The organism is Leptothrix cholodnii SP-6 (genome assembly GCF_000019785.1).
Taxonomy (GTDB): domain Bacteria; phylum Pseudomonadota; class Gammaproteobacteria; order Burkholderiales; family Burkholderiaceae_C; genus Sphaerotilus; species Sphaerotilus cholodnii.
The window spans coordinates 56,298-278,294 of sequence record NC_010524.1; the positions used below are offsets into that span (position 1 = coordinate 56,298).

Annotated in this window: 211 protein-coding genes, 2 pseudogenes and 2 riboswitches (2 of these 215 running past the window's edge); of the genes and pseudogenes, 108 read left to right on the top strand and 105 right to left on the bottom strand. The window is 69.7% G+C overall.

What is annotated here, in order from left to right:
- Window positions 1–622, bottom strand: the 5' portion of a protein-coding gene (locus LCHO_RS00260; RefSeq protein ID WP_150105391.1) for an alpha/beta fold hydrolase. It extends 524 nt beyond the left edge of the window; the window shows 622 of its 1,146 coding nt (coding positions 1–622); the start codon lies at window positions 620–622; the stop codon falls past the left edge of the window.
- 289 nt (window positions 623–911) lie between these two features.
- Here LCHO_RS00260 and LCHO_RS00265 point away from each other — a divergent pair, with 289 nt between their 5' ends.
- Window positions 912–1,280 (top strand): group I truncated hemoglobin, encoded by a 369-nt coding sequence (locus tag LCHO_RS00265; protein WP_012345089.1) that lies wholly within the window; start codon window positions 912–914, stop codon window positions 1,278–1,280.
- 180 nt (window positions 1,281–1,460) lie between these two features.
- A complete protein-coding gene (locus LCHO_RS00270; protein ID WP_012345090.1) occupies window positions 1,461–2,267 on the top strand; it encodes a hypothetical protein in 807 nt (268 codons plus the stop codon).
- Between the two features lie 58 nt (window positions 2,268–2,325).
- Here LCHO_RS00270 and LCHO_RS23565 read toward each other — a convergent pair whose 3' ends face one another.
- Genes LCHO_RS23565 through LCHO_RS23570 form a run of 3 tightly spaced genes read right to left on the bottom strand, consistent with a single transcriptional unit; the run spans window position 2,326 to window position 5,666 of the window.
- Window positions 2,326–2,988 (bottom strand): sensor histidine kinase, encoded by a 663-nt coding sequence (locus LCHO_RS23565; RefSeq protein WP_050757267.1) that lies wholly within the window; start codon window positions 2,986–2,988, stop codon window positions 2,326–2,328.
- A 23-nt stretch (window positions 2,989–3,011) separates the two neighbouring features.
- Window positions 3,012–5,165 (bottom strand): GAF domain-containing protein, encoded by a 2,154-nt coding sequence (locus LCHO_RS00280; RefSeq protein ID WP_012345092.1) that lies wholly within the window; start codon window positions 5,163–5,165, stop codon window positions 3,012–3,014.
- A gap of 36 nt (window positions 5,166–5,201) precedes the next feature.
- Window positions 5,202–5,666, bottom strand: coding sequence for a type 1 periplasmic-binding domain-containing protein (locus LCHO_RS23570; RefSeq protein ID WP_012345093.1), 465 nt, complete (start codon window positions 5,664–5,666; stop codon window positions 5,202–5,204).
- A gap of 192 nt (window positions 5,667–5,858) precedes the next feature.
- Between LCHO_RS23570 and LCHO_RS00290 the strand changes: the two genes are divergently transcribed.
- Both LCHO_RS00290 and LCHO_RS00295 read left to right on the top strand, forming a co-directional pair.
- Window positions 5,859–6,173: a hypothetical protein gene (locus LCHO_RS00290; RefSeq protein WP_012345094.1), complete on the top strand. Its 315-nt coding sequence runs from the start codon at window positions 5,859–5,861 to the stop codon at window positions 6,171–6,173.
- Between the two features lie 53 nt (window positions 6,174–6,226).
- Window positions 6,227–6,640, top strand: coding sequence for a c-type cytochrome (locus tag LCHO_RS00295; protein ID WP_012345095.1), 414 nt, complete (start codon window positions 6,227–6,229; stop codon window positions 6,638–6,640).
- A 98-nt stretch (window positions 6,641–6,738) separates the two neighbouring features.
- On the opposite strand, the gene LCHO_RS23810 is transcribed toward LCHO_RS00295, so the two are convergent.
- From LCHO_RS23810 to LCHO_RS00345, 10 genes are all read right to left on the bottom strand, one after another.
- Window positions 6,739–7,728, bottom strand: coding sequence for a metallophosphoesterase family protein (locus tag LCHO_RS23810; RefSeq protein WP_012345096.1), 990 nt, complete (start codon window positions 7,726–7,728; stop codon window positions 6,739–6,741).
- Window positions 7,728–8,729 (bottom strand): LLM class flavin-dependent oxidoreductase, encoded by a 1,002-nt coding sequence (locus tag LCHO_RS00305; protein ID WP_012345097.1) that lies wholly within the window; start codon window positions 8,727–8,729, stop codon window positions 7,728–7,730. Before LCHO_RS00305 ends, LCHO_RS23810 begins: the two co-directional genes overlap by 1 nt.
- A 60-nt stretch (window positions 8,730–8,789) precedes the next feature.
- Window positions 8,790–9,839 carry a thioredoxin family protein gene (locus tag LCHO_RS00310; protein ID WP_012345098.1) on the bottom strand — a complete coding sequence of 350 codons (1,050 nt, stop codon included), beginning with the start codon at window positions 9,837–9,839 and terminating at the stop codon, window positions 8,790–8,792.
- 65 nt (window positions 9,840–9,904) lie between these two features.
- Window positions 9,905–10,126: a SlyX family protein gene (locus LCHO_RS00315; protein ID WP_012345099.1), complete on the bottom strand. Its 222-nt coding sequence runs from the start codon at window positions 10,124–10,126 to the stop codon at window positions 9,905–9,907.
- Window positions 10,127–10,173: 47 nt separating this feature from the next.
- Entirely contained in the window at window positions 10,174–10,950 is a 777-nt protein-coding gene (gene soxA / locus LCHO_RS00320; RefSeq protein ID WP_043704616.1) for a sulfur oxidation c-type cytochrome SoxA, read from the bottom strand.
- Between the two features lie 5 nt (window positions 10,951–10,955).
- Window positions 10,956–11,276, bottom strand: a complete 321-nt coding sequence (soxZ, locus tag LCHO_RS00325; RefSeq protein ID WP_012345101.1) for a thiosulfate oxidation carrier complex protein SoxZ — start codon at window positions 11,274–11,276, stop codon at window positions 10,956–10,958.
- 26 nt (window positions 11,277–11,302) lie between these two features.
- A complete protein-coding gene (locus LCHO_RS00330; protein ID WP_012345102.1) occupies window positions 11,303–11,779 on the bottom strand; it encodes a SoxY-related AACIE arm protein in 477 nt (158 codons plus the stop codon).
- Window positions 11,780–11,786: 7 nt separating this feature from the next.
- Complete coding sequence (gene soxX, locus LCHO_RS00335; RefSeq protein WP_223210483.1) at window positions 11,787–12,242, bottom strand: sulfur oxidation c-type cytochrome SoxX; 456 nt, start codon at window positions 12,240–12,242, stop codon at window positions 11,787–11,789.
- A gap of 8 nt (window positions 12,243–12,250) precedes the next feature.
- On the bottom strand, window positions 12,251–14,521 hold the full coding sequence (locus LCHO_RS00340; protein ID WP_012345104.1) for a xanthine dehydrogenase family protein molybdopterin-binding subunit: 2,271 nt from the start codon (window positions 14,519–14,521) through the stop codon (window positions 12,251–12,253).
- Window positions 14,518–15,021 carry a (2Fe-2S)-binding protein gene (locus tag LCHO_RS00345; protein WP_012345105.1) on the bottom strand — a complete coding sequence of 168 codons (504 nt, stop codon included), beginning with the start codon at window positions 15,019–15,021 and terminating at the stop codon, window positions 14,518–14,520. The genes LCHO_RS00340 and LCHO_RS00345 overlap by 4 nt, the downstream gene beginning before the upstream one ends.
- Window positions 15,022–15,916: 895 nt before the next feature.
- On the opposite strand from LCHO_RS00345, the gene LCHO_RS00350 reads away from it, so the two are divergent.
- Both LCHO_RS00350 and LCHO_RS00355 read left to right on the top strand, forming a co-directional pair.
- Window positions 15,917–17,728: a multicopper oxidase family protein gene (locus tag LCHO_RS00350; RefSeq protein ID WP_012345106.1), complete on the top strand. Its 1,812-nt coding sequence runs from the start codon at window positions 15,917–15,919 to the stop codon at window positions 17,726–17,728.
- Window positions 17,729–17,760: 32 nt separating this feature from the next.
- Entirely contained in the window at window positions 17,761–18,357 is a 597-nt protein-coding gene (locus tag LCHO_RS00355) for an SCO family protein (RefSeq protein ID WP_012345107.1), read from the top strand.
- Between the two features lie 7 nt (window positions 18,358–18,364).
- On the opposite strand, the gene LCHO_RS00360 is transcribed toward LCHO_RS00355, so the two are convergent.
- Genes LCHO_RS00360 through LCHO_RS00405 form a run of 10 tightly spaced genes read right to left on the bottom strand, consistent with a single transcriptional unit; the run spans window position 18,365 to window position 27,030 of the window.
- Window positions 18,365–18,964: a chromate transporter gene (locus LCHO_RS00360; RefSeq protein WP_012345108.1), complete on the bottom strand. Its 600-nt coding sequence runs from the start codon at window positions 18,962–18,964 to the stop codon at window positions 18,365–18,367.
- A complete protein-coding gene (locus LCHO_RS00365; RefSeq protein WP_012345109.1) occupies window positions 18,961–19,662 on the bottom strand; it encodes a chromate transporter in 702 nt (233 codons plus the stop codon). Before LCHO_RS00365 ends, LCHO_RS00360 begins: the two co-directional genes overlap by 4 nt.
- A 43-nt stretch (window positions 19,663–19,705) precedes the next feature.
- Window positions 19,706–20,629 carry an ACP S-malonyltransferase gene (locus tag LCHO_RS00370; RefSeq protein ID WP_012345110.1) on the bottom strand — a complete coding sequence of 308 codons (924 nt, stop codon included), beginning with the start codon at window positions 20,627–20,629 and terminating at the stop codon, window positions 19,706–19,708.
- A 58-nt stretch (window positions 20,630–20,687) separates the two neighbouring features.
- Window positions 20,688–21,575 carry a triphosphoribosyl-dephospho-CoA synthase MdcB gene (gene mdcB / locus LCHO_RS00375; protein ID WP_012345111.1) on the bottom strand — a complete coding sequence of 296 codons (888 nt, stop codon included), beginning with the start codon at window positions 21,573–21,575 and terminating at the stop codon, window positions 20,688–20,690.
- Window positions 21,572–22,333 carry a malonate decarboxylase holo-[acyl-carrier-protein] synthase gene (gene mdcG / locus LCHO_RS00380; RefSeq protein WP_012345112.1) on the bottom strand — a complete coding sequence of 254 codons (762 nt, stop codon included), beginning with the start codon at window positions 22,331–22,333 and terminating at the stop codon, window positions 21,572–21,574. Before mdcG ends, mdcB begins: the two co-directional genes overlap by 4 nt.
- A gap of 6 nt (window positions 22,334–22,339) precedes the next feature.
- Entirely contained in the window at window positions 22,340–23,041 is a 702-nt protein-coding gene (mdcE, locus tag LCHO_RS00385) for a biotin-independent malonate decarboxylase subunit gamma (protein WP_012345113.1), read from the bottom strand.
- A 2-nt stretch (window positions 23,042–23,043) separates the two neighbouring features.
- Complete coding sequence (locus LCHO_RS00390) at window positions 23,044–23,946, bottom strand: biotin-independent malonate decarboxylase subunit beta (RefSeq protein WP_012345114.1); 903 nt, start codon at window positions 23,944–23,946, stop codon at window positions 23,044–23,046.
- A complete protein-coding gene (gene mdcC / locus LCHO_RS00395) occupies window positions 23,943–24,281 on the bottom strand; it encodes a malonate decarboxylase acyl carrier protein (protein ID WP_012345115.1) in 339 nt (112 codons plus the stop codon). The genes LCHO_RS00390 and mdcC overlap by 4 nt, the downstream gene beginning before the upstream one ends.
- A gap of 4 nt (window positions 24,282–24,285) precedes the next feature.
- On the bottom strand, window positions 24,286–25,986 hold the full coding sequence (gene mdcA / locus LCHO_RS00400) for a malonate decarboxylase subunit alpha (RefSeq protein WP_012345116.1): 1,701 nt from the start codon (window positions 25,984–25,986) through the stop codon (window positions 24,286–24,288).
- A 12-nt stretch (window positions 25,987–25,998) separates the two neighbouring features.
- Window positions 25,999–27,030 (bottom strand): Bug family tripartite tricarboxylate transporter substrate binding protein, encoded by a 1,032-nt coding sequence (locus LCHO_RS00405; RefSeq protein WP_012345117.1) that lies wholly within the window; start codon window positions 27,028–27,030, stop codon window positions 25,999–26,001.
- Between the two features lie 152 nt (window positions 27,031–27,182).
- Between LCHO_RS00405 and LCHO_RS00410 the strand changes: the two genes are divergently transcribed.
- Both LCHO_RS00410 and alaC read left to right on the top strand, forming a co-directional pair.
- The gene (locus LCHO_RS00410; protein WP_012345118.1) at window positions 27,183–27,905 is read left to right on the top strand and encodes a GntR family transcriptional regulator; all 723 of its coding nucleotides are present in this window, start codon (window positions 27,183–27,185) and stop codon (window positions 27,903–27,905) included.
- Between the two features lie 70 nt (window positions 27,906–27,975).
- Window positions 27,976–29,193, top strand: a complete 1,218-nt coding sequence (gene alaC / locus LCHO_RS00415) for an alanine transaminase (protein WP_043703666.1) — start codon at window positions 27,976–27,978, stop codon at window positions 29,191–29,193.
- Between the two features lie 63 nt (window positions 29,194–29,256).
- Here the strand turns inward: alaC and LCHO_RS00420 are convergent, their stop codons facing one another.
- The gene (locus LCHO_RS00420) at window positions 29,257–29,928 is read right to left on the bottom strand and encodes a 2-hydroxychromene-2-carboxylate isomerase (RefSeq protein WP_012345120.1); all 672 of its coding nucleotides are present in this window, start codon (window positions 29,926–29,928) and stop codon (window positions 29,257–29,259) included.
- A 269-nt stretch (window positions 29,929–30,197) separates the two neighbouring features.
- On the opposite strand from LCHO_RS00420, the gene LCHO_RS00425 reads away from it, so the two are divergent.
- Complete coding sequence (locus tag LCHO_RS00425; RefSeq protein WP_043703668.1) at window positions 30,198–30,800, top strand: restriction endonuclease; 603 nt, start codon at window positions 30,198–30,200, stop codon at window positions 30,798–30,800.
- A gap of 112 nt (window positions 30,801–30,912) precedes the next feature.
- On the opposite strand, the gene LCHO_RS00430 is transcribed toward LCHO_RS00425, so the two are convergent.
- A complete protein-coding gene (locus tag LCHO_RS00430) occupies window positions 30,913–32,307 on the bottom strand; it encodes a leucine-rich repeat-containing protein kinase family protein (RefSeq protein ID WP_012345122.1) in 1,395 nt (464 codons plus the stop codon).
- A gap of 7 nt (window positions 32,308–32,314) precedes the next feature.
- A complete protein-coding gene (locus LCHO_RS00435; RefSeq protein WP_012345123.1) occupies window positions 32,315–33,598 on the bottom strand; it encodes an amino acid deaminase in 1,284 nt (427 codons plus the stop codon).
- 151 nt (window positions 33,599–33,749) lie between these two features.
- On the opposite strand from LCHO_RS00435, the gene LCHO_RS00440 reads away from it, so the two are divergent.
- The 3 genes from LCHO_RS00440 to LCHO_RS00450 all read left to right on the top strand — a co-directional run bounded on the left by LCHO_RS00440 (window position 33,750) and on the right by LCHO_RS00450 (window position 38,398).
- On the top strand, window positions 33,750–35,822 hold the full coding sequence (locus LCHO_RS00440; RefSeq protein WP_012345124.1) for a sigma-54-dependent Fis family transcriptional regulator: 2,073 nt from the start codon (window positions 33,750–33,752) through the stop codon (window positions 35,820–35,822).
- A 58-nt stretch (window positions 35,823–35,880) separates the two neighbouring features.
- On the top strand, window positions 35,881–36,342 hold the full coding sequence (locus tag LCHO_RS00445; RefSeq protein ID WP_012345125.1) for a rhodanese-like domain-containing protein: 462 nt from the start codon (window positions 35,881–35,883) through the stop codon (window positions 36,340–36,342).
- 247 nt (window positions 36,343–36,589) lie between these two features.
- Complete coding sequence (locus tag LCHO_RS00450) at window positions 36,590–38,398, top strand: flavin-containing monooxygenase (RefSeq protein ID WP_012345126.1); 1,809 nt, start codon at window positions 36,590–36,592, stop codon at window positions 38,396–38,398.
- A 42-nt stretch (window positions 38,399–38,440) separates the two neighbouring features.
- Here LCHO_RS00450 and LCHO_RS00455 read toward each other — a convergent pair whose 3' ends face one another.
- Window positions 38,441–39,073, bottom strand: a complete 633-nt coding sequence (locus tag LCHO_RS00455) for a flavin reductase family protein (RefSeq protein WP_012345127.1) — start codon at window positions 39,071–39,073, stop codon at window positions 38,441–38,443.
- 136 nt (window positions 39,074–39,209) lie between these two features.
- On the opposite strand from LCHO_RS00455, the gene LCHO_RS00460 reads away from it, so the two are divergent.
- Window positions 39,210–39,857, top strand: coding sequence for a tRNA-uridine aminocarboxypropyltransferase (locus LCHO_RS00460; RefSeq protein WP_012345128.1), 648 nt, complete (start codon window positions 39,210–39,212; stop codon window positions 39,855–39,857).
- Here the strand turns inward: LCHO_RS00460 and LCHO_RS00465 are convergent.
- Window positions 39,832–40,578, bottom strand: a complete 747-nt coding sequence (locus LCHO_RS00465) for a dienelactone hydrolase family protein (protein ID WP_012345129.1) — start codon at window positions 40,576–40,578, stop codon at window positions 39,832–39,834. The two genes, LCHO_RS00460 and LCHO_RS00465, sit on opposite strands and share 26 nt — an antisense overlap.
- Window positions 40,579–40,613: 35 nt before the next feature.
- Complete coding sequence (gene mgrA / locus LCHO_RS00470) at window positions 40,614–41,657, bottom strand: L-glyceraldehyde 3-phosphate reductase (protein WP_012345130.1); 1,044 nt, start codon at window positions 41,655–41,657, stop codon at window positions 40,614–40,616.
- 131 nt (window positions 41,658–41,788) lie between these two features.
- A riboswitch (yybP-ykoY riboswitch) is annotated at window positions 41,789–41,963 on the top strand.
- Between the two features lie 3 nt (window positions 41,964–41,966).
- On the opposite strand from mgrA, the gene LCHO_RS00475 reads away from it, so the two are divergent.
- The gene (locus LCHO_RS00475; protein ID WP_012345131.1) at window positions 41,967–42,539 is read left to right on the top strand and encodes a TMEM165/GDT1 family protein; all 573 of its coding nucleotides are present in this window, start codon (window positions 41,967–41,969) and stop codon (window positions 42,537–42,539) included.
- 22 nt (window positions 42,540–42,561) lie between these two features.
- On the opposite strand, the gene glmS is transcribed toward LCHO_RS00475, so the two are convergent.
- Window positions 42,562–44,424 carry a glutamine--fructose-6-phosphate transaminase (isomerizing) gene (gene glmS / locus LCHO_RS00480; protein WP_012345132.1) on the bottom strand — a complete coding sequence of 621 codons (1,863 nt, stop codon included), beginning with the start codon at window positions 44,422–44,424 and terminating at the stop codon, window positions 42,562–42,564.
- 167 nt (window positions 44,425–44,591) lie between these two features.
- Between glmS and LCHO_RS00485 the strand changes: the two genes are divergently transcribed.
- Window positions 44,592–45,098, top strand: a complete 507-nt coding sequence (locus LCHO_RS00485; protein ID WP_012345133.1) for an Lrp/AsnC family transcriptional regulator — start codon at window positions 44,592–44,594, stop codon at window positions 45,096–45,098.
- Here the strand turns inward: LCHO_RS00485 and LCHO_RS00490 are convergent.
- Window positions 45,073–45,543 carry a hypothetical protein gene (locus LCHO_RS00490; RefSeq protein WP_190274829.1) on the bottom strand — a complete coding sequence of 157 codons (471 nt, stop codon included), beginning with the start codon at window positions 45,541–45,543 and terminating at the stop codon, window positions 45,073–45,075. The two genes, LCHO_RS00485 and LCHO_RS00490, sit on opposite strands and share 26 nt — an antisense overlap.
- 18 nt (window positions 45,544–45,561) lie before the next feature.
- Window positions 45,562–46,971: a bifunctional UDP-N-acetylglucosamine diphosphorylase/glucosamine-1-phosphate N-acetyltransferase GlmU gene (glmU, locus tag LCHO_RS00495; RefSeq protein WP_012345135.1), complete on the bottom strand. Its 1,410-nt coding sequence runs from the start codon at window positions 46,969–46,971 to the stop codon at window positions 45,562–45,564.
- An 88-nt stretch (window positions 46,972–47,059) separates the two neighbouring features.
- On the opposite strand from glmU, the gene LCHO_RS00500 reads away from it, so the two are divergent.
- Window positions 47,060–47,938 carry a hypothetical protein gene (locus LCHO_RS00500; protein WP_012345136.1) on the top strand — a complete coding sequence of 293 codons (879 nt, stop codon included), beginning with the start codon at window positions 47,060–47,062 and terminating at the stop codon, window positions 47,936–47,938.
- On the opposite strand, the gene LCHO_RS00505 is transcribed toward LCHO_RS00500, so the two are convergent.
- From LCHO_RS00505 to LCHO_RS00520, 4 genes are read right to left on the bottom strand one after another with little or no spacing between them, the layout of a single operon-like run.
- Entirely contained in the window at window positions 47,907–48,557 is a 651-nt protein-coding gene (locus LCHO_RS00505) for a DUF4136 domain-containing protein (RefSeq protein ID WP_012345137.1), read from the bottom strand. The two genes, LCHO_RS00500 and LCHO_RS00505, sit on opposite strands and share 32 nt — an antisense overlap.
- Before the next feature lie 50 nt (window positions 48,558–48,607).
- A complete protein-coding gene (gene ttcA / locus LCHO_RS00510) occupies window positions 48,608–49,588 on the bottom strand; it encodes a tRNA 2-thiocytidine(32) synthetase TtcA (RefSeq protein WP_012345138.1) in 981 nt (326 codons plus the stop codon).
- Window positions 49,585–49,983 carry a dihydroneopterin aldolase gene (locus LCHO_RS00515; protein WP_012345139.1) on the bottom strand — a complete coding sequence of 133 codons (399 nt, stop codon included), beginning with the start codon at window positions 49,981–49,983 and terminating at the stop codon, window positions 49,585–49,587. Before LCHO_RS00515 ends, ttcA begins: the two co-directional genes overlap by 4 nt.
- A 50-nt stretch (window positions 49,984–50,033) precedes the next feature.
- Complete coding sequence (locus LCHO_RS00520) at window positions 50,034–50,846, bottom strand: SDR family oxidoreductase (RefSeq protein WP_012345140.1); 813 nt, start codon at window positions 50,844–50,846, stop codon at window positions 50,034–50,036.
- 117 nt (window positions 50,847–50,963) lie between these two features.
- Here LCHO_RS00520 and LCHO_RS00525 point away from each other — a divergent pair, with 117 nt between their 5' ends.
- Together LCHO_RS00525 and LCHO_RS00530 are read left to right on the top strand one after the other, a co-directional pair.
- Complete coding sequence (locus LCHO_RS00525) at window positions 50,964–52,178, top strand: class I SAM-dependent methyltransferase (protein WP_012345141.1); 1,215 nt, start codon at window positions 50,964–50,966, stop codon at window positions 52,176–52,178.
- Window positions 52,179–52,227: 49 nt separating this feature from the next.
- Window positions 52,228–52,419 (top strand): DUF2905 domain-containing protein, encoded by a 192-nt coding sequence (locus tag LCHO_RS00530; RefSeq protein ID WP_012345142.1) that lies wholly within the window; start codon window positions 52,228–52,230, stop codon window positions 52,417–52,419.
- Here LCHO_RS00530 and LCHO_RS00535 read toward each other — a convergent pair.
- From LCHO_RS00535 to LCHO_RS00565, 7 genes are all read right to left on the bottom strand, one after another.
- Window positions 52,369–53,628 (bottom strand): multifunctional CCA addition/repair protein, encoded by a 1,260-nt coding sequence (locus LCHO_RS00535; RefSeq protein ID WP_012345143.1) that lies wholly within the window; start codon window positions 53,626–53,628, stop codon window positions 52,369–52,371. The two genes, LCHO_RS00530 and LCHO_RS00535, sit on opposite strands and share 51 nt — an antisense overlap.
- A 44-nt stretch (window positions 53,629–53,672) precedes the next feature.
- Window positions 53,673–54,398, bottom strand: coding sequence for a glutathione S-transferase family protein (locus LCHO_RS00540; RefSeq protein WP_012345144.1), 726 nt, complete (start codon window positions 54,396–54,398; stop codon window positions 53,673–53,675).
- 27 nt (window positions 54,399–54,425) lie between these two features.
- Window positions 54,426–55,823, bottom strand: a complete 1,398-nt coding sequence (locus LCHO_RS00545; RefSeq protein ID WP_012345145.1) for a sigma-54-dependent transcriptional regulator — start codon at window positions 55,821–55,823, stop codon at window positions 54,426–54,428.
- 43 nt (window positions 55,824–55,866) lie between these two features.
- A complete protein-coding gene (locus LCHO_RS00550; protein ID WP_012345146.1) occupies window positions 55,867–57,252 on the bottom strand; it encodes a sensor histidine kinase in 1,386 nt (461 codons plus the stop codon).
- 123 nt (window positions 57,253–57,375) lie between these two features.
- Window positions 57,376–58,341 carry a complex I NDUFA9 subunit family protein gene (locus LCHO_RS00555; RefSeq protein ID WP_012345147.1) on the bottom strand — a complete coding sequence of 322 codons (966 nt, stop codon included), beginning with the start codon at window positions 58,339–58,341 and terminating at the stop codon, window positions 57,376–57,378.
- 65 nt (window positions 58,342–58,406) lie between these two features.
- The gene (locus LCHO_RS00560) at window positions 58,407–60,479 is read right to left on the bottom strand and encodes a lytic transglycosylase domain-containing protein (RefSeq protein WP_012345148.1); all 2,073 of its coding nucleotides are present in this window, start codon (window positions 60,477–60,479) and stop codon (window positions 58,407–58,409) included.
- A gap of 112 nt (window positions 60,480–60,591) precedes the next feature.
- Window positions 60,592–61,554 carry a LysR substrate-binding domain-containing protein gene (locus tag LCHO_RS00565; RefSeq protein WP_012345149.1) on the bottom strand — a complete coding sequence of 321 codons (963 nt, stop codon included), beginning with the start codon at window positions 61,552–61,554 and terminating at the stop codon, window positions 60,592–60,594.
- A gap of 113 nt (window positions 61,555–61,667) precedes the next feature.
- Between LCHO_RS00565 and LCHO_RS23815 the strand changes: the two are divergent.
- Window positions 61,668–61,877: pseudogene (locus LCHO_RS23815) on the top strand (DUF2917 domain-containing protein); the annotation flags it as partial.
- 65 nt (window positions 61,878–61,942) lie between these two features.
- On the opposite strand, the gene LCHO_RS22505 reads toward LCHO_RS23815, so the two are convergent.
- The gene (locus LCHO_RS22505; protein ID WP_012345151.1) at window positions 61,943–62,347 is read right to left on the bottom strand and encodes a TfoX/Sxy family protein; all 405 of its coding nucleotides are present in this window, start codon (window positions 62,345–62,347) and stop codon (window positions 61,943–61,945) included.
- A gap of 119 nt (window positions 62,348–62,466) precedes the next feature.
- Here LCHO_RS22505 and LCHO_RS00575 point away from each other — a divergent pair, with 119 nt between their 5' ends.
- Entirely contained in the window at window positions 62,467–63,057 is a 591-nt protein-coding gene (locus LCHO_RS00575; RefSeq protein ID WP_012345152.1) for a 5-formyltetrahydrofolate cyclo-ligase, read from the top strand.
- Between the two features lie 83 nt (window positions 63,058–63,140).
- Here LCHO_RS00575 and LCHO_RS00580 read toward each other — a convergent pair whose 3' ends face one another.
- The 4 genes from LCHO_RS00580 to ahcY all read right to left on the bottom strand — a co-directional run bounded on the left by LCHO_RS00580 (window position 63,141) and on the right by ahcY (window position 67,203).
- Window positions 63,141–63,737, bottom strand: a complete 597-nt coding sequence (locus LCHO_RS00580; protein WP_012345153.1) for an OmpW/AlkL family protein — start codon at window positions 63,735–63,737, stop codon at window positions 63,141–63,143.
- 249 nt (window positions 63,738–63,986) lie between these two features.
- Window positions 63,987–64,826, bottom strand: a complete 840-nt coding sequence (metF, locus tag LCHO_RS00585) for a methylenetetrahydrofolate reductase [NAD(P)H] (protein WP_012345154.1) — start codon at window positions 64,824–64,826, stop codon at window positions 63,987–63,989.
- 35 nt (window positions 64,827–64,861) lie between these two features.
- On the bottom strand, window positions 64,862–65,638 hold the full coding sequence (locus LCHO_RS00590; RefSeq protein ID WP_043703672.1) for a TlyA family RNA methyltransferase: 777 nt from the start codon (window positions 65,636–65,638) through the stop codon (window positions 64,862–64,864).
- Window positions 65,639–65,769: 131 nt separating this feature from the next.
- Window positions 65,770–67,203 carry an adenosylhomocysteinase gene (gene ahcY, locus LCHO_RS00595; protein ID WP_012345156.1) on the bottom strand — a complete coding sequence of 478 codons (1,434 nt, stop codon included), beginning with the start codon at window positions 67,201–67,203 and terminating at the stop codon, window positions 65,770–65,772.
- A gap of 92 nt (window positions 67,204–67,295) precedes the next feature.
- Window positions 67,296–67,377: riboswitch (S-adenosyl-L-homocysteine riboswitch) on the bottom strand.
- Between the two features lie 114 nt (window positions 67,378–67,491).
- On the opposite strand from ahcY, the gene LCHO_RS00600 reads away from it, so the two are divergent.
- From LCHO_RS00600 to LCHO_RS00620, 5 genes are all read left to right on the top strand, one after another.
- A complete protein-coding gene (locus LCHO_RS00600; protein ID WP_476703318.1) occupies window positions 67,492–68,193 on the top strand; it encodes a dioxygenase family protein in 702 nt (233 codons plus the stop codon).
- Window positions 68,194–68,284: 91 nt separating this feature from the next.
- A complete protein-coding gene (locus LCHO_RS00605; protein ID WP_012345158.1) occupies window positions 68,285–69,127 on the top strand; it encodes a ProQ/FINO family protein in 843 nt (280 codons plus the stop codon).
- A gap of 71 nt (window positions 69,128–69,198) precedes the next feature.
- Window positions 69,199–70,416 (top strand): formate-dependent phosphoribosylglycinamide formyltransferase, encoded by a 1,218-nt coding sequence (gene purT / locus LCHO_RS00610; RefSeq protein WP_012345159.1) that lies wholly within the window; start codon window positions 69,199–69,201, stop codon window positions 70,414–70,416.
- Window positions 70,417–70,468: 52 nt separating this feature from the next.
- Complete coding sequence (locus LCHO_RS00615) at window positions 70,469–70,663, top strand: hypothetical protein (protein WP_012345160.1); 195 nt, start codon at window positions 70,469–70,471, stop codon at window positions 70,661–70,663.
- 15 nt (window positions 70,664–70,678) lie between these two features.
- Window positions 70,679–71,485, top strand: a complete 807-nt coding sequence (locus LCHO_RS00620; protein ID WP_012345161.1) for a hypothetical protein — start codon at window positions 70,679–70,681, stop codon at window positions 71,483–71,485.
- Window positions 71,486–71,500: 15 nt separating this feature from the next.
- On the opposite strand, the gene LCHO_RS00625 is transcribed toward LCHO_RS00620, so the two are convergent.
- Both LCHO_RS00625 and metK read right to left on the bottom strand, forming a co-directional pair.
- Window positions 71,501–72,583 carry a DNA glycosylase AlkZ-like family protein gene (locus tag LCHO_RS00625; protein ID WP_012345162.1) on the bottom strand — a complete coding sequence of 361 codons (1,083 nt, stop codon included), beginning with the start codon at window positions 72,581–72,583 and terminating at the stop codon, window positions 71,501–71,503.
- A gap of 45 nt (window positions 72,584–72,628) precedes the next feature.
- Window positions 72,629–73,810 carry a methionine adenosyltransferase gene (gene metK, locus LCHO_RS00630; protein WP_012345163.1) on the bottom strand — a complete coding sequence of 394 codons (1,182 nt, stop codon included), beginning with the start codon at window positions 73,808–73,810 and terminating at the stop codon, window positions 72,629–72,631.
- Between the two features lie 189 nt (window positions 73,811–73,999).
- Here metK and LCHO_RS00635 point away from each other — a divergent pair, with 189 nt between their 5' ends.
- The 5 genes from LCHO_RS00635 (at window position 74,000) to LCHO_RS00655 (ending at window position 78,477) form a co-directional block, all read left to right on the top strand.
- A complete protein-coding gene (locus LCHO_RS00635) occupies window positions 74,000–74,923 on the top strand; it encodes a lysophospholipid acyltransferase family protein (RefSeq protein ID WP_043704646.1) in 924 nt (307 codons plus the stop codon).
- A complete protein-coding gene (locus LCHO_RS00640) occupies window positions 74,920–75,804 on the top strand; it encodes an LpxL/LpxP family acyltransferase (RefSeq protein WP_012345165.1) in 885 nt (294 codons plus the stop codon). The genes LCHO_RS00635 and LCHO_RS00640 overlap by 4 nt, the downstream gene beginning before the upstream one ends.
- Before the next feature lie 54 nt (window positions 75,805–75,858).
- Window positions 75,859–76,752: a diaminopimelate epimerase gene (gene dapF, locus LCHO_RS00645; protein WP_012345166.1), complete on the top strand. Its 894-nt coding sequence runs from the start codon at window positions 75,859–75,861 to the stop codon at window positions 76,750–76,752.
- Between the two features lie 109 nt (window positions 76,753–76,861).
- Window positions 76,862–77,542 carry a DUF484 family protein gene (locus LCHO_RS00650; protein WP_012345167.1) on the top strand — a complete coding sequence of 227 codons (681 nt, stop codon included), beginning with the start codon at window positions 76,862–76,864 and terminating at the stop codon, window positions 77,540–77,542.
- The gene (locus LCHO_RS00655; RefSeq protein WP_012345168.1) at window positions 77,539–78,477 is read left to right on the top strand and encodes a tyrosine recombinase XerC; all 939 of its coding nucleotides are present in this window, start codon (window positions 77,539–77,541) and stop codon (window positions 78,475–78,477) included. The genes LCHO_RS00650 and LCHO_RS00655 overlap by 4 nt, the downstream gene beginning before the upstream one ends.
- 31 nt (window positions 78,478–78,508) lie before the next feature.
- Here the strand turns inward: LCHO_RS00655 and xylB are convergent, their stop codons facing one another.
- From xylB to LCHO_RS00690, 7 genes are all read right to left on the bottom strand, one after another.
- Window positions 78,509–79,999, bottom strand: coding sequence for a xylulokinase (xylB, locus tag LCHO_RS00660; protein WP_012345169.1), 1,491 nt, complete (start codon window positions 79,997–79,999; stop codon window positions 78,509–78,511).
- 53 nt (window positions 80,000–80,052) lie between these two features.
- Window positions 80,053–81,000: an AraC family transcriptional regulator gene (locus LCHO_RS00665; protein ID WP_012345170.1), complete on the bottom strand. Its 948-nt coding sequence runs from the start codon at window positions 80,998–81,000 to the stop codon at window positions 80,053–80,055.
- Between the two features lie 21 nt (window positions 81,001–81,021).
- A complete protein-coding gene (gene dalD / locus LCHO_RS00670; protein WP_012345171.1) occupies window positions 81,022–82,419 on the bottom strand; it encodes a D-arabinitol 4-dehydrogenase in 1,398 nt (465 codons plus the stop codon).
- A 34-nt stretch (window positions 82,420–82,453) separates the two neighbouring features.
- Entirely contained in the window at window positions 82,454–83,506 is a 1,053-nt protein-coding gene (locus tag LCHO_RS00675) for an ABC transporter ATP-binding protein (RefSeq protein ID WP_012345172.1), read from the bottom strand.
- A 26-nt stretch (window positions 83,507–83,532) separates the two neighbouring features.
- A complete protein-coding gene (locus LCHO_RS00680; RefSeq protein WP_012345173.1) occupies window positions 83,533–84,363 on the bottom strand; it encodes a carbohydrate ABC transporter permease in 831 nt (276 codons plus the stop codon).
- Window positions 84,364–84,371: 8 nt separating this feature from the next.
- The gene (locus LCHO_RS00685) at window positions 84,372–85,244 is read right to left on the bottom strand and encodes a carbohydrate ABC transporter permease (RefSeq protein ID WP_012345174.1); all 873 of its coding nucleotides are present in this window, start codon (window positions 85,242–85,244) and stop codon (window positions 84,372–84,374) included.
- A 112-nt stretch (window positions 85,245–85,356) separates the two neighbouring features.
- Window positions 85,357–86,661: an ABC transporter substrate-binding protein gene (locus LCHO_RS00690; RefSeq protein WP_012345175.1), complete on the bottom strand. Its 1,305-nt coding sequence runs from the start codon at window positions 86,659–86,661 to the stop codon at window positions 85,357–85,359.
- A 215-nt stretch (window positions 86,662–86,876) separates the two neighbouring features.
- Between LCHO_RS00690 and LCHO_RS00695 the strand changes: the two genes are divergently transcribed.
- From LCHO_RS00695 to LCHO_RS00740, 10 genes are all read left to right on the top strand, one after another.
- A complete protein-coding gene (locus tag LCHO_RS00695; RefSeq protein WP_012345176.1) occupies window positions 86,877–88,070 on the top strand; it encodes a class I SAM-dependent rRNA methyltransferase in 1,194 nt (397 codons plus the stop codon).
- Window positions 88,071–88,188: 118 nt separating this feature from the next.
- The gene (locus LCHO_RS00700) at window positions 88,189–88,542 is read left to right on the top strand and encodes a hypothetical protein (protein ID WP_012345177.1); all 354 of its coding nucleotides are present in this window, start codon (window positions 88,189–88,191) and stop codon (window positions 88,540–88,542) included.
- Window positions 88,543–88,682: 140 nt separating this feature from the next.
- The gene (locus LCHO_RS00705) at window positions 88,683–89,888 is read left to right on the top strand and encodes a TolC family protein (protein WP_150105393.1); all 1,206 of its coding nucleotides are present in this window, start codon (window positions 88,683–88,685) and stop codon (window positions 89,886–89,888) included.
- Window positions 89,885–90,508, top strand: coding sequence for a hypothetical protein (locus LCHO_RS00710; protein WP_012345179.1), 624 nt, complete (start codon window positions 89,885–89,887; stop codon window positions 90,506–90,508). Before LCHO_RS00705 ends, LCHO_RS00710 begins: the two co-directional genes overlap by 4 nt.
- A complete protein-coding gene (locus tag LCHO_RS00715; RefSeq protein ID WP_012345180.1) occupies window positions 90,505–91,611 on the top strand; it encodes an efflux RND transporter periplasmic adaptor subunit in 1,107 nt (368 codons plus the stop codon). Before LCHO_RS00710 ends, LCHO_RS00715 begins: the two co-directional genes overlap by 4 nt.
- A gap of 19 nt (window positions 91,612–91,630) precedes the next feature.
- Entirely contained in the window at window positions 91,631–94,774 is a 3,144-nt protein-coding gene (locus LCHO_RS00720) for an efflux RND transporter permease subunit (protein WP_012345181.1), read from the top strand.
- Window positions 94,775–94,853: 79 nt separating this feature from the next.
- Window positions 94,854–95,225 (top strand): hypothetical protein, encoded by a 372-nt coding sequence (locus LCHO_RS00725; protein ID WP_012345182.1) that lies wholly within the window; start codon window positions 94,854–94,856, stop codon window positions 95,223–95,225.
- A gap of 154 nt (window positions 95,226–95,379) precedes the next feature.
- Complete coding sequence (locus tag LCHO_RS00730; protein WP_012345183.1) at window positions 95,380–95,784, top strand: hypothetical protein; 405 nt, start codon at window positions 95,380–95,382, stop codon at window positions 95,782–95,784.
- A 141-nt stretch (window positions 95,785–95,925) separates the two neighbouring features.
- On the top strand, window positions 95,926–96,369 hold the full coding sequence (locus LCHO_RS00735) for a hypothetical protein (protein ID WP_012345184.1): 444 nt from the start codon (window positions 95,926–95,928) through the stop codon (window positions 96,367–96,369).
- Window positions 96,370–96,470: 101 nt separating this feature from the next.
- Window positions 96,471–98,663 carry a copper-transporting P-type ATPase gene (locus LCHO_RS00740; RefSeq protein ID WP_012345185.1) on the top strand — a complete coding sequence of 731 codons (2,193 nt, stop codon included), beginning with the start codon at window positions 96,471–96,473 and terminating at the stop codon, window positions 98,661–98,663.
- Window positions 98,664–98,696: 33 nt separating this feature from the next.
- Here LCHO_RS00740 and LCHO_RS00745 read toward each other — a convergent pair whose 3' ends face one another.
- Window positions 98,697–99,410 (bottom strand): ankyrin repeat domain-containing protein, encoded by a 714-nt coding sequence (locus tag LCHO_RS00745; protein ID WP_012345186.1) that lies wholly within the window; start codon window positions 99,408–99,410, stop codon window positions 98,697–98,699.
- A gap of 55 nt (window positions 99,411–99,465) precedes the next feature.
- Complete coding sequence (locus LCHO_RS00750; RefSeq protein WP_012345187.1) at window positions 99,466–99,984, bottom strand: GlcG/HbpS family heme-binding protein; 519 nt, start codon at window positions 99,982–99,984, stop codon at window positions 99,466–99,468.
- A 300-nt stretch (window positions 99,985–100,284) separates the two neighbouring features.
- On the opposite strand from LCHO_RS00750, the gene flhD reads away from it, so the two are divergent.
- The 4 genes from flhD to LCHO_RS00770 all read left to right on the top strand — a co-directional run bounded on the left by flhD (window position 100,285) and on the right by LCHO_RS00770 (window position 104,100).
- A complete protein-coding gene (gene flhD, locus LCHO_RS00755) occupies window positions 100,285–100,608 on the top strand; it encodes a flagellar transcriptional regulator FlhD (protein WP_012345188.1) in 324 nt (107 codons plus the stop codon).
- Between the two features lie 34 nt (window positions 100,609–100,642).
- A complete protein-coding gene (flhC, locus tag LCHO_RS00760) occupies window positions 100,643–101,179 on the top strand; it encodes a flagellar transcriptional regulator FlhC (RefSeq protein ID WP_012345189.1) in 537 nt (178 codons plus the stop codon).
- 175 nt (window positions 101,180–101,354) lie between these two features.
- Complete coding sequence (locus tag LCHO_RS00765) at window positions 101,355–102,410, top strand: 2-dehydropantoate 2-reductase (RefSeq protein WP_012345190.1); 1,056 nt, start codon at window positions 101,355–101,357, stop codon at window positions 102,408–102,410.
- A gap of 346 nt (window positions 102,411–102,756) precedes the next feature.
- The gene (locus LCHO_RS00770) at window positions 102,757–104,100 is read left to right on the top strand and encodes an NAD(P)-binding domain-containing protein (protein ID WP_012345191.1); all 1,344 of its coding nucleotides are present in this window, start codon (window positions 102,757–102,759) and stop codon (window positions 104,098–104,100) included.
- A gap of 153 nt (window positions 104,101–104,253) precedes the next feature.
- Here the strand turns inward: LCHO_RS00770 and LCHO_RS00775 are convergent, their stop codons facing one another.
- The 6 genes from LCHO_RS00775 to LCHO_RS00800 form a co-directional block, all read right to left on the bottom strand.
- Window positions 104,254–106,536 carry a trimethylamine N-oxide demethylase gene (locus tag LCHO_RS00775; RefSeq protein WP_223210484.1) on the bottom strand — a complete coding sequence of 761 codons (2,283 nt, stop codon included), beginning with the start codon at window positions 106,534–106,536 and terminating at the stop codon, window positions 104,254–104,256.
- A gap of 89 nt (window positions 106,537–106,625) precedes the next feature.
- The gene (locus LCHO_RS00780; protein WP_012345193.1) at window positions 106,626–106,964 is read right to left on the bottom strand and encodes a P-II family nitrogen regulator; all 339 of its coding nucleotides are present in this window, start codon (window positions 106,962–106,964) and stop codon (window positions 106,626–106,628) included.
- A gap of 46 nt (window positions 106,965–107,010) precedes the next feature.
- Complete coding sequence (locus LCHO_RS00785; protein ID WP_012345194.1) at window positions 107,011–108,354, bottom strand: ammonium transporter; 1,344 nt, start codon at window positions 108,352–108,354, stop codon at window positions 107,011–107,013.
- Window positions 108,355–108,508: 154 nt separating this feature from the next.
- The gene (locus LCHO_RS00790) at window positions 108,509–110,218 is read right to left on the bottom strand and encodes an electron transfer flavoprotein-ubiquinone oxidoreductase (RefSeq protein ID WP_012345195.1); all 1,710 of its coding nucleotides are present in this window, start codon (window positions 110,216–110,218) and stop codon (window positions 108,509–108,511) included.
- 19 nt (window positions 110,219–110,237) lie between these two features.
- A complete protein-coding gene (hutG, locus tag LCHO_RS00795) occupies window positions 110,238–111,050 on the bottom strand; it encodes an N-formylglutamate deformylase (protein WP_012345196.1) in 813 nt (270 codons plus the stop codon).
- A complete protein-coding gene (locus LCHO_RS00800; protein WP_012345197.1) occupies window positions 111,047–112,078 on the bottom strand; it encodes a LysR family transcriptional regulator in 1,032 nt (343 codons plus the stop codon). Before LCHO_RS00800 ends, hutG begins: the two co-directional genes overlap by 4 nt.
- 149 nt (window positions 112,079–112,227) lie before the next feature.
- On the opposite strand from LCHO_RS00800, the gene LCHO_RS00805 reads away from it, so the two are divergent.
- The 4 genes from LCHO_RS00805 to LCHO_RS00820 are packed head-to-tail and all read left to right on the top strand — an operon-like array spanning window position 112,228 to window position 115,757.
- The gene (locus LCHO_RS00805) at window positions 112,228–113,412 is read left to right on the top strand and encodes an NAD(P)/FAD-dependent oxidoreductase (protein WP_012345198.1); all 1,185 of its coding nucleotides are present in this window, start codon (window positions 112,228–112,230) and stop codon (window positions 113,410–113,412) included.
- Between the two features lie 16 nt (window positions 113,413–113,428).
- A complete protein-coding gene (locus LCHO_RS00810) occupies window positions 113,429–114,190 on the top strand; it encodes an electron transfer flavoprotein subunit beta/FixA family protein (protein WP_012345199.1) in 762 nt (253 codons plus the stop codon).
- 11 nt (window positions 114,191–114,201) lie between these two features.
- On the top strand, window positions 114,202–115,155 hold the full coding sequence (locus LCHO_RS00815) for an electron transfer flavoprotein subunit alpha/FixB family protein (protein ID WP_012345200.1): 954 nt from the start codon (window positions 114,202–114,204) through the stop codon (window positions 115,153–115,155).
- Complete coding sequence (locus LCHO_RS00820) at window positions 115,152–115,757, top strand: HutD/Ves family protein (RefSeq protein WP_012345201.1); 606 nt, start codon at window positions 115,152–115,154, stop codon at window positions 115,755–115,757. Before LCHO_RS00815 ends, LCHO_RS00820 begins: the two co-directional genes overlap by 4 nt.
- Before the next feature lie 9 nt (window positions 115,758–115,766).
- Here LCHO_RS00820 and LCHO_RS00825 read toward each other — a convergent pair whose 3' ends face one another.
- Window positions 115,767–116,369 (bottom strand): helix-turn-helix domain-containing protein, encoded by a 603-nt coding sequence (locus LCHO_RS00825; RefSeq protein ID WP_012345202.1) that lies wholly within the window; start codon window positions 116,367–116,369, stop codon window positions 115,767–115,769.
- A gap of 222 nt (window positions 116,370–116,591) precedes the next feature.
- On the opposite strand from LCHO_RS00825, the gene glnT reads away from it, so the two are divergent.
- From glnT to LCHO_RS00880, 11 genes are all read left to right on the top strand, one after another.
- On the top strand, window positions 116,592–117,938 hold the full coding sequence (gene glnT, locus LCHO_RS00830; protein ID WP_050757269.1) for a type III glutamate--ammonia ligase: 1,347 nt from the start codon (window positions 116,592–116,594) through the stop codon (window positions 117,936–117,938).
- An 11-nt stretch (window positions 117,939–117,949) separates the two neighbouring features.
- On the top strand, window positions 117,950–118,858 hold the full coding sequence (locus LCHO_RS00835) for a class II glutamine amidotransferase domain-containing protein (protein WP_012345204.1): 909 nt from the start codon (window positions 117,950–117,952) through the stop codon (window positions 118,856–118,858).
- A complete protein-coding gene (locus LCHO_RS00840; protein WP_012345205.1) occupies window positions 118,846–119,535 on the top strand; it encodes a GltB/FmdC/FwdC-like GXGXG domain-containing protein in 690 nt (229 codons plus the stop codon). Before LCHO_RS00835 ends, LCHO_RS00840 begins: the two co-directional genes overlap by 13 nt.
- A gap of 1 nt (window position 119,536) precedes the next feature.
- Entirely contained in the window at window positions 119,537–120,907 is a 1,371-nt protein-coding gene (locus tag LCHO_RS00845; protein ID WP_012345206.1) for an FMN-binding glutamate synthase family protein, read from the top strand.
- Window positions 120,908–120,918: 11 nt separating this feature from the next.
- A complete protein-coding gene (locus LCHO_RS00850; protein WP_012345207.1) occupies window positions 120,919–121,512 on the top strand; it encodes a dimethylamine monooxygenase subunit DmmA family protein in 594 nt (197 codons plus the stop codon).
- The gene (locus tag LCHO_RS00855; RefSeq protein WP_012345208.1) at window positions 121,509–122,459 is read left to right on the top strand and encodes a PDR/VanB family oxidoreductase; all 951 of its coding nucleotides are present in this window, start codon (window positions 121,509–121,511) and stop codon (window positions 122,457–122,459) included. The genes LCHO_RS00850 and LCHO_RS00855 overlap by 4 nt, the downstream gene beginning before the upstream one ends.
- A gap of 26 nt (window positions 122,460–122,485) precedes the next feature.
- Window positions 122,486–123,565, top strand: a complete 1,080-nt coding sequence (locus LCHO_RS00860) for a heme-dependent oxidative N-demethylase family protein (protein ID WP_012345209.1) — start codon at window positions 122,486–122,488, stop codon at window positions 123,563–123,565.
- 95 nt (window positions 123,566–123,660) lie between these two features.
- Window positions 123,661–124,791 (top strand): aminomethyl transferase family protein, encoded by a 1,131-nt coding sequence (locus LCHO_RS00865; RefSeq protein WP_012345210.1) that lies wholly within the window; start codon window positions 123,661–123,663, stop codon window positions 124,789–124,791.
- A 4-nt stretch (window positions 124,792–124,795) separates the two neighbouring features.
- Window positions 124,796–125,659: a formyltetrahydrofolate deformylase gene (gene purU, locus LCHO_RS00870; protein WP_012345211.1), complete on the top strand. Its 864-nt coding sequence runs from the start codon at window positions 124,796–124,798 to the stop codon at window positions 125,657–125,659.
- A 9-nt stretch (window positions 125,660–125,668) separates the two neighbouring features.
- Entirely contained in the window at window positions 125,669–126,574 is a 906-nt protein-coding gene (gene folD, locus LCHO_RS00875) for a bifunctional methylenetetrahydrofolate dehydrogenase/methenyltetrahydrofolate cyclohydrolase FolD (protein ID WP_012345212.1), read from the top strand.
- 113 nt (window positions 126,575–126,687) lie between these two features.
- A complete protein-coding gene (locus LCHO_RS00880; RefSeq protein ID WP_012345213.1) occupies window positions 126,688–129,018 on the top strand; it encodes a penicillin-binding protein 1A in 2,331 nt (776 codons plus the stop codon).
- A gap of 27 nt (window positions 129,019–129,045) precedes the next feature.
- On the opposite strand, the gene nirD is transcribed toward LCHO_RS00880, so the two are convergent.
- Both nirD and nirB read right to left on the bottom strand, forming a co-directional pair.
- A complete protein-coding gene (nirD, locus tag LCHO_RS00885) occupies window positions 129,046–129,411 on the bottom strand; it encodes a nitrite reductase small subunit NirD (RefSeq protein WP_012345214.1) in 366 nt (121 codons plus the stop codon).
- A gap of 14 nt (window positions 129,412–129,425) precedes the next feature.
- Complete coding sequence (gene nirB, locus LCHO_RS00890) at window positions 129,426–131,960, bottom strand: nitrite reductase large subunit NirB (RefSeq protein WP_012345215.1); 2,535 nt, start codon at window positions 131,958–131,960, stop codon at window positions 129,426–129,428.
- Between the two features lie 645 nt (window positions 131,961–132,605).
- On the opposite strand from nirB, the gene LCHO_RS00895 reads away from it, so the two are divergent.
- The gene (locus LCHO_RS00895) at window positions 132,606–133,073 is read left to right on the top strand and encodes a cyclic nucleotide-binding domain-containing protein (protein ID WP_012345216.1); all 468 of its coding nucleotides are present in this window, start codon (window positions 132,606–132,608) and stop codon (window positions 133,071–133,073) included.
- A gap of 159 nt (window positions 133,074–133,232) precedes the next feature.
- On the top strand, window positions 133,233–133,634 hold the full coding sequence (locus LCHO_RS00900; protein WP_012345217.1) for a 4a-hydroxytetrahydrobiopterin dehydratase: 402 nt from the start codon (window positions 133,233–133,235) through the stop codon (window positions 133,632–133,634).
- 15 nt (window positions 133,635–133,649) lie between these two features.
- On the opposite strand, the gene LCHO_RS00905 is transcribed toward LCHO_RS00900, so the two are convergent.
- On the bottom strand, window positions 133,650–135,647 hold the full coding sequence (locus LCHO_RS00905) for a monovalent cation:proton antiporter family protein (protein ID WP_012345218.1): 1,998 nt from the start codon (window positions 135,645–135,647) through the stop codon (window positions 133,650–133,652).
- Window positions 135,648–135,697: 50 nt separating this feature from the next.
- On the opposite strand from LCHO_RS00905, the gene LCHO_RS00910 reads away from it, so the two are divergent.
- Genes LCHO_RS00910 through LCHO_RS00925 form a run of 4 tightly spaced genes read left to right on the top strand, consistent with a single transcriptional unit; the run spans window position 135,698 to window position 138,859 of the window.
- Window positions 135,698–136,690, top strand: coding sequence for a KpsF/GutQ family sugar-phosphate isomerase (locus LCHO_RS00910; RefSeq protein ID WP_012345219.1), 993 nt, complete (start codon window positions 135,698–135,700; stop codon window positions 136,688–136,690).
- Between the two features lie 2 nt (window positions 136,691–136,692).
- Complete coding sequence (locus tag LCHO_RS00915) at window positions 136,693–137,304, top strand: KdsC family phosphatase (protein ID WP_012345220.1); 612 nt, start codon at window positions 136,693–136,695, stop codon at window positions 137,302–137,304.
- A 23-nt stretch (window positions 137,305–137,327) separates the two neighbouring features.
- Window positions 137,328–138,023, top strand: a complete 696-nt coding sequence (gene lptC / locus LCHO_RS00920) for an LPS export ABC transporter periplasmic protein LptC (protein WP_012345221.1) — start codon at window positions 137,328–137,330, stop codon at window positions 138,021–138,023.
- Between the two features lie 53 nt (window positions 138,024–138,076).
- Window positions 138,077–138,859 (top strand): SDR family oxidoreductase, encoded by a 783-nt coding sequence (locus LCHO_RS00925; protein ID WP_043703686.1) that lies wholly within the window; start codon window positions 138,077–138,079, stop codon window positions 138,857–138,859.
- A gap of 115 nt (window positions 138,860–138,974) precedes the next feature.
- Here LCHO_RS00925 and LCHO_RS24080 read toward each other — a convergent pair whose 3' ends face one another.
- Window positions 138,975–139,448: an RNA recognition motif domain-containing protein gene (locus LCHO_RS24080; protein WP_012345223.1), complete on the bottom strand. Its 474-nt coding sequence runs from the start codon at window positions 139,446–139,448 to the stop codon at window positions 138,975–138,977.
- 288 nt (window positions 139,449–139,736) lie between these two features.
- On the opposite strand from LCHO_RS24080, the gene LCHO_RS00935 reads away from it, so the two are divergent.
- The 3 genes from LCHO_RS00935 (at window position 139,737) to LCHO_RS00945 (ending at window position 143,158) form a co-directional block, all read left to right on the top strand.
- Complete coding sequence (locus tag LCHO_RS00935) at window positions 139,737–140,378, top strand: MarC family protein (RefSeq protein WP_012345224.1); 642 nt, start codon at window positions 139,737–139,739, stop codon at window positions 140,376–140,378.
- 70 nt (window positions 140,379–140,448) lie between these two features.
- Window positions 140,449–142,107 (top strand): GMC family oxidoreductase, encoded by a 1,659-nt coding sequence (locus LCHO_RS00940; protein WP_012345225.1) that lies wholly within the window; start codon window positions 140,449–140,451, stop codon window positions 142,105–142,107.
- A gap of 289 nt (window positions 142,108–142,396) precedes the next feature.
- A complete protein-coding gene (locus tag LCHO_RS00945; protein WP_012345226.1) occupies window positions 142,397–143,158 on the top strand; it encodes a sulfite exporter TauE/SafE family protein in 762 nt (253 codons plus the stop codon).
- A gap of 127 nt (window positions 143,159–143,285) precedes the next feature.
- Here LCHO_RS00945 and LCHO_RS00950 read toward each other — a convergent pair whose 3' ends face one another.
- The 5 genes from LCHO_RS00950 to LCHO_RS00970 form a co-directional block, all read right to left on the bottom strand.
- Window positions 143,286–144,062: an MBL fold metallo-hydrolase gene (locus LCHO_RS00950; protein WP_012345227.1), complete on the bottom strand. Its 777-nt coding sequence runs from the start codon at window positions 144,060–144,062 to the stop codon at window positions 143,286–143,288.
- Window positions 144,063–144,344: 282 nt separating this feature from the next.
- On the bottom strand, window positions 144,345–145,031 hold the full coding sequence (locus LCHO_RS00955) for an FHA domain-containing protein (RefSeq protein WP_012345228.1): 687 nt from the start codon (window positions 145,029–145,031) through the stop codon (window positions 144,345–144,347).
- Window positions 145,032–145,079: 48 nt separating this feature from the next.
- Window positions 145,080–145,862 (bottom strand): Stp1/IreP family PP2C-type Ser/Thr phosphatase, encoded by a 783-nt coding sequence (locus tag LCHO_RS00960; RefSeq protein ID WP_043704666.1) that lies wholly within the window; start codon window positions 145,860–145,862, stop codon window positions 145,080–145,082.
- A 26-nt stretch (window positions 145,863–145,888) separates the two neighbouring features.
- Entirely contained in the window at window positions 145,889–146,971 is a 1,083-nt protein-coding gene (locus LCHO_RS00965) for a protein kinase domain-containing protein (protein ID WP_150105394.1), read from the bottom strand.
- A gap of 31 nt (window positions 146,972–147,002) precedes the next feature.
- Complete coding sequence (locus tag LCHO_RS00970) at window positions 147,003–147,746, bottom strand: TerC family protein (protein WP_012345231.1); 744 nt, start codon at window positions 147,744–147,746, stop codon at window positions 147,003–147,005.
- Between the two features lie 352 nt (window positions 147,747–148,098).
- Here LCHO_RS00970 and LCHO_RS00975 point away from each other — a divergent pair, with 352 nt between their 5' ends.
- The gene (locus LCHO_RS00975; RefSeq protein WP_012345232.1) at window positions 148,099–148,500 is read left to right on the top strand and encodes an SWIB/MDM2 domain-containing protein; all 402 of its coding nucleotides are present in this window, start codon (window positions 148,099–148,101) and stop codon (window positions 148,498–148,500) included.
- A gap of 80 nt (window positions 148,501–148,580) precedes the next feature.
- Here LCHO_RS00975 and argC read toward each other — a convergent pair whose 3' ends face one another.
- On the bottom strand, window positions 148,581–149,528 hold the full coding sequence (argC, locus tag LCHO_RS00980; RefSeq protein WP_012345233.1) for an N-acetyl-gamma-glutamyl-phosphate reductase: 948 nt from the start codon (window positions 149,526–149,528) through the stop codon (window positions 148,581–148,583).
- 70 nt (window positions 149,529–149,598) lie between these two features.
- Between argC and LCHO_RS00985 the strand changes: the two genes are divergently transcribed.
- From LCHO_RS00985 to LCHO_RS01005, 5 genes are all read left to right on the top strand, one after another.
- A complete protein-coding gene (locus LCHO_RS00985; protein WP_012345234.1) occupies window positions 149,599–150,213 on the top strand; it encodes an RBBP9/YdeN family alpha/beta hydrolase in 615 nt (204 codons plus the stop codon).
- 30 nt (window positions 150,214–150,243) lie between these two features.
- Window positions 150,244–151,152: a ParB/RepB/Spo0J family partition protein gene (locus tag LCHO_RS00990; protein WP_012345235.1), complete on the top strand. Its 909-nt coding sequence runs from the start codon at window positions 150,244–150,246 to the stop codon at window positions 151,150–151,152.
- Window positions 151,153–151,602: 450 nt separating this feature from the next.
- Window positions 151,603–153,525, top strand: a complete 1,923-nt coding sequence (locus LCHO_RS00995) for a PrkA family serine protein kinase (RefSeq protein WP_012345236.1) — start codon at window positions 151,603–151,605, stop codon at window positions 153,523–153,525.
- A 24-nt stretch (window positions 153,526–153,549) separates the two neighbouring features.
- Window positions 153,550–154,836 carry a YeaH/YhbH family protein gene (locus LCHO_RS01000; RefSeq protein WP_012345237.1) on the top strand — a complete coding sequence of 429 codons (1,287 nt, stop codon included), beginning with the start codon at window positions 153,550–153,552 and terminating at the stop codon, window positions 154,834–154,836.
- A gap of 37 nt (window positions 154,837–154,873) precedes the next feature.
- Window positions 154,874–156,472: a SpoVR family protein gene (locus tag LCHO_RS01005; protein ID WP_012345238.1), complete on the top strand. Its 1,599-nt coding sequence runs from the start codon at window positions 154,874–154,876 to the stop codon at window positions 156,470–156,472.
- 63 nt (window positions 156,473–156,535) lie between these two features.
- Here the strand turns inward: LCHO_RS01005 and LCHO_RS01010 are convergent, their stop codons facing one another.
- Window positions 156,536–157,957: an FAD-binding oxidoreductase gene (locus LCHO_RS01010; RefSeq protein ID WP_012345239.1), complete on the bottom strand. Its 1,422-nt coding sequence runs from the start codon at window positions 157,955–157,957 to the stop codon at window positions 156,536–156,538.
- A gap of 113 nt (window positions 157,958–158,070) precedes the next feature.
- On the opposite strand from LCHO_RS01010, the gene LCHO_RS01015 reads away from it, so the two are divergent.
- Entirely contained in the window at window positions 158,071–158,814 is a 744-nt protein-coding gene (locus tag LCHO_RS01015) for a Crp/Fnr family transcriptional regulator (protein WP_012345240.1), read from the top strand.
- A gap of 99 nt (window positions 158,815–158,913) precedes the next feature.
- Window positions 158,914–159,108, top strand: coding sequence for a YgaP family membrane protein (locus LCHO_RS01020; RefSeq protein ID WP_012345241.1), 195 nt, complete (start codon window positions 158,914–158,916; stop codon window positions 159,106–159,108).
- A 13-nt stretch (window positions 159,109–159,121) separates the two neighbouring features.
- Here the strand turns inward: LCHO_RS01020 and LCHO_RS01025 are convergent, their stop codons facing one another.
- The 5 genes from LCHO_RS01025 to LCHO_RS01045 form a co-directional block, all read right to left on the bottom strand.
- On the bottom strand, window positions 159,122–159,928 hold the full coding sequence (locus LCHO_RS01025; RefSeq protein ID WP_012345242.1) for a GntR family transcriptional regulator: 807 nt from the start codon (window positions 159,926–159,928) through the stop codon (window positions 159,122–159,124).
- A 68-nt stretch (window positions 159,929–159,996) separates the two neighbouring features.
- Window positions 159,997–160,881 (bottom strand): ABC transporter permease, encoded by an 885-nt coding sequence (locus LCHO_RS01030; RefSeq protein ID WP_012345243.1) that lies wholly within the window; start codon window positions 160,879–160,881, stop codon window positions 159,997–159,999.
- A complete protein-coding gene (locus tag LCHO_RS01035; RefSeq protein WP_012345244.1) occupies window positions 160,881–161,777 on the bottom strand; it encodes an ABC transporter permease in 897 nt (298 codons plus the stop codon). Before LCHO_RS01035 ends, LCHO_RS01030 begins: the two co-directional genes overlap by 1 nt.
- 20 nt (window positions 161,778–161,797) lie before the next feature.
- Window positions 161,798–163,105, bottom strand: coding sequence for an ABC transporter substrate-binding protein (locus LCHO_RS01040; RefSeq protein ID WP_012345245.1), 1,308 nt, complete (start codon window positions 163,103–163,105; stop codon window positions 161,798–161,800).
- Window positions 163,106–163,189: 84 nt separating this feature from the next.
- Window positions 163,190–164,191, bottom strand: a complete 1,002-nt coding sequence (locus LCHO_RS01045; protein WP_012345246.1) for an ABC transporter ATP-binding protein — start codon at window positions 164,189–164,191, stop codon at window positions 163,190–163,192.
- A gap of 256 nt (window positions 164,192–164,447) precedes the next feature.
- On the opposite strand from LCHO_RS01045, the gene LCHO_RS01050 reads away from it, so the two are divergent.
- Window positions 164,448–165,191, top strand: a complete 744-nt coding sequence (locus LCHO_RS01050; RefSeq protein WP_012345247.1) for an aspartate/glutamate racemase family protein — start codon at window positions 164,448–164,450, stop codon at window positions 165,189–165,191.
- A 105-nt stretch (window positions 165,192–165,296) separates the two neighbouring features.
- Window positions 165,297–167,312, top strand: a complete 2,016-nt coding sequence (locus tag LCHO_RS01055; RefSeq protein WP_012345248.1) for a PAS domain S-box protein — start codon at window positions 165,297–165,299, stop codon at window positions 167,310–167,312.
- Here LCHO_RS01055 and LCHO_RS01060 read toward each other — a convergent pair.
- The 8 genes from LCHO_RS01060 to LCHO_RS01095 form a co-directional block, all read right to left on the bottom strand.
- On the bottom strand, window positions 167,281–168,246 hold the full coding sequence (locus LCHO_RS01060; protein WP_012345249.1) for a M48 family metallopeptidase: 966 nt from the start codon (window positions 168,244–168,246) through the stop codon (window positions 167,281–167,283). The two genes, LCHO_RS01055 and LCHO_RS01060, sit on opposite strands and share 32 nt — an antisense overlap.
- On the bottom strand, window positions 168,224–168,988 hold the full coding sequence (locus LCHO_RS01065) for a lysophospholipid acyltransferase family protein (RefSeq protein WP_012345250.1): 765 nt from the start codon (window positions 168,986–168,988) through the stop codon (window positions 168,224–168,226). Before LCHO_RS01065 ends, LCHO_RS01060 begins: the two co-directional genes overlap by 23 nt.
- Window positions 168,988–169,587: a D-glycero-beta-D-manno-heptose 1,7-bisphosphate 7-phosphatase gene (gmhB, locus tag LCHO_RS01070; protein WP_012345251.1), complete on the bottom strand. Its 600-nt coding sequence runs from the start codon at window positions 169,585–169,587 to the stop codon at window positions 168,988–168,990. Before gmhB ends, LCHO_RS01065 begins: the two co-directional genes overlap by 1 nt.
- A gap of 10 nt (window positions 169,588–169,597) precedes the next feature.
- Window positions 169,598–171,739, bottom strand: a complete 2,142-nt coding sequence (glyS, locus tag LCHO_RS01075) for a glycine--tRNA ligase subunit beta (RefSeq protein ID WP_012345252.1) — start codon at window positions 171,737–171,739, stop codon at window positions 169,598–169,600.
- 5 nt (window positions 171,740–171,744) lie between these two features.
- Window positions 171,745–172,698, bottom strand: a complete 954-nt coding sequence (gene glyQ, locus LCHO_RS01080; RefSeq protein ID WP_012345253.1) for a glycine--tRNA ligase subunit alpha — start codon at window positions 172,696–172,698, stop codon at window positions 171,745–171,747.
- A 92-nt stretch (window positions 172,699–172,790) separates the two neighbouring features.
- Window positions 172,791–173,606 (bottom strand): hypothetical protein, encoded by an 816-nt coding sequence (locus LCHO_RS01085; protein ID WP_012345254.1) that lies wholly within the window; start codon window positions 173,604–173,606, stop codon window positions 172,791–172,793.
- Window positions 173,545–174,369, bottom strand: coding sequence for a nucleotidyltransferase family protein (locus LCHO_RS01090; RefSeq protein ID WP_012345255.1), 825 nt, complete (start codon window positions 174,367–174,369; stop codon window positions 173,545–173,547). Before LCHO_RS01090 ends, LCHO_RS01085 begins: the two co-directional genes overlap by 62 nt.
- 21 nt (window positions 174,370–174,390) lie before the next feature.
- Entirely contained in the window at window positions 174,391–174,966 is a 576-nt protein-coding gene (locus LCHO_RS01095; protein WP_012345256.1) for a hemerythrin domain-containing protein, read from the bottom strand.
- A gap of 185 nt (window positions 174,967–175,151) precedes the next feature.
- Here LCHO_RS01095 and tkt point away from each other — a divergent pair, with 185 nt between their 5' ends.
- The 6 genes from tkt to LCHO_RS01125 all read left to right on the top strand — a co-directional run bounded on the left by tkt (window position 175,152) and on the right by LCHO_RS01125 (window position 185,140).
- Window positions 175,152–177,197, top strand: a complete 2,046-nt coding sequence (gene tkt, locus LCHO_RS01100) for a transketolase (RefSeq protein ID WP_012345257.1) — start codon at window positions 175,152–175,154, stop codon at window positions 177,195–177,197.
- Window positions 177,198–177,269: 72 nt separating this feature from the next.
- Complete coding sequence (gene gap, locus LCHO_RS01105; RefSeq protein WP_012345258.1) at window positions 177,270–178,268, top strand: type I glyceraldehyde-3-phosphate dehydrogenase; 999 nt, start codon at window positions 177,270–177,272, stop codon at window positions 178,266–178,268.
- Window positions 178,269–178,433: 165 nt separating this feature from the next.
- Window positions 178,434–179,900 carry a DUF3375 domain-containing protein gene (locus LCHO_RS01110; protein WP_012345259.1) on the top strand — a complete coding sequence of 489 codons (1,467 nt, stop codon included), beginning with the start codon at window positions 178,434–178,436 and terminating at the stop codon, window positions 179,898–179,900.
- Window positions 179,901–179,911: 11 nt separating this feature from the next.
- The gene (locus tag LCHO_RS01115; protein WP_012345260.1) at window positions 179,912–180,538 is read left to right on the top strand and encodes a DUF4194 domain-containing protein; all 627 of its coding nucleotides are present in this window, start codon (window positions 179,912–179,914) and stop codon (window positions 180,536–180,538) included.
- Entirely contained in the window at window positions 180,528–183,929 is a 3,402-nt protein-coding gene (locus LCHO_RS01120) for an ATP-binding protein (protein ID WP_012345261.1), read from the top strand. Before LCHO_RS01115 ends, LCHO_RS01120 begins: the two co-directional genes overlap by 11 nt.
- Complete coding sequence (locus LCHO_RS01125; protein ID WP_012345262.1) at window positions 183,926–185,140, top strand: DUF3322 domain-containing protein; 1,215 nt, start codon at window positions 183,926–183,928, stop codon at window positions 185,138–185,140. The genes LCHO_RS01120 and LCHO_RS01125 overlap by 4 nt, the downstream gene beginning before the upstream one ends.
- Here LCHO_RS01125 and LCHO_RS01130 read toward each other — a convergent pair.
- The 3 genes from LCHO_RS01130 to LCHO_RS01140 are packed head-to-tail and all read right to left on the bottom strand — an operon-like array spanning window position 185,129 to window position 187,118.
- Window positions 185,129–185,788: a hypothetical protein gene (locus LCHO_RS01130; protein WP_012345263.1), complete on the bottom strand. Its 660-nt coding sequence runs from the start codon at window positions 185,786–185,788 to the stop codon at window positions 185,129–185,131. The two genes, LCHO_RS01125 and LCHO_RS01130, sit on opposite strands and share 12 nt — an antisense overlap.
- Window positions 185,782–186,570: a biotin--[acetyl-CoA-carboxylase] ligase gene (locus tag LCHO_RS01135; RefSeq protein WP_012345264.1), complete on the bottom strand. Its 789-nt coding sequence runs from the start codon at window positions 186,568–186,570 to the stop codon at window positions 185,782–185,784. Before LCHO_RS01135 ends, LCHO_RS01130 begins: the two co-directional genes overlap by 7 nt.
- Window positions 186,571–186,578: 8 nt before the next feature.
- Window positions 186,579–187,118: an SET domain-containing protein gene (locus LCHO_RS01140; RefSeq protein ID WP_012345265.1), complete on the bottom strand. Its 540-nt coding sequence runs from the start codon at window positions 187,116–187,118 to the stop codon at window positions 186,579–186,581.
- 123 nt (window positions 187,119–187,241) lie between these two features.
- On the opposite strand from LCHO_RS01140, the gene LCHO_RS01145 reads away from it, so the two are divergent.
- Genes LCHO_RS01145 through LCHO_RS01155 form a run of 3 tightly spaced genes read left to right on the top strand, consistent with a single transcriptional unit; the run spans window position 187,242 to window position 191,998 of the window.
- Window positions 187,242–189,872: a DNA topoisomerase III gene (locus LCHO_RS01145; protein ID WP_012345266.1), complete on the top strand. Its 2,631-nt coding sequence runs from the start codon at window positions 187,242–187,244 to the stop codon at window positions 189,870–189,872.
- Entirely contained in the window at window positions 189,869–191,020 is a 1,152-nt protein-coding gene (locus LCHO_RS01150) for an HD-GYP domain-containing protein (protein ID WP_012345267.1), read from the top strand. The genes LCHO_RS01145 and LCHO_RS01150 overlap by 4 nt, the downstream gene beginning before the upstream one ends.
- Window positions 191,021–191,041: 21 nt before the next feature.
- Complete coding sequence (locus LCHO_RS01155; RefSeq protein ID WP_012345268.1) at window positions 191,042–191,998, top strand: AEC family transporter; 957 nt, start codon at window positions 191,042–191,044, stop codon at window positions 191,996–191,998.
- Between the two features lie 45 nt (window positions 191,999–192,043).
- Here LCHO_RS01155 and LCHO_RS01160 read toward each other — a convergent pair whose 3' ends face one another.
- The gene (locus tag LCHO_RS01160; RefSeq protein ID WP_012345269.1) at window positions 192,044–192,535 is read right to left on the bottom strand and encodes a PIN domain-containing protein; all 492 of its coding nucleotides are present in this window, start codon (window positions 192,533–192,535) and stop codon (window positions 192,044–192,046) included.
- Window positions 192,536–192,762: 227 nt separating this feature from the next.
- Between LCHO_RS01160 and LCHO_RS01165 the strand changes: the two genes are divergently transcribed.
- From LCHO_RS01165 to LCHO_RS01195, 8 genes are all read left to right on the top strand, one after another.
- Entirely contained in the window at window positions 192,763–194,436 is a 1,674-nt protein-coding gene (locus LCHO_RS01165; RefSeq protein WP_012345270.1) for an MFS transporter, read from the top strand.
- A 107-nt stretch (window positions 194,437–194,543) separates the two neighbouring features.
- Window positions 194,544–194,717 carry a hypothetical protein gene (locus LCHO_RS23580; protein WP_012345271.1) on the top strand — a complete coding sequence of 58 codons (174 nt, stop codon included), beginning with the start codon at window positions 194,544–194,546 and terminating at the stop codon, window positions 194,715–194,717.
- A gap of 48 nt (window positions 194,718–194,765) precedes the next feature.
- The gene (locus LCHO_RS01170) at window positions 194,766–194,954 is read left to right on the top strand and encodes a hypothetical protein (protein WP_012345272.1); all 189 of its coding nucleotides are present in this window, start codon (window positions 194,766–194,768) and stop codon (window positions 194,952–194,954) included.
- Window positions 194,955–194,957: 3 nt separating this feature from the next.
- Window positions 194,958–197,765, top strand: a complete 2,808-nt coding sequence (locus LCHO_RS01175; protein ID WP_012345273.1) for a sensor histidine kinase — start codon at window positions 194,958–194,960, stop codon at window positions 197,763–197,765.
- The gene (locus tag LCHO_RS01180) at window positions 197,737–198,111 is read left to right on the top strand and encodes a response regulator transcription factor (RefSeq protein WP_012345274.1); all 375 of its coding nucleotides are present in this window, start codon (window positions 197,737–197,739) and stop codon (window positions 198,109–198,111) included. Before LCHO_RS01175 ends, LCHO_RS01180 begins: the two co-directional genes overlap by 29 nt.
- Window positions 198,108–200,303 (top strand): 3'-5' exonuclease, encoded by a 2,196-nt coding sequence (locus LCHO_RS24085; RefSeq protein WP_012345275.1) that lies wholly within the window; start codon window positions 198,108–198,110, stop codon window positions 200,301–200,303. The genes LCHO_RS01180 and LCHO_RS24085 overlap by 4 nt, the downstream gene beginning before the upstream one ends.
- Before the next feature lie 168 nt (window positions 200,304–200,471).
- Window positions 200,472–201,137, top strand: coding sequence for a YbaK/EbsC family protein (locus LCHO_RS01190; RefSeq protein WP_012345276.1), 666 nt, complete (start codon window positions 200,472–200,474; stop codon window positions 201,135–201,137).
- A gap of 107 nt (window positions 201,138–201,244) precedes the next feature.
- Window positions 201,245–202,936, top strand: coding sequence for an MFS transporter (locus LCHO_RS01195; protein WP_012345277.1), 1,692 nt, complete (start codon window positions 201,245–201,247; stop codon window positions 202,934–202,936).
- 35 nt (window positions 202,937–202,971) lie between these two features.
- On the opposite strand, the gene LCHO_RS01200 is transcribed toward LCHO_RS01195, so the two are convergent.
- Genes LCHO_RS01200 through LCHO_RS01210 form a run of 3 tightly spaced genes read right to left on the bottom strand, consistent with a single transcriptional unit; the run spans window position 202,972 to window position 206,260 of the window.
- Window positions 202,972–204,159, bottom strand: coding sequence for a hypothetical protein (locus LCHO_RS01200; RefSeq protein WP_012345278.1), 1,188 nt, complete (start codon window positions 204,157–204,159; stop codon window positions 202,972–202,974).
- Window positions 204,156–204,791 (bottom strand): response regulator, encoded by a 636-nt coding sequence (locus tag LCHO_RS01205; RefSeq protein ID WP_012345279.1) that lies wholly within the window; start codon window positions 204,789–204,791, stop codon window positions 204,156–204,158. The genes LCHO_RS01200 and LCHO_RS01205 overlap by 4 nt, the downstream gene beginning before the upstream one ends.
- Window positions 204,788–206,260 carry an ATP-binding protein gene (locus LCHO_RS01210; RefSeq protein WP_012345280.1) on the bottom strand — a complete coding sequence of 491 codons (1,473 nt, stop codon included), beginning with the start codon at window positions 206,258–206,260 and terminating at the stop codon, window positions 204,788–204,790. Before LCHO_RS01210 ends, LCHO_RS01205 begins: the two co-directional genes overlap by 4 nt.
- Window positions 206,261–206,353: 93 nt before the next feature.
- On the opposite strand from LCHO_RS01210, the gene pqqA reads away from it, so the two are divergent.
- From pqqA to LCHO_RS01240, 6 genes are all read left to right on the top strand, one after another.
- Window positions 206,354–206,536 carry a pyrroloquinoline quinone precursor peptide PqqA gene (pqqA, locus tag LCHO_RS23090; protein ID WP_012345281.1) on the top strand — a complete coding sequence of 61 codons (183 nt, stop codon included), beginning with the start codon at window positions 206,354–206,356 and terminating at the stop codon, window positions 206,534–206,536.
- Between the two features lie 114 nt (window positions 206,537–206,650).
- Window positions 206,651–207,565 (top strand): pyrroloquinoline quinone biosynthesis protein PqqB, encoded by a 915-nt coding sequence (gene pqqB / locus LCHO_RS01220; protein WP_012345282.1) that lies wholly within the window; start codon window positions 206,651–206,653, stop codon window positions 207,563–207,565.
- A gap of 32 nt (window positions 207,566–207,597) precedes the next feature.
- A complete protein-coding gene (pqqC, locus tag LCHO_RS01225) occupies window positions 207,598–208,377 on the top strand; it encodes a pyrroloquinoline-quinone synthase PqqC (RefSeq protein WP_012345283.1) in 780 nt (259 codons plus the stop codon).
- The gene (pqqD, locus tag LCHO_RS01230) at window positions 208,374–208,670 is read left to right on the top strand and encodes a pyrroloquinoline quinone biosynthesis peptide chaperone PqqD (protein WP_012345284.1); all 297 of its coding nucleotides are present in this window, start codon (window positions 208,374–208,376) and stop codon (window positions 208,668–208,670) included. The genes pqqC and pqqD overlap by 4 nt, the downstream gene beginning before the upstream one ends.
- Entirely contained in the window at window positions 208,667–209,827 is a 1,161-nt protein-coding gene (pqqE, locus tag LCHO_RS01235) for a pyrroloquinoline quinone biosynthesis protein PqqE (protein ID WP_012345285.1), read from the top strand. Before pqqD ends, pqqE begins: the two co-directional genes overlap by 4 nt.
- Window positions 209,828–209,903: 76 nt before the next feature.
- Window positions 209,904–210,347 carry a universal stress protein gene (locus tag LCHO_RS01240; RefSeq protein ID WP_012345286.1) on the top strand — a complete coding sequence of 148 codons (444 nt, stop codon included), beginning with the start codon at window positions 209,904–209,906 and terminating at the stop codon, window positions 210,345–210,347.
- An 84-nt stretch (window positions 210,348–210,431) separates the two neighbouring features.
- Here the strand turns inward: LCHO_RS01240 and LCHO_RS01245 are convergent, their stop codons facing one another.
- From LCHO_RS01245 to LCHO_RS01270, 6 genes and pseudogenes are all read right to left on the bottom strand, one after another.
- Window positions 210,432–210,818 carry a cytochrome C oxidase subunit IV family protein gene (locus LCHO_RS01245; RefSeq protein ID WP_012345287.1) on the bottom strand — a complete coding sequence of 129 codons (387 nt, stop codon included), beginning with the start codon at window positions 210,816–210,818 and terminating at the stop codon, window positions 210,432–210,434.
- A 4-nt stretch (window positions 210,819–210,822) separates the two neighbouring features.
- The gene (locus tag LCHO_RS01250; RefSeq protein ID WP_012345288.1) at window positions 210,823–211,569 is read right to left on the bottom strand and encodes a heme-copper oxidase subunit III family protein; all 747 of its coding nucleotides are present in this window, start codon (window positions 211,567–211,569) and stop codon (window positions 210,823–210,825) included.
- A 26-nt stretch (window positions 211,570–211,595) separates the two neighbouring features.
- Window positions 211,596–212,264, bottom strand: coding sequence for a cytochrome c oxidase subunit 3 (locus LCHO_RS01255; RefSeq protein ID WP_012345289.1), 669 nt, complete (start codon window positions 212,262–212,264; stop codon window positions 211,596–211,598).
- Window positions 212,261–214,027: a cytochrome c oxidase subunit I gene (ctaD, locus tag LCHO_RS01260; protein WP_012345290.1), complete on the bottom strand. Its 1,767-nt coding sequence runs from the start codon at window positions 214,025–214,027 to the stop codon at window positions 212,261–212,263. The genes LCHO_RS01255 and ctaD overlap by 4 nt, the downstream gene beginning before the upstream one ends.
- A gap of 66 nt (window positions 214,028–214,093) precedes the next feature.
- Window positions 214,094–214,879: pseudogene (locus LCHO_RS01265) on the bottom strand (cytochrome c oxidase subunit II); the annotation flags it as partial.
- A gap of 51 nt (window positions 214,880–214,930) precedes the next feature.
- Complete coding sequence (locus LCHO_RS01270) at window positions 214,931–215,434, bottom strand: hypothetical protein (RefSeq protein ID WP_012345292.1); 504 nt, start codon at window positions 215,432–215,434, stop codon at window positions 214,931–214,933.
- Between the two features lie 205 nt (window positions 215,435–215,639).
- Here LCHO_RS01270 and LCHO_RS01275 point away from each other — a divergent pair, with 205 nt between their 5' ends.
- The 4 genes from LCHO_RS01275 to ahpF all read left to right on the top strand — a co-directional run bounded on the left by LCHO_RS01275 (window position 215,640) and on the right by ahpF (window position 219,351).
- Complete coding sequence (locus LCHO_RS01275; protein WP_012345293.1) at window positions 215,640–216,119, top strand: aminoacyl-tRNA deacylase; 480 nt, start codon at window positions 215,640–215,642, stop codon at window positions 216,117–216,119.
- A 42-nt stretch (window positions 216,120–216,161) separates the two neighbouring features.
- Complete coding sequence (locus LCHO_RS01280) at window positions 216,162–216,935, top strand: DUF2189 domain-containing protein (protein WP_012345294.1); 774 nt, start codon at window positions 216,162–216,164, stop codon at window positions 216,933–216,935.
- Between the two features lie 145 nt (window positions 216,936–217,080).
- On the top strand, window positions 217,081–217,644 hold the full coding sequence (ahpC, locus tag LCHO_RS01285) for an alkyl hydroperoxide reductase subunit C (protein WP_012345295.1): 564 nt from the start codon (window positions 217,081–217,083) through the stop codon (window positions 217,642–217,644).
- Between the two features lie 123 nt (window positions 217,645–217,767).
- A complete protein-coding gene (gene ahpF / locus LCHO_RS01290; RefSeq protein ID WP_012345296.1) occupies window positions 217,768–219,351 on the top strand; it encodes an alkyl hydroperoxide reductase subunit F in 1,584 nt (527 codons plus the stop codon).
- 24 nt (window positions 219,352–219,375) lie between these two features.
- Here the strand turns inward: ahpF and LCHO_RS01295 are convergent, their stop codons facing one another.
- Window positions 219,376–220,284: a LysR family transcriptional regulator gene (locus LCHO_RS01295; RefSeq protein WP_012345297.1), complete on the bottom strand. Its 909-nt coding sequence runs from the start codon at window positions 220,282–220,284 to the stop codon at window positions 219,376–219,378.
- Window positions 220,285–220,400: 116 nt separating this feature from the next.
- Between LCHO_RS01295 and LCHO_RS01300 the strand changes: the two genes are divergently transcribed.
- From LCHO_RS01300 to LCHO_RS01310, 3 genes are all read left to right on the top strand, one after another.
- Window positions 220,401–221,042: a DsbA family oxidoreductase gene (locus LCHO_RS01300; protein ID WP_012345298.1), complete on the top strand. Its 642-nt coding sequence runs from the start codon at window positions 220,401–220,403 to the stop codon at window positions 221,040–221,042.
- A gap of 144 nt (window positions 221,043–221,186) precedes the next feature.
- On the top strand, window positions 221,187–221,783 hold the full coding sequence (locus LCHO_RS01305; protein ID WP_012345299.1) for a pyridoxamine 5'-phosphate oxidase family protein: 597 nt from the start codon (window positions 221,187–221,189) through the stop codon (window positions 221,781–221,783).
- Window positions 221,784–221,932: 149 nt separating this feature from the next.
- Window positions 221,933–221,997: the 5' portion of a DUF3429 domain-containing protein gene (locus LCHO_RS01310; protein WP_012345300.1), read on the top strand. 412 nt of this gene lie beyond the right edge of the window; only the first 65 of its 477 coding nucleotides appear in the window; its start codon is at window positions 221,933–221,935; its stop codon lies off the right edge, out of view.

Below are 221,997 nucleotides of genomic sequence, written 5' to 3' on the forward strand. Positions count from 1 at the left end.
TCGAGCGGGTCAACTGTCCCTCGAAGCGCCCGTAGGCGCCGAAGAACGTGCCGCCGCTGATCGGAATGATGCCGGCCATCGCCTGCGGGTGGCTCACCGCGTACTGCACCGCATAGGCCCCGCCCGACGAGATGCCCGTCACCGCCAGCAGGCGCGGGATGCCGAAGACCTTCGTCACCAGCCGGTGCTGGGCCTCGACCATGTCGCGCTGGTTGTACTTCGGGAACTTCATCTTCAGCCCGGTGCTGGTCGGGCTGCTCGAATGCGCGTAGCCGGTCTGCGTGGCGCCGAGTGCGTCGGGGCAGATGACGAAATACTTGTCGGTGTCGAAGGCCCGGCCCGGGCCGATGAAGGCATCCAGGTTGTGATGATTGCCGCCGAAGCCGTGCAGGAACAGCACCGCGTTGTCCTTGGCCGCATTGAGCTTGCCGTGCGTGACGTAGCTGATGCGCAGGTCGGGAATCGAGCCGCCACGTTCGAACTTGAACTCGCCCAGGCGCGCCATCTGGTGCGGCGGCTGGTCGGGCCAGTGCGCGGTGGCCGCGGCGCAGATGCCGATCAGCAGCGCAGCCACCAGCGCCTGCACGGCGCCGGCGAGTCTTTCAAGGCAGGAACGGTGCATGTTCGTCGCCCCCATTCGTGACGGCCGAGCCCCCGTTGCTGACGCAGCACAAGAGGTCGACGGCGTGTGCTGATTGCAGCACCAAGCAGCCCCGCTGGCACGCGGGTTGACCGCGATTTCAGAAGGCTTGGGAAGTTTTCAGAACCGGGGCGGGCCGACTTTCAGAACGCTTGGGACGCGTTAGGGACGGCGGGCGGGGTGGCGCAACACACTGATTCCACACGAGCAACGTGCGCAAACCCGTCAACACTTGGCGTACGGCCCGGTGCAATGACACATGGAGATCAACATGACCCAGTCCCTCTACGAACGCCTCGGCGGCGAGGACCGCATCCAGCGCCTTGTCACCGACATCGTCGACAACCACTTGCGCAATCCGCTGATCCGGACCCGCTTCGAGAAGTACAACGACGCCGAGCGGGCCGTGATCGAACGCCACGTCACCGAGTTCTTCTGCATGGGCAGCGGCGGGCCGCAGGCTTACACCGGCAAGGACATGCTGACCACGCACAAGGGCATGAACATCAGCGAGCAGGAGCTGATTGCGGCGATCGACGACATCGTCGCGGCGATGGCCAAGCACGGCTACGGCGACACCGAGCGGAACGAGGTCGTGGCGATCCTGTATTCGCTCAAGGGCGACGTCGTGCGCGTCTGAGCCGGGAGCGGGTGCGCCCGAGACCGATAACGGCGGGAGGCCTCCGCGGCCGCCCTCCCCATCGTCGCCTTCATCTGGACGGCGTTCGATCGCTGTGCGGATTTCAGATGAGCCGTGGGCCGGTGTTGCGGTTGCGGCAGATCCGCAAATTCCAACTTGAACACACCGAGGAGTTGAAGCATGTTGAACAAGAACTCACAGCAGATCATGCCGGTGCGCGTCAGGACGTCTTGGCGCAGGCCGATCCGCACCGTCGCGACCGCCTGCACATGGCTGGCCCTGGCGGTTGCCGCGCAGGCCGGAATGGATGGGGGTGGTGGCAGCTCACGCAAGACGGATACCGGTCACGACGGGTCGCAAGCGGCGCGCTCGAGCGAATCGGCCCGGTCGGAACACTCGAGGGGCAACTGGCAGGGGCGACCCATGGCGCAGTGGGTGCCGACGTTCTGGCGCTGGTTCTTTTCGGTGCCGGCCAGTGTGGGCGCCACGGACACCACGGGCGTGCAATGCGGCCTCCATCAGGAAGGGCCGGTGTGGTTTCTTTCTGCGCCGCTGGGTGGTCAGGGGCCGTTCGAGCGGACTTGCACGGTACCGCGCGGCAAGGCGATCTTCACGCCGGTCGCTACCTTCCTGAACGACTACCCCTGCCCCGACCCGACATTCAAGCCGGCTGCCGGGCAGTCGCTGGACGATTTTCTGGGCAGCGGTCTGGTCGACATCATCGACAGCTTCACCCTGCTCGAAGCCAGCCTGAACCACCGCCCGATCAAAGTGCTGCGTCTGACGACACGCACCTTCGGCTTCACTGGCGCGGTGGACTGGAAGGGCATCGATCAGTGCATCACGGGTTCACCGCAGAGCGGTTTGAGCGACGGCTACTTCGTCGCCATCGAACCGTTGCCGCCCGGCACCCACGAACTGCGGGTCAAATCCTTCAGCAGTTTCTTCGGCCTCACCGAGGGCACGTTCAAGCTGGAAGTGCGTTGACGCACTGATCCGCGGGCGCTGTCCCGAGGCATACGCGCGGCCCCCGGTGCGCTGCAGTTCAATCGCTCGGCGTCGCCGTAGCCGCCGAAAGTGCTGCGGGCAGGGGCCGCTCGGGCAGCCTGATCACGAACGAGGAACCTCGGCCGAGCACGCTGTCGACCCGGACCGTGCCGCCGTGCAGTTCGACGAAACGCCGCACCAGCGACAGCCCGAGGCCGGTGCCTTCGGACTTGCGCAGATAGCTGCCGCTGGCCTGACGAAACTCCTCGAACACCAGGGCCTGATCGCCCGGCGCGATGCCCACGCCGGTGTCGATCACCGCGATCTCGGCCACGTGCGCATCGCCTTCGTCCGCCCGCCGAGCCCGCAGCGTCACCCGCCCGCCTTCGGGCGTGAACTTGACGGCGTTGGACAGCAGGTTGAGCACCGCCTGCTTGAGCTTGCGCGCGTCGGCCGTCCAGCCGCCCAGCCCGGGCGCGATCTCGCAGTGCAGGCGCAGCCCTTGCCGCGTGGCGCGTTCGCGGATCAGGCCGATGGCGGATTCGAGCAGCTGCGCCAGGTCGCACGGCGCCAGCTCGAGCTCCATGCGGCCGGCCTCGATCTTGGTCAGGTCGAGGATGTCGTTGATCAGCTGCAGCAGGTGATGGCCCGAGGCGTGGATGTCGTGCAGGTACTCGAGCTGGCGCTGGTTGAGCTCGCCGAACATCTGCTCGGCCAGCACCTCCGAGAAACCGATGATCGCGTTCAGCGGCGTGTCACCACGATCGAGCCGATCGCCCGCTCGGCGTGGATCAGCGGCGCCACCATCACCGCAAAGTTGCCGGTCTGCTCGGCCAGCGTGCGCAGGTAGGCCGGCGCGGCGGGGTCGGCCAGCACGTCGGCCAGCTCGACCGGGCGGTGCGCGCGGATCGCCACCGCGCTGAGCGTGTCGCCGAGCGGCTTGGGGTAGCTGGCCAGCACGCGCGCCCGGTCGGGGCCGCGGAAAGCGCCCACCCGCAGCTGGCCCTCGTCGTCGACCAGGAAGATGCCGGGCTGGTCGCTGCCGAACAGGCGCTCGCAGTGATCGAGGATCTTCTCGAACACCGGTTGCGGATCGGCCACCGAGCGGCTGATGGCCTGCAGCACCTCGGTGGTGGCGGTGCGCTGCTCCAGGGCCTCGCGGGTCTCGGTGAACAGGCGCGCGTTCTGGATCGCGATCGCGGCCTGATCGGCAAAGGTCTGCAGCAGTTCCCGCTCCTTGGGCCTGAATGGCACGAGGGTGTAGCGGACCACGCCGATGCTGCCGATCGGGCGCCCTTCCCATCGCATCGGCGCGACCATCAGCGAGAAAGGGTAGCCCGCGCTGAGGGCGAATTCGCGGGTTTGTGGCGGCGTGTCGGGCCCGTTCAGCGTGTCGCTGAACTCGACCACCCGGCCTGCGTCGAGTGCCGCCTCGGTGGCCGATCCACGCAGCGGATGCGGGTAGCCGGCGCGCACCCGCCGGTCGCGCGCTGCGCGCACTTCTGCGGTGGCGTTGTCGGTGACACGCATGCGGAAATCGGCCAGCACGATCCGGTCGCCGTCCACCAGGTCCAGCAGCGACGCCACGGTGTCGGGAATCAACTGCTCGCAGCTTTCCAGGATCTTGGCGAACACCGGCCCCGCGTCCGCCACGGACCGCCCGATCACCTGCAGCACCTCGGCCGTGGCGGTCTGCCGCGCCAGCGCCTCGGCCAACTCGGCCGTGTGTTCCCTGACCTTGCGTTCGAGGCCTTCGTACGATCCCTTCAGCTCGCCGGCCATGCGGTTGAATTCGCCGGCGAGGTCTTCCAGCTCGTCATGGGTCGCCACGGTCAGCCGGTGGTCGAGGTCGCCTGCGGCCAAGCGCGCTGCGCCGTCCTGCAGCTGCCGGATGGGCCGCACCAGCGTGCGCGCCAGCCAGGCGCTGGCCATCATCGAAATCACCAGCCCTGCTGCCAGCAGCAGGCCCAGGCGCTGCAGGCTGGCATAGACCGGCGCCAGCGTCTGCGAGCGCGGCGACTCGACGAACACCCGCCAGCCCAGCGGCTCCAGCCGCGCATAGGCCGACAGCACCGGCTGGCCGGCCAGGTCCTGCGCGTCTTCGACCGCCACGCCGCCCGCGGCGTCGGCCACGTGTGCAGGGCCGGGCGGGCGGTCGATCGCGTCCGCCGCCAAGCTGGCCGCCACCTGCGGCAGCGCGCGCAGGTTGGTCTGCTTGAGCACCAGGCTGATGTCCGGGTGGGCGATCAGCGCGCCACTCTGGTCGACCGCATAGGCCAGTCCGCCGCCGTCGGGGTGGCCGGGGCGGATGCGCGCCACCACGTCCCAGACGAACTTCAGGTTGACCTCCACCACCGTCACGCCGCCACTGCGGCCCGGCCCGGCGCGGCGGGCGATCGTCATGTAGGGCTCGGTCTGCTTGCGAAACGACACCGGCCCGCGCCACACGCGCCCGGCCGCCGGCTCGGTGAACAGCGGCTCGGCCGAGCGGTCGAGCCCCTGGTCCTGCGTGTCCAGCGCCAGGCGCGACACCCGCAGCTGCTCGCGGCCCTGCGCGTCGAGCCACGCCACTTCGGTGATCGCCGGCACCTGGCGCAGCAGCTTGAGGGAGTCGATGCGGCGCGCCTCCAGCGGATCGGCGCCGGCGTTCATGCCCGACAGCGCGGTCCAGCCGATCTGCTGCTCGATGCCGGCGATGTATTGCTCGATGCGCGCCGCCGCGCCCTGCGCCTGCTCGAACTGCAGCGCCACCAGGTGGTCGCGGCTCTCGCGGTACGAGAACGTCAGGCTCAGCACCGCACTCGCCAGCAGCAGGGTGCCGACCAGCGCGTTGATGAGCAGCGCGTACTGGCGGAACAGGCGCCCGCGCGACGGCTTGTGCGGTGGCACTTCAGGCACGGCGCGCCTCGCTGACCGGGGGGCCTGGATGCGCCGTCATTCGATCACCGCATCGGCGCGCAGCAGCAACCCCTGCGGCACCGTGAGCCCGAGCGCGCGGGCGGTCTTCAGGTTGATCACCCGCACGAAGCGCGTGGGCTGCTCCACCGGCAGGTCACCCGGCGCCGCGCCCTGGTCGCTGGTGTCGTCGAGCACAGCCAGCCGCGTCAGGCCGGTCTCGACCGCGCCGTGTGCGGCCCAGGCGACGATCGGGATGCTGCGCGTGGCGTTCTTGGCGGCAAACGCGGCCGGGCTCGTCACGGCATAGATCACATCGACCTTCAGCTTGGCCAGCGCCAGGCGCGCCGAACTCACGTTCAACAAGGGCGGATTGAGCGCCAGGTAGCCGATGCGCACCACGCGCTCGGGCGGATCGGCGGCCGCTGCCGCGAACGGCAGCAGCAGCGATGCCAGCAGGACCAGGGCGGCGCCCAGGCGGTGTGCGGTGGCAAACGGCTTCATGGCGTTCCCTGCGTGGTGAGCCTGCATTGCAGCACCAAGCGCCGCCGCTGCCACGCGGGCAAACCGCGATTTCAGAAGCCTTGGGAAGTTTTCAGATCGCGCCGGCGCGCCGCGCAGGACGTTTAGGCGGCGGGCGCCCACAGTGCAGGCATCGACCTCGCACTTCGGTGCCCTTGCAGTCAGGAGCCCGCCATGAAGACCGCCCGCCGTTTGATCTCCGCCGCCGCTTGCATCGCCACCGCCGTGCTGTTGGCCGCGTCACCCGCGCTCTCGCAGGCCGAGGTGGTGGCCAAGGTGGTGGCCGACTACACCGTGTTCGTCGACCCGCCTACCGGCTTCGTCTTCGTCAAGCTGCCGGCGGGCTGGAAGTTCGTCGGCAAGGTCGAGGCGGCCGAACTGGCCCGGCTGCCCGGCAGCGTGGTGACGGCGCTGCTGACCGGTGAGCACGATGACGATCTGCCCGTGCGCACCGCCGGCGAGCCGCCGCGTCCGGCGCCGGGGCGCTGAACATCGGCCGCGGGTTCGCACGCCCTGTCGAGCCGGATCGTGGGGGCCGCATGATGAACCGCTCGCCATCGCACATCGCCCGCCGGGCTGCGTTGGCGGTCCTGCTGGGCTGGGCCGGCGCGGCCCATGCGGCGCCAGTCGGCGATGACGCCGACTGGCCGGGCGACGTTCGGCGTGGCTGGGCGGCGCTGCGGGCCTTCGATTGCGCCCGCTGCCACGGCCGCGATCACCGCGGCTGGTCGGCGCCGGACCTGGTGGCCGCGGTGCGGGACGGCAGCCGCGAGCGCTTCATGCACAGCGTGCGCGAAGGCGAGATCACGCGCGGCATGCCGGGCTACCGGTCGCAGGACGCCGTGGTGGCCGAACTCGACGCGATGTACGCCTACCTGCGCGCCCGCGCCGAGGGCGTCATCGCCGCGGGCCGGCCGCCATCGGCGCGGACGCCGGAGACCGGTGCGCCACGCTGACCGGTTCGGCGAACGGCATGCGTGTGCGCGGTCACCGGGGTCCCTTCGGGCCGCGCACGCCGGCGATCGCCCTCGAGCCAGCCCGCTGGCCCGGCGGCTCAGCTGCCCGGCACGTCGATCACCCGCATCGGCTCGAACGCCGCCTGCTCGCCCTTGCCCGCATAACCCAGCGGGTTGGCGATCACCCGACATTGGCCCGTGCGGCCATCGGTTCGTGCCCCCTCGGCGACGTAATCGACCCGGCAATGCAGATGACCGTGCAGCCAGAGGTCGGCCAGCGGCAGCAGATCGTCGAGCGCGTTGCAGAAACCCGCCGTGCCCGGCACCAGGCCGTAGCGCGGATCGGCGCTGCGCAGGCTGGGGGCGAAATGCGTCACCACCACGGTCGGGCCGTCATGCGGCTCGGCCAGCGCGGCGCGCAGCCAGGCCTGGTCCTGCAGGCCGAGTTCGCGCAGTTCAGCAGCCAGCATCAGTGAGCCGTCGGCCGCCAGCGTGGTGTTCTTGCGCAGATAGAAATTGGCCGCGCGCAGGGCCTTGTCACGCTCCTGCATCTGCCAGGTCAGCAGGCTGTCTGCGCCTTCGTTGCGCGCGGCGGTGGCCTGCCGCGCAGCGCGCCTGACCGTCTTGCGATGCGGCGTGCCGGTCAGCAGGCCGCCGCCCTGGCCGGCCGCCTTGAGCTGCAGCGCGGTGTCGGACGCCAGCGCGTCGAAGTCGGTCCACAGCGTGCAGCCGATGAAACGCACGCCGTCGATCACGTGGCTGGCGCGGTCGAGCCAGATGATGCCGAGCGCGTCGCACAGCGCACGCAGGCGCTCGCGCGTTTGCGCGTAGGGCAGCGTGTCGTATTCGTGGTTGCCGGGCACGTAGATGACGGTCGACCACGGCGCCCCCGGCCGCTTGGGCGAAAACGCGCCGAGGCCGAAATCGCCGTCCTGCAGCAGCCACGAACCCGGCACGTGCGAGCCGACATCGCCGGCCAGCACGAGCAGGTCGGCGCCCGGCGCGGCCTGGGCGGCGAAGCCCGGGTTGTTGTCGAGGTGCAGGTCTGACAGCAGCTGCAGGCGCAGCCGCGGCGGTGTTGTGGCCATCAGCACGCCGCCGCGCATTGCGCCGCCAGCTCGTACGAACGCAGCCGCGCCGCGTGATCGTGGATGGCACCGGCCACGATCAGCTCGTCGGCGCCGGTGCGCGCCAGCAGCGCGCGCAGGCCTTGCGTGACGCTCGATGGCGAGCCGACCACCGACACCGCCAGCATGCGCTCCACCTGGCGCCGCTCGGCCTCGTTCCACAGGCCGTCCATGCTCGCCACCGGCGGCGGCAAGGGGCCGCGGCGGCCGCGCACCATGCCGAGGAAACGCTGCTGGATCGAGGTGTAGAGGCGGGCGGCTTCTTCGTCGGTATCGGCGGCGACCACGTTCATGCCGACCATCGCATGCGGCTTGGGCCACTCGGCGCTGGGCCGGTAGCTGCTGCGGTAGACCTCGAGCGCCTGCATCAGCATGTCGGGCGCGAAGTGCGAGGCAAACGCGAACGGCAGGCCCAGCCAGGCGGCCAGCTGCGCGCTGTAGAGGCTCGAGCCGAGCAGCCAGATCGGCACCTGCGTGCCGGTGCCGGGGATGGCGCGCACCGCGTGGCCCGGCTCGCCGGGCTCGGGCTTGGCGAGGTAGCGCTGCAGCTCCATCACGTCCTGCGGGAAACCTTCTTCGTCGCCCGCCTGCAGGTGGCGGCGCAGCGCGCGGGCGGTGGCCTGGTCGGTGCCGGGCGCGCGGCCCAGGCCGAGGTCGATGCGGCCCGGATACAGCGTGGCCAGCGTGCCGAACTGCTCGGCCACCACCAGCGGCGCGTGGTTGGGCAGCATGATGCCGCCCGAGCCGACGCGGATGGTGTGCGTGCCGCCGGCGATGTGGCCCACCAGCACGGCGGTGGCCGAGCAGGCCAGGCCGTCCATGTTGTGGTGTTCGGCCAGCCAGTAGCGCCGGTAGCCCCAGCGTTCGGCGTGCTGCGCCAGGTCGAGCGCGCATGTCAGCGCAGTGGCCGCATCGCTGCCTTCGGCGATGGGGGCGAGGTCGAGGACGGACAGCGAGGTCATCGGCCGATGATGCCTGCGCGTCGCCGCCTCGTCAGGCCGGCGCCGCAAGGCCTCACGGCGTCATTTCCAGAGCTCGACCGGCTGGCCGCGTGCGCGCAGCCGGTCGGCCTTGTCGCGCAGGTAGCGCTGGAACTCCGGCTCGCGCCGGTAGCCGCCGTCGGCCACGTATTCGAAGGCGCTGGCGAGGTGGAAGGGGCGGGTGTAGCCGTCGAGCCGGAAGACCTCGGCGCCGCCCGCATCGAAGAACACCAGCGTGGGCGTGAAGCTCACGCCCAGCTCGCGCGCCCAGGCGTCGGCACGTTGGCGGCGATCGGCGGGCGTGACGATCTCGGCGCCGTCGGACAGGGCCAGCCGTGCGACGTCGAAGCGCGCCAGCTGCGTGCGCACCTCGGGCCGCTTGAAGCCCTGGTCGTGCATCTCGTCGCAGGCCCGGCAGTGGCGGGTCTCGAACAGCACCGCCAGCGGCCGGGCGCCGGTGCGGCGGCGCAGGTCGAGCGGCGCCGGCATGAAGAAGGCCTCGTCGGTGAGCTGCGGCCGGGCCGGCGCGGCCGGCGAGCGGGCCAGGAACTGCGCCAGGGTTTCGCGCTGGTCGTGCCCGCCGATCAGGTAGTCGAGCACCGCGCTGAAACGCTGCGGCGGCTGGTAGCCGTTGAGGCGCAGGCGCACCTGGCCGCGGGCATCGAGGAACAGCAGCGTCGGCGTGAACTGCACCTTGAGCTCGCGCGCCAGCGCCTTCTCGCTGAGCGTGCGGCCGTCGGTCCAGCTCAGCTCGCGGTCGCCCCACAGGTTGAGCGCGATCGCCACGAAATGCACGCGGGTCTTGTCGGCGATGGGCTTTTGGCTGAAGTTGGTCTGCATCAGCTCGCGGCAGTAGGGGCAGCCGTCCTGGCCGACGTAGACCATCAGCTGCTTGCCGGCCTGGCCGGCGCTGGCGAGTTCTTCCTTGAAGTCGAGGAAACCTTCGGTGAACCAGGGCGGGATGTCGATCGCCAGCGGCACGGCGTGTGCGGCGTCGGCCGGTTTGGCGTCGGCGGCCCGGGCGGGTGCGCCGAGCAGCGTGGCAGCGAGGCAGAGCAGGCCGCACAGCAGCCGGATCGGCAGGTGTTTCATCGTCGGCTCCCAGTCGATGGCGGGATGGGCGAACCTGATCGTAGGCCGGTGGCCCGGGCCTGCGCTCAGTAGTGCGGTGGCAGCTCGTCGCGCAGGCTGCGCACGGTGGCGCCTTCGCCCGATTGCTGCTGCAGTTGAAGCAGCTCGCGCGTCAGCAGGTCGATCTGGCGCTGCTGGCGCACGACGATCTGGTTGAGGTGCTCCACCAGGTCTTCGGTGAAGCTGGCCTTGACCTCCAGGTCGGTCAGGCGGGTCTCGATGTCTTGCGGATTCGTGATGGCGTTCATGGCCGTATTGGACGCGAATCGGCGCCCGTGCGGGTCCGCGTCACGGCTCACGGCCGCACGGCGGGCGCTTCGACCGGCAGGCCGCGGCTGCGCCAGGCGAGGTACAGCTCCAGCTCGACCAGCGCCGGCGCGCCCCAGTCCGGCACCTGCGCGCGCACGCCGGTCAGGCAGTTGCGCAGCCGGCGCTGCAGCGAGCCGATGCCCTGCCATTCGAGCCGGTAGGTCGGGTAGCCGTTGACGTGGCCCTGCGGGATCCGGCTGCCGCCCAGGCGCAGGCCGGCGCGCTGGTCGTGGCACTGCGCGCACGACAGGTCGATCTGGCCGATGCGCTGCCGGTACAGCGCCTCGCCGCGGTCGCGAAACGGCGCCAGCCGCGGGTCGTCGGCACTGGCCAGCGGCAGGCCGCGCGAGGCGTGGGCGAGCGCACTTTCGAGCGCCAGCAAGGGCTGGCTTTCGGCCGCCAGCGTGGGCGCCTGCTGATGCCGCTGGCGGCACAGGTTGATGCGCTGCGCCAGGTCGACCGGGCGGCCCAGCAGCGTGTCGAAAGCGGGGTAACGCGCCGCCACGCCGCGCATCGACGTGGCCCGCTCGCCGTGGCAGCTGGCGCAGGACTTGGCCGCCTCGCCCACCGGCTGCGACCACAGCGCCTCACCGTCCTGCACCCACAGCAGGCCGGGGTTGAGCGTGTCGTCACGCTGCATCGCCTGGGTCTGCGCGCCCATGTCGTCGAAGCCGGAGCGGCGCGGGTCGGTCACCGATTGCGCCATCGCAGTGGCCGCTGCGAGCCAGGCGAACGAGAGCGCGAACGCAGCGGTAACGCGCATCGGCTTCATGTGACGGTGATGCGCACGTTCTCGGTCTGCGCGAAGCCCTCGTCACCCTCCCAGCGCAGGCTCAGCGTGCCGCTGTCGGTCGCCACGGTGGTGAAGGCGATGTAGGGGTTGGCGGCGATGGCCGCGTGCAGCTCGGCGCTGAAGACGCGCTCGCCGTTGTAGTCGCAGCTGAAGCGGCGGATCAGGTTGCGCGGCAGCAGCGTGCCGTCGGGGCCGGGGCGGTAGCCGGTTTCCATCGGGTGCGCGATCAGGGTGCGGATCTCGATGACCTCGCCGCGCCGGGCTGTCGGGGGTGCGGTGATGAGCGTGCGTGCCATTGCTGGAGATCTCGTCGAGCCCGGGCCTATTCGATGCACGCGGCCAGCGTGACGATCACGTCGACCCGCTGCAGCCAGCAGCTGCCGTCGTTCATGCGCGCCACCGCCACCAGCTGCTGCGAGGTGGCGAGCCGGATGCGGGTGGACACCGTGGCGCGGCCGGCACGCGGGCCGAGCTCGAAGCGCGCGACGTCGCGCTGCGGGTTGCGCTCGTTGAACAGCGCGATGCCGGTGACGTGGTCGGCCGCCGTCATCGGGCTGTCGACGCTGACCGTCACCGGCACCACGTTGCCGTTGTCGACCAGCGTCGCCACGTCGAGCCGCACCCGGCCCTCGCGCACCACCGCGCCGGCCGCGTAGGTGGTGATGGCGGCGGCAAGGTCGAGCGCCTGCGCGCGCGCCGGGCGCACGAACACGCTGGCCACGGCACCGGCGCCCAGCGTCAGGCCGAGCGCCAGCAGGTCGCGGCGCGGCAGCGGGTCGAGCGGGGGCGGGCGCTTCATCGGCGGGTCACTCCTTGAGCGTGACGAGGTAGGCCACCACGTCCTCGATCTGCTGCGCGCTCAGCAACGGCCGGCCCTGCCACGCCGCAGCCACGTCCACCAGGCCGTCGACGCGGTGATACGCCGGCATGATCGATTGCGGATCGAGCCGCCGGCCGTCGACCAGCCGCAGGCGCAGTTGTGCCGCCGACCAGCGTGCGCCCGCGCCGCCCAGGTCGGGCGCCAGGTTGCCCTGGAAACGCACCTCGGGGAACGGCCCGCGGTGGCACAGCAGGCACAGGCCGGTCTGCCGGCTGGCGACGATGGCGCGCCCGCGTGCGGCGTCGGCCGGGGCCGTGGTGAGCGGCGCGGGGATCGCGTCGCCGACCACCTCGAACGCGACCACGCCGTTCGCCGCGGCCGAGCCCAGCCACCCGGCCAGCAGACCGAGCGTGATGGCGCTCTGGCGCATCGGCCACGGCACGCCGGCTCTCAGGCCTTCTTCAGGCTCTGGTTCTTCAGCGGCAGCTCGCGGATGCGCCGGCCAGTGGCGGCGAAGATCGCGTTGAGCACCGCCGGCGCGGCCACCGCGATGGTCGGCTCGCCGACACCGCCCCAGAAGCCGCCCGAGGGCATCACGATCGTCTCGACCTGGGGCATCTCGTCCATGTGCAGCACCGGGTAGCTGTTGAAGTTGCTCTGCTCGATGCGGCCGTTTTTCAGCGTGCATTCGCCGTACAGCGCGGCCGACAGGCCGTAGACGAACGAGCCCTCGACCTGGGCCTCGATCTGCTGCGGGTTGACCGCGTGGCCGCAGTCGGTGGCGGCGACGATGCGGTGGATCTTCAGCTTGCCCGCATCGCTCACCGACACCTCGGCGCAGGCCGCCACGTAGCTGCCGAAACCCATCGTCTGCGCCAGACCGCGGAACACGCCCGCGGGCGCCGGCTTGCCCCAGCCGGCGCGCTCGGCCGCGGCGTTGAGCACCGCCAGGTGCTTCGGGTGATTCGCCATCAGCTTGCGCCGCAAGGCCAGCGGATCCTGCCCGGTGGCGTGCGCGATCTCGTCGATGAAACATTCGAGGTAGATCGCGTTCTGGTTCAGGTTGACGCCGCGCCAGAAGCCCGGCGGCACCGACGGATTGCGCATCGCGTGGTCGATCAGCAGGTGCGGCACGCTGTAGCCGATCGAGGCCTCCGGGCCGGGTGCGTTCAGCCCCTGGAACACGACCGGATCCTTGCCGTCCTTGATGTTCTGCGGGAACACGCCGGCCAGGATGGACTGCCCGGCGATGCGCATGTGCAGCGCCGTCAGGTTGCCCTGCGCGTCGAGCCCGGCGCTGAGCTTGCACATCGTGGCCGGGTGGTAGCGGCCGTGCTGCATGTCCTCCTCGCGCGACCAGATCAGCTTGACCGGCGTGCCCGGCAGCTCGCGCGCGATCGCCACCGCCTGGCGCACCCAGTCGTGCACGGCGCCGCGCCGGCCGAAGCCGCCGCCCAGGTGCAGCTTGTAGACCTCGCACTGCGCCGGTGGCAGGCCGGCGGCTTCGGCGGCGGCGGCGAGCGCGGCCTCGCCGTTCTGCGTCGGCGTCCAGACCTCGCAGCGCGCAGGCGCACCGGCGGCCGACAGCGTGATCTTGGCCGTCGCGTTCATCGTCTCCATCGTCGCGTGGTTCTGGTGCGGGTAGGCGTAGATGGCGTCGATGCGGCGCGCCGCCGTGGCCAGCGCGGCCCGGGCGTCGCCGTTCGAGTTGCCGACCACCGCGTCGGGCGCATCGAGCGCGGCGCGCATCACGGCGCTGAAGGCCGCGCTGCTGGCCTGCGCGTGCGGGCCTTCGTCCCACTCGATGGGCATCGCTTCGAGCGCGCTCCTGGCGCGCCACCAGGTGTCGGCCACCACGGCGACCGCGCTGTCGCCCACGCGGACCACCTTCTTGACGCCCGGCCGCCGCATCGCCGCGGCCGCGTCGAAGGACTTGACCTTGCCACCGAACACCGGGCAGTCGCGGATCGCCGCGTTCAACAGGCCGGGCAGTTGCAGGTCGCTGCCGTAGACCTGCTTGCCGGTCAGCTTGTCGAGCGTGTCCAGCCGCGCCAGGCGCTTGCCGGCGAGCTGCCACTGTTTCGGGTCTTTCAGCGCCACGTCGGCCGGCGGCGTGAGCCTGGCCGCGGCGCCGGCGACCTGGCCATAGGTCAGCGTGCGCCCGCTCGGCGTGTGCGTGATGACGCTGGCGGCGGCGCGGCATTCGGTGGCCGGCACCTGCCACTGGTTGGCCGCCGCCTGCACGAGCAGCGTGCGCGCCAGCGCGCCGCCCTTGCGCACGTACTCGTGCGACTCGCGGATGCCGCGGCTGCCGCCGGTCGAGAAGTTGCCCCAGGCGCGGTTGCGCGCCAGGTTCTGGCCGGGCGTCGGGTACTCGGTGCGAACCTTGGCCCAGTTGCAGTCGAGCTCCTCGGCCACCAGCTGCGCCAGGCCGGTGAGCGTGCCCTGGCCCATCTCGGAGCGGGCGATGCGCACGATCACGGTGTCGTCGCTCTGCACCACCACCCAGGCGTTGATCTCGGGTGCGGCCGCGCCGGTCTGGGCGTTCGCATCACCGGCCAGCGGGATGTGGAAGGCCACCACCAGCGCGCCGGCCGACGCGCTGCCGATGAACTGGCGGCGCGTCAGGCCCGCCGGTGTCACAGGCTCGGCGTGTGAGCCACTGGGCGTCTGCAGCATCGCATCGGGCTGGTCGAAGGCGAAGATCGCGGGCGTGTTCATGCGCGGCTCCCGTCGATGTGCACGATGCCGAGCGCGGCGCCCTTGGGGTCGCCGCCCTGCGCCGCCACCTTGATCGCCGCACGGATGCGGTTGTAGGTGCCGCAGCGGCAGATGTTGGTGATCGCGGCGTCGATGTCGGCGTCGCTCGGTTTCGGTTTCTCGGCCAGCAGCGCGCTGGCCGCCATGATCATTCCGCACTGGCAGTAGCCGCATTGCGGCACGTCGAGCGCGGCCCAGGCCTTCTGCACCGGGTGCGAACCGTCGGGCGACAGGCCTTCGATCGTGACCACCTTCTGCGCCGCGCCGACGCTCGACAGCGGCCGCGCGCAGCTGCGGGTGGGCACGCCGTCGATGTGCACGGTGCAGGCGCCGCACTGGGCGATGCCGCAGCCGTACTTGGTGCCGGTCAGGCCGAGCTGCTCGCGCAGCACCCACAGCAGGGGCGTGTCGGGCTCGGCATCGAAGTCACGGCGCACGCCGTTGACGTGGAGGGTGGCCATCGTCGGTCTCCTGCGCTGGGGCTGGCGGGCCCGCGGGGTGGGCTTGTCGGTGCCGGGATGGGCGCCGCAGCCTCGGGTCGTGTCGCGATCGGGCTCCCCCGATCTGAAACATTCTGGAGCCAGATGCCGCCCGCGCTGCTGCAGGGGTCTTGCCGCGAGTCCGTCGCGCCGATCGGGTCCGGCGCGGCCGGCGGAGTATCTCTAGATATTCCGGTCCATGGATTCCGGAATGTGCCGGTGGCGCACGGCACGGTATGCAAACGGCGTCGTTCATCTTGCATTCAGATAATGACGGCGCACCTTTTCCTATGCAAAGACGATTCATCGGGCAGGTTATCGGCGCGCCATTTTCGGGTCGATCTCGTCGGTTGTTTCAATTCGTCCACGCAGTTCCGATGATCCGCTCAATGACGCCGTCGGCACTTACGATTTCTTAATGGGATGCACTCCCATCCAATGGCTCGGCGCTGGATTTGGCGACGAAATACCGAGAAAAATGTCACAGAACGACGCTGGCCCCTTGGTTTCTTGAGCAAAGGCATGAATCGTCTGGGTTATTTGCCCCTTGACTGCGGCATTTGACCCAAAAACTTACTTTGTATCGGGGTTTTGCTGCGCCGCTACATTCAGTTGTCCTTAAGAAATCATCCTGATTCGGAAAAATCCTTCCGCAGTCGGCGGCACGGCCCGTCAAGGCGCTCCTTTGCCGCTTTTTTATTTGCACGGATCGACCGTCGAATATCTGACCGGATCGTCTTGATTGCAGTCCATCCATCGCGAAGTCGAGGTTTAGATCATGTCCACATACTCTGAAAATCCACCCCGCGAGTCTGTGCCATCGGCTGATTCGGCCGCTCGGCCTGAAACGGCGGCAGGGCGCCGCGATCTGCTCAAGATGGGCCTGATGGCCGGCCCGGCGGCGCTGGTTGCGGCCACGCCGCGGGTGCGGGCCAAGGACATCGTGAGCCCGAGCACCACGCCGTTCCTGGAGCCGCTGCCGATCATGCCGGTGCTGCCGGAGCGCGCGCTCACCGATCCGGCTTTCAAGCTCAAGCCGCGGGCCCAGCCGAACCGGGACATCAATCCGGCCACCGGCCTGCCGTACGAGGGCCGAGGCGAGGCGCACCAGTTCCGCGGCAGGAATCCGCCGCAGTTCTTCTACGCCCAGCGTTTCGGTGCGGTGCCGCCGGTGTCGATCCATCCGCAACTGCAGAAACAGCGCAACTTCTGGGGCTCGAATCTGGGCGGCGCCGACCTGTCGGTCGACCCGCCGATGACGCCGATGCCCACCATCGTCAGCCGCTACCAGGCCGGCGCCAACACCGCCATCCTGGTGCGGCGCTTCAACGACCTGCCGGCGGGCATCCCGAGCGGGGGGTTCGGCAAGAACCAGATGTCGACCCACTTCCACAACTTCCACTCGGCGCCCGACAGCGACGGCGGGCCGTGCGATCCGCGCCTGGGCGGCCTGGCCGAGGATCCGTACACGCAGGGCCGCTTCTTCTTTCCCGGCCAGTACTACGACTACTACTACAACATGAAGCGGGCCGGCTTCCTCAATGCCGACACGCCCGACGGCGACGTGCGCGAGACGCTCGGCACCTGCTGGTATCACGACCACCGCGAGGCGCACACCGCCGAGAACGTCTACAAGGGCATCGCCGGCTTCCACCTGATCTTCAACGAACACGACACCGGCGACGAGCGCACCGGGTTCCGCCTGCCGAGCTTTCCGGCCTTCGACATCCCGGTGCTGGTGACCGACCTGCTGATCGATCCGAACACCGAGCAGGCGGTCTTCGACGTGCTCGACGACGACGGCCACATCGGCGACAAGTACGTGGTCAACGGCAAGATCCAGCCGTACTGCGAGGTGTTCCAGCGCCGCTACCGCTTCCGCGTGCTCAACATCGGCCCCTCGCGCTTTCACCAGCTGTTCCTCACCAACCCGGACAACCCGCGCCAGTCGATCCCGTTCTGGCAGATCTCCAGCGACGGCAACCTGCTGCCCAAGCCGCTGCAGGTGACCAGCGTGAGGCTCTCGTGCGCCGAACGCGCCGACCTGATCTTCGATTTCCGCAAGCTCACCGCACCCGGTGGCCCGGCCGCCGGCGCCACCCGCCTGTGGCTGGAGAACCGGCTGCTGCAGGACAACGGCCGCGGTCCCGAAGACGAGCTGTTGAGCGCCGGCCGCGCCGCCAATGCGCTGATCGAGTTCCGCATCGGCGCGGTGGTGGCTGACGACAGCGTCGACCCGGCCACGATCACGAGCTTCGCGCCGATCACGCTGCCGCCGCTGCAGACGCCGCGCATCACGCGCACCTTCGAGTGGGGCCGCGGCAATGGTGGCTGGGTGGTGAACGACCGGCCGATGAGCTGCGACGAGATCCGCTTCACGATGAAACGCGGCGCGATGGAGCGCTGGATCTACCGCACCGGCGGCGGCTGGTCGCACCCGATCCACCACCACTTCGTCGAGGGCCGAATCATCAAGCGCAACGGCCGGGCGATCCCGCCCACGTCACCCGAGTTCGGGCGCAAGGACGTGGTCTGGCTGGGCGAGGGCGACGAGGTCGAGTACTGGGTCAAGGCCACCGACTACCTCGGCGTGTACCCGATCCACTGCCACAACGTCGTGCACGAGGACAAGGGAATGATGATGCTGTTCGCGGTCGACACCGTCGGCGACGACAACACCAAGCCCTGAACGCCCCGCCTGATCTGCACTGGAGAACCCCCATGCTCGAAGGAAACCTGCGGCGGGCGCTGATCGGCGCCTCGCTGTTCGCCGGTGCCGGCCTGGTGTCGGCCATCGCCACGCCCGCGCGCGCCGAAGACCCGCGCGAACGCCTGCGCCGCAAGCGCCTGCACAACCTGCCCCTGCTCACCCAGGACGGCCGGACGGTGCGCTTCTACGACGACGTGGTGAAGGACCGCAAGGTCGTCATCAGCGTGATGTACACCGGCTGCAGCAACATCTGCACGCCCGCCACCCGCAACCTGATGGAGGCGCGCGAACGCCTCGGCGACTTCGGCCGCGACATCCATTTCGTCTCGATCTCGCTGACCCCGCTGACCGACACGCCCGCCGAACTGCGCGCCTACAAGAAGGCCCACGGCATCGGCGCCGACTGGACCTTCCTGACCGGCAAGCCGGCGCACGTCGAACAGGTCACGCGCGGCCTCGGCCTGCTCAGCGAAGACCCGGCCGACGACCTGCTGAGCCACTCGGGCAGCGCCGTCATCGCCGACGAGAAGCTCCTGAAATGGGGCCACGGCTCGACCCTGACGGGCGGCCGCGCGCTGGCGCGCATGATCCGCTTCGAGCTGGTCTGACGGCGGCTCAGACCCAGCCCAGCGCGCCCAGCAGCGCGCCGGCCGCCAGCAGCCACAGCAGGTGCACGCCGGTGGCCCACACCGCCCAGGCCGCGGCGGCGCTCAGCGCCCACATCGGCCAGTGCGGCAGCAGCGGCCCGCTGGCCAGGTTGAGCACCGCGGCGGTGGCCAGCATCATGCCGATCACCAGCGGCGCCATGCCCTGCTTGAAGGCGCGCACGGCGCGGTCGTCGCGGTGGCGGCGGGCCCAGCGGGTGGCGGTCAGCGTCAGCACCGAACTCGGCAGCAGCGCGCCCGACAGGCTCAGCAGCAGGCCCGCCGTGGCGGTCGCGTAGCCGCCGGCGTTCAAGCCGGTCGTGGCCCCGGCATTGAGCCCGACGTGCCAGCCGACCAGGCCGACGAACAGCAGGTTGGGCCCCGGCGCGGCCTGCGCCAGCGCGATCGAGGCGCTGAACTGGCCGTCGCTCAGCCAATGGTGATCGAGCACCAGGCGGCGGTGCAGGTCGGAGGCCACCGTGATCGCGCCGCCCACCGACAGCAGCGACAGCGCCGCGAAGTGGCCCAGCAGCTGCAGCCAGTCGAGCCAATGCAGCGGGATCGGCGTCATGGACGCGGCTCCGAGCCGGTGGACGTGGCCGGCGCGGGTGCTGCGGGCGAAGTGTGCGAAGTGGGCGTTGCGATCGGCACGGCGGCGGCGCTCTGCACGCGGCCGAGCCGCCAGCCCGCCACCAGGCACGCCGGCAGCCCGATGCCCAGCAGCACCCACGGCAGCGGCACGCGCAGCAGCACGATCGCGCCGAAGGTCAGCGCGCCCACCAGCGCCGCGGTCGGTCGGCCGAGCACGTTGCTGCGCAGCGCGCCGGCCAGCTTCAGCGCGGTGGCCACGATCAGCCCGGCCGCCACCGCGCCCATGCCGCGCAGCGCACCCTGCACGGCGGCCAGGTGCTGGAACTGCGCGAACGCCAGCGTCAGCGCCATCAGCAGCAGCAGCGGGAACAGCAGCAGGCCGAGCATCGCCGCCAGCGCGCCGCGCAGGCCGAAGTGGCGGTCGCCGATCATCAGCGACAGGTTGATGACGTTGGGCCCCGGCAGCACCTGCGCCACCGCCCAGTCCTCGACAAAACCCTCGCGGCTGAGCCACTGGCGGCGCTCGACCAGCTCGCGCTGCACGATCGCGAGCACGCCGCCGAAGCCCTGCAGCGCCATCACCGAGAAAGCCCAGAACAGCTCGCCGACGGACCGCGGTGCGGCGGGCGCCTCGGGGATCGGAGGGTGGGCGGGGGCGGATGGCGGGTTGGGTGGCATCTCAAAATGGTAACGATCGCGGCAGCCCGCCGCAGCGCACCGTTCAGTCGGTGCCGAGCGCCTCGTGCACCCAGCGCGCAGCCGCGTCCGGCGCCTGGAACTCGTCCACCGAGCGCGCCGGTATCGCCGGGTGGCGGGCGTTCCACATCCGCGCCAGCGTGTTGCCCGGGCCGACTTCGAGCACGCAGCGCACCCGCCGCTCGGCCACCGTGTCCATGCAGCGGTCCCACGGCACGGTGGCGGCGATCTGCGCGGCCAGCGCCTGGCGCAGTGCGTCGACCGTGCGCAGCGTCGTGCCGGTGTGGTTGCAGACCAGCGCCACACGCGGGCGCTCGAAGGGCCGCGCCGCCAGCGCCTCGGCCAGCCGAGGCACGCCGGCGGCCATCCACGGCGTGTGCGAGGCGATGCTCACGGCCAGGCGCGTGCAGCTGGCGCCGGCCGCGCCGGCTTCGTCTTCGGCGGCTTGCAAATCGCTGCGCAAGCCACCGACGATGACGCGATCGGCGCCGATGCGGATCGCCACCGCCAGCGCGTGCCGGCGGCACAGGTCGTCGATCGCTCCGGGTGCCGCGCCGCTGATCGACAGCAGGCCGGTGGGCTGGCCTTGCACGCACTCGTCCATCAGCCGCGCCCGCAACGACGCCATCGCCAGCGCGTCGTCGGCACCGAACACGCCCGCCGCGCTGAACGCCGCCAGCTCGCCGACGCTGTAACCCGCCACCACCGCCGGCGCGGGCAACAGCGGCTGCAGCTGCTGCCAGGCCGCCAGGCTGAGGCCGGTGAGCAGCGTCTGCGCCACCTCGTTGCGGGTGGCCCAGGCGCTGTCGGCCAGGCGGTTGCGCCAGTCGGCGCCGAGCCGGGATTCCAGCAGTGCCAGCGCGGGCAGCGGCGCGCAGCCGTGTCCCAGCCACGGCAGCATGTCGGGGTGTTGCGTGCCCTGGCCGGGGAACAGCAGGCCCAGGGTCATGACGGCCCCTCGGCCGGCTTGGGAGCGGCCCGGCGCTCGGCCCGCTGCGGACCGGTTCTCATGTCGACGCGCAGACCTTGTGCACCCAGCAGGCCGCGGCCAGCACGTCGGCGGCACCACCTGGCGACAGGCGGCGCGCGACGAAGTCGTGGTGGATCGCTTGTGCGTGGGCGATCGCGTCCGGCCGCGCCGCACCGCCAGCGGCGAGGAAACCGGCCGCCATCTGTTGGGCGTGGCGCAGGCCGGCCAGCCCGCCGCGGTGCGCCAGGTTGGTGTCGTCGAGCGCGGCCATGACGGCGAACAGCGTCTGCAATCGGGCGTGACGTGTGTTCAGGCCATTCGCCAGCGCCTGGTGCAGCGCCGGCATGGCCACCTCGAACAGCACCGGGAAGCCGTCTGCCGCCTCTTCGCCGACACCACGCAGGCCGTGGTTCAGCGCCGCACGCTGGCCGTTCGAATCACGGCTGTGCGTGCAGCGCTCGCGCAGCGCCGGCCCCCAGCCGTCGACCAGGCTGCGGCGCAGCGTGGCGGGTGCGAGCGGCTCGCCGCGCGCCAGCAGCCGCCCGGCGGCGGCGCACAGCAGGCCGAGGCTGAAGACCGCGCCGCGGTGGGTGTTGATGCCGGCGGTGGCCTGCAGCATGCGGCGTTCCGCCTCGATGCCGGCCTGCTCCAGCTCGGCAAACACGGCCTGGCGCGCGCCCAGTGCGGCGATCTGCGCAAAGTAGTGGCGCAGCGCGAACAGGCTGCGCAGGAAGGTGCCGGCGTCCATGTCCGTGTGGCTGCCGCTGTCGACGAACGACACCAGCCCGGGCTTGGGCGCGAGCGCCAGCTCGTCGTACAGCGCGACGGTGGCGGCGCGGCCGACGCGCTGCAGCGTCTCGGCCGCCAGCGGGCTGGATACGTGCGGCAGCCCTCGATCGGCAGCGCGTTCAAGGCGGTGCTTCATCGGACCCGCTCCGCGCCGGTCCGCGGCAGCCAATCGGTGCCCGACGCCAGCGCCACGCCCTGCAGGCGCTTGACGAGGATCTGCGCGACCCGCCCGGCGCGCCAGTCCCGCCACTCGCGCCAGGCCACCGCGCTGCCATCGACAAAACCGAGTTCGCCGTCGAGCCGTGGCGCGTCGATGCCGGCCTCGGCCAGAAGGGCCGCCGTGGCATCTGCCAGCAGGGCCGCGGCGGCATCGGCGGCGTGCGCATCGGGCACCGGCACGAACAGGTCGAGGTCGGATTGCGCGCGCAGGTAGGCGAGCCCGGTCAGCTGCTGCCAGCCGTGGCTGCCGTAGACCTGCGCGTGCAGACCCAGCGCGCCGAGCTGATCGCACAGCCGGCGCCACGGCGCCTGCGCGGCATCAGGCAGTTGCCCGGTGATGTCGATGGCGGCTGGAAACTCGCCCACGGCCCGCACCGCCGAGCGCGCCACCGCGAGGCTCAGGCGCTGGCGCTGCCAGCAGGTCGGCGCCGGCAGGCCGAGGTGGATCGCCTCGGCGTCGGCTGCGGATTCGGGCTGACGGGTGACAACCAGCGGCAGATCGTGCGCGGCCCAGTGCGCCAGGCAAGGCCGGGCCGACTCGGCGTGCGTCTGCGCCAGCACGGTTTGCCAGCCCGCGGGCGAGAGCCGCACCAGCTGGTGGCGACGCAAGGCGAGCGGTGGCCGTGACATGTCGGCGTTGCGGGCGTGGGTGATCACGGCGGGGATGAAGGCCATCTGGGCTCAAGCCGCGTCAAGCACCCGCTGTACCACCGCCGCCGCGAGCTGGCGCCCGCCGCGCTCGGCACCGTCGGCGGCGCGCACGTCGTCGGTCGGCGCGTGGGCCAGCGCATCACGCAAGGCGGCGGCCAGGTCGCCCGACCACAGCGCGCGGATGCCGCCCATCGCGACGTAGTTCTGCACGCCGGGCGCGAACACCGGGTTGTCCTTCGACAGCGCGGTCAGCCGCTCCTCGGAGATCTTGGTCACCCGCGCCATCGCCGGGATGCGCATGACGCGGATTTCGGCCTCGGGCAGCGCGTAGCAGGCGTCGGCGATCAGTCCCGAGGTGATGAAACCGCCCGACAGCGCCTGGTCGTAGACCAGCCCGATGACGCGGTGGCCCTGGCGCCGCGCCTGGTCGATGCAGCAGCCCAGGTGCGCCATCGCGCGGTTGATGCCGAGCAGCTCGTCGCGGCGTCGCAGCTGCTGGCCCTGGGTGTCGATCAGCAGCACGATGGCGCGGCCCGGGTGCAAGGCCAGTGTGTCGAGCACCGCACGGGCCTGGCGCAATGCCAGCGCCACGCCGATCGGTGCATGGCCGGTGGTGCCGACGATCGCGAGCGTGGCGCCGTCGAGCTGCGCCGTGCCGTGCAGGAAATCGCCGTCCGCCTGCACCGCGTGCGCGTCGCCGAACAGCCGCTGCAGGAGCGTGTGCCAGTCCATCGTCAAGCTCCTTGCGGGGTGGTGGTCGTCGTGGTGGCGGCGCTGCGCAAGGCGCACAGCTCGGCGGCATCGAGGTCGCTCACCTGCTCGGCGCGTGGCACGCCCAGCTGGCGCCACAAGGCCAGCGCGTCGGCGCCCGCCGGGGCATCGGCCAGGCGCTGCGCCAGCAGGCGGTGTTCGCGCTCCAGCTCGGCGGCATCCATCGGCCGGCGCCGGTCGAGTGCCGCGATGGCCGCGGCGCGGAAAGCCGCCACGTCGTCGTCGACCAGGTCGTCGCAGTCGCCGCAGAGCCAGCGGTGTTTGCCGCCGGTGGTGCGCCAGACCAGCGCGCGGTCGCGCGAGTCGAATTCGTCGACGCCGTGCGAGGCTTCGATCACCTCGGGGCCCGACATCGCCAGCCGGCCGATGTCGCTGATGATCAGGTGGTCGGCGCAGCGCGCCACGATGCCCATGCCGCCGAAGCAGCCGTTGGCGCCGCCGATCAGCACGATCACCGGGATGCCGGCGGCGCGCACGTCGAGCAGCGCGCGCATCACCTCCGACACCGCGATCAGCCCGGCATTGGCCTCGTGCAGCCGCACGCCGCCGGATTCGGCCAGCAGCAGCACGGCGGCCGGGCGGTCACGGAGCGCGCGTTTGAACAAGCCGACCAGCTTGGCGCCGTGCACCTCGCCGACGCCGCCGCCCATGAACGCGCCTTCCTGCGAGGCGACGAAGACCACCTGCCCGTCGAGCCGGCCGCGGCCGATCACCACGCCGTCGTCGAACGACGAGGGCACACCCAGCTGCGCGAGGTGCGGGCTGGTGAGCCGCTCGGACGGCGGCAGCCACTCGTGGAAGGCGCCGTCATCGAGCAACAGCTTGACGCGCTCGCGGGCGCTGCATTCGGCGTAGCTGAGGCTCATAGCTGTGCTCCCCGCGCGCCCTGCATCTGCGCCACCGCCTGCTCCAGCCGCAGGCTGACGACTGCCGGCGTGGCGCCCATGTCGTTGATCGAAACCCGTACACCGGCCAGCGCGTGGCGGTCGTGAAAGTCCGACAGCACGGCCTGCCAGATCGGCCGGAAACCACGCGCCGAGGTCTCGACCTCGACGCTGCAATGCGAGCCTGCGGCCGGCTCGACCATCACCTCGAGATTGCCCGAGCCGACCACGCCGACCAGCACCGGCGCGAAGGGTGCGACCGGCCGGTTGCCGTCGAATTCGAACTGCATCTTTTCGATGCCCACCGCGTTGCTCATGTGATCACCAGTTCCTGAACCGTTTGGGCGGTTGATAGAGCCCGCCGGAGGCGCGCACCAGGTCGCGCATCGAGCGTGCGGCCAGCAGGTTGCGGGTGGCGTCGCGCGGGTCGATGCCGAGGTCGGCCGGGCGGCGGATCACGCCGCGGTCGCGCAGGTTCTCGACCGCGCGGCGGTCGCGGCCCAGGCCCAGCGGCGTGTAGCCGGCGACACCGCGGATCGCCTGCTCGCGCTCCTCGTCGCTGCGGCACAGCAGCAGGTTGGCGATGCCTTCTTCGGTCAGCACGTGGCTGACGTCGTCGCCGTAGATCATGATCGGCGGCAGCGCCATGCCGGCCTGCTCGGCGAGCTGCCAGGCATCGAGCCGCTCGACGAAAGCCGGCTGCATGTGCTCGCGGAAGGTCTCGACCATCTGCACCACCAGCTTCTGGCCACGTGGTGTGCCGCGCGCACCGGTGAGCCCTTCGCGGGCCTGCGCGCCGGCCTTCAGCCAGGCTGGGCTGGCGTGGCGCCGGCCGCGCGCGTCGGCGCCCATGTTGGGCGCGCCGCCGAAACCGGCGATGCGGCCGAGCGTTGCGGTCGAGCTGTTGCCGGCCAGGTCCATCTGCAGCGTCGAGCCGATGAACAGGTCGCAGGCATAGTGGCCGGCCGCCTGGCAGAAGGCGCGGTTGCTGCGCAGCGAGCCGTCGGCGCCGGTGAAGAAGACGTCGGAGCGGGCGCGGATGTAGTCCTCCATGCCGAGCTCGGAGCCGAACGAGTGGATCGACTCGACCCAGCCCGCCTCGATCGCCGGGATCAGCGCCGGGTGCGGATTGAGCGCCCAGTGGCGGCAGATCTTGCCTTTGAGGCCGAGCGATTCGCCGTAGGTCGGCAGCAGCAGTTCGATCGCCGCGGTGTCGAAGCCGATGCCGTGGTTCAGGCGCTGCACGCCGTATTCGGCGTAGATGCCCTTGATCGCCATCATGGCCATCAGCACCTGGATCTCGCTGATCTGCGCCGGGTCGCGGGTGAACAGCGGCTCGATGAAATGCGGCGTCGGCGCCTCGATCACGAAGTCGACCCAGCCGGCCGGCACGTCGATCCGCGGCAACCGATCCACGATCTGATTCACCTGCGCGATCACGATGCCGCCGCTGAACGCGGTGGCCTCGACGATCGCCGGCGTGTCCTCGGTGTTGGGGCCGGTGTAGAGGTTGCCCTCGCGGTCGGCCGACTGCGCGGCGATCAGCGCCACCTGCGGCGTCAGGTCGACGAAGTAGCGCGCGAACAGTTCGAGGTAGGTGTGGATCGCGCCGATGCGGATCTGGCCGGCTGACACCAGCTGCGCCAGCCGCGCGCCCTGCGGGCCCGAGAACGAGAAGTCGAGCCGGCTGGCGATGCCGTCCTCGAACAGGTCGAGGTGTTCGGGCAGCGCCAGCACCGACTGCACCATGTGCAGGTCGTGCACCCGCTGCGGGTCGAGCTGCGTCAGCGCGCGGGCCAGGAAGTCGGCCTGCTTCTGGTTGTTGCCTTCCAGGCAGACGCGGTCGCCGGGTTCGAGCACGGCGTGCAGCAGCGCCACGGCGTCGGCATGCGGCACGCACTTGCCACGCGCGGCTACCTCTTCGGCCGCGCGCGCCAGGCGGGCCTGGCGGCGGCGCGCCTTGTGATCCCAGGCGGTGGTGGTGGCTGCCGCAGCGGCGGGCGAGGTGGCAACGGCGTTCATGCTCACGTCACCTCATTCCATCTTGATGTTGCCGTCCTTCACCACCGTGGCCCAGCGCCTGGTTTCGGACGTCACGAAGTCGCCGAAGGCCGGGCCGGCGAGCGTCGGGATCTCGGAGCCGAGGTTGGTCCAGGCGTCCTTGATCTCCTTGCTGGCGAAGGCCGTGCGCAGCTCGGCGGCCATGCGCTCGACGATCTCCTTGGGCGTGCCCTTGGGCGCCCACAGGCCGTACCAGGTGGCGACCTGGTAGGTCGGCACGCCCGCTTCGATGCTGGTCGGGATGTCCGGGAAACCGGGCGCACGTTTTTCGCTCGCCACCGCGATCGCGCGCAGCCGGCCGCTCTTGATGTGGATGGCCGACGAGCCCAGGCCGTCGAACATCATGTCGACCTGGCCGCCGATCAGGTCCTGCAGCGCCGGGCCGGCGCCGCGATACGGGATGTGGGTGATGAAGGTCTGGGTCTGCATCTTGAACAGCTCGCCCGCCAGGTGGTGCGACGAGCCGTTGCCGGCCGAGCCGTAGCTGAGCTTGCCCGGGTTGGCCTTCAGGTGCGCCAGCAGCTCCTTGAGGTTGTTGGCCGGCACCTTCTGCGGGTTGACGACGATCACCTGCGGCACGTTGGAGATCAGCGCCACCGGCACGAAATCGTTGCCCAGGTTGTAGTCGAGCTTGGGATAGATCGACGGCGCGATGGCGTGGTGCACCGCGCCCATGAACCAGGTGTAGCCGTCGGGCGCGGCCTTGGACGCCACCGTGGCGCCGACGTTGCCACCGGCGCCGCCCTTGTTGTCGATCACCACCTGCATGCCGAGCTGCTTGGTGAGCTGGGCGTAGAGCGGGCGCGCGAACGCATCGGTGCCGCCGCCGGCCGGGAACGGCACCACCACCGTGACGGGCTTGCTCGGCCAGGCCTGGGTCTGGGCCGACGCGGGGACCGACAGACCCGCCACCAGGACGCCGGCGAGGCAGAGGCCCGCCTGCTGCAAGGCCAGTCGACGGGTGGGAGCGGTGCGCGGTGCGCGAGGGCTGCGGGGCTGTGTCATCGGTTGTCTCCTGGGGCTGTCCGGGTGGATGTGTATTCTTGATTTCTGTCTACGTATACATTAAATGCTGTGTCGCATGCTTTTGCAATCCCGGTAAATTCCCTGACGGCTTCAATGGACGCCATGACGGCAGCGGCTGCGACAATGCGGGCATGAAGATCTCTGACCGCCTGCGCGAAACCATCGAGGAGCAGATCGCCACCGGCGAGCTGGCGCCCGGCAGCGCGCTCGACGAGGCGCTGCTGGTTGAGCGCCACGGCGTCTCTCGCACCCCCGTGCGCGAGGCGCTGATCCAGCTGGCGGCCGAAGGGCTGGTGGAACTGCGGCCGCGCCGCGGCGCGGTGGTGGCGGCGCTCGGGCCGACCCGGCTGATCGAGATGTTCGAGGTGATGGCCGAGCTGGAGGCGATGTGCGCCCGCCAGGCCGCGCGGCGCGCCACCGAGGCCGATCTGGCAGCGATCCAGGCGGCACACGAGCGCTGCCGCAGCGCCGCCGGCGAGCTCGACCCGGACGCCTACTTCTACGCCAACGAAGGTTTCCACCGCGCCATCTACGACAGCGCGCACAACGCCTTCCTGGCCGAGCAGGCGCAGGCGCTGCAGCGCAAGCTGCGGCCCTACCGGCGCCTGCAGCTGCGGGTGCGCAACCGGCTGCAGCGCTCGTTCGAGGAACACCAGGGCATCGTCGACGCGATCCGCAACGGCGACGCCGAGCTTGCGGTCAACGCGGTGCGCAACCACGTCATCGTGCAGGGCGAGCGCTTTGCCGACCTGCTGGCCGGCCTGCGCCAACTCGAAAGCGCGGTGCCGCGGCCGAGCGCTGCGCCGGCCGCCCATACCAGCGTCAACACCGACCCGGCCGCGCGCATCGCCTAAGATGCGCGTCGGCCGCTCCTGCGGCCACGTCGCTCGGACGGTTCCGGGCGCTCACGTGAAAGTCATCGACATGTCCTCTGCCTCCACCGGCAAGCGCCGCTTCGCGCGCATCGACCGCCTGCCCCCCTACGTCTTCAACATCACGGCCGAGCTGAAACTCGCCGCGCGCCGCCGTGGCGAAGACATCATCGACCTCAGCATGGGCAACCCCGATGGCGCGACGCCCGCGCACATCGTCGCCAAGCTGACCGAGGTCGCGCAGCGCGCCGACACCCACGGCTACTCGGCCAGCAAGGGCATCCCGCGCCTGCGCCGCGCCATCAGCCACTGGTACCAGGACCGCTACGCCGTCGACATCAACCCCGACACCGAGGCCATCGTCACCATCGGCTCGAAGGAAGGCCTGGCGCACCTGATGCTCGCCACGCTCGACCGCGGCGACACCGTGCTGGTGCCCGACCCGAGCTACCCGATCCACATCTACGGTGCGGTGATCGCGGGGGCCGATATCCGCTCGGTGCCGCTGATCCCGGGCGTCGACTTCTTCGCCGAACTGGAGCGCGCCATCCGCGGCAGCTACCCCAAGCCGAAGATGATGGTGCTGGGTTTCCCGAGCAACCCGACGGCGCAGTGCGTGGAGCTCGACTTCTTCGAACGCGTGATCGCGCTGGCCAAGAAACACGACATCTTCGTCGTGCACGACCTGGCCTACGCCGACATCGTGTTCGACGGCTGGAAGGCGCCGAGCATCATGCAGGTGCCGGGCGCCAAGGACGTGGCGGTCGAGTTCTTCACGCTCAGCAAGAGCTACAACATGGCCGGCTGGCGGATCGGCTTCATGGTCGGCAACCCGGATCTCGTGGCCGCGCTGGCGCGCATCAAGAGCTACCACGACTACGGCACCTTCACGCCGCTGCAGGTGGCCGCGATCGCCGCGCTGGAGGGCGATCAGCAGTGCGTCAAGGACATCGCCGCCAACTACCAGAAGCGCCGCGACGTGCTCTACAAGGGCCTGATCGAAGCGGGCTGGCAGGTCGAGTGCCCGAAGGCGGCGATGTACATCTGGGCCAAGATCCCGCCGGCCTACGCGGCGTTGGGCTCGCTCGAATTCGCCAGGCAGCTGCTCGAGAAGGCCAAGGTCTGCGTCTCGCCGGGCATCGGTTTCGGTGACCATGGCGACGACCACGTGCGCTTTGCGCTGATCGAGAACGAGGCCCGCATCCGCCAGGCGGTGCGTGGCATCAAGGCGATGTTCAAGGCCGACGGGGTGGTGGTGCCGGCCGGCTGACACTTCCTGCCTGCCGGCCTGCGAGAGCCCGGGCATGAATCGACCCGGACGCCATGGCGCGTGTCACTGCGGCCACCTCGCCGTGTCGGTCGGCCTGACGCGGCCCGCGGTGCCCTGCGCCGCGAACGCCAGCGCATCGTCGAGCCGGTCGTTGCCCCAGAACAGTTCGCCGCGCGCGAACAAGCTCGGCGCGCCGAACAGGCCCCGGCGCTGCGCCTCGGCGGTCAACTCGCGCAGCCGGCCGCGCCGCGGCCCGTCGCGCGCCGCGTCGATCAGCTCTGCTGCCGGCAGGCCGAGCCCGCGCAGCACGCCGGCGACGGAATCCTCGCTGTCGAGATCGCGGTCGAGCGCGAAGTTCAGGCGCATCGTCTCGCGACAGTAGGCGCCGATCCAGGGCTGCTCGGCGTGTGCCGCCGCCACCCGCATCGGCAGCACCGCGCTGCGCGGAAAGACCGAGGGCTTGCGCCAGGGCAGGCCGTGCTTCGCGCACTGGCGCTCCATGTCGCGCCACATGTAGGCGCCCTTTTCCTTCTGCAGCACGAAGGGCGAGCTGTCCCAGCCGAAGGACTTGAAGATCGGCCCGAGCAGGAAGGGCCGCCACGCCACCGTCAGCCCCAGTTGCTGCGCCGCCGCTTCGATGCGCATCGCGCTCAGGTAGCTGTAGTTGCTGCCGAAGTCGAGCCAGAACTCGACCTGCCGCGGCGGCGCCGCATCGTTGCAGTCATCGGTCGTCATTCCCGGTCTCCTGGTCATTCAGTCGAACACCACCCGGCAGCGCACCACGCTGCCGGGCCGAGATGGCCGAGTTCGGCGAGCAGCGGCCGACGGATGAAGGGGTGCACAGCACGGCGGTGGACATGGAACAAGGTCTCCCGGACAGGTCAGGAGATCGATTGAGCGATCCGGGAAGGATCGCTTGAGCGGGCCGGCGTCGTCAATTCGAAGCCGCTCACCCCGTAGACTGCGGCGCCGGCGGGTGTCGCCGCTCTCTACGAGGATCAGCCGTGAAGCTCAAGATGGCCAAGAATTCGCTGTTTGCCGTGCTGCTGCGTTCGCGGTGGTGGGTCAGCGTGTGCATCGCCGGGGTGATGGCGCTGCTGGCCTGGGTGGTGCTGCCCGAGGACTACCGTGTGGCCGGCGTGCTGGGCTGTTTCCCGTTCCTGGTGATCGGTGCGATGGCGGCGTGGCGTCAGCGCGATCTGCCCAGCCCGGCCCGGGTCGGGCAGACGCTGGAGGCCGTCGGCGCCATGCCCTGGCCGGCGTTTTCGGCCTTGCTGGAACAGGCCTTCCGCCGCGACGGTCATGCGCTGCAGCGGCGCAGCGGGGCGGTCGACTTCGCGCTCGAACGCCAGGGCCGGCACACGCTGGTGAGCGCGCGGCGCTGGAAGTCCGCCCGCACCGGCCTGGAGCCGCTGCGCGAACTGCAGGCCGCCCGCGTGGCCCGCGAGGGCGACGCCCTGCCCGACGCGATCTACATCGGCCTGGGCGAGCCCAGCGACAACGCCCGGGCCTACGCCGCCGAACACGGCATCACCCTCTGGCAAGCCGCCGAACTGGCGCACGCACTGCGCGGCCTGCCGCTGCCGGCGACGCCGCCGACGCGCTGAAACCGTTGCGGGCTGCGGCCTGGGCCGCCTCGGAAATGCGTGGTGCTCGCATCGAGCACACACCGATCCTCGTCGACCCCAGCACGTCTCCCGCGTTGGTGCGCCGATGCGCTCAGTGGCCGATCTGTGCCAGTTGTCCGACCACCTGCGCCAAGCTCGGCCGCGCGTGCACCTGCGGCTGCAGGCAGGCGTCGCGCAGCGCGGCCATCGCGGCGAGCGCGTCGGTTTCGGCCGCGTGCGCTGCATCGGCGCGCTCGATCAGCTCTTCGAGCAGACAGCCGAAGGCGCGCACTTCGAGGCGCTGCAAAGCCTCGGCGGCCGGGCTGGCCGGGTCGTGGAAGGACGCGGCGCCGAAGTCGCTCAGCACGCATTGCGGCTGCTGCGTTTCGCCGTTCCAGAGGATGTTGTGGGCGTACAGGTCGCCGTGCATCAGGCCCTGGGCGTGCAGGTGCGCGGCCACGTCGGCGATGCGGCGGGCGATCGCCAGTGCGGCGGCCACCGGCAGGCGCAGCGTGTCGGCGTAGACGTCGCGGCTGCACGAGGCCAGGCTGGGCGGGCCGGCCAGCGCCCGGTACGCCGGATCGAGCAGCGCCAGCACCAGCCCGGCGCTGCCCTCAGGGTGCGCATGCAGCACGCCTTCGACGGCGATCAGCCCCGGATGCCCGGCCGCCGCGATGCAGGCCGCCATCTCGCAGTCGGGCAGGCCGTCGCTGGTCATCGCCGCCTTGAACAGCTTGACCGCCACCGGCCGGGCGGGGGAGTGTTGCCGCGCCGGCGGTTCGCGACCATCCTGCGGTGCGTGCTGATCGGGCGGCTGCCACAGCGCGCGGTGGATCACGCCCGAGGCCCCTTCGCCGAGGGCGTGTTCGAGCTGCAGCTGCGACCAGGCGATGCGGGCGATGTCCGGCCGGTCGGGCCGCAGAGGCTGTTGCGGCCGCGCGCCGAACGGCGCACGCAGCGGGTTGCCCGCCAGCGCCAGCCAGCTCAGCCGCGGCAGGTCGAGCAGCCAGGCGGGCAGCGTCTCGAAGCGGTTGGCCGCCAGCCGCAGCAGCTCGAGCTGCGTGCAGCGCGACAGGTCGGGCAAGTCACGCAGCCGGTTGCCGGCCAGCATCAGTTTCTGCAACCGCGGCCGCCAGCCCAGCGTGGCGGGCAGTTGCGTGATCGCGTTGTCGGTCAGGATCAGCCAGCGCAGCTGCGCCGGCAGCGACTCGGCCGGCACGTCGGCGATGCGGTTGGCCTTGAAGCCGACCATCTCCAGCTGCGCGCAGCGGCCCAGCACCGCGGGCAGCGTGGTGAAGGCGTTGTCGGAGCAGAAGATGACCTTCAGCCGGTGCAGCCGCGGCAGGTCGTCGGGCAGGGCGTTGAGCTGGTTGCCCGACAGGTTGAGCACCTCCAGCGTGTCGGCCAGCGTGTAGATCTCGGGCGGAAAGTGGCTCAGGCCGGCGCTGAGGTCGAGCCGGCGCGTGCCGGCCAGGGCGCCCGAGCGCAGTTGTTCGAGGCTGTGCATGGGCCGCTCAGAACAGCGTGGTGATGGCGTCGACCACGCGCAGCGCCTCGTCGACCACCGGCATCCAGCGCCACTTGTCGAAGGTGGTGCAGGGGTGCGAGATGCCCAGCGCGACGCGGTCGCCGACCTGCAGCGCACTGGCGTCGTCACCGAGCCGCAGGTAGGCGTGCTGGTCGTTGAGTGCGCTGATCTGCCAGCCCGCCGGCACCGCGCGCGCGGTGCGCTCGCCTTGCGGGCAGAACATCACCGGCACCGGCAGGCCCATGTCGAACGACAGGTCGCGCTTGCCGGCGTTGAGGATCGCCAGTCCCGGCTCGGGGCAGGATTGCACCAGCGTCCAGACCTGCAGCGCCGCGCGCAGGCCGTCGGCATCGGCACAGCCCAGACGCCGGTTGGCGACGTGCACCATGCGCCGGTAGTGGCCGTCGTCGTGCGTCACGTAGCAGCCCGAGCGCAGCAGGCCGAGCACCGGCTTGCGCAGCGGCGGGCGCAGGGCCTGCGACACCCGATCGAAGAGCGCCGAGCCGCCGGCGCTGACGATGACCTCGTCGGTGTCGAACAGCGCCTCGTGCTCGCAGGCCAGCGCCAGGGCGTGCACGCGCTGCATCAGGCCCTCGGCCAGCGCACGATCGGCGGCGTCGTCACCGCTGCCCCACAGGCCTTCGTAGGTGCTGATGCCGGCCAGCTGCAGCGCCGGGCTGGCGTGCACCGCACGGGCCAGCGCCAGCGCCTGCTCGTGACCGCGGCAGCCGGTGCGCCCGCCGGGCAGGCCGAGTTCGAGCAGCACCTCCAGCGGCGCTGGCAGCGCCTGCGCCTCGATCAGCGCGAGCTGCGCCGCCGAGTCGATGAAGAACGGCGCCCGCAGGCCCGGATGCTGCGCGCGCAAGGCGGCCAGCTGGTGCAGGTCGCCGGCCTGGATCACCTGGTTGGCGATCAGCGCCCGGCGCACGCCGCCGGCCACGCCGAGCGCGAGCTGGTGCACGTTGGCGAAGGTGATGCCCCAGGCGCCGGCCTCGACCTGTGCGGCAAACAGCTGCGGCGACAAGGTCGTCTTGCCGTGCGGCGCCAGCGCGATGCCGGCGGCCGCCACGTGGCGCTGCATCCAGCCGAGGTTGTGGGCCAGCGGCTCGCGCCGGATCACCGCCAGCGGCAAGGGCAGGTCGCCGGCCAGCACGTTCCAGCCCCTCGCGGCGATCTGCGAGCGGCGCAGCGGCGGGGCGTCGGGCGGATAGCCCTTGAAGCTGGCGTCGAGCTGGGGGTCGATCAGGGCGTCGGCGGTCGGAGCAGGCATGGCGGAATTCGACCACAGCGCCAACACCTGCGACCCGGCACGCCCCGCTGCCGGTGCCCGAACGCCGCCGGTTCGCGCGTATTCACGGGCTCGCCAAGCCCGCGGGGCTGCTGCACAGTGTGCGGCTCTGTCCGCCCTTCCGGAGCCCGTCATGCCGTCTTCCGCCCTGGCTCACGCGCCGTCGCAGCGCGCCCACATGGCCACCGTCATGCAGGTGGCCGACGCGGGTGTGGCGGCGCCTGCTGCGGCGCGCCACGACGCCCTGATCCGCGCCAGCTGGCAGCGCTGCGTGCACCAGCACCGGCTCGACCCCACGCGCATGCAGGAGGCCGTGATCCTGCCGCAGCCGCGCCTGCGCGAGCACCAGGGCCAGATGGAGGACTTCCTGCAGATCGCCCGCCACGGCCTGGAGGCGCTCTACCAGCAGGTGGCTGGCCTGGGTTACGTGGTGCTGCTGACCGATGCGCGCGGCGTCACGGTCGATTTCATCGGCGACCTGCTCGTCGAGCCCGGCCTGCGCAAGGCCGGGCTGTACCTGGGCGCCGACTGGAGCGAGCACCACGCCGGCACCTGCGGCGTGGGCACCTGCATCAGCACCGGCCAGGCGCTGACGGTGCACCTCGACGACCACTTCGACGCCACCCACATCCCGCTGACCTGCACCGCCGCCCCGGTGTTCGACACGGTCGGCCGGCTCAACGCCGTGCTCGACATCTCGCAGCTCAGCAGCCACCAGCCCAAGGCGAGCCAGCACCTGGCGCTGCAGCTGGTGAAGGTCTATGCCCAGCACGTCGAGAACGCCGCCTTCCTGCAGCGCCATCGCCACGACTGGGTGCTGCGGCTGAGCGAGGCGCCGCAGTTCCTCGACGTCAACCCCGACTACCTGCTGGCGCTCGACGCGGCCGGGCGCGTGATCGGCCACAACCGGCGCGCCCAGCTGCTGTTCGAGCCGGGCTTGCCGGGCCTGTCGGGCCGCACGACGACGGCGCCGGACCGCGGGCCGTCGGCGCTGATCGGCCAGCCGATCGGGCGTCTGCTGGCGCTGTCGGTCGGCGACCTCGGCCGCTTCGTGCAGGGCCGCGCAGCCGACCGGCGCGCGGTGCTGCGCAGCGGCGCCCGGCACGTGCTGTTCCTGCATGCCGCGCCGCCACCGGCGCCGCTGCGCACGGCGGCCAGCGAACCGGGCCGGGTCACGACCGAGCGCCAGCTGCCTGCGCCGCTGGCCGCGCTGTCGGGTGGCGACGCCGCGCTCGACCGCCAGATCGCGCGCGCCGCCCGGCTCGTCGACAGCCCCGTCAGCCTGCTGATCACCGGCGAGACCGGCAGCGGCAAGGAGTATTTCGCCAAGGCCCTGCACGCCAGCAGCGAGCGCCGCGGTGGGCCGTTCGTGGCGGTCAACTGCGCGGCGATTCCCGAGTCGCTGATCGAGAGCGAGCTGTTCGGCCACCTGCCCGGCAGCTTCTCGGGCGCCGGCCCCAAGGGCAAGAAAGGCCTGATCCAGGAGGCCGACGGCGGCACGCTGTTCCTCGACGAGATCGGCGACATGCCACGCGCCCTGCAGGCCCGCCTGCTGCGCGTGCTGGCCGAGCGCGAGGTGCTGCCGATCGGCGCGACCCGGCCCACGCCGGTCGACCTGCGCGTGATCGCCGCCACCCATTGCCCGCTCGAAGCGCTGGTGCGCGAGGGGCGTTTCCGCGACGACCTGTATTACCGCCTCAACGGCGCGCACGTGGTGCTGCCGCCGCTGCGCGAGCGCCAGGATCTGGACGTGCTGATCGACCGCATGCTCGCGCCGTGTGGTGACGCGCCGGCGCCGCGGCAACGTGCTGCCGCCCTGCGTGAACCTGCGACCCGCCTCGCTGCCGACGCGCGTGCCGCGCTGCACGCGCACCCCTGGCCCGGCAATCTGCGGGAGCTGCGCAACGCGCTCGACTACGCGCGCACGCTGTGCGACGACGGCCTGATCCGGCTCGGCGATCTGCCCGATGCGCTGCTGGCGGCGAGCCCGCCGGTCGCACGGCGCCCGAGCGGCCCGGACATCTGGCAGCCGGGCTCGACGCTGCACGCGCCGGTGGCCGATGAAGCCGCGCAACTGCTGCAGGCGCTGCGCGCGGCGCGCTGGAACGTCTCGGCGGTGGCGCGCGAGCTGGGCTGCTCGCGCATGACGCTGTATCGGCGCATGAAGCGCCTGGAGATCCGCTCGCCGCTGGAGGCGCGCGAGTGAGCGCCCAGGCATGCACTCGAACGAACTCGAAACCGATCATCAACCGACCTGAAAGCCGATGCGACTCTCCCTGATTGCCACCACCCTGTGCGCCGCCGCGCTCCACCTCGCCCCGCTGCCGGCGCTGGCCGAAGACAAGGCCGTCATCGACGCGATGGAGGGTTACCTCGATTTCGTCGATTACGGCGGCGCGACGATCTTCCCCGAGCAGATCCCGAAGGACGACTGGAAATCGTTCTTCGTCATCGACGCCCGCGACAAGGAGCAGTTCGCCAAGGAGCACATCCCCGGCGCGGTCAACATCGAATGGCGCCGCGCCCTGGCCGAACGCGGCCGCATCCCGAAGGACAAGCCGGTGCTGCTGTACTGCAACACCGGCACGCTGTCGGCGCAGGCCGGCTTCGCGCTGCGGGTGGCCGGCTACGAAAACGTGCGCATCCTGCAGGGCGGCTACGCCGAGTGGAAGGCCAAGGGCGGCTTCGATGCCGCGGCCCGGGCGACCGGCGCGGTCAAGCACTGAGCACCGCGTGGCCGCCGCGCCAGGGGTGACAGCTGTCACAGCCCGAAGGCCATCACCTGTCTCGCCGACCTGTCTCGCCGTGACAGGTGTCCGGCCCCGATCGTTGCGGCCTTCGGCATGAAAAGCCAATGCCGTCAGGCACTTGGCCACTGCTGCGGCGCAGCACGCCGGCTCGGCACGGGCCTTGCGCAAGATCAAGTCACCGGGCGCCTGCCCGGCCTGGTCCACACCGCGAGGAGACACCCGCATGACGCAGATTTCCCCCCCGATTTCTCCCACGCAAAGGGCGGCCGACTGGCTGGCCCGCTTCGAGGCCGCCGCCGCTGCACGCGATGCCGACGCCGCCACCGCGCTGTTCGACGACGAGTGCTATTGGCGCGACCTTGTCAGCTTCACCTGGAACATCCGCACCTTCGAGAGCCGGGACGACATCCGCGCGATGTTGGCCGCGCGCCTGAATGATGTGCAGCCGTCGGCCTTCAAGGTCGAGGGCGACGCCACCGAAGCCGGCGGCGTGACCGAAGCGTGGTTCACCTTCGAGACCGCGGTGTCGCGTGGGCGCGGCCTGCTGCGGCTGAAGGGCGATCGCGCGTGGACCTTTCTGACCACGATGGTCGAGCTCAAGGGCCATGAAGAAAAGAAGGGCCCGCGCCGCATCAAGGGTGCCGAACACGGCGTGCAGCGCGGCCGCCAGACCTGGCTCGAAAAGCGCCAGCACGAGCAGGCCACGCTCGGCTACAGCGAGCAGCCCAACACGCTGATCATCGGCGGCGGGCAGGGCGGCATCGGCCTGGCGGCGCGGCTGCGGCGTCTGGGCGTGCCGACCATCGTGATCGAGAAGAATCCGCGGGCCGGCGACAGCTGGCGCAACCGCTACAAGAGCCTCTGCCTGCACGACCCGGTCTGGTACGACCACATGCCCTATCTGCCGTTCCCGGACGACTGGCCGGTGTTCTGCCCGAAGGACAAGGTCGGCGACTGGCTGGAGTCGTACACCAAGATCATGGAGCTGAACTACTGGGCCAGCACCGTGGCCGAGAAGGCGCGCTGGGACGAAGACAAGCAGGAGTGGGAAGTGCGCGTGGTGCGCGAGGGCCAGCCGGTCACGCTGCGGCCCAAGCAGCTGGTGTTCGCGCTGGGCGTGTCGGGCTACCCGAACGTGCCCAAGATCACCGGCGCGGAAACCTTCGAGGGCACGCAACACCATTCGAGCAAGCATCCCGGTGGCGCGGCTTGGGCGGGCAAGAAGTGTGTGGTGCTGGGCTCCAACAACTCGGCCCACGACATCTGCGCCGACCTGTGGGAAAACGGCGCCGACGTGACGATGCTGCAGCGCTCGTCGACGCACATCGCGCCGTCGGATTCGCTGATGGAGCTGGCACTCGGCGGGCTCTATTCCGAGGCGGCGGTGGCGGGTGGCATCAGCGCCGACAAGGCTGATCTGATCTTCGCGTCGGTGCCGTACAAGATCATGCACACCTTCCACATCCCCGTGTACGAGGAGATGAAGAAGCGTGACGCCGACCTGTACGCGCGGCTCGAGAAGGCCGGCTTCATGCTCGACTTCGGCGAAGACGGCTCGGGCCTGTTCATGAAGTACCTGCGCCGCGGCTCGGGCTATTACATCGACGTCGGCGCCAGCGAGCTGATCGCCAACGGCAGCGTCAAGCTCAGGAGCCCGGTCAACATCGAGCGCATCAATCCGAAGTCGGTGACGCTGACCGACGGCAGCGAGCTGCCGTGCGACCTGCTGGTCTACGCCACCGGCTACGGCTCGATGAACGGCTGGCTGGCGGACCTGATCTCGCCCGAGGTGGCCGACCAGGTCGGCAAGTGCTGGGGCCTGGGTTCGGCCACCACCAAGGATCCCGGCCCGTGGGAAGGCGAGCTGCGCAACATGTGGAAGCCCACGCCGGTCCAGAACCTGTGGATCCACGGCGGCAACCTGCACCAGTCGCGCCATTACTCGCAGTTCTTGTCGCTGCAGTTGAAGGCGCGCATGGAGGGCATCGCCACGCCGGTCTACCGGCCGCAGCCGGCGCACCACCGGCGCTGATGTGCGCCACGCGGCGGTGCGACTGCGCCGCCGCGGGCACTCTCAGATCTCGTCGATCGAGGTGCTGCGCGAGGGATCCTGCGTGTCGCCGATGGCGAAACGATCGCGCGTGGTGACGTAGAAGCTCGCGCCGAAGCGGCCGACCGGGTGGTAGTCCTGCAGCCGCACGCGCCAGGTCTCGCGGTCGACCAGGCCCTCGCGCACGCTCAGCCATTGAACCCGGCCGATGAAGATGTAGCGGCTCGCGGTTTCGAGCTTCTCGTGCAGCACGCACTCGAAGGCCACCGGCGCCTCGGCGATGCGCGGTGGCGCCACCGTCTGCGACGGCACGGCGTGCAGACCGACCTTGGCAAGCTCGCTGACCTGCGGCGGCAGCGACTCGCCACAGGCGTGCATCTGCGCGGCCAGCGGCTCGTCGCACAGGTGCACCACGAACTCGCCGCTGGCCAGGATGTTGGCGGCGGTGTCCTTCAGGCGGCCATCGTGCAGCCGGTTGATGCTCAGCATCACGATCGGCGGGTCTTCGCCGAGCATGTTGAACATCGAGAACGGCGCCGCATTGGCCACGCCGTTGGCGCCCAGCGTGGTGACCAGCGCGATCGGCCGCGGCACGATCAGGCTGGCCATCAGCTTGTAGCGCTGGTAGGCGGTCAGTTCGGCGAAGTCGATCTCCATGGCGGTCTGCCTTTCAAGCGGATGGGTCCGGCAAGTTCTCGACGCAAGAGGTGCGCCAGGCCGGGGAGCGCGCCCGGCCGGTTGTGAAATCATCCTGGACCGCGTCGATGCTTCCGGAGGCTTCTTGCGCACCGTCATGCACCAGAAATCCGTCGCCCAGCCCCGCCGCCCGACCTGCTCCGCCTGCCACCTCCCGCAACGCACCTGCCTGTGCGCCTGGCTGCGTCCCACGCCCAACGCGGTCGAGGTGCTGATCCTGCAGCACCCGCTGGAAGCGCACCAGGCCAAGGGCAGCGCCCGCCTGCTGGCGCTGAGCCTGCAGCGCTGCCGGAGGGTGGTGGCCGAGACACTCGATGCCGCCGCGCTGGCCGACTGGCTGGGGCCGGACGACGCCGCGCCCGGCGACACCGTGCTGCTCTACCCTGCCACCGCATCGGCGCCCGGCCCGCTGGCCGACCCGGCCGTGATGCCGCGCCGGCTGGTCGTGCTCGACGCGACCTGGCGCAAGAGCCTGCGCCTGCTGCATCTCAATCCGCGGCTGCAGGCGCTGCCGCGCTGGCCGCTGGTGGATCCGCCAGCGGCGCGTTACGGCGCGCTGCGCAAGGCGGCGTTGCCCGAGCAGCTGTCGACGCTGGAGGCCACCTGCCTGGCGCTGGCGCAGATCGAGGCCGACGCGCCGCGATATGCGCCGTTGCTCGATGCCTTCGGCGCCTGGGTGGCCGACACCTCGACCGCCTTCCGGCCGACGCCCGCCGCGATCACGCCGGGCGAAACGCCGCCCTGAAAAACGCCACCGCCTCGGCAAACGCCAGGTCGGCGGCCTCGGGGTCGAAGCGCGCGCCGACGTCGCGCATGAAGGCGTGTTCGGCGGCGTACAGGCGCTGCTCGAAGTCGACGTTCTTCGCACGCAACGTGGCTTCGATGAGGTCGCGGCCGGCGGCCGGGATGTGCGGGTCGGCTGTGCCCCACACCAGCAGCAATCGCCCGCCGATCTCGCCGAGCCGTTGCAGCGTGCCGGCGTCGGCGTCCTGCCCGAGCTTGCCGTTGTGCACGCCGGTGGCGTAGAAGCAGGCGGTGGCCTTGACGTCAGGCTGCAGCGCGGCGCGCATCGCCAGGTGTCCGCCGATGCAGAAACCGGCCGCGCCGAGCTGGCCCGGCGCCACCGCAGGGTGGCTCGCCAGGTGATCCAGCGCGAGCCGGCAATCGGCATCGAAGTGCGCCACCGGTGTGCGTTCGGCATCGGACAGGCCGCGGCTGCGGCCGGCGTCATCGAAGGCGATCACCGTGCCGGCCGGCTCGATGCGGCGGTAGATCTCCGGCGCCAGCACCGTGTAGCCGTGGCCGGCCAGGCGCACGCAGGCGCGTTGCATCGGCCCGGTGAGCTGGAAGATGTCGGAGTAGAAGACGATGCCGGGATAGCGGCCGGGCTGCTCCGGCATGGCCATGAAGCAGCGCATCACGCCGTCGCCGGCGGGCAGGTCGATGTGTTCGGAGCGGACGATCATGGCGCGGTTGTTCCTTGTTCTGGGCCTCGTCGAAGTCAGATGTTCCAGTCGCTGCTGGGCGCGCGCCACAGGTCGACGCCGCCTTCTTGCGCGTGGCGGTCGATCTCGGCCAGCTCATCGGCGCTGAAAGCCAGGTTCTGGAGTGCGGCGACGTTCTCGCGGATCTGCGCCGGGCTGCTGGCGCCCAGCAGCGTGGTGGTCACGCGTGGGTCGCGCAGCACCCAGGCGAGCGCCATCTGCGCCAGCGTCTGGCCGCGCTTTTGCGCAATGCCGTTGAGCGCGCGCACCTTGGCGAGGTTGGCCTCGCTCAGATGTTCGGCCTTGAGCGAGCCGCCGCCGGGGCGGTTGATGCGGGCGTCGGCGGGGATGCCGTTGAGGTACTTGTCCGACAGCAGGCCCTGCGCCAGCGCGGTGAAGCTGATGCAGCCCGCGCCCTGTTCGGCCAGCGTGTCGAGCAGGCCGTTCTCGATCCAGCGGTTGAACAGGTTGTAGCTCGGCTGGTGGATCAGCAGCGGCACGCCGTGGCCACGCAGCAGCTGCGCCATCTCGGCGGTCTTGGCCGGCGAGTACGACGAGATGCCGATGTAGAGCGCCTTGCCCTGGCTCACCGCATGAGCCAGCGCGGCGGCGGTTTCTTCGAGCGGGGTTTCTGCGTCGTAGCGGTGCGAGTAGAAGATGTCGACGTAGTCGAGGCCCAGGCGCTGCAGGCTCTGGTCGAGGCTGGCCAGCACGTACTTGCGCGAGCCGCCACCGGCGCCGTAGGGGCCGGGCCACATGTCCCAGCCGGCCTTGCTGGAGATGATCAGCTCGTCGCGGTAGGGCTTGAGATCCTCGCGCAGGATGCGGCCGAAGTTGATCTCGGCGCTGCCGTACGGCGGGCCGTAGTTGTTGGCCAGGTCGAAGTGCGTGATGCCGAGGTCGAAGGCGGTGGTGACGAGCGCGCGCTGCAGCGCCATCGGCGTGGCGTCGCCGAAGTTGTGCCACAGGCCCAGCGACATCGCCGGCAGCTTGAGCCCGCTGCGGCCGCAGGCGCGGTAGGGCATCGATTCGTAGCGCGTGGCGGCGGCGGTGTAGGCCATGAGGGTCTCCTGTCGGTGGGCTGAGGCGCGGTGGGATCGGGCGTGATCATGCCGCAGCGAATCCGCTGACGTCGGCATGCCGACGCTCGGCCTTGCGCGGAGCCGAAGATCCGCCTCGCTATACTCGCGGCGCTTTCGTCATTGGGGAGTAGCCGCCCTGCGCCCGCAGGGGTTCGCGTCAACACACTTGACCCTCACGGTCATGGCGCGAACAGCTCCAGAGCCTGGCAAGACCTTTGACCACACTGCCTCCGGAAGGGCCGGGGATGCCGTGTGGTCTCTGGTATTCGCTGGCCCTTGGAGATCCTCTTGGAATCATTCCTCGTGTCCACCGGCGTCGTCGCACTCGGTGAAATGGGCGACAAGACGCAGTTGCTGGCGATGCTGCTGGCGGCCAGGTTCCGCAAGCCGGTGCCCATCATCCTCGGCATCCTGGTCGCCACCCTGGCCAACCATGCACTGGCCGGTGCGGTCGGTGGCTGGGTCGCGCAGGCCCTCGGCCCCGACGTGCTGCGCTGGGTCATCGGGGCATCGTTCATCGCGATGGCCGCGTGGATGCTCATCCCCGACCAGATCGACAACGAGGACGCCGGCGGTCGGCAGCTCTTCGGCGTGTTCGGCACCACCGTGCTGGCGTTTTTCCTGGCCGAGATGGGCGACAAGACGCAGATCGCCACCGTCGCGCTGGCGGCGCGTTACGGCGACCTCGTCGCCGTCGTGGCCGGAACGACGCTGGGCATGATGCTGGCGAACGTGCCCGCGGTGTTCCTGGGCGACCGCATCGCCAAGGCGGTGTCGATGACGCTGGTGCACAGCATTGCGGCGACGATCTTCGCCGTGCTGGGCATGCTGACGCTCTTGAACGTCGGCCAGATCTTCTGAGTACCGCCCCGGCCGCAGCCGATCACTCCACCGTCACGCTCTTGGCCAGGTTGCGCGGCTTGTCGACGTCGGTGCCGCGGGCGCAGGCGGTGTGATAGGCCAGCAGCTGCAGCGGCACCACGTGCAGGATCGGGCTGAGCGCGCCGTAGTGCTCGGGCATGCGGATCACGTGCACGCCGGCATCGCTCTCGATGCGGGTGTCGGCATCCGCAAACACGTAGAGCTGGCCGCCACGGGCCTTCACTTCCTGGATGTTGCTCTTGAGCTTTTCCAGCAGCGCGTCGTTGGGCGCCACCGTCACCACCGGCATCGCGCTCGTCACCAGCGCCAGCGGTCCGTGCTTGAGCTCGCCGGCCGGGTAGGCCTCGGCGTGGATGTAGCTGATTTCCTTGAGCTTGAGCGCGCCTTCGAGCGCGATCGGGTAGTGCAGGCCGCGGCCCAGGAACAGCGCGTTTTCCTTGCTGGCGAAGTCCTCGGCCCAGGCGATCACCTGCGGCTCGAGCGCCAGCACGGCTTGCAGCGCGACCGGCAGGTGGCGCATGGCCTTCAGATGGTCGGCTTCGGCCTCGGCGGTGAGGTGGCCGCGCACCTTGGCCAGCGCCAGCGTCAGCAGGAACAGGCCGGCGAGCTGGGTCGTGAAGGCCTTGGTCGAGGCCACGCCGATCTCGACGCCCGCGCGCGTGATGTAGGCCAGCTTGCACTCGCGCACCATCGCGCTGGTCGAGACGTTGCAGATCGTCAGCGTGTTGGTCATGCCCAGGCTGCGCGCGTGTTTCAGCGCGGCCAGCGTGTCGGCGGTCTCGCCGCTCTGGCTGATGGTGACGACCAGCGTCTTCGGGTCGGGCACGCTGTCGCGGTAGCGGTATTCGCTCGCCACCTCGACCTGCGCCGGCACCTTGGCGATGCTTTCGAGCCAGTACTTGGCCGTCATGCCGCTGTAGGAGCTGGTGCCGCAGGCCAGGATCAGCACCTTGTCGATCTCGGCGAAGACCTGCGCGGCACCGTCGCCGAACAGCTCGGGCGCGATCGCCTCGACGCCTTCGAGCGTGTCGCCGATGGCGCGCGGCTGCTCGAAGATCTCCTTCTGCATGTAGTGGCGGTACGGGCCCAGCTCGGCCGCGCCGCTGTGCGCGTGCACGGTCTTGACCGGGCGATCGACGCGGGGGCGGGCGCCGCCGTCGGCGCGCGCGGTGATCCAGTACTTGCCCTGCTGCATGTCGACCACGTCACCTTCTTCGAGGTAGACGATCTGGTCGGTGACGCCGGCCAGCGCCATCGCGTCCGACGCCAGGAAGGTCTCGCCCTTGCCCACGCCCAGCACCAGCGGCGAGCCTTCGCGGGCGCCGACCACGCGCTGCGGCTCCTCGCGGCAGAACACCGCGATCGCGTAGGCGCCACGCAGTTGCGGCAGCGCGCGCTGCACGGCGTCGAACAGGTCGCCCTCGTAGAGCGAGTCGACCAGGTGTGCGATGACCTCGGTGTCGGTCTGGCTGGAGAACTCGTAACCGCGGGCCTGGAGTTCGGCGCGCAGCTCGTCGTGGTTCTCGATGATGCCGTTGTGCACCAGCGCGATCCGGCCGGCCTTGGCCGACTTCGCGTCGGCACCGGTGCCGTGGCTGAAGTGCGGGTGGGCGTTGTGCACCGCCGGCGCGCCGTGGGTGGCCCAGCGGGTGTGGGCAATGCCGATCAGGCCTTCGACGCCGTCCTGCAGCACCTGCGCATCGAGCTCGGCCACCCGCGAGGTGCTGCGCGCCCGGCGCAGCTCGCCGCCCTGGTGCACGGCCACGCCGCAGGAGTCATAACCGCGGTATTCGAGCCGCTGCAGACCCTGGATCAGGATCGGGACGATGTTGCGTTGACTGACTGCGCCGACGATGCCACACATGTGAGGGATCCTTTGATGGACGGTGTTCGGATGAGACTGGCCGCGATGGTATCGAGTCGATCGAGCAAAGAATCGTCAAAATTCACGCATCAACGCAACAATTCGTCTCGTCGACAATGGTCGGGAATAATCGAATCACAATCTTGTGAAATTGGATTTTTTATTTCATGACTTCATCCATCCCGCTTGACGAGATCGACCTGCGTCTGCTCGACGAGTTGCAGCGCGATGCCTCGCGCTCGAACCAGGCGCTGGCCGAGGCGGTGCAGGTGTCACCCGCCACCAGCCTGCGCCGGCTGCGTCGCCTCGGCGAGGCCGGCGTGATCGAGCGCACCGTGGCCGTGCTGTCGCCCGAGGCGCTGGGTCACGGCCTGACGGCGATCGTCGAGATCACGCTCGACGTGCAGGCCGCCGAGCGGCTGGCGGCGTTCGAGGCGCGGGTGGTGGCGGATGCGGGCGTGCAGCAGTGTTACCGCACCAGCGGCGGGCCGGACTTCGTGCTGATCGCCCAGGTGGCCGACATGGCGGCCTATCAGGCGCTCGTGCAGCGGCTGTTCAATGCCGACGCCAACGTGCGCAACGTGCGCTGCTTCTTCAGCGTGCAGCGGGCCAAGTGCGGCCTGCAGATCGCGCTGCCGGCCGCCGACGTCACAGCGCCAGCCAGGCCAGCGTGACGCTCGCCAGCAGCGCGGCGCCCACGCCGATCTGCCAGTGGCCGCGGTGGCTGTGCAGCCAGGCCTGCCAGCGCGGTGTCTCGGGCGGGCGGGTGATGCGGCTGCGGTGCTCGGCCAGCCAGCGGTCGTAGACCGCTCGCCGGGCCGGGTCGGACAGCACCCCATAGGCCAGCTCGCGCTGGCGTGCCCGGATCGCCGGCGACTCGGCCAGGCCGGGCTGTGGCCAGGCCATCGCCTTGAGCGTGGCCCGCACCTCGTCCACCTCGGCGCTGAGCGACGGCGGCGGGCGCAGGCGTTGCCAGGCGTCCTCGATCGCGGCGGCGTCGGCGTCCTCGGCCAGACCGAGCCGTGCGTAGTGCGTCGGGGTGAGCAGCTCGACGGAAAACTGCATCACCGGCGCCCGCCGCGCGCGCATCGGCCGGGTCGAGGGCGGGTTGGCGGACAAGGCGAAATCCATGCGCGATCAGGCCGGCTTGGCGGGCTTGTTCTTGCTCGGGCGCACCCAGCCGTCGAGCACCACCTGCTTGCCACGCGCCACGCCGAGCTGGCCGGGCGCCACGTCCTTGGTGATGGTCGAGCCGCCGCCCACCGTGGCACCGGCGCCGATCGTCACCGGCGCCACCAGCACGCAGTTGCTGCCGATGTGCACGTCGGCCTCGATCACGGTGCGGTGCTTGTTGGCGCCGTCGTAGTTGGCGGTGATGCTGCCGGCGCCGTAGTTGACACGTTCACCCACCGTGGCGTCGCCCAGGTAGGCCAGGTGATTGGCCTTGGCGCCGTCGGCCAGCGTGGAGTTCTTGACCTCGACGAAGTTGCCGATGTGGACTGCACGGCCCAGCCTGGCGCCCGGGCGCAGGCGCGCGAACGGGCCGATCAGCGCGCCCTCGCCGACCTCGACGCCGGCGGCTTCGCCGTCGATGTGGGTGAAGGGGTGGATCACCGCGCCGGCGGCGATGCGGGCGTTGCGGATCACGCAGTTGGCGCCGATCTGCACCTCGTCGCCGAGCTCGACCTCGCCCTCGAAGACGCAGTTGACGTCGATCGCGACGTCGCGGCCGCAGCGCAGCACGCCGCGCAGGTCGAAGCGCGCCGGGTCCATCAGGCGCACGCCGGCTTCCATCAGCGATTCGGCCTGCACGCGCTGGAAGCGCCGCTCGAGTTCGGCCAGCTGCAGCGGGCTGTTGACGCCCAGCACCTCGGTCTCGTTGCCCGCCAGCGTGGCGACCACCGGCACGCCGTCGGCCTCGGCCATCGCGACGATGTCGGTCAGGTAGTACTCCTTCTGCGCGTTGTCGTTGCGCAGCGCGGCCAGCCAGCGCTTGAGGTGGCGGGTCGGCACGGCCATCATGCCGGTGTAGCCCTCGGTGATGGCGCGCTGCTCGGGCGTGGCGTCCTTGTGCTCGACGATGGCGAGCACGCGCTCGCGGTCGGCGGCGTCACGCACGATGCGGCCGTAGCCGGTCGGGTCGGCCAGTTCGACGGTCAGCAGTGCCAGCTTCTCGCCCCCGCAGGCGGCGATCAGCGCGCGAGCGGTCTCGGGGCGCACCAGCGGCACGTCGCCGTTGAGGATCAGCGTGGTGCCCTCGTCACCCAATGCGGGCACCGCCTGCTGCACGGCGTGGCCGGTGCCGAGCTGCGGCTCCTGGCGCACGAAGGCCAGCGGCGCGGCCGGCAGCGCGGCGCGCATGGCGGCTTCGACCGACTCGGCGCCGTGGCCGGTGATGGTGATGAGGCGATCCGCCCCCAGCCCGGCGCCCATTTCCAGGACATGCTGCAATAAGGCTCGCCCCGCCAGCGGGTGCAGCACCTTGGGTCGGGCCGATTTCATCCGTGTGCCCTTGCCGGCAGCCATGATCACGACATCAAGCCTCATGCGTCCATCCTTGTTTAGCGAGCGAATTCGCGAATCTCGCATTATCGGGACCGGATCGGCGCCGGCGCCCAAGCGTTCGGCGCGGGTCGTGACGGCCGCCGCACTCCTGCTCGCCACCTTGCTGATCGGCGGCTGCAGCACGCTGCGCTGGGGCTACAGCCAGGGCGACACGCTGGCCTACTGGTGGCTCGATCGACACGCCGGCTTCACCGAGACCCAGGCGCCGCAGGTGCGCGCCGCGCTGGCGCAGTGGTTCGACTGGCACCGCCGCGAGCAGCTGGCCGACGACGTGGCGCTGCTCGAACAGATCGCCCTCGCAGCGCCCGACGACCTGAGCGCCGCCCAGGTCTGCGGCTGGTGGGGCACGCTCGAGAAAAGACGCGCGCGCTACATGGCGATGGCCGTGCCCGCGCTGGCCCGGATCGCGCCGACCTTGTCGGCCGAGCAGTGGCGCAGCGTGCAACAGCGCTTCGACAGGACCAACGCCACCTGGCGCGACGAACAGCTCGGCGCCGACCCGCGCGAGCGCGAGCGCAAGGCCGTCGAACGGGTGGTCGAGCGGGCCGAAAAGCTCTACGGCCGGCTCGACGGCGCGCAGCGCGACTTCGTCACCGAGCGCATGCGCCGCTCGCCGTGGGACGCGCAGCGCTGGCTCGACGAGCGCCAGATCGACCAGCGCGACACGCTGCGAACCTTGAGCGGCATGAGCGCAAACGGCCAGACCGAGGCGCAGCGGCAGGAGATCGTGCACGCCTGGCTCGGCCGCGTCGTGCAGCCGAGCGACGCGGCGGCCGGCCGCTGGCGGGCCAGCCTGCGCGACGACCAGTGCGCGCTCAGCGCCGAGCTGCACAACCGCAGCAGCGCGGCGCAGCGCCGGCAGGCCGTCGAAACCCTGCGCGGCTGGGCGCAGGACCTGCGCAGCTTCCTGCCGCCGGTCAGCGCGAAGCAGGCGGCAAAGGCACCGTGACGCGGCGTTCGCCGGCCGGCAAAGCGGGGAAGCCCGACAACGCGGCGTCGAACAGCGCCTCGCTCAGGTCGTCACCGCCGTAGCGGCTTTCGTGGCGCGCCTGCACCTCGACCAGCACCCGGTGGCTGGCGCGGTCGAGCAGCAGCAGGCCGAGCTCGCGGTAGTCGCGCACCCGGTCGCCGTACCAGCCCGACCCGGTGTGCATGCCCAACCCCATGCTGCTGCGCCCGCCGATCGGGAAACCCAGGCCGATGCCCCAGCCGAACATCGGCGGCGGATCGACCAGCTTGCCCTGGCGGGCACCGAACTGCACCAGCACGTCGGCCTGGGCCGCATCGGCGGCGCGGCTGAAACCGACCCGCTCCAGCGCCGCACCGGCCGCCGCCTCCAGCTGGTCCTGCGCCGCACCGGCCTGCACCTGCGAGGGCAGCCGCTCGAACGCATAACGGCCCGGCGCGCGGCCCGACGGCCAGGCGCCGTAGGTGGTCACGTCGACGCTGACCTGGTCGATCGACGCACAGCCCGCCAGCCACCACAGGGCCGAAGCGGCGGCGGCGGCCTTCAGGAAATGCCGGCGCCGGCTGGGCAGCGGGCGCGAGGGTCGGGGCGATCGGTTCATGGCCACTCCTGTTGACGAGCACCGAGCGGCCGGCGGCCACCCGATTGCGCTCACACCCGGCGGATCAGCGCCACCGGCACGCTCACCTCGTCGCCCGCCGCGTCGGCGCTGCCCGACGGGGCGCACAGCTCGCTGTCGTCCTCGTCGAAGGCGCGGTCGCCGGCCGGATCCGCCACGCCGGTGGGCACGAGGGTCTCGAAGGGGAACAGCGCGCGGTCCATCAGGTGCGAGGGCACCACCTGTGAAAACGCGCGATGCATGTTGTCGATCCGACCGGGAAAACGCTGATCCCAGTCGCGCAGCATGTGCTTGATCTGCACCCGCTGCAGGTTGTCCTGCGTGCCGCACAGCGTGCACGGGATGATCGGGAACGCGCGATGTTCGGCCCAGCGCTCGAGGTCGGTCTCGGCCACGTAGGCGAGCGGGCGGATCACGGTGTGGCGGCCGTCGTCGCTGACCAGCTTGGGCGGCATGCCCTTCAACTTGCTGCCGAAGAACATGTTGAGGAACACCGTGCCGAGGAAGTCGTCGCGGTGATGGCCCAGCGCGATCTTGGTCGCACCCAGCTCGTCGGCCACCCGGTACAGGATGCCGCGGCGCAGACGCGAGCACAGGCTGCACATCGTCTTGCCCTCGGGGATCACGCGCTTGACGATGCTGTAGGTGTCCTGGTTCTCGATGTGGAACTCGACGCCGCGCGCCTTCAGGTAGGCCGGCAGGATGTGCTCCGGGAAACCGGGCTGCTTCTGGTCGAGGTTGACCGCCACGATGCTGAACGTGATCGGCGCGCGCTGCTGCAGGCCCAGCAGGATGTCGAGCATGCCGTAGCTGTCCTTGCCGCCCGACAGGCAGACCATCACGCGGTCGCCCTCCTGGATCATGTTGAAGTCGGTGATCGCCTGGCCGACCTGGCGGTGCAGCCGCTTGCTGAGCTTGTTGAGCTCGAAGGCGGCCTTCTTGTCGGCGGCGCTGGCGGCGGCGGATTCGGCGTCCGCGGCCGGTGCGTTCAGGGTGGCGGTGGGGGTGTTCATGTCGGCGACTTCATGCGAAAGACTTCGACGCCGACGCTGCGGCAGTCGGGATACACATCGGGCTTCTGGGTCGACACCCGCACCGCCCGCACCTTGGGGTGGCCCAGCATGATCTCGGCCACGTCGTCGCAGAGGGTTTCCTGCAGGTGCACGTGGCCCTTCGAGATGCGCTCGGCAATGCTGCGGCGGATGAAATCGTAGTCGACCACTTCGTCGAGTTCGTCCTGCGTCGGCGTGCTCAGCGCCAGCGGCACGTAGATGTCGACGTTGATCAGCACGCGCTGCTCGCCGCGTTTCTCGAAATCGTGCACGCCGATGTTGATCCAGACCTCGTAGTCGAGCAGGAAGAGGCGCCGGCAATCCATCAGCGAGGGGTGGGCGAGTTGGCTGATCATGAAGACACTTTCTGAAGATCTTGAATTCGGGACGGCAATCGCGGCGGCGTTCAGGCCGGCGGCTGCACCAGGTACAGCACGTCGCGCGGCTGGCCGAGCAGGTGCTGGCCGCCGTCGACCAGCAGCGTGCTGCCGGTGATGGCGGGCGACTCGAGCGCGAAACGCACCGCGCGGGCGATGTCCTCGGGCGTCGACGAACGCTGCAGCGGCGTGAGCTTGTGGGCGGCCTCGAACTCGGCCTCGCTCATCGGCCCCGACACCATCGTCACCCCCGGCGACACGCCCACCACCCGCAACCGCGGCGCCAGCGCCAGCGCCAGCATCTGGGTGGCGGCCTGCAGCGCGGCCTTCGACAGCGTGTACGAGAAGTAGTCGGGGTTGAGGTTGACGAGTTTCTGGTCGAGCAGGTTGACGACGCAGCCGCGCCCGTTGCGCTCGCCCAGGTGGGCGTGCAGCGCCTGCGCCAGCAGCACCGGCGCGGCGGTGTTGGCGCGCCAGTGGCGCTCCATCGCGGCGTGGCCGAAGCTGGCGGGCTCGTCGTATTCGAAGGTCGAGGCGTTGTTCACCACCGCATCGAGCCGGCCCAGCCGCGCCACCACCGCCGGCACCAGCGCGCGGCAGGCGGCCTCGTCCGACAGATCGGCCTGGAACAGCGCCACCTCGGCGCCGAGCGCGCGCAGGTCGGCGGCGGTGGCTTCGGCGTCGGCGACCGAACCGCGGTAATGCAGCGCGATGTCGTGGCGGGCGTCGGCCAGTTCGAGCGCGATCGCGCGGCCGAGCCGGCGCGCGCCGCCGGTGACCAGGGTCAGCGGGCGGCGCACGACGGGCCGGTCAGTTGCGGCGGCAGACGGGGAAACAGGCATGGCGCAGGGTGTCGGGCGTCGGACGCAAGGATGGGGGGGCAGCGGCTCGTGCAGCTCGGTGGGGGCTGCGGGGCCGATCGGCCGCCGTTCGTGGCCGGCGCTTCCTACAATCGGCGCGTGAATCGTCCACAGCCTCCAGCCACGACCGACAGTGTAGCCAGCGCCCCCGATGCGCAGGCGCAGTCGGACATCCCCCACCGTTCGCCCCATGAGGCCAGCCCGGACAGCCACGCGCTGCTCGTGCGCATCGCCGCGGCGATCGAGGACGCGGGCGGCTGGATCAGCTTCGAGCGCTACATGGCGCTGGCGCTCTACACGCCCGGGCTCGGTTATTACAGCCGCGGCGACCGCCAGTTCGGCCTGATGCCGGCCAGCGGCAGCGACTTCGTCACCGCACCCGAGCTGTCACCGCTGTTCGGCCGCGCGCTGGCGCGCCAGGTGGCGCAGGCGCTGCAGGCCACCGGCACGCAGGAAGTCTGGGAGTTCGGCGCCGGCTCGGGCGCACTGGCCGCGCAGCTGCTGGGCGAGCTGGGCGATCGCATCACGCGCTACACCATCGTCGACCTGTCGGGCACGCTGCGCGCACGCCAGCGCGAGCGCATCGAGGCGGCCCATCCGGCGCTGGCGCACAAGGTGCGCTGGCTCGCAGAACTGCCCGAGCGCTTCGAGGGCGTGGTGGTGGCCAACGAGCTGCTCGACGCCATGCCGGTCACGCTGCTGCACTGGGACGGCCACCATTGGCACGACCGCGGCGTGGCGCTCGAACCCGGCTCGGCGGCCGCCGGTGCGCCGCGGCTGCGTTTTGCCGATCACCCGACCCATCTGGCGCCGCCGGTCGACCAGCACTGGCCGGTGGGCGCGGTGGTCGAGCTGCCGCGCATCGCGGTGGCCTACATCCTGACGCTGGCCGAGCGGCTGGCGCGCGGCGCGGCGTTCTTCATCGACTACGGTTTTCCCGAGCACGAGTTCTATCACCCGCAACGCAGCGCCGGCACGCTGATGTGCCATCGCGCGCACCGCGCCGACCCCGACCCGCTGTCCGACCCGGGCGACAAGGACATCACCGCGCACGTCGACTTCACCGCCATCGCGGTGGCGGCGCAGGATGCCGGCATGGGCGTGCTGGGCTACACCAGCCAGGCGCGTTTCCTGATGAACTGCGGCCTGATCGGCGACCTCGAACACGCCGACCTGCGCGAGCGGGCGATGGCGCAGAAGCTCATCACCGAACACGAGATGGGCGAGCTGTTCAAGGTGCTGGGCGTGGCCAGTGCCGGCGCCGAGTTCGACGCCATCGGCTTCACGGCCGGCGACCGCAGCCACACGCTCTGAGCGTGCCGGCCCGCCGCGTCGATCCGATCAGTTCCTCGCGAGCCCCACGATGCGCTGGCTGCTGACCCTGGTGTTCGCCTTCATCGTGCTCAACGGCCTGCGCGGCTGGCTGAGCCGGATCGGCCTGGGCCGCGTGCCCGGCGACATCGCCTTCAAGGTGCGCGGGCGCGAGTGGTATTTCCCGTTCGGCTCAACCGTTCTGCTGAGCCTGATCGGCTGGGCGCTGGCACGCTGGATCTGAGGCCACGGCCTCGATGCGGGCCTCGTGCAACGCCCGGCCGAGCGCCGGGCCATTGAGGCCACGCGCGCGCGCCGACGCCATCACCGCAGCGGCGTCGATGCCACGCGCCGCCGCCAGTGCCTGGCGCAGCCGCGGCGCCTGCGGGTAGTGCGCCTGCTCGAAACCGAGCCGGCCACGGGCATCGCACTCGCAGGCCTGCAGCGCCAGTTCGAAACGTTCCGGGCGCCGCCAGGCGTCGCAGCGGTCGAACAGGCGCACCAGCGCGGCGGCGTCGAAGTTGCCGCTGCCGTGCACGTTGCTGTGTTCGCGCGCCACCAGATCGGCCAGTTCGTGACAGGCCGCCGGCACCTTGAGACGCGCAGACATGGGCGCCAGCAGCGCCGCGCTGCGGCCCTCGTGGCCGATGTGGCGCGGCAGGATGTGGGCCGGCGTGGTGCCCTTGCCAAGATCGTGGCCGAGGCAGGCGTAACGCACCGGCAGCGACACGCCCCTCTGCGCGGCGGTGTCGAGCACCATCATCAGGTGCACGCCGGTGTCGACCTCGGGGTGGTAGTCGGCGCGCTGCGGCACGCCGAACAGGCGCTCGACCTCGGGCAGCAGGCGCGCCAACGCGCCGCAGTCGCGCAGCACCTCGAACATGCGCGAGGGCCGTGCCTCCATCAGCCCGCGCGAGAGTTCCTGCCACACGCGCTCGGGCACCAGCGCGTCGACCTCGCCGGCCTCGACCATGCGCCGGCACAGCGCCAGCGTCTCGGGCGCGACGCTGAAATCGCCCAGCCGCGCTGCAAACCGCGCCAGCCGCAGGATGCGCACCGGGTCTTCGGCAAAGGCGGCGCCGACGTGGCGCAGGCACTTGTGTGCCAGGTCGCGCCGGCCGCCCCAGGGGTCGATCAGCGTGCCGGCCTCGTCGAGCGCCATCGCGTTGATGGTCAGGTCGCGTCGCGCCAGGTCGTCGTCGAGCGACACGTCGGCGCCGGTGTGGAAGACGAAGCCGTGATAACCCGGCGCGGTCTTGCGCTCGGTGCGCGCCAGCGCGTATTCCTCGTGCGTGCGCGGGTGCAGGAAGACCGGGAAATCGCGCCCGACCGGCAGATAACCGGCGGCCACCATCTGCTCGGGCGTGGCGCCCACCACCACCCAGTCGCGGTCGCCGACCGGGCGGCCGAGCAGCTGGTCGCGCACCGCGCCACCGACGAGCAGGCATCGCATCTCGAACCTCGTGACGGCTGCTGACGGGGAACGCACGCGCCGGCTCAGCCGCGGCTCGTGCGGTAGGGTTCCTCGAAGTCGAGGAAGTCGTGTTCGGCCAGCGCATCGGCCACCCAGGCCGCCACGCTCGGGCGCTGGTGGATGTGCTCGATGTAGTCGGCCACCGGCGCGGGCACCGGCAGCGCGTAGCTGCGCAGCCGGCTGGCCACCGGCGCGTAATAGGCGTCGGCGATGCCGAAACGCTCGCCGAACAGCCACGGGCCGCCGAAGCGTTCGAGGCAGCCGGTCCACATCGCGACGATGCGCGCCAGGTCGGCCTGCACCGCCGGCTGCTCGGCCAGCACGCGCGCGCCGATCTCGGGCAGCCGTGCCTCGATGTTCATCGGGCAGGCGTTGCGCAGCGCGCCGAAGCCGCTGTGCATCTCGGCGCACAGGCTGCGTGCCAGCGCGCGTCGTGCGGCATCGGCCGGCCAGAGCTGGCGATCCGGGTGGCGCTCGGCCAGCGTCTCGGCGATCGCCAGGGTGTCCCACACCACCTGCGGACCGCTGCTGCCGGCGACGCCGTCATCCACGCCGTCGTCGATCACCAGCGCCGGCACCTTGCCGGTGGGCACCAGCGCGCCCATCGTGCGCTTGAACGTCGAGCCGGGCGTGAAGGCGTCGAAGCGCACCTTCACCTCGGTGAACGGGATGGCCGCGTCGGTCATCAGCACCCAGGGGCGCATCGACCACGACGAGTAGTTCTTGTTGCCGATGTAGAGCTGCAGCATGGTGGGTTCCGTGCGAGGCGCGCAGCCTCAGGTCTGAGCGTCGCCGGACTCGCCGGGGCGCAGTTCGAGCCGCTCGAGCCGGTAGCGCAGCGTGTCGCGCGACACGCCCAGCAGCCGCGCGGCGGCGCTGACGTTCTGCCGGGTGCGCTCGAGCGCACGCAGGATCAGCCGCCGCTCCATGCGCTCGAGGTGCAGGTCGCTGTCGTCGATCGGCAGTTCGCTGCCGTGGCCGACCGGGCCGGTCAGGCGCAGGTGGCGGACGCCGACCTCGCTGCCCTCGACCACCAGCACCGCCTGCTCCATCACGTTGCGCAGCTCGCGCACGTTGCCGGGCCAGCTGTACTGCAGCAGCGCCTGGCGGGCTTCTTCGCCCAGCACCAGGCCGGCCTTGCGGTAACGCTGGCCGTGCAGGTTGAGGTAGTGCTCGGCCAGCATGACGATGTCGTGGCCACGCTCGCGCAGCGGCGGCACCCGGATCTCGACGATGCGCAGCCGGAAGAACAGGTCGGCGCGAAAACGCCCGTCGCGCACCATCTGGTCGAGCGGGCGGTTGGTGGCGCTGATGATGCGGGCGTGCACCTGCTGCTCGCGCAGGCCGCCGAGCCGGCGCATGCGTTTTTCTTCCAGCAGCTTGAGCAGCTTGACCTGCGTGCCGAGCTCGGTCTCGCCGATCTCGTCGAGGAACACCGTGCCGTGTTCGGCGGTCTCGACCAGGCCGGCCTTGCGCTGGCGGGCGTCGGTGAAGGCGCCTTTTTCGTAGCCGAACAGCTCGGCCTCGATCAGCTGCGAGGGCAGGGCGCCGCAGTTGATCTCGACGAACGGCTCGGTGCGGCGCGGCCCGCCGTAGTGCAGCGCGCGCGCCACCAGCTCCTTGCCGGTGCCGGTCTCGCCGACGATCAGCACCGCCGGCGGGTCGCGATCGGCCAGCCGCGACTCCGACTCGAGCAGCGACACCAGCATCTGGCGCAGGTTGCGGATCGGTTCGGAGTCGCCGACGATCTTGTCGAGCCCGCTGTCCTGGGCGTCGCGCTGGGCGTAGTAGTCGACCGTGTTGGCGAGCTTGCCCTGCTCGGTCAGGCGTTCGAGCAGCAGCTTGAGTTCGCCCAGCACCAGCGGCTTGGTCAGGAAATCGGCGGCTCCCGCCTTCATCGCCTCGACCGCCAGCTCGGTGCTGCCGTAGCCGGTGACCATCACCACCTGGGCGTCGGCGTCGATGGCGCGGATGCGCGACAGCGCCTCCAGCCCGGTCATGCCCGGCAGGTTGTGGTCGAGGATGACGATGTCGGGGCGGAACTTCTCGAGCAGGGCCAGGCCTTCTTCGGCCCGGCCCGCCACGCGCACCTCGTCGCCCAGCCGTTCCAGATAGATGGCCAGGTTGCGGGCCAGCGTGGCCTCGTCTTCAATGATCAGGATGGCTCTTGCCATGGCTTCCTCGATAGGCGACAGCAGCGGTCCCGGACGTGCTGAGTCATGCTGGCGTGCGGGCCAGCGGCAGTTGCAGGATCACCGAGGTGCCTTGACCTGGTGCGCTCTTGATCTCGACGGCACCCCCCAGGCGGTCGAGCACCCGCTTGACCAGCGCCAGGCCCATGCCCAGCCCGCGGGGCTTGGTGGTGTAGAACGGTCGGAACACGTTGGCCAGGTGTTCGGCGGGGATGCCGTCGCCGTGGTCGTGAACCTCGACGCGCACCGAGTCCTGGTCGGCCTGCGCCTTGACGGTGACGGTGGCCTGCGGGCCGGAGGCCTCGAGCGCGTTCGACAGCAGCGAGTTGAGCACCTGCTGCAGCAGCACCGGGTCGCCGCGCACCGCCGGCAGCGGGCCGGCCCAGTCGAGCACGAGGTGCTTGTTCTGGCTGTCGAAGGCCGGGCGGAACTGTTCGGCGGTGGCGCGCAGCACGTGGTCGAGCTCGGTGTCGCCGAGCACCTCGACGGCGTCGCGGCTGTAGGTGAGCAGGGTGCGCACCAGCCGCTCGATGCGGTCGACGTGCAGGATGGTCTCGTTGGCCATCTCGGGCGACATGTCGCCGATCTCGCGCTGCAGTTCGGCGGTCGAGCGGATCGACGCCAGCGGGTTGCGGATGCTGTGAGCGGTGGCCGCGGCGATCTCGCCCACCAGCGCCAGGGCGTCGGCCTCGACCAGCCGGCGGCGCTGCTCGTGCATCAGGCGGCTGGCCTTGCGCACCAGTCCGAGGGTCGACAGATACAGCACCGCGCCGCCCAGCAGCGAACACACCCACACCAGCAGCGTGCCCTGGCGCAGGGTGTCGTTGAGCGTGCGCGGCACCCGGTACAGCTCGACCACGCCGATCAGGGTGCGGTTGGTGCCGGCGGAGCTGTAGACCGGCAGGTAGTTCTCGACGAAGCTCGCGCGCCGCGTGCCCAGCGCCACGTGTTCGCCCTTGGCCACGGCGGTGTGGTCCTCGACCTCGCCGCGCTCCCACACCAGCGTGCCCTTGAGGGCCGCCTCGAGCTCGTCGTTGCGGCCGAAGTAGCGACCGATCAGCGCCGCGTTGCTCGACCACAGCACGCGCCTGTCGAGGCTGTAGACATTGGCGCGCAGCACGTCGGGCAGCGCCGCGACGTGGGTGAAGAACTCGGCGAAGTCGGCCTCGCGCACCGTTTCGCCGCCGATCAGGAAGCCCTTGCTGACGTTCTGGGTGTCGACGATGTTCTGCACGAAATCGCGGCTCAGGCTGGCGTCGTGATCGAGCAGCCGGGTTTCGAGGAACCGCGCCAGCACCAGCGCCATCGTGATGCTGACCACCCCGACCGCCAGCAGACTCACGAGCGAGAACCAGCGAACCAGCGGAAAACCACCGCTCGCATCGCCGCGCATGAGTTTGAGCCAACGCATCTTCGGGTTCTCCTGTTGTCGATCAAGGCGGCGCGGGCGTTCCCGTGCAGGCCGGATTGTGCGCCGCCGCAAGCCGCCCCTCGACCCGGCGCAGGCCGCGACAGGTCGAGGCCGCGTGATGCATCAACGACCTGCCAGCATCCGCAGCTGATTGGTGCGCTGGCCGCCGCCGCCGAGCCAGGGCCCCATCACGTCGGCCAGCGAGGCCGCGCGGATGCCGAGTTCGGCCAGGCCCGGCAGGCGGCCGCCGGCGACATTGGGTACCCGCATCGACGCCAGGTTGTCGCCCGACATCAGCGGCTCGCCCGGCAGCAACCCCAGCGCGGCGGCCTGCAGGCGGCCGGCCCATTCCGGCAGCGGCAGCACCGGGCGCGGGTGGCCGCTCCAGCGCCCGGCCAGCTGCACCAGTTCGCGCAGCGTCAGCACCTGCGGGCCGGCACATTCGAAGGTCCGGCCGATGTGGCGCGGGTCGGTCAGGCAGGCCACGATCGCATGCGCCACGTCGTCGACCCAGACCGGCTGGAAACGTGCCGCGGCGCCGGCCAGCGGCATCACCGGCGCGAGCGCCTGCAGGGCTGCGAACAGGTTGATGAAGCGGTCCTCGGCGCCGAAGATCACGCTCGGGCGCAGCAGCGTCAGCGCCAGGCCGGGCGCGGCGCGCAGCACCTGCTCGCCCTGCGTCTTGCTGCGCAGGTAGAGCGAGGGCGCGGGCGGCGCGTCGGCAGCATCGTCCACCCCCAGCGCGCTGACATGCACCAGCCGCGTCACGCCGGCGGCCGCACAGGCGCCGGCGATGCGCTGCGGCAGCGTCACGTGCACCTGCTCGAAGCGTCGCGCGTCGCCATGCAGCACCGCCACCAGGTTGACCACCGCATCGCAGCCGGCCATCAGCGCGAGCAGCTGGGCCGGGTCGTGCACGTCGGCCTCGACCAGCTCGACCGTCGGCAGCATCGCGAGCGCCTTGGCGCGTGCCGGCCGGCGGCTCGGAATGCGCAAGCCGGCACCGGTGCCGCCGTGGGCGGCGACCCAGGCCGCCGCGAATGCCCGGCCGACAAAACCGGTGCCACCCAGAACCAAGACCTTGTTCATCATCCCTCCAACCGAAACTGCCGCAAGCCGTACCGTGCCGATCCGGCGCTGCGCCAGCGACACGGTCAGGGCAGGTCCCTGTTCTCGGTGAGCGCCGTCTCGGCCCGCGGTGTCACCGGCGGCCCCAGGCGCTGCTTGAGGTTGACCACCGACTGGCCGCCCAGCAGCGCGGCATAGTAGCTCGCGTTCGACAGCACCTTCTTGACGTAGTCGCGCGTCTCGTTGAACGGGATGCTCTCGGCCCAGGCGGCCACTTCGATCGGCGGGCCTTCGCGCCAGCGCCGCGAGCGGCTCGGGCCGGCGTTGTAGGCCGCGGTGGCCAGCGCCTGCGAGCCCTCGAAGTCGTCGAGCACCAGCTTCAGGTAGCCGGCGCCCAGGCGCAGGTTGAGGTTGCGGTCGGTGATCCTGTCGGCGGTGTAGGGCACGCCGAGCTTGCGGGCGGTCCAGCGCGCGGTGCCGGGCATCAGCTGCATCAGGCCGGCCGCACCGGCGCTCGAGCGCACGTCGGTGATGAAGCGCGACTCCTGGCGGATCAGGCCGTAGATGTAGGCCGCATCGAGCCCGACCTCCTGCGCCGCGGCGACCACCTCGGCGCGGAACGGGGTCGGGAAGCGCTGCGCCATGTCGACCTCGGTGCGGGTGCGTTCGCTGGTGTGGATGCAGCGATCCCAGATCTCGCGTTCGCAGGCGCGCTGGGCGGCGGCCAGCAGGGCGCGGTCGTTCATGCCGATCACGCTGAAGTTCCATTCGCGCACGCCCTCGCTGCGCAGGCCCAGCCCGATCAGCATCAGCGCCCGGTTCAGCCCGGGGTTCTGCTCGGCGGCGCGCCGCTCGTCGGCACCGAGCGCGGCCGGTCGCGGCGGCAGGCTCTGGGTGCGGCCGAGGGCATCGGCGGCGAGCTTGCCGTAGAAGTTGTAGCCGCCGGCAATGCGTTCGAACAGCACCGCGGCGCCGGTGCGGCGGGCATCCCCGTCGGTGCCGGCGGCGGCGGTGGCCATCAGGGCGCGCCCCTTCCAGTAGACCCAGGTCGGGTCGGCCTGCGCCGGTGCGGTCATCGCGTTGATCGCCGACAGCACCCGTTCCCAGCGTTGCGCATCGGTGGCACGCAGGGCGGCGCGGGCGCGCCAGGCCAGCGTGTCGTCGCTCCAGTCGACGTCGCGCGCCTGCGGCACGGTCAGCGCGCGCTGGAACCAGCCGTCGGCCTCGGGCAGGCGTTTCCAGGCGGCCTGCTTGGCGATCGCGGCCCAGGTCCAGGCGGCGGCATCGGGCGCGAGCTGCGCCTGCCAGCGGTCCTCGAGCAGGGTGGCGGCGGTCTGCGGATCGCTGGTGGCCAGCCGCACCAGCGCCAGCACCACCATCTCGGCGCCCTGGCGGTGGCCGGCATCGGCGTGCTTGTTGAAGTAGCGCAGCGGCTGGTCCCACAGCTCGGTCAGCGGCTTGTCGGCCAGGGTCTCGCTGATCAGCGCCAGCGCCTCGCGGGCCAGCTTGGGCCGGCCGGCCTCGGCGCTGATGCGCGCCTTCAGCCAGACGTCGGCGCTGCTCAGGCGGCGGGCCTCGAACAGCGTGCCGGCCATCAGCGCGCATCCGGCCGCCGGCTCGCGCTGGCCGAGCCAGCTGCTGCGCGCGCTGGCGCGCACGTCGTCACCGGCCTGGTGGCGCAGCAGCATCGCGTAGCAGTTGACCTGCCGGTCGTCGGCCATGCGAAAACGCGGCAGCTCGGCACCGAAGCGCGCCCAGTCGCGCCGGATGCCCAGCTCGAGCAGCCAGTCGTTGCGCAGCCGGTCCTCGACATAGGTGCCGGGCCAGCGGGCGTAGAAGGCCTCCAGATCGTCCTGGCCGACCTCGCCCAGGCGCAGGCCGATCTCCCAGTAGTCGGCCCACATCGCCAGCGGGTGGCGTGCCGCCACCAGCGCGTCGCGGGCACTGGCCAGGCGGGCACGGTCGCGGCTGCGCAGGGCCTCGCGGGCGTCGAGCAGGCGCTGGTCGATCGGCCGGATGGCGAGCGCAGCCGCACCCGTCGGCGCGATCGGTTCGGCGACCAGCGCAGGCGCGGCGGTGTCCACGGCCTGGGGCGACTGCGCCGCGCAGGGTGACAGCAGCGCGCAGCTGCCGAGAAACAGGGAAACCAGGTACTTCATCTTGGGGGCTCGCGGCGAACAGGCGCTCGCTCGGGTGACGGCACGCCGATGGTGCCTGATTCGCTTTGCATCTGGATCAACGCTGGATTGCCGCCGCCGGTGCACACCCCGTTCACGGGGCGTGCTCGCCCAAGGCCTGCCGCACCGGCGCGGCCTGCTCGGCGACCCAGTCGCGCAGCTGCTGCACCTCGGGCCGCTGCACGGCGCCGCTGGCGAGGATCAGCCAGTAGCCGTAGGGCACGGCGTCACGGCCGGCGGGGCCGAACGGTTCGACCAGCTCGCCGCGCGCCAGCATGTCGGCCACCAGCGGCAGGCGCGCCAGCACCACGCCCTGGCTGGCCTGCGCGGCCTGCACGCGCTGGTGGTCGTAATTGAGATGCACCCAGCTGCGCGGCTGCAGGGCCTGCAGGCCGCGCGCGGCGAGCCAGTGTTCCCAGGATCGATACGGACTGCTGCCCAGGTAAAGCCCCTCCACCTCCAGCAGCGTGTGGCCCGCCAGGTCGACCGGTTGATCGAGTGCGGCGATCTCGCCGCGCCGGGCGCGCTCCAGATACCAGGGGCTGACGACCGGCGCCAGCACCTCGCCGAACAGCAGCAAGGCGCCGGGCGGCGCGTCGTCGGGGTGGCAATAGCGCAGCGCCATGTCGATGTCCGGGTCGTCCATGTCGTGCAGCGTGTCGTGCGCGGCGATGCGGATGTCGAGCGCCGGATGGCGGCGCTGGAAGGCCTCCAGCCGCGGGATCAGCCACAGCGTGGCGAACGACGCGAAGGTGGTGATCGCCACCCGCGGCCGCGCGCCGGCGCTGCGGATCTGGCGCACCGCGCCGTCGAGCCGTTCAAGCAGAGGTTGCACCGCGCGCTGCAGCGTCAGACCGGCGGCGGTGAGCGTGACTTGACGGGTGTCGCGCTGGAAGACCACGGCGCCGAGTTCCTCCTCCAGGCCCTTGATCTGCCGGCTGATGGCCGACTGGGTGAGAAACAGCTCCTCGCCGGCGAGCCGGAAACTCAGCCGCCGCGCCACCGCCTCGAACGCGCGCAGCGACTGCAGCGACAGCGGCCGGTTTCGCGTGCTCATGAGCGGCACGCATCAATCGACGGGTTCGATCTCATTGGACGCACGGCTCCTTCTCGCAGACGATTCACGCATCGAATTGTGAACCGGAGAGCCCCATGTCGATCGAGCTGTGGATGAGGAAAACGCATGAATCAGGCGACTTCTCGAAGGCCGCCGGCGGGTCGGTGTCGGCGCTGCAGACGCACCAGTGGCGGGTCGCCCGCGCCGGCGTGCTGCAGGTGCAGGACGGCCCGCTCTGGCTGACCCGCGACGGCGACCCCGACGACCACGTGCTGCAGCCCGGCGATCACCTGCACCTGCGGGCCGGCGAGCGCGTGACCGTCGGCGCCTGGCGGCCGGCGCAGGCGACGGCCTGGCAGTGGCGACCCGACCCGGTCGAATCGGTCGGTCAGCGCTTCGGGCGGGCGCTGGTCTTCCTGGCGGCCGGCGCGCTCGACCGGCTGGCGCGCGGCCTCGAAGGCTGGGCCGCCCTGGCCCGCACGGCCGCCGCCAGCGCCAGTCGCGCCCACGGCTGCATCAGCGCGGGCGACTCCATGGCGTCGTCGGGCGCGCTGAAGTAGCTCATCACGGCGCGTTCGCCGCCGGCGCGCTGGTAGGCGAAGGGCTCGCAGCCGGCCGACTCGAAGACGGCCCGGCTCTGCGCATCGACCTTCAGGTAGAGCCGGCCGTCGGCGATCAGCGCGATGAACAGGTCGTCGACATAGAAACCCTGGCCGCCGAACATGCGCCGCGACCGGGCCCGGCCGAGCGGCGCCAGCAGCTCCAGCACGTGGTTGACGAGTTCTTCGGCCATGCGCAAGTCTAGGCCGGCGGCGGGTGCGGGGAATCACGGTCGTCGCGATTTGCCCGGGGCCGGCGCCACCCGCACAATCGGCGCCATCCTGATCTCGCGCCGCACGCCGGCCCACGCGCATGCCCTCCTTCAAGCTGCCCGAACCGCCCCGAGACAAGGCCACGCTGCGCAAGCAGCTGCAGGCCGAACGCATGGGCATGAGTGATCGCCACCAGCGCTCGGTGCACCTGCAGGAGGTGCTGCAGGTCTGGCTGCTGTCGCGCCGCGAGAAGACCATCGGCGCGTTCTGGTCGATCAAGGGCGAGTTCGATGCCCTGCCCGCGCTCTACCGCTGGAGCGAATCCGACCCCGCGCGCCGCATCGGTCTGCCGGTGATCGACAAGAAGACCAAGCAGCTGCGCTTTCACGTCTGGTACCCGGGCTGCCCGATGGAGGAGGACGCCTTCGGCATCCTCAAGCCCAAGGACACCGAGGAGTTCCACCCCGAGCTGCTGCTGGTGCCGTGCGTGGGCTTCGGCCCCAAGGGCATCCGGCTCGGTTACGGCGGCGGCTTCTACGACCGCACGCTGGCGCAGCTCAAGCCGATGCCCTACACCGCGGGCGTGGGCTACTCGCACGGCTACATCCCGTGGCTGGAGGCCGAGTCGCACGACGTCCCGCTCGACGCCATGCTGACCGAGGACGGCGCGGTCTGGGATCGCGACGCCTGAATGAATGCAGCCGCGGGGGTTGCCCGCGGCTGATGTCTCCTGCGCTGTCACGCCCGGGTCGCGGGCGTGCAGACACCCTCAGGTCAGAACTTGTAGCCCAAGCCGATACCGATCAGCGTCGGATCGACCTTGAGCGTGCCCAGATTGGTCGCGCCGAGGCTCAGGTCGGTGCGGATCTGCACCTTCTTGACGTCGAGGTTGAGCGACCACTGCTTGTCGATCGCGTAGTCGACGCCTGCCTGGAAGGCCAGGCCGAAGCTGTTCTTCTCGACCGACAGCGCGCCGTTGAGCAGGTTCACGCTGGAGAAGCGCGTGTAGTTCACGCCGGCGCCCACGTAGGGCTTGATCGCGCCCAGGCCGGTGACGTGGTACTGCGCGGTCAGCGTCGGCGGCAGGTGCTTGAGGGTGCCGATGAAGCCGCCGTGGGCGGTCGAGCTGACGTCCTGCTTCTGCGGGTAGGTCAGGATCAGTTCGGCGGCGAAGTTCGGCGTCACGTAGTAGGTGAAGTCGACTTCCGGCAGCCACTTGCTGTTGATCGACACGTCGGTGATGGCGACGGTGTCCTTGTTGGCTGCGTCGAGGTAGACGGCGCGCGCACGCACCACGATGTCACCGGCCGACTGGGCCATGGCGACGGGAGCGAGGGCGGCGACGGCGAGAGCGATGCAGAGCTTTTTCATCAGAGGGACTCCTTGGATGGAAGGGCGGCCCGAGTGCGAATCTCGGATCCAGGCCTTCATTGAGCCCTCGCTCGGGGTTCGACCCCTTGTGTCTGCGCAACAGCTGGCCCGGATGGCCTTGCGCCTTGTCGCGGTTTGACGTGCATCAGCAGTCGGCTGCGGGAAATGACGCCTTGCAGCAACGCTTTCCCGGCCGATCTGTTGCGCGGGCGCTGACCCGGCCCGCTGCACCGGGCCGGATCCCGGGGTTCAGAGCCCCAGTCGCTCGCAGATCTGCAACACCGCCGCACTGCTGTTCATCGTGTAGAAGTGCAAGGCCGGCACGCCGCCGGCACGCAGGCGCTCGCACAGGTCGGTGACCACGTCGAGGCCGAAGGCCTTGATGCTGGCGCTGTCGTCGCCGTAGCTCTGCAGCCGCAGGCGGATCCAGCGCGGGATCTCGGCGCCGCTGCCGTCGGCGAAGCGGATGATCCCGCTCGAATTGGTGATCGGCATGATGCCGGGCACCACCGGGATGCGCGCGCCCAGCGCCTGGGCGTCGTCGACGAAGCGCCAGTAGGCGTCGGCGTTGAAGAAGAACTGCGTGATGGCCGAGTCGGCCCCCGCCTGCACCTTGGCCGCGTAGGCCTGCAGGTCGGCCTGCGGGCTGCGCGCCTGCGGGTGCATCTCGGGGTAGGCGGCCACCTCGATGTGGAAGTGGTCGCCGGTCTCGGCGCGGATGAAGGCCACCAGGTCGCTGGCGTAGCGGAACTCGCCGAACGCGCCGTAGCCGCTCGGCAGGTCGCCACGCAGCGCGACGATGCGGCGCATGCCCATCGCCTTGAACTGCGCCAGCCGCTCGCGCACCGACTCGCGCGTGGCGCCGATGCAGGTGAAGTGCGAGGCGCCCTGCCAGCCCTCGTCGAGGATGGCCTGCACGGTGGCCAGCGTGCCGTCCTGCGTGCTGCCGCCGGCGCCATAGGTCACCGAGCAGAACTGCGGCTGCAGCGCATACAGCGCCTGGCGCGCGGCCGCCAGCTTGGTCACGCCCTCGGGCGTCTTGGGCGGGAAGAACTCGAGGCTCAGCGGCAGGGAAGGGGTCGTGGTCATGACGGAATCGCTTTGGACGGGCGCAGCCGCGAGGCTCAGGCCGCAGGGGTCGCAGGCTCGGGGTGGCGCACCCAGATGAAGAATTCGGTGTTGCCGTTGCCGCCCTCGATCGGGCTCTGGAAGTAGGCGTGCACCTTCATCGGCCAGTCGCGGCAGCACTGGCGCACGCGGGTCTCGACGTCCTGGAAATACGCCTTGTTGCGCACGATGCCGCCCTTGCCGATCTGCGCGGGCTGCAGCTCGAACTGCGGCTTGACCAGCGCCAGCAGGTCGCCACCGGGCGCGAGGTAGCTGAACAGCGTCGGCAGCACGTGCGTCAGCGAGATGAACGAGACGTCGGCGGTGATGAAGCCGAAGCTGGCTTCGGGCCACTCGGCGGCGAACGCGCTGCCGGCCACGTCGCGGGCGTTGATGCCCTCGTAGCAGACCACCCGCTCGTCGCCGCGCAGCTTGGCGGCGAGCTGGTCGCGGCCGACGTCGAGGCCGACCACCTTGACGGCGCCCTTGTCGAGCAGCAGGTCGGTGAAGCCGCCGGTGCTCTGGCCGACATCGAGGCAGGTGCGCCCGCGCACGTCGAAACCGCACTTGGCGATCGCGCCTTCGAGCTTGAGCCCGCCGCGCGAGACGAAGCGCAGCTCGGAGGCGTCGGTGATCTCGACCTGCGCCTCGTCGGGCACGTCTTCGCCGGCCTTGCTCGGCACCGTCCAGCCCTTGGGGCCGAGCCAGCGCACCGCCTTGCGTTCGATCAACCGCTGGGCGGCGGAGCGCGTGGGGGCGAGGCCCTTGTGAAGAATCAACTGGTCGATGCGCATGGCGGGTAGGGAATCAGGGCGCCGCACGACGGCGGCTTCGAGCGGGATCAAGTCGATGCGGGCCGTGGCCGGGTCGACTTGATCCCCCTCGGGAGGGGGCGGACGCCGCGCTGCGGCGTCCTCGGGGGCCATCAATACCGGTAGGTGTCGGGCTTGTACGGGCCATTCTTGGGCACGCCGATGTAGGCGGCCTGGTCGTCGGTCAGCTCGGTGAGCATGGCGCCGACCTTCTTCAGGTGCAGGCGCGCGACCTTCTCGTCGAGGTGCTTGGGCAGCACGTAGACCTTGCCGACGTCGTAGCCGTCCGGGTGGCAGAACAGCTCGATCTGCGCGATGGTCTGGTTGGCGAAGCTCGACGACATCACGAAGCTCGGGTGGCCGGTGGCGCAGCCCAGGTTCACGAGGCGGCCCTTGGCGAGCAGGATGATCTTCTTGCCGTCCGGGAAGATGATGTGGTCGACCTGCGGCTTGATCTCGTCCCACTCGTAGCCTTCGAGCGAGGCGACGTCGATCTCGTTGTCGAAGTGGCCGATGTTGCAGACGATCGCCTGGTCCTTCATCGCCGCCATGTGCTCGTGGCGGATGACGTCGCGGTTGCCGGTGGTGGTGACGAAGATGTCGGCCTTGTCGGCGGCGTATTCCATCGTCACGACCTTGTAGCCTTCCATCGCCGCCTGCAGGGCGTTGATCGGGTCGATCTCGGTCACCCAGACCTGCGCCGACAGCGCGCGCAGCGCCTGCGCCGAGCCCTTGCCGACGTCGCCGTAACCGGCCACGCAGGCGACCTTGCCGGCGATCATCACGTCGGTGGCGCGCTTGATGCCGTCCACCAGCGACTCGCGGCAGCCGTACAGGTTGTCGAACTTGCTCTTGGTGACCGAGTCGTTGACGTTGATGGCGCGGAACAGCAGCGTGCCGGCGGCGCTCATCTCTTTGAGGCGGTGCACGCCGGTGGTGGTCTCTTCGGTCACGCCGATGATCTGCGCGCCCTTGCGGCTGTACCAGGTCGGGTCCACCGCCAGCTTGGCGCGGATCGCGGCGTAGAGGCAGGTTTCCTCTTCGCTCTTGGGGTTGTCGAGCAGCGACAGGTCCTTCTCGGCGCGCTTGCCCAGGTGCATCAGCAGCGTGGCGTCGCCGCCGTCGTCGAGGATCATGTTCGGGCCTTCGCCGTCGGTGCCGGCGGCGCCGAACTCGAAGATGCGGTGCGTGTAGTCCCAGTAGTCGGCGAGCGTCTCGCCCTTGTAGGCGAACACCGGCGTGCCTTGCACCGCCAGCGCGGCGGCGGCGTGGTCCTGCGTCGAGAAGATGTTGCACGAGGCCCAGCGCACCTGCGCGCCCAGTGCCTGCAGGGTCTCGACCAGCACGGCGGTCTGGATCGTCATGTGCAGCGAGCCGGTCACGCGCGCGCCCTTGAGCGGCTGCTTGGCGGCGAACTCCTCGCGGATCGCCATCAGGCCGGGCATCTCGGTCTCGGCGATGCGGATTTCCTTGCGGCCCCAGGCGGCCAGGCTCAGGTCGGCGACCAGGTAGTCGTTTTCGTGCAGGGCTTTGACAGCAGCGTTCATGCGTTACTCCGAAAAAGAGAGTCCGCCGCGCCGGGAGTCGAAAGGGGGATGTGCCGGATGCGCAACTCACCCTGAGGACTCGCGGATCCGCGAGCGGGTGAGCGCCGTTGCCTTGTGAGGGTTTCGAGCCTGGGGCGGGTGGGAGCCACCGGCCTTGCAACGCTCCTCGAAACAGGGCGCGATTGTAGCCAGCCGCCGGATGTCGCGTGTCGCCCGGCTTGCGGCATCGTGCACGCGGGGGCAAAGTGCCATCATTCGCAGCGCCCCCACGCCGATCCGGAGCACCCGATGAAGCCGAACCGTCCAGCCGATGTCCACCGCCCGCCGGGTGCCGATGACCCTGCGACCGTGAGGGTCGATGGCGGGCCCAGGCGTCGCTGCCTGCGCCTGGGTGCCGCGCTCGCGCTGGTCGGCATGCCGGCGCTGTGGCTGGGCCCGCGGGCCCAGAACACCGCCGGCCTGCGGCCGACGCCGAGCCAGACCGAAGGCCCGTTCTACCCGTTGCAACTGCCCGCCGACAGCGATTTCGACCTGCTGCGCAACGGCGCGGCGCGCGCCAGCCGCGGCGAGCCGGCCTGGGTCGAGGGCACGGTGAGCGATCTGCGCGGCCGGCTGCTCGAAGGCGCGGTGGTCGAGATCTGGCAATGCGATGCCGACGGCCATTACCACCACCCCGGCGACGGCGGCCGCGCCGATCCGGCCTTCCAGGGCTTCGGCCGCGTCACGGTCGGCGCCGACGGCCGCTACCGTTTCCGCACCCTGCGCCCGGCGCCCTACAGCGGCCGCACGCCGCACATCCACTTCAAGGTGCGACACCAAGGCCACGAGCTGCTGACCACCCAGCTCTACGTGCAGGGCGACCCCGGCAACGAGCGCGACGGCCTCTGGCGGCGCCTGCGCGACCCGCGCGACCGGGCTGCGCTGACGGTGCCGTTCGAGCCCGGCGTCGACGGCCTGCGGGCGCGTTTCCCGATCGTCGTCGAGGCCTGAGCCGGCCCGGCCAACCCCGCGCCGGCCCGTGGGGTTGCCGCTGCAGACACAATCGCGCCTTTTCCCCTTGTCCCCGACACCCGCCTGCGCCATGTCCTCGAACGAATTTCCCGCCGCCGCCCCCGACCTGACGCCGGCGGTCAGCCCCGCTGAAGCCCCGATGGCCGAGACCGTCACCGCTGAAACCGTCACGGCCGGGGCTCCCGAGGCGGTCGTCCCCGAGGCGCCCCAAGCCGAAGGTGCCACCGATGCCGCCGCAGCCGACGCGCCGGTGGTGGCCAGCGCGCCCAAGGTCGTGATCCCCGACATGAGCCCGGCGGCCTGCGCGCAGCAGCTCAAGAGCCGTTTTCCGGCCCTGTTCAGCGGTGCGCCGCGGCCCGTCAAGCTGCGCATCCAGGCCGACATCCAGGCGCGTGTGCCGGGTGTCTTCACCAAGCAGGTGCTGTCGGCCTTCCTGCGCCGCCACACCGGCACCACCGCCTACCTGATCGCGCTGACCAAGGCGAGCCAGCGGTTCGACCTCGACGGCCAGCCCGCCGGCGAGGTCAGCGACGAACACCGCCAGGCCGCCAACGAGGAACTGCAGCGTCGCCGCGGCGTGCACGACGAACGCCGCGCCGCCGAAGACGAGCGCCGCGCGCTCGAACAGCAGCAGTGGCACAACCGCGCCCAGCTGCTGCGCGACTTCCAGGTCACCACGCTGACCCGCGCCAACTTCTGCGCCCTCAAGGGCGTGGCCGAGGATCAGCTCGACGGCCTGCTCGACATCGCCCGCCGCGAAGCCGCGGAGTGGGCCGCCAACCGCCCGCCGGTGCAGGAACGCGAACAGCGCGAGCCCCGCGACGCACGCGGCCCCCGGCGCGACGACCACCGCGGCAACAACCCGCGCCCGGCCGGCAACCGCCCCGCCGGCGGCCGCCCGCCGCGGCGCTGAGGTCGTGGTGGCGACGGCGCGGCGACAATCGGGCCCCTGATTTCGCCAACGGCCGCACCGGCCCCGTCGCCATGAAACCTCTGGGCACCCCCCTCTCTCCCGACGCCACCCGCGTGATGCTGCTGGGCAGCGGCGAACTCGGCAAGGAAGTGCTGATCGCGCTGCAGCGCCTGGGCGTCGAGACCATCGCGGTCGACCGCTACGACAACGCGCCCGGCCAGCAGGTGGCGCACCAGTCGCACACCATCGCGATGAGCGACCCGGCCGCCTTGCGCACGCTGATCGAGGCCGAGCGGCCCGACCTGGTGGTGCCCGAGATCGAGGCCATCGCGACCCAGACGCTCGAAGCCCTCGAGGCCGAAGGCGTCGTTCGCGTCATCCCCACCGCCCGCGCCACCCGCCTGACGATGGACCGCGAGGGCATCCGCCGCCTCGCCGCCGAGACGCTGGGCCTGCCGACCAGCCCCTACCGCTTCTGCGACTCGCTGGCCGAGCTGCAGGCCGCGATCGACGGCGCCGACGGCCAGCCCGCCATCGGCTACCCCTGCATCGTCAAGCCGGTGATGAGCAGCTCGGGCAAGGGCCAGAGCAAGATCGACGGCCCGGCCGACGTGCAGGCGGCCTGGGACTACGCGATGGTTGGCGGGCGAGTCAGCAACGGCCGCGTGATCGTCGAGGGTTTCATCGACTTCGACTACGAGATCACCCAGCTCACCGTGCGCGCGCTGGGCGCCGACGGCCAGGTCGAGACCCATTTCTGCGACCCGATCGGCCACGTGCAGGTGCGCGGCGACTACGTCGAGAGCTGGCAGCCGCACCCGATGCAGCCGGCCGCGCTGGCGCTGTCGCGCCACATTGCCAGGACCGTGACCGACAACCTCGGCGGCCAGGGCCTGTTCGGCGTGGAGCTGTTCGTCAAGGGCGACCTGGTGTGGTTCAGCGAGGTCAGCCCGCGCCCGCACGACACCGGCATGGTGACGATGATCACGCAGTGGCAGAACGAGTTCGAGCTGCACGCCCGCGCCATCCTCGGCCTGCCGGTCAGCACCGCGCTCAAGAGCCCGGGCGCCAGCGCGGTGATCTACGGCGGCGTCGATGCGCCGGGCGTGGTCTACGACGGCGTGGACGAGGCCCTGCGGGTGCCGAACTCGGAGATCCGCCTGTTCGGCAAGCCCGAGAGCTTCGAGCGCCGCCGCATGGGCGTGGCGCTGGTGCACGACGCGGATGTGGACGTGGCGCGCACGCAGGCCAAGCTGGCGGCGGGCAAGGTGAAGGCGCGGCCGGCCTGACCCGGCGCGCCGGTTCGGGCGCGGGTCGTGATGCCGTAACATCACGATACATATGAAAGCGCTGCAAAGTTCCCTCGCCCGTGACGTGCTGGCCGACCCGCGGGCGTGCGAGCAGCTGCGCCACTTCCTGAGCACGCCGGCGCCTGCGGCAGGCACCCGCGCCAGCGCGCCGGGCCCCGTGATCGAGCTGCGCAGCGGCGGGCGCACCCAGCGCTTCAAGCCGGTGGTCGTGCCCAAGGCCCGTTGACGCAGGCGCGGCACGATGACGCTCGCGCTGCCGGCCCTGCTGCTGCTGCTCGCCTGCTGGCCGGGCTGGATCGCCCGCTCGTGCATCCGGCGGGTCGGCGGCCACGCGCCCGACGGTGCGACCCGGCCGCAGGCCTGGACCGAAGCGCTGCTCTGGGCCGCCGGCCTGCATGCCGGGCTGATCGGCGGCAGCAACGTGCTGGGCTGGCCGCTGCTGCCGGCGGGCGAGCTGCTGCAGCTGCTGTCGCCCGAGCCGGCGCGGCAGGCCGGTGCCTGGACCGCACTGGCCGCGCACGGCGCCGGCCTCGCGGCCTACGCCGCGGCGGTGCTGGGGCTGGCCGCTGCCGGCCCCTGGGCCCTGCGCCGGCTGGTGAGCCGCTTCCGGCTCGATCGCTGCGCCAGCCCGCTCGGCCCGCTGCTGCGGCCGGCGCGGGCGCACTGGTATTACCTGCTCAGCGGCGCCGACTTCACCGCCGACGCGCTGCCCGACCTGATCGCCGTCACCACCGTGGTCGACGTCGCCGGCCAGCCCTGGGTCTACAAGGGCGTGCTCGACGAATACTTCGTCGACCCCCAGGGCCAGCTCGACCGGCTGATCCTGCAGCAGGTGGTGCGCCGGCCGCTGGGCGTCCAGGCCGCGCCGCAGACCCGGCCGCAGGACCGCTTCGAGCGCATCGACGGCGACTGCGTGGTGCTGCACCACGGCGAGATCACGACCCTGCAGGTCGACTACGTCCGCCTGGGCCGCACCACCGAACAGCCGCCGCGCCTGCAGCCGGTCGACGATCTGGTCGATGCCTTTGCGCCGACCCAGCCGGTGTGAGCGCGGGAGTTCGGTTCAGCCCAGGCCCAGGAAGTGATGCAGGCGGTCCAACTCCTCGTCGAGCGCCTGTCCGAACGCCACTTCCGCGGGCCGCTTGTCGACATAGCCCATGTCGGGCATCAGCCGGCCGGCCTGCACCTTCACGTTGGCCCAGCCGATGACCTGGTCGCGCCACAGCAGCGGCAGCGCGTAGTGGCCGCGCTGGCGCCGGGCGGCGGGTACGTAGGCCTCGAAGCGATAGGCCCAGCCCCAGAAGATCTCGAAGCGGCGGCGGTCCCAGACCACCGGGTCGAACGGCGCCAGCAGACAGACCCGCTCGGGCGAGTGGCGGCGGCTGCGGGCCGGGTCCTCGCCCACGGGCCAGTGCCAGCGCAGGCCGTCCACCTCGGCGCCGGGCCAGCGCGCCTGGGCGCGTTGCAGCGTGGCGGCGCGCAGGTGGCGCCATTGCGGCACCCCGCCGCCCAGCAGCAGGCCCAGCAGCTGCGACAGGCTGGGCGCAGGCAGCGGCGCATAGGTCTGCAGCAGCAGATCGGTCAGGGTGTCCAGCGCCAGCAAGGGGTCGGCGGCTTCCGGCGTGGCCTCGCGCACCGCGTACAGCCGGGTGCCGCCTTCGCGCCGTGCCACGCGCAACAGCCCGCGGTAGTGCATGCCGTCCAGCAGTTCGGTGCTGGCGCGCGAGCGGCCGCCGAACCAGTTGCCCACCGTGCCGTGGTCGAACTGCGCGTCGACCTCGCGCGGGTGGGCCACGCCGCGCTGGCGCACGAAGTCCTGCACCGCGCGGGCCTGCTGCCAGCGGTCGTCGTCCCACGCCCGGCGCGCCTGGCGCGGCTGCAGCAAGGCCTGCACGCGGCGCGGCACGAAGCCGTAGTTGACGAAGAAGTCTTCCTCGACCCCCAGCCTCGGGTAGCGCTGCTCCAGCTCGCCGGCGCGGTAGTCGCGCACGCGGTGGCGCAGCGTCAGGTCCTGGGCCTTGGCCGGCGCCCGCAGCGGGTCGGCCTGGACAAAGCCCAGGCGCTGCAGTGCGGCCGGCAAGGTAGTGGGTGCGAACAGGCTGCGGGCCAGCGCGTGGCGCCGCAGCTGTTCCAGGCGCAGGGTCATGGGCAGACGATGCCGACGAGTGGCCTGCGGCCCGGGTGTCTGGCTTCAGAGACCGGCGGCAGCCCGCAGCACCTGGGCCTTGTCGGTGCGCTCCCACGTGAACTCGGGCTCCTCGCGGCCGAAGTGGCCGTAGGCGGCGGTCTTCTGGTAGATCGGCCGCAGCAGGTCGAGCATCTGGATGATGCCCTTGGGCCGCAGGTCGAAATGGGCTTCGACCAGCTTGGCGATCTCGGCGTCGGGGATGACGCCGGTGCCTTCGGTGTAGACCGTGATGTTCATCGGCCGCGCCACGCCGATCGCGTACGCCACCTGGATCTGGCACTGGCGCGCCAGGCCGGCGGCCACGATGTTCTTGGCCACGTAACGTGCGGCGTAGGCGGCCGAGCGGTCGACCTTGGTCGGGTCCTTGCCCGAGAACGCGCCGCCACCGTGCGGGCAGGCGCCGCCGTAGGTGTCGACGATGATCTTGCGGCCGGTCAGGCCGCAGTCGCCCTGCGGGCCGCCGATGACGAAGCGCCCGGTCGGGTTGATCAGGTACTGGGTCTCGGCCGTGATCCATTCTTTCGGCAGCACCGGCTTGATCAGCTCTTCGCGGATCGCCTCGTAGAACGACGGGATCATCTTGTCGCCCAGGCTCTGCTCGGGGCTGTGCTGGGTGCTGAGCACGATGGTGTCGATCGAGTGCGGCTTGCCGTCGACATAACGCATCGTCACCTGGCTCTTGGCGTCCGGGCGCAGGAACGGCAGGCGGCCGTCCTTGCGCAGCTGCGCCTGACGCTCGACCAGCCGGTGCGCGTAGTAGATCGGCGCGGGCATCAGCTCGGGCGTCTCGTCGCAGGCGTAGCCGAACATCAGGCCCTGGTCGCCGGCGCCGGTGTTGAGGTGGTCGTCGCTGGCGTGATCGACGCCCTGGGCGATGTCGTTGCTCTGCTTGTCGTAGGCGACCAGCACCGCGCAGCCCTTGTAGTCGATGCCGTACTCGGTGTTGTCGTAGCCGATGCGCTTGATGGTGTCGCGCGCGACCTGGATGTAGTCGACGTGCGCGTTGGTGGTGATCTCGCCGGCCAGCACGACCAGGCCGGTGTTGGTCAGCGTTTCGGCGGCCACGCGGCTGCGCGGGTCCTGCTCGAAGATCGCGTCGAGAATGGCGTCGGAGATCTGGTCGGCGACCTTGTCGGGGTGGCCTTCGGAGACGGATTCGGAAGTGAAGAGGAAGTCGTTCGCCACGTGAGGGCTCCAGGGTTGAGGACGTCAGGCGGTTCGCCTTGGGTCTCGGGGGAGCTCGCGGCGAACGCTTTAGCGGATTCGGATCAGCACCTTTCGGTGAAGCGTGTCGGACAATCCGTGCATGGATTTCCGACCCGTCGCCCCGCAAGTTGTTCTTTAACTCGGCGAAGTGGCAATTTTAATACCGTGATATCGACCCTGTTCCGTCTAACAGCCCGGCTTCCGCTGGGCTTTTTGCAGCGCATGGGCGGCCCGCTGGGCTGGCTGGCGTATTGGGCCTCGCCGAGCTACCGGCGCCGCATGCACGACCACGTCGCCCAGGCCGGGCTGGCCTGGCCGCAGGCGCGGGCCGCGGTGGCGTCGACCGGCCGCATGATGGCCGAGCTGCCCTGGCTGTGGAGCCGGCCGCCCGAAGCGCGTTTCGGCGCGCTGGTGCAGTGGCAGGGCGAGGCGCACGTCGAGGCCGCCCTCGCCGCCGGCCGCGGGCTGGTGCTGATGACGCCGCATGCGGGCGCCTTCGAGGTCATCGCGCAGGCCTATGCCGAGCGCTTCGGCCACGTCCAGCCGATGACCGCGCTCTACCGGCCGGCCCGCAAGGCCTGGCTGCGCGATCTGGTGGCCGGCTCGCGCAACCGCCCCGGCCTGCTGACCGCGCCGGCCACGCTGTCGGGCGTGCGGCAGATGATCCGCGCGCTGCGCAACGGCGGCACGATCGGCCTGCTGCCCGACCAGGTGCCGCCCGAAGGCATGGGCGTGTGGGCGCCGTTCTTCGGCCGGCCGGCCTACACCATGACGCTGGCCGCACGGCTGGTGCAGCAGACCGGCGCAGCCTGGCTGCCGGTGGTCTGCGAGCGGCTGCCGGACGCGCGCGGCTACGTGATCCGCGTCGACCCCCCGACCGAGCCGATGCCGGGCACGCCCGGCGCCCCGCCGGTCGACACGAGCACCGATCCCAACGCGGTGGCCATCGCCGCGGCCACCCTCGTCAACCGCGCGATGGAACGCCTGATCCTCGGCCTGCCGGGCCAGTATCTGTGGGGCTACCACCGCTACAAGAATCCCCGTCAGGCCGAGGCGGCGAGCGATGCGCCGCAGGCTGGGGGCAACCCATGAGCGATTTCTCCGCAAACGTCCTGCTCGGCCTGCTCAAGCTGCTGCAGCGCCTGCCGCTGCGCCTGCAGGCGGCGCTCGGCCGTGGCCTGGGCTGGCTGTTCTGGCACCTGGCCAGCGCGCGCCGCAAGGTGGCGCTGCGCAACCTGGCGCTGTGCCTGCCCGAACTCGGCGAGGCCGAACGCGAGCGCATCGCCCGCGAGCACTTCGGCTGGCTCGGCCGCAGCCTGCTCGAGCGCGGCCTGCTCTGGTACGCATCGCCCGAGCGGCTGCGCAGCCTGATCCAGGTCGAGGGCGACGTCGGCCTGGCCGAACGCAGCGCGCGGCCGGTGATGTGGCTGGTGCCGCATTTCCTGGCGCTCGACGTCGCGGGCACGGCGACCCAGCTGTTCCAGACCCGCCGGGTCGGCTCGATCTACCAGACCCAGAGCAACCCGGTCTTCGACGCCGCGATGCGCCGCGGCCGGCTGCGTTTCGGTGGCGGCGAGGTCTTCCCGCGCAGCGACAGCGCCAAGCCGCTGATCCGCGCCATCAAGCGCGGCGACGCCTTCTTCAACCTGCCCGACATGGACTTCGGCGCGCGTGACGCCGCCTTCGTGCCCTTCTTCGGCGTGCCGGCGGCGACGCTGCTGGCGCCTTCGCGCATGGCGCGCGCGCTCGACATGGTGGTGCAGCCGGTGGTGGCCGAACTGCTGCCCGGCGGCGAGGGCTACCGGGTGCGTTTCCTGCCGGCCTGGAACGACTTCCCGAGCGCCGACGCCGAGGCCGACACCGCCCGCATGAACCGCTGGATCGAGAGCGAGATCCGCCGCAATCCGGCGCAGTACCTGTGGGTCCACAAGCGCTTCAAGACCCGCCCGCCGGGTGAGCCGGGCTTCTACTGAAACACGCGTGCAATCGGTAATCCCCACCGCCAACCCAGGCTGATAATCGCGCCCATGCGATTGCACTTCACCAAGATGCAGGGCGCGGGCAACGACTTCGTCGTGCTCGACGCCACCCGCGCGCCGCTGGCGCTGAGCGCAGCCGACTACCGGTTCCTGGGCGATCGGCGCTTCGGCGTCGGCGCCGACCAGATCCTGGTGGTCGAGCGCAGCACCACCCCGGGCGTCGATTTCCGGTACCGCATCTTCAACGGCGGCAGCGGCGACGAGGTCGAGCAGTGCGGCAACGGCGCACGCTGCTTCGCGCGCTTCGTGCGCGACAACGGCCTGAGCCAGCAGGTGCGCGTCAAGGTCGAGACCGTCAACAGCCTGATCGAGCTGCACGTCGAGGCCGACGGCCGCGTCACCGTCGACATGAACCAGCCGATCTTCGAGCACGCGCTGATCCCGTTCGACTCCGCCGGCCTGAGTGCGCGGCCGCACAACGGCCACGGCAACGGCTTCGAGCTGTGGCCGCTGCAACTGCCCGGCGCCAGCCTGCCGTCGGTCGACGTGGCGGTGCTGTCGATGGGCAACCCGCACGCCGTGCAGCGCGTGCACGACGTCGACACCGCGCCGGTGGCCGAGATCGGCCCGCGCGTCGAGACCCATGCGCGCTTCCCGCGCCACGTCAACGCCGGTTTCATGCAGGTGATGTCGCGCCGCGAGGTGCGCCTGCGCGTGTTCGAGCGCGGCGCCGGCGAAACGCTCGCCTGCGGCACCGGCGCCTGCGCCGCCGTGGTGGCCGGCATCCGGCTGGGCTGGCTCGACCCCGAGGTCGACGTGCAGACCCGCGGCGGCCTGCTCACCATCGCCTGGGCCGGCCTGGGCCACCCGGTGCTGATGACCGGTCCGGCACAGACCGTCTTCACCGGCGACATCGACCTGCCGACCACCTCGGTTCAATGAAGGCAGGCGCCACATCCAACGACGAGCGGGCCGCGCGCCGGGCCGCTCCCAAGCCGGCCCGCATCCCCCCGGGGGATCGGCCGATGGACCCATCGGACGAGGGGCCGACATGACCATTCAAGGCATCACCGAAGGCGACATCGCCAACTACCTGGCCAACACGCCGGGCTTCTTCGAGCGCCACGCGCAGCTGCTGGCCAGCGTCGAGCTGGCCAATCCGCACGGCCAGCGCGCGGTCTCGCTGCAGCAGCGCCAGATGGAGATGCTGCGCGAGCGCATCCGCGGGCTCGAGCGCCGCATCATGGACATGATCCGCCACGGCCAGGAAAACGCCGCGCTGACCGACCGCCTGCACCAGTGGACCCGCGCGCTGATGCTGGTCGAAGACGCCCGCGACCTGCCCGACATGCTGGTGCTCGACCTGCAGGAGCAGTTCCAGATCCCGCAGGCCGCGCTGCGCCTGTGGGACCTGGCGCCGGCCTTTGCGGGCGCCGCCTTCGCCAGCGACGTCAGCGACGAGGTGCGCAGCTTCACCGCCGGCCTGTCGACGCCCTATTGCGGCGCCAACGCGGCCTTCGAGCCGGTGCACTGGCTCGAGGCGCCGCAGACCGTGGCGTCGCTGGCCCTGATCCCGATCCGCCGCCTCGCCAGCAGCCCGGCCTTCGGCCTGCTGGTGCTGGCCTCGCCCGACCCGACCCGCTACAGCGCCGAGATGGGCACCGAGTTCCTGGTGCGCCTGGGCGAGATCGCCAGCGCCGCTCTCGCACGCCTGCTGCCACGCGACGAGTGACGTCCGAGGCGGCCCCGCTCGGCGATACCAGCATCGCCTTCCTGCAGCACCTGCAGGTGCAGCGCCGGCTCGCGCCGCGCACGCTGACGATGTATGGCGCCGCGCTGCTGCGCCTCGAACACGCCGCGGCCGAGCAGCAGCTCGCGCTCACCCAGGTGCGCCCGCCGCACGTGCGGCGCTGGGCCGCGATGCTGCACGGCCAGGGGCTGGGCCCGCGCAGCATCGCCATCCACCTGGCGGCCTGGCGCGGGCTCTACCGCTGGCTCGGCCGCGAGGGGCAGGTCAGCGCCAACCCGGTCGACGGCCTGCGTCCGCCCAAGGCCGGCCGGCCGCTGCCGAAGGCGCTGGCGGTCGACGAGGCCGTCGTGCTGGCCGATCACCACGACCCGGCCACCGACCCGCTGCTCGACCTGCGTGACCACGCCATGACCGAGCTGCTGTACGGCTGCGGCCTGCGCGCGGCCGAACTGATCGGCCTGGACTGCATCGCCGGGCCCGACGCCGCCGGCTGGATCGACCTGGAGGGTGGCGACGCCCAGGTGCTCGGCAAGGGCAGCAACCGCCGCATCGTGCCGGTCGGCCCGCCGGCTGTGGCCGCCGTGCAGGCCTGGCTGGCGGTGCGCCATCAGATGGCCAGGGCCGGTGAGCTGGCCCTGTTCGTCAGCCGCCGTGGCACCCGGCTGACCGATTCGCAGCTGCGCCGGCGCCTGGCGCAACGCGCGCAAAGCGCCGGCCTGACCAGCCACGTGCACCCGCACATGCTGCGCCACAGCTACGCCAGTCACCTGCTGCAATCGAGCGGCGACCTGCGCGCCGTGCAGGAGCTGCTCGGCCACGCCCAGATCAGCACCACGCAGGTCTACACCCGGCTCGACTACCAGCACCTGGCTCGCATCTACGACGCCGCGCATCCGCGTGCCAGGCGCAAGCCTTGAGGCTGGGCCTGGCGGGGGTTAACGGGTAACTTCAACCAGCCGCACCCGTCGCGGATGTGGCCGAAAACTCCTCGCGCAGCGCCGCATAGAGCCGCCGGAAGCGCCGATGCCGCGGCAGCAGCTGCGCCGCCCGCGCCGCGTCGGGCTCGAACACCGCGGCCACCGGTGGCGCCAGGCAGACGTCCTCGATCCGGGCGCCGTCAGCCAGCCACGCCAGCCGTGCCGCGCCGAGCGCGCCGCCGGCCTCGCCGCCCTGGCGCGTCACCATCGGCACGCCGATCGCATCGGCCAGCAGCTGCGCCCACAGCGCGCTGCGCGCGCCACCGCCGACCAGGCTGAGCGACTGCACCTCGCCCGGCGCCGTGCCCAGGCTGTGCCAGCCGTCGAGCAGGCCGAACGTGACGCCCTCGACCACCGCGTAGGCCAGCGCCGCGGCGTCGTGTTCATTGTTCAGGCCGAAGAACACGCCCTGCGCGTGCGGGTTGTTGTGCGGCGTGCGCTCGCCGTTGAGGTAGGGCAGGAAGACCGGCGCCTGCGCGCGCTGCAACGGCGTCAGCGCCGCCACCGTGTCGAGCAGCGCCGCCTCGCTGTGCGCGCCCAGCAGGTTCTTGACCCAGCGCAGGCCGTTGGCGGCGCTGAGCATCACGCTCATCTGGTGCCAGCGCCCGGGCAGCGCGTGGCAGAAGGCGTGCATCGCGTGGGCCGGATTGGGCCGGAAGCGGTCGCTGGCCAGGAAGATCACGCCCGAGGTGCCCAGCGACACGAAACCCTCGCCCGGCCGCACCGCGCCGATGCCCACCGCGCTGGCCGCGTTGTCGCCGCCGCCACCCGCCACCGGGATGCCCGCCGTCAGGCCCCAGCGCGCCGCCAGCGCCGGCTTGAGCGTGCCCGACACCTCGCTGCCCTCGACCAGCCGCGGCATCTGCGACTCGTCCATGCCGCAGGCCGCCAGCACCTCGGCCGACCAGCGCCGCTGTGCGACATCGAGCCACAGCGTGCCGGAGGCGTCGCTCATCTCGCTGACGGCCTCGCCGGTGAGCTGCTCGCGCAGCCAGTCCTTGGGCAGCAGCACGCGGCGCATGCGGGCGAACAGTTCGGGCTCGTGCTGCTTCACCCACAGCAGCTTGGGCGCCGTGAAGCCGGGCATCGCCAGGTTGCCGGTGATCGCGTGCAGCGTCGGCAAGGCCGCTTCGAGCTCGGCGCATTCGGCGCCGCTGCGGCCGTCGTTCCAGAGGATGGCCGGGCGCAGCACCTCGCCGCGTGCGTCCTGCAGCACCGCGCCGTGCATCTGGCCGGACAGCCCGATGGCGCGCACCGCCCGCATCGCCTGCGGCTGCTCGGCGGCCAGGCGCGTCAGCGCGCGGTCGGTGGCAGCCCACCAGTGGGCCGGGTTCTGCTCGCTCCACAGCGGCTGCGGGCGCTGCACCGCGAGCGGCTCGCCGACGCTGGCGACGATGTGGTGCGCGGCGTCGAGCAACAGGAACTTGACCTCCGAGGTGCCGAGGTCGATGCCGAGGTACATGGGTGTTTCTCCAGACGGTCAGGACGGGCCGCTTCGCCGTCGCGATCGGGCCTTCAGACCGACGAGCCGCTGAAGCGGTTGTCCGCCTGCTTGCGGAACTCGCTCGGTGTCATGCCCTTGATCTCGAGGAAGCGGCGGTTGAAATTGGCGACGTTGTTGAAGCCGACCTCGTAGCAGATGTGCGTGATCAGCCGGTCGCTTTCCATCAGCAGCTGGCAGGCGCGGTTGATGCGCACGCGGTTGACGAAGTCGGTGAAGGTGTTGCCGGTGGCGCGGCGGAAGAAGCGGGAAAAGCGGCTCTCGCTCATGCCCAGTTCGGCGGCCACGTCGGCGGCCGAGATCGGCTGCGCGAGGTTGTCGGTCAGGCGCATCACGACCGCGTCGATCTGGTCGAGCGAGTGGTCGTCGTCGACGCTCTGCAGCTGCACGTTCGACAGCAGCCGGTAGTCGGTGCAGGCCGACAGGTCGCACAGGAAGGTGCAGAACTCGGTGAAACGGCGCAGGCCGCGGCTCGCCTTGACGCGCTGCCAGTGGGCCTGTGCGCGGTCGGAGATGCCGAAGAACTCGATGCCGTGCCGCGCCCGCTCCAGCAGCGGCAGCAGCTCGGCCAGCTCGGGGATGGTCTCGGCGGCGCGCACCAGCGGCTCGTGCGGGAACTGGATCACCAGGTCCCGCAGCGGCACGCCGCCTTCGGGCACGTCCATCGAGACCCAGTTGTGCGGCAGGCGCGGGCCGGTGAGCACCAGCTGGCCGGGCTGGAACTGGCCGATCCAGTCGCCCACGAACACCTTGCCCGAGGTGCTGGTGATGAGGTGCAGCTCGTACTCGTCGTGGTAATGCCAGCGCGCCAGCGGCGTCGGGAAACCATGCTCCAGGCAGCGGATCAGCCCGACGTCGCCGGGCGACTCGTAGCCCAGGTCGGGCGAGCGGGCGTAGTCGTGCTCCAGCTCGGGCTTGAGCTGGCGCGGCACGGCGCGGGGTCTGGCTGGCTTGGCGGGCATGACGCGCAGGCTATCAGGACATCACCGGTGCTCCGCCACGAAACGCGCCACGCGCTCGGCGGCCGCGCGCACGGCCGTGACCAGGCGAGCGTCGCCGGCCAGGTTGCCCCACAGCGGCGCGTCGGCGCAGAACGCCGCCACCGGGTCGGCGGCCTCGCAGATGGCGTGCGCCACCGCCGGGTCCATCGCCTGGTCCTGGTAGGTGTAGGCGATCTCGCCGCGGTGCCAGCGCTGCAGGTAGGCCAGGAACAGCGCCGGCAGCATGGCGACGCTGTCGATGGATTCATTGCGCGCCAGCCGCTCGCGCAAGGTCGGCGCGATGAAGCCGGGGATCTTGCTGAAGCCGTCCATCGCCACGCGCTGGTTGGTGTCGGCGATGGCCGGGTTGCCGAAGCGGTCGAGCACCACGTCGCGGTAGGCCGCCAGGTCGAGCGGCGAGGGCGACAGCACCGGGATCACGTCGTCGGTGACGTAGTCGTAGGCCATCTGGCGGATCACCGGATCGAGCGTGCCCTCGTGGATGTAGGTGTAGCCCACCAGCGTGCCGGCCCAGGCGATGCAGCTGTGGGTGGCATTGAGCAGGCGGATCTTGGCTTCTTCGTAGGCCTGCACCGACTTCACCATCTCGACGCCGACCCGCTCGAAGGCCGGACGGCCGGCGATGAAGTCGTCCTCGATCACCCACTGGATGAAGCTCTCGCCCATCAGCGCGGCCGCGTCGTCGACGCCGGTGGCGGCGAGCACGCGCTCGCGCACGGCCGGGGTCGGGCGCGGCGTGATGCGGTCGACCATCGCGTTCGGGCTGGTGGTGTGGGCCTTGACCCAGTCGAGCAGGCCGGTCTGGCTGGTCAGCTCGATGAACTGCAGCAGGCCCGAACGCGAGCGTTCGCCGTTGTGGCGCAGGTTGTCGCAGTTGAGCAGCGTCACCGGGCCGGCGCCGGCGAGCATGCGCGCGCGCAGGATGGCCGTCAGCGCGCCGTAGATCGTGCCGCCGGGCTTGCCCTTGCGGGCGGCCTCGAGGTCGCCCGCAAGGTCGGCGAAACCGAGGTCGAGCCGGTTCTTCGCGTCGAGGTAATAACCCGCCTCGGTGACCGTGAACGAGATGATGCGGGTGGCCGGATCGGCGCCCAGCGCGATCAGCCCGGCCAGATCGGGGGTGTAGCTCACCACCTGCCGGATCGAGCGGATGCGGGTGTAGGTGCGCTGGCCTTGCGGCGTCACGGTCTCGAGCGTGTAGGCCCCGCCCTGGGACTGCAGGGCGGCGATCGTGTCGGCCATGTCGGGGCGGGTGTTGCCACCGGCCAGCACCCAGCTCGTGTCGCCGGTCTGCTGCAGCTCGTGCAGGTAGACCGCCTGGTGCGCACGGTGGAACGATCCGAGCCCCAGGTGGAGCATGACGAAAGGTTGTGGACTGCTCATGGTTGCCTCGAAAGCAGGGATGTGTACGGGGGCGTCAATGCGCGGCGGCCAAGGCCGGGCGGGAGATGCGGCCCTGTGCGTCGAACAGATGGGCGGCATCGGCGTCGATGTCCACGCCCACCGAGTCGCCGGCACGCAGGTTGGTGCGCGTGCTCTGGCGCGACACGAGCTGCGCGCCGCGGTCGGTGGCGACGTAGATCAGCGTCTCGGCGCCGAGCGCCTCGACCAGCTCGACGGTGCCCTGCACCACGCCCGAGCCGGCCGTCTTCAGCGTCACGTATTCGGGCCGCAGACCGACGAAGCCGCCGGCCGGCACCGGCAGGCCGTAGACCGCCTCGAGCTGCGGCAGCTTGTCGGCCGCCACCACGTTCATCTGCGGCGTGCCGATGAACTGCGCCACGAACTGGTTGGCCGGCTTGTCGTAGAGCTCCAGCGGCGTGCCGACCTGCTCGATCACGCCGTCGCGCAGCACCACCACGCGGTCGGCCAAGGTCATGGCCTCGACCTGGTCGTGCGTCACGTAGATGGTGGTGGCGCCGAGGTCGCGGTGCAGCTTGGCGATCTCCACGCGGGTCTGGCCGCGCAGCGCCGCATCCAGGTTGGACAGCGGTTCGTCGAACAGGAAGACCTTCGGCGCCCGCACGATGGCCCGGCCGATCGCCACCCGCTGGCGCTGGCCGCCCGACAGCGCCTTGGGCGTGCGGTCGAGGTACTGCGTCAGGTTCAGGATCTTGGCGGCGCGCTCGACCTTGTCCTTGATGACGGACGGATCGACTCCGGCGAGCTTGAGCGCGAAGCTCATGTTCTCGAACACGCTCATGTGCGGATAGAGCGCGTAGCTCTGGAACACCATCGCCAGGTCGCGCTTGGACGACGGCAGGTCGGTGATGTCGCGGCCGTCGAGCATCAGCCGGCCGCCGTCGATGTGTTCGAGCCCGGCGATCAGGCGCAGCAAGGTCGACTTGCCGCAGCCCGACGGGCCGACGAACACGATGAATTCGCCCGGGTTGATGGCGAGGTCGATGCCCTTGATGGCGCGCAGGTCACCGAAGAATTTTTCGATGCCCTTGAGTTCGAGATAGGCCATGGGAGGTGTCTCCTGCAATGCGTTGTTTACTTGACGGCGCCGAAGGTCAGGCCTTGGACCAATTGCTTCTGGCTGAACCAGCCGAACACCACGATCGGTGCGATGGCCATCAGCGAGGCGGCCGACAGCTTGGCCCAGAACAGGCCTTCAGGGCTGGAGTAGCTGGCGATCAGCGCGGCCAGCGTGCCGGCCTTGGCGGCGGTCAGCGTCAGGCTCCAGAACGCCTCGTTCCAGCTCAGCACCAGGCACAGCAGGCCGGTGGATGCCAGGCCGCCCATCGACAGCGGCAGCAGCACCAGGCGGGCCTCCTGCCACAGCGTGGCGCCGTCCATGCGCGCGGCTTCGAGGATGTCGGGCGGGATCTCCTTGTAGCCCGAGTACAGCATCCACACCATGATCGGCAGGTTCGACAGCGTGAAGATGATCGTCAGTCCGACCCAGCTGTCGAGCAGCCCCGACCACTGCGACAGCACGTAGATCGGCATCAGCGCGCCGACCGCCGGCATCATCTTGGTCGACAGCATCCACATCAGGATGTCCTTGGTGTGGCGGCCGCGGAAGAACGCCATCGAGTAGGCCGCCGGTGCGGCCAGCAGCAGGCCGAGGATCGTCGACGCGACGCTGGTGATCAGCGAGTTCTTCGCGTACAGCAGGTAGTCGCTGCGTTCCTGCACCTCGTGGAAGTTCTCGAAGGTGGGCGTGAAGACCAGCAGCGGCGGCACCGAGATCGCCTGCAGCTCGGTCTTGAACGCGGTCAGCAGCAGCCAGCCGAGCGGGAAGAACAGGATCAGCGTCACCAGCCAGGCGACGAGCGTGCGAACGGCCAGGGCCGGCGTGAAGGTGGAAGGGCGTGCCATCGTCGTTCTCACTTGTCGAGGTTCTTGCCGACCAGGCGGATCAGGAAGATCGCCGCGATGTTGGCCAGCAGCACGGCGAACAGCGCCCCGGCAGAAGCCACGCCGGCGTCGAAGTTCAGCAGCGCCTGCTTGAAGATCAGGAAGGCGACGTTGGTGCTCGCGTCACCCGGTCCGCCACCGGTGGTGGTGTAGATCTCGGCAAAGACGCTGAGCAGGAAGATCATCTCGATCATCACCACCACCGCCACCGAGCGGCCGAGGTGCGGGATGTAGAGGTAGCGCAGCTGCTGGCCGTAGTTGGCACCGTCCATGCGCGCGGCTTCGAGCTGCTCGCGGTCCATGCTCTGCAGCGCGGTGATGAAGATCAGCGTGGCGAACGGCAGCCATTGCCAGGCCACCATGATGATCACGCTCAGCAGCGGCCAGTCGGTCAGCCAGTCCACCGGCGTGGCGCCGAAGAAGATCCAGACCTGCGCCAGCACGCCGTAGATCGGGTTCATCATCATGTGCTTCCACAGCAGCGCATTGACCGTGGGCATGACGAAGAACGGCGAGATCAGCAGGATGCGCACCAGGCCGCGGCCGGGGAAGGGCGCGTCGATCAGCAGCGCGATGGCGATGCCCATCAGCACGGTGATCAGGATCACGCTGCCCAGCAGCAGCAGGGTGTTCATCACCGCCGTGCCGAAGCTCGGGTCGGTGACGAAGTATTCGAAGTTCTCGAGCCCGATGAAGCCGACGTTCTCGGGCTGCATGAGGTTGTAGCGGATGACGCTGAAATAGATCGTCATCACCAGCGGCACGATCATCCAGAGGAAGAGCGTGGTCACTGCAGGCGCCATCAGCAGGCGCGGAATGAAACGGGGTGCAGCACTTTGCATGGCGGGGCAATCCAGGGCCCGTGGGGCGGGCCGTATGACTCCCTCCCCTCGAGGGGGAGGGTCGGGGAGAGGGAGCCGGAACGCGCCCGGCGAGGGGCGCGACCGCAAGCCATCACTTGTAGTAGCCGGCCTTCTTCATCTCACGTTCGGCAGCCACCTGGCTGGCCTTCAGTGCCGCATCCACCGTGGTCTTGCCGGCCAGTGCCGAGCTCATCTGCTGGCCCACCGCGATGCCGATGGCCTGGAACTCGGGGATGGCCGCGAACTGCACGCCCACGTACGGGCTCTTGGGCAGCGTGCTGTCGTTCGGGTTGGCGCTGTCGATCGCCATCTTCTCGGCGGCGGCGAACCTGGCGGCCTTCTGGAACTCGGCCGAGGCGTAGGTGCTCTTGCGCGTGCCGGTCGGCACGGCAGCCCAGCCGTTGGTCTTGGCGACCAGCTCGATGTACTCCTTCGAGGTCGCCCAGCTGACGAACTTCTGCGCCGCGTCGACCTTCTTCGAGCCCGACGGCACGGCCAGGGCCCAGGCCCACAGCCAGTTCGCGCCCTTGGGCGTGACCATCGTCGGCGCCTGTGCAAACGCCACCTTGTCGGCCACCTTCGACTGCTTCGGATCGCTGATGAACGAAGCCGCGATCGTGGCGTCGATCCACATGCCGCACTTGCCTTCGTTGTACAGCGCCAGGATCTCGTTGAAGCTGTTGGCCGACGAGCCCGGGGGGCCGTAGTTCTTCAGCAGGTCGACGTAATAGGTGATCGCGTCCTTCCAGGGCTTGCTCTCGAGCTGCGGCTTCCAGCCCATGTCGAACCACTGGCCGCCGTGGGTGTTGACCAGCGTCGACAGGAAGGCCATGTTGTCGCCCCAGCCCGGCTTGCCGCGCAGGCAGATGCCGTACACGCCGTTCTTCGGGTCGTGGATCTTGGCGGCCAGGTCCTTCACCTGCGCCCAGGTCGGACGGTCGGGGATGGTCACGCCGACCTTGTCGGCCAGGTCCTTGCGGTACATCAGCATCGAGCTCTCGCCGTAGAACGGCGCGGCGTACATCTTGCCGTCGACGCTCAGGCCGTTGCGCATGGCCGGCAGGATGTCGTCGGCGTCGTACTTGGCGTCGGTCTTGAGCTCCTGCAGCCAGCCCTTCTTGCCCCAGATCGGGGTTTCGTACATGCCGATCGTCATCACGTCGAACTGGCCGCCCTTGGTGGCGATGTCGGTCGTCACGCGCTGGCGCAGCACGCCTTCTTCGAGCGTCACCCACTTGAGCTTGATGTCCGGATTGGCGGCCTCGAAGTTCTTGCCGAGCTTCTGCATCTCGATCATGTGGCCGTTGTTGACGGTCGCGATCACGAGTTCGGTGGCGGCATGCGCCATGCCGGCCATCAGGCCGAACGCCAGTGCCAGGGATGCCTTGAGCTTCATGGATGTCTCCTCTAGTGGGGCAAAAACAGGTTGAGCTGGGTGCGATGCCTTGCTTGCATCGACGGACGCAACGATAGATGTACGGACTCCCGCGTTTCGATACTTCATTCGCCACAAGCTATACGATCATGCACAGGAATCTAGGTATTTTCCTTAGGTTCATGCGAGAGCGTATCGGTCAATCGCGTTCGATGCTGCGGTGACAATCCCGCCCCATGAAAACCATCCGTCTGCGCTCAGGCAAGGAGCGCTCGCTGCAGCGCAAGCACCCGTGGGTGTTCGAGGGCAGCATCGCCTCGGGCAAGGCCGATGCGGGCGAGACCGTGCGGGTCGAAGCCGCCGACGGCCGCTTCCTGGCCTGGGCCAGCTACAGCCCGAGCTCGATGATCCGCGTGCGCGCCTGGAGCTGGGACGAGGCCGAGCGCATCGACGCCGCCTTCATCGCCCGGCGCGTGCAGGCGGCGGTGGCGATGCGTGCGCGCCTGGGCCTGGCCAGCGACGGCGTGCGACTGATCCACGGCGAGGCCGACGGCCTGCCCGGCCTGGTGGTCGACCGCTACGCGGACATCCTGAGCGCGCAGTTCCTGAGCGCCGGCGCCGAACGCTGGAAAGGCGTGATCGCCGACGCGCTGCTGGCCGCCACCGGCTGCACGCGGCTCTACGAACGCTCGGACGCCAGCGTGCGCAAGCTCGAAGGCCTGGAGCCGGCCACCGGCTGGCTGCGCGGAGGTTCTGAGAAGGAGGGCAGCACCGAGGTCACCATCACCGAACACGACTGGCGCCTGACACTCGACGTCGCCGAAGGCCACAAGACCGGCTACTACCTCGATCAGCGCGACAACCGCGCGCTGTTCGCCCGGCTGGTGCGTCAGTTCGGGATCCGGCGCGTGCTCAACTGCTACAGCTACACCGGCGGCTTCTCGGTGGCGGCGCTGGCCGGCGGCGCGAGCGAGGTGGTGAGCGTCGATTCGTCCGGCCCGGCGCTGGCACGCGCGAGCGCCCACGTCACGCTCAACGGCTTCGACGCGGCGCGCCACACGGCGCTCGATGCCGACGTCAACGCCACCCTGCGCCAGCTGCTGGCCGAGGGCCGCACGTTCGACGCCATCGTGCTCGACCCGCCCAAGTTCGCGCCCACCCCGGCCAGCGCCGAACGCGCTGCGCGGGCCTACAAGGACATCAACCGGCTGGCGCTCAAGCTGCTGGTGCCGGGCGGGCTGCTGCTGACCTTCAGCTGCTCGGGCGGCATCAGCGCCGACCTGTTCCACAAGATCGTGGCCGGCGCGGGCATGGACGCCGATGTCGACGGCTACCTGCTGCAGCGGCTGGAGGCCGCCAGCGACCACCCGACCACGATCTGCTTCCCCGAGGGCGAGTACCTCAAGGGGCTGGTGGTGCTCAGGCGCTGAGCAGGCGCAGGCCCTCACCGGCACGCGTCGGCAAACGTGACAACTGCCTCATGGGTCGTCACCCGCGAGCCGCCGGGACAGGCGCCGCATCTGTCTGTCGCCGGGTAGACTGCGCGCCGTGCTGCGCAAGTTCCTGTTCCTCTTCCTGCTGACCAGCGTGTTCTGGCAAGCCATCGGTGTGGCCGGCAAGGGCACGCTCGTGAGTGGTCAGGCCGACCTTGCGCACGCCGCGTTGCATTGGCAGGAAGCCAGCCATCATCACCACGACGACGGCAGCTACGGCTTCGACGACTCGAAGGCCTCGGCCAAGCACCTCACGGCCGATGGCGTCGTGGCCTCACCGGCACTCGTCCAGTCGACTTCGCTGGCGGTTGCCGCCTACGGTGCCGCACGTCCGCCCATGACGGACGACGCCGCCAGCACCCCGCCCTACCTCGAACGCCTCAGACGCCCCCCAAGGCTTTCGGCCTGACCCGCCCAGCCCGGCTCGCCACGCGGTGAGCCGCTCCAGTCCACCGACTCCGGTTCCTCGGCCCTGCCCGCAGGGGCCACCGGGTCGGTCGTCAGTCTGAGGTCGTTTTGTCACTTCCCACAAGAATCATCGCCTGCGGCGTGCTCGCAGGCGTGCTGCTCGGCGCCCAACTCGCCGCGGCACAAACACCGGCGCCACAGCCGGCCACCACACTGGCCGATGCAGTGCGCGCTGCATGGCGCCGCAGCGTCCATGCCACCGAGGTCGCCGGCCAGCAACGCCGCGCCCAGGCCGAGCGGACCGCCGCATCGGCACCCTGGGCCGAACCCCCTTCGGTGGAGCTGGATTACCGGACCGACCGGCTTCAAACCGACGCCGGCTCGCGTGAAACCGAGCTCGGCGTGGCCATTCCGCTCTGGTTGCCCGGGCAACGCGCGGCTCGCCGGGCATCGGCCGAGGCCGAAGAATCGGCTGCCAACGCGGCGCAAGCGGCAGGCGAACTGCAAGCCGCGGCCCTGGTGCGCGAGGCGGCCTGGGGCCTCACCCGCCAGCAGGCCGAGGTCGATCTCGCGGCGCAGCAGGTGCAGGTGCTGGACGCCCTGGCCAGCGATGTCGAGCGGCGGGTCGCCGCGGGCGATCTGGCCCGGGTCGACGCATTGGCCGCCCGGGCCGAACTGCTGGCCGCCACCGCCGGCCTGAGTCAGGCCCGACAGGCGCTGCACGCCGCCGTGATCCAGTGGTCTGCGCTGACCGGCTACGCCAGCGCGCCGGAAGACCTGCAAGCCGAGCAAGCACCCGCGGACGCGACGCTCGGCGACGCGCACCCGGCCCTGCGCGCCGCCCGCCTCGGCATCGAGCTGGGCCGCAAGCGTCTGGATGCCGTGCAGGCCTCGTCGCGCAGCGCGCCGGAGTTCGTCGCCCGACTGCGTCAGGACCGGTCCGCACGCGGTGAACCCGCCGCGAACAGCATCGGCGTCGGCCTGCGCATCCCCTTGGGCACCGATGACCGCAATGCCCCGCTGCAGGCCGCCGCGCTCAACGAACTGGCGGCAGCACAGGCCACCGAGCAGCAATTGAAGGTGCAGCTCCAGGCCGAGGTCGACCAGGCCCGCGCCGCGGCCCTGGCCGCCGAGCAGCAATTGGCCCACGAATCGGAGCGCTCGAAGCTGATGCGCGAGCGGGCCTCGCTCATCGAGCGCTCGTTCCGGGCCGGCGAAACGCCGCTGCCTGAATTGCTGCGGGCCTTGTCGGACGCCGCCCGGGCCGAAGCGGACCTGCATCGCCAATCTGCCGCGCTGGGCCTGGCCCGCGCCCGCCTCCAACAAGCTCTCGGAATCCTGCCATGAAGCCATCCCTTTCTTTCGTGCGCCAAGGCCTGCTGGCCTTGGCGCTCGCCATCTCGTTTCCGCCACTTCATGCCGGCCCGGGCGCCCATGGCCCGAACGGCGAACACCTCGACTCGCCGGCACCGGCGACCGCCCGTTCAAGCACCAGCCCCCGCTTTGAAACCAGGACCGAGGCCTTCGAGATGGTCGGGCGGCTGGAGGGTGGTGAACTGACGCTGTTCATCAACCGCTTCGAGACCAACGAGCCGGTGCTGGACGCCCAGGTCGAACTCGAGTCCGGCGCACTCAAGGTGAAAGCACCGTTCCTGGCCGACCACGGCACCTACTCGGTGGCCGATGCCGCCTTCCTCAAGGCCCTGGCCGAGCCGGGCCAACACCCGCTGGTCATCACCGTGGTGGCCGGCAACGACGCCGACCTGCTGGAGGCGACGCTGACCGGTGCCGGAGCAACAGCCGTGGCGGTGGCCGACCGCGGTCACGATGACCCGCACGGACAGGCGGCAACCCCGTGGCGCTCGGTGACCATCGGGCTGGGAGCCGTGGCCGCCGTGGCCGCAATCGGGTGGTTCGCCATCCGTCGCCGCAGCGCCGGCAAGACGTCGATGGGAGCCTCGCTGTGAAAATCATCCTCACCCTCCTGAGCCTGGCCCTCGTCGCCACGGCCCATGCCGGCCCCGGGGCGCACGGCCCCAACGGCGAGCACCTCGACACGCCCAGCGTGAGCACGCCCGACGGCCTGGCACGCCTGCCCGATGGCAGCGTGAACGTGCCGATGCTGGCGCAGCGGCGCTTGGGCCTGCGCACGCTGCTGGCGGTCGAAAGCGATGCCGCCGCTACCGTGGAACTGCCCGCGCGGGTCGTCATGGACCCCAATTCGGCGGGCCGGGTGCAGACGCTCATCGGCGGCAAGGTCGAGCCCGGCCCCAAGGGCCTGCCGATCGCCGGACAGCGGGTGCGCCGTGGTGACGTGCTGGGTTACGTGGCCCACCATGTCGACCCGCTGGCCGCGGCCAGCCAGCAGGCCCAGCTCGTGGAGCTGCGCAGCAGCCGCCAGCTGGCCGAGCAGCGGGTCCAGCGCCTGCAGTCGCTCGAAGGCACGGTGCCGCGCAAGGAGATCGACGCGGCCAAGCTGGAGCTGGACAGCTACACCGCCCGCGAAAACGCCATCGGCGCCAGCCTGGGCAGCAAGGAGCGGCTGGTCGCGCCGGTTTCGGGCGTCATCGCGCGCGCCGACGTCGTCAACGGCCAGGTTGTCGAATCCAAGGACGTGCTGTTCGAGGTGATCGACCCGGCCCGCATGCTGATCGAAGCGAGCGTGGCCGACGTCAAGCTGAGCACGCAGCTGGCCGGCGCCACGCTGGCGGGCATCGCCGACTGGAAGCTGCAGTTCCTTGGCGCGGCCGGTGCGCTGCGCGACGGCACCCTGCCGCTGACCTTCAAGGCGACCGGAACCGGCGCCACGCCGCTGGCCCTCGGCCAGCCGGTGACCGTGGTGGCGGCGCTCACCAACAAGGTCAAGGGCATCGTGCTGCCCGCGCAGGCGGTGACGCGCAATTCGGCCAACGAGACTGTGGTCTGGATCAAGGCCGGCGCCGAGCGCTACATCCCGCAGCCGGTGCAGGTTCGACCGCTCGATGCGCAGACCGTCGTGATCACGCAGGGGCTCGGTGCCGACAACCGGGTGGTCGTGCAGGGCGCGCCGCTGATCGCGCAGATTCGCTGACGGCCGCCGGAGAACCACGATGTTCAATTGGATCGTCCGATACAGCCTGCACAACCGGCTGCTCGTCCTCGCATTCGCCGCCATCCTGATGGTCTACGGGGCCATGACGGCTCTGCGCACGCCGGTGGACGTGTTTCCCGACCTCAACAAGCCGCTCGTCACCGTGCTGACCGAAGCCGGCGGCATGGCGCCCGAGGAGGTCGAGCAACTGGTGACCTTCCCGCTCGAAACCGCGCTCAACGGCATGCCCGGCGTGACGCGGGTGCGCTCGACCTCCGGCGTGGGCCTGGCGGTGGTCTACGCCGAGTTCGACTGGGGCACCGACATCTACCGCAACCGCCAGCTGGTCGCCGAACGGCTGGCGCTGGTGCGCGAGCAGTTGCCCGCCGGCATCAACCCGTCGATGGGGCCGGTGTCGTCGATCATGGGCGAGGTCATGCTGCTGGCCCTGCCGCTCGATGGTGGCAAGGATGGCGCGCGGGCCACGCCGATGCAGGCGCGCGAGTACGCCGACTTCGTGCTGCGCCCGCGGCTGCTGTCCATCCCCGGGGTGTCGCAGGTGATCCCGATCGGCGGCGACGTGCGGCAGTTGCGGGTCGAACCCGACACGGCGCGCATGGCGCAGTTCGGTGTTTCCCTGAGCCAGATCGAGAGCGCGCTGCAGGGTTTCTCGTCCAACGCCGGCGGCGGGTTCATCGACCTGAACAGCCGCGAATACCTGATCCGCCACATCGGCCGTACCAACCGGGTGGAGGACCTGCAAGGCCTGGCGGTGGCCTGGTCCGGCGGGCGCGCGATCCTGCTGGAGCAGGTCGCCAGCGTGCGCTACGCCGCCGGCCAGAAGCGCGGCGACGGCGGCTACAACGGCGTGCCGGCGGTGGTGGTGAGCATCCAGAAACAGCCCGCGGCCGACACCGTGCGCCTCACCCGCGACATCGAGTCGGCGCTGGACGAACTCAAGCAGGGCCGGCCCGCCGGCCTGAGCGAGCCGCGCGTGCTGTTCCGGCAGGCCGACTTCATCCTGGCCTCGGTGGGCAACGTCAGCGAGGCGCTGCGGGACGGGGCGGTGATGGTCGCCATCGTGCTGTTCGCCTTCCTGCTGTCGGCGCGCACCACGCTGATCTCGCTGGTCGCGATTCCGCTGTCGCTGGCGGTCACGGCGCTGATCCTCAAGCTGATGGGGCAGTCCATCAACGTGATGACGCTGGGCGGTCTGGCGATCGCCATCGGCGAGCTGGTCGACGATGCGGTGGTGGACGTCGAGAACATCCTGCGCCGCCTGAAGCAGAACCGCGCGCTGGCCCGGCCGCTGCCGCTGCTCGAAGTGGTGCGCCAGGCCAGCGTCGAGGTCCGCTCGGGCATCGTCTACGCCACCATCATCGTGGCGCTGGTGTTCGTGCCGCTGTTCGCGCTGCCGGGCATCGAGGGCCGGCTGTTCACGCCGCTGGGCATCGCCTACATCGTCTCGATCCTGGCGTCGATGTTCGTGTCGATGACGGTCACGCCGGTGCTGTGTTCCTACCTGCTGCCGCGCATGAAACGCCTCGGCCACGGCGACAGCCCGGTGGTGGCGCGTCTGAAGCGCCTGGACGAGCGGCTGCTGAACTGGTCGTTCGCGCGCGCCCGGCTGCTGATGAGCCTGGCGGTGATGGCGGTGGTGGTGGCCGCCACCACCGTGCCCTACTTCCCGCGTGCCTTCCTGCCGCCGTTCAACGAGGGCTCGCTGGTGCTGGGCATGGTGTTCAACCCGGGCACCTCGCTGGCCGAGGCGAACCGGATGGGCTCATTGGCCGAGACGCTCATCCAGGAGGTGCCCGAGGTCACCCAGGTCGGCCGTCGCACCGGTCGTGCCGAGCTCGACGAACACGCCGAAGGTGTGCACTCGGCCGAGATCGACGTCGACCTCAAACGCAGCGATCGCAACCGCGAACAGATCATGGCGCACCTGCGCGCCAAGCTCGCGGTGCTGCCGGCGCAGGTCGCCATCGGCCAGCCGATCTCGCACCGCCTCGACCACCTGCTGTCGGGCGTGCGGGCGCAGATCGCGCTGAAGGTGTTCGGCGACGACACCGACACGCTACGCGGTCTGGCCGAGCAGTTGCGGCAAGGTCTGGTCAGCGTGCCAGGCCTGGTCGACCTGACGGTCGAGAAGCAGGTGCTGATCCCGCAGATCACCGTGCGGATCGATCACCGCAAGGCGGCCCAGGCGGGCCTGTCGCCGGGTGAGGCGATCCGGGTGCTGCAGGCGCTGACGGACGGCGCGCACGGCGCCCAGATCGTCGACGGCGCGCGCCGCTACGACCTGGTGCTGCGCCTGCCCGACGCGGCGCGCAGCCCGCAGGACCTGGCCCGCACGCTGATCGACACGCCCGCGGGCCGGCTGCCGGTATCGGCCATCGCCAGCGTCGAGGAGAACGACGGCCCGAACCAGATCGGGCGCGAGAACGGCCGGCGCCGCATCGTCGTCTACGCCAACACCGACGGCTCGGACATGAGCCGCATCGTGGCCGACGTGCGGGCCGTGATCGCCAGCACCCCCATGCCGCAGGCCACCTTCGTCAGCCTGGAGGGTCAGTTCCAGGCCCAGGAGCAGGCCACGCAGCTGATCGTCGGGCTGTCGCTGGTGTCGCTGCTGCTGGTCGCGCTGGTGCTGTACTCGCGCTACAAGTCGATGGTGCTGGCGGGCATCATCATGGCCAACATCCCGCTGGCCTTGATCGGCAGCGTGGTGGCGATGTGGATCGCCGGGGTCAGCCTGTCGGTGGCCTCGATGGTGGGCTTCATCACGCTGGCGGGCATCTCGACGCGCAACGGCATCCTGAAGGTCAGCCACTACGTCAACCTGTGCCGGCTCGAAGGGGAGCAGTTCGGCCCGGCGATGGTGGTGCGCGGCTCGCTGGAGCGGCTCACGCCGGTGCTGATGACCGCGCTGGTGGCGGCCTTCGCGCTGACGCCGCTGCTGCTGTCGGCCGATGCCCCGGGCAAAGAGATCCTGCATCCGGTGGCGGTGGTGATCTTCGGCGGGCTGGTCAGCTCGACGCTGCTCGACACCCTGCTCACGCCGGTGCTGTACCTGAAGTTCGGCCGCAAGGCCACCGAGCGCCTGCTCGAACAGGAGCAGCAGCCCGGCACCACGACGCAAGGCCCTCAAGAGGCTTACTGACACGCACGCATTCATGGCGCAAGCCAGGCCCTTGGAGCCCGGCCTGTCGAAGGGCTCCGCTTGAACACGAAGGTTCCAGATGAAGAAGGTTCTGATCGCAGCCGCCCTGTCCCTGATGGCCGTCGGCTTCAACGCGCAGGCGCATGGCAACGACAAGGCGCAGCACGGCGGCGTGGTCCAGGCCGCCGGCGACATGTCGTTCGAGCTGGTGGCGCAAGGTGACGGCGCGCTGCTGTACATCGGCGACCACGGCAGCCCGATGGACGCCAGCCAGTTCACCGGCAAGCTGACCGTGCTGAACGGCGCCGAAAAGACCGAGGCCGAACTCAAGCCCGCCGGCGGCAACAAGCTCTCGGCCGGCCCCGTCAAGCTCGGCAAGGGCGCCAAGGCGGTGGCCACCGTGACGCTGCCGTCCAGCAAGACGCTGACGGTGCGCTTCAGCGTGAAGTAGGCGAGGCGCGGCAGCCCTGCACCAAGGGCTCATGCGTGGACTTTCGTCGGGCCGCCAGCGCCAGCGATCCTGACGATCGATTGCAGCGCGACTTGATATCGCGCAACAGCGCTCCCGCACACAGTCGTAGCCTGACGGCGTTCACACTCAGACCATGCGCACCCTTCGACTCAATCACCGCCAACTGCGCCCCATTGCCTGGGTGACGCTGATGGTCTGGCTGTTCGCCTTCACGGCCGGGGTGGTCAATGCATGCGCTCTGACGCTGGCGGGTGCGGCGGGTGACAGCAGTGGGCACGTCTACGCTGAATCGGTCGTCCGCCAAGGGCACCACGAGGATGCCGGCAAGGCCGGCTGCCTGAAGCTCTGCGATGACGGATCTTCGGCGATCGCAAAGGTCAAGCTGCCGGTCGTCGATCTGGGCTCGATCCTGCTCACCCTGGTCGAACCGTGGAATGCGATCGCAGCCACCACCGGTGCCGGAATCCGGCAATCGCTGGAGCGGCCGGCCTCCCATGGGCCACCGCTGGTCATCCGCTTCCTGCGCCTGACCTTGTAGACCCGCACGCCTGGCCGCTGGCGGGACGCGCTCCCATGCCGGCGGCTTGCGCATGAGCGATCCGGCGGCGTTGTCCGCCGAATCCGGCCGACACATCCCCCTCGCGGGCAACCGCTTGCATCCATCGATCAGGAGATCCACATGTCTTCATTCAAGACCCTCGTCGCACTCTCGGCCCTCGCACTCGTCACGGCCTGCGCCGCCCCCGGTGGACCCGGTGCCGCGTCCTCGGCCAAGGCGGACGAACACGCGGGCCATCACCCCGACGCAGCCCCCACGGCCCCCGCGGCAACCATGCCGGCCATGCAGGACCGCATGAAGGCGATGCGCGAGATGCACGACAAGATGATGAACGCGAAGACGCCCGCCGAGCGCCAGGCCCTGATGGACGAACACATGAAGACCATGCAGGACGGCATGGCGATGATGAAGGGCATGGGCGGCATGGGTGCCATGGGCGATGGCAAGGGCATGCCCGCCGACATGGCCAAGCGCCAGCAGATGATGGAAGGGCGCATGGAGATGATGCAGACGATGATGGAAATGATGATGCAGCGCCTGCCGAATCCGCCTGCGGCAAAGTAGCGCCTTCGCGGCATGGATCGCGGTGGCGATGAGCGCGCTCATCGAGGCCTTCTTCAGGGGCACGCAAGCGAACCGTGCCCCGAATCGGGAGACGTGACGTCATGGACACGAAGACACACGCCGGCCACGTTGGCCACCTGCAACCTGCGTCGTCAGCCGCAACACCCGCGGTCGACGCGCCGGCAGGCACGATCTACACCTGCCCGATGCACCCCGAGATCCGCCAGGACCAGCCCGGCAACTGCCCCAAATGCGGCATGACGCTGGAGCCGGTGATTCCCGATCTCGACGAGACGGAGAACCCGGAACTCGCCGACTTCAAGCGCCGCTTCTGGTGGACGCTGCCCTTGACGGTGATCGTCACCGTGCTGGCCATGTTCGGCCACCGCTTCGGCTGGTTCGACATGGCCCGGCAGAGCTGGATCGAGCTGGCGCTGACGCTGCCGATCGTGCTCTGGGCCGGCGCCCCCTTCTTCGTGCGCGGCGTGCGGTCGATCGCCCACCGCAGCCCCAACATGTGGACGCTGATCGGCCTGGGCACCGGCGCGGCCTTCGTCTACAGCGTCGTCGCCACCGTCGCGCCGCAGGTCTTCCCGGCGTCCTTCGTCTCGATGGGGCGGGTGGCGGTGTACTTCGAGGCCGCGGCCGTCATCATCTCGCTGACGCTGCTGGGCCAGATCCTGGAGTTGAAGGCGCGCTCGCAGACCTCGGCGGCGATCAGGTCGCTACTCGGGCTCGCGCCGAAGACCGCACGGCGCATCGCGGCCGATGGCAGCGAGTCCGACGTGCCGCTCGCGCACGTGCACGTCGGCGATCGGCTGCGCGTGCGGCCTGGCGAGAAGGTGCCGGTCGACGGCGTCGTCATCGAGGGCAGCAGCGCGCTCGACGAATCGATGCTGACCGGCGAGCCGCTTCCCGTGACCAAGCGCGTGGGCGACAAGCTGATCGGCGCCACCCTGAACACCAGCGGCGCGCTGGTGATGCGCTCGGAGCATGTCGGCTCGGCCACGGTGCTTGCGCAGATCGTGCAGATGGTCGCGATGGCGCAACGCTCGCGCGCGCCGATGCAGCGCATGGCCGACACCGTGGCCGGCTACTTCGTCGTCGGCGTAGTGGGTGTCGCCGTGCTGACCTTCTTCGGCTGGGGCCTGTTCGGGCCCGAGCCGAGCTGGGTCTACGGCCTGATCAACGCGGTGGCGGTGCTCATCATTGCTTGCCCCTGCGCGCTGGGCCTGGCCACGCCGATGTCGATCATGGTCGCCACCGGCCTGGGCGCCACCCACGGCGTGCTGTTCCGCGATGCCGCCGCGATCGAGAACCTGCGCAGGATCGACACCCTGATCGTCGACAAGACCGGCACGCTCACCGAAGGCCGTCCGAGCTTCGAGCGCGCCGTCGGGACAGCCGGATACACGGACGACGAGGTGCTCTGGCTGGCCGCCAGCCTCGACCAGGGCAGCGAGCACCCGCTGGCCGCGGCGATCGTCGCCGCGGCCCGGCAACGTGGGCTCGCCCTCGACAAGCCCGAGCAGTTCGACTCCGAATCCGGCATCGGCGTGCGCGGCCGCGTCGGTGGCCAGGCCCTCGCGCTGGGCAACACGGCGTTGATGGCGCAACTCGGCGTCGACGTGTCGCCCCTGGCCACGCAGGCCGAGGCCCTGCGCAGCCAGGGCGCCAGCGTGATGCACCTGGCGGTCGACGCCAGGCTGGCCGGCCTGCTGGCGGTGTCCGATCCGATCAAGGCGACGAGCGCAGAGGCGCTGGCGTCGTTGCGCGCGGCCGGCCTGCGGGTGGTGATGGCCACCGGCGACGGCCTGACCACCGCGCGCGCAGTCGGCCAGCGCCTGGGGCTGACCGAGATCCACGGCGAAGTGAAGCCGGCCGACAAGCTCAGGCTGGTCGAGCAACTGCAGGCCGAGGGCCGGCGCGTCGCGATGGCCGGCGACGGCATCAACGATGCGCCCGCGCTGGCCCGCGCCGATGTCGGCATCGCCATGGGCACCGGCACCGACGTGGCGATGAACAGCGCCCAGCTCACGCTCGTCAAGGGTGACCTGCGCGGCATCGCCACCGCGCGCGCGCTGTCGGTCGCCACTGTGGCCAACATGAAGCAGAACCTGGCCTTCGCCTTCGTCTACAACGCGCTGGGCGTGCCGCTGGCGGCCGGCGTGCTGTTCCCGTTCACCGGCTGGCTGCTGTCGCCGATGATCGCGGCGCTGGCGATGAGTCTGAGCTCGGCCTCGGTGATCACCAATGCGCTGCGCCTGCGCCGCGCCGCATTGCGTCAGGACTGAACGCGAGCCCCTCGATGGACGGACGGGTGATGCTCACGCGCCGAGCAGACGCACCAGCTCGGCGTAGCCGCGCTCACGCGCGAGTTCGAGCGCCGTGCGGCCGTGCCGGTCCTTCAGGCTGCGATCGGCGCCGGCCTCGACCAGCGCGCGCACGGTGGCCTGGTGGCGCGGCCCGCCGTCACCCAGCACGACGGCCTCGATCAGCGCCGTCCAGTGCAGGTTGTTGACGTGGTCGAGCGGCGCACCGGCGGCGATCAGCTGGCGCACCACGCCGTCGTGGCCGAGGTGCGCCGCCGCGATCAGCGCGGTGCCGTCGTAGCGGCTGGTGACGAGCTTCGCGCTGGCGCCGAGTTCGAGCAGCACGCGCAGCGTGGTCTCGTCATCGGCCACCGCGGCGATGGTGACGGCGTCGTAGCGGTCGTTCTCGAGCGCGCCGAGATCGGTGCCGGCGCCGGCCAGCAGGCGGATCGCCTCGCGCTGGCGCGCGAAGGTGGCCACATGCAGCGCGGTGCGGCCGTGGCCGTCACGCGCCTTGATGCGCACGGCCGCATCGGGCCGCGCCAGCAGCGCACGCAAGGCCGGCAGGTCGCCGCGCTGCGCGGCGGCGTGCAAGGCGGTTTCGGCCGAGCGCGCGTAGGCGGCGATCTCGGCCTCGGCGGGGCCGACCTGCGCCGCTGCGGGCATGGCGCCCAGCAGCGCCGCCAGAGCGGCCAGCAGCGCGCGATCGGTCAGATTCGGATGTCGCATGAACGGGCTCCGGTCGGGTTGGACGACAGGCTCACCACGTGAGCCCGTCACGCGCTCACTTCAGCTGGTCCTTGACCTTGTCGAGCGCGGCGACGGCGCACTGCTCGTCGAGATGGCCACCGGGCGCACCGCCGACGCCGACCGCGCCGATCACCTCGTTGCCCACCTTCACCGGCACGCCGCCGCCGAGCAGCAGGAAGCCGGGGATGTGGACCAGGTTGGCGGCGGCCGGGTTCTTCTGCGCGCCTTCCATCATCGCCAGCGTGGCGTTCTTCGCCGAGGCCGAGGTGTAGGCCTTCAGGCGGCTGGCTTCGAGCGTGTGCGCGCCGGCGTTGTCGGCGCGTTGCACCGCCCGCACGCCACCGGCGCGGTCGACCACCGTGGCGGTGACGTTGTAGCCCGCCGCCGAACAGCTGGCGACCGCGCCGGCGGCGATCTGGTTGGCCAGCTCGAGGCCGATGTTGCGCTCGGTGCGCACCGCCGGTGCAGCGGCCGACTGGGCCTGCGCGGCCAGGCTGGTCGAGCCCAGCGCAGCAAGCGTGGCGAGAACGAGAACGGGGGTGCGCAGCGACATGGCGAGGTTTCCTTCGTGTGGCGGCCCCGGGTGTCGAGGCCATGGCGTCACTGTAGGAAACCGGGTCGCGCGGCGCCATGCGCGTGGCTACGGGCGGGCGTGCGTAGAACTACGGAAACGACGCCGGACGCGACGACGGCAACGCTGCCGCTGCAACTACGTAGGAAGTTGCCTGACAAGCTGCATGGAAAAAGAAGGACTCAAGCGGCAGAAGTGACCTGATGTTGCAAGCCAGTTCGACGGTTCACACTTCATCTCAAGTTGAAACGCAACCGCAACACACCCCGCCAGGAGCCCGCCATGAACACCGAACAGATCCTTGCCGAAATCCGCGAAGCCAACCTGTCCTACCTGATGCTCGCTCAGAGCCTGATCCGGGCAGACCGCGAACAAGCCCTGTTCCGCCTGGGTATTTCGGAAGAAAGCGCCGCCATCCTCGACACCCTGTCGCCGTCGCAGATCATGAAGATCGCCTCGAGCAACACGTTGCTGTGCCGCATGCGCGTCGACGACGACCTGGTCTGGGGCCTGCTCACCAACCACGGCAAGAGCGCCGCCAACGACGGCATCTCGCGCCTGCACGCCAGCATCCTGATGGCCGGCCGCCATCACGAAGCGGCCTGAAACCGCCGCAACACCGACCTGACGAGACAACATCATGCGAGCCAAGAGCATCCTGACCGAAGCCAAGCAGATCGATCGCGCCGTGACGCTGATCAAGCTCGGCGCCCGCCTGCAGGTGCTGGAGTCGGAGACCGACCTGTCCTACGAGCGCCTGCTGCGCCTGTACAAGGAAGTCGCCGGCAAGTCGCCGAGCAAGGGTCAGCTGCCGTTCTCGACCGACTGGTTCATGACCTGGCAGCCCAACATCCACGCCAGCCTGTTCCTGAACACGCATGAGTACCTCAACAAGGTCGCCGAGATGGACGAGATCGACACCGTCATCAAGGCCTACCAGCTCTACCTCGAGCAGACGCAATCGCAGGGTCTCGAGCCCCTGTTGTCGGTGACCCGTGCCTGGCGGCTGGTCAAGTTCGTCGACAACGGCATGCTCACGATGACCGCCTGCTCCAAGTGCGGCGGCCACTTCGTGACCCACCCGCACGAGATCGCCAAGCACTACGTGTGCGGCCTTTGCAACCCGCCGGCGCGGGCCGGCAAGGGCAAGGCCAGCGGCGGCCTGCAGCTGCACTGAAGCCGTCTTTCAAAGACCGTTCGCCGGGATCCTCCGGTTGATTCACGCCCGGCATCTGCACGCGCAGATGTGCCCGGACGTGCAGACATCGAACGGCACCAGCACCGACTGCGTGATGCCTGTCGGTCTCGTTATCGTTGCGCCTCATCTGACCACCCGGAAGAGGAGCAACGACATGACACACGCCTTGGTAGAACCCGCCCGCGTCAGCGCTGACGAACCGGACGCGCAGGTGCGCGTTGCGGTGGTCGGCGTGGGCGCCATCGGCGGCGTGTTCGCCGGCTGGCTGGGCTCGCGCCTGCCGGCCGGGCGCATCCGGCTGTCGGCATTGGCACGCGGCGACACCCTGCGCGCGCTGCAGGCGCAGGGGCTGGTCCTGCAGGAGGCGGCAGGCCCCGTGCACGTGCCCTTGCACGCCAGCGACGACCCGGCTGCGCTCGGTCCGCAGGACCTGGTGATCCTCGCCGTCAAGGGCCCCGCGCTGGCCGCCGTGGCGCCGGCTGTGCGTGCGCTGCTGGCGCCGCACACCACCGTGCTGGTCGCCATGAACGGCGTGCCGTGGTGGTTCTTCGACGGCCTGCCGGGGTCCTGCGAAGGGCTGGCGCTGGACACGGTCGACCCGGGCGGCGTGATCGCTGCGGCCATCCCCGGTCGCCACGTGCTGGGCTGCGTGGTGCACGTCAGCGCCAGCGCGCCGGGGCCGGGCGAGGTCGCCAACGTGCGGCACAACAGCCTGATCATCGGCGAGCCCGCGGGCGGGCTTTCGCCGCGTGTCGATGCCACCGCCGCGCTGCTCGCCGAGGCCGGTTTTGCCGTGACCCGCAGCGAGCGCATCCAGCACGACATCTGGTTCAAGCTGTGGGGCAACATGACCATGAACCCGGTGTCGGCGCTGACCGGCGTCACGTGCGACCGCATCCTCGACGACCCGCTGGTGCGTGCCTTCTGCAGCGCCGTGATGACCGAGGCCCAGGCCATCGGACGACACATCGGCTGCGACATCGACCAGCAGCCCGACGACCGCCACGCCATCACCCGCGGCCTGGGCGCCTTCAAGACCTCGATGCTGCAGGACCTGGAGGCCGGCCGCGCGCTGGAGATCGACGGCCTGGTCGGCGCGGTGCGCGAGATCGGCCAGCACCTGGGCCTGCACACCCCCCACACCGATGCGCTGCTGGGCTTGGTGCGCCTGATGGCGCAGGGCCGCGGCTTGTATCCCGTCAGAACCTGACGATCGACCCCGGCAGATGCCGGCCTGTCAAGTGACAACGCTGTGGAGAAGATTCGTACAGCCGTGGGCTTATCCACAGGCTGTATGCGCCTTCAGTGGTTGTTGATGGGTTATGCCTTTTCATCCAGTACGTCCGCCCACAACGTTTGCCTGGAGCCAAGTTGTTGATCTGAAAGAGGTTTGTCGAGTTATCGACAGAAAGAAGGCTGCCCTACCACTACGACTACCTTTGAAAATTGGAATCGTGAGTCGTACAGCTGTGGCTCCTGGCGATTCCGCTGGCATGTCTCGTGCTTCACAACAGGAACTAAAGTTTCCTTGTGTTTAACTCTTTTGGAGTACGTGCATGAACAAGCGTGTCGCCGTCATCGGTGCGGGTCCCTCTGGCCTGGCCCAGTTGCGGGCGTTCCAGTCGGCAGCGGCCAAGGGTGCCGAGATCCCCGAAGTGGTCTGCTTCGAGAAGCAGGGCAACTGGGGCGGGTTGTGGAACTACACCTGGCGCACCGGCCTCGACCAGTACGGCGAACAGGTGCATTGCTCGATGTACCGCTACCTGTGGTCCAACGGCCCGAAAGAGGGGCTGGAGTTCGCGGACTACAGCTTCGACGAACACTTCGGTCGCCCGATCGCCTCGTACCCGCCGCGGGCCGTGCTGTTCGACTACATCGAGGGCCGCGTCAAGAAGGCCGGCGTGCGCGACTGGATCCGCTTCAACACCGCCGTGCGTCAGGTCACCTTCGACGCCGAGAGTGCGCAATTCACCGTGACCGTGCACGACCTGGTCAATGACCGCACCTATTCGGAGCTTTTCGATTACGTGGTAGTGGCCTCGGGGCATTTCTCGACCCCCAATGTGCCGTCCTTCGCGGGCTTCGAGGGCTTCAATGGCCGGGTGCTGCATGCGCACGATTTCCGCGATGCGCGCGAATTCGCCGGCAAGGACGTGCTGCTGATCGGCACCAGCTATTCGGCCGAGGACATCGGCTCGCAGTGCTGGAAATACGGCGCCAGGTCGATCACCATCAGCCATCGCACCAAGCCGATGGGTTTCAACTGGCCCGACAACTGGTCCGAAGTGCCGCTGCTGGAGCGGGTCGATGGCCACACGGCACTGTTTCGCGACGGCAGCAGCAAGCACATCGACGCGATCATCCTCTGCACGGGCTATGTGCACCACTTTCCCTTCCTGGGCGACGACCTGCGCCTGAAGACCAGCAACCGCCTCTGGCCGCTCGGTCTCTACAACGGCGTGGTGTGGGAGAAGAACCCGCAGCTCTTCTACGTCGGCATGCAGGACCAGTGGTACACCTTCAACATGTTCGACGCGCAGGCCTGGTATGCCCGCGACGTGATGCTGGGCCGCCTGCCATTGCCTGACCTTGCGACGATGCAGGCCGAAAGCGCCGATTGGCGCAAGCGAGAAGAAGCACTGGCCGACGATTACGCCGCCATCCGCTACCAGAGCGAATACACCGCCGGCCTGGCCGCATTGACCGACTACCCGCCACTCAACATCGAAGGCATGAACGAGGCCTTCTTCCAATGGAAGAAGCACAAGAAGGAAGACATCATGGGCTTTCGCAACAACAGCTATCGCTCGGCCATCACCGGCACCATTTCGCCACCGCACCACACGCCGTGGAAAGACGCGCTGGACGATTCGCTCGAGAGCTATCTCGGCAAGCCCTGAAGCGACCTGGCCGGCCTGATGTTGCCGGCCTGAATCGGGCCCGGTGCCGCATGGCAATTGCGGAACCGGGCCTTCTTCTTGTCAGTGATTGTTTTGCGGACAAGAAAAAGCCCTGCGGCGCAGATCGCGCCGCAGGGCTCGGGTCGACGGTGCTCAGGCGCGCACGCGGCTCTTGTCGGGGTCGTAGAAGATCGCCGGGCCCACGCTGGCCGGCAGGCGTTTCTGGTGGCCGTCGAGCTTGCCCACTTCCACCCGCGTGCCCGGCGCCGCGCTGGTCACGCTGATGCGGCACAGCGCGATGTTCTGGCCCGTCAGCGGTGAGCGGGTGGCGCTGGTAATCACGCCGACCTGGGCGTGGCCGATGTAGACGCCGTCGCCATGCGCGGCGGTCTCGTTGCCGTCGAGCACCAGCCCGACCAGCTTGCGCTGCGGGTGAGCCGCGCGTTCGATCAGCGCGTCGCGGCCGATGAAGTCGTCGGTCTTGCTCTTGAGCGGCACGCAGAAGCCGATGCCGGCCTCGAACGGATCGGTCTGGTCGCAGAACTCGTAGCCGGCGAACACCAGGCCCGCCTCGATGCGCAGCGTGTCGAGGGCTTCGAGCCCGAGCGGTGTCAGGCCGAGCGGTGCACCCAGTTCCCAGATCCGTGCCCACACGCGCGGTGCGTCGCTCGGGTGGCACCAGACCTCGTAGCCCAGCTCGCCGGTGTAGCCGGTGCGCGAGACCATGATCGGGCAGCCGTTGTGATCGTCGAGCCGGCCGACCAGGAAGCGGAACCAGCCGAGCTTGTCGAGCGTGGGCTGCGTGCCCGGTGAGCTGACCATCTGGCTCAGTAGTTCGCGCGAGCGCGGGCCCTGTACGGCGATGTTGTGGATGTGGTCGCTGGCCGACTTGATCCAGACCTTCATGCCGAGTTTTTGTGCCTGCTCGCGCAGCCAGATGCCGGCGTAGTCCTCGCCGCAGATCCAGCGGAAGTTGTCGGGGCCCAGGCGCAGCAGCGTGCCGTCGTCGAGCATGCCGCCGTGCGGATAGCACATGGCCGAATAGACCACCTGGCCGACCGCCAGCTTCTTGATGTCGCGTGTCAGGCAGTGCTGCATCAGCGCCTCGGCGTCGGGGCCGATGACCTCGAACTTGCGCAGCGCCGACAGGTCCATCACCGCCACGCGCTCGCGGCAGGCGTGGTATTCCTCGATCGCGCCGTGGCCGTCGTAGCGGCTCGGTGTCCACCAGCCGCGGTATTCGGTGAACTGGCGCGTCAGCGCCGAGGTGGCCGGGTGGAAGCCGCTCTCGCGGGTCAACACCGGTTCGGCGTCGGGGGTGGCGCGGTGCGCGATGGCCATGCTGAAACGCTCCTGGGCGGCGTAGATGCGGATGTGGATGTCGGTGGGCATCCAGCCGTTGGCCGGATCGATGTCGTCCGGACACGAGGTGTTGGCGCAGACCATCTCGTCGAGCGCGCGCAGCAGCACGTGGTCGCCCGGTCGCGACCAGGGTTCGTCCATCGTCAGCTGGTCGTGCGCGTCGACGCCGGTGTTGTAGAAGAAGTTGATCGCGGGCCAGCCCGGGCGCGCCTGCACGCCATACGCGGCCAGCGCGGCCGACAGGTTGTCGCTGCAGTTGGCATGGCCGAAGTAGCCCATGCTCTCGTAGTAGCGCGCCGCGCAGGCCAGCCCGAAGGTGTCGTGGCGGCCGACGGTGTCTTGCACCACCTCGAGCACCGGCTGCATCTGGCGGTCGAAGAAACGCGAGTGCAGGCCGGGGCCCGGGTAGGCGCGGCCGCTGAGCGTGCGCGTGACGGTCGGGTCGAGCTCCTGCTCGATGCCGCGCTCCAGCGCCCGGCGGTTGAAGGCGACGAAGTCCGAGCACTGCCGCCCGGCCACGTCGATGACCTGGATGTACTGGCCCGGCGACACGGTGTAGCTGCGCGCGGTGCCGGGCGCGATGGTGAACTCGTCGACCACCTCGCCCAGCGGTGCGGGCAGGGGTACGGCCTGCAGGATGCGGGTGGCGTGGCGGTGCACGTGCAGGGCCAACGGGGTGGGGGCGTCTTGCGCGTGCACCGAGCCGCTCGGGCCCGGTGCCGCGACCACCACCAGCACGTCGTCGGTGGCGGTGCAGCGCTGACGCTGGCCGGCCAGGCCATCGGCCGGCCAGAGCTGGCAGGCCGATGGCAACGCGGCCAAGTCGATGCCGCGGCGCTGCAGCCCGGTGCGCACCGGGCGCACCGAGGCGCTGTCACGCTGCAGCATCGTGGCGATGGCAACGGCGCCCGGGCTCGATCGCAGGCCGAGTGCGGCCAGGGCCTCGCGGCCCTGGGCGTCCCAGACCTGCAGTTCGCAGGCTTGCAGGCCTTCCGGATCGATCACCTCCAGCTGATCGCCCGCGGCCAGCGCGATCACCGTGAGGCCGCCGCCGGCGACCTTGTAGCGTTCCAAGGATGGCGTGCGTGCGAACAGCGAGGGTTCACGCGCACGCGTTACGACCGGGCGACGCCCCGGCATTGCGGCATCGCTCGGCAGGCCCATCAGAGCGCCTCTTTGCCGGTTTCGCCGGTGCGGATGCGGATGACTTCTTCGAGCGTGGTCACGAAGATCTTGCCGTCGCCGATCTTGCCGGTGCGCGCGGAGGTCTCGATCGCCTCGATGACGCGTGCCAGCACGCTGTCCTCGACCGCGGCTTCGATCCGGATCTTCGGCAGGAAGTCGACCACGTATTCGGCCCCGCGATAGAGCTCGGTGTGGCCTTTCTGGCGGCCGAAGCCCTTGACCTCGGTGACGGTGATGCCCTGGGTGCCGATGTCGGACAGGGCCTGGCGCACCTCGTCGAGCTTGAAGGGTTTGATGATGGCGGTGACGAGTTTCATGGTGTGCTTCTTGGCATGAAAGGAGGTTGAGTCGTGAGGTGCGCGATCAGTACTTGTAGCCCGGCTCGCCGTGCGAGATCAGGTCCAGACCTTCGTCTTCTTCGTCTTCATCGACGCGCAGGCCGCGGCAGACGATGGACGTCAGCTTGAAGGCGATCCAGCTGCTGATGGCCGAATAGACGACGCTGAAGCCGATCACCATCAGCTGCACCTGCATCTGCGAGCCGAAGTCGCGGCCTTCGGCAAAGCCCAGGCCACCCAGGCTCGGCATCGCGAAGATCGTGGTCAGGATGCCGCCGACGATGCCGCCCACGCCATGCACGCCGAAGACGTCGAACGAGTCATCGAGGCCGATCATCGGCTTGAGCTTCTCGACTGCCCAGATGCAGATCGGCGAGACGATCACGCCGATCGCCAGCGCGCCCATCGGGCCGACAAAACCGCAGGCCGGCGTGATCGCCACCAGGCCGGCGATCGCACCCGAGACGGCACCGAGCATGCTCGGGCGGCCGCGGTGCAGCCACTCCACCAGCACCCACGACATCGCGCCCGCAGCGGCGGCGAGCATCGTGTTGACCACCACCAGCATCGCGAAGCCGTTGGCCGCCAGCGCGCAACCGCCGCAGAAGGCCAGCCAGCCGACCCACAGCATCGAGCCGCCGGTCATGGTCATGGTCATGTTGTGCGGCGACATGGCGCCCGTGCCCGCACCCTTGCGCGCGCCCACCATCCAGGCGCCCACCAGCGCGGCGATGCCGACGTTGACGTGCACCACGTTGCCGCCGGCAAAGTCCTGCGCCCCGAGCTTGAAGACCCAGCCGCCACCCCAGCCCATGTGCGCCATCGGCACGTAGTTGATGGTGAACCAGATCGCCATGAAGACCAGCACGGCCGAGAACTTGATGCGCTCGGCAAACGCGCCCACGATGATGGTGGGCGTGATGGCCGCGAACAGCAGCATGAAGAAGAAGTAGAGCAGCTCGGGGATCGTGCCCTGCAGCGCATCCGCCCCCACGCCCTTCATGAACAGCTTGTCGAGCCCGCCGATGAACGACTGCGCCGAGCCGCCGTCGGTGAAGGTCAGCGTGTAGCCGTAGAGCGCCCACAGCACCGTGATCAGCGAGGACACGGTGAAGACCTGCATCAGGATCGACAACACGTTCTTGGTGCGCGCCAGGCCGCCGTAGAACAGCGCCAGGCCGGGGATGGTCATCAGCCAGACGGCGATGCAGCAGGCGAAGATGAAGGCGGTGTCACCGGCGCTGAGCACGGGTGCAGCCACCGCTGCGACTGCGGTTGCGGCTGCCGTCGCTTCTTCGGCCCAGAGGGCGGTGGGGCTGACGGACAGGGCGGCTGGGGCGAGCCAGCGCAGGGCTTGGAACAGTTTCAAGGGGAGAGCTCCATGGTGCGGTTGCGAACGCCATGAGCTGTGCAAGCGGCATGCCTGAGTTTCTTGATGAGAAAAATACATTCACTGCAAGAAACTAGTGCGTCTGCACGGAAACACGCGCCGCATGCACCGACATGCGCCTCTTTGCGCGCGCTCACATGCCCGCGTAGTTGGGCCCGCCGCCGCCCTCGGGCGTGATCCACACGATGTTCTGTGTCGGATCCTTGATGTCGCAGGTCTTGCAGTGCACGCAGTTCTGGGCGTTGATCTGCAGGCGCTCGCTCATCTGTCCATTGCCGTCGTCGCTCTGGATGAACTCGTAGACACCGGCCGGGCAGTAGCGGCTCTCGGGGCCCGCGTAGGTGGCGAGGTTGATCGCCACCGGCACGCCCGGATCTTTCAGCGTCAGGTGCGCCGGCTGGTTCTCTTCGTGGTTGGTGCTGGAGACGAAGACGCTGCTCAGGCGGTCGAAGGTCAGCTTGCCATCGGGCTTGGGGTAGCTGATCGGCGGCATCTGCGCGGCCGGCTTCAGGGCGGTGTGATCGGCCTGATCGCGGTGCAGCGTCCACGGCGGCGAAGCGATGCCCAGCTTGGGCATCAGCCACTGCTCGACGCCGGTCATCAGCTGGCCCATCAGCGGGCCCTTCTTGAACCAGAGCTTGAAATTGCGGCTCTGCTGCAGTTCTTCATGCAGCCAGCTGGCCTCGAAGGCTTGGGGATACGCGCTCAGCTCGTCATGGGCACGGCCCGCGGCCAGCGCCTCGAAGACGGCCTCGGCGCACAGCATGCCGCTCTTGATCGCGGCGTGGCTGCCCTTGATGCGCGCCGCGTTCATGTAGCCTGCGTCGCAGCCCACCAGCGCGCCACCTGGGAACACCGTCTTGGGCAAGGCCTGCGGGCTGCCGTTGTTGATGGCACGCGCGCCGTAGCCGATGCGCTTGCCGCCTTCGATGTGGGCGCGGATGGCCGGGTGCGATTTCCAGCGCTGCATCTCCTCGAACGGCGACATCCACGGGTTCTGGTAGTCCAGGCCGACCACGAAACCGAGCGTGACCTTGTTGTCTTCGAGGTGGTAGAGAAAGCCGCCGCCGAAGGTGTCGTCGGCGATCGGCCAGCCGGCGGTGTGCACCACGCGGCCGGGCTGGGCTTTGGCGGGATCGATCTCCCACAGTTCCTTGATGCCGATCGAGTAGCTCTGCGGATCGCGGCCGGCATCGAGCTGGAAGCGCGCGATCAGCTGCTTGCCCAGGTGGCCGCGCGCGCCTTCGGCGAACACGGTGTACTTGGCGTGCAGTTCCATGCCGAGCTGGAAGCCGTCGGTCGGCTGGCCGTCCTTGCCCAGGCCGAGGTGGCCGGTGGCCACGCCCTTGACGCTGCCGTCGTCGTTGTAGAGCACCTCGGCGGCGGCAAAGCCGGGGAAGATCTCCACGCCCAGCGCCTCGGCCTGCTCGCCCAGCCACTTGGCGACCGCGCCCAGGCGCACCACGTGGCAGCCGTGGTTGTGGAAGTTGCGCGGCATCAGCCAGTCGGGCGTGCGGCGCGCGCCGGTCTCGCTCAGGATCAGCAGGTCGTCACCGGTGACCGGCTGGTTCAGCGGTGCGCCGCGCGCTTTCCAGTCCGGGAACAGTTCGGCGAGCGCGATCGGATCCATCACCGCACCGCTGAGGATGTGGGCGCCGGGCTCGGAACCCTTCTCGAGCACGCAGACGCTGACCTCGCGGCCCTTGTCGGCGGCGAGCTGTTTCAGGCGGATCGCGGTGGCCAGGCCGGCCGGGCCGGCGCCCACCACCACCACGTCGTATTCCATCGCCTCGCGCGGGCCGAACTGTTCGATCAACGCTTGAGCGGACAAAGTGCTTTCCATGTCGATGACCCGATCCGTCTCAAGCCGTTGTGGTGCGAGCCAGGCTGTCGAGTGCCGCCAGCAGCATCTTCTGCAGCAGCGGCTGCACCGTGGTGGCCTTGTGTTCCAGGTAGGTGAACGGCGGCTCTTCGCGCATGTAGAGGTCCTGGCCCATCTCCAGCTGGATGGCGTGGATGCCGTCGTCGGGTGAGCCGTAATGGCGCGTGATGTAGCCGCCCTTGAAGCGGCCGTTGAGCACGTGGCTGAAGCTCGATGCGCGGGCCAGTTCGACGACGCTGTCGATGATGGCGGGCGTGCAGCTGCTGCCGCTGGCGGTGCCGAAGTTCAGGTCGGGTAGCTTGCCGTCGAACAGGCGCGGCAGCACGCTGGCGATCGAGTGCGCGTCCCACAGCAGCACGGCGCCGTGCGCGGCCTTGAGGCGGTCCAGCTCGGCGCGCAGGGCGTCGTGATAGGGCTGCCAGTAGCCGCTCAGGCGGCGGGCCTGCTCGGCGGCGTCGGGCCATCCGTCGCGGCCGTAGAGCGGCTCGCCGCGAAAGGTTTCGGTCGGGCACAGGCCGGTGGTGGTCTGGCCCGGATAGAGGCTCTCGCCGCTGGGCGGGCGGTTCAGGTCGATCACGTAGCGCGACACCTTGGCCTTCAGGATCGACGCGCCCAGGCTGGCGGCAAAGCCGTACAGGTGGTCGAGGTGCCAGTCGGTGTCCTGCTTCAGCGGCGCGGGATCGCGCATGTCGGCCTCGAACTCGGGCGGCAGTTCGGTGCCCAGGTGCGGGATCGAGATCAGCAGCGGCAGGGTGCCCTGGCTGAGCGAGTAGATGGCGGTTTCGGTGTTCATGAGGTCTCCTCGTCGGGACAGAAAAGAGCGTCGGCGGGCAGCGCGGGCATGCGCAGGCGGATGGCGGGGCCGGTCTCCTGGCGGATCACGTCGCGGGTGACGCGGGCGATGCGCTGGTCGAGGCCGGCCCATTCGTCCTCGCGCGACAGCAGGTGGAAATGGCGCTGGCCGAGCCGGGTGGGCGGCAGCGGCAGCACGGTCACGTCGTCCAGATACTGGCGCGACTGCCACAGGCACAGCGGCGTGCTCAGCGCCCAGCCCAGGCCGGATGCGACCAGGCTCAGCAGCGGGTCGGTGGCGTCGAACTCGTAGCTGCGCGGCGCCTGCACGCCCACATGGCGCAGGAAGCGCTCGACCTGCTGGCCGATCACCGAACGCTGGCTGTAGCGGATCAGCGGCAGGCTGCCGGGCAGCTCCGCCAGCTCACGCGCCGACTGCAGCGAGCGCACCGGGTGCGCGCGCGGGAACACCGCCACCCACGATTCGGAGCACAGCAGCCGCGGCACGATGCGCGGGTCGTCGATGGCCGCGTCGGTGCAGATCGCGAAGTCCAGCTCGCGCCCGCGCAGCTGCTCGATCAGCATCGGCGTCAGCCCGGACCACATCAGGATCTGCTGCGCCGAGCCCGACATCGCGCGGATCAGCCGCGGCCCCACGGTGGCCGCGAACGAGTCGACGCAGCCGAGGTGGATATGCGTGTGTTCATGGCGCGCGGTGGCGCGCACCTGGTCGACCATCGCGCGCGCCTGGGTCAGCAGCTCGGTGGCGCGCTCGCGCAGCGCGCGGCCGGCGTGGGTGGTGACGGCGGGGCGCACCTCGCGGTCGAACAGCTGCAGTTCGAGTTCGGTCTCCAGCGCCTTGATCGACTGGCTGATGGCGCTCTGGCTCAGGCCCAGCAACTGGGCGGCCATCACCATCGAACCCGAGTCGCACACCGCCACGAAGGCTTCGAGCGAGTGCAGGTCGGGCAGCCGGCGCGAGCGGCGGGCGTTGCGGGTGTTGCGGGAGCCAGGGGCGGATGGCGGCATGGGCAGCGATGGTGATGGCGGAGGTCGACTGCGCTGACAGCATCAGTAACATCAAACCATAGCATCAGAGTTTCTTCAGTTGATCGGGTGGCGCGGGGCGACTTCTACGCTCGCTGCCATTGCCAACCCCTCGTCCAGAAAGACTCCCCATGCAAAGCTTTGACGCCATCGTGATCGGTGCCGGCGTGATCGGCAGCTCGGTCGCCTACCACCTCGCGCGTTTGGGCGCCCAGAAGGTGCTGGTGCTCGACCGGCTGCAGATCGGCTCGGGCACCAGCACCCAGTCGTCGGGCATCTTGCGCACCCACTACTCGGTGATCGAGAACGTCGAGCTGGCCAAGCGTTCGTGGTCGGTCTTCAACGACTTCGCCGGCTACCTGGGCGACGAGGAAATGTCGGCCGGGCTGGTCAAGTGCGGCTACCTGATCTGCTCGCCCGATGGCCCCAAGCTCGCGCCCCTGCGGGCGGCCCTGGAGGGCCAGCGCTCGATGGGCATCGAGGTGCAGCTGATCGACGCGGCCGCCGCGCGCGAGATGCTGCCGATCGCCCACTTCGACGACGCCGCGCTGATCGGCTACGAGCCCGAGGCGGGTTTTGCCGACGCCTACCTGGTGGCCACGGGTTTTGCGCGGGCGGCGCGCCGGCTGGGCGTCAAGATCATGGAGGGCGTCAACGTCGAGCGGCTGCTGATGGACGGCGGCCGGGTGGTCGGCGTGGAGACGAGCCAGGGCACGTTCTTGAGCCCCACCGTCATCAGCACCCAGAACATCTGGGCCGGTGACATCGAACGCTGGACCGGCGTGCCGACCCCGGTGAAGGCCGAGCGCCACGCCGTGCTGGCACTCGAAGGCCCCGAGGCCTACAGCTTCAAGATGCCGGTCTTCAAGGACCTGGGCTCGCCCGGCATGCTCTATTGCCGCAGCTACGGCGGTAACCAGATGCTGGTCAGCGAAGGCACGGTGGGCGAGACGCTGGCGCAGCCCGACAACGAGCAGGGCGACATCTCGATGGACTACGTGGTCGAGGTCGGCGCCCAGGTGGCCGAGCGTTTCCCGTCGTTCGGCGAGGCGGGGCTGGCTTCGTCGTGGACCGGCGTCTACGACGTCACGCCCGACTGGAACCCGGTGCTCGGCCGCCTGCCCGACGTGCCGGGGCTGATCGTCGGCTACGGCTTCTCCGGCCACGGCTTCAAGCTCTCGCCCGGTGTCGGCCGCGTGCTGGCGCAGGAGGCGCTGGGCCTGCCGACCGACGTGTCGCTCGCGCCCTACGCACACGAGCGTTTCCGCAGCGGCCACTTGCTGAGCGGCAAGTACGGCCTGGGCGCGGTCTCCTGAGCGCGAGGTGAGCACCATGCACATCCTCGTTCCCGTCAAACGTGTCGTCGACTACAACGTCAAGGTGCGGGTCAAGAGCGACGGCTCGGCGCTCGACATCGGCGGCGTCAAGATGTCGATGAATCCCTTCGATGAAGTCGCCGTCGAGCAGGCCGTGCGCCTGCGCGAAGCGGGCCTCGCGACCCGCGTCACGGTCGTGGCCTGCGGCGCGGCGATCTGTCAGGACGTGCTGCGCACCGCCCTGGCGATGGGCGCCGATGCGGCCGTGCTGCTGGAAACCGAAACCGCTTCGCCGGCCGGCCCGGCCCTGCTGGACGCCCTGACCGAGCTGGTCCGCCGCGACGGCATCGGCCTGGTGCTGTGCGGCAAGCAGGCGATCGACGACGACCTGGGCGACACCGCGCCGATGCTGGCTGCGTTGCTCGACTGGCCGCAGGCGATCTCGGTCAACCGCCTCGAGATCGACGGCGCCAGCTTGCGGGTGTCGTGCGACGGCGACCAGGGGCTGGAGCTGTGGTCGCTGCCCCTGCCGGCGGTGCTCGGCGTCGACCTGCGGCTGTGCGATCCGCGCTCGATCACGCTGCCCAACATGATGAAGGCGAAGAAGGCCGTCATCACCCGGCTGCCGCTCGCCGCGCCAGCCGAAGGCGGCGCCGAGCGCTGCAGCGTGCTGGGCTTTGCGACACCGCCCGACCGGCCGGCCGGCGTCCGGGTGCCCGATGTCCAGGGCCTGATCGACCACCTGCGGCAGTTGCCCGCACTGACCCCCACCGCTTGAGCCCCGCCATCATGACCACGCTCGTCATTGCCGAACACGACTCCCTGCAGCTCGACGCCACCACGTTGCGCCTGCTCACCGCCGCGCAGCAGCTCGGTGATCCGGTGCACATGCTGGTGCTGGGCCAGGGCTGCACCGCCGTGGCCGAGGCGGCCGCCACGCTGCACGGTGTGTCGCAGGTGCTGCTGATCGACGCAGCCGCGTTTGCCACGCCATCGGCCGAAACCCTGGCGCGGCAGATCGAGGTGCTGATGCCCGGCTACCGCACCCTCGTGGCCGCGCACCAGGTGCTCTACCGCGGCGCCTTGCCGCGTGTGGCGGCGCGCCTCAAGGCGGCCTTCCTGACCGACATCCTGGCGATCGAATCCCGCCAGCGCCTGACCCGACCGATGTACGCCGGCAGCGTGCTGGCCCGCGTCTCGATCGACGCCGAACAGGCCTTGCTGACCGTGCGCCCGTCGGCCTTCGCGCCCTGCGCCCAGGACGCTCAAAGCCCTTGCCCGGTGCGGCCGGTGGCGCCCGTCGCCGCCGACACCCGCACCCGCCTGGATCGCCGTGAAGCACTGGCCAGCGATCGCCCCGAGCTCAGCCGCGCCCGCGTCGTGGTGGCGGCCGGGCGTGGCGTGGGCGCGCTGGCGCACATGCAGCTGGTCGAGCAGCTGGCCGATCACCTGGGCGGCGCGGTCGGTGCCTCGCGCGCGGCGGTCGATGCCGGCTTCGCGCCCAACGCGATCCAGGTCGGCCAGACCGGCAAGACCGTCGCGCCCGACGTCTACCTGGCATTCGGCATCTCGGGCGCGATCCAGCATTTGGCCGGCATCAAGGACGCGGGTGTCATCGTGGCCGTCAACAAGGACCCCGACGCGCCGATCTTCTCGGTCGCCGACATCGGCCTGGTGGGCGACCTGTTCGAGGTGTTGCCGGCACTGAAGGCGGCCTTGCCGTCCTTGCAGGTCGTGGCATGACCACGCCGCGTCGTGGCCAGGGCTGGCGACGCTTTGCGCTGGACCATCTGCAGCCCGAACCCTGGCGCAACGGCGCCGGCCAGACCCGCCCGGTCGCCAGCCGCCAGGATGGCGCGGGCATCGTCTGGCGCGTCAGCGTGGCCGAGATCGAAGCCGCCGGGCCGTTTTCCCGCTTCGAGGGCATCGATCGCACGGCCGTGATGGTCGAGGGCACTGACCTGCGCCTGGTCGCGCCGCAACGCCAACTCACCTTTGACGGCCCCGGCAGCCAGGTCCACTTTCCCGGCGAACAGGACTGGCACTGCGAGGCGCCGGCCTCGCCGACCCGGCTCTGGAACGTGATGGTGCGACGCGGTGCGGCCTGCGCCGTGGTGCGCAGCGTCGAGGATCAGGTGGTGCTGGTGCCCGAAGGCCAGGCGGCCGCGCAGGTGGCCGACTGGCTCGTGCTGGTCGTGCGGGGCGCGTTCGAGCTGGCCGGCCCGGACGGGCAGTCCGGGCACCTGGTCGGTGGGGACGGCCTGCATCTGCGCACACCCGCAGCCTTTTTGCGCCTGACGCCGTGCCAGCCCGGCAGCCTGCTGGTCATCACCGCGCTCTTCTGAGTTCCCGCCTCACTCCGCCGCGCGCGGATAGACGATGAAGGACAGGAACTTGATCGGGTACTTCACCAGCTTCTCGGGCCCGTGCGGCACCTCGCCCTGAAAGGTCAGCGAGTCGCCGGGTTCGAGCAGGTAGGTCTCCTGGCCGCAGCGGTATTCGATCTTGCCTTCGAGCATGTACAGGAACTCGGTGCCCGGGTGCTGGAAGGTCGGGTAGCGCTCCGAGTCGTCGTTCATCGTGATCAGGAAGGGTTCGAACAGTTTCACCGGGCCCTGATCGTAGGCAAGCAGGTGGTAGGTGTGCCCGTTCTTGGTGCCGCGACGCACCACTTCCATGCCCATCCCCTTCTTGATGTGCTGCGCCGAGCTGGCCGTGACGTCGTATTTGCTGAACAGCATCGACATCGAGACCCCCAGCGCACGCGCGATGCGCGCAAGCGTGTCCATGCCGGCGGAGGTCTGGCCGTTCTCGATCTTCGACAGCATGCCGCGGCTGATGCTGGCCTGCTCCGACACCTGCGCGATGGTCAGCCCGTGGCGCTGCCGCTGCTCCTTGATGGCTGCGCCGACCGATTCTTCGAGTGAGGCGGTTGCGCCTTCGCCGTGTCTGTTCACGAGCCGCTCCTTGCGTCTTTGTCGATGGCGGAAGTGTGCATCGTCCGGCCTGGAAAAAATTCATGTCAGGCATCAATGTTGCATAAGAAGAAACATGACGGCAGCCGATGCCGGACCGCTCGAGCAAGAAAGTCCCTTGTGGACCGTGGATCGAAACCCGAAGGAGTTTTTCTCTTGAACACCGTAGCAGACCCCTTTTCAGCCCGGCCCTCGGCCGATCTGGTGACCCCGCAGCGCTTCAGAACCGTGGAGGAAACCCAGCGTCATCTCAAGTCCGAGGGCGTGAGCTACGTGCTGGCGCAGTTCGTCGACATCCACGGCGTGGCCAAGGCCAAGTCGGTGCCGGTCGAACACCTGAACACCGTGATGACCGACGGCGCGGGCTTTGCCGGCTTCGCGATCTGCGGCGTCGGCATCGAGCCGCACGGGCCTGATTTCATGGCCGTGGGCGATCTCTCGACCGTGTCGGTCGTGCCCTGGCAGCCGGGCCTGGCGCGCATCGTCTGCGAGGGCCATGTCGAGGGCGAGCCCTGGCAGTTCGACAGCCGTGTCGTGCTCAAGAAGCAGGTCGAGCGCCTGAGTTCGCAGGGCCTGACGATGTTCACCGGCCTGGAGCCCGAGTTCTCGCTGCTGCGCCGCAATGCCGACGGCACGATCGTGCCGCACGACGCCAGCGACAACCTCGCCAAGCCCTGCTACGACTACAAGGGCCTGTCGCGCACCCGCGTGTTCCTGGAGCGGCTGTCGAACGCGATGCGCGCCACCGGCATCGACGTCTATCAGATCGACCATGAAGACGCCAACGGCCAGTTCGAGCTGAACTACACCTACACCGACTGCCTGACCTCCTGCGACCACTTCATCTTCTTCAAGATGGCGGCCAGCGAGATCGCCAATGAGCTGGGCCTGATCTGCTCCTTCATGCCCAAGCCCTTTGCCAATCGGCCGGGCAATGGCATGCACATGCACCTGTCCATCGGCGACGGCAAGCGCAATCTCTTTCAGGACAAGAGCGACCCGAACGGGCTGGAGCTCTCGCCGATGGCTTACCAGTTCATGGCCGGCCTGCTGCACCACGCGCCCGCATTGACGGCGTTGTGCGCGCCGACCATCAACTCGTACAAGCGCCTGGTGGTGGGCCGCTCGCTGACCGGTGCGACCTGGGCGCCGGCCTACATCAGCTACGGCGACAACAACCGCTCGACCATGGTGCGCATCCCGAAAGGCCGGCTCGAACTGCGCCTGCCCGACGGGGCCTGCAATCCCTATCTGGCGACGGCCGCGGTGATTGCCGCGGGCCTCGACGGCATCGAGAAGCGCATGGACCCGGGCACGCCGCGCAACGTCAATCTCTACGAGTGGAGCGAGGCGCAATTGAAGGAGGCCGGCATCGGCCTGCTGCCGCAGAACCTCAATGCCGCACTCGACGCATTGGAAGGCGACAGCGTCATTCGCGAGGCACTCGGCCCGGTGACGGGGGAGTTCCTGAAGTTCAAGCGCATGGAATGGCTCGAGTACATGCGCCACGTCTCCGAATGGGAAGTCAAGCAGTACCTCGAGTTTTTCTGAAGGAAACAATCATGTGTGGAATCGTTGGACTGTTGTTGAAGAAGCCGGCCTTGCACGGCCATCTGGGCGAGTTGATGGTGCCGATGCTGATCGGCATGACCGAGCGCGGCCCGGACTCCGCCGGCATGGCCGTGTTCACCCAGCCGCTGGCCGAGTCGCGCCGCAAGATCAGTGTCTATTCGGGCATGACCGAAGCCGCCGCGGCCTATGACTGGAACGGCCTGCTGGCCGCGCTGAACGGCGCGTTGAAAGTTGACGCCCGGATCACGATCAAGGGCAACCACGCGATCTTCGCGTTCGAAGGCCCGGCCGAGCCCGTGAAGGCGTTCGTGAAGGCGCATGACGCCAAGCTGCACCTGCTGTCGACCGGCCGCAGCATCGACCTCTACAAGGACATCGGCACGCCGGCCCAGGTGGCGGCGCGCTACGACTTCTCGAAGCTGGTGGGCAGCCATCTGGTCGGCCACACCCGCATGGCCACCGAGTCGGCCGTGACACCCGACCGTGCGCACCCGTTCACCGCCGGCGAGGACTTCTGCCTGGTGCACAACGGCTCGCTGTCCAACCCCAACGGCGTGCGCCGCATGCTCGAGCCGCGTGGCATCAAGTTCGAGACCGACAACGACACCGAAGCCGCCTGCCGCTTTCTCGAATGGCGCCTGCGCGAAGGCGACGACCTGCACGCCGCGCTGCAGAAGGGCTTCGAGGCGCTCGACGGTTTCTACACCTTCCTGATGGGCACGGCGACCGAGCTGGCCCTGATCCGTGACCCCTTCGCCTGCAAGCCGGCGGTGGTGGCCGAGACCGACGACTACGTGGCCATCGCGTCCGAGTTCCGGTCGCTGGCGCACCTGCCCGACATCAAGCACGCCAAGGTCTTCGAACCCGCTCCCGAGGAGATGTACGTATGGAAAATCTGACCTTCGACCTGAGCCGCCAGACCGTGCGCGAGCTCAACCAGCACCTGCACGCCCCGGCCGAAACGCTCAAGGGCCAGCACGTCACGGTGCTCAATCCCGACGGCGCGCACAACATCGCCGTGGGCATCAATGCCCCGGTGAAGGTCACCGTGGCGGGCCACGCCGGCTACTACGCCGCGGGCATGAACAAGTTCGCCGACGTCACCATCGACGGCAGCGCCAGCACCGGTGTGGCCGAGAACATGATGAGCGGCAAGGTGCACGTCAAGGGCTTCGCGTCCAACGGCGCGGGCGCCTCGGCACACGGCGGCCTGCTGGTCATCGACGGCGATGCGGGCCTGCGCTGCGGCATCTCGCTCAAGGGCGCCGACATCGTGGTCGGCGGCTCGGTCGGCAGCTTCTCGGGCTTCATGGCCCAGGCCGGCCGGATGGTGGTCTGCGGCAATGCCGGCGACGCCTTGGGCGACTCGCTCTACGAAGCCGTGATCTACGTGCGCGGCACGATCAAGTCGCTCGGCGCCGATGCACGCATCGAACCGCTCGCCGATGCCGACATCAGCGCACTGGCCGGCCTGCTCGACCAGGCCGGGCTGTCGCACGACCCGCACGACTTCAAGCGCGTGGCTTCGGCCCGCACGCTCTATCACTGGAATGCCGACGCCGACCAGGACTACTGACATGTCAGATACCGAACACCCCATTGCCTTCAAGCGTCTGCAACTCGAAGAGTCGGCAGGTTATGACCGCAGCACGCTGGACTACATCCACCGCGCCTCCAGCACCGGTCTGTACGAGATCCGCGGCCTGGGCGCCAAGCGCAAGCTGCCGCACTTCGACGACCTGGTGTTCCTGACCGCGTCGCTGTCACGCTACCCGCTCGAGGGCTATCGCGAGAAGTGCTCGACCCGCACGGTGCTGGGCACGCGATTCGCCAAGAAGCCGGTGGTGCTGGAAACCCCGATCACGGTCGCCGGCATGAGCTTCGGTTCGCTGTCGGCCAACGTCAAGTCGGCGCTCGGCAAGGCCGCCACCGCGATGGGCACGACCACCACCACCGGCGACGGCGGCATGACGTCCGAGGAGCGCCAGTCGTCGAAGACGCTGGTCTATCAATGCCTGCCCTCGCGCTACGGTTTCAACCCCGACGACGTGCGCCGTGCCGACGCCATCGAGGTCGTGCTCGGCCAGGGCGCCAAGCCGGGTGGCGGCGGCATGCTGCTGGGCCAGAAGGTCAACCCGCGTGTGGCCAAGATGCGCACGCTGCCCGAGGGTGTCGATCAGCGCTCGGCCAGTCGCCATCCCGACTGGACCGGCCCGGATGACCTGGCCATCAAGATCCAGGAACTGCGCGAGCTGACCGACTGGCAGATCCCGATCTACGTCAAGGTGGGCGCCACCCGCGTGTTCAACGACGTCAAGCTGGCCGTGCACGCCGGCGCCGACGTGGTTGTGGTCGACGGCATGCAGGGCGGCACGGCGGCGACGCAGACCTGCTTCATCGAACACGCCGGCATCCCGACGCTGGCGGCGGTGCGCCTGGCGGTGGCTGCGCTCGAAGACCTCGACATGATCGGCAAGGTGCAGCTGATCGTCAGCGGCGGCATCCGCACCGGTGCCGACGTGGCCAAGGCGCTGGCGCTGGGCGCCGACGCGGTGGCGATCGGCCAGGGCGTGCTGATGGCGCTGGGCTGCAACCGCGACACCTACCAGCAGGCCGGCCAGACCCACAGTGCCGAGGCCGACTACGCCGCGCTCGGCACCAAGGCCGGCTTCTGCCACCACTGCCACACCGGCAAATGCCCCGTCGGCGTGACCACGCAGGACGCGGTGCTGGAGCAGCGTCTGGAGCCCGACGTCGGCGCCAAGCGGGTCAAGAACTACCTCAAGACCCTGACCATGGAACTGAGCACGCTGGCACGCGCCTGCGGCAAGCAGGACGTGCATCACCTCGAGCCCGAAGACCTGGTGGCGCTGACCGTGGAGGCCGCCGCGATGGCGCGTGTGCCGCTGGCCGGCACCAACTGGATCCCTGGTCAGAACGGCTTCTGAGGAGTGCGGCCATGACCCCGAGTCCCTCCGAGATCAAGAGCCGGCCGGTCTACGAGCCGCTGCGCCCCGACCTGCTGGCCGGCCGTCACTGGCTGGTGCTGGAGGCGGGTGCGCTGACCGCGCCGTTGCTGGCCGAACTGGGCGGCGTGTTCGCCCCGGTCGCGTCGCAGCTGCAGGTGTGGTGGGCCGGCCCGGCGAGCGCGGTGGGATCGGCCGTCGGGCTCGGCCCGCTCACCGTGCGGGCCGATCTGCCGGCCGTGATCGAGGCGTTGGGCCAGGCCGGGCCGTTCGAGGTCGGCGACCGCCTGTACGTGCAGGGCACCGAGCCCTTCCTGTGGGCCGTCGCGCTGGCGGCGGGCCAGGTCGGCCTGGTGCCCAGCCAGGTCCGGCTCGCCCATGCCGGCAGCCTGCAGCGCAAGGTCTGGTGCACCCATTGCCATGGCTGCACCGAGGGCGTCACCACCCACGTGGTGGCGTGTGCGGGCTGCGGCCGGCACCTGCTGGTGCGTGATCATTTTTCCCGTCGCCATGGGGCCTTCATGGGCGTGATGGTCGACGCCGAGGTGCCGGGCGAGCGGCCGCTGCCGCAGGAGGTGTTTCCATGATCGGTTCCTCATTGACCTTGCGCGTGGTCGCCGTCGACGACATCGCGCCCACGCTGCGCCACGTGCGGCTGGCCGCTGCCGACGGCGCGCTGCTGCCGCCCACCGGGGCCGGCGCGCATGTGCAGTTCAGTCTGCCCGGCCAGGGCCGGCTGCACCGCAATGCCTACTCGCTGGTGAACGCGCCGGGCAGCCGCGCCCACTACGACATCATCGTGCGCCGCGTGCCGGCTTCGCGCGGCGGATCGGCCGCGGTGCACGAGCGCCTCAAGCCCGGCGACAGCCTTGAGGCGCAGTGGCCCGGCAACCTCTTCGCCCCCGTGCGCGGTGCCCGCCATCACCTGATGATTGCCGGCGGCATCGGCATCACGCCCTTCCTGTCCTACCTGCAGGACCCGGGTGTGCGACAAGCCGGCTTTGCGCTGCACGTGTGCTGCCGCGAAGCCGAGAAGGACGTCTTCGCGCCCTGGTTGCCGAGCGCCGACGGCGTGGCCTTTCATTGGGATGCCGACGGCCACCGGCTCGACATCGCCGCGCTGCTGGCCCGCCAGCCGGTGGGCACGCACCTGTACGTGTGCGGCCCCGCCGACCTGAACGAGTCGGTGATGAAGGCCGCGCACGACGCCGGCTGGCCCGCCGATCACCTGCATACCGAGCACTTCGGCGGCGCGTCAGCCACCGGCCGCGCCTTCGAGGCGGTGCTGCACAAGTCCGGCCTGAGCGTGAATGTGGGCGAGGACGAAAGCCTGCTCGAAGCGATCGAACGTGCCGGCGTGGCCGCACCCTGCCTGTGCCGTGGCGGCGCCTGCGGCGTGTGCATCACCGGCGTGCTCGACGGCGAGCCCGAACACCGCGACCACTTCCTCAGCCCGGCCGAACAAGTCGCCGGCCAGCTGATCGCGCCCTGCGTGTCGCGCGCCCGCGGTGCCCGGCTGGTGCTCGATCTGTGACCGGTCGCACTGACCAGGAGCCCTGCATGTCCATCACCTTCAAGCCCGACGAAACCTTCCGCGGCGACTACACCTATCGCAACAGCGACGCCGCGATCCTGCGTTTCCCGTTCCCGTTCCCCGAAGACCGCTACATGTACAGCGTCAACATGGAGCCGCATGCCGGCAAGGGCCCGACGGAGGCCTTTCACCATGCCTTCGACGTCGACGAGCACTACATCGCCGAATGCCGCGACCGGGCCATCACGCTCGCGCGTGACCCGGGCCGCTGCCAGGCGCTGCCGCACATGATGATGGCGCAGTGGGACACGCTCGAACTGCTGATGGACAGCCTGTCGAGCGACTACCCCGAGCACTTCTCGCTGCACAAGTCGGGCGAGGGTTTCGGTGCCGAATGGACCTGGAGCAACCGGCCATTGGGCATCGAGCAGCGCTTCGTGTTCGGCGATGCGGCAACGCTGCCGTGCGAGCCTTTCGAATACATCACCCGCCAGGTGCAGGGCGACTTCGCGATCTGCGACCAGCGCGACAACAACCTGTTCCTCGACGCCGGCATGGTCACGTCGCAGGCCGACTGGTCGCTCGATTTCAACGTCGGCATGAGCTTCATGGAGTGGCACGGCCCGGTGCCGCTGGCGCACCAGACGGGGGTGTTCGAGCGTGCGCTGAAGTACCTGCTGATGATCCGCCAAGGCCAGCCGGTGCGGCGCCTGAACTGGACCATGACGGTCAATCCGCGCCTGGACACCGCGCCGGAAACCTATCCCGAATGGGGCCCGGACCGCGCCTCGATCACGCCCGAGAACGTCGGCCGCAAGCTGCATCTGCGCGTCGAGCTGCAGACGCTGTGGCGGCTGCCGCGCAGCAATGCGCTGCTGTTTCCGATCCGCTGCTACCTGGCCTCGATGGACGAGCTGGTGCGGGTGCCCAAGTGGGGCAAGCGGCTGTCGCGGGTGCTGTCGACGCTGCCCAAGGAACTCGTCGAATACAAGGGCCTGACGCGCTTCCTGCCCACCGCGCTGGCCTATCTGGCGGCCTTCGACGACGGCGCGGATCTGCCCAAGGGCACCGAGGCCGATACCGAACGGCTGGCCGAAGCGGCCTGAGTTTCTCGACCCCACTTTCGGCCCGATGCGCTCGGGTCGAGGGGACTGTTTTTCTTTTCTTTTCCTCTTCTGTTCACTGCTCATTGGAGAACCGCATGACCTCTTGGCGCATCTCGGCCCTGGCCGATCGACACCGCGCGCTGGGCTCGACCCTGGCCGACTGGAACGGCATGGGCACGGCCTGGACCTACAGCTCCGACCTGGCCGACGAGCACGAAGCCATCCGCACCCATGCCGGCCTGATGGACGTGTCGGGCCTGAAGAAGGTGCACGTGATCGGCCCGCACGCCGAGGCCCTGATCAACCAGGCGGTGACCCGCAACGTCAGCAAGCTCTACCCGGGCAAGTCGGTCTACGCCTGCATGCTCAACGAGGCCGGCAAGTTCATCGACGACTGCGTCATCTACCGCAACGGTCCCAACGCCTTCATGGTGGTGCACGGCGCCGGCCAGGGCCACGAGATCCTGACGCGCGGCGCGGTCGGCCGCAACGTTGCGGTGCTGTTCGACGACGACCTGCATGACCTGTCGCTGCAGGGGCCGCTCGCGGTCGAGTACCTGAGCCGGCATGTGCCGGGCATCCGCCAGCTGCCGTATTTCCATCACCTGCAGACGACGCTGTTCGGCCGCCCGGTGATGATCTCGCGCACCGGCTACACCGGCGAACGCGGCTACGAGCTGTTCTGCAAGGCGGCCGACGCGCCGACGATCTGGGACACCATCGTCGCCGAAGGCAAGGCGATGGGCATCGTGCCCTGCGCGTTCACCGCGCTCGACTGGCTGCGGGTCGAGAGCTGCCTGCTGTTCTACCCCTACGACAACTCCGACATGTACCCGATGGACGGCGAGCCCATCGGCGACACGCTGTGGGAGCTGGGGCTGGACTTCACGGTGTCACCGGGCAAGACCGAGTTCCGCGGCGCGGCCGAGCACTTCCGCCTGCAGGGGCGTGAGCGCTTCAAGATCTTCGGCATCGAACTCGACAGCACCGAGGCGGCGCAGGCCGGCGATGCCCTCTACGACGGCGACACGAAGGTCGGCTTCGTCACCTGCGGCATGTATTCGCGCCTGAGCGGGCGCTCGATGGCGATCGCGCGCATGGACACGGCCTACGCCGTACCGGGCCGCAAGCTGGCCTTGCGTGGCGCCGCGCTGAACTGCGCCGCCAGCACCCACAGCCTGCCGTTCGACGACCCGCAGAAGACCAAACGCATGGCCAAGGATTGAGATCATGACGACTTCCAACAGACGCTATACCTTGTCGCTGTCGTGCCCCGATCGGGTCGGCATCGTCGCCGCCGTCAGCAACTTCCTGGCGCAGAACAACGGCTGGATCACCGAGGCCAGCCACCACGCCGAAACCGAGTCGCAGACCTTCTTCATGCGCCAGGAGATCCTGGCCGACTCGCTGCAGTTGAGCATCGACGAGTTCCGCACCGAGTTCGCCAAGGTGGCCGCGCCGTTCGAGATGAACTGGCGCATCTCCGACAGCGCGCGCAAGAAGCGGGTCGTGATCCTGGTGTCCAAGCAGGAGCATTGCCTCTACGACCTGCTCGGGCGCTGGCAGTCGGGCGAGCTCGATGTCGACATCCCGTGCGTGATCTCGAATCACGAGACCTTCCGCGGCCTGGTCGAGTGGCATGGCATCCCCTTCCACCACGTGCCGGTCACGCCGGCCACCAAGGTCGAGGCCTATGCCGAGGTCGAGCGGCTCTACCGCGAAAACGAAGGCGACGTGATGGTGCTGGCGCGCTACATGCAGATCCTGGCGCCCGACCTGTGCGAGAAGTTCCCGGGCCAGATCATCAACATCCACCACAGCTTCCTGCCCAGCTTCGTCGGCGCCAAGCCCTATCACCAGGCCTTCAAGCGCGGCGTCAAGCTGATCGGCGCGACCTGCCACTTCGTCACCTCCGAACTCGACGAGGGCCCGATCATCGAGCAGGACGTGATCCGCATCGACCACTCCGACGTGCCCGAGGAACTGGTGCGCAGCGGCAAGGACGTCGAGAAGGCGGTGCTCGCACGTGGCCTGCGCTACCACCTCGAAGATCGGGTGCTGATCCACGGCAACAAGACCGTGGTCTTCCGCTGAGGATCGGGCATGGCGGCTCGAATCATTGACGGCAAGGCGCTGTCCAAGCAGTTGCGGGTGGGCTTTCGCGAGCGGGTGGCGCGGCTGGTGGAGCAGGGCGTGCAGCCCGGCCTGGCGGTGATCCTGGTCGGCGACAGCGCGGCCTCGAAGGTCTATGTCGGCAACAAGATCAAGGCTTGCGAGGAGTGCGGCGTGCGCTCGCTGCACATCGCGCTGCCGGCCGATGCGAGCGAGGCCGAGGTGCTGGCCACGATCGAGCGGCTCAACGCCGACGCCACCATCCACGGCATCCTGGTGCAGCTGCCGCTGCCGGCGCACATCCAGGTCGCCCGGGTGCTGGAGGCGATCTCGGTGCACAAGGACGTCGACGGTTTCCACCTCTACAACGTCGGCGCGCTGGTCACCGGCAACAGCATCTTCCCGCCGTGCACGCCCTACGGCGTGCAGCTGCTGCTCGACACCACCGGCATCGACGTGGCCGGCCAGAACGTGGTGGTGGTGGGTGCCAGCAACATCGTCGGCAAGCCGATGGGCCTGATGCTGCTGCAGCGCGAGGCCACCGTGACGATCTGCCACGCCCGCACCCGCGACCTGGGGCAGCACACCATCCTGGCCGACATCCTGATCGTGGCGGCCGGCAAGCCCGGCCTGATCGTGCCCGAGATGGTCAAGCGCGGCGCGATCGTGATCGACGTCGGCATCAACCGGCTCGACGACGGGCGCATCGTCGGCGACGTGTGCTTCGACGCGGTCAAGGAGAAGGCCTCCTGGATCACGCCGGTGCCCGGCGGGGTCGGCCCGATGACGGTGACGATGCTGATCGAGAACACGCTGCGATCGGCCGAACGCGCCTTCAAGGCGGTCGACAGCGACGAATTCCAGGACTGGGAGGCACCGACCGTCAGGTCACCTTGAACGGCACGTGTGCATCCCGCCGCCGGTGCCTGCGCTGGCAGGGATGGATTGGCCCGGCGCGTACAGTCGATTCCCCTTGAATCCATCGGGCCCGCGGCGGTCCGCCGTTCACGATGACATCGACACCTTCCTGGCTGCCGGCCACCCGACGCGGCTGGATCCTGTCTGGCCTCGCGCTGGGCCTGGCCGTGCTCGGCCTGATCGTGGCGGTGTTCTACGTGCAGTTGCCGTCGCTCGACAAGGTGATCGACTACCAGCCGCGCCAGCCGCTGCAGGTCTACACGCACGACGGCGTGTCGATCGCCCGCTTCGGCGCCGAGCGGCGCGAGTTCGTGCCGATCGAGCAGATCCCCGCGCGCATGCAGGAGGCCGTGCTGGCGGTCGAGGACAGCCGCTTTCGCGAGCACGGCGGCATCGACCTGCGCGGTCTGGCGCGGGCGGTGCTGTCCAACCTCAGCGGCGGCATGCGCCAGGGCGCGTCGACCATCACCCAGCAGGTCGCGCGCACCTTCTTCCTGTCGACCCGGCGCACGCTCGAGCGCAAGGTGAAGGAGGCGCTGCTGGCGCTCAAGCTCGAACAGCTGCTCGGCAAGGACCAGATTCTCGAGCTGTACATGAACCAGATCTACCTGGGCCAGCGCAGCTACGGCTTTGCCGCGGCGTCGCAGACCTACTTCGGCAAGCCGCTGCAGGCGCTGTCGATCGCCGAGACCGCGATGCTGGCGGGGCTGCCGCAGAACCCGGTCTACGCCAACCCGGTCAGCAACCCGGAGCGCGCCCGCCAGCGCCAGGCCATCGTGCTGCAGCGCATGGTGGCGGTCGGCCTGATCAGCGAGGCCGAGGCCGTCGCGGCCCGGGCCGAGAAGGTGCAGGTCCGCTCGCCGCTGGACGTCGACGTGCATGCCGAACACGTGGCCGAGATGGCGCGCCAGATCGTCGTCGAGCGCCACGGCGAGCAGGCCTACACGCAGGGCTACAAGGTGATCACCTCCTTGCGCGCGGCCGAGCAGCAGGCGGCCTGGCAGGCGCTGCGCCGCAGCGTGATCGAGCACGATCGCCGCCAGTCCTACCGCGGCCCCGAGGACCACGAAGACCTGCCCGACGATGCCGCCGAGGCCGAGGCCGCCATCACCCGCGCCTTGAAGGAGCACCGCGATGACGAAGACCTGCGGCTGGCGCTGGTCGTGCAGGCCGGCGCCAAGGAGGTGACGGCCCAGCTGGCCAGCGGCGAGACCGTTCGCCTGGCTGGCGAAGCCTTGCGCTGGGGCCAGGCGGCGCTGTCGCCCAAGGCGAAGCCGGCGCTGGCGATCCGCCGCGGTTCGGTGATCCGGGTGCAGGCGACGTCGCGGCGCAAGGGCGCGCCGGCCTGGACGCTGGCGCAGTGGCCCGAGGCCGAGGCCGCCTTCGTCGCGCTCGATCCGCAGACCGGCCGGGTGCGTGCGCTGGTCGGCGGCTTCGACTTTGCGCGACGCCAGTTCAACCACGTCACCCAGGCCTGGCGCCAGCCGGGGTCGAGCTTCAAGCCGTTTCTCTATTCGGCCGCGCTCGAACACGGCGTGATGCCCGACACGCGTGTCAACGATGCCCCGCTCGATCAGGCCGGCGACCTGCCGTCGGGCTGGGACCCGCAGAACTCGGACGGCCAGTACGACGGTCCGATCACGCTGCGCCAGGGCCTGGCCCGTTCGAAGAACCTGGTGAGCATCCGGGTGCTGCAGCACGTCGGCGTCGGCCCTGCGCGCGACTGGGCCGCGCGTTTCGGCTTCGACCCGGCCCGCCAGCCCGACAACCTCAGCCTGGCGCTGGGCGCGGGCAGCACCACGCCGATGCAGCTGGCGCAGGCCTACGCGGTGCTGGCCAACGGCGGCTGGCGCATCGAGCCGGTACTGGTCGAGCGCATCACCGATGCGCAGGGGCAGGTGCTCTACGAAGCGCCGGCCCCGGCGGCGCTGGTCGAGGAACGACGCGCCGTGCCGGCGCGCAATGTCTTCGTCACCAGCAGCCTGCTGCAGGAAGTGACCCGCTCGGGCACCGCCGCCCGCGCCCAGCAGCAGCTGCAGCGGCCCGACCTCTACGGCAAGACCGGCACCACCAACGATGCGGTCGACGCCTGGTTCGCCGGCTTCCAGCCCGGCGTGGTGGGCGTGGCCTGGATGGGCTACGACACGCCGCGCAGCCTGGGCCAGCGCGAATCCGGCGGCGGACTGGCGCTGCCGATCTGGATCGGCTACATGCGCGAGGCGCTGAAAGGCGTGCCGGTGGCCGAGCCGGGCGCGCCCGACGGCGTGACGTGGACCGGCGACGACTGGCGCTACGGCGAATGGGCCGACGGCGGCCAGGTCGAGGGCATCGGCCTGCCGCAAGGCGTGATCGAGCAGGTGACCGAGCCGATCCGGGACTGGTTCAAGGAGCTGTTCGCGCGGCCCCGGGCGTCCGGCCCCTGAGTGCCGCCGGATTGCCGGCCGGGTGGCTCAGACCGCGACCCAGATCTGCCGGTCCTGCACGCGCACCGGATAGGCGTTGACCGAGTGCTCGGGGGTTTCCAGGCATTCGCCGCTACGCAGATCGAAGTGGTGCTTGTAGATCGGCGAGGCGACGACGATGCGCCCGCCCAGGCAGCCCACCAGCCCACGCGAGAGCACGCCGGCCTGCGAGCCGGGGTCGAAGTTGTCGATCGCGAACAGGCGCTCGTCGTCGCTGTCGCTGCGGTCGAGGTGGAACACCGCCACCTGCCGCTCGCCCACCAGGGCGCAGACGCCGGTGTTGGGAACGATGTCGTCGAGCGAGCACACCGGGCTCCAGGTGCTCTTGTCGAGGTCTTGCGTGTCGTGATTCATGGGGTGCTCCGGGGTCAGGCGGTCAGTTCGGCATCGGCCGCGCGGGCCTCGCGCTCGTCGGGCGTGGCGGGGCGGATCTGGCCGCGCTCCTGGATGAAGATGACGTTCGGGTCGGTGCGGTCGCTGTTGACGAACTGGCGGAAGCGCTTGCGCGTCTCGGGGTGGGTGACCGCGTTCTTCCACTCGCACACGTAGGTGTCGACCACGTTCTGCATGTCGGCCTCGAGTTCGGCCGCCAGGCCCAGCTTGTCGTGCAGGACGACCTGCTTGAGGTAGTCGAGGCCACCTTCGAGGTTGTCGCGCCAGACGCTGGTGCGCTGCAGGCGGTCGGCGGTGCGGATGTAGAACATCAGGAAGCGGTCGATGTAGCGGATCAGCTCCTGCTTCGACAGGTCCGAGGCCAGCAGCTCGGCATGGCGCGGCTTCATGCCGCCGTTGCCGCACACGTACAGGTTCCAGCCCTTCTCGGTGGCGATCACGCCGACGTCCTTGCCCTGCGCCTCGGCGCATTCGCGGGTGCAGCCCGAGACGCCGAACTTGATCTTGTGCGGTGCGCGCAGGCCCTTGTAGCGGTTCTCCAGCTCGATCGCCAGGCCCACGCTGTCGGCCACGCCGTAGCGGCACCAGGTCGAGCCGACGCAGCTCTTGACCGTGCGCAGCGACTTGCCGTACGCATGGCCCGACTCGAAGCCTGCGGCGATCAGTTCCTCCCAGATCGACGGCAGCTGATCGACGCGGGCGCCGAACAGGTCGACCCGCTGGCCGCCGGTGATCTTGGTGTACAGGCCGTACTTCTTGGCCACCTGGCCGACCGCGATCAGGCCGTCGGGCGTGACCTCGCCGCCGGCCATGCGCGGCACCACCGAGTAGGTGCCGTCCTTCTGGATGTTGCCCAGGAAGTAGTCGTTCGAGTCCTGCAGGCCGGCCAGTTCCTTCTTCAGGATGAAGTCGTTCCAGACCGAGGCCAGGATCGAGGCCGCCACCGGCTTGCAGACATCGCAGCCCAGGCCTTTGCCGTGGCGGCGCAGCAGTTCGTCGAAGCTGCGGATGCCCTCGACCTTGATGATGTGGAACAGCTCCTGGCGCGAGTAGGCGAAGTGCTCGCACAGGTGGTTGTTGACCGCCAGGCCCTGCTTCTTCATCTCGGCCTTCATGACCTGCGTCACCAGCGGCACGCAGCCGCCGCAGGCGGTGCCGGCCTGGGTGCAGGCCTTGAGTTCGCCGATGGTGCTGGCGCCGCCGGCCACCGCCGCGCACAACTGGCCCTTGCTGACGTTGTTGCACGAGCAGATCTGCGCCGAGTCCGGCAGCGCGTCGACGCCCAGTGCGGGCCTGGCCTGGCCGTCGCTGCTCGGCAGGATCAGGAATTCGGGCGCCTCGGGCAGTTCGATGCGGTTGAGCGCCATCTGCAGCAGCGTGCCGTATTCGGCCGCGTCGCCCACCAGCACGGCGCCCAGCAGGTGCTTGCCGCACTCGGACACCACCAGCTTCTTGTAGACCTGCTTGCGCTCGTCGTTGAACTGGTAGGCGCGGCTGCCGGGCGTCTTGCCCATGGCGTCGCCGATGCTCGCCACGTCCACGCCCATCAGCTTGAGCTTGGTGCTCATGTCGGCGCCGCCGAACTCGGCCGCCGCCTCGCCGGCCAGCTGCCGCGCGGCGACACGGGCCATCTCGTAGCCCGGCGCCACCAGGCCGAAGATCTGGCCGTTCCAGAGCGCGCACTCGCCGATCGCGTAGATGTCGGCGTCGCTGGTGCGGCAGCGGTTGTCGATCACGATGCCGCCGCGCGGGCCGACCTCGAGGCCGCACTGGCGCGCGATCTCGTCACGCGGACGGATGCCGGCCGAGAACACGATCATGTCGGTCTCGAGCTGGCTGCCGTCGGCGAACACCATGCGGTGGCGGGCGGTTTCGCCGTCGACGATCTCGACCGTGTTCTTCTGCGTGTGCACGCCCACGCCGAGTTTCTCGATCTTGGCGCGCAGCGTGCGGCCACCGGCCTCGTCGACCTGCAGCGCCATCAGGTGCGGCGAGAACTCGACCACGTGGGTCTGCAGCTTCATGTCGCGCAGCGCCTTGGCGCATTCCAGGCCCAGCAGCCCGCCGCCGATGACGACGCCGCTCTTGGAGCGGCTGCCGCATTCGAGCATGCCCTCCAGGTCCTCGATGGTGCGGTAGACGAAGCAGTCGGTGCGGTCCTTGCCCGGCAGCGGCGGCACGAAGGGGTAGGAGCCGGTCGCGATCACCAGCTTGTCGTAGGCCAGCACCTCGCCGGCGGCGGTGGTGACGGTCTTGCCGGCGCGGTCGATCGCCACGGCGCGGGTGTTCAGGCGCAGCAGCACGTTGTCGCGCTCGAAGAAACCCGGCGCCACCAGCGACAGGTCCTCGGCGGCCTTGCCGGAGAAGAACTCCGACAGGTGCACGCGGTCGTAGGCCGGGCGCGGCTCCTCGCACAGGACGGTGACCCGCGCGTCGCGCAGACCCGAGGCGTCCAGGCTCTCCAGGAACTTGTGCCCGACCATGCCGTGGCCGATGACGAGGATTTTCATGGTGTGCTGCTTCGGTGATGTCGGATGACTTCGGCGTCGCCGAATGGCATCGGCGCCGCTGAAGGTGGACGGGGTCTTGGGGGTAAGGCGCCGGGCGCACGACGGCATGGCACGGGCAGGCGTCGTGCGGCGCATCGGTGCGCCGCCGCAGGGGCTGCAAGGCCAGGGGTCGGGCCCGGGTTCGCGCAGAGGCTGGCTTTAGCCTTGATGAGCGACGACATCGTCGCTGCAGCGAACCTGGCAGACATGGAGAGTCCGGTGACTCGGTTCACGATGGCCCATCGGCTTCGTGACGAGGCAGGTCTTTGCAATCGTCGTGCCAAAGTCGAGCGGCCCGCGTCTCGACGCTGCAGACCGGACCGGATGCACCAAGGTCGAGTCTTCTTGCACCACCCACGAGGTGCTTCGGGTGTGCGCGCACTGTTGCGGTGCCATGTGCGCGCGGGTGCGTCGGCCGGCGAGATCACGGTTTCCGCCGCAGCCCTGCTCACGGTGTCGTGTTTCTCTCGTGGCGAGGGCCGTCGGTGCCAAGATTGCGCATTCGTCGACCGGCGCGTTCTGGCCGCTGCTGGCCGGATGCGGTCGATTTTGTTACATTTTGTCGTCCGCTGCGACTGATGTGCGCGGGTGCCAATGGAGAGCTGGATGGGAATCGAAGATCTGATGCAGGCGGTGCAGTCGCTCAACACCGACGACGCCTTTCATGCGCGCCTGGATGTCATGCAATGGCGCACGCTGGGCTCCTACCTGGCGGCTTACCAGATGCGTGCCGGCGACCTGCTGATCAAGCAGGGCGACGCCGATCGGACCGCCTATTTCCTGGCGCTGGGCACCTTGCAGGTCTATCGCAACACCGGTTCGGGCGCCACCAGTCGCATCGCGCTGCTGCGCCCCGGCTCATTGGCCGGCGAGACCGGGTTGTTCAGCGATCAGCCGCACTCGGCCAACGTCGAGGCCATGACGGCCACGACGGTCTGGGCGATGCACCTGCCGCGCTTCGAGGAACTCGCCGCGCGTGCGCCGGCGATCGCGATCGAGTTCCTGCGTGCCTCCGGCGCCGTGATGGCCGCCCGCTTGCGCGCCAACATGAACCACCAGATCGCGGCGGCCTGATTCCCGACCCGACCCGGCCTGACCCGCGCGGCGCGGCCGCATCACGTCCGGTCGCGCGGGCGATGCCTGTTCGGGCAGTGCGGAGAATGGCAGCGCAGCCATGCGGGCGCTTCGAAGCTGCGGCAAGCTGTCCCCATCGTCTTGCCCTGGAGAGCCGCCATGAATCCCAGCCCTGCCGTGCTGAGCGAGGAGCAGTTGCGCAGCCGGCTGCCGCTCGAGCTGCCGCACTGGTCGATCGAACACGGCCGGCTGTTCCGCCGCTGGCGCACCAGCGGCTGGAAGAGCACGCTGATGGTGGTCAATGCCATCGGTCATCTCGCCGAGGCGGCCTGGCACCACCCCGATCTGTCGGTGTCGTATGCGGCGGTCGACGTCAAGCTGAGCACCCACTCGGCCGGCGGCATCACCGAGAAGGATCTGGCGCTGGCCAGCAAGATCGAGCAGGTGATCGGCTGGCAGCCGGCGCTGGAGCCCGACTCTGTGCTCGAGGGCACGCCCAACAGCGACCCGCGGCTGCGCTACATCCGGTACGACACGCCGGCGCCGGGTGGCACGGACTGATTCGCGGCCGGCGGCTCAGCCCTTGAGCAGCCGGCTTTCGGCCAGCGCGAGCGGTTCGGGCAGGCCGCGCAGCACCAGCACGTCGCCGCCGCGCAGTTGCAGTGCATCGGTGGCGTCCTGAACCTGGCCGCTGGCGCGGCGCAGCGAGATCACCGCCACGCCGAGCGCCTGCAAGGCCAGATCGCCGAGTTCGTGGCCGACGGTCGGTGCCCCGGCCGGCAGGCTGACCGACAGCAGCCGCTCCTGTTCGAGCTCCTGCACGGTGTCGTCGTCGATGCCGTGGAAATAGCCGCGCAGCAGGCTGTAGCGTGCGTCACGGGCGTCCTGGGTGATGCGAAGCACGCGCCGCATCGGCACGCCCACCAGCGCCAGCGCATGGTTGGCCAGCATCAGCGAACCCTCGATCGCCTCGGGCACGACCTCGGTGGCGCCGGCGGCGCGCAGTTTCTCGAGGTCGGTGTCGTCGATCGTGCGCACCACCACCGGCACGTGGGCGGCGTGTTCGTTGACGTGGTGCAGCACCTTCAGGGCCGAGGACGTGTCGTGGTAGCTGACCACCACCGCGCTGGCACGCGCCAGGCCGGCGGCCATCAGGCTCTGCAGCCGCGCGGCGTCGCCGAACACCACGCTCTGGCCCGCCGCCGCGGCCTGGCGCACGCGGTCGGGGTCGAGGTCGAGCGCCATGTAGGGGATGTGTTCCTGGTCGAGCAGGCGCGCCAGGTTCTGGCCGGCGCGGCCGTAGCCGCAGATGATCACGTGTGCCTCGGTGCGGATCGATTTCTTGGCGATGGTGGTCAGCTGCACCGACTGCATCAGCCAGTCGCTCGCGGCCAGGCGCATCACGATGCGGTTGCTGTGCAGGATCAGGAACGGCGCGGCCAGCATCGACAGCACCATCGAGGCCAGCACCGGGCTCATCCAGCGGGCGGCGATGAGGTGCTGCTCGGCGCCCAGCGACAGCAGCACGAAACCGAACTCGCCCGCCTGCGCCAGGTACAGGCCGGTGCGGATCGCCACCCCTGGCGTCGCGCCGAACGCGCGCGCCAGCAGCGTCACCAGCACGCCCTTGGCCAGCAGCGGCGCGGTGCTCAGCAGCAGCACCAGATCCCAGCGTTCGAGCACCGGGCGCCAGTCGAGCTTCATGCCCACGGTGATGAAGAACAGCCCGAGCAGCACGTCGTGGAACGGGCGGATGTCGGTCTCGACCTGGTGCTTGTATTCGGTCTCGGCGATCAGCATGCCGGCGACGAAGGCGCCCAGCGCCAGTGACAGACCGGCGTGTTCGGTCAGCCAGGCCAGGCCCAGCGTGATCAGCAGCAGGTTCAGGATGAACAGCTCTTCGCTCTTGCGCTTGGCCACCCGCGTGAGCCACCAGCGCATCGCCCGCTGGCCGCCCCACAGCAGCACACCGAGCAGTACCACGGCCTTGACCAGCGCCAGGCCGAGGGTGCGCCAGAGGTCGTCGCCACCTTGCGCCAGCGAGGGGATCAGCACCAGCAGCGGCACCACGGCCAGATCCTGGAACAGCAGCACGCCCATGACCCGGCGACCGTGTTCGCTTTCGAGTTCGAGCCGCTCGGCCATCATCCGGGCGACGATGGCGGTGCTCGACATCGCGAGCGCCGCGCCCAGCGCCACCGCGCCGGTCCAGTGCAGTTCCCAGGGGCGTGCCGCCATGCTGAACAGCCAGGTCAGCAGGACGTTGCCGATCACCGCGCCCAGAATCGTCAGCGTCACCTGGCCCATGCCGAGCCCGAACACCAGTCGCCACATGCTGCGCAGCTTGGGCAGGTTGAACTCGAGCCCGATGACGAACATCAGGAACACCACGCCGAACTCGGCCAGGTAGCTCACGCCCACCGAATCGCGCGCCAGGGCCAGCGCATTGGGGCCGATCAGCACGCCGACGATCAGGTAGCCGAGCATCGCCGGCAACTTCAGCAGACGGCAGCCGACCACACCGAGCACCGCGGCAAGCAGATAGAGGAGAGCGAGTTCGAGGGTGCTGGCCATCACTAGAATCCCGTCATCCTAAATCACGCCGCAACCCGGCCGAGCGGCCCATGTCTGCCAGCAGCTCCCCCTTCGACGCCGAACGTGCCATCCGGATGGCACGCCAGACCCTGCAGATCGAGGCCGATGCCCTGCGCGATCTGCAGCCGCAGCAAGGCGCGTCCTTCGCCGAGACGGTGCAGGCGATGCTCGCCTGCCAGGGCCGCGTGGTCGTGATGGGCATGGGCAAGAGCGGCCATGTGGGCCGCAAGATCGCCGCCACGCTGGCGTCGACCGGCACGCCGGCGATGTTCGTGCACCCGGGCGAGGCCAGCCACGGCGACCTCGGCATGGTCACGCGCGGCGATGTCGTGCTGGCGATCTCCAACTCGGGCGAGAGCGACGAACTGGCGGCGATCCTGCCCGCGCTCAAGCGCTTGGGCGTCACGCTGGTGGCGATGACCGGCCGGGCCGAGTCGACGCTGGCCTCGCATGCCGACCTGGTGCTGTCCAACCGCGTCACCCAGGAGGCCTGTCCGCTCAACCTCGCGCCCACCGCCAGCACCACGGCGCAGCTGGCGCTCGGTGACGCGCTGGCGGTGGCGCTGCTCGATGCGCGCGGCTTCCGGGCCGAGGACTTCGCCCGCTCGCACCCGGGCGGCTCGCTGGGCCGCAAGCTGCTGACCCATGTGCGCGACATCATGCGCAGCGGCGACGCGGTGCCGCGTGTGCGCCCCGACACCGGCTTCCTCGACGTCATGCGCGAGATGAGCGCCAAGGGCCTGGGCACGACGGCCGTGGTCGACGAAGACGGCCGCGCGATCGGCATCTTCACCGACGGCGATCTGCGCCGCGCCATCGAGGCTGGCATCGACCTGCGCGAGCGCGATGCCCGCGGCGTGATGCATGCCGGCGCGCGCACCGTGCGCGAGGACGCCCTGGCGGTCGAGGCGGCCGGCCTGATGGAAGAGGCCCGTGTCACGACCTTGCTGGTGAGCGACGCGCAGGGCCTGCTGGTGGGCGCGATCAACACCAACGACCTGATGCGCGCCAAGGTGATCTGAGCATGACCGAACCGAACGCTGCGGCATCGATCCCGGCAGGCCGCCCCGTGCAGGCGCAATGCCGCTTCGACCCGGCACTGCTGCTGCAGGCGCAGGGCGTGCAGGTCGCGATCTTCGATGTCGACGGCTGCCTGACCGACGGGCGCATCTACATCGGCGCCGACGGCGAGGGCGTCAAGGCCTTCAACACGCTCGACGGCCAGGGCATCAAGCTGCTGGCCAGCGGCGGCATCACGCCGGTGGTGATCACCGGCCGCGACTCGCCGGCGGTGCGGCGGCGTTGTGCCGACCTGGGGGTCGGCCGGGCGCTGTTCGGCGTGCACGACAAGCTGGCCGCCGCTGCCGTGTTGCTGGCCGACATGGGTGCGAGCTGGCAGTCGCTCGCCGTGCTGGGCGACGACTGGCCCGACCTGCCGCTGATGACGCGCTGTGCCTTTGCCTGCGCTCCGGTCAACGCTCACGTCGAGGTGCGGTCGGTGGCCCATCACGTCACCGAGGCCCGTGGCGGCCACGGTGCGGCGCGCGAGTTCTGCGACCTGCTGCTGATGGCGGCCGGTCGTTACGCGGCGCTGCTCGACGGCCACCTCGTCACCCTCGACAGCGCGGCGACCTGACGCTGCTGCTGGCGCCTCTTCCGATGGACAACGACACCGGCCCGCTGCCGCTGCCCCTGCCGCCGCTGGTCTCGCGCTCGCCCGATGATGCGGCGAACCGGCCGTTGCCCTGGCGCGCCCGGCTGCGTGCGGGCTTGCTGAAGTACCTCTCGGTGCTGCTGATGGCGGTCGTCGCCGTGGCCACCGGCTGGCTGGTCCGGCAGACGCCGGTGATCGAGCCCGATGCCGGTGTCGCGGCGCCCACCGCCGAGCCCGATTACGAGATGCGCGGTTTTTCGATCCAGCACTACACCGCGGCCGGTCCGGCGCAGGGCGTGATCGAGGGGGACGTGGTGCGGCATTTCCCCGTCACCGATCAACTGGTGATCGACGGCGTCCGGGTGCAGTGGACGGATCCGGGCGGGCAGGCCATCCGTGCCTCGGCCGCCCGCGCCGTCGCAGAGGGCGACGGCAGCCTGGTGCGCCTGGAGGGCGGGGCGCGGGTGGTGCGGGATCCGGCACCGGGCGAGACCAGCCCGTTCGAGTTCATCAGCGACGTCCTCGTCTTCGACACCCGCAACGGCCAGGTGCGCAGCGACCGTCCGGTACGGCTGCGCCAGGGCGACAACATCTTCGATGCCGCGTCGATCATCTACGACCATCCGCAGCGCGTGGTCACGCTGGGAGGTGGCGTGCAGGGCCGCATCCTGCCCACCGAACTGAGTCGCTCGCTGCCCTGATTCATCGCCGGCTGCCCGGTTTGACTGGCCCGATGCCTGAGACGCAATTGCCCATGCCGACCGATGCGCCCCTGGTTGTCATCACCGGTGCCTCCAGCGGCATCGGCCAGGCGCTTGCCAGCGCCTATGCGCAGCGTGGCTGGCGCCTGGCCCTGGTGGCACGCCGCGCCGAGGTGATGCAGGCCTGGGTTCGTGAGCAGCAGCTCGATCCTGCGCGTGTGGCGGTCTATGGTGCCGACGTCCAGGACATCGACGCCATCGTCGACGCTGGCCAGCGTTGCCTGCTCGAATGCGGGCTGCCCGACGTCGTGATCGCCAACGCCGGCATCAGCGTCGGCATCGACACGGCCGAACGTTCCGATCTGGATGTGCTGCGCGAGATCTACGCCACCAACAACGTTGGCATGGCCGCCACCTTTCACCCGTTCATCGCTGCGATGCGGCTCGCGCGGCGTGGCACGCTGGTCGGGGTGGCGAGTGTCGGCGCCATCCGTGGCATGCCGGGTCACGGCGGCTATTGCGCCAGCAAGGCGGCGGTGGCGAGCTATTGCGAAAGCCTGCGCCTGGAGTTGCGCTCCGACGGCGTGCGTGTCGTGACCTTGCTGCCCGGCTTTGTCGACACGCCGCTCACGCGCCAGAACCCCTATCCGATGCCGTTCATGATGTCTGCCCCGGCATTCGCCGCAAGGGCGATCCGTGCGATCGACGCGGCCGATCGCTGGCGCGTCATTCCGTGGCAGATGGGCTGGGTCGCCAAGCTCCTGCGGTGCCTGCCCGATGCGATCTACGACCGGGCGATGGCCGGCCGTGCGCGCAAGAAGCGGCGAAGTGAATGAGCCTGCGTCGACATCGGCATCGCCCATGAAAAAAGGTGCCGAACCCTGAGGGTCTGGCACCTTTCTGGATCAAAGAGCGGCTTGCCAGGCAAGGCCGCCTTCAATCGGGTATCGCTCAGTAACCGCCGCCGCCGTAGCCGCCGCCACCACCGCTGCGACCACCGCCGCCACCGCTGCGGCCACCACCGCCGCCGCCGCCACCGCCGTAGGGGCTACGGAAGCCGCCACCACCGCCGCCGCCGGCACCGCCACCACCACCGTAGCCGCCACCACCACTGCGACCACCGCCGCCGCCAGCACCGCCACCACCGTAGGGGCTGCGGAAACCGCCCGGCTTGTCTTCACGAGGACGGGCCTCGTTGACGACGATGGCGCGGCCACCGATTGCCTGGCCGTTCAGGCCGTTGATCGCGGCTTGGGCTTCGGGATCCGAACCCATTTCGACGAAACCGAAGCCTTTTGAGCGACCGGTTTCACGGTCCATCATGACCTTGGCCGAGTTGACCGCACCAAATTGCGAGAACGCCTCGTTCAGATCTTCGTCACGAACGCTGTAGGCAAGGTTGCCCACGTAAAGCTTGTTGCCCATTGGAGAGCGCCTTTCAAGAAACAAGTACCGAGGTACTGGAGAACCAAGTGGCGGAGCTACAGCCAGCACTCATTCCAAGGAACAGAGAAGGCGCACGCATCCAGACACGAGCGACCATTATGCGTGACAGTCAAGCCCTGTGTGCTCGTCCGGATCGCGAAGTGTTGTAAGTGCGCCTGACAAAAAGGCCCGTTTCCTCGTGGTGCACGCGCATTTGCGGGCTTCCCCGGGGGCGATCTGGGGAAATCTGCGGCGGATGCGGCCTGCACTGCAGCCAGAATCGGCGCGATGGACCTGCTCAAACCGTTGATCGCCTTGCTTGCCATCGTCAACCCGATCGGCGTGGTGCCGTTTTTCATCCACTTCACGCGTCATCTGGACGATCGGCAGCGTCGCCACACGATCCGCGTGTCGAGCTTCACGGCGTTTGTCGTGATCTCGGTCAGCGCCCTGGCCGGCCTGCAGGTGATCGAATTCTTCGGGATCTCGCTCGCCTCCTTCCAGGTCGGTGGTGGCACCCTGCTGCTGATCAGCGCGCTGCAGATGCTCAACGCCCAGCCGGCCGAGACGCGCAAGGAGGACGTCAGCGAGGGTGAACAGAAAGCCGATGCCGGAGCCAGCATCGCCGTGGTGCCGCTGACCATTCCGCTGCTGACCGGCCCGGCGACCATCTCGACGATGGTCATCTACGCCGACCACGCTCGCCACTGGTGGCAGCTTGCCGCCCTGGTCGGCTACGGGGTGGTGGTCGGGCTGGCGACCTTCATCGCCTTTTCGGCTGCAGGGCGCATCGCGCGCCTGCTCGGACAGACCGGCATCAACGTGATGACGCGCCTGATGGGGCTGATCTTGGCCGCCCTGGCGGTGGAAATCATGGCCGAAGGGCTGACCAAGCTGTTTCCGGTGCTGGCCTCGCACCTGGCTCGCTGAACGTCGCGCTGCGACGGCTTGCCGCCGCAGCCTCGTCACGCTGGCCCATTTTCCAGATCCGACTTCTCTCATGCCCACCTTCGACTACATCATCATCGGTGCCGGAACCGCCGGCTGCCTGCTCGCCAATCGCCTGAGTGCCGATCCGCATCGGCGCGTGCTGCTGCTGGAGGCCGGCGGACGCGACGACTACCACTGGATCCACGTCCCCGTGGGCTACCTTCACTGCATCGGCAACCCGCGCACCGACTGGCTCTACCAGACCGAGGCCGATCCCGGCCTGAATGGCCGCTCCTTGCGCTATCCGCGCGGCAAGGTGCTGGGCGGCAGTTCGAGCATCAACGGCATGATCTACATGCGCGGCCAGTCGCGCGACTACGACCGCTGGGCTCAGGAGACGGGCGATGCCGGTTGGGGCTGGCAGGACTGCCTGCCCTACTTCAAGCGGCATGAAGACCACTGGCGATTCGATGCCAAACAGGCCGAACCCGTGAGCGCCGAGTTCGCAGCCGCGCATGGCGGTGGCGGCGAGTGGCGGATCGAACGCCAGCGGCTGCGCTGGGACATCCTCGACGCCTTTTCGCAGGCCGCCCAGCAGGCCGGCATCCCCGCGACCGACGACTTCAACCGCGGCGACAACGAGGGCGTCGGCTACTTCGAGGTCAATCAGCGCAAGGGGTTGCGCTGGAACACCGCCAAGGCCTTTCTGCGCCCGACCTGCTATGGCCGCCCCAACTTCGAGATGTGGACCGGCGTGCAGGTCAGCCGCCTGCTGCTGGAACCGATGCCCGACGGTCGTCAGCGCTGTGCGGGGGTCGAGGTCGTGACCCCGCACGGCATCGAGACGGTGCGGGCCAGCGGCGAGGTGCTGCTCAGCGCCGGCAGCATCGGCAGCGTGCAGGTGCTGCAACTCTCCGGCATCGGGCCGGGCGAGCTGCTGCAGGACAAGGGTGTCACGGTGCAGCACCACCTGCCGGGTGTCGGCGAGAACCTGCAGGATCATCTGCAGATCCGTTCGGTCTATCAGGTCAGCGGCACCCGCACGCTCAACACGATGGTCGACAGCTGGTGGGGCAAGGCGCGCATCGGGCTGGAATACCTGTTGCATCGCAGCGGCCCGATGAGCATGGCGCCCTCACAGCTCGGCGCGTTCACGCGTTCGGTGGCCGGCCTGCCGCACCCGAACATCGAGTACCACGTGCAACCGCTGTCGCTCGATGCCTTCGGTCAGCCCCTGCACCGCTTCAATGCCTTCACGGCCAGCGTCTGCAACCTCAACCCGACCTCGCGCGGGCACGTGCGCATCCGCTCGCCACGTCACGAAGACGCGCCGGCGATCCTTGCCAATTACCTGTCCACGGCGGCCGATCGACAGGTGGCGGCCGAGTCGCTGCGCCTGACGCGGCACATCGTCGCCCAGCCGGCACTCGCGAAGTTCAAGCCTGAAGAAATCAAGCCTGGCGTGCAGTTCCAGAGCGACGAGGACCTGGCCCGGCTCGCCGGTGACATCGCGACCACCATCTTTCACCCGATCGGCACCTGCCGGATGGGCCGCGATGACGATCCGATGTCGGTCGTCGACAGCCGGTTGCGGGTGCGTGGCGTGAGCGGCCTGCGCGTGGTGGATGCCAGCGTGATGCCCAGCATCACCAGCGGCAACACCAACTCGCCGACCCTGATGATTGCCGAGCGCGCTGCCGAGTGGATCCGCGCAAGTGCGGTTGCGTGAGGGCCCGCGGTGCCACTTCCAGCGCTTGCACCCATTCGGTGCGGGTAAGCCCTGATGTGTAGGGAGGCCGGTTCCCTATATATTTTTGCGACTCGCAACAGGTGCTCAAGCAGCATCTTGCCAGAGCGAGGTGCTGAGGAGACAGACTCACGCAAGGTTGGCAGGCGTTCGCAAATATCACTATCAGAGCGAGCCCGGCCAAGACAAATTCAGCGCCCCGAGCGCACAGGCGACAATTGAAAGGCGCCGGTTCACACCGGCGCCTTTTCTTTTTTGAAGCCTCATCCACATGGTCGATCTGCTGCTGGTGACGCTGGCCTCCGGGCTGGCCGGATTTGTCGATGCGATCGTCGGCGGCGGCGGGCTGGTGCTGGTGCCGGCGCTGTTCACGGTGTTTCCCGGCGCGCCGCCGGCGACGCTGTTCGGCACCAACAAGGCGGCGTCCGTGTGGGGGACGGCCTGGGCGGCGCGGCTCTACGCGCGCCGTGTGCAGATGAACTGGAGCACCCTCGGGCCGGCCGCGCTGGCGGCCTTCCTCGGCGCGGCCGGTGGCGCCTGGCTGGTGATGCAGGTGCCGACCACCGGGCTGCGGCGTGCCTTGCCGTTCATCCTGCTTGCTGTCCTGCTCTACACGCTCGCACGCAAGGACCTGGGTCGTGTGCATGCGCCGACGCTGAGCCGTCACGCCGAGCGCTGGATCGGCGTTGCGATCGGCGCCGTGATCGGGTTCTACGACGGGTTTTTCGGGCCCGGCACCGGCAGTTTCTTTGTCTTCCTGATGGTGCGGTGGCTCGGCTACGACTTCCTGCATGCCTCGGCCGGCGCCAAGCTGCTCAACGTGGCGACCAACGTGGCCGCGCTGTGCCTGTTCGTCGGCACCGGGCATGTCATGTGGCTGGTGGCTGCCTGCATGGCCGCTGCCAATGTGCTGGGCAGCTACTTCGGCACGCGCATGGCACTGCGCCGTGGCGCGGGTTTCGTGCGCGGTGTCTTCATCGTTGTGGTCTCGGTGCTGATCGTTCGCACCGGTTACGACGCCTGGCGCCTCTGAGGCCGCCGGATCGGTTCAGCACCGCTGATCGACACGCAACATGGCTGCTCTTTCGGCCTGCCGGGCTTCGGCGTATTCGCAGTCTGCATGTCGGGGGACTGCTGCGCATCCTGCGTGGTTCGGCGCCTCAGAAGCGGAAACGATCGCCCCGAGTCAGCGCCGTGATCGTCAGACCGATGCCGAGCGCGGCGATCTGCCCGGTCACCGCGGCCATCTCGCCGGGCTTGACATGGGTGATGGCCACCGATGTGTCCGCATCGAGCTGCGCCAGCTCTGCCGCCAGCATGCTGGGGGACAGGTGGCGACTGATTTCTGCCAGCGCGCGCTCGTCGTCGCTGAAGGCGGTCTCGATCACCAGCTGGGCGATCCGCCGTCCGCGCAGGGTCTGCCACAGGGCGGGATTGGGGCCCGTGTCGCCGGTGTAGATCCACCAGCCCGAGGTGGTCGCGACTCCGAAGCCACAAGCCGGCACGGTGTGGGAGGCCGGCAGCACCTCGATCGGCAGGTTGCACAGGCTCAGGCGTTGACCGACCTCGAGCGTGACGAGTTCGATGATCGGTCGCTCGGGCGTCGGCAGGCGCGTGAAGTCGGGCCAGATCACGTTGTTGAAGATGTGCCTGCGCAGCGCATCGATGGTGGCGGGCAGTGCGTGAACCTGGATCGGCTTGTAGTCTTCGCGAGCGAGCCGGCGCTGCATCACGCTGTCTGCCAGCAAGGGGATGCCGAGCACGTGGTCGAGATGCGAATGCGAGATCAGGATGTGGTCGATCTGTGCCAGTTCGTCCAGCGCGAGGTCCCCCACGCCGGTGCCTGCGTCGATCAGGACGCGGTCGTTCAACAGGAAAGAAGTGGTTCGGCAGTCCAGGGCGATGGAGCCCGAGCAGCCGAGAACGCGCAGGTTCATCGGAGTTCCAGATCTGTCCTCGCTGCAGGATGCGTGGCGAGGCGGCGAGAGTGTTCGCATGACCCGGTTGGTTTCTTCGTGGCCCTTGCCGCGAAGGCATCACCGCCGCAGTCCGGCGAAAGGTTGTGATGCTGCCTGCCGGGGGAGCCCAGTGCAAGTGCACCCCTGAGCACTAACGCACTGGTCTTTGCCATCGCCGACACGCACCCGGGGCAGCCGTGAACAAGGGCACGCGTCACCGGCGGGCTGATGCAGGACGCATCTGCAAGCCAGGAACCCGGGTCAGGGCTGGACGAACTGCATTTGTGTCCCGGCCAGCTCGATCACGTCGCCGTCCTTGAGGTGCACCGGGTCGCCGTGCACGGCGGCGCCATTCACGGTCGGCCGATTGACGCCTTCGACGTGTGCGAACACGTAGCCTCCGGGGCGCTTGGTGATCGATGCAACTTGAACCCCCGGCTTGCCAACGGTCGTCACGACCTTGGTCAGTGCGACTTCGCGACCCGCCGCGGCACCCGACAGCACGCGGATCGACGCCTGGGTGACCGTCGAGATCCCGAGGCTGCCGAAGTTGGACGGTGGCGGCAGATGGCCCGGCATCGTGGGCGGTGTCGGCCGAGCCGACAGGCCCGGAGGCATCTGCCCGGGCTTGAGGATCATGGTCTTTTCGTAGTCGGCGCTGTCCTCGACCAGATACTTGATCTTGTACTTGCCGATCTCGACCGTGTCGTTGTGCTGCAGCAGCTGCTTCTTGACGGCGCGACCGTTGATGTACGTGCCGTTGGTGCTGTTCTGGTCTTCGATGTAGACATCCTGCCCGACCATCTGCAGCACGGCGTGTTCGCCGCTCACTGCCAGGTTGTCGATCACGATGTCGTTATAGGGCCGTCGACCGAGCGTCGTCTTGTCCTTTGTGAGCTGGACTTCCTTGATGACAACTCCGTCTAGGGAGACGACGAGCTTAGGCATGCGTGACCTCTGTGCTTGGGGGTCTGTCTTGTCCCGGTTCCGGAGCCCTCAACGCCGGAAAGGCCACCAGGTGCGTCCTGCCGACGCTTCAGCGCGCACGGCCACCAGTATTACGGCAATGTTATCGCGTCCGCCGGCCTCATTGGCTGCCTCAACAAGCGCATGTGCGGCATCCGCCACCTGGTTGTGGCTCATCAACACCTCGGCGATGCTTTCGTCGTCGAGCATGTCGGACAGACCGTCGGAGCACATCAGGATCCAGTCGTCGGGCGAGACGCTGTGCTGATGCGTTTCGAGCAGCACGATGTCTTCCACGCCCACCGCGCGGGTGACCAGGTTCTTGTTGAGGCTCATGGCCGCCTGCTCCGGCGAGATCAGGCCTGCATCGATCTGTTCCTGCAGCAGCGAGTGGTCCCGTGTCAGCTGTACCAGTCGACCTTCGCGCCAGCGGTAGGCCCGCGAGTCGCCGATGTGACCCAGCAGCAGCCGGGCCCCTCGGAACACGGCGACGACCAGCGTCGTGCCCATGCCGGCGTACTGCGGGTTGGAGTTGGCGGCGTTGAAGATCGCCCGGTTGGCGTTGTCGACGCAGACGTCCATCGCACGGCGCGCATCCTGATCGGTGACCTCTTCGGAGGCTTCGGTCAGCCAGCGACCGAGTTCCGAGCGGATGAACGCGGTCGCCATGCCGCTGGCGACTTCGCCGGCGTTGTAGCCGCCCATGCCATCGGCCAGCACGGCCAGCGCGGCCGCATCATCGATGGCTACCGAGTCTTCGTTGTTCGCGCGGGCGCGGCCGCGATCCGTCACGGAATAGAACTCGAAGCTCACGGGCGAGGTGCTTGAACGGTCCATGGTCACGGGCGGGATTGTGCCCGCATCGCTGCAGCGTGAGAAACGTCCGGGTCCGCGGCTGGCGCGACTTCCTGCACCGATGCCGCATCTTGCGGCGCGGGATCGACAGCCGCCGCCGTGGCAGGCGCTGCGTCCGACAGCATCGGCTGATCGCTCGAGGCGTCGGTGCGGCGCTGCAGCATCGATGCGATCAGGCGCAGATCGGCGGCCACGTCCAGGCCGTCGCGGTAGCGCAGCTCCGGGCGTTTCTCGAGCAGGATGCTGACGAGGTTGGCCAGTTCCTCTGGCAAGCCCGGGCGCAGCTGCCGTGCGTCGGGCGCGTTGGTGTGGGCGATGGCATGGATCAACGAGGCCATCGACGTGCCGACGATCGGCAGGCGAGACGTCAACAGCTGGAACAGCAGCACGCCCAGCGAATACAGATCGCTGCGGCCGTCGACATTGCGTCCGGCCAGCTGCTCCGGCGACATGTATGACGGCGAGCCGAGCACCAGCCCCGTGCGCGTGCGGCTGGCGTCGTGAAGGCGGGCGATGCCGAAATCCATCACTTTGACCTGATTGCGCGGGCCGTCGATCATCACGTTGGCGGGCTTGATGTCGCGGTGGACAACTCCGTGCGCGTGCGCGTGCGCGAGCGCCGAGGCCACACGGGCGCCGATCGCCACCACGGTCGAGACCGGCATCAGGGTCTGCGCCTGCGTGTGGTTGGACAGGTCTTTGCCGTGCAGGCGCTCCATCACGATGTAGGCCAGTCCGTCGGTCTCGCCGGAGTCGATCACGCGCACGATGTCCGGATGGCGCAGCCGGCCGGCGGCCTGTATCTCGCGCTGGAAGCGGGCGTAGGCCTCGCGCAGCGCGAAGCCGCTGAACTCGCGGGCGAGCGCCAGCGTCTTGATGGCGACTTCCTGGCCGGTTTCGATCTCGTGTGCCAGGTGGACCCGGCCCATCGTGCCGCGGCCCAGTTCTCGTCCGAGCCGATAAGGCCCCAGGCGGGGCCCTTCTGGTTCACCGGACGGTGATGGCGCAGACGCCGATTCGGGCCGATCGGCCGGGGTGCTGTTCATGGCTGACGGGTTTCCAGCCATGCATCCGATGGGCCGCAGCGGCGCGCCAGCTTCAGCTGCTGTGTGCGACGCTCGCTGAGCGCGATGCCAGCCATTTCCCCCACGCAAAGACGAGGAGTGCACCGGCCACGCCGGCTGCGTAACGCACCGAGGCGCTGACCTCCGGCGTGCCTGCTGCGCCGTCGGCTGCGGCCGGAACCAGATAGGTGGCCAGTGCGGGGTCGGTGACCGCCATCGTGCCGGCAATCCAGCCCAGCAGCATGCCGCCGATGGTGATGATCATCGGGAAGCGATCCATCAGCTTGATCACCATCTGGCTGCCCCAGACGATGATCGGGATGCTCACCAGCAGGCCGAAGATCACCAGCGGCAGCGCATGGTCGCCACCGGCACTTTCGGCCGCGCCGGCGATGGCGATGACGTTGTCCAGGCTCATCACGAAGTCGGCCACGATGACCGTCTTCACCGCCGCCCACAGCTTGTCGCTGGCCTGGATGCTCCCGTGTGCATCGTCGTGATCGGGCACCAGCAGCTTGATGCCGATCCACAGCAGCAACAGGGCGCCGACGATCTTCAGGAACGGCACCTGCAACAGGGTCAGCGCGAAGAAGATCAGCACGACCCGCAGGACGATCGCGCCCGCCGTGCCCCACAGGATGCCGGCGCGGCGCTGTGCCGCAGGCAGCTTGCGGCAGGCCAGGGCGATGACGACGGCGTTGTCGCCCCCCAGCAGGATGTCGATCATGATGATCTGACCGACGGCCAGCCAGAAATCGGGCGTGAGAAACTGTTCCATGGAGATCCTGTGCAGACGCTGATAGTGCCTTGGCTTCGATCGCTGCGCTGCGCAAGACAGGGCGGATCGACGATTCGCAAGAGTGTATGAGCGTTGTTCGAGCACTTTCATGCGTAGCACCACGCACTTCCGCGTGCGTGTTCCCCGCTCGTCGAGGCGCCTGATGGGCAGCGATGTCCGCCCCATGCGCTGGATCAAGCGGCAGCAAGCTGCTTTCAGAGGGAAACCGCCTTCTCAACACCCCTGCGGAGGCAGTACCATTCGCAGCGCTCGGTGCTATCAGGAGAATGCGTGTTCATGCGGCACGCACCCGCCACCGGCACATCAACCGTCCTTGATGGAGAGATCAGACATGGCAACTGCGAAGAAAGCCGCCGCCAAGCCGGCACCGGCCGATAAGGCCGCGGCCGACAAGACGACGGTGGTCGCCCAGACCCCCGCCAAGAAGGTCACGGCGCCCAAGCCCGCGCTGAAGAAGGCGGCTGCGACCGACGTGGCTGCGAAGCGCACGCCGAACGCGGCGTTCATGAAAGCGATGACCCCTTCGGCCGCTCTGGCCGCTGTGATCGGCAACACGCCGGCACCGCGCACCGAGGTGACCAAGAAGGTCTGGGAGTACATCAAGAAGCACCAGCTTCAGGATGCAGCCAACAAGCGCATGATCAACGCCGACGCCAAATTGAAGGCCATCTTCAAGAAGGATCAGGTCTCGATGTTCGAGATGACCAAGCTCATCAGCGATCAGCTGTCCTGAGCTGGCGATCCAGGCTCGGATCCCGTCGGTGGGATCCGGGTGTTGGCAGACAACCCGGCCTCGGCCGGGTTTTCTTTTTTCTACAGGCCCAGGGCCTCGTCGACACCCAGGTGCAGGTTCATGGCCTGCACCGCTGCCCCGCTGGCGCCCTTGCCCAGGTTGTCCAGGCGCGCCATCAGCAGGGCCTGTTCACCCTGCGCGAAGACGAACAGGTCGACCCGGTTGGTGTCGTTGCAGGCCTGGATGTCGAAGAATCCGTCCTCCAGCGTGGCCGCGTCGTTGAGCGGCATCACCCGCACGAAAGCCTCGCCCTCGTAGTGGCGGCTCAAGGCGTCATGGATGCGCTGCGCGCTGGTGCCTGCGACCAGTTGATTCAGGTGCAGCGGCACCGTCACGGCCAGGCCCTTGTAGAAGTCGCCCACCACCGGCATGAACAGCGGCTTGGTGCGCAGCCCGGTGTGCGCCATCATTTCCGGGATGTGCTTGTGCGCCAGGCTCAGCGCATAAGGCCGCGGCGACTGCAGACGGGCATCGTCGCCGGCCTGGTACTGCTCGATCATCTTCTTGCCGCCACCCGAGTAGCCCGTGATCGAGGTGGCGCTGACGGCCAGTTCAGGCGCCACCAGACCGGCGTCGACCAGCGGCCGCAGCAGCAGGATGAAGGCGCTGGCGTGGCAGCCCGGGTTGGCGATGCGCTTGCCGGTGCGCAGCCGTTCGCGCTGGCCCGGCGCCAGTTCGGGCAGGCCGAAGGCCCAGCCCGGTTCGATGCGGTGCGCCGTGCTGGCGTCGATCAGGCAGGTGTCCGGATTGGTGATCAGCGCCACCGCTTCCTTGGCGGCGGCATCGGGCAGGCACAGGAAGGCCACGTCGGCGGCGTTGAGCAGGCGGGCGCGCTCGGCGCCGTCCTTGCGCAGCTCGGGGGCGATGCGCAACACCTCGATGTCGGCGCGCTGTGCCAGGTATTCGTGGATGCGCAGGCCGGTCGTGCCCTCCTGGCCGTCGACAAACACGGTATGTTTCTTGGACATCTCTGGGCTCTTTCAGGTCTCTTGGGTCGGGCGGTGATCACGTCGGGATCGCCAGCCGCAAGAATACGGCATGGCGATTTCTCCCTCCCTTTCTCCCGGTCGTGACGCGGCCGGTGCTTCTTCCGATTCACCCGAGGCGCATCGGGTCCTGATCCTGCCGGGCTGGCAGGATTCGGACGCCGACCACTGGCAAAGCCGCTGGGTCGCCCTGCACGGCTACGAGCGCGTCGAGCAGAGCGACTGGTTGTGGCCACGCCGAGGCGACTGGATGGCGCGCCTCGACGAGGTCGTGCAGTCCGACGACCGCCCGGTGGTGCTGGTGGCGCACAGTCTCGGCTGCCACCTGGTGGCCGCGTGGTCGGCGCACAGTGCCCACGCGGCGCGCGTGCAGGCGGCCTTGCTGGTGGCGCCGCCCGATACCGAGCGGCCCGACATGCCGCCCCAGTTGCACAACTGGCGTCCGATCAACCGGCGCCGCCTGCCGTTTGCATGCTGTGCCGTGATCTCGAGCGACGACCCGTACGGTTCGCATGAACGTTCGCTCGGCTTGTGCTCCGAATGGGGCGCCGAGGTCGTGGAAGCGGGGGCGCGGGGGCATCTCAATTCGGTGTCCGGCCTGGGCGATTGGCCCGAGGGCCATGCTGCGCTGCAGGATCTGATTCGGCGCGCGAGGCAGACCGGCTGAACGCGCCGCGCGATCGCCGACAATCGCCGCATGGTCACCAAGAAGCCCAAAGGTCTCGGTCGCGGTCTGGAAGCTCTGCTCGGACCGCAGGTCGGCGTCGACACCGACAGCAACGGCGGACAGCCGCAGCCGAGCGCCGTCAAGCTGGCGCAGTTGCAACCCGGGCGCTACCAGCCGCGCACCCGCATGGACGAGGGCGCGCTGTTCGAGCTGGCCGAGAGCATCAAGGCGCAGGGCGTGATGCAGCCGATCCTGGTGCGCCCCGTCGACGCCCGCGACGGCCTGCCGATGTACGAGATCATCGCCGGCGAACGGCGCAGCCGGGCCGCCCGGCTGGCCGGGCTCGACGAGGTGCCGGTGCTGGTGCGCGACGTGCCCGACCAGACCGCCGCCGCGATGGCGCTGATCGAGAACATCCAGCGCGAGGATCTCAACCCGCTCGAGGAAGCGCAGGGCGTGCAGCGCCTGATCAGCGAGTTCGGCCTGACGCACGAAGAGGCGGCGCAGGCGATCGGCCGCAGCCGCAGTGCCACCAGCAACCTGCTGCGCCTGCTCAACCTGGCCGATCCGGTGCAGCAGCTCCTGATGGCGGGTGACCTCGACATGGGTCACGCCCGTGCCCTGCTGCCGCTCGAGCGTGTGCACCAGATCACCGGCGCGCACGAGATCGTCGCGCGCAAGCTGTCGGTGCGCGAGGCCGAGAAACTGGTCTCGCGCCAGGAGAGTGCGCGGCAGGCGCCGTTACTGCGCATGAAGGCCGACAAGTCGCGCGATCTGATCCGCATCGAGGAGCAACTCGCCGACGCGCTGACTGCCGCGGTCGAGATCCGGGTGCGCAAGCGCACCAAACGCGGGGAGCAGGGCGAAATCGCGATCGCTTTCGGTTCGCTGGACGAACTCAACGGCTTGCTCGACAAGCTGGGCCTGAGCGAACGCTGAGCGAAACTCCCCTCGCCGAACCCCGGGTCGCGCCATCGGCAGGCCTTTCCATGTTGACCTTCGGCCGTTGCGCACGCATGCTGTGACGGAGGTTGCGAACCGGTGGCCGCTGTCGCACAGTCGGCTCGTGACGGGCACAGGGCTTGCAATGTCAACCAAGGTCAACAGCCGGCCGTGTAGCAAGTGAAGAATTCCGCAGCGAGCCACCGGGCGTTCATAAAAGGCGAGCAAGCTGCGGGTTCTTCAGCAGGCGAAACACCTCAAGTTGAACGAAGCTGACACCATCGGGTCAGACGAAAGAGATCGCGTTAGACGTCGGCAGAGCGACGGAAAGCTCTGATGAAGCCTCGCACCGCTCAACACGAAGGCGGCGTACGGACTTCATCAGATCTTCCCTGGTGCAGCGGCACTGATCATGCCTCTGCATCCCCTGACTCCCAGGAGGCCTGCATGGACGTGATCAGCAACTTCGCCGCTCGCTACGAGCGCACCAAAGAAGAGGAACTCACGCTGGAGGAGTACCTTGCCGAGTGCAAGCGCAACCCTCTGGCATACGCCACGGCCCCCGAGCGCATGCTCAAGGCCATCGGTGAGCCGCAGATGGTCGACACCCGCAACGACCCGCGGCTGTCGCGCATCTTTGCCAACAAGGTCATCAAGATCTACCCGGCCTTCGCCGAGTTCTACGGCATGGAAGAGGCCATCGAGCAGGTGGTCAGCTACTTCCGCCATGCCGCTCAGGGCCTGGAGGAAAAGAAGCAGATCCTGTATCTGCTGGGCCCGGTCGGGGGTGGCAAGAGCTCGATCGCCGAGCGCCTGAAACTGCTGATGCAGGAGGTGCCGTTCTACGCCGTCAAGGGCTCGCCGGTGAACGAGTCGCCGCTCGGGCTGTTCGACAACGACGAAGACGGACCGGTGCTCGAGAAGGAATACGGCATCCCGCGGCGCTACCTCACGCGGATCATGAGCCCGTGGGCGGTCAAGCGGCTGGAGGAATACGGCGGCGACATCCGGCGCTTCAAGGTGGTCCGGCGCTACCCGAGCATCCTCAAGCAGGTCGGCATTTCCAAGACCGAGCCGGGTGACGAGAACAACCAGGACATCAGCTCGCTGGTCGGCAAGGTCGACATCCGCAAGCTCGAGACCTACGCGCAGGACGACCCGGACGCCTACAGCTACTCCGGCGGCCTGTGCCTGGCCAACCAGGGCCTGCTCGAGTTCGTCGAGATGTTCAAGGCGCCGATCAAGGTGCTGCACCCGCTGCTGACGGCCACGCAGGAGTCCAACTTCAAGGGCACCGAAGGCTTCGGCGCGATCCCGTTCGACGGCATCGTGCTGGCGCACAGCAACGAGAGCGAGTGGAAGGCGTTCCGCAACAACAAGAACAACGAGGCCTTCCTCGACCGGATCTACATCGTCAAGGTGCCGTACTGCCTGCGCGTGAGCGAGGAAGTGAAGATCTACGAGAAGCTGCTCAAGGGCAGCTCGCTGGCCGGCGCCACCTGCGCACCGGGCACGCTGAAGATGATGAGCCAGTTCGCCATCCTGACCCGCCTGAAGGAGCCCGAGAACTCGAGCCTCTACAGCAAGATGATGGTCTACGACGGCGAGAACCTGAAGGACACCGACCCGCGCGCCAAGAGCTACCAGGAGTACCGCGACTACGCCGGCGTCGACGAGGGCATGAGCGGCATCAGCACGCGTTTCGCCTACAAGATCATCTCCAAGGTCTTCAACTTCGACAGCCAGGAGATCGCCGCCAACCCGGTGCACCTGATGTACGTGCTGGAGCAGCAGATCGAGCGTGAGCAGTTCCCGGCCGAGCTCGAGCAGAAGTACGTCGCCTACATCAAGGAGCTGCTGGCGCCGCGTTACGCCGAGTTCATCGGCAAGGAGATCCAGACCGCCTACCTGGAGAGCTACAGCGAATACGGCCAGAACATCTTCGACCGCTACGTCACCTACGCCGACTACTGGATCCAGGACCAGGAATACCGCGACACCGACACCGGCGAGGTGTTCGACCGCGGCTCGCTGAACGGTGAACTCGAGAAGATCGAGAAGCCCGCCGGCATCGCCAACCCGAAGGACTTCCGCAACGAGATCGTCAACTTCGTGCTGCGTGCCCGGGCCAACAACCAGGGCAAGAATCCGGTCTGGACCAGCTACGAGAAGCTGCGCGTGGTGATCGAGAAGAAGATGTTCTCCAACACCGAGGAACTGCTGCCCGTCATCAGCTTCAACGCCAAGGCCAGCGCAGACGAGGCCAAGAAGCACGAGGACTTCGTCAACCGCATGGTCAACAAGGGCTACACCGGCAAGCAGGTGCGGCTGCTGTGCGAGTGGTATCTGCGGGTGCGCAAGTCCAGCTGAAGCCGAGACAGATCAAGGGCAAACATGCAGCAGATCATCGACCGCCGATTGGCCGGCAAGAACAAGTCGATCGGCAACCGCGAACGCTTTCTGCGCCGCTACAAGGGGCAGATACGGGAGGCCGTGCGCCGGTCGATCGATGGTCGCGGCATCCGCGATCTCGAGCGTGGCGAGGAGATCCGCATCCCGAAGAAGGATGTCTCCGAGCCGGTGTTCCACCACGGCTCGGGCGGCAAGCGCGAGATGGTGCATCCGGGCAACCAGGAATACCTGGCCGGTGACCGCATCAAGCGTCCGCCCGGCGGTGGCGGGGGCGGCAAGGGCGGCGGGCAGGCCAGCGATTCGGGCGAGGGCGATGACGATTTCGTCTTCAGCCTGAGCAAGGAAGAGTTCATGCAGGTCTTTTTCGAAGACCTGGCGCTGCCGCACCTGATCCGCACCCAGCTGGCCGAAACGCCCGAATGGAAGAGCCACCGCGCCGGTTACGTGAGCGCCGGCAACCCGAGCAACCTGCACGTCGTGCGCTCGATGCGCGGGGCGCTCGGACGGCGCATCGCGCTGGGCATGGAGAGCCGCCGCGAACTGCGTCGACTCGAGGCCTTGCTGGTCGAGCTGAAACGCGATCTGAAGCCGGGCGATGCGGTGGCGCTGCAGCTGATCGCCGACACCGAGGCGAGCATCTCGGCCCTGCGTCACCGGCTCGGCGCGATCCCGTTTCTCGATCCGCTCGACCTGCGCTTTCGCAACCGCGTGCGGGTGCCGGTGCCCACCAGCAAGGCGGTGATGTTCTGCCTGATGGACGTGTCGGGTTCGATGGACGAGGGGCGCAAGGAGCTGTCCAAGCGCTTCTTCATCCTGCTGTACCTGTTCCTGACGCGGCACTACGAGAAGATCGACATCGTCTTCATCCGCCACCACACCCAGGCCCAGGAGGTCGACGAGCAGGGTTTCTTCCACTCCACCGAGACCGGTGGCACGGTGGTGTCGAGCGCGCTGGTGCTGATGGAGGAGATCATCCGCGCCCGCTACCCGAGTGACCAGTGGAACATCTACGGCGCGCAGGCCAGCGACGGCGACAACTGGCACCACGACAGCGGCCGCTGCCGCGAGCTGCTCGAGCAGAAGATCCTGCCGCTGTGCCGCTACTACGCCTACGTGCAGGTGGCCGAGCCCGAACAGAACCTGTGGGAAGAGTATTGCCGGCTGGCCGAGGCCTCCGGCCCGCACTTCGCGATGCGCAAGGTGACCGAGGCCGGGCAGATCTATCCGGTTTTCCGTGACCTGTTCAAGAAGGAAGGCGCCAGCGCATGAGCGCGGTGCCGACCTTCGCAGACCCAGGAGTCCGCTGATGAACACCGAGACCTTGATTGCGGCCCCTGAGGCGCCCCTGCGCGGCGCCGCGATGCGCACGCCGTTGCGTCAGCCGCTGCCCCTGTTGCAGCGCCCGAGCGAGCCGCTGCCGGCGCCCAGCGACTGGAGCTTCGAGCTGATCGAGCGCTACCACACGGTCATCCGCCAGACCGCCGAACGCTTCGGCCTCGACACCTATCCGAACCAGCTGGAGATCATCACCGCCGAGCAGATGATGGACGCCTACGCCAGCGTCGGCATGCCGGTCAACTACCGCCACTGGAGCTACGGCAAGGAGTTCATCTCGACCGAGAAGAACTACAAGCGCGGCGCGATGGGCCTGGCCTACGAGATCGTCATCAACTCCAACCCCTGCATCAGCTACCTGATGGAGGAGAACACGATGGCGATGCAGGCGCTGGTGATCGCCCACGCCGCCTACGGCCACAACAGTTTCTTCAAGGGTAACTACCTGTTCCGGATGTGGACCGACGCGTCGTCGATCATCGACTACCTCGTCTACGCCAAGAACTACGTCGCCGACTGCGAGGAGCGCCACGGCATGGACGCGGTCGAGAGTTTCCTCGACAGCTGCCACGCGCTGATGAACCACGGTGTCGACCGCTACCGGCGGCCGAGCAAGAAGTCGCTGGCGCAGGAACTGGCCGACCGCAAGGACCGCGAGGCCTACGCCCAGCAGCAGGTCAACGACCTCTGGCGCACCCTGCCGCGGCGCACCGACAAGGCCGAGGAGGCCCAGGAGGCGCGCCGTTTCCCGAGCGAGCCGCAGGAGAATCTGCTCTATTTCATCGAGAAGAACGCGCCGCTGCTCGAGCCCTGGCAGCGCGAGATCGTGCGCATCGTTCGCAAGGTGGCGCAGTACTTCTACCCGCAGCGCCAGAGCCAGGTCATGAACGAGGGCTGGGCCACCTTCTGGCACCACAAGATCCTCAACACCATGTACGACGACGGCTACCTGACCGACGGCGTGATGATCGAATGGCTCAAGTCGCACACCAACGTGGTCTACCAGCCGCGCGTGGGTGACAAGGGCTACAGCGGGATCAACCCCTACGCGCTCGGTTTCGCGATGTACACCGACATCAAGCGCGTCTGCGAGAACCCGACCGCCGAAGACCGCGAGTGGTTCCCCGACATCGCCGGCTCCGACTGGCTGCCCACGCTCGACCACGCGATGCGCAACTACAAGGACGAGAGCTTCATCGGCCAGTTCCTGAGCCCCAAGCTGATGCGCGACCTGCGCCTGTTCGCGATCGTCGACGACGACAAGAAGAGCGAGATCGAGGTGGCGGCGATCCACGACGACGCCGGCTACCGCCGCGTGCGCGAGGCACTGTCGCACCAGTACGACCTGGGCCAGCGCGAGCCCAACATCCAGGTCTGGAACGTCAACCTGCGCGGCGACCGCTCGCTGACGCTGCGCCACTTCCAGCACAACGACCGCCCGCTCGCCGACGGTGCGCAGGAGGTGCTGAAACACGTGGCGCGGCTGTGGGGCTTTGCCGTGCACCTGGAAAGCGTCAACGGCGCCGGCGACATCGCCAAGCGCTGGACGGTGCCGGCACCGGCTCACTGAGCCGCGCGATCCCCGATCTGAACGGCGGCCCGGTTGCAGCTCTGCAGCCGGGCCGCCCTGCTTTCACCAGGCGAAGATCTTGCCCGGGTTCATGATGTTCTTCGGGTCGAGCGCGTGCTTGATCTGGCGCATCAGCGCCACCGCACCGGGCCCGGCCTCGTCGAGCAGGAAACCCATCTTGTGCAGGCCGATGCCGTGTTCGCCGGTGCAGGTGCCGGCCATCTGCAGCGCGCGCGCCACCAGGGTCCGGTTGACCTGCTCGGCGATCCGGCCCTCGTCGGGCGAGTCGGGATCGATCAGGAAACCGATGTGGAAATTGCCGTCGCCGACATGGCCGACCAGGAAATACGGCAGCCCGCAGGCGTCCACATCGGCCACCGTGTCGACGATGCACTCGGCCAGCCGCGAGATCGGCACGCAGGTGTCGGTCGAGATCGCCCGGCAGCCCGGCCGCGACTGCACGGCCGCGAAGTAGGCGTGGTGGCGCGCCGTCCACAGGCGGGTGCGTTCTTCCGGGGTCTCGGCCCACTCGAAGGATTCGCCGCCGTTTTCTGCCGCCAGCGCCTGCACCGTCTCGGCCTGCTCGCGCACGCTGGCCGGGCTGCCGTGGAACTCCATCAGCAGCATGTCCTGCTCGCGCAGGTCGAGCTTGTTGTGGCGGTTGACCATGCCCACCGTGCGCGCGTCGATCAGCTCGCAGCGCGCGATCGGCACGCCCATCTGGATCAGGCCGATGGTGGTGTCGACCGCCGCCGCGATGCTCGGGAAATGGCAGATCGCCGCCAGCACCGCCTCGGGCAGCGGGTAGAGCTTGAGCGTGATCTCGGTCATCACGCCCAGCGTGCCTTCGCTGCCGACGAACAACCGCGTCAGGTCGTAACCCGCGCTCGACTTGCGCGCCCGCGTGCCGGTGTGCACCAGCTCGCCGCTGGCGGTGACCACCGTCAGCGCCAGCACGTTCTCGCGCATGGTGCCGTAGCGCACCGCGTTGGTGCCTGATGCCCGGGTCGCACTCATGCCGCCGAGCGTGGCGTCGGCGCCCGGGTCGATCGGGAAGAACAGGCCGCTGTGGCGGATCTCGTTGTTGAGCTGCATGCGCGTGACGCCGGCCTGCACCGTCACCGTCAGGTCCTCGGGGTTGAGGCTCAGGATGCGGTTCATGCGCGACAGGTCCAGGCTCAGCCCGCCCTGCACCGCCAGCAGATGGCCTTCGAGCGACGAGCCGACGCCGAACGGAATCACCGGCACCGCGTGTTCGTGCGCGATCGCCACCGCGGCGGCGACGTCTTCGTTGCTCTCGCAGAACAGCACCGCCTCGGGCGCCGCGGTGTCGTAGGGCGATTCGTCGCGGCCATGCTGGTCGCGCACCGCCTGTGCGGTCGACAGCCGGCTGCCGAAGCGCTGCTGCAGCTGTTCGCGCATCGCCGCGGGCATCGGGCGTGGCCGGATCGCGGGTTGCCAGTCGTGGGAATGGGGGGCGTTCATCGCAGTCTCCGCGCTCGGGCTGGGGATCGCCCGGCTTGTCCGGCGATTCTAGGCACCCGGCCGAGCCGCCCGGCGGTGTCGGCGCCGGCCGGTATTCGAGGCAAGATCGGCCCATGAGCAACTCCCAAGCAACACCGTCCGGGCCGGGTGAGGCCGCTGCGCCCGGCGCCGCGTGTGTCGATGAACGGGCCGCGCACGAACTGGCCGTGCTTTACCCCGACCTGGCCGCCGTTGCGCCCCCGCACTGGCGTGAGGACGTGGCGCGCCTGGGCCCGCCGGTGTCGGTGCCTGCAGGTGCCGTGCTGTTCGACGAAGGCGCGCCGTGCCGGGGTTTCCCGCTGGTGATCGAAGGCGCGGTGCGCGTCGCGCGCGGCACGCCCAACGGCCGCGCGCTCGAGCTCTACCGGGTGCTGCCCGGCGAGGTCTGCATCGTCTCGTCGGCCTGCCTGTTCGGCCAGATCGCGTTGACCGCACACGGCGTGAGCCTGCAGCCCAGCCGCCTGCTGCTGCTGCCGGCCGACCTGGTGCTGCGCTGGTGTGCGCACGAGCCGTTCCGGCGCTTCATCTTCGGCCAGTTCGCCGGGCGCATGGCCGACCTGATCACGCTGGCCGAGGCGGTCGCCTTCCAGCGCCTCGACCAGCGGCTGGCCGGCGCGCTGCTGGGGCGCGGCGCCACCTTGCACGTCACCCACCAGCAGCTCGCCGACGAGCTCGGCACCGTGCGCGAGATCGTCACCCGGCTGCTCAAGCGCTTCGAGCAGGCGGGCTGGGTCGAACTCGGCCGCGAGCGGGTGCGCTTACTCGATCCGGCGGCATTGCGCCAGCTCGCCGGCGGCGAGCCGGGTCGGATTGCGTGAACGATTTCTTGTGTGACCGTGGTCACTGAAGCACCGAGGCGGGCCGAGCACACTGTGGTCACACCGGCAAGGCGCCGGGTCAACCCCTGGAGCTCTCTCATGAAGATCAATGTTGGCGGCATCGACCGCATCCTGCGCATCATCGCCGGCCTCGCCCTGATTGCCCTGACCTTGACCGGCACCATCGGCGTGTGGGGCTGGATCGGTGTCGTGCCGCTGGCCACCGGCCTGCTGAAGTTCTGCCCGGTCTACTCGATCCTCGGTTTCAACAGCTGCCCGATGAGCGCCAAGTGAGCGCCGCGCCGGCCTAGCGTGCGGGCGCCTGGCGCCCGCTGCCGGCCGGCGGATCGGTGTCGTTCGTGTCGCTTGCATCGCTTGCGCTGCGGTAGGCGGCGAACACGTCCCGCAGCGCCGGCGCCTTGCTGCCGGCGCGTGTCAGCAGGCGCTCCAGTTCCTGCAGGTGGCGGCGCATCTCGGCCGCGCCTGCCGCGCCGCTGCCGGTCAGTGCGTCGATCAGTTCGGTGTGCCGGTGCGCGACGCAGGCGGGCTGGCCGGGGTTCTGGTACAGCGCCATCAGGATCGAGGTGGTCGGCAGCAGTTCGTCGAGCAGACGCACGAACACCGGGTTGCCGCACATCTGCGCCAGCGCGCGGTGGAACTGCCCCGACAGCCGGATCGACGCCGGCCGGTCGCCACGCGCGTCGGCCGCCGCTTCGGCGCTCACCATCTCGCGCAACTGCGCCAGCTGCTCGGCACTGAGCTGGCCGGCCAGCCGGCGCGCGATCTCGCACTCGACCACCCGGCGCGCATCGAACACGTGCGCCGCCTCGGCCAGGCTGGGCTGCGGCACCTGCGCGCCGCGGTTGTGGTGCAGCTCGATCACCTGGTCCTGCGCCAGCCGGTGCAGCGCCTGGCGCACCACGGTGCGCGAGACCGCGAAGCTCGCGGCCAGTTCTTCCTCGCGCAGGCGCATGCCCGGACTCAGGCGGTGTTCGAGGATCGCGCCGTAGATGCCGTCGTAGACACGCTGTGTGGCGGTGGTCGGTGCCGTGCCGTCGAGGGCGGCCGGGGCGCTGCGCGTGCGCGGGCTTCGGGTGCGGGGCGGGGCGGTCATCGGGGCAGGTTCATGGCGGCCGTGATTGTTGCCCGCGGCGGTGCCGACATCCGCACGCGGCGCGGCGATCAGGCGGCGCGCTGTCGCCTTTGCCACAGCCAGACGGTGGCCAGCGTCAGCCCCATCACCAGGAACGACACCACCGTCGTGACCGTGCCGAGCGCGTAGATCACCGGCGTGGTCACGGTGGTCGTCAGGCCCTGCAGTTCGAGCGGCAGGGTGTTGAGGTCGCCCATCGCCTGCGAGCTGCGCGCGATCTCGTCCCAGCTGAGCGTGAAACCGAACATGCCCACGCCGACCAGGCTCGGCCCGATCAGCGGCAGCACCACGTGCACGAAGCTCTGCCACGGCGTGGCGCCGAGGTCGCGCGCGGCCTCTTCATACGCCGGGTTGAAGCGGTTGAAGACCGCGAACATGATCAAGAGGCCGAACGGCAGCGTCCAGGTCAGCTGCGCGCCCAGGCCCGAGCTGAACAGGCCGAGCGTGGTGTTGAAGGTCTCGGCGGCGGCCGGCCACCAGGCTTCGAGCCCGGCTTTCAGGCCGGTGTCGAGCAGCCGGAACATCAGGCCGATGCCCAGCGAGACGATGATCGACGGCATGATCAGGCTCGCCACCACCACGTAGAACAGCGGCGTGCCACCGGGCAATCGCTTGCGATACGCCAGGCCCGCCAGCAGCGCGAAGCCCACGGTCAATGCCATGACCACCGCGCCCAGCGCCAGCGAGCGCCGGAACGCCGCGCCGATGTCGATCACGCCGATGCCTTCCCAGAGCTTGGCGAACCAGTGCAGCGAGACGCCGCGCAGCGGGAAGGTCAGGCCACCCTCCGGGCCCTGGAAGCTCAGCACGAAGATCGCGAGCATCGGGCCGTAGAGAAAGATCACGAAGGCCGTGAAGACCGCGCCGAGCAGCCAGAAGCTGGCCGGGCGCGAGGGGCGGGGGGGCTTGGCCATCAGAGTTCCTTGCGCAGGTTCACCAGCCGCATCAGCGTGGCGATCATCATCAGCACCACCGCCAGCAGGATCACCGCGTTGGCGGCGGCGAGCGGAAACTGCAGGTAGCTCGCCTGCACCTGGATGATCTTGCCGACCGAGGCGATCTGCTGGCCGCCCATCACGCCCACCGTCACGAAGTCGCCCATGACGAGGGCCACGACGAAGATCGAGCCGATGATCAGCCCGGTGCGCGAGAGCGGCAGCACCACGTGGCGCACGGTCTGCCAGGGCGTGGCGCCGGCATCGCGGGCGGCCTCGATCAGGCTGCGGTCGATGCGCATCAGGGTGTTGAAGATCGGCACGATCATGAACATCGTGTACAGGTGCACGAAGGCCAGCACGACCGAGAACTCGGAGAACAGCAGCCACTCGATCGGCGTGTCGATCAGCCCCGCGCCCTGCAGCCCCTGGTTGACCAGCCCGTTGCGTCCGAGCAGCGGCACCCACGAGATCATGCGGATCACGTTGCTGGTCCAGAACGGCACCGTGCAGACGATGAACAGCACCATCTGCATCAGCTGTGTCTTGACGTGGAAGGCCAGGAAATACGCGATCGAAAAGCCCAGCAACGCCGTCACGATCCAGGTCAGCACGCCGAAACGCAGCGTCGAGAGGTAGGTCTTGAACGTGACGCACAGGTCGCCGTCGGCCGTCACCGGGCAGCCGGTGAAGACATCGGCATAGCTCTGCACGGTGAAGGCAGGGATCAGCTCGTATTCGGTCGCCTGCCAGAAGCTCACCATCAGGATGAGCAGCAGCGGCACGACAAAAAACAGCACGAACACCGCCGTCAGCGGCGCCGCCTGAAGCCAGGCGTAGAGGGCTGTGCGGGAGGCGCGGGTGCTGTTTTTCATCGCTTTTTACGGTTCGATCGTCAGGCGGCGACGAACTCGTTCCACTTCTGGACCATGTAGGCGTTTTCGTCCATCACCGCGTTCCAGCAGGCGATGCCGCCCATGCGGGCCTCGTAGCTGCCGCCGTCGCGGATCGAGCCGGTCTTGGCCAGCACGTCGCCGTTCGGGCTCTTGATGTCCTGGCTGGCGGCCTTGCCTTCCATCCAGTAGGCCCACTCGTAGGCCTCCATCTTGGCCTTGGCGGTCTCCAGCACGGCGCTGTAGTAGCCCTGGCGGTTCAGGTAGGCACCGGCCCAGCCGTCGAGGAACCAGTTGATGAACTCGTAGACGCCGTCGGCCTTGCGCCCGGTCACGCTCTTGGGCACGCCGAAGCCGGCAGCCCAGGCGCGATAGCCCTCTTTGAGCGGCTGGAAGGTGCAGGCGATGCCCTTGGTGCGCACCGCGGTCACGGCCGGCGACCACATCGACTGGATCACCACTTCGCCCGAGGCCATCAGATTCACCGACTCGTTGAAGTCCTTCCACAGGCTGCGGAACTGGCCGGCCTTCTTCGCTTCGATCAGGGTCTTGATCGTCAGGTCGATTTCCTTCTTCGTCATGTTCCCCTTGTCGGGGTACTTGTACAGGCCCATCGCCTCGACCACCATCGCCGCGTCCATGATGCCGATCGACGGGATGTTCAGGATCGCCGCCTTGCCCTTGAACTCGGGGTTCAGCAGCTCGGCCCAGGAGCTGATCGGGCGCTTGATCAGGTCGGGGCGGATGCCCAGCGTGTCGGCGTTGTAGACGGTCGGGATCAGCGTCATGAAGCCGGTCGGCGAGGCCGCGAACTTCTTGCCGGTCGGGCCGTCCAGGTACATCACCTTCTTGGGTGCCGTGCCCTGGTCGCCGACCTTCTTGCCGGCCACCTCACCCTTGGTGAACAGGCTGGTGATCTTGTCGGCGTTCTTGATGCGCTTGACGTCGATGCCCAGCAGGTTGCCGGTGGGCACGATCTTCTTGAGCGAGAAGTACTCGGTGTCGATCAGGTCGAAGCTGTTGGGCGCAGTGACGGCGCGCTTGGTGACGTCGTCGGTCGTGACCGGGATGTACTGGATCTTGATGCCGGTGTCGGCCTCGAACTTGTCGGCGATCGCCTTGTCCTGGTTCACCGCGGTGCCCAGGTAGCGCAGCACGATCTTTTCCTGCGCATGCACGAAGGGGAAGCCGGTGATGCCGGTGGCGGCCACGCCCGCGCCTGCGGCGGTCTTCAGGAAGCGGCGGCGTTGCGGCTCGGCAGCGCTGGCGTCGACATCGGGGCGGGACTGGGACTGGTTGTCATCAGACATGGCGAGCACTCCTGGGGAGAGGTGGGGGCGAGGGAACGGAAATTCGGGACGTGAGGGGCGTGGCGCCGACGCGGATGCGGCCGTTCAGGCCGCCAGCGCGTGGGCGTCGGCGGCCCACCAGCGCATCGCCACCCGGTGGCCGGGCGCCATCGGCGCGGCGTGGAAGCTGGCGTCGGACAGGGTGGCGGTCCAGCGCTCGGCGTCTTCGGCGTCAGCGGCCGACTCGGCCATCAGGTGCACCTGCACCTGCGCGCCCTGGTACTCGACCGCGGCCACCGTGACCACCGTTTCGCCGGCATCGGGCTCGACCAGATTGAGCCGGTCGCAGCGCACCGCCACCTTGCCGGCGGGCGTGTCGATGATGTTGTGCGCGCCGATGAAGCGCGCCACGAATTCGGTGCGCGGGCGCTCGAAGACCTCGCGCGCGCTGCCGGCCTGCTCGATGCGGCCGTGGTTCATCACCACCACCAGATCGGCCAGCGCCATCGCCTCTTCCTGGCTGTGCGTGACGTGCACGAAGCTCATGCCCAGGCTCTGATGCCAGCGCTTGAGCTCGGCGCGCATCTTCACGCGCAGGAACGGATCGAGCGCCGACAGCGGCTCGTCGAGCAGCAGCACCTTGGGCCGCATCATCAGCGCGCGCGCCAGCGCCACGCGCTGCTGCTGGCCGCCCGACAGCGCGGCGGGCAGGCGCGCCGCGTACGGGTCCATCGCCACCAGCTGCAGCAGCTCGTGGGCGCGGGCCTCGCGCTCGGCGCGCGCCACACCCTTCATGCGGGCGCTGAACGCCACGTTCTCCAGCACCGTCAGGTGCGGGAACAGCGCATAGCTCTGGAACATCATCGCCGTGCCGCGTGCGGCAGGGCTCAGGTGCGTGATCTCGCGCCCGCCCAGGGCGATCTGGCCTTCGGTCGGCTCCTCGTGGCCGGCAATCATGCGCAGCGTCGAGGTCTTGCCGCAACCCGAAGGGCCGAGCAGGCAGCAGTAGCTGCCGGCGGCGATCTTCAGGTTGATGCCGGCCACGGCGAGCGACTGGCCGTAGTCCTTGACCAGGTCGATCAGTTCCAGATCGGTGCGTGTACTCATGTCCGGCTTTGTATGCAATGCGTGTGCCAGTCGATCCGGTTGCACAGCCGATCCCGCCATCCCGCGTGCCTGCGCCCGAGGGAGAGAGCGGGCAGGAATGCACATCGGCGCAGCTCTTGCATGGCCCATCCGCATGCCCCACGCCGGATTCCCGGCGCCCCGGGACGGTGCGGAATCCGCGCCGCGGCCCGTTCAAGACCCCGAGCTTGTGCATGTTTTGTATGCAAAGCGAGCCAAACCCGAGCCAGAGACCGAGATGAAACTGCTGATCGTCAACCCGAACACCTCGTCGGCCATGACCGAGGGCATCGGCCGCGCCGCGCAGGCCGTGGCCGCGCCCGGCACCCGCATCGTCGCCACGCAGCCGAGCTTCGGGCCGCTGTCGATCGAGGGCCATTTCGACGAGACCATCGCCGCCGCCGGCGTGGCCGAGCAGGTGCGCCTGCATGCCGGCCCGGACGTGGTCGACGCGCCGTCGGGCATCGTCATCGCCTGCTTCGGCGACCCCGGCCTCGACGCCGCGCGCGAGGCCGCCACCGCGCCGGTGCTGGGCATCGCCGAGGCGGCCTTCCACGCCGCGAGCTTCCTGGCCACCGGCTTCTCGGTCGTCACCACGATGACGCGCACCTGCGTGATCGCCGAGCACCTGGTGCAGAAGTACGGCTTCGAGCACCGCTGCCGCGGCGTGCACGGCACCGACATCCCGGTGCTGGCGCTCGAGGACGGCGGCGCCGGCTGTGTCGACGCCATCGAGGCCGCCGCCCGCGAGGCGCTGGCGCGCGACCGCAGCGGCGCCATCGTGCTCGGCTGCGCCGGCATGGCCGCGCTGTGCGCCACGCTGAGCGCGCGCCTGGGCGTGCCGGTGATCGACGGCGTCGCCGCGGCGGTCAAGTTTGCCGAGGCGCTGGCGGCGCTCGGCCTGCAGACCGGCAAGCAGGGCGACTACGCCCGGCCGCTGCCGAAGGTCTACACCGGCTGGGCGGCGCCGCTGGGCTGGTGAGCCCGCGCCGACCGCGCCGACGGCTGCGACCGCTCCGATAATCCGGCCCGGACGAACTTCGTGTGGCAAGCGCCGGGACGTGCCGGCGCTGCAGTCCACCCGGTCATGACCCATCGACAAGCCATCGGACGCGCGAGCGTCGTGCGACGTTACGGATCTGCTACCGCAGCCATCGCTGCGGTCGTCGGGCTGCGCGTGCTGCTCGCGCCGAGCCTGGGCGACCAGGCCCAGTTCGCCCCGGTGCTCTGTGCGGTCGTGTTCGCCGCCTGGCACGGCGGTTTCGGCCCGGCCCTGTTCGCGGTGCTGTTCGGGGCGCTGGCGACCCGCTACTTCGTGCTCGAGCCGATCGGCAGCCTGGCGATCGACGGGCGCGATCAGCAGGTCGGCCTGGCGGTCTACCTGCTCTCCGGGCTCGGCATCGCAGCCCTCGGCGGCTCGATGCACAAGGCCGAGCGGCGTGCCAACGAGGTCGCCGAGCAGCTCAAGCTCAAGGGCGCGCTGATCGAGAACGCGCTCGAGCCGGTGCTCGGCTGGGACTGGGACGGCCGCATCACGTTCTGGAACCGTGCCGCGCAGCGGCTCTACGGCTACAGCCGCGACGATGCGCTGGGCTGCACCAGCCATGAACTCCTGCGAACCCGGGTCCACGGGCAGGGTGGGGCTTTCATGGACCGGCTGGCCGCCGACGGCGCCTTCGAGGGCGAGCTGCGCCAGCGCACCCGCGACGGCCGCGAGATCGTCGTCGAGACCCGCATGGTCAGGGTGATGCGCGACGACGGCTCGGCCTACGTGATCGAGGCGAACCGGGATGTCACCGCTCGCACCGAGGCGCAGGCCGCGATGCAGCAGCTCAATGCCGAGCTGGAGAGCCGGGTGCGCGAGCGCACCGACGCGCTGTCGCGCAACAACGAACTGCTGGCGGCGAGCCGGGCGCGGCTGGCCAGCATCGTCGATTCGGCGATGGACGCGATCGTCACGCTCGACGGCCGGCAGCAGATCGTGCTGTTCAACGCCGCCGCCGAGCGCATGTTCGGCCTGTCGGCTGCGCAGGCGCTGGGGCAGCCGCTCGAGCGGCTGATCCCGCCGCGCTTTCGGGGCGGCCACCCGGCGCATGTCGACGGCTTCGACGCCCGGGGCGACAGCGCTGCGGTGCGGTCGATGCGCGCGACTCCGTCGGGCGGCGAACTGCTGGGCCTGCGCGCCGACGGCACCGAGTTCCCGGTCGAGGCGTCGATCTCGCGCACCGATGTCAACGGCGACAAGCTGTTCACCGTGATCCTGCGCGACATCACCGAACGCAGCCGGGCCGAGGAGGCCGCGGTGCGGCTGCGCATCGCCGAAGAACAGGCCGTGATCGCGCAGCGCGACAGTCGCATGAAAAGCGAGTTCCTGGCGTCGATGTCGCACGAGCTGCGCACGCCGCTGAACGCCATCCTCGGCTTCACCGATCTGCTGCTGATGAAGGGGGCGGGCCCGCTGACCCCGGACCAGGAGAAGAAGCTGCGCCACATCCATGCCGGCGGCAGCCGCCAGCTGTCGCTGATCGGCGATCTGCTCGATCTGGCACGCATCGAGGCGGGCCGTTTCCCGGTCAGCATCGCGCAGGTGGTGTGCACCGACGTCATCCAGAAGGTCGTGCGCGGCCTGCAGCCGGCGGTCGCGTCCAAGGGCCTGCAACTGACGGCCGACGTTCCCGGCTCGATCGAGGCGGTCCGGAGCGACGCGGTGGTGCTGGCCAAGATCGTCCGGCTGCTGGCCGACAACGCGGTCAAGTTCACCGAGGCGGGCCGCGTGACGCTGTCGGTGCATCAGCATCGGGAGGGGGCGGGCGTGCTCGTCACCGGCATCAGCGTGAGCGACACCGGCCCCGGCATCCGGCCCGAGGATCAGGACAAGCTGTTTCTCGCCTTCATCCAGGGGGACGGCGCGAGCACCCGCCAGCACGGCGGGCTCGGCCTGGGCTTGCACCTGTCGAACAAGCTGGCCGGCCTGATCGGCGCGCAGATCGAGTTCCGCAGCGAGTTCGGCCAGGGCAGCGTGTTCACGCTGCGGCTGGCGCAGGACGAGGCGGCACCGGCCTCGTCGCCGCTCAGTCGAACACCGGTACCGGACCGTCCTTGAGCGTGCCGCGCCGGCTCTGATAATCGGGCATCACCGAGTGCACCACCGCCCAGAAGGCCGGGCTGTGGTTCATCTCGCGCAGGTGGGCGAGCTCGTGCACCACCACGTAGTCGATGCTGGCCAGGCCGAAGTGGATCAGCCGCCAGTTCAGCCGCACCGTGCCGTCGGCGCTGGCGCTGCCCCAGCGGGTTTGCGCCGAACTCAGGCGCAGGCGCCTGACCTGCACGCCCAGCTGCGGCGCGTAGTGGCCGCAGCGCGCCTCGAACAGCTGCAGCGCCTGGCGCTGCAGCCAGCGCTGCACGCCTTCGCGGATCTGCGCCGCGTCGGCCTGCAGCGGCAGGCCGATGTGCAGCCGTCGCTCGGGCGGCTCGGCGATCGCATCGGTGTGGGCGGGGGGCGTTGCGGCCGGTTCGTGCAGCAGCACGCCGCGCACGCCGGGGTCGAGCACCAGCACCAGCGTGCCGCCCAGGAACGGCAGCCGGGTGCCGTCGCGCCATTCGAGGCGCGCGGCCTCGACCCGCTGCCGCCGCTCGCCCTGGTCGGCCAGCTTGCGCAGGATCCAGCGCTCCTTGCTGGCCAGCGCGGCGTCGATCTCGGGCTGGCCGACCCAGCGCGGCGCGCTCACCGCCAGGCCCTCGGTGCCGATCACGAAGCCGATGGTGCGGCGGCGGGCGCGCTTGAGCTCGTAGGCGATGGCCTGGCCGCCCAGGCTGATCTCGCGGTTGCCGCGCGGGTGGCGCAGCAGGCCGGTGGGCCGGGGCGCGGCAGGTGCTGCCGGGACGAGCGCTGCCGCCGCGACCGGCGCCGGTGCAGCGGGGCCGGCGGACACGGGCGTGGCCGCGGGTTCGGTGCGCGTGCCGGCGCTGGTGTCGCCGTACAGCAGCGGCAGGCTCAGCTGCAGATCCGGGCTGTCAGGGGCTGGCCGGCGCTTCATGGGGGGGATAGGCCTCGGGATCGAGCCGGCGCATCTCGCCTTCGATCCAGGCTTCGACCTCGCGCATCAGGTCGTCGGGGCGGCGCCCGGCCGGCTCGATCGGTTTGCCGATTGACACGTCGATCACGCCCGGGCGCAGCAGGAAGCTCTTGCGCGGCCAGCAGCGTGCCGAGGTCACGGCGATCGGCACCAGCGGCGTGCCGGTGGCCACGGCCAGGCGCGAGGCGCCGGTCTTGTAGGCGCCCTGGCTGCCACGCGGGGTGCGGGTGCCTTCGGGGAACATGATCATCCAGGTGCCGCCGGCCATGATCTGCGTGCCCTGCTCGACCACCTTGCGCCAGGCTTCGGACTGCCGGGCGCGGTTGATGTGCACCATGTCGAGCCGGGCGATGGCCCAGCCGAAGAACGGGATGTAGAGCAGCTCGCGCTTGAAGACGTAGGCCAGCGGGTGCGGCATGATGGCCGGGAAGGCGAAGGTCTCCCAGGTCGACTGGTGCTTGGGCACCAGGATCACGGCGGCCCGGCCGTTGGCCGCGCTCGGCACGTTCTCCAGGCCCTGCACGCGGTACTGCACGCCGCAGATCCGGCGCGCACCCCAGATCGCCAGCCGCAGCCAGCCGGTGCACAGCCAGTAGAGCGGCGTGCCGCGCACCCCGATCGACGCCACCACCGCGACGATCGCCCACGGCATCACCGTCACGATCAGGAACAGCAGGTACAGGAAGGAACGGAGATAGATCATCAGCGGCGAGCGTCCTGGCTCTTGCGGCGGTCGGCGGCAATCAAGGTTTCGGCAAAGGCGGCCAGGTCGGCGTGCACGGTGACGTCGCCGACGAGTTCATGCAGGCGCGCCAGGCCGGCCTCGTCGATCCCGGCCGAGCGGCCGCTGAGCACCAGGTGGGTCTTGCAGCCGGCGTTGCGGGCGGCCTGCATGTCGCGCAGCGAGTCGCCCACCGCGTGCATCTCGTGGGTCTCGACGCCCATGCGATCGGCGATGTCCTCGAACAGGCCGGGCAGCGGCTTGCGGCAGGTGCAATGGTCCTCGGGCGCGTGCGGGCAGAAGAACACCGCGTCGATGCGCCCGCCCAGGCGCGCCAGCTCCTCGTTCATCTTCTGGTGGATGGCGTTGAGCGTGGACATGTCGAACAGCCCGCGCCCCAGGCCCGACTGGTTGGTGGCGACCACCACATGCCAGCCGGCCTGGTGCAGCCGCGCGATGGCTTCGAGCGCGCCGGGGATGGGCTGCCATTCCTCGGGCGTCTTGACGTGGTCGTCGCGCAACTCGTTGAGCGTGCCGTCGCGGTCGACGACCACGATCTTCAGGGGGTTGCGTTCGGACATCGTGTGCGCCTCAGGCGGCCAGGCGGGCCAGCTCGGCGACCCGGTTCATCGCGCCGTGCAGCGTGGCCAGCAGGCCGAGCCGGTTGGCGCGCAGGGCCGGGTCTTCGGCGTTGACCATCACGTCGTCGAAGAAGGCGTCGACCGGCGCCTTCAGCGCGGCCAGCGCCTGCAGGCTGGCGGCGTATTCGCCCTGGGCGAACAGCGCATCGGCGCCCGGCTGCACCTGCGCCAGCGCGGCGGCGAGCTGCTGCTCGGCCGGCTCGGCCAGCAGCGCGGCGTCGATGCGGGCCTCGACCGTGCCCTCGGCCTTCTTCAGGATGTTGCCGATGCGCTTGTTGGCGGCGGCCAGCGCGGCCGCCTCAGGCAAGGCGGCGAAGGCGCGCACGGCCGCCAGGCGCTTGGGCACGTCACCCAGGCGCGCGGGTTCGAGCGCCAGCACGGCGTCGACTTCCTGGGCGCTGTAGCCCTGGTCGCGGAGGTTGACGGCCAGGCGGTCGCGCATGAAGTCGAACAGCGCCAGGCGCGGATCCTCGATCAGCTCGCCGAAGGCCGGCACCGCGCCGTTCAGCAGCGCGGGCAGGTCGAGCGGCAGGTTCTTCTCGACCAGGATGCGGATCACGCCCAGCGCGTGGCGGCGCAGCGCGAACGGATCGCGGTCGCCGGTCGGCAGCTGGCCGATGCCGAACAGGCCGACCAGCGTCTCGAGCTTGTCGGCCAGCGCCAGCACCGTGCCGGTGTGGTTGCGCGGCAGCGCGTCGCCGGCGAAACGCGGCTTGTAGTGGTCCTCGATCGCGATCGCCACGCCGTCGCGCAGGCCTTCATGGCGCGCGTAGTAGCCGCCCATGATCCCCTGCAGCTCGGGGAACTCGCCGACCATGTCGGTCAGCAGGTCGGTCTTGGCGAGCAGTGCGGCCTGCTGCACCTTGCTGTCGAGCACCGCGAACTCGTCCTGCGCGTCGACCGTGTACGGGATCGTCGCCATGCGCAGCTGGTTGACGATGGCGTGGCCGATCGCGCGCACCCGCTCGGCGCGTTCGCCCTGGGTGCCGAGCTTGCCGTGATAGACCACGCGGGCCAGGCCGGGCACCCGCGATTCGAGCGTCTTCTTGCGGTCCTGGTCGAAGAAGAACTTGGCGTCGGCCAGGCGCGGGCGCACCACGCGCTCGTTGCCGCCGATCACCGCGCTGGCGTCGTCGGGGCGGATGTTGCTGACGATCAGGAACTTGTGGGTCAGCTTGCCCGCCGCATCCAGCAGCGGGAAGTACTTCTGGTTTGCCTTCATCGTCAGGATCAGGCATTCCTGCGGCACGGCCAGGAACTCGGGTTCGAACTGGCAGACCAGCACGTTGGGCCGCTCGACCAGCGCCGTCACTTCATCGAGCAGCGCATCGTCGTCGATCGGCTTGAGGCCTTGCGCGGCGGCGGCGGCATCGAGCTGGCGCACGATCTCGGCGCGGCGGGCCTCGAAGCCGGCGATCACCGCGCCTTCGGTTTCGAGCTGTTCGGCGTAGCTGTCGGCGTGGCGCAGCTCGACCGTCGGCACGGCGGCCTCGAAGCGGTGGCCGTGGGTGCTGCGGCCGGCGACGAGGCCGAGCGTGGCGACCGGCACGACGTCGTCGCCGTGCAGCGCCACCAGGCCGTGCGCCGGGCGCACGAAGTTGACGCTGGTCCAGCCGTCGGCCAGCTGGTAGCCCATCACCTTGGGGATCGGCAGCTTGGCGAGCGCGTCGTCGAGCGCCTTCTGCAGGCCCTCGGCGAGCGTGGCGCCGGCCACCTGCGAGTCGAGGAACAGCGCCTCGGCCTTGCCATCAGGCTGGCGCTTGAGGCTCGGCACGACCGACGCGTCGGCGCCCAGTGCGGCCAGCTTCTTGAGCAGCGCGGGCGTGGCGTTGCCGGCGGCGTCGAGCGCCACCGCCACCGGCATCAGCTTGTGCAGCACCGACTTGTCGGCCGCCTTGGCCGCCACGCCGGTGACGTGCACCGCCAGCCGGCGCGGCGAGGCGAACGGCGTCACGACCGCATCGGCGCCGGCCAGGCCGCCGGCCTTCAGGCTCGCGGCCAGCGTGCCGGCGAAGGATTCGCCAAGTTTCTTGAGCGCCTTGGGCGGGAGTTCTTCGACGAAGAGTTCGACCAGCAGATTCGGGTGGGACATGGTGCTCAGGCCGCTTTCTTCGCTTCGTTCTTGAGGGCTGCTTTTTCCGCTTCGGCGGCCAGCTTGGCGCCGATCTCGTCGGCCCAGGCACGCGGTGCCATCGGGAAGCCGAGTCGCGCCCGGCTGTCGAGGTAGGCGGCGGCGACGGCGCGCGCCAGGTTGCGGATGCGGCCGATGTAGGCGGCACGTTCGGTCACGCTGATCGCGCCGCGGGCGTCGAGCAGGTTGAAGGTGTGCGCGGCCTTGAGCACCTGCTCGTAGGCCGGCAGCGCGAGCTGCTGCGCCATCAGCTCCTGGGCGTTGCCCTCGTGCGCACCGAAGGCGCTCAGCAGGAACTCGACGTTGCTGTGCTCGAAGTTGTAGGTCGACTGCTCGACCTCGTTCTGGTGGAACACGTCGCCGTAGGTCAGGCCCGGCGCGTACTGCAGGTCGTAGACGTTCTCGACGCCCTGCAGGTACATCGCCAGCCGCTCCAGGCCGTAGGTGATCTCGCCGGTGATTGGCTTGCAGTCGATGCCGCCGACCTGCTGGAAGTAGGTGAACTGGGTGACTTCCATGCCGTTGAGCCAGACCTCCCAGCCGAGACCCCAGGCGCCCAGCGTCGGGTTCTCCCAGTCGTCCTCGACGAAGCGGATGTCGTTCTTCTTCAGATCGAAACCGAGCGCCTCGAGCGAGCCGAGGTAGAGGTCGAGGATGTTGGCCGGCGCGGGCTTGAGCACCACCTGGTACTGGTAGTAGTGCTGCAGGCGGTTCGGGTTGTTGCCGTAGCGGCCGTCCTTGGGCCGGCGACTCGGCTGCACGTAGGCGGCCTTCCAGGGCTCGGGGCCGAGGGCGCGCAGGAAGGTCGCGGTGTGGCTGGTGCCGGCGCCGACCTCCATGTCGTAGGGTTGCAGCAGCGCGCAGCCCTGGCGGTCCCAGTAGTCTTGCAGGCGCAGGATGATGTGCTGGAAAGTCAGCATGGCAAGGGGGCAGGCCACGACAGCCCACGCAGTACGGTGGTCACGATGGGAGCTGCGGATTCTAGGGCGCCGGGGCGGCGCCTCCGGCGCGCTCAGGTCAGCATCAAGGTGTCGCTGACGGACGGGTTGCGCTCGGGCGGCGGCAGCTCGTGAAAGCGCGTCATGGCGCGCTGGCGCTCGTTGTGGCTGCGCGCCGCGCGCAGCGCGACGATCTCGCGCTTGAGCCGCATCTCGCTGGCTTCGGGGATCAGCCGGCGGGCGCGGCGTTCGGCGCGGCGCTGCTCGCGGGCGTTTTCGCGGCGCTCCTGCGCGGTTTCCAGCTGGCGCTGGCGCAGGAAGACCGATGCCTGCTCGACCGAACGCCGGCCCGCCCAGCCGCCCGTGCGCGGCAGCTTGACGGCTCGGCCGTTGTGCAGTTCCAGCGCCAGGCAGCAGGTGCCGAGCGCTCGGCCGTGCAGGCGCGCCAGCCAGCCGTGGCGGGCCGAGCGCGCCCGTGCGATCACGTGCACACGCGCCACCTGGGCGGTCGGCAGCCGCCGCACGCTGCGCCGCCAGCCGCGCCGCCACGCCACCTGCCAGCGGCTGACCGCCACGCATTCCCACGTCGCCAGGTCCCACGCCAGGCTGCCGAGCAGCGCCGCCGTGGCCGCCAGCGCCCACAGCGGGTGCGCCAGCCAGGCCAGCCAGCCGCAGGTTGCCGCGGCGATCAGCCCGAGCCAGAGCCGACGCACGTCGGCGCTGGCCCAGGTCAACAGCGAGCGCTGATAGAACGCCGCCGTGTGCCGGTCGGACACCATCGGCTCGCGGCGCAGCCGGTACAGCCGCGCCAGGCCCGACAGCGATTGCTCAAGCGCGACCGCGATCGCCAGTGCGGTCAGCCAGGTGGAGAGGGCGAGCAGCAGAGTCATGAACCGGATCCTTCGATGCATCCTGCAGCGCCGCCCACTGGGCCGGCGTGCCGACGTTTTCCCAACGTCCTTGATACATCGAGATCGAAATCCGACGATCGGCGATCCCCTCATGCAGGTGGGGCCCGAGTGCCGATCGGCTGCCCGGCGTGACGCTGGCGCACAACGACGGCCGCATCAGCGCCAGGTTGGCGTAGGTCGCGCCGTTCTGGCCCGCGGCGTCACCGCCGATCGGCGCGGCCAGCGCAGCCTGGGCGTCGAGCGCTGGCAGTGCGGCGCCGAAGGCGAAGTCGCCCTTCGGATGGAAGGGCGGATTCGGCACCATCCAGAGGTGGGCGTCGAGGCCGCTGGCGATGAAGCGCTGCGCCAGCTCGGCGTCGAAGCGGAAGTCCGGCGCCCAGATGTCGCCCGAGACGACCCAGAACGCGGCACGGCCGTCGGCACAGAGCCAGTCGCGGACCTTGGCGATGCCACCGGCGGTCTCGAGTGCGCCGCCGTGCTCGCGGCCTTCGGTCGAATAGCGCAGCCGCAGGCCGAAACGGCTGCCGTCGCCGAGCACGGCCGGGAACTGATCCTCGAGCCAGGCGGTGTTGATGACCACCTCCTGCACGCCGTCACGCGCCAGCGCGAGCAGGTGCCACTCGATCATCGGCCGGCCGAAGATCGGCAGCAGCGGCTTGGGCGTGGTGTCGGTCAGGGGCCGCATGCGCTCGCCGCGGCCGGCGGCGAGCACGATGGCGCGCAGGGGTAGAGGTGAGGCCATGCGCGCCAGTTTAGGTGGGGCTCAACCGAGTCCGACCGGCGCCGGCGCGCTGTTGACGATGCGGCGGAACAGCTGTTCGTAGGCCTGGTCGGGCGTGTGGCCGGTCAGCGGGTCGCGGTTCTGCGCAAAGGCCGCGTCGAGCTGCTGCCAGTCGGCTTCGGTCAGCACCTTCTGCGCGGCCGGCAGCACCACGTCTTCTTCGAGGCGCATGTGGGCGCGGTAGAACTCGAGGTAGCTCGACAGCGCGTCCTCGAACGCGCCGCGGCGGGCCTCGCCCATCATCTCGTAGGCCAGCAGCGCGTGCTCGAGGGCGCGGATCGCGCGCTCGCCGGCAGCGTGGTCGCGGTCGAGCTTGTCGAGCGCCTCGGTGCAGTCGGCGTTGCGCTGGCGCAGCAGCGGGAACAGCAGTTCGGTCTCCTTGCGGTGGTGCAGCCGCTCGGGGAACTCGTCGATGTAGAACAGCATCGCGCGCAGCACGTCGAACGACGGCTGGGTGCCGTTGCGCTTGCTCTCGGCCAGCAGCAGCGGGATCGAGCTGAGCATCGCGCTCAGGGCCGAGTGTTCGTCGCGGATCACGCGCAGGGCGGTCTGGGTCATGGGGTGTCTCCTTGTGTCGCGGATGCAAGGCTCGCAGCGTTTGGGCTGTCTTGTCTTGACGTGGCTCAAGGTGCCGGGGCGCGGGCCTGGCGGCCCGCCAACCGGCATGCCGGGGTGGCCATCCCGGGCGCCGGTAAAATCGCCGGCTCCGCCTGTTTTTTCCATCTCATTTCAACACTGCGCCCATGGTTGCCATCACTGAAACCTCCCCCACCCAGCTGGCCAACGCGATCCGCGCGCTTGCCATGGACGCCGTGCAACAAGCCAACTCCGGTCACCCTGGTGCCCCGATGGGCATGGCCGACATCGCGGTGGCACTCTGGAAGCGCCACCTCAAGCACAACCCGAGCGATCCGCAGTGGACCGACCGCGACCGCTTCGTGCTGTCCAACGGCCACGGCTCGATGCTGCTGTACGCGCTGCTGCACCTGACCGGCTACGCGCTGCCGATCGAGCAGCTGCGCAACTTCCGCCAGATGCACAGCCAGACCCCGGGCCACCCGGAAGTCGGCGTGACCCCGGGTGTCGAGACCACCACCGGCCCGCTCGGCCAGGGCATCAGCAACGCGGTCGGCATGGCGCTGGCCGAGAAGCTGCTGGCCGCCGAGTTCAACCGCCCCGGCCACGCCATCGTCGACCACCACACCTACACCTTCCTCGGCGACGGCTGCCTGATGGAAGGCATCAGCCACGAGGCCTGCGCGCTGGCCGGTGCCTGGAAGCTCAACAAGCTGATCGCGCTGTACGACGATAACGGCATCTCGATCGACGGCAAGGTCGCGCCCTGGTTCGTCGACGACACCGCGCTGCGGTTTGCGGCCTACGGCTGGAACGTGGTCGGCCCGGTCGACGGCCATGACATCGACGCCGTCGATGCCGCCATCACCGAGGCCAGGAAGAGCACCGACAAGCCGACCCTGGTGATCTGCAAGACCGCCATCGGCAAGGGTTCGCCCAACCGCGCCGGCACCGCCAAGGCGCACGGCGAGCCGCTGGGCGCCGAAGAGATCGCGCTGACCCGCGAGTCGATCGGCTGGGACGCCGAGCCGTTCGTGATCCCCGAGGACATCTGCGCCGCCTGGGACTGCCGCGTGGCCGGCGCTGCCGCGCAGGCCGCGTGGGAAGACCGCTACTCGGCCTACGTGCTCGAGTTCCCGGAGCTGGCGGTGGCCTTCGAGCGCCGCATGGCCGGCGACCTGCCCGACAACTTCGCCGAGATCGCCGTCACCGCGGTGGCCGACGCGCATGAAAAGGGCGAGACCGTCGCCAGCCGCAAGGCCAGCCAGATCGCGCTGGAGCACTTCACCGCCGCGCTGCCCGAGCTGCTCGGCGGCAGCGCCGACCTGACCGGCTCCAACCTGACCAACACCAAGAGCACGCCGGCCCTGCGCATCGCGGCCGACGGCGCGGTGGTCAAGACCGAAGCGGGCCAGATCGGCCGCCACATCAACTACGGCGTGCGCGAGTTCGGCATGGCCGCGATCATGAACGGCGTGGCGCTGCACGGCGGTTTCATCCCCTACGGCGGCACCTTCCTGACCTTCAGCGACTACAGCCGCAACGCCATCCGCATGGCCGCGCTGATGAAGACGCGCGTGATCCACGTCTTCACGCACGACTCGATCGGCCTCGGTGAAGACGGCCCGACCCACCAGTCGGTCGAACACGCCGCCAGCCTGCGCCTGATCCCCAACCTGGACGTCTGGCGCCCGGCCGACACCGCCGAGACCGCGGTCGCCTGGACCATGGCGCTGGCCAACCGCCACCGCCCGAGCGCGCTGCTGCTGAGCCGCCAGAACCTGGCCTACGCGCCCAAGTCCGACGCCGACGTCATCACCAAGGGCGCCTACATCCTGTCCGAGCCGCGCGACATCGGCCTCAACAAGAAGGCCAAGGCCGTCATCATCGCCACCGGCTCCGAGGTGCAGCTGGCGCTGCAGGCGCAGAAGGCGCTGGCCGAAGCCAAGATCGCGGTGCGCGTGGTGTCGATGCCCAGCACCACGGTGTTCGACCGCCAGGACGTCAAGTACAAGAAGGACGTGCTGCCCAAGGACCTGCCGCGCATCGCGGTCGAAGCCGGCGTCACCGACTTCTGGTGGAAGTACCGCTGCGACGCCGTGATCGGCCTCGACACCTTCGGCGAATCGGCGCCGGCGCCGGTGCTGTTCAAGCACTTCGGCTTTACCGTGGAAAACATTGTTGCCACGGTGCGCAAAGTCCTTTCTAAGTAACTGCGGCGGCGCCACACTTTCGCGCTGCCCAGTGGCGCACAGATTTTTCATTCCATACCCAGGAGCCAGACGATGACCATCAAGATCGGTATCAACGGATTCGGCCGCATCGGCCGCATGGTGTTCCGCGCTGCGGTGCAGAACTTCGAGGACATCGAAGTGGTCGGCATCAACGACCTGCTCGAGCCCGACTACCTCGCCTACATGCTGAAGTACGACAGCGTGCACGGCCGCTTCAAGGGTGACGTGGCCGTCGACGGCAACACCCTGATCGTCAACGGCAAGAAGATCCGCCTGACCGCGGTCAAGGACCCGTCCGAGCTGAAGTGGGCCGAAGTCGGCGCCGACATCGTGGTCGAGGCCACCGGCCTGTTCCTGACCAAGGAAGCCGGCGAGAAGCACCTGGCCGCGGGTGCGCGCAAGGTGGTGTTCTCGGCACCGTCGAAGGACGACACGCCGATGTTCGTCTACGGCGTCAACGACAAGACCTACGCCGGCCAGGCGATCATCTCCAACGCCTCGTGCACCACCAACTGCCTGGCGCCCGTCGCCAAGGTGCTCAACGACAAGTGGGGCATCAAGCGCGGCCTGATGACCACCGTGCACGCCGCCACCGCGACGCAGAAGACCGTCGACGGCCCGAGCAACAAGGACTGGCGCGGCGGCCGCGGCATCCTCGAGAACATCATCCCGTCGTCGACCGGCGCTGCCAAGGCCGTCGGCGTGGTGATCCCCGAGCTGAACAAGAAGCTGACCGGCATGGCCTTCCGCGTGCCGACCTCCGACGTGTCGGTGGTCGACCTGACGGTCGAGCTCAACAGCGAAGCCACCTACGCCGAGATCTGCGCCGAAATGAAGGCGCAGAGCGAAGGCGCGCTCAAGGGCGTGCTGGGCTACACCGACGAGAAGGTGGTCTCGACCGACTTCCGCGGCGAAGCCAAGACCTCGGTGTTCGACGCCGAAGCCGGCCTGGCGCTGGACAAGACCTTCGTCAAGATCGTCTCCTGGTACGACAACGAGTGGGGCTACTCGAACAAGGTGCTCGAGATGGTGCGTGTGATCGCCAAGTAAGGCGCATCACGCTGGTTGCCCGAACGACGGTTCGGGCCGCCGGGTTGCCAGGAGGCCCTGTCCGCAAGGACGGGGCCTTTTTTCATGGGCGGCCGCACGGCACCGTCCCCGCTCGGCGGCCCGCCGTGATCGACAATCGCAACCTTGCCGCCACCGCCCATTGCCTTGGACATCGACACCCTCGAAGCCCTGCGCCGCCAACACCCGGCCTGGCGCCTGCTGCTGGCCGATACGGCGGCGCTGGTGGCGAGTTTCCTGCACCGCGTCTTCGTGGCGCCGAACCGCCGCGTGATCGGCCAGGCCGATCTGGCCGAGGCGCTCGAAGACACGCTCTACGCGGTGCGCGAGCAGCGCGGCGGCAACGTCTACCCGAAGTCGGCGCTCGAATATCTCAACGACTGGGCCGCCAACGACCGCGCCTGGCTGCGCAAGTTCTACCCGCCGGGCTCGGACGAGCCGCATTTCGACCTGACACCGGCCACCGAGCGGGCGCTCGCCTGGCTGGGTTCCCTGAGCGAGCGCAGCTTCGTCGGCACCGAGTCGCGGCTGCTGACGTTGTTCGACCTGCTGCGGCAGATGAACGACGGCAGCGAGACCGACCCCGAAACCCGGGTGCGCGAACTGCAGCGCAAACGCGACCAGATCGACGCCGAGATCGAGCGCGTGCGCGCGGGCGACCTGCCGCTGCTGGGCGACACCGCGCTGAAGGAGCGGTTCCACCAGTTCGCCGGGCTGGCGCGCGAGCTGCTGGCCGACTTCCGCGAGGTCGAACACAACTTCCGCGGCCTGGACCGGCGGGTGCGCGAGCGCATCGCGCTGTGGGACGGCAGCAAGGGCGCGCTGCTGCAGGACATCCTGGGCGAGCGCGATCTGATCGCCGAATCCGACCAGGGCCGCAGCTTCCGCGCGTTCTGGGATTTTTTGATGTCGCGCGCCCGGCAGGACGAGCTGACCGCGCTGCTCGACCGCGTGCTGCAGCTCGAGCCCGTGGCCGAGCTGGCGCCCGATCCGCGCCTGCGGCGTGTGCACCACGACTGGCTCGAAGCCGGCGAGCAGACGCAGCGCACCGTGGCGCTGCTGTCGCAGCAGTTGCGGCGTTTCCTCGACGACCAGGCCTACCTCGAAAACCGCCGCATCATGGACATCCTGCGCGGCATCGAGGCCGGTGCGCTGGCCGTGCGCGCACGACAGCCGGCGGGCGATTTCATGTCCATCGACGAGACCGCGCCCGACATCGAGCTGCCGATGGAGCGCCCGCTGTACGCGCCGCCGCTGAAGCTGGCGATCACCAGTGCCCGCATCGACGCCGGTGACGAAGACGACGACGAGTTCGACGCCGCCGCGCTGTATTCGCAGTTCATCGTCGACAAGGCCGCGCTCGCCCAGCACGTGCGGCAGAGCCTGCAGCAGCGCACGCAGATCACGCTCGCCGAATTGCTGGACACCCGGCCGCTGCAGCAGGGCCTGGCCGAGCTGGTGGCCTATCTCAGCCTGGCGGCCGAGCCGCCCATCGGGGTGAATGCGGGCGTGAACGCGGTGATCGACGACACGCTCGAAGAGCGGGTCAGCTGGTTGGCCCGTGACGGCCGGCGCAAGAGCGCCCGGCTGCCGCGCGTGATCTTCTCGAAGTGAGGCCGCACGACATGGCGACGACGATCGAGTCCGCACCCGCACCCACGGCCGAGCTGTCCGCTGTGCTGATCCCGCTGCTCAAGGGCGTGACCTACCGCGCCGACGACGCCGCGCACTGGAGCGCACTGCTGCAACTGCAGGGCCGCGTGCGCGACCACGTGGCCGTGCTCGGCCTGGAGCTGATGCTCGACGAGGCCGAGGGTTACGCCTTCCTGCGCTCGCGTCCCGAGCCGGAGGATGAGGCCCTCCCGAAGCTGCCGCGGCTGGTGGCGCGCCGGCCGCTGTCGTTTCCGGTCAGCCTGCTGCTGGCGCTGCTGCGCAAGAAGCTCGCCGAGTTCGACGCCGCCGGGGCCGACACCCGGCTGATCCTGTCGCGCGAGCAGGTGGTCGAGCTGCTGCGGGTGTTCCTGCCCGAAGGCAGCAACGAGGCCCGGCTGATCGACCAGGTCGACAGCCACCTCAACCGCGTCGTCGACCTCGGTTTCGTGCGGCGCCTGCGTGGGCAGGACGGCCTGTTCGAGGTGCAGCGCATCCTCAAGGCCTTTGTCGACGCGCAGTGGCTGGCCGAGTTCGATGCCCGGCTGGCCACCTATCGCGCGCAGCTCGAAGGCAAGGCGGGGGTGGCCGATGAAGAATGAGGCGCTGGCGTTGGACTTCGGCGCCGACGAGGCTGACGGCGCACTGGCGGGCTTTCGCCTGCAGCGCCTGGAGGTCTTCAACTGGGGCACCTTCGATGCCCGCGTCTGGACGCTGCGTGCCGACGGCCGCAACGTGCTGCTCACCGGCGACATCGGCTCGGGCAAGTCGACGCTGGTCGACGCCGTCACCACGCTGCTGGTGCCGGCGCACCGCGTCGCCTACAACAAGGCGGCCGGCGCCGAGGCGCGCGAACGCACGCTGCGCAGCTACGTGCTCGGCCACTACAAGGCCGCGCGCAGCGAGCTCGGCGGCTCGGGCCGGCCGGTGGCGCTGCGTGGGCCCGACAGCTACTCGGTGATCCTGGGCGTGTTCCACAACGCCGGTTACGACCAGACCGTGACGCTGGCGCAGGTCTTCTGGCTCAAGGACCCGCAGGGCCAGCCGCTGCGCCTGTACGCGGTGGCGGAAAAGGCCTTGAGCATCGCCGCCGACTTCGCCGATTTCGGCACCGACATCGTCAAGCTGCGCAAGCGCCTGCGTGCCGCCAAGGTGGTGGTGGAGGACAGCTTTCCGCCCTACGGCGCGCTGTTCCGGCGCCACTTCGGCATCCACAACGAGCAGGCGCTGGAGCTGTTCCACCAGACGGTGTCGATGAAGTCGGTCGGCAACCTGACCGACTTCGTGCGCAGCCACATGCTCGAACCCTTCGACGTGGCGCCGCGGCTGGTTGCGCTGATCGCCCACTTCGACGACCTCAACCGCGCCCACGAGGCGGTGCTCAAGGCGCAGCGCCAGGTGGCGCTGCTGCAGCCGCTGGTGGCCGACTGCGAGCGCCATGGCGAACTCGCCGCCGCGGTCGAGGCCCAGCGCGCCGCACGCGAGGCGCTGCAGGCCTGGTTTGCCGGGCTCAAGGCCGAGCTGCTGGACCAACGCCTGCAGCACCTGGGCGACGATCTGGCGCGCCACCTCAGCCAGATCGAGCGCCTCACCGCCCTGCAGCGCGAGCAGCTCTCGCAGGAACGCGAGCTGCGGCGCGCGATCGCCGACAGTGGCGGCGACCGCATCGAGCGCCTGGCGCTGGACATCGCGCGCAAGGAAACCGAGAAACGGCGCCGCACCGACAAGGCCGGCCGCTACGACGCGCTGCGCCAGACGCTCGGCCTGCTGGCGATGCACAGCGCCGAGGATTTCCTGAACCAGCGCGCCTTGTGTGCGCCGCTGCGCGAGGCCGCTGCCGAGCACGAGGCGAGGGCGCAGAACGCGCTCAACGAACTGGGCGTGGCCTTTGCCCAGGGCCGCAAGGAACACGACGAGATGCTGGCCGAGATCGCCAGCCTGAAGGCGCGCCGCAGCAACATCGACGCGCAGCAGGTGGTGCTGCGTGCTGCGTTGTGCGAGGCCTTGAAGCTGCGCGAGGCCGACCTGCCGTATGCCGGCGAACTGATCCAGGTGCGCGACGACGAGCGCGACTGGGAGGGCGCCGCCGAACGGCTGCTGCGCAGCTTCGGCCTGTCGCTGCTGGTGCCCGACGAACACTACGCCGCGGTCAGCGACTGGGTCGACCGCACGCAGCTGAAGGGCCGGCTGGTCTACTTCCGCATCCGTCCCAAGGCCAGGGGTTCGAGCCAGGACGGCCGCGGCGATCTGCCCGCGCTGCAGCCCGATTCGCTGGCGCGCAAGCTGGCGATCAAGCCCGACACGCCGTTCTACGGCTGGCTCGAGCGCGAACTGGCGCACCGCTTCGACCTGGCCTGCTGCACCGGGCAGGAGCAGTTCCGCCGCGAGGCGCGCGCCATCACCCGCGCCGGCCAGATCAAGTCACCGGGCGAACGCCACGAGAAGGACGACCGCCACCGCATCGACGACCGCAGCCGCTACGTGCTCGGCTGGAGCAACCAGGCCAAGATCGCCGCGCTCGAATCCAGGGCCCGGGTGCTGCAGGCGCGGCTGATCGAGACCGGCCAGCGCCTGGCCGCGCTGCAGAACGAACAGGCGGCCCTGCGCGAGCGACTGCAGGCACTCGACAAGCTGGAGGAATACCGCGATTTCACCGAGCTCGACTGGCGCAGCAGCGTCACCGAACTGGCCGCCTTGCAGGATGAGAAACAGCGGCTGGAGGCCGCCTCCGACGTGCTGAAGACGCTGGCCGTGCAGCTGGCCACGCTGGAGTCGGTCCGCGACGACACCGGTCGCAAGCTGAAGGATCGTGAAGCCGAACAGACCCGCTGCGCGCTGAAACACGAGCAGGCCCGGGCGCTGCGCGAGCAGGCGCAGCAGAAGCTGGACGCCGCCGACTTCGCCGCTCGGGCCGCGCACTTCGGCCTGATCGAGGGCTGGCGTGCGCTGGCCCTGGGCGATCAGGCCCTGAGCGTCGAAAACTGCGACGGCCGCGAGCAGGAGATGCGGCGCTGGCTGCAGGCGCGCATCGACGCCGACGACAAGCGGCTCGCCCACCTGGGCGAGAAGATCGTGCGCGCGATGGCCCAATACAAGGAAGCCTTCAAGCTCGACACCCAGGAGGTCGATGCCAGCGTGGCCGCCGGCGCCGAGTACCGCGCGATGCTGGCGCAGCTCAAGGCCGACGACCTGCCGCGGTTCGTCGCCCGCTTCAAGGAGCTGCTCAATGAAAACACCATCCGCGAGGTGGCGCATTTCCAGTCGCAACTGCACCGCGAGCGCGAGACCATCAAGGAGCGCATCGCGCGCATCAACGAGTCGCTGACGCAGATCGACTACAACCCCGGCCGCTTCATCGCGCTCGAAGCCCAGACCGCCACCGACGCCGACGTGCGCGACTTCCAGACCGAGTTGCGCGCCTGCACCGAAGGCACGCTGACCGGCTCGGACGATGCGCAGTATTCCGAGGCCAAGTTCCTGCAGGTCAGGCAGATCATCGAGCGTTTCCGCGGCCGTGAAGGTTCGGCCGAAGCCGACCGGCGCTGGGCCGCCAAGGTGACCGACGTGCGGCAGTGGTTCGTGTTTGCCGCCAGCGAACGCTGGCGCGAGGACGGCAGCGAGTTCGAGCACTTCTCCGATTCGGGCGGCAAGTCCGGCGGGCAGAAGGAGAAGCTCGCCTACACCATCCTGGCCGCCAGCCTGGCCTACCAGTTCGGGCTGGAATGGGGCGCGCTGCGCTCGCGGACGTTCCGCTTCGTCGTCATCGACGAGGCCTTCGGCCGTGGCTCGGACGAGTCGGCGCAATACGGCCTGCGCCTGTTCCAGCAGCTCAACCTGCAGCTGCTGATCGTCACGCCGCTGCAGAAGATCCACATCATCGAACCCTTCGTGGCCAGCGTGGGCTTCGTGCACAACGAGGACGGCAGCGCCTCGAAGCTGCGCAACCTCGGCATCGAGGACTACCGCGCACAGCGCGACGGGTCGATGCCATGAGCGACTGGAGCTTGCCCGCCGACCTGCGCGCCCAGGTGCAGCGGCGCTGGGACAAGGGCGAGCTGCTGGCCGAGCGGGTCGCGCCGACGCAGCTTTTCCCGCTGCGGCTGACGCTGCGGGTGCCGTCGTCGAGCGACCTGTCCGAGCGTTTCGACGCGGTGCGCCGCTGGGTGGCCGATCTGCAGCAAGGCTCGCGCGCGGGCTACCGGCTGGTGCTGCGCGAGGTGCGGCACCGCGTCATCGGCCAGAACAGCCTGCCGGCCGAGGCCTGGGTCGACACGCTCGACGATGCCCTGCAGGTCATCGGCAAGGCGCGCGAGGCGCGGGTGTTCCAGTCCGTGCTGGCCGCCACGCGCGAGCGTCAGCCGGCGCTCTTGCCGTGGCTGCAGCGCCAGCCCTTGCGCGCGCTGTCGCTGGCCGAGGTCTGGCCGCAGTTGCTCGATCTGGTGGCCTGGCTGCAGGCGCATCCGCGCCCGGGCGTCTACCTGCGCCAGGTCGATCTGCCGGGCATCCACAGCAAGTTCATCGAAGCGCAGCGCGGCGTGCTGGCCGAGCTGTTCGATCTGGCGCTGCCGCCCGATGCCATCGACGCGACGGCCGGCGGCGCGGCGCAGTTTGCACGCCGCTACGGCTTTCGCGACAAGCCCTTGCGGGTGCGCCTGCGGTTTCTCGATCCGCGGCATGCCGCCTGGGTGAGCGGCACCGACGCCGACTACACGCTGACGCAGCAGGCCTTCGCACGGCTGGACCCGCCGGCCGTGCGGCGGGTGTTCGTCACCGAGAACGAGATCAACTTCCTGGCCTTCCCGCCGGTGGCCGACGGCCTGGTGGTGTTCGGCGCGGGTTACGGCTTCGAGGCCATGTCGCAGGCCGGGTGGCTGCACCGCCGTGCGCTGCACTACTGGGGCGACATCGACACCCACGGCTTTGCGATCCTCGATCAGCTGCGCGCGCATTTCCCGCAGGCGCGCGCCTTGCTGATGGACCACGACACCTTGCTGGCGCACGAGGCGCAGTGGGTCGACGAGCCGCAGCCCACGCAACGCGATCTGCCGCACCTGGACGACGCCGAGCGCTGGCTCTACGACGACCTGCGCTGGCGCCGATTGCGGGATGCACCGGTGCGGCTGGAGCAGGAGCGCATCGGCTTCGGCCGCGTCGAGCAGGTGCTCGCGGCGCTGTCGTGCGGCGGGGTGCCGTCAGGGGCGTGAGTCGCGTCCGCAGGGCTGCAGCTTGCGGCCTTGCGGCAGGTCGTCGATCTGGGTCAGGCGTTCCTGGGTCGCCGGGTCGGCCTTGGGCACGCGCAGCACGTGGCTGGTGCTGGGCGGCTCGAGCCGCACCACGCGGGCGAAGCGCACCTTCTGCTCCTGCAGGCGGCGCACGCTCTCCCGGGCGTCGGCCTCGCGGTTGTAGCGGCCGAAGATGAAGCCGGGTTCGTAGTCGGGCAGGTTGCGCACTTCCTCGAACGCGACTTCGCGCCGGCGCAGTTCTTCGGCGCGACGCTGCATCGTCACCTTGGAGTTGTAGCGCCCCATGTAGGCCATCCAGCTGCCCGGGCGCTCGCGCGTCAGCAGCGCCCAGCCGCCTTCGGGCAGGGCGCGGCGCAGGGCGCTTTCGGCCTGCGGCAGCTCGGCCGGCGTGAAAGGGCCGGCCTCCAGGCAGACCGGCGGCGGCGCGCGCCGGGTCAGCGTGGCGGGCGGCAGGATCTGCAGCGCCTCGGGCGCGATCTGCGCGGCCAGCCGCTGCGGTTCGCGGTCGCGCTGCGGCGACAGGCCGACCACGTCGTCGAGCCAGCCGCGGCTCCAGCTGAAGAACATCAGATTGGCCAGGAGCAGCGCCGCCAGCAGGCCCCTCAGCATGGGCGCGCGCTCACTTCGCCGCTGTGCACGGCGTGGATCTGGCCGGCGGCGTCGCGCAGCAGCAGGGCGCCGTCGGGCGCGATGCCGCAGGCCGTGCCGTGCCGATCGCCGGCCTGCACCGGGCGGCCGGCCAGCACGTCACGCGCGGCAAAACGCGGCAACAGCGGGGCCAGGCCGTGACGCTCGAAATCCTGCAGCGCCCGCCACAGCGGCAGCGCCACGCGGTGCAGCGCGAGCGGCGCGCTGGCAGCCGGATCGAGCTCCTGCAGGCACGCATAGCCGCTGCCGAACGGGGCCGTCTCGGCGTCGCCCAGCGGCTCGATGTTCAGGCCGACACCGACCACCACCTGGCGTGCACCGTCCGCGCTGCCGGGCGCCATCAGCGTCTCGATCAGGATGCCGCCGAGCTTGCGGTCGTCGCCGCGCAGCCACAGGTCGTTGGGCCACTTGATGCCGATGCGCGGATGCAGCGCCTCGGCCAGCGCCAGCCCGACCGCCAGCGACAGGCCCGACCAGTCGGCCGGTGCGAGCGGGCAGGCGAGCGAGAAGGTCAGCGAGCGCCCGGGTGCGGAACTCCAGCTGCGGCCGAGCCGGCCGCGACCGGCGTTCTGGCGCTCGGCCACCAGCAGGCAGGGCGCGCTGTCGCCGGCGCGGGCGCGTTCGAGCAGGGCGGTGTTGGTCGATGCGGTTTCGGGCAGCACCTCGATGCTCAGGCCCGGGGCATGGGGCTCCAGCGCGAGCCAGAGGTCTTCGGCATCCCAGTTGAGGATCGTGGAGGGCAAGGCAGTCTTCAGCGTTTGGGCGCCAGCATCGTACCGCGGCAGGTCTTGTGGCCGCACCAGCAGGCGTAGTCCTTCTTGAGCCGGGCGGTGTAGCGCTCGTCGATCACCAGCTGGTAGTCGAAGAACAGCTCCTCGCCGGCCTTGATGGCGCGCCGGGCCTTGATGAAGATGCGATCGCCGTCGATCTCGGCCTCGCAGTTGGGCGCGCAGGCGTGGTTGATCCAGCGCGCCGCGTTGCCGTTGACGGCGCCGTCGATGACCCGCTGCTCGTCGACGTGGAAGTAGAAGGTGTGGTTGGGCTGCGCGGGGTCGTGCGGATGGCGGCGCAGCGCCTCGTCCCAGCCGATCATCTCGCCCTTGTATTCGATCAGCAGCTCGCCTTTCTTCAGCGGCTGCAGCGCGAACACGCCCTTGCCGTGCACGCCCGAGCGGCGCACCTGGATGCGCCGCGGGTCCTTGCGCGGCGGTGCCTCGACCGCGGCGACCGGTGCGGGTTTCGGGGCTCGCGCGGGGCGCTCGGGGGCAGGGCTGGCTCGGCGCGTCGGCATGGGCGTTTTCAGATCTGGTTAGATTGAGGGTGTGAGCGCGCGCGCATGAGCGCGCGCACGTGTAACGCAGATTGTAGAGAGCGCACCGGCCCGGGGCCGGTGGCACAAGCAGGGTCAAGGAACATGAGCAAGTCACTGGTCATCGCCGAAAAGCCGTCCGTCGCGCAGGACATCGTGCGTGCGTTGACGACGACGTCGGGCAAGTTCGAGAAACACGCCGAACATTTCGAGAACGACCACTACGTCGTCTCGTCGGCGGTCGGCCACCTGGTCGAGATCCGCGCGCCCGAGGAATACGACGTCAAGCGCGGCAAATGGAGCTTCAACAACCTGCCGGTGGTGCCGCCGCACTTCGATCTGGAGCCGATCGACAAGAGCAAGGGGCGGCTCAGTGCGCTGGTCAAGCTGATCAAGCGCAAGGACGTCACCCATCTCATCAACGCCTGCGACGCCGGGCGCGAGGGCGAGCTGATCTTCCGCCTGATCGAGCAGTACGCGCTGGGCGCCAAGGTCGGCACCAAGCCGGTGCAGCGCCTGTGGCTGCAGAGCATGACGCCGCAGGCGATCCGCGACGGCTTCGAGAAGCTGCGCTCGGACGCCGAGATGCGCGGCCTGGCCGAAGCCGCGCGCAGCCGCAGCGAGGCCGACTGGCTGGTCGGCATCAACGGCACGCGGGCGATGACGGCCTTCAACTCGCGCGACGGCGGCTTCTTTCTCACCACCGTCGGGCGGGTGCAGACGCCCACGCTGTCGATCGTGGTCGAGCGCGAGGAGAAGATCCGCAAGCACGTCTCGCGGCCGTACTGGGAGGTGCGGGCCGACTTCGGCGCCGCCGCCGGCTTGTACGAGGGCAAGTGGTTCGACCCCAAGTTCAAGAAGGACGACGACCTCGAGCGCCGCGCCGACCGGCTCTGGAGCGAGGCCGAGGCCGACGCCATCGCCGCCGCGGTGCGCGGCCGGACCGGCACGGTGCGCGAGGAGGCCAAGCCCAGCACCCAGGCCAGCCCGCTGCTCTACGACCTGACGACGCTGCAGCGCGAGGCCAACGGCCGCTTCGGCTTCTCGGCCAAGACGACGCTGTCGATCGCCCAGGCGCTGTACGAAAAACACAAGGTGCTGACCTATCCGCGGACCGACGCCCGTGCGCTGCCCGAGGACTACGTGCCGGTGGCCAAGGAGACGCTGGCGATGATCGCCAGCGAGGACCTGCCCGGCCCCCTGCGCGAGCTGGCCCAGCATGCCCGCAAGGCGCTCGATGCCGGCTACGTCAAGCCGGTCAAGCGGGTGTTCGACAACAGCAAGATCTCGGACCACTTCGCCATCATCCCGACCCTGCAGGCGCCGCGCAGCCTGAGCGAGATCGAGGCCAAGCTCTACGACATGGTGGTCAAGCGCTTCATCGCGGTGTTCTACCCGTCGGCCGAATTCATGGTCACGACCCGCATCACCGAGGTGCCGGTGGCTCAGTCGGCGAGCCAGTCGCTGCCCAAGGGGGTGACCTCGCCGCTGCAGTTCCAGACCAACGGCAAGGTGCTGGTCAACCCGGGCTGGCTGGCGGTCTACGGCAAGGACGCGCAGGACGAGGACGCCAACCTGGTGCCGGTCAAGCCCGGCGAGACGGTGCAGGCTGAGGAGCTGCGCATCTCGCCGCTCAAGACCCGGCCGCCCGCGCGCTACAACGAGGCCACGCTGCTGAGCGCGATGGAAGGCGCCGGCAAGCTGATCGACGACGAGGAGCTCAAGGCCGCGATGCAGGAGAAGGGCCTGGGCACGCCGGCCACCCGCGCGCAGGTGATCGAAGGCCTGATCCTCGAGAAATACATGCTGCGCGAGGGCCGCGACCTGATCGCCACCGCCAAGGCCTTCCAGCTCATGACGCTGCTGCGCGGCCTGGCGATCGAGGACCTGACCAAGCCCGAGCTGACCGGCCAGTGGGAATACCAGCTCAGCCAGATGGAGAAGGGCCAGCTCAGCCGCGATGCCTTCATGCACGGCATCGCCGACATGGCGCAGCGCATCGTCAAGAAGGCCAAGGAATACGACCGCGACACCATCCCCGGCGACTACGCGACGCTGAAGGCGCCCTGCCCGAACTGCGGCGGCGTGGTCAAGGAGAACTACCGCCGCTTCGCCTGCGTCGGCCGTGACGCCAACGGCAGCAGCGGCGCCGAGGGCAGCGGCTGCGGCTTCTCGATCAGCAAGATCCCGGGCTCGCGCAGCTTCGAGCTGCACGAGGCCGAGGCCTTCCTGCGCGACCACAAGATCGGCCCGCTGGAGGGCTTCCGCTCCAAGGCCGGCTGGCCGTTCACGGCCGAGCTCAAGCTGGTGCGCGACGACGAGATCAACAACTGGAAGCTCGAGTTCGACTTCGGCGAGGACGCCAAGAAGGACGACGAGTCCGGCGAGCCGGTCGACTTCAGCGCCCAGACCAGCCTCGGCAGCTGCCCGAAGTGCAAGGGCCACGTCTACGAACACGGCACCAGCTACGTCTGCGAGCACGCGGTGGGCGCGCCCCAGACCTGCGACTTCAAGACCGGCAAGATCATCCTGCAGCAGCCCGTCACGCACGAGCAGATGAACAAGCTGCTGATCGAAGGCAAGACCGCGCTGCTCGACGGCTTCGTCTCCAACAAGACCAAGCGCAAGTTCAAGGCCTTCCTGGTGTTCGACAAGAAGGAGGGCAAGGTGGTGTTCGAGTTCGAGCCGCGTGCGGCGCGGGTGCCGGCCAAGAAGGCGGCCGCGAAGGCCTCATGACCATCCCCGAGGCGCTGCACCTGCTCGAAGTCGGTGCCCACAGCCACGACAGCGTGACCAGCCGGCTGGCGGTGCTGCACGCCCAGATCCGCCGCCTGGTGCCGGCGGTCGATCGCATCTCGTGCGCGCTCCACGAGCCTGAAGACGGGCTGCTCAAGACCTTCGTGCACAGCACGACCTCGGCCCAGCCGCTGCAGGCGTACCAGTTCCGGCTGGCCGACAGCGCCTCGCTGTCGGCGCTGGTGCGCGAGCGCGGCGAGCGGGTCATCGACGACATGCAGACCGAGCTGCACGGCCACGGCCATGCGCACACCGAGTGGCTGCTGGCGCAGGGTTATCGCAGCTCGTACACGCTGCCGCTGTTCGATCACGAGAACCTGATCGGCCTGCTGTTCTTCGACGCCCTGACGCCGTCGGCGTTCCAGCCGCTGGTCTGCGAGCGCCTGCGGCCCTACGCCAGCCTGATCGCGATGCTGCTGAGCCAGGAGCTGTCGACCATGCGCATGCTGGTCGGCTCGATCCAGATCGCCCGCGAGTTCGCCAACCTGCGCGACATCGAGACCGGCAGCCACCTGTCGCGCATGGCCGCCTTCGCCCAGCTGATCGCGCTGCGGCTGGCGCACGCACGCGGCTACGACGACGAGTTCATCGAGCATGTCTACCTGTTCGCGCCGCTGCACGACATCGGCAAGATCGGCGTGCCCGACCACATCATGCTCAAGCCCGGCGCGCTCGACGCCGACGAGTGGCGCCAGATGACCGAACACGTCGACAAGGGCGAGCAGATCGTCGAACGCCTGATCGAGACCTTCTCGCTGGCCCACCTGGCCGGCGTGCAGGTGCTGCGCCAGATCGTCGCCGGCCACCACGAGCGCATCGACGGCAGCGGTTATCCGCGCGGCCTGCGGGGCGCCGAGCTGCCGGACGCCGCACGCATCATCACGGTGGCCGACATCTACGACGCGCTGCGCAGCGAGCGGCCGTACAAGCCGGCCTGGCGCCACGACGAGGTCGCCGCCGAACTGCGCCGCATGGCCGCGGCCGGGCGGCTCGACGCCGAGATGGTCGAGGCCCTGCTCGCCGAGCCTGCCGCGCTGGAGGCCATCCGCACCCGCTTTCACGACGCCGATGGCGTGGCGGCCTGCTGAGCGGCGCCGCCGCCCGACGACATGACCTGGGATCTGGCCTACAAGCTGCTGGCGCTGTTCGCGATGATCGCGATCGGCTACGGCGCCACGCGCCTGGGCGTGCTCGGCGGCGCCGACGGGCAACGGGCGCTGGCCAGCGCGGCGTTCGGGCTGTTCCTGCCGGCGCTGCTGTTCCGCACCACCGCCGGGATCGACCTGTCCGACCTGCCGGGGCCGCTGCTGCTGGCGTTCTTCGGCCCGCTGGTGCTCTGGGCGCTGGCGATCTGGTACGTCTACCGGCGCCGCGGGCCGGCCCATCCGGCCGATCCGGCGGTGCGCGCGGTGTCGCTGAGTTTCGGCAACACGGTGCAGGTCGGCCTGCCGTTTGCCGCTGCGCTGTTCGGCGAGGCCGGGCTGCAGCTGCACCTGGCGATCGTCAGCCTGCACGCGCTGGTGCTGCTGAGCCTGCTGACGGTGCTGGCCGAGGTCGACATCGCCCATGCCGCCGCGCGCCGTGGCAGCGCGGCCGCGCTCGGCAGCCTGCTGCTGACCATCGCCCGCCAGACGCTGATCCACCCGGTCGTGCTGCCGGTGCTGGCCGGCCTGGCCTGGCACCTGACGGGCTGGCAGCTGCATCCGGTGGCCGACAACATGCTGCTCACGCTCGGCCAGGCCGGCGTGCCGCTGTGCCTGGTGCTGATCGGCGCCTCGCTGGCGCAGTACGGGCTGGGCAGCAGCTGGCAGCGTCTGCTGGGGCTGGTGATGCTCAAGCTGCTGTTGCTGCCGGCGATCGTGGCGGCGCTGGGCGTGTGGGTGTTCGGTCTGCGCGGCCTGCCGCTGGCGGTGCTGGTGATGGCCGCCGCGCTGCCCAGCGGCAGCAACGCGCTGCTGTTCGCGCAGCGCTACCGCACGCTCGAGGGCGAGGCCAGCGCGGCGATCGTGCTGTCGACGCTGGGCTTCGCGCTGACCGCGCCGCTGTGGCTGAGCCTGCTGCTCTGACGCCCTGACGCCCTGACGCCCTGACGCCCTGACGGGTGGTGCGCCTCAGCGCGGCCGCAATGCCAGCGGCCGGATGCCGGCGCTGGCGATGTGGTTCAGGAAGGGCTCGAGCGCCATCACCCGGCAGCTCAGCCGGCCCTGCATGGCCAGCAGCCCGACGTCGCCGCTGACCAGCACATGGGCGCGGCCGGCCATCGCCAGGCGCACGAAGGCGAGCGCCGCGGGCTCGTCGGCCGGCGCCGGCCCGCTGGCCTCGGGCACCCGCACCTTCAGGGCGTGCGGCAGGTAGTCGCCCAGCAGCTGTTCCTGCTCGTGGCGGCTCAAGCCGAGCTGCGGGCTCGCCAGCGATCGGGTCAGGTCGAGCACGGTGGCCTTGCACAGCAGCGGGCGGCAGTAGCCCTCCTGCCAGGCCCGCCGCAGCTGCGCTCCCGCGCCGCCGCCGAACATCAGCGCCGAGATCACCACGGAGGTCTCGAGCACCACGCGCGGCGGCCGGCCGGGGCGCGGCGGGGTCGGAATCGGGGAGGAGTGGCTCATCGCGGCCGGATTATCCCGACGGTGTGCGCTCCGGTGTGAACGACTCAGGACTATCCCGAGGTCAGGCCTGATTTCCATCAAGAATCTCACATCGCGAAATCGTTCTTGCGGGTTACTGCCGATCTTGTAAGCGAGCGTTGGAAACGCGTCAGGAATTGGTCAGTCCTCGCTTTGACAGTGCGCTCACGCGCTCAAGACGCCGTTTGCAGACGAATACAGGAGACAACATGTCCAGCATCCCGATCAATGCGACCAAGAAGGCCGTTCCGCCGGCCATGACACCCGAAGAGCGGAAGGTGATCTTCGCCTCCTCGCTGGGCACGGTGTTCGAGTGGTACGACTTCTACCTCTACGGCTCGCTCGCAGCCATCATCGCCAAGCAGTTCTTCGCGGGACTGGATGCCGGCTCGGCCTTCATCTTCGCGCTGCTCGCCTTTGCCGCCGGCTTCATCGTGCGCCCGTTCGGCGCGCTGGTGTTCGGTCGCCTGGGCGACATGATCGGCCGCAAGTACACCTTCCTGGTGACGATCCTGATCATGGGCCTGGCGACGTTCATCGTCGGCATCCTGCCCAACTACGAGTCGATCGGCGTGGCCGCGCCGGTGATCCTGATCGCGCTGCGCATGCTGCAGGGCCTGGCGCTCGGCGGTGAATACGGCGGTGCCGCCACCTACGTGGCCGAACACGCGCCGCACGGCAAGCGCGGCGCCTACACGGCGTGGATCCAGACCACCGCGACGCTGGGCCTGTTCCTGTCGCTGATGGTCATTCTCGGCACCCGCACCGCGATCGGCGAAGCCGCCTTCGCCGACTGGGGCTGGCGCATCCCGTTCATCGTCTCGATCGCCCTGCTGGCCATCAGCGTGTGGATCCGCCTGTCGATGAACGAATCGCCCGCCTTCAAGAAGATGAAGGAAGAGGGCAAGACCTCGAAGGCGCCGCTGTCGGAGTCGTTCGGCCAGTGGAAGAACCTGAAGATCGTGATCCTGGCGCTGATCGGCCTGACCGCCGGCCAGGCCGTTGTCTGGTACACGGGCCAGTTCTACGCGCTGTTCTTCCTGACGCAGGCCCTCAAGGTCGACGGCGCCACCGCCAACGTGCTGGTCGCTGCCTCGCTGGTGATCGGCACGCCGTTCTTCATCGTGTTCGGCGCGCTGTCCGACAAGATCGGCCGCAAGCCCATCATCATGGCCGGCTGCCTGATCGCCGCGCTGACCTTCTTCCCGCTGTTCAAGGCGCTGACCCAGGCCGCCAACCCGGACCTCGCGACGGCCCAGGCCAACGCCAAGGTCACCATCACGGCCGACCCCAAGGAGTGCTCGTTCCAGTTCAACCCGACCGGCACGAAGAAGTTCACCAGCTCCTGCGACATCGCCAAGCAGGTGCTGGCCGGCGCTTCGGTCAGCTACGACAACATCGAGGCCACCGGCCCCGCCAAGATCACGGTGGGCACGACGGTCATCGAGGGCTACACCTCGGCCGGCCTGGCGGCTGACGAAGCCAAGAAGAAGGACGCCGAGTTCAAGAAGGCCGTCGCCGATGCGCTCAAGGCCGCCGGCTACCCGGCCAAGGCCGATCCGGCCAAGGTCGACAAGCTGAAGATCATCGTCATCCTGACGATCCTCGTGATCTACGTGACGATGGTCTACGGCCCGATCGCGGCGATGCTGGTGGAGATGTTCCCGACCCGCATCCGCTACACCTCGATGAGCCTGCCGTACCACATCGGCAACGGCTGGTTCGGCGGCCTGCTGCCCACCACCGCCTTCGCCATCGTGGCGCAGACCGGCAACATGTACAACGGCCTCTGGTATCCGATCATCATCGCCGGCGCGACCTTCGTCATCGGCATGCTGTTCATCAAGGAAACCAAGGACGTCGACATCTACGCCGACGACTGAGCCTGAACGAGGCTGCGCAACCGGCGCCTCGTTCTCGCACAATGTCGAAGCGCCCTGCGGGGCGCTTCTTTCGTGATCACCCTCCCAACTCAATCAAGGATCCAGACATGTGGAAAATTGCAGTCGGCTTCGCCGCCTTCGCCGGCCTCGGGCTTTACATGCTGATGCAAAGCGGTGCCAACGTCGACATGGGCGGTGAGCAGCACGGCATGCCGGCTCACGAGGCCGCACCCGCCGCCTCGGCGCCGGCCGTGGCCGCTTCGGCCGCATCCGGCGCCTGAGCCGCCTGAACGCCGTGGGCCGCCTGCCCGCATCCCGCTGAGCCGGCCATGCGTGCGCCGCTCCTGAGCCAGCGCCTGGTCGCCTTGTTCGGGGCGGCGCTGCTGCTGTTCAACTTCCCGCTGCTGGCGCTGTGGGATCACGAGGCGATGGTCTTCGGCCTGCCGCTGTTCCCGGCCGCGCTGTTCGCGGTCTGGGCCGTGCTGATCGGCCTCCTGGCCTGGTTGATGGAGAGCTGAGACATGCTCTCGCCGGCCCTGGTGCTGGGTGCTTCGTTCGCCTACCTGACGCTGCTGTTCGCGGTCGCCTGGTGGGGCGACCGGCGCGCCGCGCAGGGCCGATCGGTGATCGGCAACGCCTGGGTCTACGCGCTGTCGATGGCGGTCTACTGCACCGCCTGGACCTATTTCGGCAGCGTCGGCCGGGCCGCCTCGGGCGGGGTCTGGTTCCTGCCGATCTACCTCGGCCCGATGCTGGCGATGGTGCTGGCCTGGTCGGTGGTGCGCAAGATGATCCGCATCGCGCGCACCTACCGCCTGACCTCGATCGCCGACTTCGTCGCCAGCCGCTACGGCAAGAGCCCGCTGCTGGCCGGCCTGGTGACGCTGATCACGGTGGTCGGCATCGTGCCCTACATCGCGCTGCAGCTCAAAGCCGTCGCCGGCGGCTACGCGCTGATGACCACGCCGCTGGGCGAGCCGCTGCTGGCCGCACCGGCCTTGTGGCGCGACAGCACGCTCTACGTCGCGCTGGCGCTGGCCGGCTTCACGATGGTGTTCGGCACCCGCCACCTCGACAGCACCGAGCGCCACGAGGGCATGGTGCTGGCGATCGCCTTCGAGTCGGTGGTCAAGCTGGTGGCGTTCCTGGCGGTGGGCGTGTTCGTCACCTGGGGCCTGTTCGGCGGGCCGGCCGACCTGTTCGAGCGTGCCGCCGCGGTGCCCGAACTGCGCCAGCTGCTGCGCCTCGAACAGGGCCGCAGCTTCCCGTATGCGCAGTGGTTCGCGCTGACGATGCTGTCGATGCTGTCGGTGATCTTCCTGCCGCGCCAGTTCCAGGTGATGGTGGTCGAGAACGTCGACGAGAGCCACCTCAAGCGCGCCGCCTGGGCCTTTCCGGCCTACCTGCTGCTGATCAACCTGTTCGTGCTGCCGATCGCGCTCGGCGGCCTGCTGTATTTCTCGGCCGGCGGCATGAACGCCGACAGCTTCGTGCTCAGCCTGCCGCTGGCCGGCGGCCAGTCGGCGCTGGCGCTGATCGCCTTCGTCGGCGGGCTGTCGGCGGCCACCGGCATGGTGATCGTCGAGGCCATCGCGGTCTCGACGATGGTCTGCAACGACCTTGTCATGCCGCTGCTGCTGCGCTGGCCGCGCTGGTCGCGCGCCGGTGACCTGACCGGGCTGCTGCTGGCGATCCGGCGCGCGGCGATCGTCGCCATCCTGCTGCTCGGCTACCTGTACTACCACCTGGCCGGCGAGGCCTACGCGCTGGTCAGCATCGGCCTGATCAGCTTTGCCGCGGTGGCCCAGTTCGCGCCGGCGATGCTCGGCGGCATGTACTGGCAGGGCGGCACGCGCAATGGCGCGCTGGCCGGGCTCGCGGCCGGCTTTGCGGTCTGGGCCTACACGCTGATGCTGCCGTCGCTGGCCAAGTCGGGCTGGTTGCCCGACACCTTCCTGCGCGACGGCATCGGCGGCATCGCGCTGCTGCGGCCCGAGCAGCTGTTCGGTCTGGGCGGGCTCGACAACCTGACGCACTCGCTGTTCTGGAGCCTGCTGGCCAACGTCGGCGCCTACGTGGTGATGTCGCTGGCGCACCGGCCGACCGCGCGCGAGCTGAGCCAGGCGCTGCTGTTCGTCGAGGTCTTCGGCGCCGCCGGCCAGGGCAGTGCCGCGACGGCACCGGTGTTCTGGCGCGGCCGGGCGCGGGTCGAGGACCTGCGCGCGCTGGCGGCGCGTTTCCTCGGCGAGGCCAAGGCGCGCGAGCTGTTCGAGCGCCATGCGCGCGAGCTGGGCCTGGCGGACGTCTCGCAGCTGCAGCCCGACGGCCGGCTGGTGCACCGGGTCGAGACCCAGCTGGCCGGCGCGATCGGCAGCGCGTCGGCGCGCGTGATGGTGGCGTCCACCGTCGAGGAGGACACGCTCGGCCTCGACGACGTCATGCGCATCGTCGACGAGGCCTCGCAGCTGCGCGCCTACTCGCGCCAGCTCGAGGAGCAGCAGGCCTCGCTGCGCCGCGCCACCGACGAGCTGCGCGCGGCCAACGAGAAGCTGCAGGGGCTCGACCGCCTGAAGGACGATTTCATGTCGTCGGTGACGCACGAGCTGCGCACGCCGCTGACCTCGATCCGCGCGCTCGCCGAGCTGATGCGCGACGAGGCCGACATGCCCGAGGCGCAACGCCAGCAGTTCATGACCATCATCGTCGGCGAGACCGAGCGCCTGTCGCGGCTGGTCAACCAGGTGCTCGACATGGCCAAGATCGAGTCCGGCCACGCCACCTGGATCGACGACGACGTCGACCTCGTGGCGCTGGCCGGACACGCCGCGCAGACCCTGGCCGAGCTGATGCGCGAGCGCGGCATCACGCTGCAGCTCGACCTGCCGGCCGAGCCGCTGCCGACGTTGCGCGCCGACCCCGACCGGCTGCTGCAGGTGCTGCTCAACCTGCTGTCCAACGCCGCCAAGTTCACGCCGGCCGGCGCTGGCCGCATCGTGCTGACGGTGCGTGGTGATGCGCAGGGCGCGACCGTCACGGTGGCCGACAACGGCCCCGGCGTGCCGGCCCACGAGCAGGCGCTGGTGTTCGAGAAATTTCGCCAGGGTGGCGACGGCCTGAACCGGCCGCAGGGCACCGGACTGGGCCTGCCGATCTGCCGCCAGATCGTCGAGCATTACGGCGGGCGGATCTGGCTGCGATCCGATCCGGGTCAAGGTGCGACATTCGGCTACACGCTACCGTGGACAGCCGCGGCGGCGGGAGGCATGGTGCCCACCATGAACACGATGCAGGAGACAGCCCATGAGCCACAAGATACTGATCGCCGATGACGAGCCCAACATCCTGATCTCGCTCGAATACCTGATGAAGCGCCAAGGCTTCGACGTCCGCCTGGCGCGCGACGGCCAGGAGGCGCTCGACGCGGTCGCCGCCGACTGCCCCGACCTGCTGCTGCTCGACGTCATGATGCCGCGCAAGAGCGGCTTCGACGTCTGCCAGGCGCTGCGTGCCGACGAGCGCTACAACGCGCTGCGCATCCTGATGCTGACCGCCAAGGGCCGCGACACCGATCTGGCCAAGGGCCTGGCGCTGGGCGCCGACGGCTACATGACCAAGCCCTTCTCGACCCGCGAGCTGGTCGAGCGCGTCAAGGCGATGCTGGAGGCGCCGCGGTGAAACCGGGCCTGCGACTGGCCGGCCTGCTGGGGCTGGTCGGCGTCTTGCTCCTGCTGTGGCTGGGGCTGACCGGCGCGATGGTCTGGTCGTCGCTGGCGCAGGCCGAGCGCGCGGTGGTGCGGGCGGCGCTCGAACCGCATGCGGGGCTGGTGGTGATGGCCTTCGGTCTCGGCATGCTGGGACTGGCCGCGGCGCTGCATGCCTGGCTGCTGCCGCGGCTGGCCGCACCCGCGCAGCTGCTCGACCAGGTGCGCGTGCTGCGCGACACCGACGTGCAACGCGAGATCACGCCCGCCGGCAGCGCCACGCTGCGCGCGCTGGCCGAGGCCGTCAACGAGCTGGTGCGCCAGCGCGAGGCACTGCGCCAGGACATGGCCGCGCAGGTGCTCGCCGCCAGCCGCGGCGTCGAGCTCGAGCGCAGCCGACTGGCCGCGCTGATGGCCGAGCTGACGCAGAGCGTGGTGGTCTGCAACCTCGACGGCCGGGTGCTGCTCTACAACAACCGTGCCCGCATGCAGTTCCGCGCGCTGTCGTCGGCGCCGTCGCTGGCGGGTGGCTCGGAGCTGCTCGGCCTGGGCCGCTCGATCTACGCCGCCTTCGATCCCAAGCTGGTCACGCACGCGCTCGAGAGCATCCAGCAGCGCCTGCAGCGCGGGGCGGACAACCCGCTGGCGCAGTTCGTCACCATCACCCGCTCGGGCCAGCTGCTGCGGGTGCAGATGGCGCCGGTGCGCGAGGTCGCACCCGCCGACGGCAACGCCGTGGCCGATCCGGCGGCGCTGTCGGGTTTCGTGCTGATGCTCGACAACGTCACCCGCGAGTTCGAGCAGGACACCCTGCGCGACCAGCTGCTGCACGGCCTGACCGAAGGCAGCCGCGGCTCGCTCGCCAACCTGCAGGCCGCGGTCGAGATGCTCGACGACGACGGCCTCGACGATGCCCTGCGCCAGCGCTTTCACGGCGTCATCCGCGACGAGGTGCGCGCCATGAGCGCGCGCATCCAGACCCTGGCCGACAGCGCCACCGAAGGCATCAAGACCCGCTGGCCGATGGAGGACATGCTCGGCGCCGACCTGGTCGCCGCCGCGCAGCGCCGCATCGAGAGCCAGCTCGCGCTGCGGGTGTCGCAGGCCGAGGTCGACACCGCGCTGTGGCTCAAGGTCGACAGCTACTCGCTGCTGCTGGCGCTGCATTACCTGGCCGGGCGGCTGCAGGACGAGTTCGAGACCAAGCTTGTGCAGTTGCGCATCGCCGCGGCGCCGGGCGGCCAGCACGCCCACCTCGACCTGATCTGGATGGGCCAGTCGCTCAGCACCGAGACCGTGATGAGCTGGGAGCTCGACCCGATGCGCATCGGCGCCGAGACCAGCCCGCTGAGTGTGCGCGACGTCGCCGACCGCCACGGCGGCGAGTTCTGGTTCGAGCGCGAGCGGGTGCGGCATCAGGCCTTCTTTCGCTTCCTGCTGCCGCTGGCCGCGCCGCAGGAACAGCTCGACGCCAGCCGCCTCATGTCCGCCATGCACGCCGAGGGCCGGCCGGAGTTCTACGATTTCGACCTCTTCAAGCGCCTGGAGCAGCACCACGTGCTCGACGAGCGCCGCCTGGTCGACCTGGCCTACACCGTGTTCGACACCGAGACCACCGGCCTCAATCCGTCCGATGGCGACGAGATCATCCAGATCGGTGCCACCCGCATCAGCGGCGGCAAGCTGCGCCGGCAGGAGAGCTTCGAGCAGCTGGTCGATCCGCAGCGGCCGATACCGCCCGCGGGCATCCCGATCCACGGCATCAAGCCCGACATGGTGGCCGGCCAGCCGACCATCGATCACGTGCTGCCGGCCTTCCACGCCTTTGCGCAGGACACCGTGCTGGTGGCGCACAACGCCGCCTTCGACATGCGTTTCCTGCAGCTCAAGCAGGACCGCACCGGGCTCGTCTTCGACCAGCCGGTGCTCGACACGCTGCTGCTGTCGGCGGTGGTGCACCCCAACCAGGAATCGCACCGACTCGAGGCGATCGCCGAGCGCTTCAGCATCACCGTGGTCGGCCGCCACACCGCGCTGGGCGACGCGATGGTGACGGCCGAGGTCTTCGTGCGCCTGATCCCGCTGCTGCACGCGATGGGCATCGAGACGCTCGGCCAGGCGCGCGAGGCGGCGCAGAAGACCTATTACGCGCGGCTCAAGTACTGAGTGCCCCCAAGGCCGCCGCCATGCGGCGTCCACCCCCCCCCCCGAGGGGGAGCAAGGAAACTTGGGGCGGCCCGGCGTTTCCTTGAGTCCGCCACGGCGTTTCCCTGCACGCCCGACAATGCGCAGCCGCGCCACGCGCTCGCTCGTTTCAACCCCGCTCCACGCGCCATGTCGAACCCGAATCCCGATCCCTCCGCCGTGCTGCCCGAACGGGTGCGCGAGGTCGCCGCCTGGCTGGCCGAACGCGCGCATGCCGATGCGCCGCGCTGGCTCGACGTCTCCGCCCGCACCGCGCAGGAGGCCGCCGACGCACTGGGCGTGGCGCTCGGCCAGATCGCCAAGAGCGTGATCTTCCGGCGCCTGGCCGACGACGTGGCGGTGCTGGTCGTGACCTCGGGCGACCGGCGGGTCGACGAGGCCAAGGTGGTGGCGCAGGTCGGCGCGATCGGCCGTGCCGACGCGGCTTTCGTGCGCGCGCGCACCGGCTTCGTGATCGGCGGCGTGGCGCCGGTGGCGCATCGCAACGAGCCGGTGGTGCTGCTCGACCGCGACCTCTGGCGCTTCGAGTCGATCTGGGCCGCCGCCGGCCATCCGAAGGCGGTCTTCCGGCTGGTGCCCGACGACCTGCGCCGGCTGTGCGCAGGCGCGGCGGCGCACGACGTCACCGAGTCGGCGGCGCCGCGCAGCCCGTGCATCGACGTGTGCAAGCTCGACCCCGTGACCCGCCTCTGCGAGGGCTGCCTGCGCACCATCGACGAGATCGCCGGCTGGTCGGCGATGAGCGACGAGGCCCGCCTCGAGGTGCTGCGCCAGCTGCCCGGGCGCCGCGCCTGAGCGCGGCGGCGGCGGGCGACGGCCGCCGCCTGTCAGTCAGGGGTCAGTGCCGGCACTGAAATTCGGATCCCCCTGGTCGTACGCACCGGCACCCTCAAGGAGACGACATGTCCGCACACCCGACGCCGGATCGGGCGCCCCGGACACCGATGGCCCGGGAAGACATCCAGCTCGTCTTTGCGTCTTCCTTCGGCACGGTGTACGAGTGGTACGACTTCTACCTCTACGGCGCGCTCGCGCCCATCATCGCGGCGCAGTTCTTCAGCGGGCTCGATCCGTCGGCCGGCTTCATCTTCGCGCTGCTCGCCTTTGCCGCCGGCTTCATCGTGCGCCCGTTCGGCGCGCTGGTGTTCGGTCGCCTGGGCGACATGATCGGGCGCAAGTACACCTTCCTGATCACCATCTTGCTGATGGGCCTGTCGACCTGCGTGGTCGGCGTGCTGCCGAGCTACGCCGACATCGGCCTGGCCGCGCCGGTGATGCTGATCGCGCTGCGGCTGCTGCAGGGCCTGGCGATGGGCGGCGAGTACGGCGGCGCGGCGACCTACGTGGCCGAACACGCGCCGCCCGACCGGCGCGGTTTCTACACCTCGTGGATCCAGACCACCGCCTCGCTCGGCCTGTTCATGGCGCTGGTGGTGATCCTGCTGCTGCGCCAGGTGCTCGGCGATGCCGCCTTCGCCGACTGGGGCTGGCGCATCCCGTTCCTGCTGTCGATCGTGCTGCTGGCGGTGAGCGTGTGGGTGCGGCTGTCGATGAACGAATCGCCGGCTTTCCAGCGCCTGCGTGAAACCGGCCGCACCTCGAAGGCGCCGATCCGCGAGTCGTTCGGCAACTGGCGCAACCTGCGGGTCGTGCTGCTGGCGCTGTTCGGGCTGGTGGCCGGGCAGGCGGTGGTCTGGTACACGGGCCAGTTCTACGCGCTGTTCTTCCTGACCGGCGTGCTGCGGGTCGAGCCGTCGACCGCGCAGTGGCTGATGGTCGCGGCGCTGGCGATCGGCACGCCGTTCTTCGTGTTCTTCGGCGCGCTGGCGGATCGCATCGGCCGCAAGCCGATCATCATGGCCGGCCTGGCGCTGGCGGCGGCGGGCTACTTCCCGATGTTCGAGGCGCTGACGGTGGCGGCCAACCCGGCGCTGGCCGAGGCGCAGGCGAACGCGCGCATCGTGGTGGCAGCCGACCCGGCGACCTGCTCGTTCCAGGGCAGTCCGATCGCGCGTGAGGTCGATTTCGCCTCGCCCTGCGATCTGGCCAAGCGCTTCCTGACCGAACAGGGCGCCAGCTACGACAACCGCGCGCTGCCGCGCGGCGCCGCCACCGTGGTGCGGGTCGGCAGCACCGAGATCACGCCGCCGCGCGGGGGGCTCGCGGCCGGCGGCCACGGCTTCGACGACCGCAGCGTGCGCGCCATCGCGGCCTTCCGCGCCGAGGTGCGCCAGGCTCTGCTGGCGGCGGGCTACCCGGAGCGGGCCGACCCGGCGCGCATGGACAAGGTCGGCATCGTCGTGATCCTGAGCGCCTTCATGCTGCTGGTGACGATGGTCTACGGCCCGATCGCGGCGATGCTGGTGGAGATGTTCCCCACCCGCATCCGCTACACCTCGATGAGCCTGCCGTATCACATCGGCAACGGCTGGTTCGGCGGCCTGATGCCGTCGATCGCGTTCGCCATCGTCGCCCACAGCGGCAACATGTACGACGGCCTCTGGTACCCGGTGCTGATCGCCGCCGGCTCCTGCGCGATCGGCCTGCTGCTGGTGCGCGAGACGCGCGGGCGCGACATCTACGCGCAGGACTGAGGATCGAGCCGGCCGAGCGCCGTCAGCCGTCACTGTCAGCCGTCGGCGGCACTCGGTGCCGTGGCGGCCGGCCCGGCCGGCACGTGGCGCAGCCAAGCCCGGCCGACCGCGTATTCGAGCAGCGCCGCTGCGCACATCAGCCCGGCGCCGGTGGCCAGCACCCAGGCCGGCGAGGCCTGCCGGGCGGCGAACCAGAAGCCGGTCAGCATCGTCACCCGGAAGAACCACAGCGTGGCCTCGCGCGCCACGATGCGATCGGCCAGCGCGCCGTGGATGTCGAGCGTGCGCTGGTTCAGCACCTGTTCGCTGGCCAGCCAGAACGGCAGCGTGACGGCGTGCAGCAGCAGGTGCAGCACGTACAGCGCCGGCAGCCAGGCGCTGGCACCGAGCAGCGCATGCGCCGCCGTGATGCCCAGGCAGGCCAGGCCCATCCAGCCGTCGCGGTTGTGGGCCTGGCGGCGGTGCCGCAGCGCGTACAGCGCGATCGCGCCGGCCAGCGTGGCGACGGTCGCGACCCAGCCGTAGTGGCTGGCCTTGCCGAGCGCCTCGATGGCGCCGCTGGCGCTCATCACCATGCCGATGCCCAGCAGCCCCGACTCCAGCAGGAACAGCGGCAGGCAGGCCACGAACTCGCGCTGGCGCAGCACCGCCAGCGGTGCGTGCAGGCGCAGCGGCGGCGTGTCGGGCAGGTGCCGTGGTGCCACCGCCAGGCCCAGCAGCGCCACGCCGGCGTACAGGCCGTAGAGGCTGGCCGCGCCGCGTTCATCGCCCCAGAACGTCAACCACAGGCTGGCGACCAGCGTGGTCAGCAGGCTGACGACCACCGACAGCACGGTGGCATGGGCGGCGTAGCCGTCGCGCCCGGTGTCGTCGAGCACGCTGAGCTCGATCCACAGCCGTGCGCCCCAGCTCAGGCCGAGAAATCCGCCCACGGCGACGGCCAGCACCACCGGCTGCCCGTCGGCCCACCACAGCAGCAGGCCGGGCACGCCGAACGCCGCGCGCACCAGCGGCCGGGCATCGATGCGCCAGCGCCGGCCGCTGGTGTAGGCCAGCACCGTGCCGGCCATCGTCACGGTCAGCATCAGCAGCGTGTAGTGCACCGTGGCGGCCATGCCGGCGTCGGCGTAGACCAGCACGGCGCCGAAGCCCACCAGCGTCGACAGGCAGGCCTGCACGGCCAGGAAGGGCGCCAGCTGGCGCTCGAGGGCGGTGAGCTTCATGCCTCGATCAGCCCCCAGCGCAGCGCCAGCAGCGTCAGCTCGGCCTGGTTGCTGGCGCCGAGCTTCTGCTTGACGTTGTAGAGGTGCGTGCCGACCGTGCTGGCCGACAGCTTGAGCTGCGCCGCGATGTCGGCCACGCCGGCGCCCCGCGCGAGCTGCACGAAGACCTCGAACTCGCGCTCGGACAGCGCATCGACCGGGCTCGGCTCGTCGCCCAGCTGCGCCAGCGCGAGCTTCTGTGCGATCGCGGGGTCGATGTAGCGCTGGCCCGCCGCCACCCTCCGCACCGCCTCGACCAGCGCCTCGGGCGCGCCACGCTTGCTCAGGTAGCCGAGCGCGCCGGCCGCCAGCACGCGGCGCGGGTGCGCGGTGTCCTCGTGCGCCGACAGCACCAGTACGCGCGTGCGGCTGTTGCGCGCCTTCAGGCGGCGCAGCAGCTCCAGGCCGGTCATGCCGGGCATCGACAGGTCGAGCACCAGCACGTCGGGCAGCACCGTGTCGATCTGCGCCAGCGCCTCCTCGCCGCCGGGCGCTTCGGCCACCACCTCGATGTCGTCCGCACACGACTGCAGCAGCATGCGAAAACCCATGCGCACGATCGTGTGGTCGTCGACCAGCATCACGCGGATCATGTTCGGGGCCTTTCGGCTGGGGTTGCGGGGGGGCCGACGAGCGGCAGCGACGCGCTCACGCGCACGCCGCTGCGGGGCGCCGCCAGGCCTTCGATCTGCAGCTCGCCGCCGAGCCCGCGCAGGCGCTCGCGCAGGCCGCGCAGGCCGTAGTGGCCGGGCCGCTGCCAGTCGGGCGGCAGGCCGGCGCCGTCGTCCTCGACCGTGATCTGCAGGCCGGTGTCGTCGGCGCTGGCGGCGATGTCGATGCGAGCGGCGCCGCTGTGGCGCAGCGCGTTGTTGAGCGCCTCCTGCACCACGCGGTAGGCCGCCAGCGCCAGCTCGGCATCGAGCCCGGCCGGCAGCGCCTGCGTGTTCAGGTCGATCTGCGGCGAGCCCGGGCGCTGGCGTGCGCCGCCCACCAGATCGGCCAGCGCGTCGGCCAGGCCCAGGCTGTCGAGCGCCAGCGGCGTCAGGCGCGGGATCAGGCCGTGCATCACCTCGTAGAGCCGCGCCGCCTCGCTGGAGATCAGCGCCGCCATCTCGCGCCCGGCGGCGTCGCGCTCGCCGAGCCGGTGCACCAGCGAGTTGGCGACGCTGCGGATTGCCGTGACCGACTGGCCCAGCTCGTCGTGCAGCTCGCGCGCCATCTCGCGGCGCTCGTGTTCGGTGTGGTGCTCGATCTGGCGCGCGATCTCGCGGCTCTCGGCCAGGGTTCGCTGCGCCTCGTAGGCCGCCAGCCGGGCCTGCAGCTGGCCGTCGACCGCCGCGGCCATGCGGTTGACGGCGTTGCCGATCGATGCGGCCTCGCGCCCGGGCAGCGCCGGCAGGCGGGCGGCGTAGTCGCCGCGTTCGAGCCGCACCAGCCCGGCCAGGATGGTCTTGAACGGCCGCAGCGTGCGCCCCACGTACCAGAACACCAGCACGTTGATCAGCACCAGCGCCGCACCGCCCAGCGTGGCCATGCGCATCAGGTCGTCCCAGCCGTCGAGGATGGCGCGCGACGGGTCGGCCTCGACCACCAGCTGCCCGCCCGGCAGGCGGATCACCTGGCGCTGCGGCGGCGGCGCCACCCAGTGCGCAAACCAGTCGGGCGCCGCGCGGCCCTGCTTGTAGACCGGCGGCGGCGAGCGGTAGAGCTCCTGCCCGGCGTCGCTGCGCAGCGTGATCTCGTTGGCACGCACCCGGCCGAGCTGGTTGAGAAACTCCAGCAGCGCGCCCGGCCCCGACAGCCGGTAGACCCAGCCGACCCGTTCGAGCAGCTGGCCGGCGACGCGGTTGCCGGCAATGATCTCCTCGCGCACGCTGGTGCGGGTGGCCTCGATCTGCTGCGCCAGCAGCGCCACGATGAACAGCCCCATCAGCCCGACCAGCAGCAGGTGGATGCGAAAGCGCAGGCTGCGCCCGGCGATCGCGACCGGCGGCGGATCGGCCGTCGTGGCTGTGCCGTGCGGGGCGATCGGCAAGGGCGATGCGGGGCTGCTGCTGTCCATCGGCCGATTGTCCAGCGTGCGTCCGGGCCCGCCGTCGCCGTGGCCTTGGTGACAACCCGCCCACCGATTGGCGATTTTCATGAGGTGCGAATCATGGTCCTGGCGATGACGCCGCGGGCGCCGGCGCCGACACTTCATCCGCATCAGCACACGCTGCTTGCCTCGTTGACCCGCACCGCCAACCCCATCGAAGGAGACCTCATGACCTGGACCACCCCCGCTGCCTGCGACTTCCGCTTCGGCTTCGAAATCACGATGTACATCGCCGCCCGCTGATCCGCGTGCCGTGATGCGGCGGCCCATGTGTCGCCCGTCGAACCCCGAGGCCCGGCCGCAGCTCCCGCGCGGCCGGGCCTTTCCATCTGTGCCTGGCCTCCTGAAACCCTCCCGATGAAACTGCTCGTGCTCGGTAGCGCCGCCGGTGGCGGCTTCCCGCAGTGGAACTGCCACTGCGACAACTGCCGCGGCGTGCGCGCCGGCGCGCCCGGCCTGCGCGCGCGCACCCAGTCGTCGGTGGCGGTCGGCGGCCCGCACGACTGGGTGCTGGTCAACGCCTCGCCCGATGTGCTGACCCAGCTGCAGCGCGCGCCCGCCCTCAACCCGGGGCGCGCGCTGCGTGACAGCGGCATCGCCGGCGTGGTGCTGGTCGACGGCCAGGTCGACCACACCACCGGCCTCTACATGCTGCGCGAAGGCCAGCGGCCGCTGCCGCTGTGGTGCACCGACCCGGTGTTCGAGGACCTGACGCAGGGCAACCCGATCCTGGGCGTGCTGGCGCATTTCTGCGGTGTCGGCCGGCACCGCATCCCGCTCGACGGCAGTTCGTTCGAGGTCGCCGGCGTGCCGGGCCTGAAGATCACCGCGCTGGCGCTGCAGAGCAAGGCCGCACCGTATTCGCCGCACCGCGAACAGCCCGTGCCCGGCGACAACGTCGGCCTGCTGTTCGAGAACACCGCCAGCGGCGGGCGCCTGTTCTACGCGCCCGGCCTGGGCGCGATCGACGCACCGGTCTGGGAGCTGATGAACAGCGCCGACGTCGTGATGGTCGACGGCACCTTCTGGACCGACGACGAGATGATCCGCCTCGGCCTGTCGAAGAAGACCGCGCGCGACATCGGCCACCTCGCGCAAAGCGGCGAGGGCGGCATGATCGAGCAGCTCGGCCGCCTCAAGCCCGGCACGCGCCGGCTGCTCATCCACATCAACAACACCAACCCGATCCTCGACGAGGGCTCGCCGCAACGCCGCGAGCTTGACGCGGCGGGCATCGAGGTCTGCCACGACGGCATCGAGATCGAGTTCTGAACAGTCATCGAGCGAGTTTTGAGGATCAGCGCATGAACACATCCGTCGGCAACCGTTTCGGCACGCCCTTCAACGCACCGGCCACCACGAGGCCGCGTGACCCGGCCGCACCGGCCTGGGACCACGTCGCCTTCGAGGCGCAGCTGCGCGAGCAGGGCAAGAGCTATCACATCCACCACCCGTTCAACGTGATGCTGAACACGGGCCGCGCGACGCCCGAGCAGATCCGCGGCTGGGTGGCGAACCGTTTCTACTACCAGATCGCCATTCCGGTGAAGGACGCCGCGGTGCTGTCCAACTGCCCGGATCGCGCGGTGCGGCGCGAGTGGATCCAGCGCATCCTCGACCACGACGGCTTCGAGATCGGTGGCGTCAAGGACGAAGGTGGCATCGAGGCCTGGATCCGGCTCGGCATCGCGGTGGGCCTGACGCGCGAGGAGATCACCGACCTGCGCCACGTCATCCCGGCGGTGCGCTTTGCGGTCGACGCCTACGTGAACTTCGCGCGCCACGCGCCTTGGCAGGAGGCGGTGTGCTCGTCGCTCACCGAGCTGTTCGCGCCCGAGATCCACAAGCAGCGCCTGGCCACCTGGCCCGAACACTACGGCTGGATCGAGAGCGAGGGGCTGCAGTATTTCCGCAACCGCGTCAGCCAGGCGCGGCGTGATGTCGAGCAGGGGCTGGCGGTCACGCTCGGTCACTTCCAGACGCGCGATCAGCAGGAGCGCGCGCTCGAGATCCTGCGCTTCAAGCTCGACATTCTGTGGGCGATGAACGATGCGATGGCGCAGCGTTACGGGGCCGACGCATGAACGCGCCCACCGCTGAACGGGCCGCGCTCACCGACGACAGCGTGCCGAGCGTGGCGCGCGGGTTCCGGCTGCAATGGGAAGAAGCGCAAGGCAACCACGTGCTGCTCTACCCCGAGGGCATGGTCAAGCTCAACCGCAGCGCGGGCGAGATCCTGACGCGCTGCGACGGCGTCGCGACGGTGGCTCAGATCGTGAGCCAGCTCGAAGCGGCGTTCGGTGCCAGCGGGCTGCGTGCCGATGTCGAGGCCTTCCTGATGATGGCGCGCGAGCAGCGTTGGGTGACGTGGGCATGACGAACATGGCCGCGTCCGCTGTTGCCGTTCAGCCGCCCGGCCCGCCGTTGTGGCTGCTGGCCGAGGTGACCTACCGCTGCCCGCTGCACTGCGTCTTTTGCTACAACCCGCTCGACTTCGCCGCCCAGGGCAAGGCGCAGGAGCTGCCCACCGCCGACTGGCTGCGCGTGCTGCGCGAGGCGCGTGCGCTGGGCGCCGTGCAGTGCGGCTTCTCGGGCGGCGAGCCGCTCGAGCGCGACGACCTCGAGGAGATGATCGCCGAGGCGCACCGGCTCGGTTTCTACACCAACCTGCTGACCTCGGGTGTCGGCCTGACCGCGCAGCGCGCCGCCGCGCTGAAGGCCGCCGGCCTCGACCACATCCAGCTCAGCTTCCAGGACTCGACCCGCGAGCTCAACGACTTCCTGAGCCACACCAAGACCTTCGGCCTGAAGCAGCAGGTCGGCGAGCTGATCAAGGCCAACGGCTGGCCGATGGTGATGAACGTGGTGATCCACCGCCTCAACATCGATCACATCGACCGCATCATCGCGATGGCCGATGCGCTCGGTGCCGAGTACCTCGAACTCGCCAACTCGCAGTACTACTCGTGGGCGCACCTGAACCGCGACCACCTGCTGCCCACGCACGATCAGTTGAAGCGCGCCGAGGCGATCACCGACGAGTGGCGGGTCAAGCTGGCCGACCGCATGAAGCTGTTTTTCGTCGCTCCCGACTACCACGAGGGCACGCCCAAGAAGTGCATGAACGGCTGGGGCAACGTCTTCCTGACCATCACGCCCGACGGCACGGCCTTGCCTTGCCACACCGCCAAGATGCTGCCCGGCCTGGCGTTCCCGAACGTGCAGACGAGCTCGGTGCGCGAGATCTGGCAGGACAGCGAAGGCTTCAACCGCTTTCGCGGCACCGGCTGGATGAAGGAGCCGTGCGTGTCGTGCCCCGACAAGGAAAAGGACCTCGGCGGCTGCCGCTGCCAGGCTTTCCTGCTGGCCAACGACCCGGCCGCGGCCGACCCGGTCTGCCCCAAAAGCCCGCATCACGGCGTGGTCAAGGCGGCGGTCGAGGCCAGCGAAGCGGGTGCGGTGCCGGTGCGACCGCTGGTTTTCCGCGATCCGAAAAATTCGAAGGCTTTCGTCAGCCCGGTCGGGCAGAGCTGACATGAGTTGACGGAGATCAAGCTCCGCTGGGTGGCGGCTGTCTACAGTGGGCTCACCACTTCAGCAAAGTTCGATCATGTACAAGCACCTGTTTGTTCCCGTTGATGGCTCCGAACTGTCGCAGCGTGCGATGGACGGCAGCATCGCCCTGGCCTTGCAGCTGGGCGCGCGCATCACCGGTTTCGTGGCCGAGCCCGACCTGCCGCTGTCGGCCGTCAGCGGCAACGTGTCCACCTTCACCAGCCGTGTCGAAGCCCACGACGCCCGCACCGAGGCGCATGCCTACGCGCTGCTCGGCCAGTTCGAGGAGCGTGCCCGCACGGCCGGCGTCGAGTTCAGCGGCAAGCACCTGCGCACCCCCGCGGTGGACCAGGCGATCGCCGATGCCGCCGAGGAATCCGGCGCCGACATGATCGTGATGGTCACGCACGCCCGCGGCACGCTGGGCGAACTGGTGTTCGGCTCGCACACCAAGACGCTGATCTCGCGCACCAAGCTGCCGCTGCTGGTGTTGCACTGAGCGTGTTGCCCACGCCGCGCTGCAACCCGCAGCGCAGGCGCGGCGCTCGACTTGCCGATGTGCGGCGGGGGCGTGTCGGGCGTTTCAGTTGAAGAACAACCCGCGCGTCACGAAGGTGTGCAGGCCTTCGGCCCACATCAGCCCGACCAGCACCAGCACTGCCAGCGGTGGCAGCAGGATGGCGACGATCAGCGCCAGCCGTTCCCACGCCAAGTGCATGAACACGGCCACGATCAGGCCGGCCTTGGCCAGCATCAGCGTGACGATCAGGCTCCAGCGCAGCAGGCCTTGCAGCTGCACGTAGTCGACCCCGTACGACAGCGTGCTGAGCACGAACAGCAGCAGCCAGACCCGCAGGTAGAGCCCGATCGGGTGCTGCTGGCCGGCGTGCGCGACCGGCGCCTGCCGAATCGGCGGGGCGGGCGGGTACCGGGTCGCGCCGGGAGCTTGGGATCGGCGGTGTGTCTTCATGGCCTCACCACAGGTAGAAGAACGCGAAGATGAACACCCACACCAGGTCGACGAAGTGCCAGTACAGGCCGGCGATCTCGACAATCTGGTAGTTGCCGCTGCGTTCGCAGTGGCCGCGCAGCACGCGCAGCGCCACCACGATCAGGTAGATCACGCCGGCGCTGACGTGCAGGCCGTGGAAGCCGGTGATCATGAAGAACGCCGCGCCGAACTGCGCCGCGCCCATCGGGTTGGACCAGGGCCGCACGCCTTCGTGGATCAGCTTGCTCCACTCGAAGGCCTGCATCGACACGAACAGCAGGCCCAGCGCCGCGGTGGCCAGCATCAGCAGGGCGGCCGGGCGGCGCGCGCGGCGGTAGGCGCAGTTGACGGCCATCGCCATCGTGCCGCTGCTGGTGATGAGCACGAAGGTCATGATCGCGATCAGCAGCAGCGGCACGTCGGTGCCGCCCACCTGCAGCGCGAACACCTCGCTCGGGTTCGGCCAGGCCGCGGTGGTGGACAGCCGCACCGTCATGTAGCCGACCAGGAAGCAGCTGAAGACGAAGGTGTCGCTGAGCAGGAAGAACCACATCATCGCCTTGCCCCACGAGACGCCGTGAAAGGCCCGTCGGTCGCCCGACCAGTCGGCACGCAGGCCGGGCCAGCCGGGCGCTGCGCCGCCGGCGGTGAGCGTGGCGGCGTGTGGCGAGATCGCGGCCAGCCGCACGGGTGGCGGATGGCGTTGCAGCGGTTGGTGGTGCTGGCGCATGGCGGGCTCCGGTGGCGGTCAGCGCGTCAGACGCCGCAGATCGCCCGCGCCAGTTCGGGCGTGACGCCGCCCAGCAGGCCGAGCAGGCCCAGCCACACCAGCAGCAGGAAATGCCAGTAGCGCGCGCACAGCGCGACGCGCCAGGCCGAGGCGCGCAAGTCGCCGTCCGGCTCGTCTTGCCGGCCCTGCGTGATGGCGCGCCAGCTGTGCTCCCACGCCACCAGGCCGCCGGCCACGTGCAGGCCGTGCAGGGCGGTGAGCAGGTAGAAGAAGCTCGCCGCCGGGTTGCCGGCGGGGGTCACCGCGGCGTCGGCCAGGGCCTGCCAGGCGCCGAACTGCGTGACCAGGAAACCGCACGCCAGCGCTGCCGCGGCCAGCAGCCGCTGGCGGGCCGGCCGGTGCTGCGCGCGCCGGACAGCCCGGCGCGCCGACTGCATCGCCACGCTGGCCGCCAGCAGCAGCGCGGTGCTGGGCCAGAGCAGCCACGGCAGCGCGATCGACGACGCATCGCCCTGCGCCATGCGCATCACGTAGGCCAGCGCGAACAGCGCGAACAGCACGCCGATCACCGCCATCAGCAGCCACAGGCCGACGCTGACGTTGTCGGCGTGCAGCGGCGTGGGGTGCGGCCGCTGCGGCGCGGGTGCCGAGGCGCGCGGATGCGTCGCGCTGGCGGGGATGACGATCCGGCTCATGGCGATTTCCCTCCCGTGCGGGGTGGATCGGGTTCGATGCCGCCCGCGCCGCGCACCGCGTTCTGGGCGATGTAGTCGTCGTGCGCGCCCGGCACGCTGTAGGCGTAGGCCCAGCGGCTGGCGACCGGCAGCTGCGCGCCCCAGTTGCCGTGGCCGGGCGGGGTCTGCGGCGTCTGCCATTCGAGCGAGGCAGCACGCCATGGGTTCGGCCCGGCCGGCCGTCCACGCCGTGCGCTCCAGGCCAGGTTGAACAGGAACAGCAGCTGCGCCGCGCCCACCACGAAGGCCAGCACGCTGATGAAGACGTTGAGCGCATGCGCCGAGGCCGGGATGAACTGGTAGGCGTCGAAGTTGTAGTAGCGCCGCGGCATGCCGAGCACGCCGAGGTAGTGCATCGGGAAATAGATCGCGTAGGTGCCGAGAAAGGTGATCCAGAAATGCAGCTTGCCCAGCCGGTCGTCGAGCAGGCGGCCGGTGATCTTCGGGTACCAGTGGTAGATGCCGCCGAACACCACCAGGATCGGCGCCACGCCCATCACCATGTGGAAGTGCGCGACCACGAAGTAGGTGCCCGACAGCGGGATGTCGACGCTGACGTTGCCCAGAAACAGCCCCGTCAGCCCGCCCACCGTGAAGGTGCAGACGAAGGCCAGCGCGAACAGCATCGGCACCGTGAGGTGGATGTCGCCGCGCCAGATGGTGAGCACCCAGTTGTAGACCTTGATCGCGGTGGGCACGGCGATGATCAGCGTGCTGGTGGCGAAGAAGAAGCCGAAGTACGGGTTCATGCCGCTGACGAACATGTGGTGGGCCCAGACCACGAAGCTCAGGCCGCCGATCGCGACGATCGCCCACACCATCGTGCGGTAGCCGAAGATCGCCTTGCGCGCATGCACGCTGATCAGGTCGGAGACGATGCCGAAGGCCGGCAGCGCGACGATGTAGACCTCGGGGTGGCCGAAGAACCAGAACAGGTGCTGGAACAGCAGCGGGCTGCCGCCCTGGGTGGCGCTGGGCGCGCCCATCGAGATCAGCGCGGGCATGAAGAAGCTGGTGCCCAGCGTCTTGTCGAGCAGCATCATCACGCCGCTGACGAACAGCGCCGGAAACGCCAGCAGCGCCAGGATGGTGGCCACGAAGATGCCCCACACCGTCAGCGGCATGCGCAGCAGCGTCATGCCCTCGCAGCGCGCCTGCAGCACGGTGGTGACGTAGTTGAGCCCGCCCATCGTGGCCGCGACGATGAAGATCAGCAGCGACACCAGCATCAGCACGATGCCGGCGTCGCTGCCGGGTGTGCCGGGCAGGATGGCCTGCGGCGGGTAGAGCGTCCAGCCCGCGCCGGTCGGCCCGCCGGGCACGAAGAAGCTGGCCATCAGCACGATCACCGACAGCAGGTAGACCCAGAAGCTCAGCATGTTGAGGTAGGGAAACACCATGTCGCGCGCGCCCACCATCAAGGGGATCAGGTAGTTGCCGAAGCCGCCCAGGAACAGCGCGGTCAGCAGGTAGACCACCATGATCATCCCGTGCAGGGTGACGAACTGGTAGTAGCGCTCGGGCGTGATGAAGTCGAGCTTTCCGGGGAAACCGAGCTGCGCGCGCATCAGGTGCGACAGCACCAGGCCGACCAGGCCGACCGCGATGGCGGTGATCGCGTACTGGATCGCGATCACCTTGTGGTCCTGGCTCCAGACGTAGGTGGTCCAGAAACCGTGAGGGGCCGGGTGCGACTCGGCGGCATCCGCATCCAGATGATCCATGTGGCGACTCCCTCCTGCTTGTGTTGTGCCCTGTCCGGCCGATCAGGGCTTGCCGCCGGTGGCTGCGGCGTAGCGGGGCTGCGCAGCCAGCCAGGCCTGGAAGGCCGCCTCGTCCTCGACCACCACGACGCCGCGCATCAGGTGGTGGCCGATGCCGCACAGCTGCGCGCACATCAGCTCGAAACGCCCGGTCTGCGTGGGCGTGAACCAGAAGGTGGTGACGCTGCCCGGCACGATGTTCATGCGGGCGCGAAACGGCGGCACGAAGAAGTCGTGCAGCACGTCGTTGGAGCGCAGTTGCAGCTGCACCGGGCGCGCCAGCGGCAGGTGCAGCTCGTTGTCGTCGATCAGCACGTCGCCGTGGCCGCGTGCATCGGCGGGGTCGAGGCCGAAGGGGTTGTCGGCGCTGACGTGGCGGATGTCGCTGCGGCCGAGCAGGCCGTCCTCGCCTGCAAACCGATAACGCCAGCGCCACTGCTGGCCGACCACCTCGACCTTGAGCGCATCGGCGGGTGGGCGCACGTAGTCGGCATAGACCACCAGGCCGGGCGCCAGCAGCGCGACGATGCCGACCGTGGTGATGCCGATCAGCCAGCGTTCGAGCCGGTGGTCGTCGGGCGTGTAGGCGGCGCGCGCCTGGCCCCGGCCGGCGCGGTGGCGCCAGCGCAGGATGGCGTAGATGACCACCGCGTGGATCACCACGAAAAACGCGCCGGTGATCAGCAGCGTGATGGTCAGCGTGTCGTCCATGCGCTGCCAGTTCGACGCCAGCGGCTGCGTCCACCACGGGCTCAGCAGGTGGAACAGCACCGAGCCGACGACGATGACGATCAGGGCGATGGACAGGGCCATGTTGGCTACGCGCACGCAGGGCCGGGGCGGCCCGGCCCTGTGGCGGCTCGCTCAGGAGGGTTCGTGCCTGGCGAACTGCCAGTACAGCGTCGCGGCGGTCATGCCGAACACCAGGTGGGCGATGAATGCCGCCCAGCCGCGCCACTCGGCCAGCCACGGGAAGAACTGCGCCAGGCCGTGGAAGTTGACGAGGTAGAGCACGGCGCCGAACAGCGTGCCGATCAGCTCGGTCATGCCAGGGCTGGCGTCGTAATGGAAACCCGTCAGCAGCGTGGCCAGCAGCAGCGCGAAGGCGACCCCCAGCACGTAGTGCGTGACCAGCGCGACGCCGACGATCAGCGAGTCGAAATCGGCCGTGGCCTGCAGCACGTCGCGGCCCAGCACGATGGCCGCGACCCGGTACGAACTGCGCCAGGGGCTGTCGCCGGTGACGAACACCGACCAGGCCATGTCGAGCACCATCAGCACGGCGCCGGCCACCAGGCCTGCCACCACCGCGGCGCGCCAGTCGGGGCGCGGGCGGGACCATTCATGCGGGTGCAAGCGGAGTTCCATACAACCTCCTGTTGCCCTCGCTGGCGTTGCCTGCGCCGAGGGCCGTGCAAGGGTTATACACCCGCCCCCAGGCGATGCGATGCCTGCGAAACGGTCAGGGTCTTGGCCCGGCCGCGCGGCTGTGCGGGCGCAAACTCGATGCCTCGGCGTTCGCACGGCGCCGTCGTTGCGGGCCCGGTTCAGCGTCGTGAATCAGGAGGCTGTCATGTCGATCCCTGCACGTCTGTCGAGTTATCTCGAGCAACGCGGCCTGCATTACGAGGTCTGCACCCACCCCCACAGCCACAACAGCGCGCAGACCGCGCGCAACGCCCACGTGATGCGCCAGCAGCTCGCCAAATCGGTGCTGCTCGAAGACGACGAAGGCCCGCTGGTGGCGGTGGTGCCGGCCGACCAGATGGTGCTGGTGGGCGTGGTCGCGCGCATGCTCGGGCGCAAGCAGCTGCACCTGTCCGACGAGGCCGCGATGATGCGGCTGTTCGACGGCTGCGAGCGCGGCGCTCTGCCGCCGGTGGGCATGGCCTGGGGCGTCGAGACCGTCGTCGACGAGACGCTCGAATCGATGGATGCGGTCTACCTCGAGGTCGGCGACCACGAGCACCTGCTGCGCATGCCGCACGACGACTTCCATCGCCTGATGAGCAGCGCGCGCCACGGCCACATCGGCAAGCTGCCGATGCACTGAGACAACCGACTTCAACACCCGGCTTCACTGCAGGAGCTCAACATGGAACACATCGTCGATCGTTCCGGCCGCATGCAGGCCGCGCCGCAGGTGCGCAGCATCCACGCGGCGCGTCCGCTGGTCTGGCTCAGCCGCGGCTGGGCCGACATGTCCGTCGCCTGGCAGGCCAGCCTCGGCCACGGCGCGCTGGTGGCCGGCTTCGGCCTGGCGCTGCTGCTGGCGGCCGCCGGGGCCACCTACCTGGTGCCGACGCTGATCGGCGGCTTCCTGCTGGTGGCGCCGTTCGTGGCCATCGTGCACTACGGCCTGTCGCGCCAGATCGAGGCCGGCGAGACCCCCGACAGCACCGCCGCCTGGGCCGCCGTGCGCCACAACCCGGGCTCGATCGGGCTCTACGGCCTGATGCTGGCGCTGGCGCTGATCAGCTGGGAGCGCGTGGCCGCGATCGTGTTCGCGCTGTTCGTGGGCGCGGACGTGCCCGACCTGCGCAACCTGGCGGCCGACGTGCTGTTCTCGGGCCGCCACCTCGGCCTGCTGGCGGCCTTCCTGGGCGCCGGTGCGGTGATGGCCGCGGTGGTGTTCGCGCTCAGCGTCGTCACCGTGCCGCTGCTGCTCGAGCGTGACGTCGACCTGATCACCGCCGCCGTCACCAGCGTGCAGTGCTGCCTGCGCAACCCGCTGCCGATGCTGTGCTGGGCGGTGCTGATCGGCTGCCTCACGGCCTGGGGCTTCGCGATGGCGATGGTCGGCCTGGTGGTGATCTTCCCGCTGCTCGGCCATGCCAGCTGGCATGCCTACCGCGACCTGATCGAGTGAGACGCTGTCGGCGAAGGGCCCCTGAGATCAAGGGTGGCCCGCGATAGGGTGAGTCAATCGGCTGGATTGGATCAAAGAATGCTACCGAGCAATTGCCGCTGATAGCATTCATCCCATCGCAACCCCACTCACCCAAGGAAACCGCATGTCGCTGATCAACACCACCGTCCAGCCCTTCAAGGCCCAAGCTTTCCTGAACGGCAAGTTCATCGAAGTCACCGAAGCCAGCCTGAAGGGCAAGTGGTCGACGCTGATCTTCATGCCCGCCGCGTTCACCTTCAACTGCCCGACCGAAGTCGAAGACGCGGCCGCGAACTACGCCGAGTTCCAGAAGCTGGAGACCGAGGTCTACATCATCACGACCGACACCCACTTCGCGCACAAGGTGTGGCACGAGACGTCGCCGGCCGTCGGCAAGGCCCAGTTCCCGCTGGTCGGCGACCCGACGCATCAGCTGACGCGCGCTTTCGGCGTGCACATCGAAGAAGAAGGCCTGGCGCTGCGCGGCACCTTCATCATCAACCCGGAAGGTCAGATCAAGACCGCCGAAGTGCACTCGAACGAGATCGCCCGTGACGTGTCGGAAACCCTGCGCAAGCTCAAGGCTGCCCAGTACACCGCCAAGAACCCCGGCCAGGTCTGCCCGGCCAAGTGGAACGACGGCGCTGCGACCATCACCCCGTCGCTCGACCTCGTCGGCAAGATCTAACTCCTTGCCCTGCGTCAGCTCACCGAGCTGACCGTCTGATTGAAGGCCCGTACCCCGGGCCTTCGTTTCGCCTGAGCCCCCAAAAAGGGCTCCTGCCTGACCCTGTCGTCGAAAGAAATCACCATGTTGGACCAAGCCCTCAAGACCCAATTGAAGAGCTACCTCGAGCGCCTGCAACGGCCGATCGAGCTGGTGGCGTCTCTCGACGACAGCGCCAAGAGCGCCGAACTGCGCGGCCTGCTGCAGGACATCGCCGGCCTGTCGCCCCAGGTGAGCCTGGTCGAGCGCGACGACGGCCAGCGCACGCCCTCGTTCACGATCGGTGCGGCCGGCGCCGACGAGGCCGCCCGCATCCGCTTTGCCGGCATCCCGCTGGGCCACGAGTTCACCTCGCTGGTGCTGGCGCTGCTGCAGACCGGCGGCCACCCGCCCAAGGTCGAGGCCGGCGTGATCGAGCAGATCCGCGGCCTGGACGCCGACCTCAGCTTCGAGGTCTACATGTCCCTGACCTGCCACAACTGCCCGGACGTGGTGCAGGCGCTCAACCTGATGGCGGTGCTCAACCCCGGCGTCAAGGTGACGACGATCGACGGCGCGCTGTTCCAGGACGAGATCGCGCAGCGCCAGATCATGGCGGTGCCCACCGTGTTCCTGAACGGCCAGGAGTTCGGCGCCGGCCGCATGACGGTCGAAGACATCCTCGCCAAGGTCGACACCGGCGCGGCCGCGCGTGATGCGGCTCGGCTGGCCAAGCAGGCGGCCTACGACATGCTGATCGTCGGCGGCGGCCCGGCCGGCGCGGCGGCGGCGGTGTACGCGGCGCGCAAGGGCATCCGCACGGGCGTGGTGGCCGAGCGTTTCGGCGGCCAGACGCTCGACACGATGGCGATCGAGAACTTCATCTCGGTCAAGGAAACCGACGGGCCGAAGTTCGCGGTGGCGCTGGAGCAGCACGTCAAGCAGTACGACGTCGACATCATGAACGCGCAGCGCGCCGTCAAGCTGACCCCGGCCACCGAGCCGGGAGGGCTGGCCGAGCTGGAACTGGCCAACGGCGCGGTGCTGAAGGCGCGCAGCGTGATCCTGAGCACCGGCGCGCGCTGGCGCAACGTCAACGTGCCCGGCGAGGCCGAGTACAAGAACAAGGGCGTGGCCTACTGCCCGCACTGCGACGGCCCGCTGTTCAAGGGCAAGCGCGTGGCGGTGATCGGCGGCGGCAACTCGGGCGTCGAGGCGGCGATCGACCTGGCCGGCATCGTCAAGCACGTGACGTTGATCGAATTCGCCGACGCGCTGCGCGCCGACGCGGTGCTGGTGGCCAAGCTCAAGAGCCTGCCCAACGTGGCGATCCACACCAGCGCGCAGACCACCGAGATCCACGGCGACGGCCAGAAGGTCAACGGCCTGAGCTACACCGACCGTGTCAGCGGCGCGGGCCATCGGATCGATCTCGAAGGCGTGTTCGTGCAGATCGGCCTGGTGCCCAACACCGAGTGGCTCAAGGGCACGATCGAGCTCAGCCGCCACGGCGAGATCATCATCGACGCCCGCGGCCAGACCAATGTGCCCGGCATCTACGCCGCCGGCGACGTGACGACGGTGCCGTTCAAGCAGATCGTGATCGCGGTGGGCGAGGGCGCGAAGGCCGCACTCGGCGCCTTCGACCACCTGATGCGCACGCCGGTGGTGGCGGCCGAGACGGCCTGATCGCCGGGTGGCCGGGCGCTGCGTCTACAGCGCCTGCCGCCACCACTCGCCGGCCAGCGCCTGCTGCAGGAAGGCGATGAAGTTCGTCACCTTCAGCGGCACCAACCGCGGCGACGGGAACACCGCATGCACCGCCTGCGCGGGCAGCAGGTGGTCGGCCAGCACGGGGGTGATCGCACCGTCGGCCACCGACTCGCGCGCCACGTACCAGGGCAGCACCGCCAGGCCCATGCCGGCGCGCGCCGCGGCCAGCACGGCCGACAGGTTGTTCGATCGCAGCGGCCCGCGCACCGGCACCGATGTCTCCTCGCCGGCCGGCGTGGTCAGGCTCCAGCGTTCGTCGCCCTGCACGCTGCTGTAGACCAGGCAGGCGTGCGCGGCCAGATCGGCGGGCGTGGCCGGCGCCGGGTGCTCGCGCAGATAGGCCGGCGCGGCCGCCATCAGCCAGGGGTTGGTGCCGAGGTAGCGCGCGCCGAGCGCCGAATCGGCCAGCCGGCCCATGCGGATCGCCAGGTCCACGCCCTGCTCGACCAGATTCACGTAGCGGTCGTCGAAGGCCAGGTCGACCGTGACCTCCGGGTGCAGGCGCATGTAGCGCAGCACCAGCGGCACCACCACCCGCCGCCCGAACGCCACCGAGGTGCTGATGCGCAACGTGCCGCCGACCTGGCTCTGCAGCAGCGTGGCGAGGTTATCGGCGGCGTCGATTTCGCGGGCGATCAGCTTGCACTTGTCGTAATAGAGCGCGCCGACCTCGGTGGGCGTGACGCCGCGGGTCGAGCGGTGCAGCAGCCGCGCGCCCAGTCGCTGCTCCATCGCGGCGACCGACTTGGTGGCGGTCGGCTGCGTGATGCCGAACTCGGCGGCCGCCTTGCTGAAGCTGGCGGTCTCGACGATGCGGATGAAAAGCTGTACGCCGGTGATGCGGTCCATCGCGCCACTTTAGGCGCGCCGGCGTCGCCTTGGCGTCGGTATCGTCCCGCCGCCAGGGGACAACGCGCTCGCACTAGACTGCCGTCCATCCGGGCATTGAATTGAAGAAAGTCAGCATGAAGATCGATGTGGTCTCCGACGTGGTGTGCCCCTGGTGTGCGGTCGGCGTTTCGTCGCTGCTGCGGGCGCTCGACACGCTGGGCGACGAGTTGCGGCCGACGCTGCATTTCCAGCCCTTCGAGCTCAACCCGACGCTCGGGCCGGGCGGGCAGGACATCGTCGAGTACCTCGGCCGCAAGTACGGCTCGACGCCCGAGCAGATCGAGCGCACCCACGAGCAGATCGCGCAGCGCGGCGCGGCGGTGGGCTTCACGTTCAACATGGACCTGCGCACGCGCACCTACAACAGCTTCGACGCGCACCGCCTGCTGCACTGGGCCGGGCTGGAGGGCGAGGACTTCCAGCTGCTGCTCAAGCTGGCGCTGCTGCGCAGCTATTTCACCGAGGGGCTCGACCCCGGCGAGCCGGCGCTGCTGGTGAGCCTGGCGGCCGAGGCGGGGCTCGATGCGGCGCGTGCGCTCGACATCCTGGCCAGCGACGAATACGCCGACGAGGTGCGCGAGCGCGAGGCGTTCTACCAGTCGCAGGGCATCGCGTCGGTGCCGTCGTTCATCATCAACGACCGCCACCTGATCGCCGGTGGCCAGCCGCCCGAGTTCTTCGTGCAGGCGCTGCGCCAGATCGCCGAAGAAGGCTGAACCGCAGTCGAGCCGGTCTTGACGCAGCGCAAGCTGCTGCGCCGGCTTGCTCGCAAACCCCAGCGTGGCGGCGTGGGCCGGCGCGTTACGGTTCCGGCTCCGGTGCCGCCTCTGGCATCGGACCCCGGATCCGCAGGAGCAGTGATGACAGAAGACGCGCGACTGGCCGAGCTGGCGCAGATCGAGTCCGCCGTGTGGGCCGAGCTGGAGCGCGCCGTGCACAGTCGCTTCACCGGCAGCGTGGCGCCGCACGAATGGCGCCGGGCCGTTCTGGCGACCCAGGATGCCGACGGCCCGCAGGCGCGCAGCGTGGTGCTGCGCGACCTGCTGCTCGACAGCCGCGAACTGGTCTTCTACGCCGACGCGCGTTCGCCCAAGGTGGCGCAGCTGCGGCGCGATCCACGCGCCGTGCTGCTGTGCTGGAGCTCAACGCTGGGCTGGCAGCTGCGGCTGCGCTGCCACATCGAGGTCGAGACCAGCGGCCTGGACGTGACCGCACGCTGGGCCCACATCCGCAACCGCCCGGCCGCGCACGACTACCTGTCGCCGCTGGCCCCCGGCACGCCGATGCCCGACGGCCACGGCGGCCTGGTGGTGACGCCGCTGCCGCCCGAACGCCTGCGCGAGACCTTCGCGGTGCTGTCGGCGCGGGTCGAGGCGATCGACTGGCTGGAGCTGCACGCGCGCGGCCAGCGGCGCGCCGTGTTCGACGCCCAGGGCGCGCGCTGGCTGACGCCCTGATCCGGCCGCCGCCGTGTGGCGGTCGTACGCCACGGTGATGCGCCATCGAGACGCAGGGGCGGCACGCGCGCAGTGACAATCGGGGCCGGCGGCCCGCCGTGGCCGCTGTCTGACCCGACCCGCCCGCTCTCGAACCCACGTGCCGCTCCGTGTCCACACTGCCTGTTCCATCCGCCGCCACGCCCTCCGCCCGCCCCGCCTTCGCGCCCGATCC

Bases quoted from the DNA above. Each gene is read 5' to 3' on its own strand.
- LCHO_RS00265 (WP_012345089.1), top strand. From the start codon at position 912: ATGACCCAGTCCCTCTACGAACGCCTCGGCGGCGAGGACCGCATCCAG.
- LCHO_RS00270 (WP_012345090.1), top strand. From the start codon at position 1,461: ATGTTGAACAAGAACTCACAGCAGATCATGCCGGTGCGCGTCAGGACG.
- LCHO_RS23570 (WP_012345093.1), bottom strand. From the start codon at position 5,666: ATGAAGCCGTTTGCCACCGCACACCGCCTGGGCGCCGCCCTGGTCCTG.
- LCHO_RS00290 (WP_012345094.1), top strand. From the start codon at position 5,859: ATGAAGACCGCCCGCCGTTTGATCTCCGCCGCCGCTTGCATCGCCACC.
- LCHO_RS00295 (WP_012345095.1), top strand. From the start codon at position 6,227: ATGAACCGCTCGCCATCGCACATCGCCCGCCGGGCTGCGTTGGCGGTC.
- LCHO_RS23810 (WP_012345096.1), bottom strand. From the start codon at position 7,728: ATGGCCACAACACCGCCGCGGCTGCGCCTGCAGCTGCTGTCAGACCTG.
- LCHO_RS00305 (WP_012345097.1), bottom strand. From the start codon at position 8,729: ATGACCTCGCTGTCCGTCCTCGACCTCGCCCCCATCGCCGAAGGCAGC.
- LCHO_RS00310 (WP_012345098.1), bottom strand. From the start codon at position 9,839: ATGAAACACCTGCCGATCCGGCTGCTGTGCGGCCTGCTCTGCCTCGCT.
- LCHO_RS00315 (WP_012345099.1), bottom strand. From the start codon at position 10,126: ATGAACGCCATCACGAATCCGCAAGACATCGAGACCCGCCTGACCGAC.
- soxA (WP_043704616.1), bottom strand. From the start codon at position 10,950: ATGCGCGTTACCGCTGCGTTCGCGCTCTCGTTCGCCTGGCTCGCAGCG.
- soxZ (WP_012345101.1), bottom strand. From the start codon at position 11,276: ATGGCACGCACGCTCATCACCGCACCCCCGACAGCCCGGCGCGGCGAG.
- LCHO_RS00330 (WP_012345102.1), bottom strand. From the start codon at position 11,779: ATGAAGCGCCCGCCCCCGCTCGACCCGCTGCCGCGCCGCGACCTGCTG.
- LCHO_RS00340 (WP_012345104.1), bottom strand. From the start codon at position 14,521: ATGAACACGCCCGCGATCTTCGCCTTCGACCAGCCCGATGCGATGCTG.
- LCHO_RS00345 (WP_012345105.1), bottom strand. From the start codon at position 15,021: ATGGCCACCCTCCACGTCAACGGCGTGCGCCGTGACTTCGATGCCGAG.
- LCHO_RS00350 (WP_012345106.1), top strand. From the start codon at position 15,917: ATGGGCCTGATGGCCGGCCCGGCGGCGCTGGTTGCGGCCACGCCGCGG.
- LCHO_RS00355 (WP_012345107.1), top strand. From the start codon at position 17,761: ATGCTCGAAGGAAACCTGCGGCGGGCGCTGATCGGCGCCTCGCTGTTC.
- LCHO_RS00360 (WP_012345108.1), bottom strand. From the start codon at position 18,964: ATGACGCCGATCCCGCTGCATTGGCTCGACTGGCTGCAGCTGCTGGGC.
- LCHO_RS00365 (WP_012345109.1), bottom strand. From the start codon at position 19,662: ATGCCACCCAACCCGCCATCCGCCCCCGCCCACCCTCCGATCCCCGAG.
- LCHO_RS00370 (WP_012345110.1), bottom strand. From the start codon at position 20,629: ATGACCCTGGGCCTGCTGTTCCCCGGCCAGGGCACGCAACACCCCGAC.
- mdcB (WP_012345111.1), bottom strand. From the start codon at position 21,575: ATGAAGCACCGCCTTGAACGCGCTGCCGATCGAGGGCTGCCGCACGTA.
- mdcG (WP_012345112.1), bottom strand. From the start codon at position 22,333: ATGGCCTTCATCCCCGCCGTGATCACCCACGCCCGCAACGCCGACATG.
- mdcE (WP_012345113.1), bottom strand. From the start codon at position 23,041: ATGGACTGGCACACGCTCCTGCAGCGGCTGTTCGGCGACGCGCACGCG.
- LCHO_RS00390 (WP_012345114.1), bottom strand. From the start codon at position 23,946: ATGAGCCTCAGCTACGCCGAATGCAGCGCCCGCGAGCGCGTCAAGCTG.
- mdcC (WP_012345115.1), bottom strand. From the start codon at position 24,281: ATGAGCAACGCGGTGGGCATCGAAAAGATGCAGTTCGAATTCGACGGC.
- mdcA (WP_012345116.1), bottom strand. From the start codon at position 25,986: ATGAACGCCGTTGCCACCTCGCCCGCCGCTGCGGCAGCCACCACCACC.
- LCHO_RS00405 (WP_012345117.1), bottom strand. From the start codon at position 27,030: ATGACACAGCCCCGCAGCCCTCGCGCACCGCGCACCGCTCCCACCCGT.
- LCHO_RS00410 (WP_012345118.1), top strand. From the start codon at position 27,183: ATGAAGATCTCTGACCGCCTGCGCGAAACCATCGAGGAGCAGATCGCC.
- alaC (WP_043703666.1), top strand. From the start codon at position 27,976: ATGTCCTCTGCCTCCACCGGCAAGCGCCGCTTCGCGCGCATCGACCGC.
- LCHO_RS00420 (WP_012345120.1), bottom strand. From the start codon at position 29,928: ATGACGACCGATGACTGCAACGATGCGGCGCCGCCGCGGCAGGTCGAG.
- LCHO_RS00430 (WP_012345122.1), bottom strand. From the start codon at position 32,307: ATGCACAGCCTCGAACAACTGCGCTCGGGCGCCCTGGCCGGCACGCGC.
- LCHO_RS00435 (WP_012345123.1), bottom strand. From the start codon at position 33,598: ATGCCTGCTCCGACCGCCGACGCCCTGATCGACCCCCAGCTCGACGCC.
- LCHO_RS00440 (WP_012345124.1), top strand. From the start codon at position 33,750: ATGCCGTCTTCCGCCCTGGCTCACGCGCCGTCGCAGCGCGCCCACATG.
- LCHO_RS00445 (WP_012345125.1), top strand. From the start codon at position 35,881: ATGCGACTCTCCCTGATTGCCACCACCCTGTGCGCCGCCGCGCTCCAC.
- LCHO_RS00450 (WP_012345126.1), top strand. From the start codon at position 36,590: ATGACGCAGATTTCCCCCCCGATTTCTCCCACGCAAAGGGCGGCCGAC.
- LCHO_RS00455 (WP_012345127.1), bottom strand. From the start codon at position 39,073: ATGGAGATCGACTTCGCCGAACTGACCGCCTACCAGCGCTACAAGCTG.
- LCHO_RS00460 (WP_012345128.1), top strand. From the start codon at position 39,210: ATGCACCAGAAATCCGTCGCCCAGCCCCGCCGCCCGACCTGCTCCGCC.
- LCHO_RS00465 (WP_012345129.1), bottom strand. From the start codon at position 40,578: ATGATCGTCCGCTCCGAACACATCGACCTGCCCGCCGGCGACGGCGTG.
- mgrA (WP_012345130.1), bottom strand. From the start codon at position 41,657: ATGGCCTACACCGCCGCCGCCACGCGCTACGAATCGATGCCCTACCGC.
- glmS (WP_012345132.1), bottom strand. From the start codon at position 44,424: ATGTGTGGCATCGTCGGCGCAGTCAGTCAACGCAACATCGTCCCGATC.
- LCHO_RS00485 (WP_012345133.1), top strand. From the start codon at position 44,592: ATGACTTCATCCATCCCGCTTGACGAGATCGACCTGCGTCTGCTCGAC.
- glmU (WP_012345135.1), bottom strand. From the start codon at position 46,971: ATGAGGCTTGATGTCGTGATCATGGCTGCCGGCAAGGGCACACGGATG.
- LCHO_RS00505 (WP_012345137.1), bottom strand. From the start codon at position 48,557: ATGAACCGATCGCCCCGACCCTCGCGCCCGCTGCCCAGCCGGCGCCGG.
- ttcA (WP_012345138.1), bottom strand. From the start codon at position 49,588: ATGAACACCCCCACCGCCACCCTGAACGCACCGGCCGCGGACGCCGAA.
- LCHO_RS00515 (WP_012345139.1), bottom strand. From the start codon at position 49,983: ATGATCAGCCAACTCGCCCACCCCTCGCTGATGGATTGCCGGCGCCTC.
- LCHO_RS00520 (WP_012345140.1), bottom strand. From the start codon at position 50,846: ATGCCTGTTTCCCCGTCTGCCGCCGCAACTGACCGGCCCGTCGTGCGC.
- LCHO_RS00530 (WP_012345142.1), top strand. From the start codon at position 52,228: ATGCGCTGGCTGCTGACCCTGGTGTTCGCCTTCATCGTGCTCAACGGC.
- LCHO_RS00535 (WP_012345143.1), bottom strand. From the start codon at position 53,628: ATGCGATGCCTGCTCGTCGGTGGCGCGGTGCGCGACCAGCTGCTCGGC.
- LCHO_RS00540 (WP_012345144.1), bottom strand. From the start codon at position 54,398: ATGCTGCAGCTCTACATCGGCAACAAGAACTACTCGTCGTGGTCGATG.
- LCHO_RS00545 (WP_012345145.1), bottom strand. From the start codon at position 55,823: ATGGCAAGAGCCATCCTGATCATTGAAGACGAGGCCACGCTGGCCCGC.
- LCHO_RS00550 (WP_012345146.1), bottom strand. From the start codon at position 57,252: ATGCGTTGGCTCAAACTCATGCGCGGCGATGCGAGCGGTGGTTTTCCG.
- LCHO_RS00555 (WP_012345147.1), bottom strand. From the start codon at position 58,341: ATGAACAAGGTCTTGGTTCTGGGTGGCACCGGTTTTGTCGGCCGGGCA.
- LCHO_RS00560 (WP_012345148.1), bottom strand. From the start codon at position 60,479: ATGAAGTACCTGGTTTCCCTGTTTCTCGGCAGCTGCGCGCTGCTGTCA.
- LCHO_RS00565 (WP_012345149.1), bottom strand. From the start codon at position 61,554: ATGAGCACGCGAAACCGGCCGCTGTCGCTGCAGTCGCTGCGCGCGTTC.
- LCHO_RS22505 (WP_012345151.1), bottom strand. From the start codon at position 62,347: ATGGCCGAAGAACTCGTCAACCACGTGCTGGAGCTGCTGGCGCCGCTC.
- LCHO_RS00575 (WP_012345152.1), top strand. From the start codon at position 62,467: ATGCCCTCCTTCAAGCTGCCCGAACCGCCCCGAGACAAGGCCACGCTG.
- LCHO_RS00580 (WP_012345153.1), bottom strand. From the start codon at position 63,737: ATGAAAAAGCTCTGCATCGCTCTCGCCGTCGCCGCCCTCGCTCCCGTC.
- metF (WP_012345154.1), bottom strand. From the start codon at position 64,826: ATGACCACGACCCCTTCCCTGCCGCTGAGCCTCGAGTTCTTCCCGCCC.
- LCHO_RS00590 (WP_043703672.1), bottom strand. From the start codon at position 65,638: ATGCGCATCGACCAGTTGATTCTTCACAAGGGCCTCGCCCCCACGCGC.
- ahcY (WP_012345156.1), bottom strand. From the start codon at position 67,203: ATGAACGCTGCTGTCAAAGCCCTGCACGAAAACGACTACCTGGTCGCC.
- LCHO_RS00600 (WP_476703318.1), top strand. From the start codon at position 67,492: ATGAAGCCGAACCGTCCAGCCGATGTCCACCGCCCGCCGGGTGCCGAT.
- LCHO_RS00605 (WP_012345158.1), top strand. From the start codon at position 68,285: ATGTCCTCGAACGAATTTCCCGCCGCCGCCCCCGACCTGACGCCGGCG.
- purT (WP_012345159.1), top strand. From the start codon at position 69,199: ATGAAACCTCTGGGCACCCCCCTCTCTCCCGACGCCACCCGCGTGATG.
- LCHO_RS00615 (WP_012345160.1), top strand. From the start codon at position 70,469: ATGAAAGCGCTGCAAAGTTCCCTCGCCCGTGACGTGCTGGCCGACCCG.
- LCHO_RS00620 (WP_012345161.1), top strand. From the start codon at position 70,679: ATGACGCTCGCGCTGCCGGCCCTGCTGCTGCTGCTCGCCTGCTGGCCG.
- LCHO_RS00625 (WP_012345162.1), bottom strand. From the start codon at position 72,583: ATGACCCTGCGCCTGGAACAGCTGCGGCGCCACGCGCTGGCCCGCAGC.
- LCHO_RS00640 (WP_012345165.1), top strand. From the start codon at position 74,920: ATGAGCGATTTCTCCGCAAACGTCCTGCTCGGCCTGCTCAAGCTGCTG.
- dapF (WP_012345166.1), top strand. From the start codon at position 75,859: ATGCGATTGCACTTCACCAAGATGCAGGGCGCGGGCAACGACTTCGTC.
- LCHO_RS00650 (WP_012345167.1), top strand. From the start codon at position 76,862: ATGACCATTCAAGGCATCACCGAAGGCGACATCGCCAACTACCTGGCC.
- xylB (WP_012345169.1), bottom strand. From the start codon at position 79,999: ATGTACCTCGGCATCGACCTCGGCACCTCGGAGGTCAAGTTCCTGTTG.
- LCHO_RS00665 (WP_012345170.1), bottom strand. From the start codon at position 81,000: ATGCCCGCCAAGCCAGCCAGACCCCGCGCCGTGCCGCGCCAGCTCAAG.
- dalD (WP_012345171.1), bottom strand. From the start codon at position 82,419: ATGAGCAGTCCACAACCTTTCGTCATGCTCCACCTGGGGCTCGGATCG.
- LCHO_RS00675 (WP_012345172.1), bottom strand. From the start codon at position 83,506: ATGGCCTATCTCGAACTCAAGGGCATCGAAAAATTCTTCGGTGACCTG.
- LCHO_RS00680 (WP_012345173.1), bottom strand. From the start codon at position 84,363: ATGGCACGCCCTTCCACCTTCACGCCGGCCCTGGCCGTTCGCACGCTC.
- LCHO_RS00685 (WP_012345174.1), bottom strand. From the start codon at position 85,244: ATGCAAAGTGCTGCACCCCGTTTCATTCCGCGCCTGCTGATGGCGCCT.
- LCHO_RS00690 (WP_012345175.1), bottom strand. From the start codon at position 86,661: ATGAAGCTCAAGGCATCCCTGGCACTGGCGTTCGGCCTGATGGCCGGC.
- LCHO_RS00695 (WP_012345176.1), top strand. From the start codon at position 86,877: ATGAAAACCATCCGTCTGCGCTCAGGCAAGGAGCGCTCGCTGCAGCGC.
- LCHO_RS00710 (WP_012345179.1), top strand. From the start codon at position 89,885: ATGAAGCCATCCCTTTCTTTCGTGCGCCAAGGCCTGCTGGCCTTGGCG.
- LCHO_RS00720 (WP_012345181.1), top strand. From the start codon at position 91,631: ATGTTCAATTGGATCGTCCGATACAGCCTGCACAACCGGCTGCTCGTC.
- LCHO_RS00725 (WP_012345182.1), top strand. From the start codon at position 94,854: ATGAAGAAGGTTCTGATCGCAGCCGCCCTGTCCCTGATGGCCGTCGGC.
- LCHO_RS00730 (WP_012345183.1), top strand. From the start codon at position 95,380: ATGCGCACCCTTCGACTCAATCACCGCCAACTGCGCCCCATTGCCTGG.
- LCHO_RS00735 (WP_012345184.1), top strand. From the start codon at position 95,926: ATGTCTTCATTCAAGACCCTCGTCGCACTCTCGGCCCTCGCACTCGTC.
- LCHO_RS00740 (WP_012345185.1), top strand. From the start codon at position 96,471: ATGGACACGAAGACACACGCCGGCCACGTTGGCCACCTGCAACCTGCG.
- LCHO_RS00745 (WP_012345186.1), bottom strand. From the start codon at position 99,410: ATGCGACATCCGAATCTGACCGATCGCGCGCTGCTGGCCGCTCTGGCG.
- LCHO_RS00750 (WP_012345187.1), bottom strand. From the start codon at position 99,984: ATGTCGCTGCGCACCCCCGTTCTCGTTCTCGCCACGCTTGCTGCGCTG.
- flhD (WP_012345188.1), top strand. From the start codon at position 100,285: ATGAACACCGAACAGATCCTTGCCGAAATCCGCGAAGCCAACCTGTCC.
- flhC (WP_012345189.1), top strand. From the start codon at position 100,643: ATGCGAGCCAAGAGCATCCTGACCGAAGCCAAGCAGATCGATCGCGCC.
- LCHO_RS00765 (WP_012345190.1), top strand. From the start codon at position 101,355: ATGACACACGCCTTGGTAGAACCCGCCCGCGTCAGCGCTGACGAACCG.
- LCHO_RS00770 (WP_012345191.1), top strand. From the start codon at position 102,757: ATGAACAAGCGTGTCGCCGTCATCGGTGCGGGTCCCTCTGGCCTGGCC.
- LCHO_RS00780 (WP_012345193.1), bottom strand. From the start codon at position 106,964: ATGAAACTCGTCACCGCCATCATCAAACCCTTCAAGCTCGACGAGGTG.
- LCHO_RS00790 (WP_012345195.1), bottom strand. From the start codon at position 110,218: ATGGAAAGCACTTTGTCCGCTCAAGCGTTGATCGAACAGTTCGGCCCG.
- hutG (WP_012345196.1), bottom strand. From the start codon at position 111,050: ATGAACACCGAAACCGCCATCTACTCGCTCAGCCAGGGCACCCTGCCG.
- LCHO_RS00800 (WP_012345197.1), bottom strand. From the start codon at position 112,078: ATGCCGCCATCCGCCCCTGGCTCCCGCAACACCCGCAACGCCCGCCGC.
- LCHO_RS00805 (WP_012345198.1), top strand. From the start codon at position 112,228: ATGCAAAGCTTTGACGCCATCGTGATCGGTGCCGGCGTGATCGGCAGC.
- LCHO_RS00810 (WP_012345199.1), top strand. From the start codon at position 113,429: ATGCACATCCTCGTTCCCGTCAAACGTGTCGTCGACTACAACGTCAAG.
- LCHO_RS00815 (WP_012345200.1), top strand. From the start codon at position 114,202: ATGACCACGCTCGTCATTGCCGAACACGACTCCCTGCAGCTCGACGCC.
- LCHO_RS00820 (WP_012345201.1), top strand. From the start codon at position 115,152: ATGACCACGCCGCGTCGTGGCCAGGGCTGGCGACGCTTTGCGCTGGAC.
- LCHO_RS00835 (WP_012345204.1), top strand. From the start codon at position 117,950: ATGTGTGGAATCGTTGGACTGTTGTTGAAGAAGCCGGCCTTGCACGGC.
- LCHO_RS00840 (WP_012345205.1), top strand. From the start codon at position 118,846: ATGGAAAATCTGACCTTCGACCTGAGCCGCCAGACCGTGCGCGAGCTC.
- LCHO_RS00845 (WP_012345206.1), top strand. From the start codon at position 119,537: ATGTCAGATACCGAACACCCCATTGCCTTCAAGCGTCTGCAACTCGAA.
- LCHO_RS00850 (WP_012345207.1), top strand. From the start codon at position 120,919: ATGACCCCGAGTCCCTCCGAGATCAAGAGCCGGCCGGTCTACGAGCCG.
- LCHO_RS00855 (WP_012345208.1), top strand. From the start codon at position 121,509: ATGATCGGTTCCTCATTGACCTTGCGCGTGGTCGCCGTCGACGACATC.
- LCHO_RS00860 (WP_012345209.1), top strand. From the start codon at position 122,486: ATGTCCATCACCTTCAAGCCCGACGAAACCTTCCGCGGCGACTACACC.
- LCHO_RS00865 (WP_012345210.1), top strand. From the start codon at position 123,661: ATGACCTCTTGGCGCATCTCGGCCCTGGCCGATCGACACCGCGCGCTG.
- purU (WP_012345211.1), top strand. From the start codon at position 124,796: ATGACGACTTCCAACAGACGCTATACCTTGTCGCTGTCGTGCCCCGAT.
- folD (WP_012345212.1), top strand. From the start codon at position 125,669: ATGGCGGCTCGAATCATTGACGGCAAGGCGCTGTCCAAGCAGTTGCGG.
- LCHO_RS00880 (WP_012345213.1), top strand. From the start codon at position 126,688: ATGACATCGACACCTTCCTGGCTGCCGGCCACCCGACGCGGCTGGATC.
- nirD (WP_012345214.1), bottom strand. From the start codon at position 129,411: ATGAATCACGACACGCAAGACCTCGACAAGAGCACCTGGAGCCCGGTG.
- nirB (WP_012345215.1), bottom strand. From the start codon at position 131,960: ATGAAAATCCTCGTCATCGGCCACGGCATGGTCGGGCACAAGTTCCTG.
- LCHO_RS00895 (WP_012345216.1), top strand. From the start codon at position 132,606: ATGGGAATCGAAGATCTGATGCAGGCGGTGCAGTCGCTCAACACCGAC.
- LCHO_RS00900 (WP_012345217.1), top strand. From the start codon at position 133,233: ATGAATCCCAGCCCTGCCGTGCTGAGCGAGGAGCAGTTGCGCAGCCGG.
- LCHO_RS00905 (WP_012345218.1), bottom strand. From the start codon at position 135,647: ATGGCCAGCACCCTCGAACTCGCTCTCCTCTATCTGCTTGCCGCGGTG.
- LCHO_RS00910 (WP_012345219.1), top strand. From the start codon at position 135,698: ATGTCTGCCAGCAGCTCCCCCTTCGACGCCGAACGTGCCATCCGGATG.
- LCHO_RS00915 (WP_012345220.1), top strand. From the start codon at position 136,693: ATGACCGAACCGAACGCTGCGGCATCGATCCCGGCAGGCCGCCCCGTG.
- lptC (WP_012345221.1), top strand. From the start codon at position 137,328: ATGGACAACGACACCGGCCCGCTGCCGCTGCCCCTGCCGCCGCTGGTC.
- LCHO_RS00925 (WP_043703686.1), top strand. From the start codon at position 138,077: ATGCCGACCGATGCGCCCCTGGTTGTCATCACCGGTGCCTCCAGCGGC.
- LCHO_RS24080 (WP_012345223.1), bottom strand. From the start codon at position 139,448: ATGGGCAACAAGCTTTACGTGGGCAACCTTGCCTACAGCGTTCGTGAC.
- LCHO_RS00935 (WP_012345224.1), top strand. From the start codon at position 139,737: ATGGACCTGCTCAAACCGTTGATCGCCTTGCTTGCCATCGTCAACCCG.
- LCHO_RS00940 (WP_012345225.1), top strand. From the start codon at position 140,449: ATGCCCACCTTCGACTACATCATCATCGGTGCCGGAACCGCCGGCTGC.
- LCHO_RS00945 (WP_012345226.1), top strand. From the start codon at position 142,397: ATGGTCGATCTGCTGCTGGTGACGCTGGCCTCCGGGCTGGCCGGATTT.
- LCHO_RS00950 (WP_012345227.1), bottom strand. From the start codon at position 144,062: ATGAACCTGCGCGTTCTCGGCTGCTCGGGCTCCATCGCCCTGGACTGC.
- LCHO_RS00955 (WP_012345228.1), bottom strand. From the start codon at position 145,031: ATGCCTAAGCTCGTCGTCTCCCTAGACGGAGTTGTCATCAAGGAAGTC.
- LCHO_RS00965 (WP_150105394.1), bottom strand. From the start codon at position 146,971: ATGGCTGGAAACCCGTCAGCCATGAACAGCACCCCGGCCGATCGGCCC.
- LCHO_RS00970 (WP_012345231.1), bottom strand. From the start codon at position 147,746: ATGGAACAGTTTCTCACGCCCGATTTCTGGCTGGCCGTCGGTCAGATC.
- LCHO_RS00975 (WP_012345232.1), top strand. From the start codon at position 148,099: ATGGCAACTGCGAAGAAAGCCGCCGCCAAGCCGGCACCGGCCGATAAG.
- argC (WP_012345233.1), bottom strand. From the start codon at position 149,528: ATGTCCAAGAAACATACCGTGTTTGTCGACGGCCAGGAGGGCACGACC.
- LCHO_RS00985 (WP_012345234.1), top strand. From the start codon at position 149,599: ATGGCGATTTCTCCCTCCCTTTCTCCCGGTCGTGACGCGGCCGGTGCT.
- LCHO_RS00990 (WP_012345235.1), top strand. From the start codon at position 150,244: ATGGTCACCAAGAAGCCCAAAGGTCTCGGTCGCGGTCTGGAAGCTCTG.
- LCHO_RS00995 (WP_012345236.1), top strand. From the start codon at position 151,603: ATGGACGTGATCAGCAACTTCGCCGCTCGCTACGAGCGCACCAAAGAA.
- LCHO_RS01000 (WP_012345237.1), top strand. From the start codon at position 153,550: ATGCAGCAGATCATCGACCGCCGATTGGCCGGCAAGAACAAGTCGATC.
- LCHO_RS01005 (WP_012345238.1), top strand. From the start codon at position 154,874: ATGAACACCGAGACCTTGATTGCGGCCCCTGAGGCGCCCCTGCGCGGC.
- LCHO_RS01010 (WP_012345239.1), bottom strand. From the start codon at position 157,957: ATGAACGCCCCCCATTCCCACGACTGGCAACCCGCGATCCGGCCACGC.
- LCHO_RS01015 (WP_012345240.1), top strand. From the start codon at position 158,071: ATGAGCAACTCCCAAGCAACACCGTCCGGGCCGGGTGAGGCCGCTGCG.
- LCHO_RS01020 (WP_012345241.1), top strand. From the start codon at position 158,914: ATGAAGATCAATGTTGGCGGCATCGACCGCATCCTGCGCATCATCGCC.
- LCHO_RS01025 (WP_012345242.1), bottom strand. From the start codon at position 159,928: ATGACCGCCCCGCCCCGCACCCGAAGCCCGCGCACGCGCAGCGCCCCG.
- LCHO_RS01030 (WP_012345243.1), bottom strand. From the start codon at position 160,881: ATGGCCAAGCCCCCCCGCCCCTCGCGCCCGGCCAGCTTCTGGCTGCTC.
- LCHO_RS01035 (WP_012345244.1), bottom strand. From the start codon at position 161,777: ATGAAAAACAGCACCCGCGCCTCCCGCACAGCCCTCTACGCCTGGCTT.
- LCHO_RS01040 (WP_012345245.1), bottom strand. From the start codon at position 163,105: ATGTCTGATGACAACCAGTCCCAGTCCCGCCCCGATGTCGACGCCAGC.
- LCHO_RS01045 (WP_012345246.1), bottom strand. From the start codon at position 164,191: ATGAGTACACGCACCGATCTGGAACTGATCGACCTGGTCAAGGACTAC.
- LCHO_RS01050 (WP_012345247.1), top strand. From the start codon at position 164,448: ATGAAACTGCTGATCGTCAACCCGAACACCTCGTCGGCCATGACCGAG.
- LCHO_RS01055 (WP_012345248.1), top strand. From the start codon at position 165,297: ATGACCCATCGACAAGCCATCGGACGCGCGAGCGTCGTGCGACGTTAC.
- LCHO_RS01060 (WP_012345249.1), bottom strand. From the start codon at position 168,246: ATGAAGCGCCGGCCAGCCCCTGACAGCCCGGATCTGCAGCTGAGCCTG.
- LCHO_RS01065 (WP_012345250.1), bottom strand. From the start codon at position 168,988: ATGATCTATCTCCGTTCCTTCCTGTACCTGCTGTTCCTGATCGTGACG.
- gmhB (WP_012345251.1), bottom strand. From the start codon at position 169,587: ATGTCCGAACGCAACCCCCTGAAGATCGTGGTCGTCGACCGCGACGGC.
- glyS (WP_012345252.1), bottom strand. From the start codon at position 171,739: ATGTCCCACCCGAATCTGCTGGTCGAACTCTTCGTCGAAGAACTCCCG.
- glyQ (WP_012345253.1), bottom strand. From the start codon at position 172,698: ATGCTGACTTTCCAGCACATCATCCTGCGCCTGCAAGACTACTGGGAC.
- LCHO_RS01085 (WP_012345254.1), bottom strand. From the start codon at position 173,606: ATGACTCTGCTGCTCGCCCTCTCCACCTGGCTGACCGCACTGGCGATC.
- LCHO_RS01090 (WP_012345255.1), bottom strand. From the start codon at position 174,369: ATGGCCTCACCTCTACCCCTGCGCGCCATCGTGCTCGCCGCCGGCCGC.
- LCHO_RS01095 (WP_012345256.1), bottom strand. From the start codon at position 174,966: ATGACCCAGACCGCCCTGCGCGTGATCCGCGACGAACACTCGGCCCTG.
- tkt (WP_012345257.1), top strand. From the start codon at position 175,152: ATGGTTGCCATCACTGAAACCTCCCCCACCCAGCTGGCCAACGCGATC.
- gap (WP_012345258.1), top strand. From the start codon at position 177,270: ATGACCATCAAGATCGGTATCAACGGATTCGGCCGCATCGGCCGCATG.
- LCHO_RS01115 (WP_012345260.1), top strand. From the start codon at position 179,912: ATGGCGACGACGATCGAGTCCGCACCCGCACCCACGGCCGAGCTGTCC.
- LCHO_RS01120 (WP_012345261.1), top strand. From the start codon at position 180,528: ATGAAGAATGAGGCGCTGGCGTTGGACTTCGGCGCCGACGAGGCTGAC.
- LCHO_RS01125 (WP_012345262.1), top strand. From the start codon at position 183,926: ATGAGCGACTGGAGCTTGCCCGCCGACCTGCGCGCCCAGGTGCAGCGG.
- LCHO_RS01130 (WP_012345263.1), bottom strand. From the start codon at position 185,788: ATGCTGAGGGGCCTGCTGGCGGCGCTGCTCCTGGCCAATCTGATGTTC.
- LCHO_RS01140 (WP_012345265.1), bottom strand. From the start codon at position 187,118: ATGCCGACGCGCCGAGCCAGCCCTGCCCCCGAGCGCCCCGCGCGAGCC.
- LCHO_RS01145 (WP_012345266.1), top strand. From the start codon at position 187,242: ATGAGCAAGTCACTGGTCATCGCCGAAAAGCCGTCCGTCGCGCAGGAC.
- LCHO_RS01150 (WP_012345267.1), top strand. From the start codon at position 189,869: ATGACCATCCCCGAGGCGCTGCACCTGCTCGAAGTCGGTGCCCACAGC.
- LCHO_RS01155 (WP_012345268.1), top strand. From the start codon at position 191,042: ATGACCTGGGATCTGGCCTACAAGCTGCTGGCGCTGTTCGCGATGATC.
- LCHO_RS01160 (WP_012345269.1), bottom strand. From the start codon at position 192,535: ATGAGCCACTCCTCCCCGATTCCGACCCCGCCGCGCCCCGGCCGGCCG.
- LCHO_RS01165 (WP_012345270.1), top strand. From the start codon at position 192,763: ATGTCCAGCATCCCGATCAATGCGACCAAGAAGGCCGTTCCGCCGGCC.
- LCHO_RS23580 (WP_012345271.1), top strand. From the start codon at position 194,544: ATGTGGAAAATTGCAGTCGGCTTCGCCGCCTTCGCCGGCCTCGGGCTT.
- LCHO_RS01170 (WP_012345272.1), top strand. From the start codon at position 194,766: ATGCGTGCGCCGCTCCTGAGCCAGCGCCTGGTCGCCTTGTTCGGGGCG.
- LCHO_RS01175 (WP_012345273.1), top strand. From the start codon at position 194,958: ATGCTCTCGCCGGCCCTGGTGCTGGGTGCTTCGTTCGCCTACCTGACG.
- LCHO_RS01180 (WP_012345274.1), top strand. From the start codon at position 197,737: ATGAGCCACAAGATACTGATCGCCGATGACGAGCCCAACATCCTGATC.
- LCHO_RS01190 (WP_012345276.1), top strand. From the start codon at position 200,472: ATGTCGAACCCGAATCCCGATCCCTCCGCCGTGCTGCCCGAACGGGTG.
- LCHO_RS01195 (WP_012345277.1), top strand. From the start codon at position 201,245: ATGTCCGCACACCCGACGCCGGATCGGGCGCCCCGGACACCGATGGCC.
- LCHO_RS01200 (WP_012345278.1), bottom strand. From the start codon at position 204,159: ATGAAGCTCACCGCCCTCGAGCGCCAGCTGGCGCCCTTCCTGGCCGTG.
- LCHO_RS01205 (WP_012345279.1), bottom strand. From the start codon at position 204,791: ATGATCCGCGTGATGCTGGTCGACGACCACACGATCGTGCGCATGGGT.
- LCHO_RS01210 (WP_012345280.1), bottom strand. From the start codon at position 206,260: ATGGACAGCAGCAGCCCCGCATCGCCCTTGCCGATCGCCCCGCACGGC.
- pqqA (WP_012345281.1), top strand. From the start codon at position 206,354: ATGGTCCTGGCGATGACGCCGCGGGCGCCGGCGCCGACACTTCATCCG.
- pqqB (WP_012345282.1), top strand. From the start codon at position 206,651: ATGAAACTGCTCGTGCTCGGTAGCGCCGCCGGTGGCGGCTTCCCGCAG.
- pqqC (WP_012345283.1), top strand. From the start codon at position 207,598: ATGAACACATCCGTCGGCAACCGTTTCGGCACGCCCTTCAACGCACCG.
- pqqD (WP_012345284.1), top strand. From the start codon at position 208,374: ATGAACGCGCCCACCGCTGAACGGGCCGCGCTCACCGACGACAGCGTG.
- pqqE (WP_012345285.1), top strand. From the start codon at position 208,667: ATGACGAACATGGCCGCGTCCGCTGTTGCCGTTCAGCCGCCCGGCCCG.
- LCHO_RS01240 (WP_012345286.1), top strand. From the start codon at position 209,904: ATGTACAAGCACCTGTTTGTTCCCGTTGATGGCTCCGAACTGTCGCAG.
- LCHO_RS01245 (WP_012345287.1), bottom strand. From the start codon at position 210,818: ATGAAGACACACCGCCGATCCCAAGCTCCCGGCGCGACCCGGTACCCG.
- LCHO_RS01250 (WP_012345288.1), bottom strand. From the start codon at position 211,569: ATGCGCCAGCACCACCAACCGCTGCAACGCCATCCGCCACCCGTGCGG.
- LCHO_RS01255 (WP_012345289.1), bottom strand. From the start codon at position 212,264: ATGAGCCGGATCGTCATCCCCGCCAGCGCGACGCATCCGCGCGCCTCG.
- ctaD (WP_012345290.1), bottom strand. From the start codon at position 214,027: ATGGATCATCTGGATGCGGATGCCGCCGAGTCGCACCCGGCCCCTCAC.
- LCHO_RS01270 (WP_012345292.1), bottom strand. From the start codon at position 215,434: ATGGAACTCCGCTTGCACCCGCATGAATGGTCCCGCCCGCGCCCCGAC.
- LCHO_RS01275 (WP_012345293.1), top strand. From the start codon at position 215,640: ATGTCGATCCCTGCACGTCTGTCGAGTTATCTCGAGCAACGCGGCCTG.
- LCHO_RS01280 (WP_012345294.1), top strand. From the start codon at position 216,162: ATGGAACACATCGTCGATCGTTCCGGCCGCATGCAGGCCGCGCCGCAG.
- ahpC (WP_012345295.1), top strand. From the start codon at position 217,081: ATGTCGCTGATCAACACCACCGTCCAGCCCTTCAAGGCCCAAGCTTTC.
- ahpF (WP_012345296.1), top strand. From the start codon at position 217,768: ATGTTGGACCAAGCCCTCAAGACCCAATTGAAGAGCTACCTCGAGCGC.
- LCHO_RS01295 (WP_012345297.1), bottom strand. From the start codon at position 220,284: ATGGACCGCATCACCGGCGTACAGCTTTTCATCCGCATCGTCGAGACC.
- LCHO_RS01300 (WP_012345298.1), top strand. From the start codon at position 220,401: ATGAAGATCGATGTGGTCTCCGACGTGGTGTGCCCCTGGTGTGCGGTC.
- LCHO_RS01305 (WP_012345299.1), top strand. From the start codon at position 221,187: ATGACAGAAGACGCGCGACTGGCCGAGCTGGCGCAGATCGAGTCCGCC.